This is a genomic window from Kluyvera sichuanensis, from assembly GCF_040930405.1.
Lineage (GTDB): Bacteria > Pseudomonadota > Gammaproteobacteria > Enterobacterales > Enterobacteriaceae > Kluyvera > Kluyvera sichuanensis.
Map to the genome: position 1 here is coordinate 3,137,617 of NZ_CP162271.1, position 229,390 is coordinate 3,367,006.

The window sequence follows — 229,390 nt, forward strand, 5'->3', positions numbered from 1 at the left end:
ATGATTGCGATCTCTTTTTGCATCTCCTGGGCCACGCGCTGCGGGCGACCAAATTCTTTCGCCATAATAAATTCTCCAGACAAAAAAGGGGCTATCAGCCCCTTTTGAAATAATTGCCGGGTTGCGCGAGGCGATCCCGGCCTACAATCGACAATCTTAACGAAGATTAAGCGATGGTACGTTGGATTTCGATGATTTCGAACACTTCGATCATATCGCCAACGCGAACGTCGTTGTAGTTCTTAACGCCGATACCACATTCCATGCCGTTACGGACTTCGTTAACGTCATCTTTGAAGCGGCGCAGGGATTCCAGCTCGCCTTCATAGATAACCACGTTGTCGCGCAGAACGCGGATTGGGTTGTGACGCTTGATGGTACCTTCGGTAACCATACAGCCCGCGATCGCACCAAATTTCGGTGATTTGAACACGTCACGAACTTCAGCCAGACCAATGATCTGCTGTTTCAGTTCTGGGGACAGCATGCCGCTCATTGCCGCTTTCACTTCGTCGATCAGGTTATAGATGACGGAGTAGTAGCGCAGATCCAGGCTTTCTGACTCGATAACTTTACGTGCAGAGGCATCAGCACGTACGTTGAAGCCAACCAGGATAGCATTGGATGCTGCAGCCAGGGTTGCGTCGGTTTCGGTGATACCACCTACGCCAGAACCGATGATCTTCACTTTCACTTCGTCGGTAGACAGTTTCAGCAAGGAGTCGGAGATCGCTTCCACAGAACCCTGTACGTCGGCCTTCAGTACGATGTTCACTTCGTGAACTTCGCCTTCGGTCATGTTGGCGAACATGTTCTCGAGTTTAGATTTCTGCTGACGAGCCAGTTTAACTTCACGGAATTTACCCTGACGGTACAGAGCAACTTCACGCGCTTTCTTCTCGTCACGAACGACGGTCACTTCGTCACCGGCAGCCGGAACACCGGACAGACCGAGGATTTCCACTGGAATGGATGGACCCGCTTCCAGCACTTCCTGACCCAGTTCGTTACGCATCGCACGAACGCGGCCGTATTCGAAGCCACACAGCACGATATCGCCCTTGTTCAGGGTACCTTCGCGAACCAGGACGGTAGCAACTGGGCCACGACCTTTATCCAGGAAGGATTCGATAACCGCACCGCTCGCCATACCTTTACGAACCGCTTTCAGCTCCAGAACTTCAGCCTGCAGCAGGATAGCGTTCAGCAGGTCGTCGATACCGGTACCCGCTTTTGCAGATACTGGGATGAACTGTGATTCGCCGCCCCACTCTTCCGGCATAACGCCGTACTGAGACAGTTCGTTCTTCACGCGGTCCATATCGGCTTCTGGCTTATCGATTTTGTTCACAGCAACAACCAGAGGCACCTGCGCCGCTTTCGCGTGCTGGATTGCTTCGATGGTCTGCGGCATCACGCCGTCGTCTGCTGCAACAACCAGAACAACGATATCCGTTGCCTGAGCACCACGAGCACGCATAGAGGTAAACGCGGCGTGACCCGGGGTATCCAGGAAGGTGATCATCCCGTTTTCAGTTTCAACGTGATATGCACCGATGTGCTGGGTAATGCCGCCCGCTTCGCCAGAGGCCACTTTCGTAGAACGAATGTAGTCCAGCAGAGAGGTTTTACCGTGGTCAACGTGACCCATGATGGTCACAACTGGTGCGCGCGGTTCAGCCGCAGCACCGGTGTCACGGTCGCTCATTACCGCTTCTTCCAGCTCGTTTTCACGACGCAGGATAACTTTGTGGCCCATCTCTTCGGCAACCAGCTGTGCGGTTTCCTGGTCGATGACCTGGTTGATGGTGGCCATGGCGCCCAGTTTCATCATCGCTTTGATGACCTGAGAGCCTTTCACCGCCATCTTGTTAGCCAGATCGCCAACGGTGATGGTTTCGCCAATCACAACGTCACGGTTAACGGCCTGAACCGGCTTCTGGAAGCCCTGTTGCAGTGCGGAACCTTTACGCTTGCCACCTTTACCACCGCGACCAGCAGCGCGTGCTTCTTCGCGATCGGCTTTAGATTCAGCGTGTTTGTTGCCTTTCTTCTGAGGACGAGCTGCTTTCGCCGCAGTGCGGGTACGGCCACGACCACCTTCAACTTCACGGTCATTTTCGTCTTCAGCCTGTCGAGCGTGCTGAGAGGTGGTGACGTGATAATCGCTAGCATCTTCAATCGGTTCAGCGGTATTCACACCATTCTTCTCGTTTTCTTCTGCCATACGGCGAGCTTCTTCCGCTACGCGGCGCGCTTCTTCTTCAAGCTTGCGACGTGCTTCTTCTTCCGCTTTGCGCTTCAGCTCGGCAGCTTCATTTTCACGGCGGGCTTTTTCGGCCTGGGCAGTTTTGGTCATATCGTCGGTCTGTTGATTGCTCACTTTGTCTTTTTCCGCAGCTTCACGTTTCGCTTTATCAGCGGCTTCACGATTAGCTTTTTCTGCGGCCTCACGTTCAGCTTTTTGTTGCGCCTCGCGTTTAGCTGCTTCTTCAGCTTCACGACGGGCTTGCTCTTCCGCTTCACGCTGCGCCTGCTCTTCCGCGGCCAGGCGTTCAGCCTCTTGCGGATCGCGTTTCACAAAGGTGCGTGTCTTGCGGACTTCGATTTGTACCGATTTGCTTTTTCCACCGGTACCTGGAATGTTGAGAGTACTGCGCGTTTTGCGCTGCAAAGTCAACTTATCTGGAGCAGAACCATTTTCACGGTTCAGATGCGCCAGTAAGGTTTGCTTCTCTTGTGCGGACACAGAGTCATCAGCGCCCTTCGGGATGCCCGCATCAGCAAATTGCTGTACCAGGCGATCCACGGAGGTCTGTATTTCTGCAGCCAGCGTTTTTACGGTTACATCTGTCATACTGTTCCTTCCTGCTACAGTTTATTACGCTTCGTCACCGAACCAGCAGATATTACGGGCAGCCATAATCAGCTCACCGGCTTTCTCGTCGGTTAAGCCTTCGATATCCACCAGATCATCAATACCCTGTTCGGCGAGATCTTCCAGCGTACAAACACCACGGGCAGCCAGTTTGAAGGCCATCTCACGATCCAATCCTTCCAGATTCAGCAGATCGTCAGCCGGTTTATTATCACCGAGGCTCTCTTCCTGGGCCAGTGCCAGAGTGGTCAGTGCGTTTTTAGCACGCTCGCGCAGTGCTTCAACGGTGTCTTCATCCAGGCCATCAATAGCCAGCAGTTCTTTCATTGGCACGTAGGCCAGTTCTTCCAGCGTGGAGAAGCCTTCTTCAACCAGCACGGTAGCGAAATCTTCATCAATATCGAGATATTTAGTGAAGGTATCGATAGCCGCGTGTGCTTCAGCCTGATGCTTCGCCTGCAGGTCATCAACGGTCATGACGTTGAGTTCCCAGCCGCTCAGCTGAGACGCCAGACGGACGTTCTGACCGTTTCGGCCAATCGCCTGCGCCAGGTTACCCGCTTCAACCGCGATATCCATGGTGTGCTTGTCTTCGTCAACCACAATAGATGCCACGTCAGCCGGAGCCATCGCGTTGATCACGAACTGCGCCGGGTTGTCGTCCCACAGCACGATATCGATACGTTCGCCGCCCAGCTCGGTAGAAACCGCCTGAACACGCGCGCCGCGCATACCAACGCAAGCACCGACTGGGTCGATACGTTTGTCGTTGGTCTTCACAGCGATTTTGGCACGAGAGCCCGGATCGCGAGCAGCGGCTTTGATTTCGATAACTTCTTCGCCGATTTCTGGCACTTCAATGCGGAACAGTTCGATCAGCATTTCTGGCTTAGAACGGGTGACGAAGAGCTGCGCACCGCGCGCTTCCGGACGTACGGAGTACAGAACGCCGCGAATACGGTCGCCTGGACGGAAGTTTTCACGCGGCAGCATGTCTTCACGCAGGATAACCGCTTCAGCGTTGCTACCGAGGTCCAGGGAGATGTTGTCGCGGTTAACTTTCTTCACCACGCCGGTGATGATCTCACCTTCATGCTCACGGAACTGGTCAACAACCATTGCGCGTTCGGCTTCACGTACTTTCTGTACGATTACCTGTTTTGCCGTCTGGGTCGTGATACGGTCGAAGGTGACAGATTCGATCTGATCTTCAACGTATTCGCCCACGTTCAGGCTTTCGTCTTCGAAGCGTGCCGCTTCGAGGGTAATTTCTTTAGTCGGCTGGGTCACTTCTTCGACAATAACCCAACGACGGAAGGTGTCGAAATCACCGCTACGACGGTCAATTTCAACGCGAACGTCAATCTCTTGTTCGTATTTTTTCTTCGTTGCTGTAGCCAGCGCACTTTCCAGCGCTTCAAAAATTTTCTCGCGTGGCAGTGATTTTTCGTTGGAAACGGCTTCAACAACGGCCAAAATTTCTTTGTTCATCGCGGGCTTTTCACCTCAATCCAGACTGTTAAAAGTGGGGAACCAGGTTCGCCTTCTGGATGTTACTCAGCGCGAACACTTCATCTTTACCGTCGACTGTCACGGTGATCATCTCACCGTCTACCGCTTTAATAACGCCCTGCCACTTACGACGGTTCTGAACCGCCATACGCAGGACCAGCGCAACCTCTTCACCCATGAAACGCACATAGTGTTCAGCAGTGAACATAGGACGGTCGAGGCCCGGAGAGGAAACTTCCAGGTTGTAAGCCACAGTAATAGGATCTTCAACGTCCATCACCGCGCTTACCTGGTGGCTCACATCAGCACAATCATCAACATTGATGCCATCTTCACTATCAATATAGATGCGCAGTGTGGATGTGCGACCGCGAACAAATTCGATGCCGACCAGTTCGTAGCCCAAGGCTTCAACCGGCGCTGTAATCATCTCTGTTAATTTTTGCTCTAATGTGGACAAACCCACCCCCAAGACATAAAAAAAGGGCCTAAAGCCCAGTTATTCTGTAGTCAGATAACAAAAAACCCCGATAAATCGGGGCTTTAGATAACTGAACCCTATAGCCGCAACTGCGGCCTGGAGAACCTTCCGAAAGAATTTTTTTTCAAATCCAGCTACGAAGGCCTAAGTCTTCACAGTATATTTGAAAATGAACTCTAAGGGAAAGTGGTTGCGGGGGCCGGATTTGAACCGACGACCTTCGGGTTATGAGCCCGACGAGCTACCAGGCTGCTCCACCCCGCGCCTGAAACGTGGCAAATTTTACTCGTTTTGAGCAAAAAGTGCAAATAATGCTGGGATTTGGTACCGAGGACGGGACGTAAAATCGACCTACAGTATAGTGACCTCGATCACAGCTTGTCAACCTCACATTCTATGCAGAAGAAATGCGTACGCCATCGCGGTATGGTAACCGTGGCAACCGGCGCTGACGGCGCGGAATTTTTGAATAAAAATGCATGAATCCCTTCCGGTGTTAGCTAAAACATGATTAAATGAAAACTCATTTATTTTGCATAAAAATTCACTGACAGCGAAAGCGATTTCTCCTTCAGTCAATCAAGCAGGGTTTTACTTTATGACGACGATTCTCAAGCATCTTCCAGCAGGTCAACGTATTGGTATCGCCTTCTCTGGCGGTCTCGACACCAGCGCAGCGCTGCTGTGGATGCGACAAAAAGGAGCTGTCCCTTATGCATATACTGCAAACCTGGGCCAGCCTGACGAAGACGATTATGATGCGATCCCTCGTCGTGCTATGGAATATGGCGCAGAGAACGCTCGCCTGATCGACTGCCGTAAGCAGCTGGTTGCTGAAGGTATCGCCGCGATTCAGTGTGGTGCCTTCCATAACACCACCGGCGGTCTGACCTATTTCAACACCACCCCGCTGGGCCGTGCCGTGACCGGTACTATGCTGGTTGCCGCGATGAAAGAAGATGGCGTTAATATCTGGGGTGACGGCAGTACTTATAAAGGTAACGATATCGAACGTTTCTATCGTTACGGCCTGCTGACCAACGCCGAGCTGCAAATCTACAAGCCGTGGCTCGATACCGACTTTATCGACGAGCTTGGCGGCCGTCATGAAATGTCTGAATTCATGATTGCCTGCGGCTTCGACTACAAGATGTCCGTTGAGAAAGCCTACTCCACCGACTCCAACATGCTGGGCGCCACCCACGAAGCGAAAGATCTTGAGTTCCTGAACTCCAGCGTGAAAATCGTTAACCCGATCATGGGCGTGAAGTTCTGGGACGAGAACGTGAAGATCCCAGCGGAAGAAGTGACCGTACGCTTTGAGCAGGGCCACCCGGTAGCGCTGAACGGCAAAACCTTCAGCGACGACGTTGAGATGATGCTGGAAGCAAACCGCATCGGCGGCCGTCACGGTCTGGGCATGAGCGACCAGATTGAAAACCGTATCATCGAAGCGAAGAGCCGTGGCATCTACGAAGCTCCGGGGATGGCGCTGCTGCACATTGCCTACGAGCGCCTGCTGACCGGTATCCACAACGAAGATACCATCGAGCAGTATCACGCTCACGGCCGCCAGCTGGGTCGTCTGCTGTATCAGGGTCGCTGGTTCGATTCTCAGGCACTGATGCTGCGTGACTCCCTGCAACGTTGGGTTGCTAGCCAGATTACCGGTGAAGTGACCCTGGAACTGCGTCGCGGTAACGACTACACCATCCTGAACACCGTGTCTGACAACCTGACCTACAAAGCAGAACGTCTGACCATGGAAAAAGGCGAGTCCGTGTTCTCTCCAGACGATCGTATCGGCCAGCTGACCATGCGTAACCTGGACATCACCGATACCCGCGAGAAGCTGTTCGGCTATGCGAAGACCGGTCTGCTGACCGCCTCTTCCGCTACCGGCCTGCCGCAGGTTGAGAACCTGGAAAACAAAGGCAAATAAGCCTGCGTTGAGAAGGTAAAAGGCCGCATGAGCGGCCTTTTTTGCGTCTGGGGATTGCTTGGGTTCAATGAGGTCACGGCGTCACTGCGTTCGGCCGGGCGACTAAAAGTGCGCTATCGACGTCGCCATTCTCCGGGAGTCTGGCCATAGTGCTTTTTGAAGGTTTTTGAGAACGATGCCAGCGACTGGAATCCGCAGCGTTCAGCAATGACATCGAGCCGGGCCTGTCGGTCCTGGTGCAGCAATCGGGCGGCCATCGCCATACGTAACTGGGTAAGCCAGGCCTGCGGCGTCAGGTGGTAAGCGCGGGCAAAGTGACGAGCAAAGGTCGCGCGTGATAAAAAGGCGCGGGCGGCCATACTTTCCATCGTCCAGGGCTGTTCCGGCGTGGCCAGAACGGCCAGTACTGCGGGCATCAATCGTTCATCACGCATCAGGCGCAGTAAACCGCCCGGCGGCTCCTCTGCTCCCAGCAGCGTTCGCAGCAGCAGAACCAGCAGCGTATCGCCGAGGCTTCGCACAATTGCGCTGCCGCCAGGATGCTCGGCCAGGCTTTCGCGCACCAGAACGTTGAGCAGAATCTCCAGTTCCGGGCAATCGTCACGCTCGTGGGTATGCAGATGAATAAGCTCCGACTCTTCGGCAAACAGCCAGCTAACGTGTGGGCCAAAATAGAACTCGCCGCACAGCATCTCCAGCGCATCGCTCTCGCTACCGGTACGCATTTCGGTTAGCGTGCCGTTAAAGCGGTGAGCCACCGGCAGAACCTGCCCCCACTCCACCAGGCTCTCCATTAGATGCGGCGAGCCGTGGGGCAACAGGATGACATCTCCCGCGCGCATATGCCGGGTTTGATTCCCCACGGTAAGACGCCCTTCCCCCCGCAGCACAAAATGCCAGGGCACGATGCCAGCACGCATCTGATCATGCCCCGCCTGCCAGCGCCCACCGAAGCGACAGTGAAGATTCACTTCGCAGCGTGGGGCCAACAGCGTCAAAAGATGGCTAAGGCTATCCATAACACTCCTGAGACGATAAGACAAAAAGATGAGACGAAGAGCGCCAGTCTAGCACGACCAACGCCTCTAAGATGACGTCATTGCCACTACAAACCCTCTAGTAACAGGAGTATGTCATGAGCCGTTTAGCTGAAATTCGTGAACAAGATGCAACAGGTAAAGCCGCAGAGATCTTTGGCGGGATTAAAAAAGCGATGGGGAAAGTGCCGAATGCCTATCTGACCATCGGTGGGCATTCACCGGAGTCGCTGCAACAGGCGCTGGCGCACAACGCCATGCTGCATAAGGGGAGCCTGAACGCGAAGGAACTGGAAACCATCAACCTGGCGGTGAGCGAAGCCACCGGCTGCGATTACTGCCTGGCAGCCCACAGCATGATGGCGAAAAAAGCTGGCTTCAGCAGTGAACAGATTCGCGAACTGCGCCGTGCAGAGTATGCCGAAGATGCCCATCTCGACGCGCTGGCTAAATTCTCACAAACGCTGGTGACCACCACGGGTACGCTGCCGGAAGCCGATGTTGCCGCACTGCGCGACGCCGGGTTCAGCGACCGTCAGGTGATTGAAGCCATCAGCGCCATCAGCGCTATTCTGTTTACCAATATGGTGAACCGGGTGAACGACACCGTGGTTGACTTCCCAAAGGCTGACTAAGCCGAAGCATGCCGGATAACGGAGTTGCCTTATCCGGCCTATAAAATCACGGTGGTTTTCTACAGACGAAAAAAAAAGACGCTTTTCAGCGTCTTTCTTTCGGAATATTGGTACTGAGGATGGGACTCGAACCCACAAGCCCGTTAGGGCACTACCACCTCAAGGTAGCGTGTCTACCAATTCCACCACCTCAGCACGGATACTACTATTAATGCGGGATATCGCTGGTCGGCTGTGCCGGTGCCGCTGGCTGAGTCGTTTGCTCAGTCTTAGGCGCAGTCAGATTCTCCCACTCGCTTCCTTTATTGGTCTTGTTACTGTTGATGTTGCCCAGTACCAGACTGATAATGAAGAACAGCGTCGCAAACACAGCGGTCATACGGGTCATGAAGTTACCAGAACCGCTTGAACCAAACAACGTGCCGGAAGCGCCTGCTCCAAAGGAGGCTCCCATATCAGCGCCTTTACCTTGCTGCAGCATAACGAGGACCACAAGGCCAATCGCTACAATAAGGAAAACAACTAAAAGAGCTTCGTACATAATCAACCTGTTCCTTGCGGGGACACCGCGTACCAAGTGCTTCTACCAATAAAGCGGGATGTTTATGTTTCCCACTGAAGCGGGTGTGAATACTAACCAAAGCGAATGACCTTCGCAAGGGCAATTTCGACACATTGTATCAACTGCGGAAAAAAACAGCAAAACAACGCATAATCAGCAATAAAAAGGCGGCAAGCGCCACCTTTTTAATCACTTACATCTCGGTTATACCGCTTTTACCGCATCGGCAATGCGGTGAGCGAACGCGGTGACCTGCGCTTCTTCTTCACCTTCCACCATGACGCGAATCAGCGGCTCGGTGCCGGATTTACGCAGCAGCACACGGCCACGGTTACCCAGCGCCGCTTCCACTTCCGCTGCCGTCGCTTTCACGACCTCATTTTCCAGCGGGTTAGATTTACCGTCGGTGTAGCGGACGTTGACCAGCACCTGCGGGAACATCTTCATGCCGCTGCACAGATCGTGCAGGCTCATGTGGTTGCGCACCATCGCCGCGACGACCTGCAGGCCAGCCACGATGCCGTCACCGGTAGTGGTTTTATCCAGCAGGATAACGTGACCGGAGTTTTCCGCCCCGATGCGCCAACCTTTCTCCTGCATTTTTTCCAGCACGTAGCGGTCACCCACTTTCGCGCGGGTGAATGGAATACCCAACTGCTTCAGCGCCACTTCCAGACCCATGTTACTCATCAGCGTACCTACCGCGCCACCGCGCAGTTGGCCCTGACGCAGCGCTTCGCGTGCGATGATATACATGATCTGATCGCCATCGACTTTGTTACCTTCGTGGTCAACCATGATGACGCGGTCGCCGTCGCCGTCCAGCGCGATCCCCAGATCGGCTTTTTCCGCCAGCACGCGCGCCTGCAGCGCACGCACGTCGGTGGCGCCCACTTCTTCGTTGATGTTCACACCGTTTGGCTCACAGCCAATAGCAATCACGTTCGCCCCCAGCTCGCGCAGTACATTCGGCGCAATGTGGTAGGTAGCGCCGTTCGCGCAGTCAACAACGATTTTCAGGTGGTTGAGGCTCAGTTCGTTCGGGAAGGTCCCTTTACAGAACTCGATGTAGCGGCCCGCAGCATCGACGATGCGGCTGGCTTTACCCAGCTCGGCTGAGTCCACACAGGTGATCTCTTTTTCCATTTCGGCTTCAATCGCTTCTTCCACTTCGTCCGGCAGTTTGGTGCCGTCGATGGAGAAGAACTTGATGCCGTTGTCATAGAACGGGTTATGCGATGCAGAGATAACGATGCCAGCTTCCGCGCGGAAGGTGCGGGTCAGATAAGCAACCGCAGGCGTTGGCATCGGGCCGGTGAAGGAGGCAGATAAGCCCGCCGCCGCCAGACCCGCTTCCAGCGCAGACTCCAGCATATAGCCAGAGATGCGGGTATCTTTACCGATAATGATTTTACGCGAGCCGTGGCTTGCCAGCACTTTACCCGCTGCCCAACCGAGTTTCAGGACAAAATCAGGCGTGATTGGCGCATCGCCTACGCGGCCACGGATCCCATCGGTACCAAAATACTTGCGATTACTCATAACGTTTTTTTCCCTTCGCAGACAGCGTGGCTTCGACCACACGCATCGCCTCAACAGTTTCTTTGACATCGTGGACGCGAACGATATGCGCGCCCTGCATAGCTGCAATCACCGCACACGCCAGGCTGCCGCTAAGGCGTTCTGATGGCCCCACGTTCAGCAGTTGGCCAATCATCGATTTCCGCGACATGCCGACGAACAGCGGCAGACCGAAATGATGGAATTCTGACAGGCGAGCGAGTAATGCGTAATTGTGGGAGAGATTTTTACCGAAACCGAACCCCGGGTCGAGCAACAATTTATCTTTTCCGATACCCGCCTTTTCACAACGTGCGATCTGCTCCACAAAGTACTGATTCACCTCAGCAAAGACATCGTCGTATTTCGGTGCTTCCTGCATGGTTTTTGGATTGCCCTGCATGTGCATCAGCGACACCGGCAGCCCGGTTTCCGCCGCCGCTTCCAGGGCACCCGGTTCGCTCAGTGAGCGGATATCGTTGATGATATGGGCTCCGACGCGAGCGGACTCACGAATGACCTCAGGTTTTGAGGTATCTACCGAAATCCACACTTCGAAGCGCTGGGCAATCGCCTCCACCACCGGGATCACGCGTTCCAGCTCTTCTTCAACGCTGACGTCCAGCGCGCCAGGGCGCGTCGACTCGCCGCCGACATCGATAATCGTTGCACCGGCGTTAATCATCAGGTTCGCATGTTTCACCGCCTCAACCAGCGTATTGTGCGTGCCGCCGTCGGAGAACGAGTCCGGCGTAACGTTGAGGATCCCCATCACGTGTGGATGGGAAAGATCCAGGATGGAGCCCTGGGCGGTGAGTTTCATAGCGAATCCTTCTGAGTTCTTATTGGTGGCATAAAAAAACCCTGGAGCAAGCCCCAGGGTTTCAGGTGAAGCACAGTCATCAACGATGGGATAACTTATTTGTCGCCCAGCTGCTCTGACATGGTGCCAGAGTCCGGAGCACGCGGTTCATCAACCGGACGTGGCGCACTTGGTTTACCCGTGTTGCCAGAGTTGTTGGATGAACCTGGTTCTTCCCAGCCTGCTGGCGGACGCACATCGCGGCGAGCCATCAGGTCGTCAATCTGCGGTGCATCGATGGTCTCATATTTCATGAGCGCATCTTTCATTGCATGCAGAATATCCATGTTGTCGTTCAGGAGCTGGCGAGCACGAGCGTAGTTACGTTCGATAAGCGCTTTAACTTCCTGGTCGATGATACGCGCGGTTTCATCGGACATGTGTTTCGCTTTCGCGACGGAGCGGCCCAGGAATACTTCGCCTTCTTCTTCCGCGTACAGCAGCGGACCGAGTTTGTCGGAGAAGCCCCACTGGGTCACCATGTTACGTGCCAGGTTAGTCGCGACTTTAATGTCGTTCGACGCACCGGTAGAAACATGTTCAACGCCGTAAATAATTTCTTCTGCCAGACGACCGCCGTACAGGGTGGAGATCTGACTTTCCAGTTTCTGGCGGCTGGCGCTAATAGCGTCGCCTTCAGGCAGGAAGAAGGTCACACCCAGCGCACGACCGCGTGGGATAATCGTCACTTTATGCACCGGATCGTGTTCCGGTACCAGGCGACCAATAATCGCGTGGCCTGCTTCGTGGTAAGCGGTAGATTCTTTCTGCGCTTCCGTCATCACCATGGAGCGACGTTCCGCACCCATCATGATTTTGTCTTTCGCTTTTTCGAACTCAACCATCGATACCACACGCTTGTTGCCGCGCGCTGCAAACAGTGCGGCTTCGTTCACCAGGTTCGCCAGATCTGCACCGGAGAAGCCAGGGGTACCACGAGCAATGATTGCGGCATCAATATCAGGTGCCAGCGGCACGCGACGCATATGCACTTTCAGAATCTGTTCGCGACCGCGAACGTCCGGCAGACCGACCACAACCTGACGGTCGAAACGACCTGGACGCAGCAGGGCTGGGTCAAGTACGTCTGGACGGTTAGTCGCCGCGATAACGATGATACCTTCGTTACCTTCGAAGCCATCCATCTCAACCAGCATCTGGTTCAGCGTCTGCTCACGTTCATCGTGACCACCGCCCAGACCTGCGCCACGCTGGCGGCCTACGGCGTCGATTTCATCGATGAAGATGATGCACGGTGCCGCTTTCTTAGCCTGCTCGAACATGTCACGCACACGAGATGCACCGACACCCACGAACATTTCTACGAAGTCAGAACCGGAAATGGTGAAGAACGGTACTTTCGCTTCGCCAGCAATCGCTTTTGCCAGCAACGTTTTACCGGTACCCGGAGGGCCAACCATCAGCACGCCTTTCGGGATTTTACCGCCCAGTTTCTGGAAACGGCTCGGTTCACGCAGGTACTCCACCAGCTCACCCACCTCTTCTTTCGCTTCGTCGCAGCCTGCAACGTCGGCAAAGGTGGTTTTAATCTGGTCTTCTGTCAGCATGCGCGCCTTGCTCTTACCGAACGACATGGCACCTTTGCCACCGCCGCCCTGCATTTGGCGCATGAAGAAGATCCAGACGCCGATCAGCAGCAGCATCGGGAACCAGGAAATGAAGATAGAAGCCAGCAGGCTTGGTTCTTCAGGCGGCTCACCAACCACTTTGACGTTTTTCGTCAGCAGGTTGTCAAGCAGCTTCGGATCGTTAACCGGGATGTAAGTCGTGTAACGGTTACTATCTTTCTTGGTAACGTTGATCTCACGTCCGTTGATACGCGCTTCGCGAACCTGGTCGTTATTGACCTCTTGCAGGAAGGTAGAATAATCCACCTTATGGCCGTTCGATTCGCTGGGCCCAAAGCTCTGGAATACTGACATCAGCACAACGGCAATGACCAGCCAGAGTATTAGGTTTTTCGCCATGTCACTCAAGGGATTAACCTCATATTACAACTGTGTTAAAAACAGCGTCAGGATACTCTATATCCAGTTTCTTTCAAACTTTCGTTTGAAAAACCACCGTCTATCACTTTCGCCCGGTCGCTACAATGTACACTTCACGTGAACGCGCACGAGAAGAGTCCGGCTTACGAACTTTAACCTTCGTAAACAGGGAGCGAATTTCCCTTAGATACTCATCGAAGCCTTCGCCCTGGAACACTTTCACAACAAAATTTCCGCCCGGCGCTAACACATCACGAGCCATTTCAAGCGCCAGTTCCACCAGATACATGGCCCGGGGGATATCAACCGCCGGCGTTCCGCTCATGTTTGGTGCCATATCTGACATGACAACTTGTACTTTACTGTCACCAACGCGTTCCAGTAATGCCTTCATCACGAGTTCATCACGAAAATCGCCCTGAAGGAAGTCCACACCAACGATTGGATCCATAGGTAGAAGATCGCAAGCGATAATGCGGCCTTTGCCACCAATCTGCGTGACCACATACTGTGACCAGCCTCCCGGTGCGGCACCGAGGTCGACAACCGTCATCCCCGGTTTAAAAAGTTTGTCACTTTGCTGTATTTCATCAAGTTTAAACCAGGCACGGGAACGTAACCCCTTTTTCTGTGCCTCTTGAACATATTTATCGCTAAAGTGTTCCTGAAGCCAGCGGCTTGAACTGGCAGAACGCTTTTTACCTGTCATTTAACATTCCCATCGGGGCAGTTCATCGTAGCCTTTCGGCGTAAATTTCTACGCATCGTTTGGCGATATATGGGAGATGGCGGTAGAATGACCCGTTTTCAATCCCAACGTAAGCAAAAATATACGATGAATCTGAGTACTAAACAAAAACAGCACCTGAAAGGTCTCGCACATTCGCTCAAGCCTGTAGTTATGCTTGGCAACAATGGTTTGACCGAAGGGGTACTGGCCGAGATTGAACTAGCGTTAGAGCACCATGAACTTATCAAGGTGAAAGTCGCCTCGGAAGACAGAGAGACCAAAACTTTGATTGTGGACGCTATCGTTCGCGAAACCGGCGCCTGTAATGTACAGGTCATCGGTAAGATACTGGTGCTTTATCGCCCTGGTAAAGAACGCAAAATCTCGTTGCCACGTTAAGAATATCCTAATTTCTGACACAACATTGTGTTAAATGAGGGATTTTCTCTACGAGGGCTAGCAACATGCCACGCTCTTATGCTTGATAAAAGGCCGCTATGCGGCCTTTTTCTTATCTTTACACTTGCTCAATAATTTCAGTGTTGAACAAATTTTACAGATAATCCACGTTGATGATTTCGAATTCAACTTCGCCACCCGGGGTACGGATGGTTACCACGTCGTCCTGCTCTTTACCAATCAGCCCACGTGCAATCGGTGAGTTGACGGAAATCAGGTTCTGTTTAAAGTCGGCTTCGTCATCACCCACGATGCGGTAAGTCTGCTCTTCGTCGTTATCCAGATTCAGCACCTTCACGGTGGCACCGAAGATCACACGGCCATTGTTCGGGATCTTGGTGATGTCGATAACCTGCGCGTTGGACAGCTTCGCTTCGATATCTTTGATACGACCTTCACAGAAGCCCTGCTGCTCACGAGCAGCGTGGTACTCTGCGTTCTCTTTCAGGTCGCCGTGCTCGCGCGCTTCAGCGATAGACGCAATGATTTCTGGGCGGCGAACTGACTTCAGAAAGTCCAGCTCTTCACGCAGTTTTTCTGCACCACGAAGGGTCATCGGAATAGCTTGCATTGTTATACCTCTTAAACATTCCTGTAGGGAGCGGTTCGCCCCGCTCCGGCTGCTAAGCCCGCCTGGGTCGCTATCAACACCAGGCCAGAAGCAAAAGAAAACCGACCCGGGTACGAAGTCCCAGGTCAGCAGCAATTTTTAATTTGATACGTATTTTACCCCGAAGTTCACTACGGGTCATCGTTTACTTTACAGGGCGTTGCGCCGTAGTATGACGGCTTGTTTCCAGGTTGTTAGCGCGAGAATATGCGATTTCCTAGATTTATCATCGGATTGACTACCAGTATAGCGTTTAGCGTTCAGGCCGCGAATGTTGATGAATATATCAATCAGCTTCCCGACGGGGCCAACCTCGCGCTTCTGGTACAGAAAGTGGGCGCACCCGCGCCGCTGATTGATTATCACGGCCAGCAGATGGCGCTGCCGGCCAGTACCCAAAAGGTGCTCACCGCGCTGGCCGCCCTGCTCCAGCTTGGCCCGGATTTCCGCTTTACCACCACGCTTGAGAGCAAAGGCAGCGTGGACAACGGCACGCTGAAAGGCGACTTAATTGCGCGATTTGGCGGCGATCCGACGTTAAAACGCCAGGATATCCGCAATATGGTCGCCACCTTGAAAAAGGCGGGCGTACAGAATATTGACGGTAACGTGCTGATCGACACCTCCATTTTCGCCAGCCACGATAAAGCCCCAGGCTGGCCGTGGAACGATATGACCCAGTGCTTTAGTGCACCGCCAGCGGCCGCTATTATCGACCGCAACTGCTTCTCGATTTCACTTTATAGCGCCCAGAAAGCTAACGATTTGGCGTTTATTCGTATTGCCTCTTACTACCCGGTGACCATGTTCAGTCAGGTTCGTACGCTGGCCAAAGGCTCGCCGGAAGCACAGTACTGCGAGTTGGACGTCGTGCCTGGCGACCTGAACCGCTATACGCTCACCGGCTGCCTGCCACAGCGTACCGACCCGCTGCCGCTGGCGTTCGCCATTCAGGATGGCGCCAGCTACGCCGGGGCGATTATCAAAGACGAGCTCAAGCAAGCCGGGATTACCTATACCGGAACCCTGCTGCGCCAAACGCTGGTCAACGAGCCGGGGACGGTCATTGCCAGCAAGCAGTCAGCGCCGCTGCACGACTTGCTGAAAATCATGCTGAAGAAATCAGACAACATGATTGCTGATACCGTATTCCGCATGATCGGCCATTCACGCTTCGGCGTACCGGGCACCTGGCGTGCGGGTTCCGACGCGGTTCGCCAGATTCTGCGTCAGCAGGCCGGCGTGGATTTAGGCAACACGATCATCGCTGACGGCTCAGGCCTGTCGCGCCATAACCTGCTGGCGCCAGCAACCATGATGCAGGCGCTGCAGTACATCGCCCAGCATGATAACGAGCTGGACTTCATCTCAATGCTACCGCTTGCCGGACACGACGGTTCGCTACAGTACCGCGCAGGTCTGCATCAGGCTGGCGTAGATGGCAAGGTTTCGGCAAAAACCGGTTCACTGCAGGGCGTATACAACCTGGCGGGCTTTATCACTACCGCTAGCGGGCAGCGCATGGCGTTTGTGCAGTATCTGTCGGGGTACGCGGTACCGCCGGCGGATCAGCGTAATCGACGCATTCCGCTGGTACGCTTTGAGAGCAGACTGTACAAAGATATTTATCAGAACAACTGATAAAAAAAGGGCCGCAGACGCGGCCCTTTTTATTTGATATTTGTAGCCCGGACGAGGTGTGATAACACCGACTCCGGGGGATCCCGGCGTCACTTCGTTCGGCCGGGCTACAGGGGACGTTGAATTAACGTTTGTAGATGAACTCAACGCCTTCTTCGTCGTCTTCATCCCAATCGTCATCCCACTCTTCGTCTTCCGCTTCTGCGGCGACTTCGTCCAGCTGCTGACGATGGTAGTCATCCCACATGAACTCGACTTTCTCTGGCTGTTTCGCTTCTTCGGCCTGAGCAATTGGGTTCTCGATGATGAAGTTCATCACGTCCCAGCACAGGTCTTTCACGCCAACCTGGCTTGCTGCGGAGATCAGGTAGTACTTATCTTCCCAACCCATCGCTTCGGCAATCGCTTTGGCTTTAGCTTCAGCTTCCGCTTTATCCATGGTGTCGATCTTGTTGAAGAGCAGCCAGCGTGGCTTACTCGCCAGCTTCTCGCTGTATTTCTCAAGCTCACCAATGATGATTTTTGCGTTTTCAGCCGGATCGGAACCGTCGATCGGATCGATATCGATGATGTGCAGCAGTACGCGGCAGCGCTCAAGGTGCTTCAGGAAGCGGATACCGAGGCCAGCGCCTTCGGATGCGCCTTCAATCAGACCTGGAATATCGGCGATCACAAAGCTCTTCTCGTTGTCTACGCGCACCACGCCAAGGCTTGGCACCAGCGTAGTAAACGGATAGTCAGCCACTTTAGGCTTCGCTGCGGAAACCGCACGAATAAAGGTCGATTTACCGGCGTTTGGCATACCCAGCATACCCACGTCAGCCAGCAGCATCAGTTCGAGCTGCAGGTCACGCTTATCGCCCGGCGTACCCATGGTCTTTTGACGCGGTGTACGGTTAACGGATGATTTGAAACGGGTGTTACCCAGGCCGTGCCAGCCACCTTTAGCGACCATCAGGCGCTGACCGTGTTTGGTCATATCGCCCATGGTTTCACCGGTGCCCTGATCGATAACACGGGTACCCACCGGCACCTTGATGGTAACGTCTTTACCGCGTTTACCTGTACAGTCACGGCTTGCACCGTTTTGACCACGTTCAGCGCGGAAGGATTTTTCGAAACGGTAGTCGATCAGGGTGTTCAGGTTCTCGTCGGCTTCCATCCAGACGTCGCCACCGTCGCCACCGTCGCCGCCGTCAGGGCCGCCACGTGGAATATATTTTTCACGGCGGAAGCTTACGCAACCATTACCGCCATCACCTGCTACGACCAGGATCGTTGCTTCATCAACAAACTTCATTTTACTCTCCGTAAATCATTCGCCTGCGCGGGGTAACGGAACAACCGCTTCACGCTTACGCCACCGCCCCCAAAGACGATGACCAATGGCGGAATACATCGCGCCCGCAACCACGACAAACGCACCGAGGTAACCAATAAGGTTCAACATCGGTCTGGCGAAGAAATCGGGCCAGGCCATTGATAATAAATCTGAAAATAACAGGGTAAACAGAGGAGTCAGCGTGATTAACGCGCTCACCTGTGCCGCCTGCCAGCGCGCCATCGCTTCCGCCAGCGCCCCATAACCGACCAGTGTGTTCAGACCACAGAAGATCAGACAGGCTAGCTGCCAGTCGCTCAGTTGCCCGATAACTTCAGGCTTTGCTAATGGCAGCAGTGCAATCGTACATAAAGTGTACAATAAAAAGAGGATCTGCTGTGAGGCCAGACGTCGCAATAACACCTTTTGTGCGACACCGTAGCTCACCCAAACCATCGCCGCGCTAACCCCAAAAATGACACCCCAGGTGTAATCGGTCAGGCGGGTAAAAATTTCAATCAGGCTGGTGTTAAAGAACATCACCAGCCCGCAGATAAGCATGATTGCGCCGACTATCTGCGTACCGCGCATCTTCTCTTTAAGAATAAAGACGCTGGCGACCATCATCCCGACGGGCGAGAGTTGGCCAATAACCTGAGATGCCGTCGGACTCACATACTGCAGCGATGAGCTAAACAGCACGAAGTTACCGAACAGCCCGCCGGTAGCGATAAGCAGCAGTACAAGCCAGCGAGGGTCGCGAAACAGCCGCAAAGAGGGCAGCTTGCGTTTCCAGGACAAAATGAGGCCCAGGCCACAGCTCGCCATCAGAAAGCGGTAGAAGACGATTGTGGGTGGCTCCATGACCTCCAGAACCTGCTTCATGGCAATCGGAAGTGCGCCCCAGCATACTGCTGTGGTGAGCGCCAATAGAATGCCAATGCCCGCCTGCTGCTTCATACCGGATTCCCTGCCCTGAAACGGTGGTACAACCCATCATTTTTCTGGCGTCGAATGTAAAAAGCCCCGCAACACGTTGCGGGGCTTTCATCCGTTACCGGGACGCGAAAAACTTATTCAGCAACGATGCTGATATAACGACGGTTTTTCGGGCCTTTCACTTCGAATTTCACTTTACCGTCTGCTTTAGCAAACAGAGTGTGGTCTTTGCCGCAGCCTACGTTAGAGCCAGCGTGGAACTGAGTACCACGTTGACGAACGATGATGCTACCAGCCAGAACGGATTCGCCGCCAAAGCGTTTTACGCCAAGACGTTTAGCTTCTGAGTCGCGACCGTTACGAGTCGAGCCACCAGCCTTTTTATGTGCCATTTAATCTGCTCCCCTTAACTTAAGCGCTGATGCCAGTAATTTTCACATCAGTGAACCACTGACGATGGCCCTGCTGCTTACGGTAGTGTTTACGACGACGAAACTTAACGATTTTAACTTTCTCGCCACGACCATGAGCAACAACTTCAGCTTTGATAACGCCGCCATCAACGAAAGGAACGCCGATTTTGACTTCTTCACCGTTTGCGATCATCAGAACTTCAGCGAATTCAACAGATTCGCCAGTTGCGATGTCCAGCTTTTCCAGGCGAACGGTCTGACCTTCGCTAACTCGGTGTTGTTTACCACCACTTTGGAAAACCGCGTACATATAAACTCCGCTTCCGCGCACAACTTTATGTGATTCAGAGTGCGCTATAAATATTCACAATAGGGCGCGAATATTACGCAAAACGCGAGCCTTTGACAAGTGCTACCATCAATACATGCAGAAAAAAAATACAACCTGCACAGCAACGTTTATCTGGGCCGTTTTTTCAGTACAATCGTATCTACAACTCTAACGTAAAACCTTCGTTATCCCATATGGATAAGTGGTAAACAGGACATTAAGCCCGGCTTTTGCGATGAATCTACAACAAATCAACGAGTTAACCGCGCAGGATATGGCGGGTGTCAATGCGACGATTCTTGAGCAGCTCAACTCGGACGTCCAATTGATCAATCAGCTTGGCTATTACATCGTCAGCGGCGGCGGGAAACGGATTCGTCCGATGATCGCCGTACTGGCCGCCCGTGCCGTTGGCTATCAGGGAAATGCCCACGTCACTATCGCTGCGCTGATCGAATTTATTCATACTGCTACGCTGCTGCACGACGACGTTGTCGATGAGTCCGATATGCGTCGCGGCAAAGCGACGGCAAACGCGGCCTTTGGCAACGCAGCCAGCGTGCTGGTTGGCGACTTTATCTATACGCGCGCCTTCCAGATGATGACCAGCCTCGGTTCACTAAAGGTGCTGGAAGTGATGTCTGAAGCAGTTAACGTCATTGCGGAAGGCGAAGTCCTTCAGTTGATGAACGTTAACGACCCGGACATCACCGAAGAGAACTACATGCGCGTTATCTACAGCAAAACCGCGCGCCTGTTCGAAGCGGCAGCGCAGTGTTCAGGCCTGCTTGCCGACTGTACGCCTGAGCAAGAGAAAGGGCTGCAGGACTATGGCCGCTATCTCGGTACCGCTTTCCAGTTGATTGACGATCTGCTCGACTACAGCGCCGACGGTGAAACGCTGGGTAAAAACGTGGGTGACGACCTCAACGAGGGCAAACCTACGCTGCCGCTGCTGCACGCTATGCGTAACGGCACCCCAGAGCAGGCGCAGTTGATTCGCGGTGCCATCGAACAAGGCAACGGCCGCCATCTGCTTGAACCGGTACTGGAGGCAATGGCCGCCTGTGGTTCACTGGAGTGGACGCGTCAGCGCGCCGAGGAAGAGGCTGACAAAGCGATTGCTTCCCTGGCCTCTCTGCCGGATACGCCGTGGCGCGATGCGCTTATCGGGTTAGCCCATATCGCCGTTCAGCGCGATCGCTAATCCCCGGTTCGCTTTCCCGCGACAAACCGAAAGTTCCTGAAAGCGCCGAAAGGCGCTTTTTTTTGTCAGAAATTTGATGTTTTCCTAATTTAATTAAACTTACTAGAACTTTTTATGAACTTACCGAAAAGAGCGATACAGTGTATTCCTCACTCAACGTAGCGAGTTAATGACCGTTTTCAGGGAGGAAGTATGGAGAAGTTTAGCGACTGGCATCCCGCCGACATTATCGCGGGGTTACGTAAAAAAGGCACATCAATGGCAGCAGAATCACGCAAGAACGGGCTAAGTTCATCCACCTTAGCCAACGTGCTTTCACGTCCGTGGCCGAAAGGAGAGATGATCATTGCCAAAGTGCTGGAAACGGACCCATGGATTATTTGGCCATCGCGCTACCACGATCCGGTCACCCATGTGTTTATCGACAGAACGCAGTCTATTCGGCGCAGTAAGCAGGAAAATGAGTGAGATATTAAGAGAGAAGCGCCCACCAGAATCTGTGGGCGCTTAAATAGCGGTTGCGATTACTCGCCTTTGATACGTTCGATATTGGCGCCTAAAGCGCGCAGTTTATCTTCAATACGCTCATAGCCGCGATCGATGTGATAGATACGGTCAACGATTGTGGTGCCCTGAGCGATACAGCCCGCCAGCACGAGGCTTGCAGAGGCGCGCAGGTCAGTTGCCATCACCTGAGCCCCGGAGAGCTGCTCAACGCCGTGGCAAATCGCGGTGTTGCTTTCGATTTCCGCACGCGCGCCCATACGGATAAGTTCAGGAATGTGCATGAAGCGGTTTTCGAAGACCGTTTCAGTGATCACACCAGTGCCTTCCGCAACCATGTTCAGCAGGGTGAACTGGGCCTGCATATCAGTCGGGAATGCCGGATGTGGCGCGGTACGCACGTTCACCGCTTTCGGGCGCTTGCCGTGCATGTCCAGGCTGATCCAATCTTCACCAACTTCAACGTCGGCACCGGCTTCACGCAGCTTGGCCAGAACGGCGTCCAGGGTGTCCGGCTGCGCGTTGCGGCAAACAATTTTCCCACCAGAGATCGCCGCGGCCACCAGGAAGGTGCCGGTTTCGATACGATCGGGCAGAACGCGGTAGACACCGCCACCCAGACGCTTCACGCCTTCGATGGTGATGCGGTCGGTACCCTGACCCGTTACCTTAGCGCCCATGGCGTTGAGGAAGTTCGCCGTATCGACGATTTCCGGCTCGCGTGCGGCGTTTTCGATGATGGTGGTGCCTTCCGCCAGCGTCGCGGCGGACATGATGGTAACGGTCGCGCCAACGCTAACCATGTCCATCACGATATGCGCGCCTTTCAGACGGCCGTTAACGCTTGCTTTGACGTAGCCTTCTTCCAGCTTAATTTCTGCGCCCAGTTGCTCGAGACCTGAGATATGCAGGTCGACCGGACGCGCACCGATAGTGCAACCACCCGGCAGAGAAACTTGACCCTGGCCAAAACGCGCCACCAGCGGCCCCAGCGCCCAGATAGAAGCACGCATGGTTTTCACCAGGTCGTATGGCGCGCAGAAGACGTTTACCGAGCCCGCGTCAATCCACACCGAGCCATTACGCTCAACTTTTGCACCCAGCTGAGTCAGCAGCTTCATGGACGTATCAACGTCTTTCAGCTTCGGTACGTTCTGGATTTCTACCGGGTCTTCTGCCAGCAAAGCGGCAAATAGAATCGGCAGGGCAGCGTTTTTAGCACCGCTAATGGTGACCTCGCCCTGAAGGCGGGTTGGCCCCTGCACACGAAATTTATCCATCAAATCTAATCTCTGTTAAGTATTCACGTTCGCCACCGGAAAAGTGCGCACACTTTTCCCCTGGCTCAAAAACCGTTGAGTTTGCGATCGCGTGCCCACTCTTGTGGGGTGTACGCCTTGATCGACAGGGCATGAATGCGGTTGTCCGCAAGATACTCCATCAGCGGGCCATAGATCGTCTGCTGCTTCTTAACCCGGCTCATGCCATCAAACATCTCACCCACGGCAATAACCTGGAAGTGGCTGCCATCGCCAGAAACGAGAACTTCCTGAAGGGAGAGTGCGTTCATCAGCACGGTCTGAATTTCATTATTTTCCATAGGTTCGCATTTCATTTGAGAGTGAAAACAAGCCCCACATCTTAGAGGAAAGTGGCGCGGTCTTAAACAAGCAAAAAGCCCCATCGTTGAGATTGATGGGGCTTTGTCAGAAACCACAACAGTAACGTGCTGAAACTGTTAGGGGATCATGCCTTCCGGCAGGTTGTACAAGCTTTTCAGGGTTACCAGTTTTTCGCTTACCCCTTCCAGGCTCGGGGTTCGCCCCTGCACGCGGATAAGCTCAACCAGATGCACCAGCAGCGCCAGACCAGCCGTATCGACACGGCTCAGGCCGCTGAGGTCGAGAACCGACACGCCCTGCGTCGCTTCGCTTCTGGCATCCCACAGGGACACCAGAAAGTCCTGATCCAGTTCACCGTGCAGCGCCAGGCGTTCACCGTCGCGCTTCCAGCTTAGCGGTTCGGCCATTATTTTTTCTGATCCAGGGTGATTGGCTGTGCAGAAATGGATTTCAGCTGTGCGGTCAGGCCGTCAATGCCCTTAGTACGCAGCAGGTCGCTCCATTCGTTCTGCTTGGTGGTGATCATGCTCACCCCTTCCGCAATCATGTCATACGCCTGCCAGTTACCCGTCTGGGTATTTTTACGCCACTGGAAGTCCAGGCGCACCGGAGGGCGGCCGTTCGGGTCAATGATGGTTACGCGGATAGGCACGATAGTCGCATCGCCCAGCGGCTGCTCTGGCGCAATCTGGTAGGTCTGGCCGTGGTACATCGCCAGCGCCTGACCGTATGCCTGCTTCAGGTATTCACGGAACGCGGTGAAGTATGCGTCACGCTGCGCAGGGGTCGCGTCTTTGTAGTAACGGCCCAGCACCAGCGCACCGGCGTATTTCACCTGTACGTACGGCAGCAGTTCCTGATCGACCACATCGCGCAGGTAGTTCGGATTAGAACGAATCTTCGGTTGTTCATTCTTCAGGCGATCGAACGTCTTCTGCGCCGCTTCATTCATCAGCTTATAAGGATTGGTTTGGTCTGCCGCGGTGGCCGCCGTCAACGGCGCAATCACCAGCATGGCAACCATCAGTAAACGTTTAAACATGTCGAGTATCTCCTGAGATTAATTCGTCGCGCCAGTCGCAGGCGTCGCCGTACCAGTATGTCCATCTGCAGAACCCTGCGCATCGCCTGAATTCTGATTGTCGCTGCCTTTGCTGTTGTAAAGGAATTGGCCAATCAGGTCTTCCAGTACCATCGCTGATTTAGTGTCCTGAATGATACCGCCATCTTTAAGGATAGACGTTCCCAGTTCAGGGTCTTCAAAGCCGACGTTCAGCGCCAGATACTGTTCCCCAAGCAGGCCAGAAGTACGAATGGCCAGCGAACTGGTATCAGGGATATGGTTATAGCGATCTTCGATATCGATAGCGACGCGCGGTAAGTAGGTTTTCGGATCCAGTTCAATATCCGCAACGCGACCAATCACTACGCCGCCAATTCGCACCGGTGAACGGTTTTTCAGGCCGCCGATGTTATCGAAGGTGGCGTAAATGCGGTAGGTTGGTTCTGATTTCATTGACGATACGTCCGCCGCCTTCAGGCAGATAAACAGCGCCGCCAACAGGGCAACCAACAAAAAAATACCGACCCAGATTTCACTCTTTTTCGTTTGCATTCACTCAATTCCCAAACATCAGTGCCGTCAGCACAAAGTCCAGCCCAAGAACCGCCAGCGAGGAGTGCACCACGGTGCGCGTCGTCGCCCGGCTAATTCCGGCAGAAGTGGGGATCGCATCGTAACCGTTAAATAACGCAATCCATGTCACCGTAATGGCGAAAACAACGCTCTTGATCAGGCAGTTCACCAGATCCAGACGCCAGTCCACCGCATTTTGCATTGCCGACCAGAAGAACCCGGCATCAATACCTTTCCAGCTTACGCCGACCAGCGAACCGCCCCAGATGCCGACCGCCACGAAGATAATGGTCAGCAGCGGCAGCGAGATTACGCCCGCCCACAAGCGAGGGGAGATAACGCGACGTAGCGGATCCACCGCCATCATCTCCATGCTGGAGAGCTGTTCGGTAGCGCGCATCAGGCCAATTTCCGCGGTCAGCGCAGAACCCGCACGCCCGGCAAACAGCAGCGCGGCAACCACCGGCCCCAGTTCACGCAGCAGCGATAGCGCCACCAGCATGCCAAGACTGGTCTCCGCGCTGTAGGTGGTCAGCACCAGGTAACCCTGCAGCCCCAGCACCATGCCGATAAACACGCCCGACACGATGATGATGACCAGAGAGAGCACGCCGACGTTATACAGCTGGCGAACCAGCAGCGGCGCGTGTTTGCGGAACTCCGGCTTGCCGACAACGGCATTGAATAACATTAACCCAGCGCGCCCGAACGTCGCGACGGTCTTAATCCCGCGATGTCCAAGCGCTGCCAGTGCATTTAACAGCATGAGTAGATTAGCTCCCTGTGCCGATGAGATCGCGGCGATAATCGCCCGCAGGATAACGGAACGGCACCGGGCCGTCGGCAATACCGTCGAGGAACTGACGCACTCGAGGATCGCTATTTTCCTGCAATGAAGAGGCGCTGCCGTGCGCGACAATTTTCTGGTCCGCCACGATATAAGCGTAATCCGCGATGCTCAGCACTTCCGGTACATCGTGAGAAACCACAATACAGGTGACACCCAGCGCACTGTTGAGTTCAGAAATCAGCTTTACCAGCACCCCCATGGTGATAGGGTCCTGGCCGACGAAAGGCTCATCGAACATGATGAGATCGGGTTCCAGCGCAATAGCGCGCGCCAGCGCGGCACGACGGGCCATACCGCCGGACAACTCCGATGGCATCAGCTTTGCCGCACCGCGTAGGCCAACGGCCTCCAGCTTCATCATCACCGTGCTTTTCAGCAGCGGCGCCGGTAGACGAGTATGCTCGCGAATCGGATACGCCACATTGTCGAACACGTTCATGTCGGTAAACAGCGCACCGGACTGAAACAGCATGCTCATACGCTTACGTACGGTATAGAGGCGGGAGCGCGACATCTTCGGCACGTTCTCGCCATCAAAGAGGATCTCTCCGCTATCTGGGGGGATCTGCCCGCCAATCAGGCGCAGCAGCGTGGTCTTGCCAATCCCCGACGGGCCCATAATCGCGGTGATTTTTCCGCGCGGCACCGAGAGCGAGATATTGTCGAAAATGCCCCGACTGCCACGTGAAAACGTGACGTCTCGCACCTCGACCAGATTCTCGATATTTTGGCTCATAGGCTTACCTTTCCAGGTCCTTAAGTAGAGCAAACTCCTGCTTGCCCCCGCATTCTTACAGAATCCTAACCGCTCTGGTTAACGAAATCTGGCATTTGTTTTACTTTTCCAGCGCATAAAGTCAAAATTAGGAATTCGTTACGTCCAGACGTGCGGACCGACGATTATACCCGAATAAAGGACTTTAGATGCTTTTAGCTACGGCTCTGTTAATAATTGGTTTACTTCTGGTGGTCTACAGCGCCGACCGCCTCGTGTACTCCGCCTCGATTCTGTGCCGTGCTTTAGGTGTCCCTCCTCTGATTATAGGTATAACCGTTGTCAGCATCGGTACCTCGCTGCCGGAAATCATCGTCTCTGCCGCCGCCTCGCTGCACGGGCAGGTCGATCTGGCCATCGGTACCGCCGTCGGATCCAACATCGTCAACATTTTGCTGATCCTCGGGCTGACCGCCCTGTTCCACCCATTTACCGTGCATTCTGATATTCTGCGCCGCGAATTACCGCTAATGTTGGTAGTGAGCCTGGTAGCAGGCTATGTGTTGTATGATGGCGAACTGTCATGGTTTGACGGCGTCTTTTTATTTATTCTGGCCGGGCTCTGGCTGTTGTTTATCATTAAAATAGCCCGTCTTGCCGAACGCGAGGGTAACGACAAATTTACCCAGGAGCAGTTGGCCGAACTGCCGCGCGATGGGTCGCTACCCGTAGCCTGCCTCTGGCTCGGCGTGGCGCTGATTATCATGCCGATGGCGACCCAGATGGTGATTGATAACGCCACCGTGCTGGCTAACTACTTCGCAATGAGCGAACTGACCATTGGCCTGACGATTATCGCGCTGGGTACCAGCCTGCCGGAGCTGGCAACCGCCATTGCGGGCGTACGTAAAGGCGAAAACGATATTGCGGTCGGCAATATCATCGGCTCGAATTTCTTTAATATTGCTATCGTGCTGGGGCTCCCCGCCCTTATCGCGCCAGGGACGTTTAACCCTCTCGCGTATACCCGGGACTACGGCGTGATGATGCTGGTCAGCGTGGTCTTCGCCCTGCTGTGCTGGCGCCGCCGTCAGGTAGGACGCGTCGCGGGCGTGTTGTTAATCGGCGGGTTTGTGGTATGGCTGGCGCTGCTCTACTGGGGCACGCCGCTTTTCATCGAATGAACTGGGATAACACTATGTCGCAAATAGATTTGCCGTCAGATTTCGACTTCCAGCAGGCAGGAAGGGACGTTCTGGCGATTGAACGGGAAGGGCTAGAGCAGCTAGATCAATACATTAACCAGGATTTCAGCGCCGCCTGCGAGAAGATCTTCTACTGCACCGGCAAAGTCGTGGTCATGGGGATGGGCAAGTCCGGGCACATTGGCCGCAAGATGGCGGCCACCTTCGCCAGCACCGGTACCTCCGCCTTCTTCGTTCACCCAGGCGAAGCAGCGCACGGCGATTTAGGCATGGTCACGCCGCAGGACGTCGTTATCGCCTTATCCAACTCCGGCGAATCCAATGAAATTCTGGCGCTCATTCCAGTATTAAAACGTCTTCGCGTGCCGCTTATCTGCATGACCAGTCGTCCAGACAGCAGCATGGGCCGCGCAGCGGATATTCATTTGTGCGTCAAAGTTCCGCGCGAAGCCTGCCCGCTTGGGCTGGCCCCCACCTCCAGCACCACGGCAGCACTGGTGATGGGCGATGCGCTGGCGGTGGCGTTACTGAAAGCACGCGGCTTTACCGCTGAAGATTTTGCCCTGTCGCACCCCGGCGGCGCACTGGGTCGTAAGCTTCTGCTGCGCGTTAACGATATTATGCATACAGGCGATGAGATTCCGCACGTTAGCGTTGACGCGTCGCTGCGCGATGCTCTGCTGGAGATTACCCGCAAAAATCTGGGCATGACCGCCATCTGCGATGACAACATGCAGATCAAAGGGATTTTCACCGACGGTGACCTGCGACGCATTTTCGATACCGGCGCCGATGTGCGCAGTCTCGGCATTGCTGACGTGATGACGCCGGGCGGTATTCGCATTCGCCCTGGCATGCTGGCGGTCGATGCGCTGAACCTGATGCAATCCCGTCATATCACCTGCGTGCTGGTTGCCGATGGCGACCATCTGCTAGGTGTGATACATATGCACGACCTACTGCGCGCAGGCGTAGTGTAATCAAGGATATAAAGAATGAGTAATGCTGTCGCATCGGTCGCCACCTGTTATGGCCCGGTGAGTCCACAATTTATGGCGAAGGCGGAAAAAATCCGCCTGCTGATCCTCGACGTTGACGGGGTGCTTTCTGACGGGCTTATCTACATGGGCAACAGCGGTGAAGAGCTGAAAGCCTTTAACGTCCGCGACGGCTACGGCGTGCGCTGCGCCCTCACCTCAGATATCGACGTGGCGATTATTACCGGACGAAAGGCTAAACTGTTAGAAGACCGCTGCGCCACGCTCGGCATCACCCATCTTTACCAGGGGCAGTCGGATAAACTGATCGCCTACCGCGAGCTGATAGCAAAACTGAATCTCCAGCCGGATGAAGTGGCCTACGTTGGCGATGACCTGATCGACTGGCCGGTGATGGCAGAAATTGGTCTTAGCGTCGCCGTCGCGGATGCGCATCCTCTGCTGCTACCGAAAGCCGATTACGTGACGCGTATTGCGGGCGGCCGCGGTGCAGTTCGCGAAGTCTGCGACCTGCTGCTAATGGCGCAAGGGAAGCTGGAAGAAGCCAAAGGGCAATCGATATGAGTAAAACCAGACGTTGGGTTATTATTGTGCTATCGCTGGTTGCGCTTGTCCTGATCGGCCTGAACCTGGCCGATAAAGACGACACGAGCCAGGCCGTCGTTAACGCAAACGATCCAACCTACCAAAGCGAACATACCGATACCGTGGTGTACAGCCCCGAGGGCGCGCTCAGCTACCGGTTAATCGCCGAGCATGTGGAGTATTTTTCCGACCAGGCGTTGTCATGGTTTACCCACCCGTTTTTGACAACCTATGACACCAACAAGGTGCCGACCTGGTCGATTAAAGCAGATAAAGCCAAGCTCACTAATGACCGCATGCTGTATCTCTATGGGCACGTTGAAATCAACGCGCTGACAGAAGACGCACAACTGCGTAAGATTACTACGGATAATGCCCAGGTAAACCTGACGACTCAGGACGTTTCCTCTGACGATCTGGTGACGTTATACGGAACAACATTTAATTCCAGCGGCCTGAAAATGCGCGGCAATTTACGCAGCAAAAACGCCGAGCTGATTGAAAAGGTTAGAACCTCTTATGAAATTCAGAACAAACAAACTCAGCCTTAAGCTGGCACTTGCCGGTTCCTTGCTGGCCGCCAGCCTGCCGGCAATGGCGCTTACCGGCGATACCAATCAGCCGATTCATATTGAATCCGATCAGCAGTCGCTGGATATGCAGGGCAACGTCGTGACCTTCACCGGTAACGTAGTGGTAACCCAGGGCAGCATCAAAATCAACGCCGATAAGGTCGTCGTGACCCGTCCGGCGGACCAGAAAGGCAAAGAAGTCATCGACGGTTACGGTAACCCGGCAACCTTCTACCAGATGCAGGACAACGGCAAGCCGGTAAAAGGCCGCGCCTCGAAAATGCATTATGAGCTGGCAAACGACTTCGTGGTGCTGACCGGCAACGCTTACCTTGAGCAGCTGGATAGCAACATCAAAGGCGACAAGATCACTTATCTGGTCAAAGAGCAGAAAATGCAGGCGTTTAGCGACAAAGGTAAACGCGTAACCACCGTGCTGGTTCCATCGCAGCTGCAGGACAAGTCCAAAGACCAGGCTCCGGCACAGAAGAAGAGTAACTAATTCGTTATGGCGACATTAACTGCAAAAAATCTGGCGAAGGCCTACAAAGGCCGCCGCGTGGTGGAAGATGTCAGTCTGACCGTGAATTCCGGTGAGATTGTGGGCCTGCTTGGGCCAAACGGCGCGGGCAAAACTACCACCTTCTACATGGTGGTCGGGATCGTTCCTCGTGATGCCGGCAATATCATCATCGATGATGAAGACATTAGCCTGCTGCCGCTGCACGCCCGCGCGCGTCGCGGTATCGGCTATCTGCCGCAGGAAGCCTCCATTTTCCGCCGTCTGAGCGTCTACGATAACCTGATGGCGGTGCTGCAGATCCGTGACGATCTGAGCAACGAACAGCGGGAAGACCGTGCCAAAGAGTTGATGGAAGAGTTCCACATCGAGCATCTGCGCGACAGCCTTGGCCAGGCGCTTTCCGGCGGTGAACGTCGCCGCGTTGAAATCGCCCGCGCGCTGGCGGCAAACCCGAAATTTATCCTGCTGGATGAACCGTTTGCCGGCGTTGACCCGATCTCCGTTATCGATATTAAACGCATCATTGAACACCTCCGCGACAGCGGTCTTGGCGTGCTGATCACCGACCACAACGTACGTGAAACGCTGGCCGTGTGTGAACGCGCCTATATCGTCAGCCAGGGGCACCTGATTGCCCACGGTACCCCTCAGGAGATCCTACAAGACGAACATGTTAAACGCGTGTATCTTGGGGAAGACTTCAGACTCTGATAGGGTAGTGGTTTACGACGTTAGCGGGAGATATTCGTTCTGAACATGAAGCAAGGTTTGCAATTAAGGCTCAGCCAACAGCTTGCCATGACGCCACAGCTGCAACAGGCAATCCGTCTGCTGCAGCTGTCTACGCTGGAACTTCAGCAGGAACTCCAGCAGGCGCTGGAGAGTAACCCCCTGCTTGAGCAAACCGATCTTCACGAAGAAGTAGAGACTCAGGAAACCGTCGATAACGAAACGCTGGACAGCGTTGATGCGCTGGAAAAACCTGATATGCCCGAAGAGCTGCCGCTCGACGCCAGCTGGGATGAAATCTACACCGCCGGAACCCCTTCCGGGACCGGCGCTGATTATCAGGACGATGAATTACCGGTTTATCAGGGTGAAACCACCCAGTCGCTTCAGGATTATCTGATGTGGCAGGTTGAGCTGACGCCGTTTACCGAGACCGACCGGGCTATTGCGACTTCGATCGTCGACGCGGTGGACGACACCGGCTATCTCACCGTCACGGTGGAAGACATTCTGGAAGGGATTGGCGACGAAGAGGTTGGCCTCGATGAAGTGGAAGCCGTGCTCAAGCGGATCCAACGCTTCGATCCAGTCGGCGTCGCCGCCAAAGATCTCCGCGATTGCCTGCTGATCCAACTTTCTCAGTTCTCCCCCGCTACGCCGCGAATCACTGAAGCCCGTCTGATTATCAGCGATCATCTCGATCTGCTCGCCAACCACGATTTCCGTTCACTGATGCGCGTCACGCGGCTGAAAGAGGACGTGTTGAAAGAGGCGGTGGATCTGATCCAGTCGCTGGATCCGCGCCCGGGTCAGTCGATCCAGACCGGCGAGCCGGAGTATGTGATCCCAGACGTACTGGTGCGCAAGGTGAACGATCGCTGGGTCGTTGAGCTGAACGCCGACAGCATTCCGCGTCTGCAGATCAACCAACACTACGCGGGAATGTGCAACAACGCCCGTAACGACGCCGACAGCCAGTTTATCCGCAGCAATCTGCAGGACGCGAAATGGCTGATTAAGAGCCTTGAGAGCCGTAACGACACGCTGCTGCGAGTCAGCCGCTGCATCGTTGAACAACAGCAGGCCTTTTTCGATCTCGGCGAAGAGTATATGAAACCGATGGTGCTGGCGGATATCGCCCAGACCGTCGAGATGCACGAGTCCACCATTTCGCGTGTGACCACGCAAAAGTATTTGCATAGCCCACGAGGCATTTTCGAGCTTAAGTATTTCTTCTCCAGTCACGTGAGTACCGAGGGCGGCGGCGAGGCCTCTTCCACGGCGATTCGCGCGCTGGTTAAGAAATTAATTGCCGCGGAGAACCCCGCAAAACCACTGAGCGACAGTAAACTGACCACCATGCTCTCTGAACAGGGTATCATGGTGGCACGGCGTACCGTTGCAAAGTACCGAGAGTCTTTATCCATTCCGCCGTCTAACCAGCGTAAACAACTGGTTTGACACAACTGATAAGGAAGACACTATGCAACTCAACATCACTGGACACAACGTCGAAATTACCGATGCGATGCGCGAATTTGTGAATACGAAATTCGTTAAGCTCGAACAGTATTTCGAGAGGATCAATCAGGTCTACATTGTGTTGAAGGTGGAGAAATTGACGCACATCTCGGATGCAACGTTGCATGTTAACGGGGGCGAACTTCATGCTAGCGCGGAAGGCAAGGATATGTACGCCGCCATCGACGGTTTGATCGACAAACTGGCGAGACAGTTAAACAAGCATAAAGACAAACTAAAACAACATTGATTGTCCGAGCAGTCGCCCGATATGCCCGCATACCGGGCGATGCTTAGGTGAAATTATGACAAATAACGATTCGGCTCTTCAACTGAGCAATGTCCTTAACCAGGAATGTACCCGCAGTGCTGTGCACTGTCAGAGTAAGAAACGCGCGCTGGAAATCATCAGCGAACTGGCGGCAAAACAGCTAGGCCTGCCTCCGCAGGTGGTCTTTGAAGCCATCTTGACCCGCGAGAAGATGGGCAGTACCGGTATTGGTAACGGTATCGCTATTCCTCACGGCAAGCTGGAAGAGGATACGCTGCGCGCGGTTGGCGTGTTTGTGCAGCTGGAAACCCCGATCGCCTTTGATGCTATCGACAATCAGCCCGTCGATTTACTCTTTGCGCTCCTGGTGCCGGCAGACCAGACCAAAACCCACCTGCACACGCTGTCCCTGGTGGCAAAACGTCTGGCGGATAAAACCATTTGCCGTCGTCTGCGCGCCGCGCAGAGCGACGAAGAGCTGTATCAAATCATCACCGATACGGAAACTCACGATGATGCATAGTGGACATCACATCGTACTGAGGAGAAACGGTACATGGTACTGATGATCGTCAGCGGCCGCTCTGGCTCGGGAAAATCGGTCGCCTTACGCGCGCTGGAGGACATGGGCTTTTATTGCGTCGATAACCTGCCGGTTGTGCTGCTGCCAGAACTGGCAAAAACGCTCGCTGACCGGGAAATATCGGCCGCCGTCAGCATCGACGTGCGTAACATGCCTGAATCACCGGAAATCTTTGAGCGGGCCATGGAAAACCTGCCGGATAACTTCTCTCCGCAGCTGTTGTTCCTTGATGCCGATCGTAACACCCTGATTCGCCGCTACAGCGACACTCGCCGCCTGCACCCTCTCTCCAGTAAGAATCTGTCGCTGGAAAGCGCCATTGATGAAGAGAGCAATCTGCTGGAGCCGCTGCGCTCCCGTGCCGACCTGATCGTCGATACCTCCGAGATGTCGGTTCACGAACTGGCGGAGATGCTGCGTACTCGCCTGCTGGGCAAACGCGAGCGCGAGTTAACGATGGTGTTCGAATCTTTCGGCTTCAAGCACGGTATTCCGATTGATGCCGACTACGTCTTCGACGTCCGTTTCCTGCCGAACCCGCACTGGGATCCTAAGCTGCGTCCGATGACCGGCCTGGACAAACCGGTGGCTGCGTTCCTTGACAGGCACACGGAAGTTCACAACTTTATCTACCAGACCCGCAGCTATCTTGAGCTATGGTTACCTATGCTGGAAACCAATAACCGTAGCTATCTGACCGTGGCGATTGGTTGTACCGGCGGTAAACACCGTTCGGTCTACGTTGCCGAACAGCTGGCTGACTACTTCCGCTCGCGCGGCAAGAACGTGCAGTCTCGTCACCGGACGCTGGAAAAACGCAAATCATGACCGTAAAGCAGACCGTTGAGATAACCAACAAGCTGGGCATGCACGCCCGCCCGGCGATGAAGTTGTTTGAGCTGATGCAAAATTTCGACGCAGAGGTTCTGCTGCGTAACGATGAAGGAACCGAAGCGGAAGCGAATAGCGTGATTGCGCTGCTGATGCTGGACTCAGCCAAAGGCCGTCAGATTGAGGTCGAGGCCACCGGGCCGCAGGAAGAAGAGGCGCTGGCCGCGGTGATTGCGCTGTTTAACGCCGGATTCGACGAAGACTAGTCCGTCGCCCGGGATACCGGTTTAATGTAGCCCGGCCGAGCGCAGCGACGCCGGGGCCCCCCGGTTAATACAGCTTATTCTCCCGCATAAACCCTTCCCCACCCAGCTGACGCATCTGGCGTAAAATCCACGCCTGACGGCTGCGCACATACCCGGACGGCGCACTCGCTTTAAAACGAATCGGGTTAGGCAGCACCGCGGCCAGCAGCGCGGCTTCCGCCATCGTCAGCTTGCTCGCGGGCTTATGGAAATAGCGCTGAGATGCGGCCTCCACACCAAAAATACCGTCGCCAAACTCAGCAATGTTCAGATAGACGGTCAGAATACGTTTCTTACTCCAGACCGTCTCCATGCCCAGCGTCAGACCGGCCTCCAGCCCTTTACGTACCCAACTGCGCCCATCCCACAGGAACAGGTTCTTCGCCGTCTGCTGCGACAACGTAGAGGCGCCGCGAATCCGGTTTTCATTACGCTCGTTATGCGCCAGCGCTTTCTCAATCGCCGAGACGTCAAAACCCCAATGATCCGGGAATTTCTGATCCTCAGCGGCGATCACCGCCAGCCCCATAAACGGCGAGATAGCGTCCATGCTAACCCAATCAGAGTGCGCCACGTAGCCAAAGTCGCCCGTCATCCAGGCGCCAATTTGACGCTCAATCATCACTGCGGAGAATGGAACCGGCAGAAAACTGAATGCGGCAATACCACCGCCCCAGAAAAGCGCCAGCAGCAGCAACAGTCGCCAGAACAGTTGTTTTAGCCCCGCTACCTTCCTCAAAGCCATCTTCTTCACGCTAACTCTCTGACGCCGATTAATATTTCTGATTAAGTCGTTATGCTTCACACATTTTACTGATTCACGTAACAAACATTTTAAGTTTTGCTATCTTATTGAGCGTGCAATCGTATTTCAGGTTGTGTCAAAAACAAAAAATAGAGCTAATCAGCTGACGCAGCCACCAGTTCCCTGGTGTTGGCGCAGTATTCGCGCACCCCGGTCAAGCCGGGGTCATTTTTTATCAGCGCTCGCTACCCACGCTTTCAGCACCGCAACGTCCTGCTGCCACTCGGACTTCATCTCTTCAACCCATTCACCCACGTTATCCCACCAGGCAGGTAAATCAGGCGACTGGATCTGCTGCCCCAGTTGCTGCAGGTGACGTAGACCGACGGAGCCAGCTGCACCTTTGATCTTATGACCTTCCTCGACGATGCCTTTCTGGTCGCGCGCGGTCAGGTTCGACTCCAGCACCGCCAGATAGCCCGGCATCATCTTCTCGAAGACCGCCAGACCGTCGGTAATCAGCTTCGGCCCAACCAGATCGATGTACTGCTCCAGCATTGGAATATCCAGTAGCTGCTGCGATTTACTGCTTTCTACAGGCGTCACGGTACTCTCCTCTTCGTCTTCAACGGTGTCCCAGAACTTCTTGATCATCGCCGTCAGGGCCGGTACCGAGAGCGGTTTACTCAGCACATCGTCCATCCCGGCTTCCAGATACTCTTTTTTATCTTTCAGCACGTTCGCCGTCAGCGCGACCAGCGGTGGTAAATCGTCAGCGTGGTATTTACGCGTCAGCTCGCGGGAAATATCCAGCCCGGTCATGTCCGGCAGTTGGATATCCAGCAGCACCAGGTCATATTCACCGGGGGTGAACATTTCCAGCGCATCCTTACCGGTCATCGCCACGTCGACGCTATTCCCCAACTTCTCAAGCACCGAGCGGGCAACAATGACGTTCAGCTCAATGTCTTCCACCAGCAAGACGTGCAGCGCCGGCAGCGGCATTTCATCATCCTCAAACGCGTCTTCAACCTCTTCCGCCACCGCGGGCGCATGTACCGTCAGGGTGAAGGTGGCGCCATGTCCGGCCTGGCTTGAGACTTCAATATCACCGCCCATGCTTTTCGCCAGACGGCGGGAGACCGCCAGACCGATACCGGTGCCGGTAGCAGGCTTGCCCCCCTGGCTGTCTTTAACCTGATAATACATGGCGAAGATTTTATCCTGCTCTTCCTGCGGGATCCCGATACCGGAGTCTTCAACTTCAAAGTGAAGCATATCGCCAGCATCATAGCGCACGCGCACCGTCACGCTCCCCTGCTGGGTAAACTTCACGGCGTTGCTGATAAGGTTCCACAGAATCTGGCGCAGTCGGGTGCCGTCGGTAATCACCTTATGCGGCAGCGGCAGCGTTGGCTCCATCACGAAGCGCAGCCCTTTTTGCTGCGCCTGCAGGCCGGAGAGGTTTTCCAGGTCAGCCAGGAAACCGGTGAAATCGACCGGCTGGTTATCCAGCTGGACCTTCCGGCGCTCCATTTTGTCCATGTCGATAATATCGTTGAAGATATTGCCCAGCGTGACCGCCGAGACATGGATGGTTTTCAGGTATTTTTCCTGCTCGGTGGTCAGGTTGGTGTCGAGCAGGATGCGGCTTAAGCCGACGATGCCGTTCAGCGGCGTACGCAGCTCGTGGCTGATGGTGGAGATAAAGGTGGTCTTGTCGCGGCTGGCGCGCTCGAGCGCGTCCTGATAGCGCTTACGCTCGGTAATATCGCGACCAAAGCCCATCAGGCCATGACGTTTACCGACGCGGTCGTAGTACGGCACTTTACGAATCTCAAAGCAGGCTTTGCGACCGTCAGGATAGTCGAGCCACTGTTCATAGGTGAGTGAAACGTTGTGACGAAAGACTTTCTCATCGGTTTCAATAACTTTTGCCGCTGCCTCAGGGGCATAAACCTCTTCCGGGTGCAGGTGAATCAGCTGCTTCTCGCTTTTGCCGGTCAGCAGTTCCATCGCCCGGTTACAGCCAGAAAACTCTTTATCTTCATTGCGATAGAAGACCAAATCGGGAGAGGCATCCAGGAAGGAGCGCAGGAAAGAGGACTGCTGTTCAAGGCGAATCTGCGTCTCTTCACGCTCCTGCACCTCAATACGCAGCTGCTCGAGCGTAGCAAGACGCTCGGCCTCAGCTTTTTCACGGTCGCTAATTTCCTGATTCAGCTGAGAAATATTGTCTTTGAGCTGGACGTTCAGCTTGAGGTCGCGTTCGCGCATCTCTTCAAGCTTTTCCACCAGCCGGGAGAGACGCTGTCGTGACTCTTCCAGCTGTTCCACCACCACCGACAGGAAGTAAACCGCCCAGGGGGTAATCAGCAAACCGAAGAAGATAGAACGAATAACATCAATGCTTTCAACCTGGCCGTGCAGCACCATGGTCACCGCCATCTGCACCACAATGGCCAGTACCACCAGCGCCAGCGCCAACAGTAATGAGAAACGTACCAGACCCAGCTTCATCATCAGGTCGACGTAATACTGCGCCAGCATACGGATTTGCTTCATAAGGGATTCCTTAACGACAACGTCGTTCAATCATACCCAATTCTGAGCGTAGCGCGGTAGGTTGTGCGAAAAATGCGGGGATTATCTGCTAATTGGGCTAGGGAGCCTTCCCGGCGGCGCTGCGCTTGGCCGGGCGACACGGCTGTTGTAGGCTGCCGCAGCGCTATGGCTGCACCCACGGCCGGCCCAAGGCTGCCCCCTGCACGCCGTGCTCGTTCAGGTATTTATCCAGCTCCACCATCCCGGTCCAGCGGTTCTCACACCATAGCGGAGCCAGCAGCGTCGGGCGACGTGCGCTGGCGGAAATGCGGTGATAAATCACCTCCGGCGGCGTATGGCGAATCATCTCGCCCGCGGTGACCGTATAGTCATCCAGCTCAATCCCGTTCAGACGCCCGGCTTCCCAGGCTTTCGCCATGATGCTGCCGGTGACAATATGTAGCGGATGCAGCTTAATGCCATCAACGCCCGTCTCGACGACCTGCTCAAGCGTCTCCAGACATTCGCGCTGCCCTTCGCCCGGCAGGCCGACAATCAGATGACTGCACACCTTCAGGCCGCGTTCGCGCGCCAGACGGGTGGTGTTCTGATAGCAGGCAAAATCATGACCGCGGTTAATACGGTGCAGCGTTTTATCGTGTGCCGTTTGCAGGCCAAGCTCCAGCCACACTTCATAACCCTGCTCGTGGTATTCACTCAGCAGGTCAAGCACCGCCTCCGGCACACAGTCCGGGCGCGTACCGACGCACAGCCCGACGATATTTGCCTGACTAATAGCCTGCTGGTACATCGATCGCAGCACCTGCACTTCGGCAAAGGTGCTGGTATAGGCCTGAAAGTACGCCAGATAGCGTTTTGCGCGATTCACCAGGTTCGCCTGATGCGCCAACTGCTCGGCAATCGACTTATGCTGCTGCTCTTCATCGGCGAACGAAGCTACGTTGCAGAACGTGCAGCCGCCGCGACCGATGGTGCCATCGCGGTTGGGACAGCTAAATCCACCATGCAGCGTCAGTTTATGAACCTTTTCGCCATAACGACGCGTAAGATCCCCACCAAACATATTGACTAATTTTTGTAACTGCATAATCTGATAGACCGGCCTGAAGAAAGGGGCCAAGCCTGCCATTTTTAGTCTCGATCGGCGATGACCTGGATCAATCGTCATGTAGACCTTTTACCTCATTGCATAACCAATCAAAATAACTGCAATTTCATTCACAGTCATATAGATTATTTTTACTTATGTTCAGCGGCTAATTTGCAATAATCTATCTGTCGTTGAAAAACAGAGTGATCCTATACCCCCACACTCCATGCCAGCATTAAATGCTACTTATCGTGATATAAACAGTGCATGACGATTAAAACAGCGCTTTCAGATAGTGAGACAGATCACACTAGCTAATCCCATTCAGCACGCTTAACGCCAGCCAAAAATGACATATTTTTCTTATATATCATTATGTTAATTACTCTATAGCACATTTCTGTATAAATAAGATTGCCATTTGACCTATGTATCGATTCCCGATAAGTTGGGAATCCGCTGGAAGCTTTCTGGATGAGCAGTCTGCTCATCATATTTATGCAGTAATTGAGATTCCCTCTTAAGCAAGTCCTCAAACTTGTGCGACCTACGCGAAAAGGATAAAAGAGGGCGAATGCGAGGTTAGGCAGATGAATGCCATACCCCGTCGCCATGCTCTTGCTGTGCCTTGCGCGCAATCGATTAAGGGGGCATCCCGTAGAGCCTGGGGAGGTTCACTGATATGTTGTACGATAAATCCCTTGAGAGGGATAACTGTGGTTTCGGCCTGATCGCCCACATAGAAGGCGAACCTAGCCACAAGGTAGTGCGTACCGCGATACACGCACTGGCCCGAATGCAGCACCGTGGCGCCATTCTCGCCGACGGTAAAACCGGTGACGGTTGTGGCCTGCTGCTGCAAAAACCTGACCGTTTCTTTCGCATCGTCGCCGAAGAGCGCGGCTGGCGTTTAGCGAAAAACTATGCCGTTGGGATGCTGTTCCTGAATAAGGATCCTGAACTGGCTGCGGCATCTCGCCGTGTTGTAGAAGAAGAACTGCAGCGTGAAACCCTGTCTATCGTCGGCTGGCGGGATGTGCCAACCAATGAAGGCGTGCTGGGTGAGATCGCCCTCTCCTCTCTGCCTCGCATCGAACAAATTTTTGTTAACGCCCCTGCGGGCTGGCGTCCACGCGATATGGAGCGCCGCCTGTTTATCGCGCGTCGCCGTATCGAAAAACGCCTCCAGGAAGATAAAGACTTCTACGTTTGTAGCCTGTCGAACCTGGTCAACATCTATAAAGGTCTGTGTATGCCGGCGGATTTGCCGCGCTTCTACCTGGACCTCGCGGACCTGCGCCTGGAATCAGCCATCTGCCTGTTCCACCAGCGCTTCTCCACTAACACCGTGCCACGCTGGCCGCTGGCTCAACCGTTCCGCTATCTGGCGCACAACGGCGAAATCAACACCATCACCGGTAACCGCCAGTGGGCGCGCGCGCGTACCTATAAGTTCCAGACCCCGCTGATCCCGGATCTGCACGACGCTGCGCCGTTCGTTAACGAAACCGGCTCCGACTCCAGCTCCATGGATAACATGCTTGAGCTGCTGCTGGCGGGCGGGATGGACATCATCCGCGCCATGCGTCTGCTGGTGCCACCGGCCTGGCAGAACAACCCGGATATGGACCCTGATCTGCGTTCGTTCTTCGACTTTAACTCCATGCACATGGAACCGTGGGACGGCCCGGCAGGTATCGTCATGTCTGACGGTCGCTACGCCGCCTGTAACCTCGACCGTAACGGTCTGCGTCCCGCGCGCTACGTCATCACCAAAGACAAGCTCATCACCTGCGCTTCTGAAGTCGGTATCTGGGATTACCAGCCTGACGAAGTGGTTGAAAAAGGCCGCGTAGGCCCGGGCGAGCTGATGGTTATCGACACCCGCAGCGGCCGCATTCTGCACTCAGCTGAAACCGACAACGATCTGAAAAGCCGCCACCCGTACAAAGAGTGGATGGAGAAGAACGTTCGCCGCCTGGTGCCGTTCGAAGATCTGGCGGACGACCGCGTTGGCAGCCGCGAGCTGGACGACGATACCCTCGCCAGCTACCAGAAACAGTTTAACTACAGCGCCGAAGAGCTGGATTCCGTTATCCGCGTACTCGGTGAAAACGGCCAGGAAGCGGTCGGCTCAATGGGTGACGATACCCCGTTCGCCGTGCTCTCCAGCCAGCCGCGTATCATTTACGACTACTTCCGCCAGCAGTTTGCGCAGGTGACCAACCCGCCAATCGACCCGCTGCGTGAAGCGCACGTGATGTCGCTGGCGACCAGCATCGGTCGCGAGATGAACGTCTTCTGCGAAGCGGAAGGCCAGGCGCACCGCCTGAGCTTCAAATCACCGATTCTGCTGTACTCCGATTTCAATCAGCTCACCACGATGAAAGAGGAGCACTACCGCGCCGACACGCTGGATATCACCTTCGATGTGACGGAAACCAACCTCGAAGAGACGGTGAAAGCGCTGTGCGATAAAGCCGAACAGATGGTCCGTAACGGTACCGTACTGCTGGTGCTCTCTGACCGTAATATCGCTAAAAATCGTCTGCCGGTACCGGCACCGATGGCAGTGGGCGCTATCCAGACCCGTCTGGTTGATAAGAGCCTGCGCTGCGATGCCAACATCATCGTCGAAACCGCGAGCGCCCGTGACCCGCACCACTTTGCGGTGCTGCTCGGCTTTGGCGCGACGGCTATCTACCCGTACCTGGCGTATGAAACCCTGGGCCGTCTCATCGATACCCATGCTATCGAGAAAGACTACCGCACGGTGATGCTGAACTACCGTAACGGCATCAACAAAGGCCTGTACAAGATCATGTCCAAAATGGGCATCTCGACCATCGCGTCTTACCGTTGCTCCAAGCTGTTTGAAGCGGTTGGCCTGCACGATGATGTGGTCGATAACTGCTTCCAGGGCGTGGTGAGCCGCATCGGCGGCGCGTCGTTCGATGACTTCCAGCAAGATTTGCTGAACCTGTCGAAGCGTGCCTGGCTGGCGCGTAAACCGCTGGAACAGGGTGGTCTGCTGAAGTACGTCCACGGTGGCGAATACCACGCCTACAACCCGGACGTGGTACGCACCCTGCAACAGGCGGTACAGAGCGGCGAATACAGCGATTACAAAGAATATGCAGAGCTGGTCAATAACCGCCCTGCAGCAACGCTGCGCGACCTGCTGGCGATTAGCCCGAACGGCGAAACCGTCAACCTGGCCGACGTTGAGCCAGCAAGCGACCTGTTCAAGCGTTTCGATACCGCTGCGATGTCTATCGGCGCACTGAGCCCGGAAGCACACGAAGCGCTGGCCGAAGCAATGAACAGCATCGGCGGCAACTCGAACTCCGGCGAAGGCGGCGAAGACCCGGCGCGCTACGGCACCAACAAAGTGTCACGCATCAAGCAGGTGGCTTCCGGTCGCTTTGGCGTGACGCCAGCGTACCTGGTTAACGCTGACGTGATTCAGATTAAAGTTGCCCAGGGCGCGAAGCCAGGTGAAGGCGGCCAGCTGCCGGGTGATAAAGTCACCCCGTACATCGCCAAACTGCGCTACTCCGTACCGGGCGTGACGCTGATTTCGCCTCCGCCACACCACGATATTTACTCTATCGAGGATCTGGCGCAGCTGATTTTCGACCTGAAACAGGTCAACCCGAAAGCGATGATCTCCGTGAAACTGGTTTCCGAACCGGGCGTGGGCACCATCGCAACCGGCGTGGCAAAAGCCTATGCCGACCTTATCACCATCGCCGGCTACGACGGCGGTACCGGTGCAAGCCCGCTCTCCTCCGTGAAGTACGCAGGCTGCCCGTGGGAACTGGGTCTGGTCGAAACGCAGCAGGCGTTGGTCGCTAACGGCCTGCGTCACAAGATTCGTCTGCAGGTGGACGGCGGCCTGAAAACGGGCGTCGATATCATTAAAGCGGCCATCCTCGGCGCTGAAAGCTTCGGCTTCGGTACCGGGCCAATGGTCGCGCTGGGCTGTAAATATCTGCGTATTTGCCACCTGAACAACTGCGCAACCGGCGTAGCAACTCAGGATGAGAAACTGCGTAAGAACCACTATCACGGCCTGCCGTTCAAAGTGACCAACTACTTTGAATTTATCGCCCGTGAAGTGCGCGAGCTGATGGCTGAACTGGGCGTAACCCGTCTCGTTGACCTGATTGGCCGCACCGACCTGCTTAAAGAGCTGGATGGTTTCACCGCCAAGCAGCAGAAGCTGGAGCTGTCTCGTCTGCTGGAAACCGCTGAGCCACACCCAGGCAAAGCGCTGTACTGCACCGAGAACAACCCGCCGTTTGATAACGGCGTGCTGAACGCGCAGTTGCTGCAGCAGGCAAAACCGTTTGTGGATGAGCGCCAGAGCAAAACCTTCTGGTTTGATATCCGCAACACCGACCGTTCCGTTGGCGCATCGCTGTCTGGCTATATTGCCCAGACCCACGGTGACCAAGGGCTGGCGGCAGACCCGATTAAAGCGCACTTCAGCGGTACCGCGGGCCAGAGCTTCGGCGTGTGGAACGCAGGCGGCGTTGAGCTGTACCTGACCGGCGATGCTAACGACTACGTCGGTAAAGGCATGGCGGGCGGTCTGCTGGCGATTCGTCCTCCGGTCGGTTCATCCTTCCGCAGCCATGAAGCGAGCATCATCGGCAACACCTGCCTGTACGGCGCGACCGGTGGTCGTCTTTACGCCGCAGGTCGTGCAGGTGAACGTTTCGGCGTGCGTAACTCCGGGGCGATTACTGTCGTAGAAGGCATCGGTGACAACGGTTGTGAATATATGACCGGCGGTATCGTCTGCGTGCTGGGCAAAACGGGCGTCAACTTCGGTGCCGGTATGACGGGCGGCTTCGCCTATGTACTGGATGAAGACGGCGATTTCCGCAAGCGCGTGAACCCGGAACTGGTGGAAGTGCTGGATGTCGACACGCTGGCGATTCACGAAGAGCATCTGCGCGGTCTGATTACCGAGCACGTGCAGCTGACCGGTTCTTCCCGCGGCGAAGAGATCCTGGCGCACTGGGAGACTTACTCCGCGAAGTTCGCGCTGGTTAAGCCGAAGTCCAGTGATGTGAAAGCCCTGTTGGGTCACCGTAGTCGTAGCGCAGCTGAGCTGCGTGTGCAGGCGCAGTAAGAGGTCATCATGAGTCAGAACGTTTATCAATTTATCGACCTGCAGCGCGTTGATCCGCCAAAGAAACCGCTGAAGATCCGTAAGATCGAGTTTATTGAGATCTACGAGCCGTTTTCCGAAGGCCAGGCCAAAGCGCAGGCAGACCGCTGCCTGTCCTGCGGTAACCCTTACTGTGAGTGGAAATGCCCGGTACACAACTACATCCCTAACTGGCTGAAGCTCGCCAACGAGGGGCGTATTTTTGAAGCCGCCGAGCTGTCACACCAGACCAACACCCTGCCAGAAGTCTGCGGGCGCGTTTGTCCACAGGACCGTCTGTGCGAAGGTTCCTGTACGCTGAACGACGAGTTCGGCGCAGTTACCATCGGCAACATCGAACGCTATATCAACGATAAAGCGTTCGAGATGGGCTGGCGTCCGGATATGACCGGTGTGAAGCAGACCGACAAGAAAGTCGCTATCATCGGCGCAGGTCCTGCGGGCCTGGCGTGTGCTGATGTGCTGACCCGCAACGGTGTGAAAGCCGTGGTCTTTGACCGTCACCCTGAAATCGGCGGTCTGCTGACCTTCGGTATCCCGGCCTTCAAGCTGGAAAAAGAGGTGATGACCCGCCGCCGTGAGATCTTCACCGGCATGGGTATTGAGTTCAAACTCAACGTTGAAGTGGGCCGCGACGTTCAGCTGGATGACCTGCTGAAGGATTACGATGCCGTCTTCCTCGGCGTGGGTACCTATCAGTCCATGCGCGGCGGCCTGGAGAACGAAGATGCTTCCGGCGTATTCGATGCCCTGCCGTTCCTGATTGCCAACACCAAGCAGATTATGGGCTTCGGCGAAACCGCCGAAGAGCCGTACGTCAGCATGGAAGGCAAGCGCGTGGTGGTACTGGGTGGCGGTGATACCGCGATGGACTGCGTACGCACCTCCATTCGCCAGGGCGCAACGCACGTAACCTGTGCCTACCGTCGTGACGAAGAGAATATGCCTGGCTCCAAACGCGAAGTGAAAAACGCGCGTGAAGAAGGCGTGGAATTCCAGTTCAACGTCCAGCCGCTGGGCGTGGAAGTGAATGCCAACGGCAAGGTCTGCGGCGTGAAAATGGCGCGTACCGAGATGGGCCAGCCGGATGCGAAAGGCCGCCGTCGCGCGGAGATCGTCGCCGGTTCCGAGCACGTGGTGCCAGCCGATGCCGTGGTGATGGCGTTTGGCTTCCGTCCGCACAGCATGGAATGGCTGGCGAAGCACAGCGTTGAGCTGGACTCGCAGGGCCGCGTCATTGCGCCTGAAGGTATTGATAACGCCTTCCAGACCAGCAACCCGAAAATCTTCGCCGGTGGTGACATCGTGCGCGGCTCGGATCTGGTGGTCACGGCGATTGCCGAAGGTCGTAAAGCGGCTGACGGGATTATGAACTACCTGGAAGTGTAAAACCGTTCCGGCTCCCCTACCAAAGCGTTACGCTTATGGATGGGGAGCCTGTATTTCCCTGCTAAATACTTGTCTACGCATTCTTTGAAAGCAGCTCGCAAAACTTCCAGCACCATGACATTCAGCAGACGCTGTCTGGTGAATCTTAACAATTCATACCTCTATAACGCTCGCTGGAATATCCCCTTCCGGGAGAGCCTATATGCGCTACCAGTACCCAATAAAACCTACATAACAAAACAGGCCCCAAAGGGCCTGTTTTCATCTTATTTCACTACGCGGAGCGCTGGGCGCCCACCGCGAGGCGGTGGTGGCGTATCATCCGGGTCGTTGTCATCGCTGATATCGGGCTTATCGCCATCAATCACTGACATCACCGTTTCGCTTCCACCGTTATCCACGTCTTCATCATCATTGAAGCTTTCTGCATTTTCATCGTATGCAGTTTCAGGTTCAAACATGGTTCCGGCGCCGTTCTCACGGGCATAGATAGCCAGCACGGCGGCCAGCGGCACGTTAACCTGACGCGGTACGCCGCCAAAGCGCGCGTTAAAGCGCACTTCATCGTTGGCCAGCTCAAGGTTGCCCACCGCGCGCGGCGCGATGTTCAACACGATCTGCCCATCACGCGCGTATTCCATTGGTACGTTCACGCCTGGCATCATGACATCGACCACCAGATGTGGCGTCAGCTGGTTATCCAGCAGCCACTCGTAGAACGCACGCAGCAGGTACGGACGGCGTGGGGAAAGCTGTGATACTTCCATTCAATTAACCCCGGCCAAGGCGCATTTCGCGCTCGGCTTCCGTTAAGGACGCGAGGAAAGAGTCACGTTCGAAGACACGAGTCATATAGCCTTTCAGCTCTTTCGCACCCGCGCCAACAAGCTCGATGCCCATTACCGGCAGACGCCACAGCAGTGGAGCCAGGTAGCAATCGACGATGCTGAACTCATCGCTCAGGAAGAACGGCTTCTGGGTAAAGACCGGCGCAATGGCCAGCAGCTCTTCACGCAGCTGTTTACGCGCAGCGTCTGCCTGAGCAGCGGAGCCGTTCATCACCGTGTTCATCAGTGAGTACCAGTCTTTCTCGATACGGTGCATGTACAGGCGGCTTTCACCACGTGCGACCGGGTAAACAGGCATCAGCGGCGGATGAGGGAAACGCTCATCCAGGTATTCCATAATGATGCGTGACTCCCACAGAGTCAGTTCACGATCCACCAGTGTCGGTACGCTTTGATTCGGGTTGAGGTCAATCAGATCCTGCGGTGGATTGTCCTTTTCCACGTGCTCTATCTCAAAGCTGACGCCTTTCTCAGCCAGCACGATGCGGACCTGATGGCTATAGATGTCAGTAGGACCAGAAAACAGCGTCATTACCGAACGTTTGTTGGCAGCGACAGCCATGAAAACCTCCAGGTATATTCAGAATTTTTACTGCTACCAGCCACAACGGCGGCTAGCCAGATGATTAGCCCTATCTGCACGCTGAACAACATTCTCGTTCACGAATTAAACAAAAAATGAACAATCGCGCGCATTTGGGCAGAAAATTGGATGATAGTCTACCAGATTTTGAACGGCTTGTGGTGAGGGGATTCCGGAAAAGCGGAAAAAGAGCCCAGCGGCCATCGAATTGCGGGCATAAAAAAACCCGCCGGAGCGGGTTTTTTTCGCCAATTGTTGTCTGCCGAAGCAGAAACAAATTAACGCTTGGAGAACTGAGGACGACGACGTGCTTTACGCAGGCCGACTTTCTTACGTTCAACCTGACGAGCATCACGAGTAACGAAGCCAGCTTTACGCAGTTCGGAACGCAGGGACTCATCGTACTCCATCAGAGCGCGGGTGATACCGTGACGGATCGCACCAGCCTGACCAGAGATACCACCACCTTTAACAGTGATGTACAGATCCAGTTTCTCAACCATGTCGACCAGTTCCAGCGGCTGACGAACTACCATGCGGGCAGTTTCACGACCGAAGTACTGTTCCAGAGAACGTTGGTTGATAACGATTTTGCCGTTGCCCGGTTTGATGAAAACGCGAGCTGCGGAACTTTTGCGGCGACCAGTGCCGTAGTATTGATTTTCAGCCATTGCCTATAATCCCGATTAGATGTCAAGAACTTGCGGTTGCTGTGCCGCGTGGTTGTGCTCGTTACCCGCGTAAACTTTCAGTTTACGGAACATTGCACGACCCAGCGGGCCTTTTGGCAGCATGCCTTTAACCGCGATTTCAATCACACGCTCAGGATGGCGAGCAATCATCTCTTCAAAGGTCGCTTCTTTAAGACCACCGACGTAGCCAGTGTGACGATAGTACACTTTGTCAGTACGCTTGTTGCCGGTTACAGCAACTTTATCAGCGTTCAGAACGATGATGTAATCACCAGTATCTACGTGCGGAGTGTATTCCGCTTTGTGCTTACCGCGCAGGCGCAGAGCCAGTTCGGAAGCCAGACGGCCCAGAGTTTTACCGGTCGCGTCAACAACATACCAGTCGCGTTTTACGGTTTCTGGTTTAGCTGTAAAAGTTTTCATTAAAAGCTTACCCAAATAAATTAGTTACACGTTGGTGAACACCCAAACGTTTTGTCAGTTGAGGTTCACACGACATTGTCCAGCAAACCTACCCCTTCGAATAGCCTATGCCGGCGCAGAGAAAGTTTTGGGAAAAAAACTCTCTTGTAACGTGGGGTCGCAAGATTATAGAGAAGTCGGGGTCAAAGATCGACCCCTTTATGAGATTTGACGCGGGTTTTTCGGGGTTTGGGGATATGCGGCCTGATGCCCTCACCCCCAGCCCCTCTCCCACGGGGAGAGGGTAGCATTTATGGCATGTGCGGGCGCTTCAGGTACTCTTCGCTCTGCATCTCCTGCAAACGCGACAGGCAGCGCTGGAACTCAAACTTCAGGCGCTCGCCCTGATAGATGTTGTAAAGCTCCACCTCGGCGCTGACCACCAGTTTCACGTGGCGTTCATAGAACTCATCCACCAGCGCGATAAAGCGGCGGGCCTCGCTCTCCAGCAGCGGCGTCATCACCGGCACGTCGTAGAGCATCACGGTGTGGAACAGGCGTGAGAGCGCGATATAGTCGTGCTGGCTGCGCGCATCGACGCACAGCGTGGTGAACGACACCGCCAGCGTCTGGTTCTCAACGCCCAGCGTCGGCAACTGACGGTGGTTAATCTCCAGCGTCGTCTGGTTCTGCTGCACGGTACCCGCCAGCGCCAGCCACAACTTGTTCATCTGCTGACGCGTATCGGCATTCAGCGGTGATAGCCACAGATGCGCCTGCGTTAACGTTCGCAGACGATAATCGATGCCCGCATCAACGTTCATGATATCGCAGTGTTCTTTAATCGCCTCAATCGCTGGCAGGAAGCGCGCACGCTGCAGGCCGTTGCGGTAGAGTTCATCCGGCGGAATGTTGGAGGTTGCCACCAGCGTAATACCACGGGCAAATAGCGCCTTCATCAGGCCGCCAAGCAGCATGGCATCGGTGATATCGGAAACAAAAAACTCATCGAAGCACAGCACGTCAGTTTCCGCTTTAAACCGTTCGGCGACGATTTCCAGCGGGTCGCTGTGCCCTTGCAATTCGCCCAGTTCTTCATGCACCCGCAGCATAAAGCGGTGGAAGTGCAGACGCTGTTTACGCGTGCCCGGCAGACTCTGATAGAACATATCCATCAGCCAGGTCTTGCCGCGCCCTACGCCGCCCCACATATAAAGGCCGCGCACCGCAGGAGGGGTGTCGGCTTCTTTCTTACCCAGCAGCTTGCCAAAGCGCGCGCGCAGGCTACCGCCGGAGGCAGGTGCAGGTGCGGGCGTTTTGTTTTGCAGTTCCTGGTAAATAGTGTCGAGGCGGTTAACCGCCTCACGCTGAACGTCATCGGGTTGATGACTGCCCTCTTCAAGAGCCTGAAGATAGCGCGATGTGGGGGACTGGCTTTGCATGATCTAATTGTTATTCCTTTGAAAACCGGTATGTCTTACTTCACGATTGACTAAAAAAAGTCCGTTCTACACTACGCGATGATGCGTCAGGATTCCACTTCTACGGGATTAGCGGTTATAGTGGCACTATCGGGCGCTGGCATGGAGCTGCCGAAGCTGCCAATACCCTATGGAACTATAAAACAACGGGAGATGTTCATGACCTGGGAATACGCGCTAATTGGGTTAGTTGTCGGTATCATCATCGGTGCCGTGGCCATGCGTTTTGGTAATAGCAAATTACGTCAGCAGCAGGCGCTGCAGTACGAGCTGGAAAAAAACAAAGCCGAGCTGGAAGAGTATCGCGAAGAGCTGGTCAGCCATTTTGCCCGCAGCGCGGAACTGCTTGATAACATGGCAGACGACTACCGCCAGATTTATCAGCACATGGCGAAAAGCTCCAGCAACCTGCTGCCGGGCATGTCTCCAGACGCCAACCCGTTCCGTAACCGTCTGGCCGAATCCGAAGCGGGTAACGACCAGGCGCCGGTTCAGATGCCGCGCGACTATTCTGATGGCGCATCCGGCCTGCTGCGCGGAAGCGCAAAACGCGATTAATCTGCATTCCATAAATATTTCACGGGCGCATCATTTGCGCCCGTCCTCTTCTGCTCACGCCGACTATATTTACTTCAATAACATCAGTCTTTTCGGGAAGTATTGTCCTTGCATACAGGGTCATGAGGGCCAGCATCAATGAAGAAATCGACTTTACTGTTAAGTGCACTGGCGTTAAGCATCGGGTTATCACTCGCCGTACCGGCTCCGGTACTGGCCTCGCTGCCGACGCAGGTTCCAGGCCAGGGTACTCTGCCGAGCCTCGCGCCGATGCTGGAGAAAGTGCTGCCCGCCGTGGTGAGCGTGAAGGTAGAGGGCACCACGCCGGCGAATCAGCAGGTTCCGGATGAGCTGAAGAAATTCTTTGGCGATGACGGCAGTAACCCGGCAAATGAACCCACACAGCAGTTTGAAGGGCTGGGCTCCGGGGTCATCATCGATGCCATCAAAGGCTATGTGCTGACCAACAACCATGTGGTGAGCGACGCCCAGAAGATCAGCGTCCAGCTTAACGATGGCCGCGAATTTGAAGCCAAGCTTATCGGCAGCGACGATCAAAGCGACATCGCCCTGCTGCAAATCCAGAAAGCCAGCCACCTGACGCAAATCGCCATCGCCGACTCCGACAAGCTGCGCGTGGGCGATTTCGCCGTCGCGGTCGGTAACCCGTTTGGTCTCGGTCAGACCGTAACCTCCGGGATTGTCTCGGCGCTGGGCCGCAGCGGCCTGAATCTTGAAGGGCTGGAAAACTTTATTCAGACCGATGCCGCCATTAACCGCGGTAACTCCGGCGGCGCGCTGCTCAACCTCAACGGCGAGTTGATTGGCATCAACACCGCCATTCTGGCTCCCGGCGGCGGCAGCATCGGCATCGGCTTTGCCATCCCGAGCAATATGGCGCAAACCCTGGCGCAGCAGCTGATTCAGTTTGGTGAAATCAAACGCGGCCTGCTCGGCATCCGCGGTATGGAAATGACCGCCGATATCGCGAAAGCGTTTAATCTTGACGTGCAGCGCGGCGCCTTCGTCAGCGAAGTGCTGCCAAACTCAGGCTCAGCCAAAGCCGGGATTAAGTCCGGTGACGTAATCACCAGCCTGAACGGTAAACCGCTGAACAGCTTCGCCGAACTGCGTTCCCGCATTGCCACGACCGAACCAGGTTCGAAGGTGAAGCTGGGCCTGTTGCGCGACGGCAAACCGCTGGAAGTTGAAGTCACGCTGGATAAGAGCACCTCATCCACCGCCAGCGCACAGCTAATTATCCCGGCGCTGGAAGGGGCAACGCTGAGCGATGGTCAGGCGAAAAGCGGCACCAAAGGGGTGGTGATTTCCAACGTCGAGAAAGGCAGCCCGGCCGCTCAGGTAGGTCTGCATAAAGATGATGTCATTATCGGCATCAACCGCCAGCAGACCGAATCGATTGCTGAGCTGCGTAAGGTGCTGGAAACCAAACCCGCAGTGATTGCACTCAACGTTATGCGCGGTAACGAGAGCATCTACCTGCTTATGCGCTAATCCTCGGAAACCGGACATAGCATGCAATGTATGTCCGGTAAACTCGTGGTATGCTTCGCCCAGTTTTCTCATCAACGATGATGCTTGTATCATGCTTCTAAAGCTCTTACGTTCCGTCGCACTAGGTTTACTGGTTGGCGGCATATTGATTGTGACCGTTCCCTCTTTGCGCCAGTGGAATCCGTTAGCCACTCAGCGCTTTAGCAGCACGGACGAAACCCCTGCCAGCTATAATCAGGCGGTGCGCCGCGCCGCGCCTGCGGTAGTTAACGTCTATAACCGCAGCCTGAACAGCAGCACCCACAGCCAGCTGGAGATTAAAACGCTCGGCTCCGGCGTGATTATGGATCAGCGCGGGTACATCATTACCAACAAGCATGTGATCAACGATGCGGACCAGATTATCGTCGCCCTGCAGGACGGCCGGGTGTTTGAAGCACTGCTGGTTGGCTCCGATAGCCTGACCGACCTCGCGGTACTCAAAATTAACGCCACCGGCGGCCTGCCGGTGATTCCGATTAATCCCACCCGCGTACCGCACATCGGCGACGTGGTGCTGGCTATCGGCAACCCGTATAACCTCGGTCAGACCATCACCCAGGGGATTATCAGCGCCACCGGTCGTATCGGCCTGAACCCAAGCGGCCGACAGAACTTCCTGCAAACCGATGCCTCCATCAACCACGGTAACTCCGGCGGCGCGCTGGTGAACTCGCTGGGCGAACTGATGGGTATCAACACTCTCTCTTTCGATAAGAGCAACGACGGCGAGACACCAGAAGGGCTGAGCTTTGCGATCCCATTCCAGCTAGCGACCAAAATTATGGATAAGCTCATCCGTGACGGTCGCGTGATCCGCGGCTTTATCGGCATTAGCGGTCGTGAAATTGCGCCGCTGCGCGCGCAGGGTGGCGCTATCGATCAGATTCAGGGGATTGTGGTTAACGAAATCGCCCCGGACGGCCCGGCCGCGCAGGCAGGCATTCAGAACAACGACGTGATTATCTCGGTGAACGGTAAACCGGCGGTTTCCGCGCTGGAAACCATGGACCAGGTTGCGGAGATCCGCCCAGGTTCAGTGATCCCAGTGGTGGTAATGCGTGAAGATAAAAAGCTGACAATGCAGGTGACGATTCAGGAATATCCGGCGTCGAACTAATAGGTTGTAGCCCGGACGAGGCGCAAAGCACCGACTCCGGGGAACACCCGGTTTCGGCGCTAGCGCCACGACACTTAATCAACAAAAATCGGCCCCGCCGGGAAATGCGCCAGAAAATCCGTGAAGATCAGCAGTGCAGGTAGACGTTCCTCTTCTACCGGATATTCCCGCAATTCCTTATCCAGCACCATCAGATTCAACTCGCCTTCCTCCCCCAGCACACCGCCCAGCCAAAGCAGCCGCTGAGCTTGCTGTCTGGCGTACGGCGAACCGCTGCGCCAGGCCACCAGATGCAGCAACGTCTGTAGCAGGATGACGTGCGGGGTATGACCATCGCGCTGCAGACGCCGGAAAACAGGCAAAGCGATGCCGCGCACCGTGGCAAATCCACTCAGCGGTTCATCATCCCAATGGGGAAATTCCACTGCGAATGTCTTAACCAGGTCGCACAAGCGGTTATGCGTCAGCGGCTGCTTGTGCGCACACATATAACCCGCGGCCAGGCATAATAGTCCAATCCCTTGCACCCACGCGGCTTCCGACTGCCTCAGCGCCTGCGGAATAGCGTCCCTGGTCAGCGGGGTGGGCTGGTTTGCCGCGCGAAGTCCGGCGTCATAGCATTGCGCGAACAGCGCCGGGCTGTCAGGGTGGTTGTCGCCTGCCCAGGGCAGCAAATGTAATGATGGTTCCAGCGTGGTGATATGACCGAGGGCTTCTGCGACGTAGCGCATGACGGTCTCTTTTGACGGCACTGACATAGCCTGACGAACGGCAATCATCTCACTCATTATCGATCCCTCATTGTTTGCAGGAGCGAGAAACCCCGCTCCTGAGAATGACGAATTACATCGCCATCACGTACTTCAGCATCACGCCTGCGGCTATCGCCGAGCCAATCACCCCGGCCACGTTCGGCCCCATGGCGTGCATCAGCAGGAAGTTCTGCGCGTCCGACTCCAGCCCCACCTTGTTCGACACGCGCGCCGCCATCGGCACCGCCGAGACCCCCGCCGAGCCGATAAGTGGGTTGATTTTATTGGTGCTGAACAGGTTCATCAGCTTCGCCATCAACACACCAGCCGCCGTCCCGATGCCAAACGCAATCACCCCCAGCAGCAGAATGCCCAGCGTCTGCGGCTGCAGGAACTTATCCGCCACCAGCTTCGCGCCCACCGACAGCCCGAGGAATATCGTCACGATATTAATCAGCCCGTTCTGCACCGTGTCGCTCAGACGCTCCACCACCCCGCTTTCCCGCATCAGGTTGCCGAAACAGAACATCCCCAGCAGCGGTGCCGCGTCCGGCAGCAGCAGCGCCACCAGCAGCAACAGCACCACCGGGAAGAGTATTTTCTCCCGCTTGCTGACCGTACGCAGCTGCACCATACGGATTTTCCGCTCTGTCTCGCTGGTCAGCAGCTTCATAATCGGCGGCTGAATCAGCGGCACCAGCGCCATATACGAATAGGCTGCCACCGCAATCGCCCCCAGCAGTTCCGGGGCCAGCTTGCTGGAGAGGTAAATTGCCGTCGGGCCGTCCGCGCCACCGATAATGCCAATCGCCGCCGCCTGCGGCAGGGTGAAGGGGATGACGCCGAAGTAGTTCAGCGTCAGCGCGCCCAGCACGGTGGCGAAGATGCCGAACTGCGCCGCCGCGCCAAGCAGCAGGGTGCGCGGGTTCGCCAGCAGCGGGCCGAAGTCGGTCATCGCGCCGACGCCCATAAAGATAACCAGCGGCGCCACGCCGGAGCCAATCGCCACTTTGTAGAACAGCGCCAGCACGCCCGGCGTGTAGCCCATATCCACCGCCAGATTCTCCATCTGGCCCTGCACCGACGGCAGCGCCAGCGCTAACGCCTCTTTAATGGCGTGTACGTCCGCCGCGCAGTGGAGCTTCGTGGCAATCACCGCCAGCTGTCCGGCATCGTGATGGGCCAGCAGGCTCTCCAGCGCGGTCAGCGCCATACCCGCTTCCGGGATGTTGGAGAGCAGGCCGCCGAAGCCAATCGGCAGCAGCAGCAGCGGCTCAAACTTCTTCGCAATCGCCAGCCACAGCAGCAGCAGGCTGACCAGCAGCATGATGGCCTGGCCGGCGCCAAGGTGCATCAGCCCCATGCCCTGGAACAGGGCGTTCAGACTTTCCATTCGTCCTCTCCGTTATGCCAGCGTCATCAGGGTGTCGCCGACCGCGACCGCATCCCCGGCTTTCACCGCGATGCCACGCACCGTTCCGGCCTGCGCGGCGCGGATGTCGGTTTCCATCTTCATCGCTTCCAGAATCAGCAGCACGTCACCTTCCGCCACGTGCTGGCCTTCGGTCGCCACCACTTTCCAGATGTTGCCCGCCAGCGGGGCAGCAACCGGGGTGCCTGCGCCCGCCGGAGCCGGGGCAGCAACCGGCGCGGCGGTCGTGGTTGTCACCTGGCTGATATCGCCGCCGTCGCTGACTTTCACCACAAAGGCTTTGCCTTCCACTTCCACGGTGTAGATACCGGCGGAGGCCGGTTTTGCTGCCGGGGCGGGCTTCGCGCTCTCCACCTGCGGCAGCGGTTCAAACGCCGCCGGGTTGTGGCGGTTTTCGAGGAACTTCATGCCCGGCTGCGGGAACAGCGCCACGGTCAGCACGTCGTCGATGGCGTTCTCTGCAAGGGTGATGCCCTTTTCCTGCGCCTGACGGGTGATGTCCGCTTCCAGCGCCGCCAGCTCCGGCTTCAGCAGGTCCGCCGGGCGGCAGGTGATGGCCTGTGCGCCGTCAAGCACCTTCGCCTGCAGCGCGGCGTTCACCGGGGCCGGGGAGCGGCCATATTCGCCTTTCAGAATGCCCGCCGTCTCTCTGGCGATGGTTTTGTAGCGCTCGCCGGTCAGCACGTTGAGCACCGCCTGGGTGCCGACAATCTGCGAGGTCGGGGTCACCAGTGGAATAAAACCGAGGTCTGCGCGCACGCGGGGGATTTCCGCCAGCACCAGGTCAAGCTTGTCCGCCGCGTTCTGCTGCTTCAGCTGGCTTTCCAGGTTGGTCAGCATCCCGCCCGGCACCTGCGCCACCAGAATGCGGCTGTCATAGCCTTTCAACTGGCCTTCAAAGGCGTGGTACTTCCTGCGCACCTCGCGGAAATAGGCGGCGATATTTTCCAGTTTGTTAATGTCGAGCCCGGTGTCATGCTCAGTGCTGGCCAGCGTGGCGACCAGCGCTTCGGTAGCCGGGTGGCCGTAGGTGGCGCTCATCGAAGAGATGGCGGTATCGACACCGTCAACGCCGGCTTCAATGGCTTTCAGCAGCGCCATCTCCGCCATCCCGGTGGTGGCGTGGCAGTGCAGGTGCAGCCGTACGTCGTAGCGTTTTTTGATTTCGCTGACCAGCTCATAGGCCGCCATCGGGGTCAGGATGCCGGACATATCTTTGATGGCGATGGAGTCAACGCCGGTTTCCAGCAGCTGTTCGGTCAGGTCCAGCCAGGTCTGCAGGGTGTGCACCGGGCTGGTGGTGTAGGAGAGCGTGCCCTGGGCATGGGCGCCGTGGCTGCGCACCGCCTGCAGGGCGGCTTTCATATTGCGCGGGTCGTTCATGGCATCGAAAACGCGGAACACATCCATGCCGTTTTTCACCGCCCGCTCGACAAAGCGCTCGACCACATCGTCGGCATAGTGACGGTAGCCGAGCAGGTTCTGCCCGCGCAGCAGCATCTGCAGCGGGGTCTTCGGCATGGCTTTTTTCAGCTCGCGCAGGCGCAGCCATGGGTCTTCGCCGAGGAAGCGGATGCAGGCGTCAAAGGTGGCACCGCCCCAGCATTCGAGCGAGCCGTAGCCGACGTCATCAAGCTGAGCGGCAATGGGCAGCATGTCATCAAGGCGCAGACGGGTGGCAAACAGGGACTGATGGGCGTCGCGCAGGACGACATCGGTAATAGCGAGAGTCATGGTTCCCTCCGGAACTTAAGCGTTAAGACGGTGATGGTGAATGGCCGCGGCAATCACCGGCTTTAAGCGGGTGAAGTCGTCCACGGCGGGCACGGCGCGCGGCGCGGGAGTGGCGACGGGCTCGGGGAAGAAACGGGCGATGGCGGTGGACATCATGCGGATAGCGAAAATAAGCAGGAACAGAAACGCCAGCACGAATCCCATCCCGAGGAACATCAGGGTGAAGCCTTCACCCAGCAGTACGGCAGCAGTCATAAAATGGCCTTCAAAAAGAAGGCACAATAATGGCGCTGCCCACGCGATGAATAATAAGAGTGAATTTTCCGGATCGCCCCCGATCGGAAACCTCATTTATTCAAATGTGAAGCAGCAACCATTACCGTGCAATTAGCTTATTTAATAAAACTCACGTGCTGACAAATTTCATCCGCGACGATCTCTTTACGCTGGTTGAAAATAACTTTGTTCTGCTCGAACAGGTTATTACCATGCGTATCAATCGAAACAATTAACGGACCGAACTCTTTAACCCGGCAAACCCACAGCGTTTCCGGCATACCGAGATCGCGCCACTGCGCACCCTCAATCTCTTCAACGCAGACCGCCGCCACCACTGCACAGCCCGCAGGGAACACGCAGTGCAGCGCCTTATGCTCCGAGCAACCCTCTTCAGTGCCTTTGCCCATACCGCCTTTGCCAACAATTAACTTCACGCCGGTTTTAGCAATAAACTCTTTTTCAAACTTCTCCATGCGCATACTGGTAGTTGGGCCAACGGAGACCATTTCGAATTTATCGTCAGAACCTTTTATTGGCCGAACAATCGGACCAGCATGCAAAATTGCGCCGCCGTCAATATTCACCGGCAGTTCGCGACCGCCTTCAATTAAGCGGCGATGCGCCACGTCACGACAGGTAACAATATGACCGTTGAGGTAAATAATATCGCCCGCCTTAATATCCGCTAAATCTTCATCTTTAATCGGCGTGGTGAGAATTTTTTTAGTCATCAGAAAGTCACTCCTGTGTGAGAGGTGATGGTGTAATTCAGATCTTTATCGAAAACGATATGACCTTTACGGTGCGACCAGCAGCCGACGTTAACCGCCACGCCGATGGTAGAAGGATGGCGAGCGGTATTTTCAATATTGACGCCCATGACTGAGGTATTACCGGACATGCCCTGCGGACCAAGGCCAATCTTATTGATGCCGTCTTCCAGCATTTTCTCCAGCGAAGCCGCTCGTTCATTGTCGTTGCGCGACCCAACCGGACGCATCAGCGCTTTTTTCGACAGCAGCGCTGCCGTCTCAACAGAGGTGGCCACCCCAACGCCCACCAGCAGCGGCGGACAGGCGTTCAGGCCATAGCTGGTCATCACGTCCAGCACGAAACGGGTCACCCCTTCGTAGCCTGCTCCCGGCATCAGCACCATCGCTTTCCCCGGCAGCGAGCAGCCGCCGCCCGCCATGTAAGTGTGAATACTGCACTGGTCAGAATCAGGAACAATTTCCCAGAACACCGTTGGCGTGCCTTTACCGACGTTTTTGCCGGTGTTGTATTCGTCAAAGGTCTCAACGCTGTTATGGCGCAGCGGAGAGTCAACCGTCGCCTGGATTACCGCTTCACGCAGCAAGGCCTCCAGCTCGCCGATCAGCGGAAAGTTCGCACCGCACTCCACGAGGAACTGGATAACGCCGGTATCCTGGCAGGAAGGACGATCTAACTCCTTAGCCAGACGTTGGTTATCGAACATGGTGGTGAAGATGACGTTCGCCAACTGACTGGTCTCTTTTTTCTGTAATTCTTCCAGTTTGACCGTGACGTCATCAGGTAAGACTTTACCGGTATATCCCACAAATTTGGCCATAACATCGGTCATATGGGATATCTGCTCACGTTTGCTCATAAATACTCCTTAGTCAGAACAGCGTCCGTAAATTACGGGTGAAAAGGGAAAAGGATTGGCAGCAGAATCAGGCTGACAATGGTGGAAACGATGATGAGAGGGATACCGGCTTTGGCGTAATCGACGAACTTATAGCCGCCAGCGGAGAGCACCATCATATTGGCGGGCATCCCGATAGGTGTGGCATAGGCGCAGGAACTGCCGATAACCGTTGCCATCAGCACGGCGCGCGGGTCGGCACCCATGCCTGCGGCGATGGAGAGACTCACCGGCACCAACAGCGCAACGGTTGCGGTATTGGACATAAAGTTGGTCATGATAACCGACAGAGCAAACACCACGACCAGCAGCATAAACGGTGAGGAACTGTCCCCGAGCAGGCCAATTACGTAGTCCGCTACCAGCTTGCCAGCCCCGGTCATTTCCAGCGCTTTTGCCAGCGCCAGCGTGCCACCGAAGATGAAAATAGTTTGTGAATCAATCGCCTTATAGGCCTGTTTTTCCGTCAGTACACCGCTAACAACCAGCACCAGTGCACCGATACAACCGGCAACTGCAAGGCTAATCCCGGTCTGTTTTTCGAAAATCATGCCGAGGATCGTGGCGATCAGCACCACCAGTGACAGGATCTGCTTCCAGCGCGGCACGTGACTGTAATCACGCTGCTCGCCAATGCTGCCAACTTCGCCGTTGTTGGGATGATTTGGCAGGAATTTATAGCCAATAGTCAGGAAGTAAATCATGCCGCAAACTAGCATCGGCAGACCGACTTTAGCGTACTCAAAGAAGCCAAAACCGCTGCCAATATTCTGCAGCGCCGACTGCGCAATCAGGTTGCCCGGCGCGCCAATCAGCGACAGGTTACCGCCCAGCGCGGCGGCAAAAACCAGCGGCATCAGCAGGCGGGAGCGGGTAAATCCCGATTTAGCCGCCACGCCAATGACAACCGGAATCAGCACCGCCGCAGTGCCGGTGTTGGAGAGAAAACCGGACATCACGCCAACCACCACCATGATGGTGAAGATCAGCTGCTTCTCCGTTTTTGCAAAATAGGTAATCACGCCGCCGACTTTGTTTGCCATGCCGGTTTCAAACAGCGCGCCGCCGACAATAAACATCGCCACAAAGAGGATGACGTTGGTATCGATGAAGCCGGAAAACGCCTGCTTCAGATCGAGGACACCGGTGAGAACAAGCGCCACGCAGACGATCATCGAGGTGACCGCAAGCGGCACTTTTTCCCAAACGAACATTGCAATGGCAAACACCAGTAAGCATAGGGTGATGGTAATAGGTTCCATGTTTATAATTATCCTATCAATGATATATGATATTGTATCCAATATTGACGAGGCAAAATTATTCCCATACAAAAACTAAGTCAATTCGTTTTTCAGGAAAGCTTCAGGATTGAGATCTGCGTCAAGATCGTCATACGATCCTGACGGTCAACGATGAAATTAGGGTCAGAAGGCTATCGCCTGCGGTGATACGCAGGCGGGAAGATCAGGATGTGGGCTCTTCAACGTAGCGCGTCAGCATATTCTCCATAGAACGGATAATGTGTGCGCGCATACGCTGCCGGGCCAACGTCTCATCATGAATTTCAAGGGCTTGCAGAATACTTTTATGTTCCTGGATGGAAATTTCGGCATACTCTTCTTCGGTAACCTTGTGGCCCATTGAGAGTCCATTCCACATGTTACAAAGCAGTACTTTCATCTTTTCATTGCCTGCCGCATTCCAGATTTCCATGTGAAATGCCTGGTTCAGGTCTGAATATTCAGCGGAATTATTGGCGGCCAGCGCCTTTTCTGCCGCGTAATGCACCTGTGCAATACGCGAAATATCGGTTCCGGGGCGAGAGGCTTTAGCAACGGCCTCGCTTTCAAGCAGAGCACGGATCTCATAATGCTCGCGAATCGTCTGCTCATTGATCCCTAAAACCACCGCGCCTTTATTAGGGCGAACCTTAATTAACCCATCGGCGGCCAGAATCTGAAACGCTTCGCGTACTGGCATGCTGGATACGCCAACCATTCCGGCGATCCCTTCCAGGGTAATCTCCTGACCCTCTACTAATTCCCGCGACAGAATAGCCTTACGCAGCACCGCAGCTACCTGTTCTTTCGCTGAAAGAAGCTTAATTTTCCCTAATTTAGGCTTCTGCACTTTCCCAATCCTTCATATGTTGACGCATTATTTCCGCTAAAGAGAGGAAATAACGCTGCGTAGCCTGCACAATCTCGTCGTGTTGGCCCCGGCCTATCGCCGCGCTGAGTTCCATCAGCAGCAACGCTGACTCCTGGCACTCTTCCTTCAGATGTAGAATCACATAGGAGATATAGCCATCCAGGAACTGCTGATAGGCTTTCTCAAGATAGCGATTGTTAACATAAGCAATCAGCGCAAGGTGAAACTCAAGCTCAAGCGTTTTGTCTTGCCCGCTCGCCAGCGCCTGGGCGCGAGCGCTCAGCACGTCTGATGCCGTTGACGGAATAAGCGTAAACAGCTCTGCAGCCATCACCGCAATAACGCGAAAAATATGGCTGACATGGTCGGGCTCAAGATGGGCAACCTGCATATGCCGATTGGGCAAACGGATCAAAAATCCTTCTTGCTCAAGCGACTGCAGCGCCTCGCGAACCGGCATGCGAGAAAGCCCTAGCTGCTCAGCAATACTCTCCTGCGCCAGCTCTTCTCCTGCACGAATATTGCCGGAGAGAATCTCATAGCGCAGCATTTGGGTAATGTGATCGCGAGTTTGCTTTCTTTGGATCTTTTTCACGACGTTCTCGTTGATAACCAATAAGACGCGGGGAGTTTAGCAGATTTAACGTTTGATCGAGCAACCTGTTTGCGGGCACGCGGCCTGAAAGAAGCCGGAACGAACGTTCCGGCATCACACACTATTTATTAATAAAATCTTCGCCAAGCTGAATATCTTTTCTCAGCGTATCCAGCATCCCTTCCAGCGCCTGCTGCTCGTAAGCGCTCAGTTTGCCAATAGACTGACGTTCTTCAATCCCGTTTTTGCCGAGCAGCAGCGGCTGTGAGAAGAAACGAGCGTATTCGCCATCGCCTTCAACATAGGCACACTCAACCACCCCTTTCTCGCCCTGCAAGGCGCGAACCAGAGACAGCCCAAAGCGTGCTGCAGCCTGGCCCATGGACAGCGTGGCTGACCCGCCGCCGGCTTTTGCTTCCACCACTTCGGTACCCGCATTCTGGATACGTTTGGTCAGGTCATTCACCTCCTGCTCGGAGAAACTGACCCCTGGGATTTGCGACAATAAAGGAAGAATCGTGACGCCAGAGTGGCCGCCGATAACCGGAACTTCGACGTCGCCGCATTTTTTACCTTTCAGTTCAGCGACGAAGGTATTGGAGCGGATGATATCCAGCGTGGTCACGCCGAACAGTTTATTTTTGTCGTACACGCCCGCCTTTTGCAGCACCTCGGCGGCGATCGCCACGGTGGTGTTCACCGGGTTGGTAATGATACCAATGCAGGCTTTTGGCGCGGTTTTTGCGATTTGTTGCACCAGGTTTTTGACAATCCCGGCGTTAACGTTGAACAGATCGGAGCGATCCATACCGGGCTTACGAGCTACCCCGGCAGAGATCAGGACAACATCCGCCCCTACCAGCGCAGGCGTCGCATCTTCACCAGAGAAACCTTTGATGTTCACATCAGTAGGAATATGGCTGAGATCGACAGCCACGCCAGGCGTGACGGGGGCAATATCATAGAGGGAGAGTTCTGAACCTGAAGGCAGTTGGGTCTTTAGTAGTAGGGCAAGCGCCTGGCCAATACCGCCGGCGGCACCAAGGACTGCGACTTTCATCCTAAACTCCTTATTATGGTTAATGACATTCAGGTAATAACCTGTCGTGGACCGCATAACCGACGCAAGAGATACCTGTTGTTACTCCGTTGCGGCGACCTTAATTCACAAGGTAAATAATTACAATATAATTGCTTACAGAATGCGGAGCCTCCAGCAGCATTGCTGGCGTTACCGCACTACTCCCCGAAAAAGGTCTATCTACGAAACCAAACTTTCATCAACTATCGATTACAATATACTCAGCATGTTGCGTAAAACAACAGCAATTTAATAACAATTCATTTACTTTTAACTTATTTGGATCCCGTGATATAGGCATGTTTCTTAGGTCTAATTTTTGCTAAAATCCCGCCTTTCTCTATTTGGCCTAGCCCCTTGGGATAAATTGTTTTGCATAAAAATTCACCTATATGCATAATAATGTTAATTTCACCACCATAGTCAGGTGACTTATGCGAAGTTCCACTAAACAAGAAGAATTAGTTAAAGCCTTTAAAGCATTACTGAAGGAAGAAAAATTTAGCTCTCAGGGCGAAATTGTTCAGGCCTTACAGGAAGAAGGCTTCGATAATATCAACCAGTCCAAAGTCTCCCGTATGCTGACGAAGTTTGGCGCAGTGCGTACCCGCAACGCCAAAATGGAAATGGTTTACTGCCTGCCGGCTGAGCTGGGCGTGCCAACCACCTCCAGCCCGCTGAAGAACCTGGTTCTGGATATTGACTACAACGACGCCGTCGTCGTCATTCATACCAGCCCTGGTGCAGCGCAGCTGATTGCACGTCTGCTGGATTCGCTGGGCAAAGCGGAAGGGATTCTCGGCAGCATTGCCGGTGATGACACGATCTTCACCACGCCTGCTCGGGGTTTCACTGTTAAAGATCTCTACGAGGCCATTCAGGTTCTGTTCGAACAGGAACTGTAATCCCTCGCGATACTCCTCTGGTTCCTCCGGAGGAGTCTGTTTTCCCGCCAACGCCCCGCCGTTTTCACTGCCGTTCCGTTAACATTTAGTGCGATTCTTTGTGCATTCACATAGATACAGTGAATATATCCCGACTTAAGCGCACAAAACATCAAATTATCCTATCTTTTTGATTTTACGCATTATTGGCCGACAACTTTGCCAAAATATGCGTTTTTTTATACGTATATGTTCTAAAAATGACGATTCCTGACAAGTAATTACACGGGAAACAATTAGCGGGGTATTAATATTTCATGTGATTAGTGTATACTTAATTTCGTGATGAGGGTCACAAAACAAAGGCCTTCCAAAAAAATTCGACGAGGTGAGTATCATGAAAATCAAAACTACCGTTGCCGCTCTGAGCATCCTATCCGTTATCTCGTTTGGCGCTTTCGCCGCTGATTCTATCAACAGCGACCAGGCACAAACCCGTCAGTCAATCGGCACCGTTTCCATTGGTTCCGTCGGTTCAACCCCGATGGATATGCATGAGATGCTGAACAAGAAAGCGGAAGAACAAGGTGCATCGTCTTACCGCATCATTGAAGCGCGTACTGGCGATCGCTGGCACGCAACGGCTGAACTGTATAAATAAGACGCAGTACGTCGGTATTGAAAAAAAATATCCCCAGCGGTCCCAGGAATAAGCATCAGCATCCTCTCACCGCTGCAAAATAAGGTGAGGAGTAAAGTATATGAAAAGCGCAATTATCATCGCATCCCTTGGTCTGGCATCCGTACTCTCTTTCGGCGCAAGCGCCGCAGTACATCAGGTGAGCGCAGATCAGGCACAGAACCTACAGTCCATCGGCACCGTTTCCGTTTCACAGATAGGTAGCGACCCAATGGATATGCGTAGCCAGTTAGCCGCAAAAGCAGAGAAAGAAGGCGCTAGCAGCTACCGCATTATCGAAGCCCGTTCCGGCGACAGCTCGCACGCTACGGCTGAACTGTACAAATAAACCCTCGTCGTCTTGTCCGACGACTTGCCCTCGCCTTTCGGCGAGGGCTTTTTTTATCCGCGCTGAACGTTAAACCGCAGCATGCCTTCAAGTTCTTCTTCCGCTTCATCAAACAGCAGAATCAGCGCGCCGTAGCGTCGTCGCTGCTTATCGTCCATGTGCAGGAATTCAATCTCCAGCGGTAGCGGTATTACATTGCCGGTCACCACGCTCCAGAGCGCGTCCAGATCGCGAATCGACTCACGATCGAGGGCAAAAAGACGGGCGAACTCCCGATAAAAATCGCCCTGATCCTCTATCTCGTCAAAATCAAAAGTATAGATTTTCATCTTACGCCCTCTCCCCTATTCAACAGACTAAAGTCCCCCAATGTGCAGCGTTTTCACCTCGAGGTACTCTTCCAGCCCCAGCACTGAACCTTCGCGCCCAAGCCCCGACTCCTTCACGCCGCCAAACGGCCCCAGCTCGGTTGAAACGGCACATTCGTTAATGCCGATCATACCGCTCTCCAGCGCCTGCGAGACGCGGAAGACGCGGGACAGGTTCTGGGTGTAGAAATAGGCCGCCAGACCGTAAGGCGTATTATTCGCGCGCTGAATAACTTCGTCTTCATCGCTAAAACGGAAGCAGGCCGCTAGCGGACCAAACGTCTCCTCCTGCGCCAGCAGCATTTTTTCCTGACAGTCACCCAGCACCGTCGGCTGCCAGAAGTTACCGCCCAGCGCATGCGGCTGCCCACCAGCCAGCACTTTGGCCCCTTTCGCGACAGCATCCTCAACGTGTTCACGCACTTTTTTAACCGCAGCAGCCTCAATCAATGGCCCCACGATCACGCCGTCATCCAGCCCGTTCCCCACCTTCAGCGCCTTCACGGCGACAGCAAGCTGGCTGACGAAGCGCTCATACACGCTGTCGTGAATATAAAAACGGTTAACGCTCACGCACACCTGTCCGGCGTTGCGGAACTTATTGGCGATAGCCCCCTGAACGGCGGCGTCAATATCCGCGTCTTCAAAGACGATGTACGGCGCGTTGCCACCGAGCTCCATGGAGACTTTCTTCATGGTTTCCGCAGCGTTACGCACCAGCGTTTTGCCCACCGAGGTTGAGCCAGTAAAGGAGATTTTTCGCACGTCATGGCTTGCCATAATCGCGTCGCTAATCTCCAGCGTATTCCCCGCCACGGCGTTCAGCACCCCGTCCGGAATCCCCGCTTTCTTCGCCAGCGCCAGCAGTGCGAACGCGCACAGTGGCGTGTTATTGGCGGGTTTAATCACCCCGGTACAGCCAGCCGCCAGCGCTGGGCCAAGCTTACGGGTGAGCATCGCCATCGGGAAGTTCCACGGCGTAATCGCCGCCACCACCCCGATAGGCTCGCGGGTTGCCAGAATGCGTGAACCCGGCTTCGCCGGTGGAATTATCTCGCCGTTAGCCCGTTTTCCCTGTTCGGCAAACCACTGGATAAAGCTCGCCGCGTAGTCCACCTCGCCCTCCGCCTCTTTCAGCGGTTTGCCCTGTTCGATGGTCATCAGTTTCGCCAGCCAGCTTTTATGTTCGATGATGAGCTGATACCAGCGATACAACAGCTCCGATCGCGCCTTCGCCGTTTTCGCCCGCCAGAGTGGGAACGCACGGGCGGCGGCGGCAATCGCCTGTTCCGTCTCCACCTTCCCGGCCTTCGCAACTTTGGCGACGATCTCGCCCGTCGCGGGATTGAGCACATCAAAGGTGGTGTCGAGCTGATGCCATTCGCCGTTCACCAGGTAGCCCGTTTGAAAGAGATCGTTGTCCTGCCATGCTTGCGTGGTCATTACACCCTCCTGAAAAGTGTTTCCATCTAAGTATAGCTATCGCTTTTAGCGTAATAGTTGTCAGAATAACGATAGTCTTATTAACGGAAAGGAGCCTGCGGTGAAACGTGAATATCCTGTTTTTGATAAGCTGTGCCACGAGCTTGGGCTGGCACATCTGGCGAGCGATCGCGTGACGTTCACCGGTACAGAACCGGTCTATCCGACGCCGTTTGCCATTGGAGAGGCGGCCGCCTCCGCGCTAGCGCTACAAGGGCTGATGCTCGATGTGCTGCGAGGTAAGCAGCAGGAAATTACCGTTGATTGCCATAGCGCTGCCGCCTCAACCCACGCGGTCACCTTCCAGCAGCAGAACGGCTATAACTGGCAGTACAACGACCCGGACTACCCCACCACCGATTTCTACCTCACCGCCGACAACCGCTGGATTTTCCTGCACGGCGGCTACCCGCGTTTGCGTGATGGCATTCTGGATATTCTCGACGTGCCCAATAACCGTAGCCGCGTGGCGCAGGCCGTGGCGAAGTGGGAGGCGCAAAAGCTGGAGCAGACCATTGCCGACGCTGGGCTGTGCGCTGCCATTGCCCGCAGTCGTGAAGAGTGGCTGGCACATCCGCAGGGGCTGGCGGTGAGTCAGGAGCCGCTGATTCGCCTGACGCGGATGACCGATAGCGCACCGAAAGCCCGCCGTTACGACACGCCACGGGTACTGAAGTCGCTGCGCGTGCTGGATGCCACCCACGTGATCGCTGGGCCAACAGCGACCCGCGGCCTGGCGCAAATGGGTGCCGATGTACTGCACCTTTCATCCCCTTATCGCCCACGTATTTTGCCGTTCGACGTTGATACCAACCACGGCAAGCGCAACGCGTATCTTGAACTCTCCACCGCCGAAGGTCGCGAGACGGCGGCGAAGCTGGTCCGCGAAGGCGATGTGTTTGTGCAAAGCTACCGTCCCGGCGCGCTTGCCCGCTATGGCTTGAGTGATGAAGAGATGGCGCGGATCAATCCCCAAATCATTACGGTTAACCTGAACTGCTACGGCCACCGCGGGCCGTGGAAAACACGGCCGGGCTTCGAGCAGCTTGCTCAGACCGTGACCGGTATGGCGGTAGCACAGGGCGGCGCGGGCCAGCCGGTGCTGGGGCCAACCTATCCGAATGATTATCTCAGCGGCTATCTCGCCACGCTTGGCGTGCTAATGGCGCTGGAGCGTCAGCGTAATGAAGGCGGTGCATGGCGGGTAGATGTGTCATTGTGCCGGACGGCGACGTGGCTGCAACAGTTGGGCAAGCAGGCGGATTATCAGACGATTGCCCCACCAGGCGAAGCGGCGATTACCCGTTGTATGGTGACCGAGCAGGGACCATTCGGCGAGTTAAGCTACTTCAACAGCGCGCTGGAACTTGCACAAACACCGATGGCGTTTGCGATGCCGGCCATGCCGTTAGGGGCGCATCGCGCGGAATGGTGGTAGGGCTCCCGGAGTCGCTGCGCTCGTCCGGGCTACCTGCGATTTGTAGCCCGGACGAGCGCAGCGACTCCGGGAAAAACACTTAACTGCTCGTGAGTGCACCCTGGTATTTATGCAGCATCGACACCAGCCGCTCAACCGGCTGGGTCACCTGTTCAGGCGCTTCCCAGACCCGCAGTTTTTCCTGATAAATCCCCAGTTCTTCCAGCAAGCGCGTAAAGTAATAGCGGCGCTTGTCGTCGCTGCTGGCAGAGATCACCTTGTCAGCCGTGCGGCGCAGTTGGCGGTGGAATGCCGACAGATCGTCATTCACCGGAATGGGCGCATCGCGCAGACGTTGGTGCGCAATAATCAGCGTCAGCGCCAGGCGGAACTTGGCGATATCACCGGGGAACTTATTCAGCAGTAAGAACAGCTGTTGGTAGAGCCCCGGCAGATGATTCTCTTTCCGACGCGCCATATTGGTGGTCATCGCCGATACCGCCGCAAACACAAACTGGTTCAGCAGCACGCGCCCGGTACGCAGGCGGGAGTTATCGCGGATCAGCAGAATAACGATAAACGCCATGAAGCAGCCGACAATCTGCCCTAATGCGCTATCAAGGAACTGGCTGAAGTGGAAGGTCATCGGGTTATCCAGCACCAGAATGTTGATGGTACTGGCCAGTGCCCCCATCGAGCCCAGCCGCCGTTTTTGCACTTCAATACCGATAAAGAAGCACATCACCGCCAGGCTAATACACAGCAGCAGCATGCTTTGCTGGGTCGCGGGAATGATGATAAGGAAATAGAGCGCCCCCAGCGGCAGCGCCGCGATGGTGCCGTAGATAAAGTCTATCGCCACCATGCGCGGGTTCGGCAGACGCATTGCCAGCGAGGTGACCACGGCGATCATTACCATCGCCCCGCTACCGGAGGTCCAGCCGGTCCACAGCCAGAACAGAATGCCCAGCGCGCAGGAGAGCGTGGTGCGCCAGAAGTTAATCATCGCGTGGTGACGCTCGGCGGATTCCGGGCGCACCACCACTTCACTTTGCAGGATCTCTTCTTCGCGGGCGCTGATTTTGGCATTGCCAATCACCCCGCGCTTGAGCAGCAGATAACGCGTCGCGGCCCCTACCCAGCTGTAGATAGTGACCGGCGTATCGTGCTCGCCTGTCCACGCCAGCACGCGGCGCATCCGTTTAAGCTGACGATGAACATCTTGCACCGTCTCAACCGGCTCTTCGAACAGCTCACGATAGGCGTCAGTGACCAGCTCAGGCCGCGAGTTTTGCATGATGAAGGTTTCACAAGCCTGGGTCACCATGGTCAACGAAACGGTGTTCAGCGCCTTCAGGCGGCGGTTGGCCCACGCCCAGCGTGAGGACTCCATGTTCAGATTGCCGCGCATCCCTTCCAGCGCTGCCGTACGCCGCAGCAGCGCCAGCCAGGCCTTGTCCATTTCATCGCTGTCGCCGTGTTTGATACACAGCTGCATCAGGCGATATTGATCGATAAGAATGCCGTCGAGTTCGCTATCGATCTCTTTTTTGATCGATCGCGGCGAAAACAGGAGATCGGCGACGATCGCGCAGATAATCCCCAGCACGATTTCGCTACAACGCTCAACGGCAAACTGCGGCGTCAGCAACGGTTCGGCCTGAATGGTGATGACGATAATCAGCGCCGTGTAGCCGGAGAGCCCCCAGGCATAGGAGTTCTCCACGCGCACCAGCGAGGAAATCCAGGTACAGAAACCGGCCCAGATACTACAGACCAACAGCATCAGCAGCGGCGCGCGAATCATGGTGATGATAATCACCAGCGCCGCAATACAGCCAATAAAGGTGCCGACAATACGCAGCATCCCACGATAGCGAATCGCCCCTGCATAGGGTTCCCCACCTGCAGCAAAGGCCGGGCCAGCCGCCACGATAGCGGCAGTCAGTACCGCCCAGCGGGGCGTTTCAAGCTGAAAGTGAAAGCCGACAAACAGCGCCAGCACCACCGCGCATGCCAGTTTGACGGCAAAGCGGATGTGCTGGTTGGCAATACTAAAAATGCCCATGGCGATTAACCGAACTCACGCAGGCGCAGCGCTAACTTCTGGAAGAAGCTCATGCGGCTGGCATCGCGATCTTTCTCACCGGTAATGACCACCGTGGCGGTAGTACCCGCAGGCCACAGGTTGCCCGTCTCTTCATCCAGACGAATACGCACCGGCACGCGCTGGGCCAGACGAACCCATTCGAGGTTAGAGTCGATGGTCGCCATCCCTTTGCTGTCAACGCTGCTGCTGGCGTTCGTCACGCCTGCCGCGACGCTATCAACGGTGCCTTTAATCACGTGGTTGCTGCCCAGCGGGGTAATTTCGGCACGGTAGCCCGGACGGACGCTTGAGAGCTTGGTCTCTTCAAGGTAGGCCATCACGTAGAAGGAGTGCTGTTTAACCAGCGCCACCGCCGTCGAGCCGCGGGTGATAAACTCACCGGCATAGACGTTAAGGTTAGTCACCCAGCCATCTGCCGGGGCACGGATCACCGTACGATCAAGGTCGAGGCGCGCCAGGTCGCGAGTCGCCTGCGCTTTAGCAAGCTGGTGCAGCACGGTTTGTAGAACGTTATTGGATTGGTCAATCTCTTCGCGTGACATCGCGATGACGCCCAGCTTATTACGGCGCCCGGCTTCACGGCTTTTTTCATCGGCCAGCGCTTTATAATAGGCCACGTCAGCGTCGGCCTCTTCCAGCGCCTTCTTGTAGCGCGGCTGGTCAATGATAAACAGCACCTGATTTTTGCTAACCAGTTGGTTATCCTTGACCTGTACGTCGGTAATCAGGCCGGAAACGTCAGGGGCAATGGCGACAACGTCCGCGCTGAAACGCGCATCGCGCGTCCACGGAGATTCGGTGTAATAGACCCAGGCGCGGAAAATCGCGATGAACGCCAGGATGACCAGTATCACCGTAATAGCGGTGCGGGAGATTTTTCTTGTTAGTGTTTTCACATCTACCTCAGACGAACAAACGTGATATTAGATAAAACAGGCAGCAGTACAGTGCGGTGTTGAACAACGCAGGATGCCAGACAAAGTCGTAGATCCCGGTCGGCGTCAGCACGCGACGCACCAACCAAAAAATGGCGAGCGATAAGAGCAGCTCAAAGAAAATCGGCGGGAATGAGAGACCGAAAATCACGATGACAGGAAACAGGCTCATGTTGACCTTACTAGACTAGCGTGCAGGTGAGATTGGAACTTTAATTATTCAGCTAACAGTATTTTAACGTAACTGTTATCGCCTTATCTACATAGTGTGATGCAAATCACTTTTAAGCCAGAGTGAACAATGGAACGACTAAAACGGATGTCGGTGTTTGCCAAAGTGGTCGAGCAAGGCTCCTTTACCGCCGCGGCGCGCCAGCTACAAATGAGCGTTTCGTCCATCAGCCAGACTGTCTCTAAACTGGAAGATGAGCTGCAGGTCAAACTGCTTAACCGCAGTACTCGCAGCATTGGCTTAACCGAAGCCGGTAAAATTTACTACCAGGGCTGCCGCCGCATGCTGTTCGAAGTTCAGGATGTTCACGAGCAGCTTTACGCTTTTAACAACACGCCAATTGGCACGCTGCGCATTGGTTGTTCTTCAACTATGGCACAAAATGTCCTCGCTGCCATGACGGCGGAGATGCTGAAAGAGTATCCAGGTTTAACGGTGAATCTGGTGACGGGCATTCCGGCGCCGGACCTGATTGCCGACGGCCTGGACGTGGTGATCCGCGTGGGCGCGCTGCAGGATTCCAGCCTCTTCTCCCGACGCCTTGGCAGCATGCCGATGGTCGTCTGCGCGTCGAAGAAATACCTCGCGCAGTATGGCGTGCCCGAAAAGCCAGCGGACCTGAGTAACCATTCATGGCTGGAATATAGCGTGCGTCCCGATAACGAATTTGAGCTGATTGCCCCCGAAGGGTTGTCGACCAGGTTGCTGCCAGAAGGCCGATTTGTCACTAACGATCCGATGACCATCTCCCGTTGGCTGGTGGCCGGTGCAGGGATTGCCTACGTGCCGCTGATGTGGGTGATCAATGAGATCAACAGCGGTGAGCTGGAGATCTTATTCCCACGCTATCAGTCCGATCCTCGCCCGGTGTACGCGCTGTATACCGAAAAGGACAAGCTGCCGCTCAAGGTGCAGGTCTGTATTAACTATCTGACCGACTATTTTGTCGAAGTGGCGAGGCTGTTCCAGGGGATGCGGGGGAGAAGAAAGGAATAGTGACAGGCCGGACAAGCGAAGCGCCATCCGGCCTACAAACAGACATCAATGCACCTCAAAATGAGGTGCATTTTTTTCAGGTCAGGCGGTACCGCCCACCGTCAGATTGTCCACTTTCAGGGTTGGCTGGCCAACGCCAACCGGCAGGCTCTGGCCTTCTTTGCCGCAGACGCCCACGCCGTTATCCAGCTTCAGATCGTTACCAACCATCGAGACCTGCTGCATGGTTTCGATACCGGAACCGATAAGCGTCGCCCCTTTCACCGGCTTGGTCACCTTACCGTTTTCAATCAGGTAGGCTTCCGAGGTGGAGAAGACAAACTTACCGGAGGTGATATCCACCTGGCCGCCGCCAAAGTTTGGCGCGTAAAGGCCGTACTCGACGGATTCAATGATCTCCTGCGGCGTGGATTTCCCGGCCAGCATGTAGGTGTTGGTCATACGCGGCATCGGCAGGTGCGCGTAGGATTCGCGGCGGCCGTTACCGGTAGGCGCAACGCCCATCAGACGAGCGTTAAGCTTGTCCTGCATATAGCCTTTGAGGATCCCGTTTTCGATCAGCACGTTGTACTGGCCCGGCGTCCCCTCATCGTCGATCGCTACGGAGCCGCGACGGTCAGACATCGTGCCATCATCCACGATGGTACAGAGTTCAGAAGCCACCAGTTGGCCCATCTGGCCGCTGAAGACCGAGGTGCCGCGGCGGTTGAAGTCGCCTTCCAGACCGTGACCGACCGCTTCATGCAGCAGTACGCCCGGCCAGCCCGCGCCCAGCACCACCGGCAGCGTACCCGCAGGCGCAGCCACCGCAGAGAGATTCACCAGCGCCATGCGCACCGCTTCTTTCGCCCAGGCATCGGCGCGCACTTCGCCGTCAAGGTCGGCAAGGAAGTAGTCATAGCCAAAGCGACCGCCGCCACCGCTGGCGCCGCGCTCGCGTTTACCGTCATCTTCCACCTGCACGCTAACTGACAGGCGCACCAGCGGGCGCACATCGGCAGCCAGCGTACCGTCGGTCGCGGCAACCAAAATCAGTTCATAGACGCCGGTCAGGCTCGCCGTCACTTCCTGCACGCGGCTGTCCGCCGCGCGCGCGACGCTGTCAACGCGGCGCAGAATATCCAGCTTCTCTTCGCGGGTCATGCTTTGCAGCGGATCCAGCGAGGTATAGAGCGCAGGGTGCTCAACCGCACCCAGCGTCTGCACTTTACCGTTGCCCGCATCGCGCACAATGGTACGCGCTGCCTGCGCGCTCTGTTCCAGCGCCAGCAGGCTAATCTGATCGGCGTAGGCGAAGCCGGTTTTCTCACCGCTCACCGCACGCACCCCAACACCCTGGTCGATATTGTAAGAACCATCTTTAATGATGCGATCTTCTAAAACCCAGGATTCGTGGTAGCTGGACTGAAAATAGAGATCGCCATAGTCCAGACGACGCTCCGTGAGTTGACCAAGAATGGCGAACAGATCCTGATGGTTCAGGCCGTTCGCTGCCAGCAATTGTTCACTTACCAGGTTTAGACTCATTATTTCGCTACTCGTTAATGGCCCGCGCGCCTCACGCATTTCGGGCCGGTATTCCGGGTGTTTGTCTTATGAGATTGAGGCAATTCAAGGCTTGCGTCAAATCATGGCTTTTTGTCGCTGCGCGCCTGGCGCAGCACTTCGTTAATCTGAGGCTTATCAATCGGGCCGGTGATGCGATAGCGCAGTATCGACACTTTGTTCCACAGCGGCCCCAGCACTTTGGTCGCAGCAAACACCGCGGCGCCAATAATCGGGTTCACCGCGAAAGCCGTCGCCACGCTGACCGTCGCCGAAATTTCCGGCGCAACGATGGCTTCCATATCCAGCTCGCGGCGCACCAGGTTAACCGACCCTTTCATGGCGATATCCGCCTCCAGGCCGTCCACCAGCGTATCATCCGTATTCAGTACGCCGTCTTTGATCCACGCGGTGCTGCGGATGGAATCAAAGTAGAAGCCTTCGCTGAAGGTGTCGCTAAAGTCAAAACGCAGCTTACGCAGCAGCGCATCGACGCTCAGCAGACGTAGCAGTTGCCCGGCATGTCCGGTCGACAGATCGGTGAATTGCCCTTTGCCAACGTGCGATTTCAGAATGCCGTTAAGCGAAGCGACGTCTGGCTGCCACGGTTTATCGCGCCAATGTAAATCGTAGTCTACATCAACGGAAGAATCGCGAATCGGCGTCGAAACCCCGAAGAAAGCCGTCGCATCATCAATCTTATTGCCATGAATTTTGCCTTTCAGCGAGGTGCGCTGCCCGGACGGCGAGTTTACCCAGACGCCATCGGCGGTTAAGCGGCCAAAGCCGGTATCCACCAGCCCGTTGGCAAGCGTTAGGGTGTCGCCCTTCACATTGAAATCACCGTCGATGCGGCCATATTTCTGCCCCCACAGCCAGCATTCGGCGCAGCGCAGCTGCAGATCGGGCCAGCCACGGAAATCAATGGCGCTGCTGGCGGCAGCGGTGCTGAGCATCTTGTCTGAGGTAGCCTGCGCCAAAGGGTTCGCTGATGGGTTGTAGTAGAGATAGCGCACGGCAGCCTGCCACGGCGCGTGGTTTTTCATCGTCAGGCTGGCGTTAATTTCACGCCCCTGAGCTTCCACGCGGGTGCCGTCTACCGTCGGCTGGGACACCACGCTCAGGTTATTCCACTGCTGACCCGCAAAGGTCAGCGACGGAGTGCGCAGCGTAACGTTTTCCGGGAACGCAGCCGCGGAGCTCACACCATCGGCCGCGCCGTGCTGGAACAGCGCCAGCCACTGCGCGCCGTCCATTGGCGGCATATTCAATTCAACGCCCGGCGTTTGCGGCAGCGGCGGAATCGTCCGGCTATCCGAAGCCCAGATAGCGCTCTCCAGCGTCAGCTTTTTCCCCAGCAGCCAGCGGCTATTGAGATGGTTTTCCGGCCCGACGTTCCCAGTCAGAACAAAGCTGTGTAGGTTCCCGTCGACGTTGAGCTTCACGGGCAACGATTTACCCGCCGCTTTATCTGCCGGAGACGGTAAGCTACTGCTCAGATTTTGCAGATCGCTGGTGATGCCCACCTTGTAGCTCGCACTGCCGTGATACGGTAGTTCAATAGCGACGTTACCTTTCCACGGCACGCTGCCTTTAAGCGCATCGTTAAGCTGTTTTGGCAGCACGCCCGTCTTCGCTGGCTGCCAGTCCGCCTGCATGTTGACGCCCACCTGATAAGATTTCTCGCCCTCTTTGGTGGTGAAATCGACGTTCAGTGGCTGATTGAACCAGGTGGCGGTCAGCGGTTCGCTCATCAGGTTACCGTTATCAAAGCTAAAGCGACCTTTAAGGTTATGCAGCGTGCTGTCGAGCGGTTTGATAAACAGGCTGTTATTGTTCAGCGCGACGTTACCGGTCGCTTTTACCCGCTCGCCGTCCAGCGGAATATCAAGATGTAAGCGGGCGCTCACATCGCCATCAAGCTGGAGTTCCTCAAGGGTCGCGCCGAGAGATTTGTCGAGCGGCGTCTGCTGGAAATACGGGCCGACGACTTTGCCAGGGCCATTGATATCAGCATCAATCAGCAGTTTCTCTTTGGCGTAGTCCGGGATCGCCGCGTCAAGATTGCTGGCGGTTACGCCGCCGAGCGCCGCTTTATCCGCCTTCATCCACAGACCAGCATTGATAAAGTTAAGCTCGATATTCAGGTTGGTCAGCGCAGGCCAGTCCGGCTGGAAGGCGAAGGTCGCATCGTGCAGCGGCACATAGACCTGGAACTGACCTTCGTTATGCTCGTACGGGAACAGATGCGGGTTGCCGCCGTAAACCAGGGTGGCGTTCTCCGCCTTACCGGCTTTGATGGCGCCGCTCAGGTAGTCAACTAGCTTCGTCCCCATCAGGTTTTCCGGGAAGTAGCGCCAGGCCTGCCCGCCGTCGTCGGTGCTGATACCGGCCAGAATGCCCAGCCACGGCTGATCGTCCTTCGGTTGCAGATAGCGGAAACCACCGGCGGCGCGAACGCCCGTCGCCGTTACGTCAATGTCACGCCCATCGAGCATGAACCCTCTATCGTCATTGACCCAGTTGAGGGTCGCGGCGCCTTTGGCAATCTCCAGCGGCGCGCGGAAGACGTGCTCGTACGGCATCTTCGCGTCTTTCATCGCCACATGCAGCGAACCATTCTCTACGCCACCGGTAACGTACCCGGAGACGTTCTCTGCACCGGGCAGCAGCTTCCACTGCTTCCAGCCGAGGTCATTCCAGCTCGCGTTAAAGCGCGTTTTACCGGTGTCCTGTAGCGGAATATCAATTGCCAGCGTATCGACCATGCCCGCAGGCTGGGCGGTGCGCCAGATATCGGCAACCTCAGGTGAGAGCTTTTCAGCAATCGGCAGCAGGCCGTTCAGCCCGGCGGGTGAAAGATGGCTGGCGCGAATGCGCAATTCGTCACTACGCTGATGATTCGGGCCGCCCACCTCTTGCGCCGGGATCCACGCCAGCGCCAGCGCACCGCGTGGCCACGGCGTATCGTCGATGGTAATACGGGTATCAGGGATGCGAACTTCCCAGCCCTCTTTTTCACGCGACAGGTGCGCGGTGAGGTTATCTACCGCCAGATGATGTTCCTGCTGGTCGCCCTGCCAGCTGGCACCGCCCTGCTTAAGCAGAACGTCGCCGCTGGCGATTTCGCCTTTATCCAGCGACGCCCAGCCTTCAAGGCTGAAGCGGGCGCTGGTCAGCGCAATGTTGTCCTGCATCCACTGCCCGAGCCACGGCTTCACGTCGATATCGTCGGCCTGAAGCCATAAGCGCCCTTTGTTCAGCAGGCCGTTTTCATCGCGCAGATCCATACGAACCTTCATCACCCCGTGCTGCCCGGTAAGGCTGGAGAGGCTCAACTCCCCTTCGGCACGGTGACGGTTGTCATCGTTTACCCAGGTCAGTTGGGGAATGGCCAGCTCGGCGCGCTGCCCGGAGAGGGTCAGGAAGCTTAAGTGGCTGTCGCGAAGGATGAAGTGGTCAAACTGACGCAGGAACAGATCGCCAAGGCGATCGCTCTTAAGGCTATCGCCACCGTCGTTATTTTGCAGCGGGGTATTGGTATGGATTTGCAGCTGCCAGAAGGTCAGCTCACGAAACTGCCAGCGCATGTGCAGCAGGCTTTGCCAGACATCGAGCGCCATGGAAGCACGTTTGATATCCAGCGTACCGCCGTCGTGCATGGCGACATGAATATCGCGCACGTCCAGCGTAGGACCAAAGTTTTGCCAGCTGGCGTGCAGCTGTGAAGCGGACACCGGCAGCCCGGTCACCGCTTCAATTTTGCTCAGCAGTTCAGGGCGCCATTTATCCAGATGCGGCAAGGCGAGACGCAGGCCGCTCACCAGCAGCGCGACAACGACAATCAGTGTGGCTACGGTGAGCAGCAAAATCCCCGGCAATCGCCTCACGCATCTCTCCTTGGGTCGCAGCAGGCTGCGTAATTACATCATAACCACATCAAACTGCTCCGGGTTATAGAGCGGTTCAATCTGGACTTTAACCTGCTTACCGACAAAAATTTCCACTTCCGCCAGCGCGTGGGACTCTTCGCCTTTCAGCGTTTCGGCCACGGAAGGAGAAGCGTACACCAGGAAGCGATCGGAATCATAAGCGTGATGCACGCGGACGATTTCGCGCATAATTTCATAGCATACCGTCTCAACGGTTTTCACCGTACCGCGACCGCTACAGGTCGGACATTCGGTGCACAGCACGTGCTCGACGCTTTCACGCGTGCGCTTACGGGTCATCTCCACCAGCCCCAGCGGCGAGAAGCCGTTAACGCTGGTTTTGACGCGATCTTTGCTTAGCGCCTGTTCCAGCGAGTGCAGCACACGGCGGCGATGGTCTTCATTATTCATATCGATAAAGTCGATGATGATAATGCCGCCAAGGTTACGCAGACGCAGCTGACGCGCAATCGCCTGAGTGGCTTCGATGTTGGTGTTGAAAATCGTGTCATCAAGATTGCGGTGGCCAACAAAGGCTCCGGTATTGATGTCAACGGTGGTCATCGCTTCGGTCTGGTCGATAACCAGATAGCCACCAGACTTGAGCTCAACCTTACGCTCCAGCGCACGCTGGATTTCATTCTCAACGTCGAAGAGATCAAAGATAGGCTGACGACCGCTATAGTGCTCAAGCTTACTGGTCATTTCAGGCATATATTCAGCCGTGAATTCCATTAACGCTTCGTAGGTTAGACGGGAGTCAACGCGAATTTTATCCAGCTGAGCGTCAGCAAAGTCGCGGAGCACACGCTGCGCCAACGCCAGTTCACCATACATCTGGTAGCGAGTCTGCGGGCGCTTCTTACGCTCCATGACCTTGGTCCAGACGCGCTTAAGATAGGCGGCATCAGAGGCTAAATCCTCTTCACACACCCCTTCTGCAGCGGTACGAATGATAAAGCCGCCCTGCTCATCGCAATAATCCGCGACCACCTTCTTTAAGCGTTCACGCTCGGCTTCACTTTCAATACGCTGCGATACGCCAACGTGCGAGGCGCCGGGCATAAAGACCAGATAGCGGGAGGGTAAGGTGATATCGGTGGTCAGACGCGCGCCTTTGGTTCCCAGCGGATCTTTCACCACCTGAACCATCAGGTCCTGGCCCTGACGCACCAGTTCAGAAATATCGCGGACGGTGAACTGCTTTTGCTCTTCACCCGCCACGCATTCGGTATGCGGCATGATATCGGAGGCATGAAGGAACGCCGCCTTATCGAGACCAATATCTACAAAAGCCGCCTGCATACCCGGTAAGACACGACTAACACGACCTTTGTAGATATTGCCTACTATTCCGCGTCGCGCTTCACGCTCAATATGAATTTCCTGCAAAATGCCGCCATCGATATACGCCACTCGCGTCTCCGATGGCGTCACGTTCACTAATAGTTCAGCCGTCATGTGTATCCCTTTTTTCACGTAGCGAGTTAAAGTTACTCAGCAACTCATACGTTTCCACCAGCGGTAAGCCGACTACGGCGTGATAGCTGCCATTTATCTTCCTGACGAAACAGCCACCCAGCCCTTGAATACCGTATGCACCTGCTTTATCTAAAGGTTCGCCGCTCGCAACATAGTCTGCAATGTCTTCTTCGGAAAGCGTCCGGAAGGTCACTTCAGTCATCACCAGACAGTCGAGCGTGTGCTGGCTATCAGCCAGCGCAACGGCGGTCATCACCTGATGGGTTTTCCCTGATAGCTTACGCAGCATCGCTGCCGCATGAGCCATATCGCGCGGTTTCTCCAGCACTTCACCGTTGAGGACAACAATCGTATCAGCCCCGAGAACAGGAAGGTCGTGGCGAGTTAACGCGACGCCAGCCTGCGCTTTCTCTCGCGCCAGGCGCGCCACGTACTGCTGCGCCGGCTCTTGTGGACGACGCTGCTCTTCAATGCCGGGAACCACTTTCTCAAACGTCATGCCTAGCTGAGTGAGAAGTTCCTGACGACGCGGGGAACCTGAAGCAAGATAGAGAGATACCATAACGACCTTATTGAACGGCAAATTGCTGGCGAACTTTCCGCATCAGAAGAAATATCCACGGCCAGAGCACGCCGTTTACTACACTACTCCAGAACACTTCAGGTCGGAAAGAGACGTTGATCACTAAAAACTCTGCCCAGAAAACAATAATATCCGTCGCGAGCGAGAGCAGCATAACTACCAGCGCCTGTTGCCAGAGCGCCAGATTGCGGAACAGCTGATACTTCAGCGCCACCAGATACGCCACGATGCTCAACGACAGCGCACGCACGCCAAGCGTTGAACCACTGATGAGATCCAGTATGGCACCCATCACGAGGCCCGTGCCAACATTCACGCGGTGCGGCAGCGCCAGTGACCAGTAAAGCAGGATAAGCAGCACCCAGTTTGGCCGGAAAACGATAAGGTCGTCCGGCCAGGGCATAACCTGTAGCAGCAGTGCGATAAGAAACGAGAGCCAGATTACCCAGCGTCCCTGGCTACGGTAACTTGCCACTATTGCCCCCCTGCGGAGGGTTGCGGTGGCGGTGTACCCGCAGGCGGCGTGGTTAACCCGGTTGCCGGAGCGGGAAGCTGCGGCCCCATGGTTTCAGGAGACGGCAGCACCTGAGGCATCATCTGCATCAGACGTTCATTGGCGACGCGATGCACCTCTTCCGGGGTCATCGGGTTAGTTCCGTTACGATCCGCACCCCACAGCAGCAAGAGATAGCGCAAACGCTGCAGGCCTGCCGTTGGACGAGCCTGAATCACCGTGTACGCGCGCTGCGTATCCAGCTTAACAGACGAGACGACGCCAACCGGATAGCCTTCCGGGAAACGTCCGCCCAGGCCGGATGTTACCAGCACATCACCCACACGAATGTCGGTATTGGCCGGCAGATGCTCCAGCTGCAGATCGTCCGTGCAGCCGTTACCGGCGGCGATCACGCGAATATCGTTACGCAGAACCTGAATCGGCAGCGCGTGAGTGGCATCGCAAATCAGCAGCACGCGGCTGGTGAGCTTAGCGACGGCCACAACCTGACCCACAACGCCTTTATCGCTGATCACCGGCTGGCCTTCGTAAACGCCGTTCACGCTGCCTTTGTCGATAACCACCTGGTCGCTGTAGGGATCGTTAACCGTTGAGATCACCTGCGTCACCATTTTCTGTTCGTCCTGGCGCAGCGGTGAACCTAACAGTTCACGTAAACGGGCATTTTCTTGCTTGTACTGACCGAGCATCAGCAGGTCGCTGTTTTTCAGCAGCAGTTCCTGGCGCAGTGCACGGTTTTCGAGTTCGAGCTGATCGCGTGAAGCCAGCGTTTGCGAGACGCTATCGAGCAGTTCACGAGGACCATTGGAAACAAAGTAGAAAGGACTGACGGCAGTATCCATGTACGTTCGAATTTGACTGAACATACCGAGACGGCTGTCGGCAATAATGATACCCAGCGCCACCAGCACCGCCAGGATAAGGCGAATCTGCAGCGACGGGCCACGGCTAAAAATGGGCTTCATAGGCTATGCGTATTCTCGTGTCAGTGAAATTGAGGGTAGCCTTCTGGCTACCCTGAACCTCATGCTGACTACTCTTCGCTGAACAAGTCGCCGCCGTGCATGTCGATCATTTCCAGCGCCTTGCCGCCGCCACGCGCTACGCAGGTCAGCGGATCTTCAGCAACGACAACTGGAATACCGGTTTCTTCCATTAACAGACGGTCGAGGTTGCGCAGCAGCGCGCCACCACCGGTCAGAACCATACCGCGCTCGGAGATGTCGGAAGCCAGTTCTGGTGGGCACTGTTCCAGTGCAACCATCACTGCGCTCACGATGCCGGTCAGCGGCTCCTGCAGCGCTTCGAGAATTTCGTTAGAGTTCAGCGTGAAGCCACGCGGAACGCCTTCTGCCAGGTTACGGCCACGAACTTCGATTTCACGCACTTCGTCGCCCGGATAAGCGGAGCCGATTTCGTGCTTGATACGTTCTGCGGTTGCTTCACCGATCAGAGAGCCGTAGTTACGGCGAACGTAGTTGATGATCGCTTCGTCGAAGCGGTCGCCACCGATACGTACGGAGGAGGAGTAAACCACGCCGTTCAGGGAGATAACGGCGACTTCAGTGGTACCACCACCGATATCCACAACCATGGAGCCGGTTGCTTCAGAAACCGGCAGGCCTGCACCAATTGCTGCGGCCATCGGTTCTTCAATCAGGAACACTTCACGGGCGCCAGCGCCCTGAGCAGATTCACGGATCGCACGGCGTTCAACCTGCGTTGCGCCAACCGGTACACAGACCAGTACGCGCGGGCTTGGGCGCATAAAGCTGTTGCTGTGAACCTGTTTGATGAAGTGCTGGAGCATTTTTTCGGTCACGAAGAAGTCAGCGATAACGCCGTCTTTCATCGGGCGAATAGCCGCGATGTTACCTGGCGTACGGCCCAGCATCTGTTTTGCGTCATGTCCCACGGCGGCTACGCTTTTCGGCGAACCGGCACGATCCTGACGAATGGCGACCACGGAAGGCTCATTCAATACGATGCCTTGTCCTTTTACATAAATCAGGGTATTCGCGGTACCCAGGTCAATGGACAGGTCATTGGAAAACATGCCACGAAATTTTTTCAACATACTAAGGGATAATCCTGAAAGCTGGGGCGGAAAAATAAAATCCGCTTACTTTACCAACCACACGCAGCAGCGACAAGGCGCAAAAATCATCTGCAACGGTGAAAATTAGTGCAGTTCGTTACCTCTGTTACAAATCCAACCTGAGTCCTTCAGTGCAGGAAGACTCACTGCCGCTCCATCCTGGATTTGTACCTGTCAAAGGTCGCCACATGCATGGTGCGTCTTTTTTCCCGGCGAGCAGACATGCACACTCCCGGAAAAAACCGCGCGCGTTATTCTACGTGATAAACACGTTAAACAGCAGGTCAAACCGAATATCTTTGCGAATATTTTTTCACATTTGAGTCAAGTGGCTGGGAAGCAGCAAAAAAATCGCCCTGACCGCCGAAAACTCCGCATTTGGTCAGCTCCTGCCATTCGCCCCGACTGCGCACGCCCGCCGCGAAAACCTGTATCGATGTTCCTTTACAGGCCTCCACCAGACTTTGTACTAACAGCTGGTTTTGACTGCGCTTTTCAATATTTCGCACCAGCACCGGATCTATCTTAATCAGCTCAACGTCGAGCTGCTTAATCCAGGTGGTGCTGACTAAGGCTAAACCTGCCTGCGTTACTGCAACCCGAACGCCTAATGCATGGATTAAACGGACGACTGGCTGTAAACGCGTCATATGTTGACAGACATCTACCTCTGCAAGTTCAAAAATAATCCGTCGGCGCTGCGATTTTTCACACTGCATCAAGGTATCGCGCAGCCAGCGCTGGAAACGCGGGCGGATCAGCGACTCGGCCGTTACCTGAATGGCCAGGTTTTCCTCCGGCCAGAAGCCGAGGAATGGGATAAGGCGGGTGATCTGCTGGCGGTCGTACTCTTCGCCGAGGCCAAACTCCAGCACCATCGGCAGGTATTCTGCGGCAATCACCTCTTCTTTACCGTCAAAGATACGGCACATCAGTTCACGGTGGTGAACGCTGCCGTCGAGGTTGACCGCCGGTTTTTGATACAGGCGTGGGCCGCCACGGCTGAGCATCTGCTCAATCAGGGTGCGCCAGCGGACGTTACCGCGCCCTTTCTCCGGTAATGAATCATCATAAATCGCCCAGCTGTTGCTGCCCTGCAGCACGGCATTGCGCACTGCCGCTTCCGCGTGTTCCATCACCTGCTCGGTCGTCTGCCCGCTACGCCAGGCGCAAATGCCGATGTGCATCATGTCATCACGATCGAGGATCTTCGCCAGCGGCAGCCCATCAATGGCTTTGAGTAATTGCCCGGCGATACTGTCAGCTTCTTTTAACGTGCGGTGCGGCAGCAGAACGGTAAAGTCGCTGCGGCGATAGCGTGCCAGCAGCGCGCCGGGGTAGCGCATAATAAAGGTAGAGAGCAGATTGATAAGGGTAAAGACATGCTCTTCCGCTGCGGCACGGCCCCAGTTGTCACGCAGGAAGTCGAAGTCCGGCAGACGGATCATCATCACGATACCGTGGGAGCCCACGTTTTCCTGGTCATCAAGCAGCGTCGCCAGCTGATTATCAAAAAACAGTCGGTTGCTGAGGCCAGTTTTTGAATCCTGGGCCGCATAGGAGCGGATCAGCGTATCCAGGCGGCTGCGCTGCTCGCCGGCAAACTGAATTTCCGAAAGCAGCATATCCAGCGCCGAACTGGTGCGGGCGGGCCATTCATGAATATTGCCTTTGGCTTTCGGCCCGCGCTCGCCGTTAAGAATACGAATGGAGCGCAGCTCCAGCAGCTCTTCCCCGGCCAGCTGTCGCCGTAGCCAGCGTACGGCGATAAATACCACCAGCACCATAAAGGCAATGGTGATCGTCAGCGGCGCGGTGGTCATGAGCGAGCGAAAGTAGTTGGCCATTGGGTCCTGATAGACCAAATGAATCATCATGCCGGGATGTTTGAGCGACGGGACTTCCATTTCGCGGAATTGATAGTGGCTGCCAGCCGGCTGATAGCTGCTGCCGCGGCTATGGTGGAACAGCGCTTTGCCGTTGAGCGTGAAATCGACGCGCACGATATCGAGCGGCACCATGATCTCATCAAGCTGATGGTCGAGCTTGTCGAACGGCGTATTAACCAGGCGGTTATCCAGCACGGTCGCGACGGCCTGCACGCGATTGGCTATCTTGTACTGTATGCCGTTATAAAAACTCAGCGAGGAGCCGATTAACGTCACAAAGATGGTAAGCCCGGTTAAGAGCGTAAAAAAGGCTGAGAACTTCGTCGTTAATCGCATCCCTGTGTTAACTCCGTAGGTTAATCGTCCCCGATGAGTGTCGGGCGCCTGCGTCCGTACATTACTATTAGAAGTAAGCACTAACATATCAAACCAGGGCGGCATACTACCAAACCTGGAGGATCTGGCAATTTATTGCGCCAAATCGCCAACAAATAATGATAACCGAGTATAGTCCCCGGTAACTTTTTTCACTATCAGTCCATGTAAGGAAGGGTTATGCAGGCACTCATCTTAGAACAGCAGGATGGCAAAACTATCGCCGCAGTGAAGGCCGTCGACGACAGCCTGCTGCCGCAGGGTAACGTTACCGTCGATATCCAGTGGTCCAGCCTGAACTATAAAGACGCGCTCGCCATCACCGGGAAAGGGAAAATCATCCGTAACTTCCCAATGGTGCCAGGGATCGACTTCGCCGGTACGGTGCATACCAGCGATGATGCGCGCTTTACCCCAGGCCAGCAGGTACTGCTGACCGGTTGGGGCGTGGGCGAAAACCATTGGGGCGGTCTGTCCGAGCGCGCACGCGTGAACGGCGATTGGCTGGTACCGCTGCCGGCAGGCCTGGATGGTCGTAAAGCCATGATCATCGGCACCGCAGGCTTCACCGCCATGCTGTGTGTAATGGCGCTGGAAGATGCAGGCGTACGTCCTGAAGACGGTGAAATCGTGGTAACCGGCGCCAGCGGCGGCGTGGGCAGTACCGCTATCGCCCTGCTGCACAAGCTCGGTTACCAGGTGGCAGCGGTGTCAGGCCGTGAAAGCACCCATAGCTATCTGCGCGCGCTGGGCGCGAGCCGTATTCTGGGCCGTGACGAGTTCGCGGAAACCCGCCCGCTGGAAAAACAGATTTGGGCAGGTGCGGTCGATACCGTGGGCGATAAAGTGCTGGCTAAAGTGCTGGCGCAGATGAACTACGGCGGATGCGTGGCGGCCTGCGGCCTGGCCGGCGGTTTTGCGTTGCCGACTACCGTGATGCCATTTATTCTGCGTAATGTTCGCCTGCAGGGCGTGGATTCGGTGATGACCCCGGCAGCACGTCGCGCCGAGGCCTGGAAACGTCTGGTTACCGATTTGCCTGAGTCCTTCTTCGCCCAGAGCGCAACGGAGATAAGCCTTTCTCAAGCACCTGAATTTGCAGATAAAATCATCAACAACCAGATCCAGGGCCGTACCCTGGTCAAAATTGACTAAGCACTTATTTTTCAAGGCGCACTCGCGTTAATTTGACTCCTCCGCCATGCTTAGCAAAAGCCTGCCGGAGGAAGTCATGAAAGCCCGTAAATTAACTGAAGCAGATGTCACCGCCGAGTCTGTTTTTATGCTCCAGCGCCGCCAGGTGCTGAAGATGCTTGGTATCAGCACCGCTGCTGCCTCACTTCCACTGCATGCCTCCAGCCTGACGGACTGGTTTAAAGGAAACGATCGCCCACCAGCGCCTTCCGGGCAGCCATTGACCTTCAGCAAGCCCGATGAATGGCAGAACAAGCTGACGCTGACCCCAGAAAACAAAGTCACCGGCTACAACAACTTCTATGAATTCGGCCTCGATAAAGCCGACCCTGCCGCGAACGCCGGAAGCCTGCCCATGAATCCATGGAAGCTGACCATTGGCGGTGAAGTCGCAAAACCGCTGACGCTCGATCATGACGATTTAACCAAACGCTTCCCGCTGGAACAGCGTATTTACCGCATGCGCTGCGTGGAAGCCTGGTCAATGGTGGTGCCGTGGATTGGTTTCCCGCTGCATAAGCTGCTCGCCGCCGTCGAGCCCACCAGCAACGCGAAGTACGTGGCCTTTAAAACGCTCTACTCCCCAGAGAACATGCCTGGACAGAAGGACCGATTTATCGGCGGCGGCCTTGCCTATCCTTATATAGAAGGGTTGCGTCTGGACGAAGCCATGAACCCGCTGACGCTCCTGACCGTCGGCGTATACGGTAAAGCGCTGCCGCCGCAAAACGGTGCGCCGATTCGTCTGACCGTACCGTGGAAGTACGGGTTTAAGGGAATCAAGTCGATTGTCAGCATTATGCTGACCCGCGAGCGCCCGGATTCCACCTGGAACCTGGCCGCGCCGGATGAATACGGCTTCTTTGCCAACGTGAACCCGCACGTTGATCACCCGCGCTGGTCTCAGGCGACGGAGCGTTTTATCGGTTCTGGCGGCATTCTCGACGTACAGCGTCAACCAACGCTGCTGTTTAACGGCTATGCCGATGAAGTGGCTTCGCTCTATCGTGGGATGAATTTGCGGGAGAATTTTTAATGCGTTTAACGGCGACACAGGTCACCTGGCTTAAGGTTTTCCTGCATCTTGCGGCATTTTTGCCGTTCGTCTGGCTGTTCTGGGCCGTCTCTCAGGGCCAGCTAAGCGCCGACCCGGTAAAGGACATTCAACATTTTACCGGTAGGATGGCTCTGAAATTGCTGCTGGCGACCTTGTTGGTCACCCCGCTGGCGCGCTACGCTAAACAACCGTTGTTGATTCGCCCCCGTCGACTACTGGGACTGTGGTGCTTTGCCTGGGCCACCATCCACCTCACCAGCTACAGCGTTCTGGAACTGGGTATTCGCAATCTGTCGCTATTAGGTCAGGAAATTGTGACTCGCCCCTATCTTCTGCTGGGATTTGCCTGCTGGCTGATTTTATTGGCTCTGGCGGTAACATCGACCCAGGCTATGCAGCGAAAATTAGGCCGACGCTGGCAGCTTTTGCATAACTTCGTCTATCTTGTGGCGATCCTCGCGCCGATACATTTCCTGTGGTCGGTAAAGATTATCTCACCACAACCGGTTATCTACGCGGCCATCGCGATCGTGCTTTTAGCCTGCCGTTATAAGAAGTTTCGCCAGTGGTGGCGCTAGTTTCGTGATATGTGCGGTTTACCGCAATTCTCTTATAGTCAGACGTTCTTTACACGATAGCAGTTGATAATCTTCCCTGATAAGACCAGTATTTAGCTGCCAAATGCTACGAAATAGTTATAATGTGCGACCTTGGTTTTCCTGACAGGGTTTTTACCCCCCTGAAAAGGTGACAATCGCGCATCGAAGGTATATTTTGTTTTTTACCCGAGAATTGCAGGAGATAGCAGCACAATGACTGACAAGTTTCGCATTTTGCTTTTGAACGGTCCGAACCTGAATATGTTAGGCACCCGTGAGCCAGAGAAGTACGGCACGCTGACGCTTTCCCAGATCGTAAACCGCTTAACCGCGGAAGCTGAAACCCTGAACGTCACGCTCGACAGCCTGCAGTCCAACGCCGAGTACGTCCTCATCGACCGTATTCATCAGGCTAAAGACAATATTGACTATATCCTGATTAATCCGGCCGCGTTCACGCACACGAGCGTTGCCCTTCGCGATGCGTTGCTGGCGGTGAGTATCCCGTTTATCGAGATCCACTTGAGCAACGTTCATGCGCGCGAACCATTCCGCCATCATTCGTATCTGTCTGATATCGCTTCTGGCGTTATCTGCGGACTCGGCGCTGACGGCTATTCATACGCTTTACAGACGGCGGTAAAACGCCTGTCACAATCAAACTAAACAAAGAGTACGGAACCCACTCATGGATATTCGTAAGATTAAAAAACTGATCGAGCTGGTCGAAGAGTCTGGCATCAACGAACTGGAAATTTCTGAAGGTGAAGAGTCAGTGCGCATCAGCCGCTCTGCTCCAAACACCGGTATTCCAGTGATGCAGCAGGCCTACGCAGCACCTGTAATGCAAGCGCAAGCACCTGTTGCAGCAGCTGCACCAGCTGCAGCTGAAGCTCCGGCTAAAGCTGAAATCAGTGGTCACATCGTACGTTCCCCGATGGTTGGTACTTTCTATCGCACTCCAGGCCCGGATGCTAAAGCATTCGTGGAAGTTGGTCAGAAAGTTAACGTGGGCGACACCCTGTGCATCGTTGAAGCGATGAAAATGATGAACCAGATCGAAGCTGACAAAGCAGGGACTGTGAAAGCAATCCTGGTAGAAAGCGGTCAGCCAGTTGAATTTGACGAGCCTCTGGTCGTCATCGAGTAACGAGGCGAAGATGCTGGATAAAATTGTCATCGCCAACCGCGGCGAGATTGCACTGCGTATTCTTCGTGCCTGTAAAGAACTGGGCATCAAGACCGTGGCTGTGCACTCCACTGCGGACCGCGATTTAAAACACGTACTGCTGGCGGATGAAACGGTCTGTATTGGCCCGGCTCAGTCCGTAAAAAGCTATCTGAACATCCCGGCTATCATCAGCGCTGCTGAAATCACCGGGGCTGTTGCAATTCACCCAGGCTATGGCTTCCTCTCCGAGAACGCCAACTTTGCCGAGCAGGTTGAACGTTCCGGCTTTATCTTCATCGGCCCGAAAGCCGACACTATCCGCCTGATGGGCGACAAAGTGTCCGCAATCACCGCCATGAAGAAAGCAGGCGTACCAACCGTTCCGGGGTCTGACGGCCCGCTGGGCGAAGATATGGATGTTAACCGCGCTCATGCGAAACGCATCGGCTACCCGGTTATCATCAAAGCCTCTGGCGGCGGCGGCGGTCGCGGCATGCGCGTCGTGCGCAGCGACGCAGACCTGGCGCAGTCCATTGCCATGACCAAAGCGGAAGCCAAAGCGGCTTTCAGCAACGACATGGTTTACATGGAAAAATACCTGGAAAATCCTCGCCACGTCGAGATTCAGGTACTGGCTGACGGTCAGGGCAACGCTATCTATCTGGCTGAACGTGACTGCTCCATGCAGCGTCGTCACCAGAAAGTTGTCGAAGAAGCACCAGCACCGGGCATTACCCCGGAACTGCGTCGCTACATCGGCGAACGCTGCGCGAAAGCGTGTGTGGATATCGGCTACCGCGGCGCAGGTACTTTCGAGTTCCTGTTCGAAAACGGCGAGTTCTACTTCATTGAAATGAACACCCGTATCCAGGTAGAACACCCGGTTACCGAGATGATCACCGGCGTTGACCTTATCAAAGAGCAGCTGCGTATCGCTGCCGGTCAGCCGCTGTCCATCAAGCAAGAAGAAGTCCATGTCCGTGGCCATGCGGTAGAATGCCGTATCAACGCCGAAGACCCAGACACCTTCCTGCCAAGCCCGGGTAAAATTACCCGCTTCCACGCGCCGGGCGGCTTTGGCGTTCGTTGGGAATCTCATATCTACGCTGGCTACACCGTACCACCGTACTATGACTCAATGATCGGCAAACTCATCTGTTACGGTGAGACCCGTGACGTGGCAATTGCTCGCATGAAGAACGCGCTGCAGGAACTGATCATCGACGGTATCAAAACCAACGTTGATCTGCAGATGCGTATCATGGCCGACGAGAACTTCCAGCATGGTGGTACCAACATCCACTATCTGGAGAAAAAACTCGGATTACAGGAAAAATAATCCTGTTATCGCAGCAAAAGGCCGGATTTTCCGGCCTTTTTTCTTTTTCTCTCCCCTCATCTTTGCCTTGCGGTACAATCCCCGCTTTCTTCATCCACAAGGGACAAAAAATGGACAAGCGTTTTGTTCAGGCCCATAAAGAGGCGCGCTGGGCGCTGTGGCTAACCCTTCTCTATCTTGCTGTGTGGTTAGCGTGTGCTTACTTACCTGATTCCACGCAGGGTATCACCGGCCTGCCGCACTGGTTTGAAATGGCCTGCCTGCTGATGCCGCTGGTTTTTATTTTGCTGTGCTGGCTGATGGTCCGCTTTGTCTTCCGCGACATCCCGCTGGAGGATAAAGATGCAAACTGAGATTATCGTCGTTCTCGTGCTTTACCTGTTCGTGGTGTTCGGCCTGTCGCTGTATGCCATGCGTAAGCGCAGCACCGGTTCCTTCCTCAGCGAATACTTCCTCGGCAGCCGCTCGATGGGCGGCTTTGTGCTGGCCATGACGTTGACAACGACCTACATCAGCGCCAGTTCGTTTATCGGTGGGCCGGGGGCCGCCTATAAATACGGGCTGGGCTGGGTGTTGCTGGCGCTGATCCAGGTGCCGACGATCTGGCTGTCGCTGGGGGTACTCGGTAAGAAGTTCGCTATTCTGGCGCGACGCTATAACGCCATTACCCTCAATGACATGCTGCAGGCGCGCTACCAAAACCGTGCGGTGGTGTGGATTGCCAGTATCAGTCTGTTGGTGGCTTTCGTCGGGGCGATTGCGGTGCAGTTTATCGGCGGCGCACGCCTGCTGGAGACGGCGGCAGGCATTAAGTATGAAAACGGCCTGCTGATCTTCGGCATTACCATTGCCCTGTACACTGCCTTCGGCGGCTTCCGTGCCAGCGTGCTCAACGACACCATGCAGGGCATGGTGATGCTGATTGGCACCATCGTGCTGCTGGTTGGTGTGGTGCATGCCGCAGGCGGGCTGCATAACGCGGTGGATACGCTGGAGCAGATAAACCCGCAGCTGGTCTCGCCGCGCGGCGCAGATGACATCCTGACACCGACCTTTATGACCTCTTTCTGGGTGCTGGTCTGCTTCGGGGTGATAGGCCTGCCACATACCGCCGTACGCTGTATCTCGTATAAAGACAGTAAGGCGGTGCATCGCGGGATTATCATCGGCACTATCGTTGTGGCGGTGCTGATGCTGGGGATGCATCTGGCAGGCGCGCTGGGCCGTGCCGTGCTGCCGCACCTGACCGTGCCGGATCTGGTGATCCCGACGCTGATGGTGCAGGTATTACCGCCATGGGCGGCTGGCCTGTTCCTTGCCGCGCCGATGGCCGCTATTATGTCGAACGTGAACGCCCACTTACTGCAAGCGTCGGCGACCATCATTAAAGATCTGTGGCTCAGCGCGAGCCCGACTAAAATTCGTAATGAGCACCGCATTAAGCGCATCTCCACCTGGACGACGCTGGTGCTCGGTATTCTGATGATGCTTGCCGCCTGGCGTCCGCCAGAGATGATTATCTGGCTGAACCTGCTCGCCTTTGGCGGGCTGGAAGCAGTATTCCTGTGGCCATTGGTGCTCGGCCTGTACTGGGAGCGTGCGAACGCTGCTGGGGCGTTGAGCGCGATGATCGTCGGCGGCGTGCTGTATGCCGTGCTGGCCACATTTAATATTCAGTACCTGGGCTTCCATCCGATTGTGCCCTCGCTGCTGCTAAGTTTGCTGGCGTTTGTCGTCGGGAACCGTTTTGGTCAACCCGTCGTACAGGCTGCCGTCATTTCTTCTGATAAATAAAGAGTTTTGCCATGCCGTGGATCCAACTGAAACTGAACACAACCGGCGCCAATGCCGAAGATCTTAGCGATGCACTGATGGAGGCCGGTTCGGTCTCCATTACCTTCCAGGATACGCATGACACGCCGGTCTTCGAGCCACTGCCGGGTGAAACGCGTCTGTGGGGTGATACCGACGTTATCGGCCTGTTCGACGCAGAAACCGACATGAAAGAGGTGGTTGCCATCCTGGAACAGCATCCGCTGCTGGGTGAAGGCTTCGCCCACAAAATTGAGCAGCTAGAGGATAAAGACTGGGAGCGCGAGTGGATGGATAACTTCCACCCGATGCGTTTCGGCAAGCGTCTGTGGATCTGTCCAAGCTGGCGCGATGTGCCGGACATTAACGCCGTTAACGTGATGCTCGATCCGGGCCTGGCCTTCGGTACCGGCACGCATCCAACCACCTCTCTGTGCCTGCAGTGGCTGGACGGGCTGGATTTAACCGGCAAGACGGTGATCGACTTTGGCTGCGGTTCCGGGATCCTCGCGATCGCCGCGCTGAAGTTGGGTGCCGCCAAAGCGATCGGGATCGATATCGATCCGCAGGCGATTCAGGCCAGCCGCGACAACGCTCAGCGCAACGGCGTTTCCGAACGTCTGGAGCTGTATCTGCCGCAGGACCAGCCTGAGGCCATGAAAGCCGACGTGGTGGTCGCTAACATCCTGGCAGGCCCATTACGCGAACTGGCACCGTTAATCAGCGTGCTGCCGGTTACAGGCGGCCTACTGGGGCTTTCTGGCATCCTGGCAAGCCAGGCGGAAAGCGTCTGTGAAGCCTACGCCGATCTCTTTGACCTCGACGCTGTCGTTGAGAAAGAAGAGTGGTGCCGCATTACCGGCCGTAAGAAGTAATCTCCTCCCGTGGCCTCTTTGCAGGCCACATTTTTCCCTCTTTTTGTACACCATCGCCCACCGCCACGCGTTAAAATAAAAACTTAACTCATTGAAGTTAAAACATAAATTCACATTAACTATTCATTGGACGAATTGTATGAAAACAACGTTTGGCAAGGCGGCGATCCTGGCCCTCAGCATCATGCCCATCTCGGTTTTTGCTTCCCACTGGAGCTACGAAGGAGAAGGCTCCCCCGAGCACTGGGGCGCACTCAGCGAGGAGTTCAAAACCTGCCAGACCGGCATGAACCAATCCCCGATTAACATTGATACCGCGCTGGCGGCACATCTCTCGCCGCTGGACGTCCGCTATACCGACGGCCCGGTCACGCTCATCAATAACGGACATACCGTCCAGGCTGGCCTGAAGAGCACCACCAGCGATACCGTCACGATTGACGGCACGCCGTTTACCCTCCAGCAGGTCCACTTCCATGCGCCAAGCGAAAACACCGTTCACGGCAAACACTACGCCATGGAGGCTCATCTGGTGCACAAAGATGCGAAGGGTAACACCGCGGTCGTGGCGGTGATGTTTGACGTAGGAGCAGAAAATGCGGCGCTGAAGGCGCTGTGGGCCGCAGTGCCGGAGAAAACAGAACAGGAAGTGAGTATACCTGCGCAGTTAGACCTCAATACGCTTCTGCCTACCGATAAGCATTACTGGCGATTCAGCGGTTCCCTGACCACACCGCCATGCTCTGAAGGCGTGACCTGGATTGTCCTGAAGCAGCCGATGACCCTTTCCGAAGCGCAGCTGAAAAAATTCGCCCAGACGATGCATCATGACAACAACCGGCCGACCCAGCCGCTTAACGGCCGTGTGGTCGTTGAGTAGCCTGAAAAGCATCACGATCATATTCTGAATATGGGAGCATAGTCACACTATGTCACAATAATCTGCTGATTTAATCAGCAGATTATCTTGCCAAATCTCCTGCTGATGAAGAAAAAATGAGAAGTTACGCAAAAATATGCGCGTAGATAAAATAATCATATATTTCTAATGCAATGATTTATATAACTAATTCCTAATTACCATTTACGCTTACTACGATTCTTTGATCCACCTCAGAGGATTGGTTAAAGTTTGGCCTTTCATCTCGTGCAAAAAATGCGTAATATACGCCGCCTTGCAGTCACAGTATGGTCATTTCTTAACTCATGCGTATCGGACAACACCAGCTCAGAAATCGACTGATCGCAGCGCCTATGGCAGGTATTACCGACCGGCCGTTCAGGACGTTGTGCTACGAGATGGGAGCAGGTTTAACCGTTTCCGAGATGATGTCGTCTAACCCACAGGTCTGGGAAAGCGATAAGTCCCGCCTTCGGATGGTGCACATTGATGAGCCAGGTATTCGCACCGTGCAAATTGCCGGAAGCGTGCCTGAAGAGATGGCGGATGCCGCGCGTATCAACGTGGAAAGTGGCGCCCAGATTATTGATATCAATATGGGTTGCCCGGCCAAAAAAGTGAATCGCAAGCTTGCAGGTTCAGCCCTTCTGCAATACCCCGATCAGGTGAAGTCAATCCTGACGGCGGTTGTCAGCGCAGTGGACGTTCCTGTTACGTTAAAGATTCGCACGGGTTGGTCGCCGGAACACCGTAACTGTGTAGAGATTGCCCAACTGGCCGAAGACTGTGGCATTCAGGCCCTGACCATTCATGGACGCACCCGCGCCTGTTTGTTCAATGGTGAAGCTGAATACGACAGCATTCGGGCAGTTAAGCAGAAAGTTTCCATTCCGATTATCGCGAATGGTGACATTACTGACCCGCTTAAAGCCAGAGCTGTACTCGACTATACGGGGGCTGATGCCCTGATGATAGGACGTGCCGCTCAGGGAAGACCCTGGATCTTTCGGGAAATCCAGCATTATCTGGACACTGGAGAGCTGCTTGCTCCGCTGCCACTGGCAGAGGTTAAGCGCTTGCTTTGTTCGCATGTTCGGGAACTGCATGACTTTTATGGTCAGGCAAAAGGGTACCGAATTGCGCGTAAACACGTATCCTGGTATCTCCAGGAGCACGCTCCAAATGACCAGTTTCGGCGCACATTCAACGCCATAGAGGATGCCAGCGTACAGCTGGAGGCGTTGGAGGCATACTTCGAAAATCTTGCGTAATGAAATAAAGAGCTGACAGAACTATGTTCGAACAACGCGTAAATTCTGACGTACTGACCGTTTCTACCGTTAACTCTCAGGATCAGGTAACCCAAAAACCCCTGCGTGACTCGGTTAAACAGGCACTGAAGAACTATTTTGCTCAACTGAACGGTCAGGACGTTAATGACCTGTATGAGCTGGTACTGGCTGAAGTAGAACAGCCCCTGTTGGACATGGTGATGCAATACACCCGTGGTAACCAGACCCGCGCAGCCCTGATGATGGGCATCAACCGCGGTACTCTGCGTAAGAAACTGAAAAAATACGGCATGAACTGATACTAATCAGTTAATTGCTTGATTTTGAAGGCGCTACTCGGCATGGGGAAGCGCCTTTTTTATTGCCTGTTTTATTGCCAGTGTTACGCCTCAGCGTAGACGATTCGGTAACCTTTAGCCTCAGGAATCACCCGCGCAAAGCCCGATCCACCGAAGTGCATCCCCGCCACCAACCACTGTTCCGCTGCCGCCTGTGCCAGAATGCGTTTACGCGACGCTTCCGCCTGTTCTCTATCGATATCAAAAGCGATGCTCACGCCAGGATGCGCGGTCTGAATATAGGGGAAGTGAACGATGTCACCCCAGATAATCAAGCTGTCCTCTGGAGTATCAATTCTGAACCCGGTATGCCCCGGTGTATGCCCTGGCAGAGGAACGGGGTGAACCCCCTCAGCAATCGGCGCATCGCTCAGCAGGCGCACACGCTCACCGTAGGCGGCCAGCGTCTGGCGCGCGCGAATAAAATTACGCTGCTGACGTTCATTGGCCTGCGCAAATCGCGCATCGTCCAGCCAGAATGCCTTCTCAAGCGGATGTAGATAGAGTTCGGCGTTGGGATAAACCATCAGGCCCTCCTCGTCCAGCAAGCCCCCCAGATGGTCAGGATGGGCGTGGGTCAACAGCACCGTATCCACCGTTTCTGGCAGGACGCCTGCGGCCTGCAAATTGGCTTTCAACTGCCCACCTACGTTATTGACGCCACCGGTTCCTGAATCCACCAGAATCGTTCGTCCGCGTCCGCGGATAAGATAACCGTAGATATGTAGATTTCCGGGCTCAGCAATCCCCGCCTGCCGCTGGATCTCTCCGGCCTCTGTGGTACTAATGCCAGACAAGAGTTCGAGACTCGCGGCCATATTACCGTCGCTGAGCGGCGTCACCAGAAAATCGCCAATCTGACGGGAAATCACGTTCATAAACACCTCGTTACGGGGATGATGAGTAGAATAATAAGATGACAGAAGCCGAAAGCTGAGAACAGCACAAGCGAGGCCAGATGAATTATCTTCAGGCTTCCCTGCCTGAGAGGACGGGCGGTTACTGGTTAACGACCAGCGCGGGCCGGGCAGCCCACAGACTTTGGGCGCAGATGGTTGCCATAATATTGTCGACCAGTAGCGGAGCCTGCTGGTAGAGATCGAACGACTGAGGGCTCATTAGCCAGTTTTTGATAATACCGCTAAATGCGCTATGTAATACGATCAATACAATCTCAACGTTTGTATCAATGGGTAATATTCTGTTACGTACGCAGGCCTGCAATATATTTCGCATAGCATCATAGCTAAAACCTATCCTCCCTCTGATTTCATGCTCCGGCATCATATCGCAGCTAAATTCGCATTTATGATACAGAATCTGCATTAAGGCGCGCTGGCGTGGTGTCTCCGCGATATATTGCAAACCAACGACAAATTTATTTCTTAAGTTTAATAGCGGATTAGTGCTTTCTATTTGTATCAATTTATGATGAATTAAATCACGCAGCGGCAATTGTTCTTCCCACATTGCATTAAATAATTCACTTTTGCTGGCAAAATGCCAATACACCGCGCCGCGCGTTACCCCAGCGGCATCAGCAATATCGGTCAGCGTGGTGTTGCTTACGCCCCGCAGTGCAAACTGCTCGATTGCCGAATCAAGCAGCAGTTGGCGCGTCTTGAGCGCCTCTTCTTTCGTTTTTCTGGCCATAGCCTGCGTCACTTACCGCAACATTCACGGTGGATGGAAAATCAATTAATTCAATTTACCATTGAGACTAACCGTAATATTTACCAAAAAGTTTGATAAATACTTAAAATAAATAAATCCACTAAATGCATGAATCATTAATTAACATTCACACAATGAATGCATTCTTTTCCTTTTCTCTCTGCGTAAATTCTCTAATCCTGCTATTTTTGCGTTTCCGTGCCTTTGATGATTGTCCAAAAATAACTATCCCTTACATCCACCGATGTTTATTTGTAGGATAACGAACTGCTTTTTTTATTCACCCTTTCTTTCACAGATTTTTAGTCAAACCTGGCTATCAATCTATAAGGAACAGCAATGACGAGTCACGCCAGGGTTACACTCTTATCCAGCTTAATTATCTCTGCGGCATTACTTAGCGGCTGCGATAATTCTGGAAGCCAACAAGCGCATGCGCCAACACCTCAGGTTACCGTTCACACCGTGAACAACGCGCCATTGTCCATCACCACAGAATTACCGGGCCGGACCTCCGCGTTTCGCGTTGCTGAAGTTCGCCCGCAGGTCAGCGGGATTATTCTCAAACGCAACTTTGTCGAAGGTAGCGATGTTGAGGCCGGGCAATCTCTCTATCAAATTGATCCAGCAACCTACCAGGCAGCCTATGACAGCGCTAAAGGCGATCAAACTAAAGCAGAAGCCGCTGCGGTAATCGCTCACCTGACGGTAAAGCGCTATGTCCCTCTGCTGGGCACCCAGTACATCAGTCAGCAGGATTATGACCAGGCGGTCGCTACCGCACGTCAGGCCGATGCGGATGTGATGGCGGCAAAGGCAGCCGTGGAGAGCGCACGCATTAATCTGGCCTACACCAAAGTCACCTCGCCAATTACCGGCCGTATCGGCAAATCCAGCGTTACCGAAGGTGCGCTAGTCACCAACGGCCAGTCTGATGCCATGGCCACGGTACAGCAGCTTGACCCGATCTACGTTGATGTGACTCAGTCCAGCAGCGACTTTATGCGCCTCAAGCAAGAAAGTTTGCAGCAGGGCGGCGACGCAAAAAGCGTTCAACTGCTCATGGAAAATGGCCAGCCTTATGCGCTGAAAGGTTCTCTGCAGTTCTCTGACGTCACCGTCGATGAGAGCACGGGTTCCATCACCCTGCGCGCGATTTTCCCGAACCCACAGCACGTACTGCTGCCGGGGATGTTCGTTCGCGCTCGTATTGATGAAGGTGTGAATCCAAACGCTATGCTGGTTCCGCAGCAGGGTGTCACCCGTACACCGCGCGGCGATGCAACGGTTCTGCTGGTAAACGATAAGAACCAGGTGGAAACGCGCAGCGTGGTGGCGGCCCAGGCCGTTGGCGACCAGTGGCTGATTACCAGCGGTCTGAAAGCCGGCGACAAAGTTATCGTCAGCGGCCTGCAGAAGGTTCGCCCTAGCGCCACCGTGAAGGCTGAAGAGGATACCGCGGCTCCGGCTGCGCAATAAGGTACCGATTAAATGTCTAAGTTTTTTATCCATCGACCGGTGTTTGCCTGGGTTCTGGCCATCATCATGATGATTGCCGGCGGCCTGGCGATACTGCAGTTGCCTATCGCCCAGTACCCGACGATCGCCCCGCCTGCGGTGGCTATCTCCGCGACCTATCCGGGCGCTGATGCGCAAACCGTACAGGATACCGTCACCCAGGTTATCGAACAGAACATGAACGGTATCGATAACCTGATGTACATGTCCTCCACCAGTGACTCTGCGGGTTCCGTGACCATCACCCTGACCTTTAAATCAGGGACCGATCCGGATATTGCCCAGGTGCAGGTACAGAACAAGCTCTCTCTGGCAACGCCGCTACTGCCGCAGGAAGTACAACAGCAGGGTATCAGCGTAGAGAAGTCGAGCAGCAGCTTCCTGATGGTGGCCGGGTTTATCTCTGATAACCCAACGACCGTACAGGACGATATTTCAGACTATATTGCTTCTAACGTTAAAGACCCTATTAGTCGCCTGAACGGTGTGGGCGACGTGCAGCTCTTTGGTGCGCAATATGCGATGCGTATCTGGCTCGACGGCAACCTGCTGAACAAATACAGCCTGACGCCGGTGGACGTTATCAACCAGTTGAAGGTGCAGAACGACCAGATCGCAGCAGGCCAACTGGGCGGTACGCCGGCAGTGAAAGGCCAGCAGTTGAACGCCTCGATTATTGCGCAGACGCGTCTGAAAGACCCGGTTGAGTTCGGTAAAGTGACCCTACGCGTGAACGCGGATGGTTCGGTCGTTCATCTGAGTGACGTCGCGCGAATTGAGCTCGGCGGCGAAAACTACAACGTGGTCGCACGTATTAACGGTAAGCCTGCATCAGGCCTCGGGATCAAGCTGGCTACCGGTGCGAACGCACTGGATACCGCCAATGCGATTAAAGCTAAGCTCGCAGAGCTGCAACCGTTCTTCCCGCAGGGGATGAAGGTGGTCTATCCGTACGACACCACGCCGTTCGTAACCATCTCGATTCACGAAGTGATTAAGACGTTATTTGAGGCGATTATTCTCGTCTTCCTCGTCATGTATCTGTTCTTGCAGAACATTCGTGCGACCCTGATCCCGACGATTGCGGTACCGGTGGTGCTTCTCGGAACCTTTGCCGTGCTGTCGATGTTCGGCTACTCGATAAACACCCTAACCATGTTCGGGATGGTGCTCGCGATAGGCCTGCTCGTCGACGATGCCATCGTGGTGGTGGAAAACGTCGAGCGTGTGATGGTCGAGGAGAAGCTATCGCCCGTCGAGGCCACCGAGAAGTCGATGGAGCAGATCCAGGGTGCGCTGGTTGGGATCGCGATGGTGCTGTCGGCGGTATTCGTACCGATGGCCTTCTTCGGCGGCTCAACCGGGGCTATCTACCGCCAGTTCTCGATAACCATCGTTTCCGCCATGGCGCTGTCGGTACTGGTGGCTCTGATCCTTACTCCGGCGCTGTGCGCCACGCTGCTGAAACCAGCGTCTGCAGATCACTACGAGAAGAAAGGGTTCTTCGGCTGGTTTAACAATAAGTTTGATCAGAGCGTCAACCACTATACCAATAGCGTCAGCGGCATTCTGCGCGCCACCGGACGCTACCTGCTTATCTATCTGCTGATCGTTGTGGGGATGGCGGTACTGTTTATGCGCCTGCCCACCTCCTTCCTGCCGGATGAAGATCAGGGCGTATTCCTGACCATGGTACAGCTACCGGCTGGTGCGACGCAGGAGCGTACTCAGAAGGTGCTGGATACCGTGACCCACTACTACCTCAATAACGAAAAGTCGAACGTTGAGAGCGTCTTTACGGTTAACGGTTTCAGTTTCAGCGGCCAGGGGCAGAACTCCGGTATGGCGTTCGTAAGCCTGAAGCCGTGGGATGAGCGTAGCGGCGATGAAAACAGCGCGGAATCAGTTATCAAGCGTGCCACCATGGCCTTCAGCCAGATTAAAGATGCGATGGTCTTCCCGTTCAACATGCCAGCGATTATCGAGCTGGGCACGGCGACCGGCTTCGACTTTGAGCTGATTGACCAGGGCAACCTTGGCCATACGGCACTGACTCAGGCGCGTAACCAGCTTCTTGGCATGGTACAACAGCATCCGGATCAGCTGGTTCGCGTGCGTCCAAACGGCCTCGAAGATACCGCGCAGTTCAAACTCGATGTCGACCAGGAAAAAGCACAGGCCCTGGGCGTTTCGCTGTCTGACATCAACGAGACTATTTCTGCGGCGTTGGGTGGCTACTACGTAAATGACTTTATCGACCACGGTCGCGTGAAGAAAGTCTACGTTCAGGCAGACGCAAAATTCCGCATGCTGCCAGGCGACGTCAACAACATGTACGTCCGTAGCTCAAACGGTGAGATGGTGCCATTCTCTGCCTTTGTCACTTCACGCTGGGTGTATGGTTCTCCGCGTCTGGAACGCTATAACGGCCTGCCATCCATGGAGATCCTCGGTGAAGCGGCCCCGGGTAAGAGTACCGGTGAGGCGATGACGCTGATGGAACAACTGGCCAGCAAGCTGCCTTCTGGCATCGGCTTTGACTGGACGGGAATGTCCTATCAAGAACGTCTGTCCGGCAACCAGGCCCCTGCGCTGTATGCCATCTCGCTGATCGTCGTCTTCCTGTGCCTGGCCGCGCTCTATGAGAGCTGGTCGATTCCATTCTCCGTTATGCTGGTTGTGCCACTGGGCGTTGTCGGTGCGCTGCTGGCAGCCTCACTACGCGGACTGAATAACGATGTTTACTTCCAGGTAGGTCTGTTGACCACCATCGGTCTATCGGCGAAGAACGCCATCTTGATCGTCGAGTTTGCCAAAGATCTGATGGATAAAGAGGGGAAAGGCATCATCGAAGCTACGCTCGAGGCATCACGTATGCGTCTGCGTCCAATTCTGATGACGTCTCTGGCCTTTATTCTCGGCGTTATGCCGCTGGTTATCAGCCACGGTGCGGGCAGCGGTGCACAGAACGCCGTCGGTACCGGCGTGATGGGCGGGATGCTGACCGCGACGCTGCTGGCAATCTTCTTCGTGCCGGTGTTCTTTGTGGTGGTTAAACGCCGCTTTACCAAACACTCTGAGTAATACGAGTACTCATGATAAAAGGCGCCTGTAGGCGCCTTTCTTTTTGTCTGTTAGCCAGTAAGATTAGTTCAGCGGGCTCAATGCGTTAGGCCACCAGACCATCAGTTACGCTACGCGACTCGTCATTTCGTTATTTTCCTCTGCATCATTTCTGCATAATTCCACCGTTTTCAGCCTCTCTTCTCCACGATATTTACGAACCACATAAATTGAGATAAATCCCCCTATCTATAGGCTATAGCGCAGGTGATAAAATAAGCCATTCCGTAATACGACATATTTCTGGCGTAATGAAACGGATTATTTAGAGGCAACATCATGAAAAAATTTATTCTGGTGACACTGCTGGCAACGCTGCTTGCTGGCTGTGCGCATGACTCCCCTTGTGTACCCGTTTATGACGATCAGGGCCGTCTGGTTCACACCAACACTTGCATGAAAGGAACGACGCAGGACAACTGGGAAACCGCGGGTGCTATCGCCGGTGGTGCAGCTGCCCTCGCGGGCCTGACGCTGGGTATCGTTGCACTGACCAAATAACACAATGGCCAGAAGGCACCCGCTTTCTGGCCCTTTCCCTTACTTATTGGCAGCGTCAGAATGGCATAGGCGCAGCTTTTATTTCTAACCAAATCCCCCCCACCTTTTAATTCCAGCCAGTAATCTAAATACCCCATCCTAATAAAGAGATAGCGAGCACTGCCTTATTTTCAGCACCGAGTTTATTTCTAAAGGGATATTTCAATGAGACCGGAATACTATTTATTGCAGGTCGGATGAGGCATTCACGCCGCCATCCGGGCTACCAGCGCCGTCTGTAGCCCGGGCGAACGCAGTGACCCCGGGGATTTTCACCATACTTTTACTTTCGTATAGACGTAAAAAAGCCCATCCTGACGGATGGGCTTTTTTACTTTAATTGATGTCTGGCAGTTCCCTACTCTCGCATGGGGAGACCCCACACTACCATCGGCGCTACGGCGTTTCACTTCTGAGTTCGGCATGGGGTCAGGTGGGACCACCGCGCTACAGCCGCCAGACAAATTCTTTACTAAGTGCCAAACTTTAACCCGAAAAACTGGTGCTGATACCCAGAGTCGAACTGGGGACCTCACCCTTACCAAGGGTGCGCTCTACCAACTGAGCCATATCAGCACACTAAATTTGATGCCTGGCAGTTCCCTACTCTCGCATGGGGAGACCCCACACTACCATCGGCGCTACGGCGTTTCACTTCTGAGTTCGGCATGGGGTCAGGTGGGACCACCGCGCTACAGCCGCCAGGCAAATTCTGTTTATCAGACCGCTTTTCGCGTTCTGATGTAATCTGTAATCAAGCTGATAATCGATGTCTTTCTTTCGCCAAAACATCTTCGGCGTTGTAAGGTTAAGCCTCACGGTTCATTAGTACTGGTTAGCTCAACGTATCGCTACGCTTACACACCCAGCCTATCAACGTCGTCGTCTTCAACGTTCCTTCAGGACTCTCAAGGAGTCAGGGAGAACTCATCTTGGGGCAAGTTTCGTGCTTAGATGCTTTCAGCACTTATCTTTTCCGCATTTAGCTACCGGGCAATGCCATTGGCATGACAACCCGAACACCAGTGATGCGTCCACTCCGGTCCTCTCGTACTAGGAGCAGCCCCCCTCAATTCTCCAGCGCCCACGGCAGATAGGGACCGAACTGTCTCACGACGTTCTAAACCCAGCTCGCGTACCACTTTAAATGGCGAACAGCCATACCCTTGGGACCTACTTCAGCCCCAGGATGTGATGAGCCGACATCGAGGTGCCAAACACCGCCGTCGATATGAACTCTTGGGCGGTATCAGCCTGTTATCCCCGGAGTACCTTTTATCCGTTGAGCGATGGCCCTTCCATACAGAACCACCGGATCACTAAGACCTGCTTTCGCACCTGCTCGAGCCGTCACTCTCGCAGTCAAGCTAGCTTATGCCTTTGCACTAACCTCCTGATGTCCGACCAGGATTAGCTAACCTTCGTGCTCCTCCGTTACTCTTTAGGAGGAGACCGCCCCAGTCAAACTACCCACCAGACACTGTCCGCAACCCGGATTACGGGTCTACGTTAGAACACCAGCCATTAAAGGGTGGTATTTCAAGGTTGGCTCCATGCGAACTGGCGTCCACACTTCAAAGCCTCCCACCTATCCTACACATCAAGGACCAGTGTTCAGTGTCAAGCTATAGTAAAGGTTCACGGGGTCTTTCCGTCTTGCCGCGGGTACACTGCATCTTCACAGCGAGTTCAATTTCACTGAGTCTCGGGTGGAGACAGCCTGGCCATCATTACGCCATTCGTGCAGGTCGGAACTTACCCGACAAGGAATTTCGCTACCTTAGGACCGTTATAGTTACGGCCGCCGTTTACCGGGGCTTCGATCAAGAGCTTCGCGTTGCCGCTAACCCCATCAATTAACCTTCCGGCACCGGGCAGGCGTCACACCGTATACGTCCACTTTCGTGTTTGCACAGTGCTGTGTTTTTAATAAACAGTTGCAGCCAGCTGGTATCTTCGACTGATTTCAGCTCCATGAGTAAATCACTTCACCTACGTATCAGCGTGCCTTCTCCCGAAGTTACGGCACCATTTTGCCTAGTTCCTTCACCCGAGTTCTCTCAAGCGCCTTGGTATTCTCTACCTGACCACCTGTGTCGGTTTGGGGTACGATTTGATGTTACCTGATGCTTAGAGGCTTTTCCTGGAAGCAGGGCATTTGTTACTTCAGCACCGTAGTGCCTCGTCATCACACCTCAGCGTTAATAGCGTTCCGGATTTACCTAAAACGCCCGCCTACATGCTTAAACCGGGACAACCGTCGCCCGGCTAACATAGCCTTCTCCGTCCCCCCTTCGCAGTAACACCAAGTACAGGAATATTAACCTGTTTCCCATCGACTACGCCTTTCGGCCTCGCCTTAGGGGTCGACTCACCCTGCCCCGATTAACGTTGGACAGGAACCCTTGGTCTTCCGGCGTGCGGGTTTTTCACCCGCATTATCGTTACTTATGTCAGCATTCGCACTTCTGATACCTCCAGCATCCCTCACGAGACACCTTCGCAGGCTTACAGAACGCTCCCCTACCCAACAACACATAGTGTCGCTGCCGCAGCTTCGGTGCACAGTTTAGCCCCGTTACATCTTCCGCGCAGGCCGACTCGACCAGTGAGCTATTACGCTTTCTTTAAATGATGGCTGCTTCTAAGCCAACATCCTGGCTGTCTGAGCCTTCCCACATCGTTTCCCACTTAACTGTGACTTTGGGACCTTAGCTGGCGGTCTGGGTTGTTTCCCTCTTCACGACGGACGTTAGCACCCGCCGTGTGTCTCCCGTGATAACATTCTTCGGTATTCGTAGTTTGCATCGGGTTGGTAAGTCGGGATGACCCCCTAGCCGAAACAGTGCTCTACCCCCGAAGATGAGTTCACGAGGCGCTACCTAAATAGCTTTCGGGGAGAACCAGCTATCTCCCGGTTTGATTGGCCTTTCACCCCCAGCCACAAGTCATCCGCTAATTTTTCAACATTAGTCGGTTCGGTCCTCCAGTTAGTGTTACCCAACCTTCAACCTGCCCATGGCTAGATCACCGGGTTTCGGGTCTATACCCTGCAACTTAACGCCCAGTTAAGACTCGGTTTCCCTGCGGCTCCCCTATACGGTTAACCTTGCTACAGAATATAAGTCGCTGACCCATTATACAAAAGGTACGCAGTCACACCCCGAAGGATGCTCCCACTGCTTGTACGTACACGGTTTCAGGTTCTTTTTCACTCCCCTCGCCGGGGTTCTTTTCGCCTTTCCCTCACGGTACTGGTTCACTATCGGTCAGTCAGGAGTATTTAGCCTTGGAGGATGGTCCCCCCATATTCAGACAGGATACCACGTGTCCCGCCCTACTCATCGAGCTCACAACACATTCAATTTTGTGTACGGGGCTATCACCCTGTATCGCCGGCCTTTCCATACCGTTCCACTATCACACATGCTGATTCAGGCTCTGGGCTGCTCCCCGTTCGCTCGCCGCTACTGGGGGAATCTCGGTTGATTTCTTTTCCTCGGGGTACTTAGATGTTTCAGTTCCCCCGGTTCGCTTCATTACGCTATGTATTCACGTAATGATAGTGTGACGAATCACACTGGGTTTCCCCATTCGGAAATCGTCGGTTATAACGGTTCATATCACCTTACCGACGCTTATCGCAGATTAGCACGTCCTTCATCGCCTCTGACTGCCAGGGCATCCACCGTGTACGCTTAGTCGCTTAACCTCACAACCCGAAGATGTTTCTTTCGATTCATCATCGCGCTGCAAAAATTTGAGAGACTCAAACACACTTCAGTCTGTTCTTATTACGGAGAACAGAGTTCAGTGTGCTGTTTCAATTTTCAGCTTGATCCAGATTTTTAAAGAGCAAATATCTCAAACGTCACCCGAAGGTAAGTTTTGAGATATTGAGGTCGGCGACTTTCACTCACAAACCAGCAAGTGGCGTCCCCTAGGGGATTCGAACCCCTGTTACCGCCGTGAAAGGGCGGTGTCCTGGGCCTCTAGACGAAGGGGACACTGAAGTCTCAATCGCAAGACGCCTTGCTATTTACTTTTCATCAGACAATCTGTGTGAGCACTTCAAAGAACGTTTCTTTAAGGTAAGGAGGTGATCCAACCGCAGGTTCCCCTACGGTTACCTTGTTACGACTTCACCCCAGTCATGAATCACAAAGTGGTAAGCGCCCTCCCGAAGGTTAAGCTACCTACTTCTTTTGCAACCCACTCCCATGGTGTGACGGGCGGTGTGTACAAGGCCCGGGAACGTATTCACCGTAGCATTCTGATCTACGATTACTAGCGATTCCGACTTCATGGAGTCGAGTTGCAGACTCCAATCCGGACTACGACATACTTTATGAGGTCCGCTTGCTCTCGCGAGGTCGCTTCTCTTTGTATATGCCATTGTAGCACGTGTGTAGCCCTACTCGTAAGGGCCATGATGACTTGACGTCATCCCCACCTTCCTCCAGTTTATCACTGGCAGTCTCCTTTGAGTTCCCGGCCGAACCGCTGGCAACAAAGGATAAGGGTTGCGCTCGTTGCGGGACTTAACCCAACATTTCACAACACGAGCTGACGACAGCCATGCAGCACCTGTCTCAGAGTTCCCGAAGGCACCAAAGCATCTCTGCTAAGTTCTCTGGATGTCAAGAGTAGGTAAGGTTCTTCGCGTTGCATCGAATTAAACCACATGCTCCACCGCTTGTGCGGGCCCCCGTCAATTCATTTGAGTTTTAACCTTGCGGCCGTACTCCCCAGGCGGTCTATTTAACGCGTTAGCTCCGAAAGCCACTCCTCAAGGGAACAACCTTCAAATAGACATCGTTTACGGCGTGGACTACCAGGGTATCTAATCCTGTTTGCTCCCCACGCTTTCGCACCTGAGCGTCAGTCTTTGTCCAGGGGGCCGCCTTCGCCACCGGTATTCCTCCAGATCTCTACGCATTTCACCGCTACACCTGGAATTCTACCCCCCTCTACAAGACTCTAGCCTGCCAGTTTCGAATGCAGTTCCCAGGTTGAGCCCGGGGATTTCACATCCGACTTGACAGACCGCCTGCGTGCGCTTTACGCCCAGTAATTCCGATTAACGCTTGCACCCTCCGTATTACCGCGGCTGCTGGCACGGAGTTAGCCGGTGCTTCTTCTGCGAGTAACGTCAATCACTGCGGTTATTAACCACAATGCCTTCCTCCTCGCTGAAAGTACTTTACAACCCGAAGGCCTTCTTCATACACGCGGCATGGCTGCATCAGGCTTGCGCCCATTGTGCAATATTCCCCACTGCTGCCTCCCGTAGGAGTCTGGACCGTGTCTCAGTTCCAGTGTGGCTGGTCATCCTCTCAGACCAGCTAGGGATCGTCGCCTTGGTGAGCCATTACCTCACCAACTAGCTAATCCCATCTGGGCACATCCGATGGTGTGAGGCCCGAAGGTCCCCCACTTTGGTCTTGCGACGTTATGCGGTATTAGCTACCGTTTCCAGTAGTTATCCCCCTCCATCGGGCAGTTTCCCAGACATTACTCACCCGTCCGCCACTCGTCACCCAAGAGCAAGCTCTCTGTGCTACCGTTCGACTTGCATGTGTTAGGCCTGCCGCCAGCGTTCAATCTGAGCCATGATCAAACTCTTCAATTTAAGTTTGATGCTCGTGAATTAAACTTCGTAATGAATTACGTGTTCACTCAGAGACTTGGTATTCATTTTTCGTCTTGCGACGTTAAGAATCCGTATCTTCGAGTGCCCACACAGATTGTCTGATAAATTGTTAAAGAGCAGTGCAACACGGCTTTCGCTCACTGTTGCGAGGTGGCGTATATTACGCTTTCCTCTTTCAGAGTCAACCCTCATTTTCAGGTTTTTCTCTTCAACTGAACCGGCTAGTTAGTGTGAAGTGATTCACGTTTGCCGTCTCAGTGGGTGCGCATTATAGGGAACTTTGTTTTTCACACAACCCCTTTTCTCACTTTTTTTTCTAAGTGTCGTTTTTTCACGCTTTTTGCGTCGTAAGTGTGCAATTTGCTTAATTTTTGAGATGAGAAACAACCAAATTGGGCCGATAATGGGAAGAAATCTCACCATGACACCGTTTCAAAGAGGTAAACATGTCTGCCGTTCTACGTCGCTATAAAGATTTATTCCCCGTCATCGGCGATCGCGTGATGATCGACGACTCCAGTGTGATCGTTGGCGACGTTCGTCTAGCTGATGATGTCAGCATCTGGCCACTGGTAGCTGCACGCGGTGACGTTAACTACATTCAGATTGGCGCCCGCAGTAATATCCAGGATGGCAGCGTCCTTCACGTCACGCACAAATCGACGAAAAACCCAGAAGGCAATCCGCTGATCGTCGGTGAGGATGTGACGGTCGGGCATAAGGTCATGCTGCACGGCTGCACCATTGGCAATCGCGTACTGGTTGGAATGGGTTCTATATTACTGGACGGTGTGGTCGTAGAAGACGATGTAATGATTGGCGCCGGGAGCCTGGTTCCACAGCATAAGCGTCTGGAAAGTGGTTATCTTTATCTTGGCAGTCCGGTGAAACAGGTTCGTCCGTTGAAAGAGGCCGAACTGGAAGGGTTACGCTATTCGGCCAATAACTATGTGAAGTGGAAAGACGACTATCTGGATCAGGACAACCAAACCCAACCCTGATTATCTTCCTGCTGTTCACGAATAAGATCGCTGGCTTCCTCTTCCAGATCCCAGCGATTTTCGCAAAACAGCGAGAGCCACTGTTGAGGCGTCTCGCCACCAAAGCGGCGCGCTATGACCTCAGCCCTGAGCGCGCACGTTAGCTGCATGCCGTTCACCAGCGCAGGGAAACAAACGGCCTCCACGTCCTCACGCCACTCTTCACGCTCGGGAAACTGGATCGCCTGGTTCATACACCCAGCTCGCGTTTTAGGGATGCAATCACCGGTTCGACATCCGGCAAAATCCCATGCCACAGTAATACCGCATGAGCAGCCTGGCCCACCAGCATACCGAGCCCATCAGCATACCGTTTAGCGCCGTGCTCGGCACACCATGCGAGAAATGCGGTATCACCTTTCTGATAGAACATGTCATAGCAGCAAACATGATGGTTAATCAGCGACTCGGGGATCGGTGGCGTTTCTCCGGCAATACCGCTGGAGGTTGCATTAATGATGAGATCGAATTCGTGTCCGGAAAGCTCGGACATTGGGATCGCATTGACGCTTCCAGTATGGCGGAATAATTCCGCTAATGTCTGGGCGCGAGCATGGGTACGGTTGGTCAGCGTCACGTTACAATCCAGAGAGAGTAAAGGCAGCAGCACACCACGAGCCGCCCCACCCGCGCCAATCAGCAGCACACGATAACCAGGCTTAATCAGCCCCAGACGTTCCAGGTCGCTCAGCAGGCCAATGCCATCAGTGTTATCACCGAGAATTCGCCCATCATCAAGACGCTTAAGCGTGTTGACCGCCCCTGCCAGCGCAGCGCGTTCCGTCAGTTCATCTGCGCGGGCAAACGCCTCTTCTTTAAAAGGCACCGTGACATTGGCCCCTTTTCCGCCCTGTTGGAAGAAGGCGTTTAGCGTATCGACGAAACCATCCAGCGGCGCCAGCATACGCCCATAGGGGTGGGCGATACTCAACTGTTCGGCAAACTGCTGATGAATGAACGGCGATTTGCTGTGCGCAATCGGGTTACCAAAAACAACGTAGCTTTCCACGGTTTACCCCTGGCGAAAACGTTCGCCCGTCAGGGCATCAAGTATTTCAGATGGATTCAGTCGTCCCCCGGTCGGCGCATCAACCACCGGGAAATCATCACCAAACTGCGCAAGCACTTCGGCGGTGGTCCGGCACGGCGGCAGACCGGTCAGGTTTGCGCTGGTAGAAACCAACGGTTTACCGTAGGCCTCACAGAGTGCAATCACCACTGGGTGATCCGTGACACGAACGGCCAACGAGCTAAAACGACCGGTTAACCAACCTGGCGTGGTTGATTTCGCCGGGAAGACGAAAGTCACCGGGCCCGGCCAACGCGCAAACACGGTGGCGCGCTGCGCTTCGGTCAGCATACTGTCGTCAATATAAGGTTTAAGCTGATCAAAGCTTGCGGCGATCAGGATTAATCCTTTCTCTACCGGGCGCTGTTTCAACGCCAGCAGGCTCATGACGGCTTCTTCATTGTCGGGATCGCAACCAACGCCAAATACGGCTTCGGTTGGATAAGCGATGACTTCTTTATTGTTCAGAGCGACAACCGCACGCTGTACGGCCTCTGATGGCAGGTTTTTATTCACTGATTTGTTTCGCCGGTACCGGCTTTCCACATTGTTTGCTGGCACAAAAGCGTTTTACGCCCTGCGCCGTTTTCTTTTCGATAAGCAGCGGGTAATGGCACTCGGGGCACTCCCCCGCTACCGGAGTGAAGTTAATGACGAACTGACATTCCGGATAGCGATCGCAGGAATGAAAGTTTTTCCCAAAGCGAGAACGGCGCTGCACCAGGTGCCCTTGCTGACACGCGGGACAGACGATTGCCGTTTCATCGGGTTTATCAATAACCTCAGTGTGTTCACATTCAGGATACTGGCTGCATCCAATGAACATGCCAAAGCGCCCCTGGCGCAACACCAGTACGGCACCACACTCTGGACATGACTGCCCCTCCAGAATTTTAACGATATGTCCGTCCGCCTGGCTTTTCAGGGGACGAACGTAATCGCATTCCGGATAATGGGAACAGCCCAGAAACGGCCCGTGTTTACCGGACCGTATAACCAGTTCAGCCCCGCACTGCGGGCAGGGCTCGTTTTTAGACACCGAAAACAGTGCAGATTTGGCCATAACAACTCTTGATGCCACAAAATGAATTAATGCAGCATACCTTCATTCGTCTCGAAGAGTAATTCTTCCATTTGTTGATAGGCGTTTTCGCAGCCAGGAAGGTTGAACAGAACCATCAAAATGACCCACTTCAGCTCTTCCAGCTCAAACTCTGCGGTATCCAACGCCATAACGCGTTCAATCACCATTTCCCGCGTTTCGAGGTTCAGCACCTGAATCTGCTCAAGGAATAACAGGAACCCCCGGCAGCTGGCATCCAGTCGTTGACTCTCTTCCTCGGTAAAAATACGCACGGAGAGAGGGTCGGACGCAAGCTGCATCGGTTCTACGAGGCCTTCCTGATAGTCGGCGAGCTTTTCCAGCCATATTAGCGCGTTGAAGATATCTTCACGTTCGAACCCTGCATCGGTAAGATCCCGAGTCAGTTTGTCCTGGTCCACGCGCATGTCTGTTTCTGTATGGATGTAGGTCTCAAACAAATACATTAGTACGTCGAACATGGCCTGCCCTCCTTAATCGGACATAGCCGCCGGGTACAGCTGCGATCCACCCTGCTAACTCCAGTTCAAGTAGCTGAGCCACGGTCACTGGCACAGGTTGGCCGGCACGTTCAGCGACGACGTCAACAGGTGTTACCTCATCTCCTACGTTAGCCAGGAGCTCAGGAAATGGCAATGCTACACATTCCTTATCTGCACAATTATTTGTCATTTCGGGCGGTTCGGACAAATGTCTGTTTAATCCAGGAAAAAGCGCCAGAATATCCTCAGGTTCCGTCACCATCATCGCCCCCTGCTTAATAAGCCAGTGCGGCCCCTCCATACCAGGATTTCCCAGCGGGCCGGGTATCGCAAACACCTCTCGCCCTTGCTCGAGTGCGCACCTCGCTGTCACTAACGAGCCGCTACGCAGCGCGGCCTCCACCACCAGGACGCCACGGCTCAGACCGCTGATGATGCGGTTACGACGGGGGAAGTTATACGGCGCAGGCGCGGCACTTAACGGAAACTCAGAAACCAGCGCCCCGCCATGTTCAACAATCTGCTCAGCTAGCGCTCGGTGTCGATGAGGGTAAATATGAGCCAGGCCACTACCCAGAATGGCGATAGTTTTTCCCTCCGCCTGCAGGGCGCTACGATGCGCCACACCGTCAATACCCAATGCCAGACCGCTGGTGATAGTCACTCCCTGCCTCGCCAACACCTCACAAAAGTACCGCCCCCACCGTTCACCATAGTGTGAGTGATGGCGACTGCCGACAACCGCAAGCTGTGGGGAGCGTAATAATGTGAGATTGCCGTGCACGCACAGCACGGCGGGATAATCGCGGATAGCACGAAGCGGCTCAGGGTAATAAGGAGAGTCGGCGAGTAAAAGGTGGTTTCCTGGTATGTCCAGCCAGCGCTGATTGGCCTCTATCTCGATCTGCGTTAGCGCGAAAAATCGTTCGGCCTGCTTAATACTAAATCCTAACGCAAAGAGCGTCTGGCGAGTGATATTGCTTTCCCGGCGAAGCGTGCAAAGCGCATACAGCATCTCATCGCCATACAAATCATTTACCTTCATCAGCCGGAAGGCTATATCTTCTGGCGACATCCTTTCCCCCTTGCCACATGCGGCATCAGCAATCCTTGCGATTGGTCACTGATGCTGTCAATTAGAGGGGGTTTTGTCTAGAATAGAGGTAATAATCTTTCCTACTCCTGAACAGAACTCTGGATATTTATGGCAGTTTTGCAAGTATTACATATTCCGGACGAGCGTCTTCGCAAAGTCGCCGCCCCGGTAAAAGAAGTGAATGAAGAAATTCAGCGAATTGTCGACGATATGTTCGAGACAATGTACGCCGAGGAAGGTATTGGTCTGGCGGCAACGCAGGTCGATATTCATCAACGCATTATCGTTATCGATGTGTCAGAGGATCGCGCCGAGCAACTGGTGCTGATCAACCCTGAGCTGTTGGAAAAAGACGGCGACACCGGTATTGAAGAAGGCTGTCTGTCAATTCCTGAGCAGCGCGCGCTAGTTCCTCGCGCTGAACGCGTGAAAATCCGCGCTCTCGATCGTAACGGTAACCCGTTCGAGCTTGAAGCTGATGGTCTGCTGGCTATCTGCATTCAGCATGAGATGGACCACTTAGTCGGTAAACTGTTTATCGATTATCTTTCTCCGTTAAAACAGCAACGTATTCGCCAGAAAGTTGAGAAACTGGATCGCCTGAACGCGCGTGCCTAAGGATAAGGATTAACGTGTCAGATTCACTACGTATTATTTTTGCGGGTACCCCTGACTTTGCAGCGCGTCATCTTGACGCGCTGTTGTCGTCTGAGCACCAGGTCGTTGGCGTATTTACCCAGCCAGACCGCCCTGCCGGTCGCGGTAAGAAACTGATGCCAAGCCCGGTCAAAGTGCTGGCGGAAGAGAAAGGTATTCCGGTCTTCCAGCCAGTCTCACTGCGCCCTGAAGAAAACCAGAAGCTGGTCGCTGACCTGCAGGCTGACGTGATGGTCGTGGTCGCCTACGGGCTTATCCTGCCGAAAGCCGTGCTGGCTATGCCACGCCTCGGCTGTATTAACGTTCACGGTTCCTTGCTGCCGCGCTGGCGCGGTGCTGCACCCATTCAGCGTTCGCTGTGGGCGGGTGACAGCGAAACCGGCGTCACCATCATGCAGATGGACGTAGGTCTGGATACGGGCGATATGCTGCATAAGCTCTCCTGCCCGATTACCGCTGAAGATACCAGCGCCAGCCTCTACGACAAACTGGCAGAACTGGGCCCGCAGGGACTGCTGCATACGCTGCATCTGCTGGCGACCGGCGCGGCTAAGCCTGAAGTTCAGGATGAAGCATTGGTCAGCTACGCTGAGAAGCTCAGCAAAGAAGAAGCGCTTGTTGACTGGACGCTCAGCGCAGCACAGCTTGAGCGCTGCATCCGCGCCTTCAACCCGTGGCCGATGAGCTACATCATCATTGATGAGCAGCCGGTAAAAATCTGGCAGGCGACGGTGATTGATAAACCCGCCGGCGCCGAGCCAGGTACCATCCTGGAAGCGACTCGCCAGGGAATTCAGGTCGCAACCGGTGACGGTATCCTCAACCTTATTTCGCTGCAGCCAGCGGGTAAGAAGGCGATGAGCGCACAGGATCTGCTGAATTCACGTCGGGAGTGGTTCATTCCCGGTAACCGTCTGCTTTGACGGTTCATACCTTTTAAAGCCCGGAGTCTCCGGGCATTTTTATTTTTGCGGTTATGAAAAAACATCTTAATTTACGCAGTATGGCGGCGCAGGCCGTAGAGCAGGTCGTCGAAAAGGGCCAGTCGTTAAGCAACGTGCTGCCTGCATTGCAGCAAAAAGTGGCCGATAAAGATAAAGCACTATTGCAAGAGCTGTGCTTCGGCGTGCTACGCACACTCTCTCAGCTGGAATGGATGATCCAGCAGCTGATGGAGCGCCCGATGACGGGCAAACAGCGCACCGTCCACTATCTGATTATGGTTGGCTTTTATCAGTTGCTGCATACCCGTATTCCCCCGCACGCCGCGCTGGCCGAAACCGTTGAAGGTGCCGTGGTCATCAAGCGTCCGCAGCTCAAAGGGCTGATCAACGGAGTATTACGCCAGTTTCAACGTCGTCAGGAAGAGCTGCTGTCTGAATTCTCCCAAAGCGAACTGCGTTTTCTGCACCCGTCCTGGCTGGTGAAACGCATCAAGAATGCCTATCCGCAGCAGTGGGAAGCCATTCTTGAGGCCAACAACCAACGCCCGCCAATGTGGCTACGCGTCAACCGTAATCACCATACCCGCGATGCCTGGTTAGACTTACTGACGGAAGCAGGCATGACCGGTTTCCCGCACCCGGATTATCCAGATGCCGTGCGTCTGGAAACACCTGCATCGGTGTTAGCATTGCCAGGCTTCGAGCAGGGCTGGGTTACCGTACAGGACGCTTCCGCCCAGGGCTGCATGCGTTATCTACAGCCGGAAAACGGTGAGCAGACCCTGGATCTGTGCTGCGCGCCAGGGGGGAAAACCACACATATCCTGGAAGTCGCACCACAGGCTGACGTGCTGGCGGTTGATGTTGATGAAAAGCGCCTGTCACGCGTTTACGACAACCTTAAACGTCTTGGCATGAAGGCAACCGTTAAGCAGGGCGATGGCCGCTATCCAGAGCAATGGTGCGGCGAGCAGTTGTTCGATCGTATCCTGCTGGATGCGCCATGCTCCGCCACCGGGGTTATTCGTCGTCACCCGGACATCAAGTGGCTGCGCCGCGACCGCGATATCCCTGAGCTGGCTCAGCTGCAGGCTGAAATTCTCAATGCCACCTGGGCTCACCTGAAGCCGGGCGGCACGTTAGTTTATGCCACCTGTTCTATCCTGCCAGAAGAGAATCAGCAGCAAATTGCCGCGTTCCTGTCGCGGACACCTGATGCAGTGCTCAGCGATACAGGTACACCTGAACAGCCTGGCCAACAGAATTTACCGGGTGCAGAAGAAGGCGATGGTTTCTTCTACGCTAAGCTAATCAAGAAGTGATGAGATAACGGGTCGCAACTGATGAAAATTATCATTCTGGGTGCCGGGCAGGTTGGCGGCACACTGGCGGAAAACCTGGTCGGGGAAAATAACGACATCACGATTGTCGATACTAACGGCGAGCGACTGCGCAGCCTGCAGGATAAATTCGACCTGCGCGTTGTTCAGGGTCACGCTTCTCATCCCCGGGTACTGCGCGAAGCAGGTGCCGATGATGCCGACATGCTCGTCGCGGTGACCAGTTCAGATGAAACCAACATGGTTGCCTGCCAGGTGGCCTACTCACTGTTCAACACGCCAAACCGTATCGCCCGTATCCGTTCCCCGGACTATGTACGCGATGCGGAGAAACTGTTCCACAGCGATGCCGTACCTATCGATCACCTGATTGCACCAGAACAGCTGGTTATCGATAACATCTACCGCCTGATTGAGTACCCAGGCGCGCTGCAGGTGGTAAACTTTGCCGAAGGTAAGGTGAGCCTGGCTGTCGTTAAAGCCTACTACGGCGGGCCTCTGGTGGGTAATGCGCTTTCGACTATGCGCGAACATATGCCGCATATCGATACCCGCGTAGCCGCTATTTTCCGTCACGACCGACCTATTCGCCCGCAGGGCTCAACTATCGTTGAGGCTGGGGATGAAGTCTTCTTTATTGCCGCATCGCAGCATATTCGAGCGGTAATGAGCGAGCTTCAGCGTCTGGAGAAACCATACAAGCGCATTATGCTGGTCGGCGGCGGGAACATCGGAGCAGGCCTGGCGCGCCAGCTGGAAAAAGATTACAGCGTGAAGTTGATTGAACGTAATCAACAGCGTGCGGCGGAGCTTGCTGAAAAGCTGCAGAATACGATCGTATTCTTTGGCGATGCATCGGATCAAGAACTGCTGGCGGAAGAACATATCGATCAAGTTGATCTGTTTATTGCCGTCACCAACGATGATGAAGCCAATATCATGTCAGCGATGCTGGCTAAGCGAATGGGCGCCAAGAAAGTGATGGTGCTGATTCAACGCAAAGCCTACGTTGATTTGGTGCAGGGGAGCGTTATCGATATTGCGATCTCCCCGCAGCAGGCAACGATCTCCGCACTGCTGAGCCACGTGCGTAAAGCGGATATTGTGGGCGTTTCCTCTCTTCGCCGCGGCGTTGCCGAAGCCATTGAAGCCGTCGCACACGGTGATGAAAGTACTTCGCGCGTAGTGGGCCGCGTTATCGATGAAATCAAACTGCCGCCAGGTACTATTATTGGCGCGGTGGTACGCGGAAATGACGTGATGATTGCTAATGACAATTTACGCATTGAGCAAGGCGACCACGTGATTATGTTCCTGACCGATAAAAAATATATTTCGGACGTGGAACGCTTGTTCCAGCCAAGTCCCTTCTTCCTTTAATTACCCAAAGGCGCTCAATAGAGCGCCTTTTTTACTAACCCGCTATTATTTAAGGGTTAATTAATACTGCCATATTTATTATCACCAATGGAAAATAGATAAACATTTGTTAAACTTATAAACGTCAGCTAGCACAAGGGAGAATAAAATGAGCATTATTAAAGAGTTTCGCGAATTCGCGATGCGAGGAAATGTTGTCGATTTGGCAGTGGGTGTCATTATTGGTGCAGCGTTTGGCAAGATTGTATCGTCATTAGTTGCGGACATCATCATGCCGCCGCTGGGGCTGCTCATTGGTGGAATTGATTTCAAACAGTTCGCGGTAACGCTGCGCGATGCGCAAGGTGATGTACCAGCAGTCGTCATGCATTATGGCGTGTTCATTCAGAACATCTTCGATTTTGTGATTGTTGCCTTCGCCATCTTTATGGCGATAAAACTTATCAACAAGCTTAACCGTAAGAAAGAGGAGCCAGCTGCTGCTCCTGCACCAACCAAAGAAGAAGTCCTGCTGTCTGAAATTCGTGACCTGCTGAAAGAACAGAACAACCGTTCTTAATCAGGCCGCAGAAAGCAGAAAGCCAGTGGTAAAAAAGCGCATCGCTTGTTTGCCACTGGCCTCCCGCCCGTACCCCTTACCGTGTTTTTCTTTCCGCAGATAGCTGCCTTTACCTTTCTTATTTTTCTCTACGCGCTGACGAAACAGCGGGTCATGTAATAGGGCTTCGATGGCATTGTCTTTAATCTGCCCCTTCGTATGCTGATAGCGGCTCATAACATCTCCTGATTGTGTGTTTATTACGCGGCGAGTGTAGATCTAATTATGTAAATACTCAACTCGCATTTTACGATGCCCCCGCACCCTCTTCCAGAATCCCGAGAATAGAGCAATGTTGGCTGCTATGCGCAGTCCCACAGCAGGCATCATTCAGCTGTTTTAGCGCGCGCTGCATCGCCTGCAGTTCTTCGATTCGAGATTCAACTTCGCTCAAGCGAGCCTGTACGATCCCTTTTGATTCCTGGCAGGTGTGGTGAGCGGGATCCACGCGGATCGAAAGTAATTCGCGGATCGACTCAAGAGTAAACCCCAACTGTCGGGCATAGCGAATAAACTTCAGGCGCTGAAGATCGTCCGCAGTATAAAGGCGAAAGCCGCCTTCAGTGCGAATATCATGGCTCATCATCTGCTGTTTTTCATAATAGCGCACGGTATCCGGCGTCACGCCGGCAAGCTTTGACAGTTCACCAATGCGGTACATAGCTACTCCTCGTTAATTTTACTCATCAGCTTATCGGCATAGTCACCGCGCAGAAAATCAGTACTTAATCCTGCTTGCTGCAATTTCAGTTCCATTAGCGCCAGTCGACGGCTCAGTTCCTGATATCGCGCATCTTCCCGACGAATACCTTTCAGCAAATCGGCTAATTCAACGGCCTGCTTACGCTGCTCAAGTTCTGGGGGCAAACACCCCGCGTTCTTCAACAACCGATAGCCAGAACGTAACGCTTCGGGTACGGCGGAATCATCGTCAAGCACCAGTGGTTCACCCTGACCTGGCAGGTTATCAAACTCACCTTTGCGCTGCGCATCGGTAATATGGCGTTCGGCCCATTGATCCAGTAACCACATGTACCTACTCCGGAGAAATGAACAGAAAAGATACGACTATTGTAGAAGGGTGGGGGTAACGGGGATATAAAAAAACCCGCCGAGGCGGGTTTTTTTACTTTACTACAGATTACTCTGCAGCTGCTTCTGCTTTCGATTCTGAACGATCAACCAGCTCGATGTAAGCCATCGGCGCATTGTCGCCTGCACGGAAGCCACACTTCAGAATGCGAGTGTAACCACCGGTACGGCTCGCGAAACGCGGGCCCAGTTCGTTAAACAGTTTTGCCACGATCTCGTTATCACGAGTACGGGCGAATGCCAGACGACGATTAGCAACGCTATCAGTCTTGGCAAGAGTAATCAGCGGCTCAACTACGCGACGCAGTTCTTTCGCTTTAGGCAGGGTCGTCTTGATGATTTCATGACGAACCAGTGAACCTGCCATGTTGCGGAACATAGCCTGGCGATGGCTGCTGTTGCGGTTCAGTTGACGACCACTCTTACGATGGCGCATGACCTTATCCTTCTCAGTAAAACCTTAACCTGTGATCCGGTTACTCGTCAGCAATGCTTGCCGGCGGCCAATTTTCCAGGCGCATGCCCAGAGAAAGACCACGTGAGGCCAGCACGTCTTTAATCTCGGTAAGAGATTTTTTACCCAGGTTAGGCGTCTTAAGAAGCTCAACCTCGGTACGCTGTACCAGATCACCGATATAGTGGATAGCTTCTGCCTTGAGGCAGTTAGCAGAGCGGACAGTCAATTCCAGATCGTCAACAGGGCGCAGCAGGATCGGATCGAATTCTGGTTTCTCTTCTTTCACTTCCGGCTGACGTACATCACGTAAGTCAACGAAAGCTTCCAGTTGTTCTGCCAGGATGGTTGCCGCACGACGAATCGCCTCTTCAGGATCGATTGTGCCGTTGGTTTCCATTTCGATGACCAGCTTGTCCAGGTCGGTACGCTGTTCTACACGCGCTGCTTCAACATTGTAGGCAATACGCTCTACAGGGCTGTAGCATGCGTCGACCAACAGACGGCCGATCGGGCGCTCATCTTCTTCCGAATGAATTCGGGCAGAAGCCGGCACATAACCGCGACCGCGCTGAACTTTGATACGCATGCTGATAGCTGCGTTCTCATCGGTCAGGTGGCAGATCACGTGCTGCGGCTTGACGATTTCGACATCACCATCATGGGTGATATCGGCTGCGGTCACAGGGCCAATGCCAGATTTATTCAAGGTAAGAATAACTTCATCTTTACCCTGAACTCTCACCGCCAGCCCTTTCAGGTTGAGCAGGATTTCAAGGATATCTTCCTGAACGCCTTCTTTGGTGCTGTACTCATGAAGTACACCATCAATCTCAACCTCGGTCACCGCGCAACCCGGCATCGATGAGAGCAGAATACGGCGCAGTGCGTTACCCAGAGTATGGCCAAAGCCACGCTCTAAAGGCTCAAGGGTCACCTTGGCGTGCGTCGAACTCACTTGCTCGATATCTACCAGGCGCGGTTTTAGAAACTCTGTCACAGAACCCTGCATTGTGTCCTCTCTTTGGTACTAAGCTTTACTTGGAGTAAAGCTCGACGATCAGGTGTTCGTTAATGTCCGCAGACAGATCAGAACGCTCAGGCTGACGCTTGAACGTGCCTTCCATCTTGCCAGCATCAACTTCCAGCCAGGTTGGCTTTTCACGCTGTTCAGCCAGCTCCAGAGCGGCTTTAACGCGAGATTGCTTTTTCGCTTTCTCACGGATGCTAACAACGTCATTCGCTTTAACCTGATAAGAAGCGATGTTAACAACACGACCGTTTACCATGACTGCTTTATGGCTAACCAGCTGACGTGCTTCTGCACGAGTGGCGCCAAAGCCCATACGGTATACTACGTTGTCCAGACGACCTTCCAGCAGAGCCAACAGGTTTTCACCGGTGTTGCCTTTCAGACGTGCTGCTTCTTTGTAATAGTTACGGAACTGACGCTCCAGCACGCCGTAGGTACGACGAACTTTTTGCTTTTCACGCAACTGCACACCATAGTCAGACAGACGCGGTTTACGCGCACCGTGCTGGCCAGGAGCTTGTTCAATTTTACACTTGGTATCGATCGCGCGAACGCCAGACTTAAGGAATAAGTCGGTGCCCTCACGACGGCTCAGCTTGAGCTTAGGACCCAAATATCTTGCCATTTTCTTTCTCCAACAAACCTGGAAAACGAAGCGTTATACGCGACGTTTCTTCGGCGGACGACAACCGTTATGAGGGATCGGAGTCACATCAGTAATATTAGTGATGCGGAAACCAGCGGCGTTCAGAGCACGAATAGTAGATTCGCGGCCTGGACCCGGACCTTTAACCATAACTTCCAGATTCTTGATGCCGTATTCTTTAACGGCGTCAGCGCAACGCTCTGCTGCAACCTGAGCTGCAAACGGAGTGGATTTACGCGAACCACGGAAACCGGAACCACCGGCTGTTGCCCAACCCAGCGCATTACCCTGACGATCGGTAATAGTTACGATGGTGTTGTTAAAAGAAGCATGGATATGAGCCACGCCATCAGAGACTTGTTTTCTTACACGCTTACGTGCACGAACTGGTGCCTTTGCCATTATTCAATCACCCCGATTATTTCTTGATCGGTTTGCGCGGACCCTTACGGGTACGTGCGTTGGTCTTGGTACGCTGGCCGCGAACCGGGAGACCACGACGATGACGCAAACCGCGATAGCAACCAAGATCCATCAGGCGCTTGATGCTCATGCTAATTTCACGGCGCAGATCACCTTCAACGACAAATTTGGCAACTTCGTCACGCAGCGTGTCGATTTGTCCTTCAGACAGCTCACTGATCTTAACATTTTCAGCGATACCCGCAGCAGCCAGGATGGCTTTAGAACGGGTCTTGCCGACGCCATAGATCGAGGTTAACGCGATCACAGCATGTTTCTGATCAGGAATGTTAATGCCTGCTATACGGGCCACTATGCACTCCTACTATTTAATATGTACGCACCATGCTGAAAAGCCCGTTTTCAGGATACTCAAATGGAAACGTACAGACATACAAAAGATTGGCTGGCTAATCTAGCCAGCTCAACCCAACTTTGCAAGAAAAATATGCGAATAAATCAGCCTTGGCGCTGTTTATGCTTCGGCTCGGCGCTGCAAATCACACGGATGACACCATCACGCTTAACGATTTTGCAGTTACGGCATAATTTCTTGACGGAAGCACGAACTTTCATTTTTACTCTCCGTAACTTCTCGGGCGACCTTTTAGCGGCTATAGCCTTTGAGGTTCGCCTTCTTCAATGCAGACTCGTACTGACTTGACATCATCAGAGTTTGCACTTGAGCCATAAAGTCCATAATCACGACAACAACGATCAGTAGCGATGTCCCACCGAAGTAGAACGGCACTTTCATTGCATCACGCATGAACTCCGGGATCAGGCAGATAAAAGTAATATACAACGCACCAACGAGAGTCAGGCGAGTCATTACTTTATCGATATACTTCGCCGTTTGCTCTCCCGGACGAATTCCTGGTACAAATGCACCGGACTTCTTCAGGTTATCTGCTGTTTCACGCGGGTTGAAGACCAACGCCGTGTAGAAGAAACAGAAGAAGATGATTGCAGACGCATAGAGTAACACATAAAGCGGTTGCCCAGGCTGCAAATACAGCGAAATTGTTGTCAGCCAGTTCCAACCGGTACCGCCCCCGAACCATGACGCGATGGTCGCAGGGAACAGAATAATACTGGAAGCGAAGATTGCTGGGATTACCCCGGCCATATTCACTTTCAGCGGTAAATGTGTGCTCTGTGCAGCATAGACACGACGACCTTGCTGACGTTTCGCGTAGTTTACCACAATGCGGCGTTGACCACGTTCAACAAATACAACAAAGAACGTCACTGCAAACACTAATACTGCAACCAACAGCAACAGGAGGAAGTGCAGGTCGCCTTGACGCGCTTGCTCGATAGTATGGGCAATGGCTGGCGGGAGTCCCGCAACGATACCAGCGAAGATAATGATTGAGATACCGTTGCCGATACCACGCTCAGTAATCTGTTCGCCGAGCCACATCAGGAACATAGTCCCTGTAACCAGACTCACAACAGCGGTGAAATAGAATGCAAAGCCTGGATTGATTACCAGGCCCTGCATACCAGGCATATTCGGTAAACCGGTAGCAATACCGATTGACTGGAATATTGCCAGCACCAGAGTGCCGTAACGGGTGTACTGGCTGATCTTACGACGACCAGACTCCCCTTCTTTCTTGATTTCTGCCAGCGTTGGATGAACCACCGTCAGCAGCTGGATAATAATCGATGCCGAAATATACGGCATGATACCCAGGGCAAAGATAGAAGCACGGCTGAGAGCACCACCAGAGAACATGTTGAACATTTCAATGATGGTGCCTCGCTGTTGCTCAAGCAGTTTGGCAAGTACAGCGGCATCAATACCAGGGATCGGAATAAAAGAGCCAATACGGAACACAATAAGCGCACCGATTACAAACAACAGTCTGCGTTTCAGCTCGCCTAAGCCACCTTTGGCACTTTGAAAATCTAATCCCGGTTGTTTAGCCATCTGCTACTTATTCCTCGATTTTACCGCCAGCAGCTTCGATAGCAGCACGAGCGCCTTTAGTAACACGCAGGCCACGAACAGTTACCGGGGTAGAAACCTCACCAGACAGGATCACTTTCGCGAACTCGATCTGAATACCGATAATGTTAGCTGCTTTCAGCGTGTTCAGGTCAACAATACCGCCTTCCACTTTCGCCAGGTCAGACAGACGGACTTCCGCTGTAATCGCTGATTTGCGAGAAGTGAAGCCGAACTTCGGCAGACGACGGTACAGTGGCATCTGGCCACCCTCGAAACCACGACGTACGCCACCGCCAGAACGAGACTTCTGACCTTTGTGACCACGACCGCCGGTTTTGCCGAGGCCAGAACCGATACCACGACCCAGACGGCGACCCGCCTTTTTAGAGCCTTCGGCCGGAGACAGAGTATTTAAACGCATCTCTTACTCCTCAACTTTAACCATGAAGTAAACCGCGTTGACCATACCACGAACAGCAGGAGTATCCTCGCGTTCTACGGTGTGACCAATACGACGCAGACCCAGGCCAAGCAGCGTTGCCTTGTGTTTCGGCAGACGACCGATTGCACTGCGGGTTTGAGTAATTTTAATAGTCTTTGCCATGGTTTATTTCCCCAGAATTTCTTCAACGGATTTACCACGCTTGGCAGCGACCATTTCCGGAGATTTCATATTTTCCAGACCGTCGATAGTTGCACGAACCACGTTAATCGGGTTGGTGGAACCATACGCTTTAGCCAGAACGTTACGAACCCCAGCGACTTCCAGGACGGCGCGCATTGCACCACCGGCGATGATACCGGTACCTTCAGAAGCCGGCTGCATGAATACACGAGAACCCGTGTGAGTACCCTTAACTGGGTGCTGCAGGGTGCCGGTATTCAGCGCGACGTTAATCATATTGCGACGGGCTTTTTCCATCGCTTTCTGGATCGCTGCTGGAACTTCACGCGCTTTACCGTAACCAAAACCAACGCGACCGTTACCATCACCAACTACAGTCAGAGCTGTGAAGGAGAAAATACGACCACCTTTAACGGTTTTAGATACGCGGTTTACCGCGATCAGCTTTTCCTGCAGTTCGCCAGCTTGTTTTTCGATGTGAGCCATCTTACACCTCTACCTTAGAACTGAAGGCCAGCTTCACGGGCAGCATCTGCCAGTGCCTGGACGCGACCATGATATTGGAACCCGGAACGGTCAAAGGACACATCTTTGATGCCTTTTTCCAGAGCGCGTTCAGCGACAGCTTTACCCACAGCTGCTGCAGCGTCTTTGTTACCGGTGTACTTCAGTTGTTCAGCGATAGCTTTTTCTACAGTAGAAGCAGCTACCAGAACTTCGGAACCGTTTGGTGCAATGACCTGTGCGTAAATATGACGCGGGGTACGATGTACCACCAGGCGAGTTGCACCCAGCTCCTGGAGCTTGCGGCGTGCGCGGGTCGCACGACGGATACGAGCAGATTTCTTATCCATAGTGTTACCTTACTTCTTCTTAGCCTCTTTGGTACGCACGACTTCGTCGGCGTAACGAACACCCTTGCCTTTATAAGGCTCAGGACGACGGTAGGCGCGCAGATCAGCTGCTACCTGACCGATCACCTGCTTATCAGCGCCTTTCAGCACGATTTCAGTTTGAGTCGGACATTCAGCAGTAATACCTGCAGGCAGCTGATGCTCAACAGGGTGAGAGAAGCCTAAAGACAGGCTTACTGCATTCCCTTTGATCGCTGCACGATAACCTACACCAACCAGCTGAAGCTTTTTAGTGAAGCCTTCGGTAACACCGATAACCATTGAGTTCAGCAGGGCACGCGCGGTACCAGCCTGAGCCCAGCCGTCTACGTAACCATCACGTGGACCGAAGGTCAGGGCATTATCTGCCTGTTTAACTTCAACAGCATCGTTGAGAGTACGAGTCAGCTCGCCGTTCTTACCTTTGATCGTAATAACCTGACCGTTGATTTTTACATCAACGCCGGCAGGAACAACGACCGGTGCTTTAGCAACACGAGACATTTTTTCCTCCGATTAGGCTACGTAGCAGATAATTTCGCCACCAAGACCAGCCTGGCGCGCTGCACGATCAGTCATAACACCTTTAGAGGTAGAAACAACCGCGATACCCATGCCAGCCATAACTTTTGGCAGCTCGTCTTTGCGCTTATAAATACGCAGACCTGGGCGACTAACACGCTGAATGCTTTCTACAACAGCTTTACCCTGGAAATACTTAAGAGTAAGTTCCAGTTCCGGCTTGGTGTCGCCTTCAACTTTAAAATCTTCAATAAAACCTTCTTCCTTCAGCACGTTGGCAATTGCCACTTTCAGCTTGGAGGAAGGCATGGTGACCGCAGCTTTATTCGCGGCCTGACCGTTACGGATACGGGTCAGCATATCCGCGATCGGATCTTGCATGCTCATCTGTCTTTACTCCCGTGATTCAATTGGTAATTACCAGCTAGCCTTTTTCAAGCCTGGTACTTCACCGCGCATAGCGGCTTCACGAAGCTTGATACGGCTCAACCCGAACTTGCCCACATAGCCATGCGGACGACCAGTTTGACGGCAGCGTTTACGCTGACGAGACGGGCTGGAATCACGCGGCAGAGACTGCAGCTTCAGAACAGCATTCCAACGATCTTCGTCGGTTGCGTTCACATCAGAGATGATAGCTTTGAGTTCAGCGCGTTTAGCGAAGAATTTATCAGCTAAAGCTACGCGCTTTACTTCGCGTGCTTTCATTGATTGCTTAGCCATTCAGTAACCCTACCTTACTTGCGGAACGGGAAGTCAAAGGCAGCCAGCAGAGCACGGCCTTCTTCGTCAGATTTCGCAGTAGTGGTGATGGTAATATCCAAACCACGTACGCGGTCGACTTTATCGTAGTCGATTTCTGGGAAGATGATCTGCTCACGGACACCCATGCTGTAGTTACCACGGCCGTCGAATGACTTAGCGGACAAGCCACGGAAGTCACGGATACGTGGTACAGCAATAGTGATCAGGCGCTCAAAGAACTCCCACATGCGTTCGCCACGCAGAGTTACTTTACAGCCGATCGGATAGCCCTGACGGATTTTGAAGCCTGCAACTGATTTGCGTGCTTTGGTGATCAACGGCTTTTGACCGGAGATTGCTGTCAGATCAGCTGCTGCGTTATCCAGCAGTTTCTTGTCAGCGATCGCTTCACCAACACCCATGTTCAGGGTGATCTTCTCGACCCGAGGGACTTGCATGACAGAATTGTAGTTAAACTCAGACATGAGTTTAGCGACTACTTCGTCTTTGTAGTAATCATGCAGTTTCGCCATCGTACTACTCCAAATTACTTGATAGTTTCGCTGTTAGACTTGAAGAAACGGACTTTTTTGCCGTCTTCGAATCTAAAGCCTACACGGTCAGCCTTGCCGGTAGCCGCGTTGAACAGTGCAATGTTAGAGATCTGAATAGCTGCTTCTTTCTCTACAATGCCGCCTGGTTGGTTCAGAGCCGGAACCGGCTTCTGGTGTTTCTTAACCAGGTTGATACCTTCAACGATAACCTTGCCGGAAGACAAGACATTCTTAACTTTACCGCGTTTACCTTTATCTTTACCGGTTAACACGATAACTTCGTCATCACGACGGATTTTCGCTGCCATGATTCGCTCCTTAGAGTACTTCTGGTGCCAGAGAGATAATTTTCATGAACTTCTCGTTACGAAGTTCACGAGTTACCGGCCCAAAAATACGCGTACCGATAGGTTGCTCGCTGTTATTGTTTAAAATAACGCATGCATTACCATCGAAGCGAATGACAGAACCGTCCGGGCGACGAACACCCTTCTTGGTGCGCACCACTACCGCCTTCAGCACATCACCTTTTTTGACCTTACCACGTGGAATTGCTTCCTTGATGGTGATCTTGATGATGTCGCCTACGCCTGCGTAGCGACGGTGCGAGCCACCCAGAACCTTGATACACATTACGCGACGTGCACCGGAGTTGTCGGCGACGTTCAGCATAGTCTGTTCTTGGATCATTTTAGTGCTCCGCTAATGTCAACTACTACTGAGACCCGAATTCAGGTCGTTAAAAAGCCCCATATCGAGGGCGCGGCATTATAACACCGCTTCAACGATAAGGGTAGAAAAAATAAACGGCTCATCGCTGAGCCGTTTATTCGTATCGAGAACGAGTACTGTATTACAGAACCGCTTTCTCTACAACGCGAACCAGCGTCCAGGACTTAGTCTTGGACAGTGGACGGCATTCACGGATTTCAACCTTGTCGCCGATACCACATTCGTTGTTCTCGTCATGTACGTGCAGTTTGGTCGTACGTTTGATGAATTTGCCGTATACCGGGTGTTTCACCATACGTTCGATAGCAACAACAATGGATTTCTCCATTTTTGCGCTAACTACGCGACCTTGCAGAGTACGGATTTTATCGGTCATTACGCACCCGCCTTCTGAGTCAGTAAAGTCTTAACGCGTGCAACATCACGACGAACCTGCTTCAGCAGGTGAGTCTGTTGCAGCTGGCCACTGGCAGCCTGCATGCGCAGGTTGAACTGCTCACGCAGCAGGTTCAGCAGCTCAGCGTTCAGCTCTTCAACGCTTTTTTCACGCAGCTCTTTTGCTTTCATTACATCACCGTCTTAGTTACAAAGGTGGTTTTGATCGGCAGTTTCGCTGCAGCGAGGCCGAATGCTTCACGGGCCAGCTCTTCCGGGACACCGTCCATTTCATACAGGACTTTACCCGGCTGGATCAAGGCAACCCAATACTCCACGTTACCTTTACCTTTACCCATACGCACTGCCAGCGGTTTCTCGGTGATCGGTTTGTCCGGGAATACACGGATCCAGATCTTACCTTGACGCTTAACTGCACGGGTCATTGCACGACGTGCTGCTTCGATCTGACGTGCAGTCAGACGACCACGGCCAACAGCTTTCAGGCCGAAGCTGCCGAAGCTAACATCCGTACCCTGCGCCAGACCGCGGTTACGGCCTTTGTGCACTTTACGGAATTTTGTACGCTTTGGTTGTAACATCAGCGACGCTCCTTATTTACGGCCTTTACGCTGCTGCTTTTTAGGTTGAGCAGCCGGTTCCGGTTGTTCAACAGCAGCCATACCACCCAGGATCTCACCTTTGAAGATCCATACCTTAACGCCGATTACACCGTAAGTGGTGTGCGCTTCAGAGGTGTTGTAGTCGATGTCAGCACGCAGAGTGTGCAGAGGTACGCGACCTTCGCGGTACCATTCGGTACGTGCGATTTCCGCGCCGCCCAGACGGCCGCTAACTTCAACTTTAATACCCTTCGCGCCCAGACGCATTGCGTTCTGTACAGCACGCTTCATAGCACGACGGAACATAACGCGACGTTCCAGCTGTGAAGTGATGCTGTCAGCAACCAATTTAGCGTCCAGTTCAGGCTTACGAACTTCAGCGATATTGATCTGTGCAGGAACGCCAGCGATATCCGCTACGACCTTGCGCAGTTTTTCTACGTCTTCGCCTTTCTTACCGATAACGATGCCCGGGCGAGCAGTGTGAATGGTCACACGGATGCTCTTAGCCGGACGCTCGATAACGATACGAGATACGGACGCCTTAGCCAGTTCCTTAGTCAGGTACTGACGTACTTTAAAATCGCTGTCCAGGTTGTCAGCGAATTCTTTGGTGTTCGCAAACCAAGTAGAGTTCCATGGTTTTACAATACCCAGGCGAATACCATTAGGATGTACTTTCTGACCCATTGCTAGTCTCCAGAGTCTCAGCGATCGGACACAACCACAGTGATGTGGCTGGTGCGCTTCAGGATGCGATCTGCACGACCTTTAGCACGCGGCATAATGCGCTTCATGCTTGGGCCTTCGTCTACGAAAATTTTCGTAACTTTCAGATCATCAATGTCAGCGCCATCGTTGTGTTCAGCGTTAGCAATGGCAGATTCCAGAACTTTCTTGACCAGTACAGCCGCTTTCTTATTGGTGTAGGTCAGAATTTCCAGCGCCTGCGACACTTTCTTACCGCGAATCAGGTCAGCAACAAGGCGAACCTTCTGAGCAGAAGAACGAGCATGGCGATGTTGAGCTAAAGTTTCCATCTCTTCCTCCTACCTTATTTCTTCTTCGCTTTTTTATCAGCAGCGTGGCCGCGATAAGTACGAGTCGGTGCGAATTCACCCAGTTTGTGACCAACCATTTCGTCGGTTACAAATACCGGAACGTGCTGACGACCATTATGGACAGCGATGGTCAAACCGATCATGTTAGGAAAGATCGTTGAACGACGGGACCAAGTGCGCAGGGGCTTCTTGTCTCCGCTTTCCACCGCTTTCTCTACCTTCTTCAGCAAGTGCAGGTCAATAAAAGGACCTTTCTTGAGAGAACGTGGCATGGCTTATCCTCTAAAATTATTTGCTACGGCGACGTACGATGAATTTATCAGTACGCTTGTTGCTGCGGGTCTTCTTACCTTTGGTCTGCAGGCCCCACGGGGATACCGGGTGCTTACCAAAGTTACGACCTTCACCACCACCATGTGGGTGGTCGACTGGGTTCATCGCGGTACCGCGAACGGTAGGACGAACACCACGCCAGCGTGCAGCACCTGCTTTACCCAGAACGCGCAGCATATGCTCAGCATTGCCAACTTCGCCCAGAGTTGCACGGCATTCTGCTTCGACTTTACGCATTTCACCAGAACGCAGACGCAGGGTGACATAAGCACCATCGCGAGCAACGATCTGAACGTAAGTACCAGCGGAACGTGCCAGCTGACCGCCTTTACCTGGTTTCATTTCTACGTTATGAACGGTAGAACCAACCGGGATATTGCGCATCGGCAGGGTGTTACCTGCTTTGATTGCAGCATCAACGCCAGACTGAATCTGGTCGCCAGCTTTCAGGCCTTTAGGGGCCAGGATGTAACGACGTTCGCCGTCTTTGTACAGAACCAGCGCGATGTTCGCGGAGCGGTTCGGATCGTACTCAAGACGTTCAACAATTGCCGGGATACCGTCTTTGTTGCGTTTGAAGTCAACAATACGGTAAGCCTGCTTGTGACCACCACCGATGTGACGAGTGGTGATGCGGCCATTGTTGTTACGACCACCGGATTTGCTGTTTTTTTCAACCAGCGGAGCAAAAGGTTTGCCCTTGTGCAGCTCTGGGTTGACCACTTTAACGACGTGGCGACGACCCGGAGATGTCGGTTTACATTTAACAACTGCCATTGTATTACTCCTCCGACTTACTCAGCGCCGCCGACGAAGTCCAGATTCTGGCCTTCCTTCAGGGTGACGTAAGCTTTTTTCCAGTCGCTACGACGACCGATACGCTGTCCGTGACGTTTAACTTTCCCTTTAACTACCAGGGTGTTAACGACTTCGACTTCGACTTCAAACAGTTTCTGCACAGCAGCTTTGATTTCTGCTTTGGTCGCGTCTTTGGCAACTTTGAGAACGATGGTATTGGTTTTTTCCATCGCAGTAGACGCTTTTTCAGAAACGTGCGGTGCGCGCAGCACCTTCAGCAGACGTTCTTCACGAATCATGCCAGCATCTCCTCAACTTGCTTAACAGCATCAGCAGTCATTACGACTTTGTCGAAGGCGATCAGGCTAACCGGGTCGATACCAGTTGCATCGCGTACGTCAACCTTGTGCAGGTTGCGCGCAGCCAGGAACAGGTTTTCGTCCAGCTCACCGGTGATGATCAGCACATCTTCCAGAGCCATGTCTTTCAGTTTCTGTGCCAGCAGCTTAGTTTTAGGCGCTTCAACAGAGAATGATTCGACAACGATCAGACGATCCTGACGTACCAGTTCGGACAGGATGCTTTTCAGCGCGCCGCGGTACATCTTTTTGTTAACTTTTTGACTGTGGTCCTGTGGACGAGCAGCGAAGGTCACGCCACCTGAACGCCAGATCGGGCTCTTGATAGAACCTGAACGCGCACGGCCGGTACCTTTCTGGCGCCATGGCTTTTTGCCTGAACCAGTTACTTCAGCACGAGTCTTCTGAGCACGAGTACCCTGACGAGCACCAGCTGCATAAGCAACAACAACCTGGTGAACCAGCGCTTCGTTGAAATCACGACCGAAGGTAGTTTCGGAAACAGTCAGCGCGCTCTGCGCGTCTTTCAATACTAATTCCATTGCTATCCCCTTACGCCTTCACAGCTGGTTTAACGATCAGGTCGCAACCGGTCGCACCCGGAACACCACCTTTAACCAGCAGCAGGTTGCGCTCAGCGTCAACGCGTACTACGTCAAGGCTCTGAACGGTGACACGTTCGTTACCCATCTGACCTGCCATTTTCTTGCCTTTGAACACTTTGCCCGGAGTCTGGTTCTGACCGATAGAACCCGGAACGCGGTGAGACAAGGAGTTACCGTGAGTAGCGTCTTGGGTACGGAAGTTCCAGCGCTTAACGGTACCAGCGAAACCTTTACCTTTAGAGGTACCGGTTACGTCAACTTTTTTAACGTCAGCAAACAGTTCAACGCTAATGTCCTGACCAACGGTGTATTCTTCACCATCTGCCAGACGGAACTCCCACAGGCCGCGGCCAGCTTCTACGCCAGCTTTAGCGAAGTGACCAGCTTCCGGCTTGGTTACACGGTTAGCTTTTTTAGCACCAGTGGTAACCTGAACAGCGCGATAGCCATCGTTAGCCAGATCTTTGATCTGAGTAACGCGGTTTGCTTCAACTTCGATAACGGTTACTGGGATAGAAACGCCATCTTCAGTGAAGATGCGGGTCATACCCACTTTTTTACCGACTAAACCAATCATTGTATCAACCTCTCAATCGCTCGATGACCTGATTAACCCAGGCTGATCTGCACGTCTACACCGGCAGCCAGGTCCAGACGCATCAGAGCATCAACGGTTTTTTCAGTTGGCTCAACGATGTCAACCAGACGCTTGTGAGTGCGAATTTCGTACTGATCACGCGCGTCTTTGTTGACGTGCGGGGAGATCAGAACGGTAAAGCGCTCTTTGCGGGTCGGCAGCGGGATCGGACCACGGACTTGCGCACCAGTGCGCTTAGCAGTCTCGACGATTTCCGCGGTTGATTGATCGATCAGACGATGATCAAACGCTTTCAGGCGGATACGGATTCTTTGGTTCTGCATGAGACCAGAGCTCCAATTATTTTATAGACGAAATAGTTACTCCTCAAACCCATTACGATTGATGGGAGAGTGTAACCGTTCTTACAGAGTTCCCCAATTGGGAACATTGTCTGGTATCGCTTACGCAGTACCGGTGGTTCATATTGAACCGCTGTCTATATTAGACAAGCCCGCGCATTATACACGTATACCCATACTAAGCAAGCCGCGTTTATAAATTAGTCAGTAAAGCCTGGAAGGCGGCTAGCAGAATCGGTGAACAAACTGCAACGATGGGTATGAGTCTGGATAGCCCTTCGTGAAAACGCGCATCGGCCGTTGCCGCCCCTCTCTTCGCCTCGCACACTGTCGGCATGACCTCTTATGGAAACCAATAATGATGCTTCCGGCCCTCCCCTTCTATCTTCTCTATGCCGTACTCAACATCATCCTGTGCTGGCAAGACTTCCGCGCCGGGTTATTGCGTAACAGCTTTACCTGCCCTTTGCTTTGGGGAGGGTTACTAAGTCAGCTCTGTCTGAATCCAACAAGGAGTAACGAGGCACTATGGGGAGCGATTGCAGGCTATTGCGCGATGGCTCTCTTTTACTGGGGATACCGCGCACTGCGACGCTGTGAAGGCTTAGGGTATGGTGACGTAAAGTATGTGGCGGCACTCGGCGCCTGGCACGGCTGGCAATCTCTACCGCTGCTCGTGTTGGTGGCTACGTTGCTGGCGTGTGCCTTTATCGTGGGGAAGGCACTGTGGCTGCATCAGGCGGAGAATATAAAAAACCCGCTGCCTTTTGGACCATTTCTGGGGGCGGCGGGTTTTATTATGGCTGGCTTGTCTGCTTTTAACCTTCAACCTTAATCTGCGACTGCAGGTAGTTCTGCAAACCAATTTTGCCGATCAGATCCAGTTCGGTCTCCAGCCAGTCAATGTGATGTTCTTCCTCGGTGAGGATGGTAATCAACATATCACGGCTGACGTAGTCATGTACGCTATCAGCATAGGCAATGGCTTCACGCAGATCCTTCGCGCCGTCCAGTTCAAGCTTTAAGTCGGACTGCAGCATCTCTTCGACATCTTCGCCGATATGCAGCTTGCCAAGGTCTTGTAGATTAGGGATCCCTTCAAGAAACAGAATACGCTCAATGTACTGATCGGCGTGTTTCATTTCATCGATGGATTCGTGGTATTCAATATCGTTGAGGCGCATCAGGCCCCAGTTTTTGAACATTCTCGCATGGAGAAAGTATTGGTTGATTGCGACAAGCTCGTTTCCCAATAATTTATTGAGATAATTTATTATCTTAACATCACCTTTCATTATATAGACCCTCCGCTTCCACTTATTGAAGCGTAGAACGGCCTACCGGGATGTCAAAAAAGAAATCCGGGCTCAGGCAATCTCTTTGAACTCTGGCATTTGCATTAATTCGTCTTCCATCACCTCACGTGCAGCACGAACGCATTTACCGCATTGATTTCCAATAGGAATGCATTTTCTTAATTGCTGGAAAGACTGCGGATGAAACTGGCGTACTGCCTGGCGAATTTTTTTATCGCTGACGCCATTGCACAAACAAACGTACATAACCACTCCCGTTCAATTTCTGAACAAAGTGTAAGTGAGAATAATTATGATTACAATAGCCAGACGCGAGAAGTCGCGTGAAATAAGGGATCAAATCGTGCGAAAAATATTGCGGGGATAAATAACAAAAAGCAAAAAGGGCACCGAAGTGCCCTTTTCAAGTGCAAAACTAATTAATCAATAATTAGCTCATTACTTTAGCAACAACGCCCGCACCTACAGTACGACCGCCTTCACGGATTGCGAAACGCAGGCCATCGTCCATCGCGATTGGGTGGATCAGAGTCACAACCATCTTGATGTTGTCGCCTGGCATTACCATCTCAACGCCTTCTGGCAGTTCGATGGTACCGGTCACGTCAGTAGTACGGAAGTAGAACTGTGGACGGTAGCCTTTGAAGAACGGAGTATGACGGCCGCCTTCGTCTTTGGACAGAATGTACACTTCAGATTCGAACTTGGTGTGCGGCTTGATAGAGCCTGGCTTAGCCAGAACCTGACCACGTTCGATTTCTTCACGTTTGATACCACGCAGCAGAACACCAACGTTCTCACCAGCACGGCCTTCGTCCAGCAGTTTGCGGAACATTTCAACGCCGGTACAGGTAGACTTAGCAGTCTCTTTGATACCAACGATTTCAACTTCTTCACCAACTTTGATGATACCGCGCTCTACACGACCGGTAACAACGGTACCACGACCGGAGATGGAGAATACGTCTTCGATTGGCAGCAGGAACGGCTTGTCGATAGCACGTTCTGGTTCTGGGATGTAAGAATCCAGGAAGCCAGCCAGTTCGATGATTTTCGCTTCCCACTCTGCTTCGCCTTCCAGCGCTTTCAGAGCAGAACCACGGATGATTGGGGTATCATCACCTGGGAAGTCGTACTGGGACAGAAGTTCACGAACTTCCATTTCAACCAGTTCCAGCAGCTCTTCGTCATCAACCATGTCGCATTTGTTCAGGAACACGATGATGTAAGGAACGCCTACCTGACGACCCAGCAGGATGTGCTCACGAGTCTGTGGCATAGGGCCATCAGTCGCAGCAACAACCAGGATCGCGCCGTCCATCTGCGCAGCACCGGTGATCATGTTTTTAACATAGTCGGCGTGGCCTGGGCAGTCTACGTGTGCGTAGTGGCGAGTCGGGGTGTCATATTCAACGTGGGAAGTGTTGATGGTGATACCACGAGCTTTTTCTTCTGGTGCGTTATCGATCTGGTCGAAAGCACGAGCAGCACCGCCGTAGGTTTTAGCCAGTACGGTAGTGATTGCAGCAGTCAGGGTAGTTTTACCGTGGTCAACGTGGCCGATGGTGCCGACGTTAACGTGCGGTTTTGTACGTTCAAATTTTTCTTTAGACACGGCTATATTCCTTACTATAGTGCTCTCCCCTTTGGAGAGAGCACGGGACTTAGGTTTTAATCCTGTGGATTATTTACCACGGGCTTCAATAACGGCCTGAGCAACGTTGTTCGGCGCATCGTCGTACTTCAGGAACTCCATGGAGTAAGAAGCACGGCCTTTGGTCAGTGAACGCAGCTGAGTTGCATAACCGAACATTTCGGACAGCGGAACTTCAGCGTGGATCACAACGCCAGTAACGTTGGATTCCTGACCTTTGAGCATACCACGACGGCGGCTCAAGTCACCGATAACGTCACCAGTGTTCTCTTCAGGAGTCTCTACTTCAACCTTCATGATAGGCTCAAGCAGAACTGGTTTCGCTTTCTTAAAGCCGTCTTTAAACGCCAGAGAAGCTGCCAGTTTAAACGCCAGTTCAGAGGAGTCAACGTCATGGTAAGAACCGAAGTGCAGACGAACACCCATGTCAACAACCGGGTAACCAGCCAGCGGGCCAGATTTCAGCTGTTCCTGGATACCTTTATCAACGGCAGGGATGTATTCGCCAGGGATTACACCACCCTTGATGTCGTTGATGAATTCGTAGCCTTTCGGGTTAGAACCCGGCTCCAGTGGGTACATGTCGATAACAACATGACCGTACTGACCGCGACCACCAGACTGCTTAGCGTGCTTACCTTCGATATCGGTAACTTTCGCGCGAATCGCTTCGCGGTAAGCAACCTGAGGTTTACCGACGTTCGCTTCAACGTTGAATTCACGCTTCATGCGGTCAACGATGATGTCGAGGTGCAGTTCACCCATACCGGCGATAATGGTCTGGTTAGATTCTTCATCAGTCCATACGCGGAATGATGGGTCTTCTTTAGCCAGACGGCCCAGAGCCAGACCCATTTTTTCCTGGTCAGCTTTGGTTTTTGGTTCTACTGCGATGGAGATTACCGGCTCTGGGAATTCCATACGTTCCAGAATGATAGGCGCATCTGGGTCACACAGAGTGTCACCGGTAGTTACGTCTTTCAGACCGATTGCAGCAGCGATGTCGCCCGCGCGAACTTCTTTGATCTCTTCACGTTTGTTAGCGTGCATCTGTACGATACGGCCGAAACGCTCACGTGCAGTTTTCACGGAGTTCAGTACGGTATCACCAGAGTTAACCACACCGGAATACACACGGAAGAAGGTCAAGTTACCAACAAACGGGTCGGTAGCAATTTTGAACGCCAGTGCAGAGAACGGCTCATCGTCGCTTGCGTGACGTTCTGCCGGAGTGTCTTTACCGTCGTCAAGGATACCGTTGATCGCAGGTACGTCGATTGGGGATGGCAGGTAATCAATTACCGCATCCAGCATCGCCTGAACACCTTTGTTCTTGAACGCAGAACCACAGGTTACCAGGATGATTTCGTTGTTCAGAACGCGCTGACGCAGAGCTTTTTTGATCTCTTCTTCAGTCAGTTCTTCACCACCCAGGTATTTCTCCATCAGCTCTTCTGAAGCTTCTGCAGCGGACTCGATCAGGTTCTGGTGCCATTCGTCAGCCAGGTCCTGCATGTCTGCTGGGATATCTTCATAAGTGAAGGTAACGCCTGCGTCTTCTTCGTTCCAGTTGATGGCTTTCATTTTCACCAGGTCAACAACACCGGTGAAACCTTCTTCAGCACCAATTGCCAGCTGCAGCGGAACAGGGTTCGCGCCCAGACGGGTTTTGATCTGACCAACAACTTTCAGGAAGTTCGCACCCATACGGTCCATTTTGTTAACGAACGCGATACGTGGAACTTTGTATTTGTTAGCCTGACGCCATACGGTTTCAGACTGTGGCTGAACACCACCAACTGCGCAGTAAACCATTACCGCACCGTCAAGAACACGCATGGAACGTTCTACTTCGATGGTGAAGTCAACGTGCCCTGGGGTGTCGATGATGTTTACGCGGTGCGGTTCATACTGCTTAGCCATACCAGACCAGAATGCAGTAGTCGCTGCGGAAGTGATGGTAATACCACGTTCCTGCTCCTGCTCCATCCAGTCCATGGTAGCGGCGCCGTCGTGAACTTCACCGATTTTGTGGTTTACACCGGTGTAGAACAGAATACGTTCGGTAGTAGTGGTTTTACCGGCGTCGATGTGCGCACTGATACCGATGTTACGGTAGCGTGCGATGGGTGTTGTACGAGCCATTTGATTCCTCGTTTATCTTTTTAGGCGTTCAGTTAAGTAACCCAAAGCGGGCAGCTTCGCTGAAGCGCCCGCCTGGTGACTAATACTCCGAAGGGATTACCAACGGTAGTGTGCGAACGCCTTGTTGGCTTCTGCCATACGGTGAACGTCTTCACGTTTCTTAACTGCAGTACCTTTGTTGTCTGCAGCGTCAGAAAGTTCGTTCGCCAGGCGCAGAGCCATGGATTTATCACCGCGTTTACGAGCAGCTTCTACGATCCAACGCATTGCCAGAGCATTACGACGGACCGGACGAACTTCAACTGGAACCTGATAAGTAGAACCACCTACGCGGCGGGACTTAACTTCGACAGTTGGGCGCACGTTTTCGAGCGCAACTTCGAATGCTTCCAGTTCATTTTTACCAGAACGCTGAGCCAGGGTCTCCAGCGCGCTGTATACGATTGATTCTGCAGTAGATTTTTTACCATCTACCATCAGAATGTTGACAAATTTAGCCAGCAGTTCTGATCCGAACTTAGGATCTGGCAGGATTTTACGCTGACCAATGACGCGACGACGTGGCATGGAAATACTCCGTTGTTAATTCAGGATTGTCCAAAACTCAAAGAGTTTGACATTAATATAAAACGTTTGGCCTTACTTAACGGAGAACCATTAAGCCTTAGGACGCTTCACGCCATACTTGGAGCGAGCTTGCTTACGGTCTTTAACGCCGGAGCAGTCAAGCGCACCACGAACGGTGTGGTAACGAACACCCGGAAGGTCTTTTACACGACCGCCACGGATCAGGATCACGGAGTGTTCCTGCAGGTTGTGACCTTCACCACCGATGTAGGAGGTAACTTCAAAACCGTTAGTCAAACGCACACGGCATACTTTACGCAGTGCGGAGTTTGGTTTCTTAGGAGTGGTGGTATATACACGGGTACATACACCACGTTTCTGCGGGCAGGCTTCCAGCGCTGGCACGTTGCTTTTTGCAACTTTGCGAGCACGTGGTTTGCGAACCAGCTGGTTAACTGTTGCCATTAAATAGCTCCTGGTTTTAGCTTTTGCTTCGTAAACACGTAATAAATCGCCTCATATAATATGAGGACGCGAAATTTTAGGGCCATGCCGAAAGGGTGTCAAGAAATATACAACGGCAAAGATGCTACCAGGCGATCTGAGAGGCGTGTTTTACCGTTAACCTGACGAAGTCAGTATAGCTGACCATGATGACATCGCTCGAAATTTGAGCACAAAGACCGCGCGCTTGCACATCTTCATTCAACACGTAGATGGATATGGGGGCCGCGCGGAGAATTTCAAGGAAGCGGCCGTTTTCAACCGCTGCCAGCACGCCATCGGCGATCAATAGCAGATCATCACCGTCGTCCATCAGGCGGGTCATTCCGCTAATGTCGGCATGCCAGGGTGAGGTGCGTAGCGTATGCAGCATAAGGGCCTCAGAAGTGCAGGATCACATCGTAGTCGTTAAGGCGATGGCGCAGGGCATCCGCTTCCAGCGGCTCGACGTCGGTGACAAACGTCGTCTCTGTCGTCAGGCCGCGTTCGCGCAGGGATGCCGCGCAGATCCAGCAATTTTCGATATCGTAGAGCGAGAGCAGCTTAAAGGTCGCAATGTAGTCGCGAGCGAGAATAACGCCCGGCTGCTGCTGACTGAGTAACTGAAACACCCCGTCGCCCACAAAAAACACGCCGAGGTCTTCGCTCAGGGCTGATGTCGCCAGTAATGCATCCAGCCCTTCCCTGCCGGCACTGCTGCCGTGCGGGGCGGAGGAAAAAACAAACGCAACTCGTTTCATCAGAACTGTACCATTCGATCGCAGGTTAGCGCAGCTTCGGCCAGCGAGCCTAGTCCGCTCAGCGAAAAGCCGGGCTGGAGATTAAACGTCGGCAGACCAAGCTGTCGAGCCTCGGTTTCATCGGTCACGCCACGGCGCAGCGCGGCGGCCACGCAGATATGCAACGCCACGCCATTTTCGTCATGCAATGATTGCCAGGCGCGGACCAAATCGAATTCATCGCTGGCGGGCGAGGTCAGCTGATTGGCGTTATAGACCCCTTCCCGATAGAAAAATACGCAGGCTATCTCGTGCCCCTCCGCCAGTGCAGCTTTCGCAAACTGCAGCGCGCTGCTCGCCTGCTGGGTGCCATACGCGGGGCCGGTCACCATCAGGGCAAAACGCATTACTTATCTTGCCCCAGGAAATCACCGCTCTTGAACTGGCGGATGTAGAGATAGACGGTGTGTTTGGAGATGTTCAGGCGATCGGCAACCTGGTTAATCGCATCCTTGATGTCAAAGATGCCTTTTTCATAAAGATTGAGCACGATCTGGCGATTCTTGGCGTTATTGGAAACGTTGCGATCGGCATTCACCTCTTCGATAGTGAACTCCAGCGTCTGGGTCACCAGGTCCTCAACGGAGGAAGCGAAGTTAACCGCAGAACCGACTTCCGGCGTTTCCGGCGGAATAAAGGTGTTCATGATTTGCGAGAACGGGACATCGAGGTTCATGTTGATGCACAGTAAGCCGATAACCCGATGGTCACGGTTACGGATGGCGATGGTAACGGACTTCATCAGTACGCCGCTTTTGGCGCGAGTAAAATAGCATTTGGAAACGCTGCTATCTGCCCCGGTCATATCATGCAGCATCCGCAGCGCGAGATCGGTAATCGGAGAACCGATTTTACGCCCGGTATGTTCGCCGTTCGCGATGCGTATTGCCGAGCATTTTAGATCCTGAAGTGAATGCAACACGATTTCGCAGTGGGAACCAATGAGCATCGCCAACCCGTCCACAACCGCTTCGTAGGATTTTAGAATATCGAAGTCAGTTTGATCGAAAGGACGTTGATCCAGTAAATCAAGTTCACTGGTTTCGTTGGTTAAAAGCGACCTGGACATGAAAAAAAGCACTCCTTTTCAGGAGCCTGTCGTTATGTTGTCAGGGCAGGCTCATCACTATTAGGGGCATCTAAAGTAATACAGCGCATAAGGCGCTTTCCAGCATTAATTATATCCTGTAGATAATAAAAAGCCGCCGCCCATTGGGCGGCGGCTTTCGCAATCTTATTTTTTGCTGGCTTCGGCCGCTTTGTCAGCCGGTGCAGCGTCTGGCTGTGCCTCGGCTTTCGGTGCCGGTTTGATGTCTAACAGTTCAACATCGAAGACCAGGGTGGAGTTAGCCGGGATACCCGGAACGCCGGTTTTGCCGTAAGCCAGATCCGGTGGGATAACCAGCTGGATTTTACCGCCCTTCTTGATGTTTTTCAGACCTTCGGTCCAGCCAGGGATAACGCCGTCCAGACGGAAGGAGAGAGGTTCACCGCGGGTGTAAGAGTTATCGAACTCTTTACCGTCGATCAGCGTACCTTTGTAGTTAACCACAACGGTGTCACTGTCTTTCGGCGCGTCGCCAGTACCCGCTTTCTCTACTTTGTACAGCAGGCCAGTAGAAGAGGTTTTCACGCCTTTCTCTTTAGCGAACTTGTCACGGAAAGCCTTACCTTTTGCTTCGTTGTCAGCGGCGTCTTTTTCCATCTTCGCCTGAGCGGAGGTCTTCACGCGAGTTTCAAACGCCTGCAGAGTTTGTTCGATCTCTTGATCGGACAGTTTGCTCTTATCAGCAAACGCGTCCTGAACACCGGCGATCAGCTGGTCTTTGTCCAGTTTGATGCCCAGTTTTTCCTGTTCTTTCAGAGAGTTTTCCATGTAACGACCCAGCGATGCGCCCAGTGCATAGGCAGATTTCTGGTCGTCATTTTTGAATGCAGCTTTGCTGTCTGCTGCCGGAGCCGCTTTCGCGTCCGCAGCTGGTGCAGCTTTAGCAGCAGCGTCAGCTGCGAAGGTCAGAGGTGCATTCAGTGCAACGGCCATTGTGGTTGCCAGAAGCGTTACTTTAAACAGTGATTTCATCCATCTCTCCAGGGCCGGGGCCTCTCGCCCCAATGTTAACTAAATGAGAAGCGTACTATAGAACGTTGTAGAGGAAATCTACATATGAACGCTTCTCATATCGACTCTTTTCAGACTCTTTTTGTTTAAATTAGTTTCCAGCGTCGCAAAGAGAGGCTGCGCGGCCGGGCAAAGTTGCGTAGAATCCGCGGCGATTGCGGTGATAACAGTAGAGAGGACATCATGCAGGAAACGACTATCGAAGCGCGTCTGGCTGAGCTTGAAAGCCGTCTGGCCTTTCAGGAGATCACCATTGATGACCTTAACATGACGGTCACAGCGCACGAGATGGAAATGGCGAAGCTGCGCGAGCATCTGCGTCTGCTGACCGAAAAGCTCAAGGCCAGCCAGCCGTCAAACATGGCGTCACCGTCTGAAGAGACGCCACCACCTCATTATTGAGGCGTAAAAAAAGCGGGTATTCCCCGCTTTTTTTGTATCCATCGTTCTACAGAACGAGAGGGATTAGTGGCAACCGCAGCCGCCGTGGCCTTTACCGCCACCGCCGCAGCAGCCTTCGCCGCCGTGGTCGTGACCGTGGTCATGGCCGTGACCGCCGCAGCAACCGTCGTGGTCGTGGTCATGATCGTGGTCGTGACCGTTCGCACCGTGAACGTGGCCATGAGCCAGTTCTTCTTCGGTCGCTTCGCGGATAGCAACAACTTCAACGTTGAACTTCAGGTTCTGGCCAGCCAGCATGTGGTTGCCGTCAACCACAACGTGGTCGTCTTCAACTTCGGTGATTTCAACCGGTACTGGACCTTGGTCAGTTTCAGCCAGGAAGCGCATGCCAACCTGCAGTTCGTCAACGCCCATGAAGACGTCTTTAGGAACGCGCTGCACCAGGTTTTCGTCGTACTGACCGTAAGCGTCGTTAGCTTGAACAGCAACGTCGAATTTATCACCAACTTCGTGACCGTCCAGCGCGTTTTCCAGGCCGGAGATCAGGGAACCGTGACCATGCAGGTAGTCAAGCGGTGCACTTACCGGAGACTCATCAACCAATACACCGTCTTCTGTACGTACCTGATAGGCCAGGCTGACCACCAGGTCTTTTGCTACTTTCATGATATCTCCTGAGCATGGGAATATTTTAGTGGCGCAGATTGTAGCGGAATTCTACACCCGTGTACCCATAAGCTTAAAAAAAGACAGCACGGATCGCTACTCCGGATGAAAAATACCGATCACTTGTTCCTCTTTGCGAACGTGTTCGCGGGCTTCTTTATCCGCCTCACGCATCTGGTGTCCGCACTTAACGCACTCAACCACATCGATATTATTCTCGCGCCACATCGCCATTGAATCCTGGGCCTGACACGACGGGCACTTCGCGCCCGCGATAAAACGTTTACGTACCGCCATACTCACCTTCTATTCAAATTCGTCCCAGCCGTCCAGCTGCCGCCGCTCTTGTTGCATTTCGCGCTGGAAGATCTCCTCCAGCTCTCGTCTCGCTTCCCGCACGCGAGAAATTTGTTGGGTATCGCTGTGTACCGGCATCAGCTCACGCAGCATGCGCATATCCAGCCGCTTGAAGTGCAACTGTGCGCGCTGCGCCTGATGCGGGTGCATACCGGTGGAGATAAGCGCCTTGCGCCCCAGTTCCAGCGCACTGGAAAAGGTCTCACGGGAAAACTGTACCACGCCCGCCTGCAGCAGTTCGTGCGCCTCCACACGTCCTCGCGCACGGGCCATAATCTTCAGATGCGGGAAGTGCTGCTGGCAGATCTCCACCAGCTTCATGGTATCTTCCGGCTCGTTGCAGGTGATAACGATCGACTGCGCCTGCTCAGCGCCTGCCGAACGCAGCAATTCAACCTGGGTTGCATCACCGTAGTAAACCTTATAGCCGTATTTGCGCATCAGGTTAACCGCACTGATGTCGCGCTCCAGGACGGTGATCCGCAATTTGTTGGCCATCAGCAGGCGACCAATCACCTGCCCGAAGCGACCAAATCCCACCACAATCACCTGTGGCTTATCGTCATCCACCCACGGCGCTTCGTCTTCTTCTTCCGGCCCGTTAAAACGGCGCGACAGCGTGAGGTCGACGAGCTTCATCAACAGCGGCGTGGTCATCATCGACAGCGTCACCACCACCAGCAGCAGCGACATCTGGTCGCCCTTAAAGACTTTAAACGACGAGGCTGCCGAGAAGAGCACAAAGGCGAACTCACCGCCCTGGCTCAGCACACCGGCAAACTGCATCCGCTCCGAACTGCGCATGCCGTGCAGATGCGCCAGCAGATACAGCACCAGCGTTTTCACCGCCACCAGCAATGCCACGCAGCCAATCACCACCAGCAGATGGGTGTAGAGCACGCCGAGGTTGAGCGACATCCCCACTGAGATAAAGAACAGCCCCAGCAGCAGACCTTTAAACGGTTCGATGGCAATTTCCAGCTCGTGGCGGTACTCACTTTCCGCCAGCAGGACGCCAGCGATAAAGGTGCCCAGCGCCATCGAGAGGCCCAGCGCATCCATGAACAGTGCCGACCCCAGCACCAGCAGCAGCGTGGCGGCGGTAAAGACTTCGCGCACCCCGGAGCTGGCAATAAAACGAAATACCGGGCGTAACAGGTAGCGCCCGCCAATCAGCATGCCGCCGAAGGCCAGCACCTTTAAGCCGACGGTCTGCCAGTCAAAATGTTCGTCACCGGCACCAGCCAGCAGCGGCACCAGCGCCAGCGCGGGGATGACCGCCAGGTCCTGGAACAACAGCACCGAGAAGCCAAGCTGCCCGGATTCGCTGCGGTTCATCCCCTTCTCACGCATCAGCTGCAGCGCCATCGCGGTCGACGACATCGCAAGGCCAATCCCGCCAATCACCGCGGCCTGCCAGGAGAAGTGGGTGAGCATCAACAGCCCGCCGAGGATCGCCGCGCTGAAAATCACCTGCGCCGCACCGATGCCAAAGATGGGGCGTCGCAGCTGCCATAGCTTGGCCGGGTTCAGTTCCAGTCCGATGATAAACATCAGGAACACCACGCCCAGCTCAGAGAAGTGAAGAATTTCATCCACATCGCTGATAAAGCCGAGCCCCCACGGGCCGATGGCGATACCCGCCAACAGATAACCTAATACCGCACCGATACCCAGCCGCGCTGCCAGTGGCACCGCGGCCACCGCCGCAAAGAGAAACAGCACTCCAGCCAGTAATAAATCAGAACCTTCCATCATCGTCCCCCTGCCGTTATCGGCGCAGCTAGCCAGTCGGCATAGGCTTTCGCATGGTTTGCCAGCTCATCAGGCGGCTGACGTCGCGCCCAGTAGATGATGATTGGGCTCAGCCAGTGCATATGGCACATGGCGGCCGTCAGTTCGAACGGACGCAGAATATCGCTCATCGGGTAGCGATTGAGCCCGTCATGGCGGTAGGCGCTTTCCGGCTCCCCGGTGGTAATCACGCTACGCCAGTACTTTCCTTCCAGCTGATTTCCCCCGATGCCGCTGGCGAAACCACGGCTCAGCACACGGTCCAGCCACTCTTTTAAGAGCGACGGGCAGCTGTAGGTATAAAGAGGATGTTGAAACACGATGACATCATGTTCGCGCAGCAGCGCCTGCTCGCGAGGAATATCGATAAAAAAATCAGGGTAGTGCGCGTAGAGATCGTGCACGGTTACGTTGCTTAACTGCGAAGCCGGTTTAAGCAAAACCCGGTTAGCGACCGAGTCCTGTGATTCCGGATGGGCATAGACAAGCAGTACTTTCGCCGTCTGTGACATCATTCCCCTCCCGGGCGTCAATCACATCCTCTTTCTGGTAGCTGAACGCAACCGGAATGATTTTGTGTATAGTCATCGTTTTGGGCTACCATTGCGGCCCGGTCTAGCGATTCGCTTACCACATTACATTACCACAATGACAATTTAACATATTCAGAACATACGGCGCCTTATGATTGTTTTCTCCTCGTTACAAATTCGTCGCGGCGTGCGCGTCCTGCTGGATAACGCATCGGCCACCATCAACCCAGGGCAGAAAGTCGGCCTGGTGGGGAAAAACGGCTGCGGCAAATCCACACTGCTGGCGCTGCTGAAAAACGAGATAAGCGCCGACGGCGGCAACTTTACCTATCCGAGCAGCTGGCAGTTGGCGTGGGTAAACCAGGAAACGCCTGCGCTGCCGCAGCCTGCTCTAGACTATGTCATTGACGGTGACCGCGAATACCGCCAGCTCGAAGCCCAGCTGAACGACGCCAACGAACGCGATGATGGCCACGCCATTGCCACCGTTCACGGCAAACTGGACGCGATTGATGCGTGGACCATCCGCTCTCGCGCCTCCAGCCTGCTGCACGGCCTCGGCTTCAGCAACGAACAGCTCGACCGTCCGGTCAGCGACTTCTCGGGCGGCTGGCGTATGCGCCTCAACCTGGCGCAGGCGCTGATTTGTCGCTCCGACCTCCTGCTGCTCGATGAACCGACCAACCACCTGGACCTCGATGCGGTTATCTGGCTGGAAAGATGGCTCAAAAGCTATCAGGGCACGCTGATCCTGATTTCTCACGACCGCGACTTCCTCGATCCGGTCATCGACAAGATTATTCATATCGAACAGGAAACCATGTTCGAGTACACCGGCAACTACAGCTCGTTTGAGGTACAGCGCGCCACCCGCCTGGCTCAGCAGCAGGCGATGTACGAAAGCCAGCAGGAGCGCGTGGCGCATCTGCAAAGCTATATCGACCGTTTCCGCGCCAAGGCCACCAAGGCTAAGCAGGCGCAGAGCCGTATCAAAATGCTCGAGCGTATGGAGCTGATTGCCCCGGCCCACGTCGATAACCCGTTCCACTTCAGCTTCCGCGCACCGGAAAGCCTGCCGAACCCACTGCTGAAGATGGAAAAGGTGAGCGCCGGCTACGGTGACCGCACCATTCTGGAATCTATCAAACTGAACCTGGTACCGGGCTCGCGTATCGGCCTGTTGGGCCGCAACGGCGCGGGTAAATCAACGCTGATTAAGCTGCTGGCAGGCGAGCTCGAACCGCTACACGGCGAGATTGGCCTCGCCAAAGGTATTAAGTTAGGTTACTTCGCCCAGCATCAGCTGGAGTTCCTGCGCGCGGACGAATCCCCGCTGCAGCATCTGGCCCGCATGGCACCACAGGAGCTGGAACAGAAGCTGCGTGACTACCTCGGCGGCTTCGGCTTCCAGGGCGACAAGGTCACCGAGCAAACCGCCCGTTTCTCCGGCGGCGAGAAAGCCCGTCTGGTGCTGGCGCTGATCGTCTGGCAGCGCCCGAACCTGCTGCTGCTCGATGAACCGACTAACCACCTTGACCTCGATATGCGTCAGGCGCTGACCGAAGCATTAATCGACTTCGAAGGCGCGCTGGTTGTGGTCTCGCACGACCGTCACCTGATTCGTTCCACTACCGACGATCTCTATCTGGTGCATGATAAGAAGGTCGAACCGTTCGACGGCGACCTGGAAGATTATCAGCAGTGGCTGAGCGACGTGCAGAAGCTGGAAAACCAGGCCGACGACACGCCGAAAGAGAACAACGCCAACAGCGCTCAGTCGCGTAAAGACCAGAAGCGCCGCGAAGCGGAACTGCGCACCCTAACCCAACCGCTGCGCAAAGAGATTACCCGTCTGGAAAAAGAGATGGAGAAGCTCAACGCGCAGTTGGCAAAGGCAGAAGAGAAGCTCGGCGACAGCGGTCTGTATGAACCAGGCCGTAAAGCCGAAATGACCGAATGCTTACAGCTGCAGGCCAGCGCCAAGTCCGGGCTGGAAGCGTGTGAAATGGCATGGCTCGAGGCGCAGGAGCAGCTTGAGCAGATGATGCAAAACGACTGATTGCCTGAGGCGGACGATGAACCTGTCAATCACCGACGATATTACCTTCCGCAAGCTGACCATCTTCATGACCTTTATGGAGAAGGGTAACATCGCCCGCACCGCCGAGGCGCTGAACATCAGCGGCGTTAGCGTGCACCGGGCGCTGCACACGCTGGAAGAGAACGTTCGTTGTCCGCTGTTCGTGCACAAAGGGCGTAATCTTATCGCCCAGCCTGCGGCGTGGACGCTGCTGGAGTACTGCCAGGAAGTCACCCAGTTGATGGAGCGAGGTCTGGAAGAGACGCGCAAAACAGCAGGGGTTGGCCAGGGGCGTTTACGTGTTGGCACGCTTTACTCGCTGACGCTGGAGACGGTGCCGCACCTGATTATGGGCATGAAGCTGCGCCGCCCGGACCTGGAGCTCGATCTCACGATGGGCTCCAACGAAGCGCTGTTGAAGATGCTGGAAGATGGCGTACTGGACGCCATCCTCATCTCCATCTCCGAAAGCGAAATCGACCGCAATAGCCTCGAAGTCCTCCCTCTGTTCCACGACGATATCTACCTCGCTGCACCCATGTCCGCCACGCTGGACGCCACCATGAAAGCGGATCTGCGACACTATCGTAACGAGAAGTTTGTCTCGCTAGCGGAAGGGTTTGCGACCTATGCCGGTTTCCAGGAAGCGTTTCACATCGCCGGGTTTGAGCCGGAAATCGTGACCCGCGTAAACGACATATTCTCAATGCTCAGTCTGGTACAGGCTGGGGTTGGGTTCTGTTTGATGCCGGGGCGAATGAAGAAGATGTATGAGAATACCGTGAAGCTGCAAAAGCTCGCTGAGCCCTATCAGATGCAGCAGCTTATCGCGATTGTCTTTGCCCGTAACCGCGAGCGCGACCCAAGCCTGCTGGCGCTGGCCGCCGAAGGGCGCATGTACGCCAGAACGCTGAACCAGAACGCCTGATTTGCCGGATCTGCGTATCACAATGCAGCCCGGACGAGACGTGAAACGTCGACTCCGGGGAAGTCCCGGCGTCGCTTCGCTCGGCCGGGCTACTACGGTAAATGCTGACTACGACCGTAGGCGTTTCGCCAGGTGCACGGCAACATCCACGCCGCTGCGCTCCAGAGAAATAGACTCCCCTTCCCACGCCGCCTGCCGCGTTAAGCAGGTCAGGATGCCGCCGGGCGGCATTTCAATCGCCAGCCGCGCTTCGCGCTCGTTAGCGGAGATAACCGCTTCCTGCCAGCGCACCGTGCGCGCCATATTCATCGCCAGATCGTCAGCAATCCGCTCCGGCTGCCACAGCACACGACCGGTACTGCCGCTCAGATAGGCGTAGCGCGGGCGGGAAAGCGTCAGATGACTGAACGCCTCAACCAGCTTTTGCGCAGGCCTGGCGAGCAGCTCACAGTGCGACGGCACGCTCACGGCCAGACGAGGCGCTTTACTGGCCCCTTTAGCCATCGCGCGCTTTGCCACGTCGGCCATCGCGTCATCAGGGCCGGCAATCACAATCTGTGTTTCGGCATTCAGGTTAGCGATATAGGTGCCGCTGCCTGCCACCAGGCTTTCCACCTGAGCGAGCGTCAGCCCCATAATTGCCGTCAGACCGTAGCCGTGCGGATAGGCCTGCTCCATTAAGTCGCCGCGCAGTGCCACCAGCGTCAACGCGTCGGCAAAATCAAGCGCACCGGCAACCACCGCCGCCGGGTAGGCGCCAATGGAGAGCCCGCTGACGATATCCGGTGCCACGCCACGACGCTCCAGCTCACGCGCCCACGCAACGCCAGCAATCAGCAGAGACAGCTGAACCGCTCGGGTATGTTTCAGCGCTTCAGAGCTATCCAGCGTATCAACCTCAGCGCCCAGCACGTCACGTGCCTGAGCCAGCGCCGTCCCCGGAAGGTTTTGCAGCATCCCTTCGTGCTGCGTCCCCTGCCCCGGGAAGGTAAACAGAATTTTCATGACTCCTCCCTGCCCCACGGATCGCGAACCAGTTGCGGCCCCTGTGAGGTTTTTAACAGCGCTTTTCCATCCCGCAGCCATTCATTGAGGGCAAATCCACCGCGCGGGGTATCCACCTGGGTATCCGCCCGGCATAGCCCGCCCGTCAGCTGCTGCTGCCACTTCTCCAGCGCTTCTCGGGAGAGCGACTGCGGCGCGCGGATCAGTAGATCCAGATCGCTTGCCGCGTGGATCACCGGGATCCCGGTTGCCAGCGCATAGCCGGTACTGCCGGTAATGCCCCACGTCCACGGCCATGCCTGCTGCGCCAATAACAAAGCCACCTGAAGCGGTGGCTGAGAGATAAAGGGCGAACGCAGGAGCGACAGCGGGTCCACCAGCGATTCCGGCGTACAGACGCGGACGACCGCCCCTGCTTTCACCCAACCGGCGGCACGCTGGTCGCGCTTCATCCCGCGGACGCCCACGGGAATGCGCCCCTGCGCATCAACATCACGTCGCACCACCACCGGCAGGCCGCTATGCCAGACGGTATCCACCCAGGATTCCGTGACATCTTCAAGCGCGTCGCGCGCGTTCAGCCAGATAAGGTCGTGTGGACGTAATGTGGTGCTCATGATTTAAATTCCTGAAGTCAGCGAGATAAACAGCGGCAGCGACAGGATACACAGTACGGAGCTCAACAGCAGCACGGCTTCTGCATCCGGCGACTGCACGCCAAATCGGTTACCGAATACCACACCGAAGAAACCAGCGGACAGCGCAATCATCAGAATAGCGGTGATCGCCACGGAACCATGCAGGCCAAAAATCAGCACGATACCCCAGGCAATAGCCGGTTGAATCAGCAGTTTGGCGATGGTTGAGGTAATCACCACGGTGTTGATCTGCAGTTTACGCGCAGAGAGGATCACACCGGTCAGGAACAGCGCCGCTGCGGTAGCAGACAGACCCAGCGGTTTGATCGCCGCCAGCACCAGTTCCGGCATTTTGATGCCAATTGCGGAGAGGATAACCCCCAGCAGTGGGCCCATCACGATTGGTTTTTTAATCGAGCGCCACATCAGCACCGGCAGCATGGAGAGCGTAGAACCGGAATTACCGCCTTCAGCACGCGCTTTTTCACGTTCGAGGATCAGCAGGCAGAACGGCGTCATCAACACGGAACCACAGGCAATGGAAACGGCAACGGACAGCGAAGTCGAAGACGCTTCACCCAGCACGCTACCCAGAATCGGCAGACCCAGCGCGGCGTAGTTTGGCAGCGCCACGGTCAGGGTCAGTACGGCGGCATCCTGTGGGGACTTTTTGAAGACGTTGGTCGCCATAAAGTAGATGGCGGCATAGGTAATCCACATCGCCAGGGTCAGCACCAGAATCAGCGGCGACTGGGCGACGATACCCGCCCACGGTGTTTGTACCGTGGCGCTGAACAGCGCGGCTGGCAAGGCAAAGTCCATAACAAAGATATTGAGCAGGGAGACATTTTTGTTATCGACCATTTTGGCCTTACCGGCCCAGAATCCCAGCAGCATGATGACGAAAATCGGAGCAAGAGCATGAACAATTACGTAAGTCATATTTCACCTGTAATGAAAAAAAGTTAGCACTGGCGCGATGATTATTATTTTTCAGATGCATCAACCCGCGCGGGTGCAGTCACTGCACCCGCGGAGCCGTACATCCGGCAGGTCTCTTTTTTTACTTACCAGCTTGCTCGCATGCGTTCGCGTACGAGGGCAGAGCTGCGGCGATTGTCGGCACCCAGGCGGCTTTTCAGCGTCGGGTCCTGACGAGCGTCGTTGATGGCCTGTTGCAGAGTGTCTTTCACCAGCGTCAGGTCTTGTGCAGATGGGGCATCCGGATTGCTGATATCCAGCAGGTTTTCCAGCAGGCCCAGGGTGGCGTAGTTACTGATGTCATATGCCATCGGCGGAATGGTTGCCGCCAGTTTTTCCAGCGCCTCAACGGTACGCAGGGTAATGCGTGCCGCGGATTCTTTGCCCATCGCGTGGATCAGTACGCCTTTGTCGTTAAAAGCGATCAGACGGTTTGCCTGATAACCGTGTGCCAGAAACGCACCGGACATCGCTTTACCGACGATAAGGCCAATCACCGGGTGACCTGCCAGACGCGCATTGGCATACGCCGCTGCGGCACCGGCCAGCGCCTGGTGAATACCAAAGCCTTCTTCACGACGACCATAGGCCTGGCTGGCGACGTCAATCACCGCCACAATCGGGCGCTTAACGGCGCTGTTGGCATCGGCGGCGACGGTTTCGCTCACCACTTTTGCCAGCGTCCAGCCTTCCAGCAGACCCACTTCGCCTTTGGTAGCGCGCGGGTAGTGGTTGTGGGCATCCGGAACGACGGCGATAAAACGCACGGCTTCACCGTTCAACTCACCATCAGCGGCCTGTACGGATGGGCACAGCCCTGCAATACGTTTGGCACCTGGAACCAGCGTTTCCAGCCATAGTTCGCCACGGCTAATTACGTTACTCATCATTTCACCTCCCGGGCGAAGAGCGCTTTAATCTGTTCTGAATCGGCCTGTTTACGGGTGTCGAAATGGCTCAGGCGATCGAGATACCAGTCGTAGTTATCCGTGCGATGTTTTGCCGGAACGCCTTTCGCCAGCGCCTCGTTCATGGCAGTTTTCACCGCGTTCACGCCGTCATTAACCAGCGCTTCTACCAGTCCGCTTTGGTAGCGAACTTCACCACCGGTCATGCTCCAGATAAACGGACGGTCGCGGGAGTCATACTCTTCAATCCCGGCTTCCTGTTCGATTACCTGCGGGCCGTTCAGGCCAAGACGCGCTTCGCGGGTCACAATCAGATAGCTGCACAGCGCCGCCGCGATGGACATCCCACCGAAGCAGCCTACGGTACCGGCCACAATACCAACGACCGGGGTATAACGACGCAGGTCAACAATCGCCGCATGAATGTCGGCAATCGCCGCCAGACCGAGGTTGGCTTCCTGCAGACGAACCCCGCCGGTTTCCAGACTCAGTACCGCCTGGGTAGGAATGCCGTTACGGTTATCTTCCGCCGCCAACTCCAGTGCGGCCGCCATTTTGGCACCAGACACTTCGCCCATGCTGCCGCCCTGGAATGCGCCTTCAATCGCCACCACAACGGCCGGTTTGCCGTTGATAGTGCCTTTGGCTACCACCATGCCGTCATCGGCCTGCGGAACAATGCCCTGCGCCCCCAGCCACGGCGACATCACGCCTTCAAATGGGTCGAGCAGTTCACGGTAGCTGCCTTCATCCAGCAGCGCATGCGCACGCTGGCGCGCTTTTAATTCGATAAAACTGCGATCATCACGCATAGCTCACCTCTTCAAAAACCTGTTCGATACGGATGCGCGCCACGCCCGGCGTCGCGCCGAAGTCGTGAATAGTCAGTTTGCCTGCCGGCAGGCTGCTGACCGTTTGCAGACGGTTGAACAGCGCTTCCCAGCGGCTGGTGCTGTTATCGACAGAAGTGGTGATATCAATGGTTAACGTCTGGCTCTGGTCGGCGGTGAATAACACCTCCATATCCCCGGAGCCCACAACGCCTGCCAGCGCTTTGCCGCTTAAGGTGCGGCTGGCCGGTACGGTTAACGTAATGTGTTCCATAACATCCTCTTAATGCTTTAAATAAGGCGATTCGACGTGATTTCGACGCGATCGAGAAACAGCGTGGCGGCAAGTAGGTCGGCAGCGCCGCCCGGTGAAGCGTTCAGCGCCAGCATCTGGCTATCCAGTTCCGCCAATGCCGCCTGACCTGCCGGATGCGCGCTACCGCCCGCATTCAGCACCGCACGGGCGCCGTCCTGCATGGCATCAAGCCCTTCCAGCCCTGCGCGAGACAGCACGCAGGTATCGGTCAGCGAGGTCATGATGGCCATCAGCGCATCCAGCCTCGCGTGCGTCTCGCTACTACCGTGCAGGCGGCTTAAACGCAGCTGCGGCAGCGCACGCTGCATCACGTGCGGAAACGCCTGCTGAGCTTCTTCGCGAGCGCCCGGTACGCGATAACGATGCGTCGCGCGAAGCCCTTTGCTGAAGACCTTCGGCGCAGCGTTATCCGGCAGTTTCGCCAGTTCCGCAGCGGTGGTGGCTATCTGCTGCGCGCCACCGGTACCGCCGTGCATCGCCACGGCGCTCACCAGCAACCCCAGCGCCCAAATCGCGCCGCGGTGGGTATTCACGCCGTTGGTCGCGGCCATCATCTGCTGCTCGCCTTCACGGCCGAGTCGCCCTATGGTTTGTCTGAGCGCGATATCCACTGGACGCTGCCAGCTTTGTTGCGCCAGCGCCTGAAACGTGGAGGTCAGGCTGTGCGCGGAGCGCTCCATCAACGCCAACGATAAATCGTGGTGTGCGCCGTTCCCCCGACTGTCCACCAGACCGGGTTTCGGGCTTAATCGTGCTTCGTCAATCAGACACTGCGTGGCGGTTCGCGCCAGCCATTCGGCACCGCCTTCAACCTGAATCTGGGGCAGAAGTTTCATTACCAGCTCCGGAATTTCGCAGGTGGGTTGTAAAGACCGCCGGACCATTCCACCAGATCAGCGACGCTACCGGCCGCCAGCAGCGAACGGGTCGCGTCGGTACGACGAATACCCATATCTTCCGGATAAACCACCTTGCCGCTCTGACGCAGTTCGGCAACGCGCTTAGCGTCAACGCCCAGGCCGATATCGGTGATACCCGCGACCGCAGCGACCATTGCACGGCGCTCTTCAAGGTCTTTGGCACGATAGAGGTAGGCGATACCTTCTTCCGTCAGCACGTGGGTCACGTCGTCGCCGTAGATCATCACCGGAGCCAGCGGCATCCCAGAGGATTTGGCCACTTCTACAGCATCGAGTTTTTCGACGAAGGTTGGCTTCACGCCCGCCTGGAAGGTTTCGACCATCTGCACCACCAGTTTTTTACCGCGCTGCATTGGGTCTGGTTCAGTGATCATGTTCAGCCAGGCTGGCGTCGCATGACGACGGCCGTGCGGGTCATGACCCATGTTTGGCGCGCCACCGAAGCCGGAAAGACGACCGCGGGTCACGGTGGAGGAGTTGGCGTAGCCATCAACCTGCAGGGTGGAGCCGATAAACATATCCACCGCGTACTGACCTGCCAGCTGGCAGAAGGCGCGGTTAGAACGCATCGAGCCGTCGGAACCGGTGAAGAAGATGTCTGGACGGGCGCGGATGTACTCTTCCATCCCCAGCTCGCCGCCGAAGCAGTGCACGCTTTCTACCCAGCCGCTCTCAATCGCTGGAATCAGCGTTGGATGCGGGTTCAGCGTCCAGTGTTTACAGATTTTGCCTTTCAGGCCGAGCTGTTCGCCGTAGGTTGGCAGCAGCAGTTCGATAGCGGCGGTGTTAAAGCCGATACCGTGGTTCAGCGACTGAACCTGATGTTCTGCGTAGATGCCTTTAATCGCCATCATCGCCATCAGGATGTGTTCCTGTTTGATCAGGCGCGGGTCGCGGGTAAACAGCGGTTCGATAAAGAACGGCTTGTCGGCTACGACGACGAAGTCAACCCAGGATCCCGGGATATCAACGCGCGGCAGGTCACATTCGTCGTCCACCAGCTCGTTCACCTGTGCGATGACGATGCCATCGTGGAACGCGGCGGCTTCAACTAACGCAGGGGTATCTTCGGTGCTCGCCCCGGTATAGAGGTTACCTTTGCGGTCGGCTTTAAAACCGGCAATCAGCGCGACGTTCGGCGACAGGTCAACGTACAGACGGGAATAGAGTTCGATGTAGGTATGGATGGCACCGATTTCCAGCAGGCCATCTTCCAGCAGCTGCGAAATACGCAGGCTTTGGGTACCGGAGAAGGAGAAGTCCAGCTTGCGGGCGATCCCTTTTTCGAAGATATCCAGATGCTCGCTGCGGCCGACGCTCGGCATGATCATGTGCAGGTCGTGCACAATCTGTGGGTTAACCTCGGCCAGCATGCGGGACAAAAAGTCTGCCTGCTTTTGGTTATTCCCTTCTAATACCACGCGGTCACCCGGCGCGATCAGTTTTTCCAGCATTGCGGTCAGGTCTGCGGTCGGCAGAACCTTGCCCTGCACCGGTACGGAAGCCAGACGTCGCTGTTTTTCGGTGCGACGTGTGTTCCAGACGCGTGCTGGTGTTTGCCCAGATAACATTATTAACCTCCTGATTCAGCTAATCATTTTGATTGCTTAACACTGAAAAGATTGTGCACCCTGGCGAGAAAGTCATCAATTAAGCGTAGGAAAGAATCATTAGCCTGAGAGTAATAATTGAAGTAACAATTTGTGATTAAGATCAGATCCTGGCGGGATAAAAACGACTACCGATGCCTCATTTTCATAAACACGATGGCAAAGTGACGGTATAGTAGGCGCAGATTCCAGGTAAACATCGCCGAGTTATGACTGAAACAACCCACCACGATCTCAGTATCGACACCTCCAGCAGCGCGGACTTCGTCCCCATGCGCGGTATCAGCAACCGTCATCTTCAGACCATGCTGCCGCGGCTGCTTCGTCGAAAACTGCAATTCACCCCGCACTGGCAACGCCTTGAGTTGCCGGACGGCGACTTCGTCGATTTAGCGTGGAGTGAAGACCCGGCGGGTGCGCTGCATAAGCCTCGTCTGGTGGTGTTTCATGGTCTGGAGGGCAGCCTACACAGCCCGTACGCGCATGGCCTGATTAACGCGGCGAAAGAACAGGGCTGGCTGGGCGTGGTGATGCATTTTCGCGGCTGCAGCGGTGAGCCGAACCGCCTGAACCGGATTTATCACTCAGGTGAAACGGAAGACGGTACCTGGTTCCTGAACTGGCTGCAGCGTGAATATGGTAAAGCACCAACGGCGGCGGTCGGGTACTCGCTTGGCGGCAATATGCTGGCCTGCCTGCTGGCCAAAGAAGGTGATGACGTGCCGATAGATGCGGCAGTGATTGTCTCCGCGCCATTTATGCTGGAAGCCTGCAGCTACCATATGGATAAAGGCTTCTCGCGAGTCTATCAGCGCTACCTACTGAACCTGCTGAAAGGCAACGCCGCCCGTAAGCTTAAAGCCTATCCCGGCTCGCTGCCGGTGGATCTGCGTCAGCTGAAAAGCATGCGCCGCATCCGCGAGTTCGACGATTCGATCACCTCGAAGATCCACGGCTTCGCCGACGCGATCGATTACTACCGTCAATGTAGTGCGATGCCGATCTTAAGCAAAATCACCAAGCCGACGCTGATCATCCACTCAAAAGACGATCCGTTTATGGACCATCACTCTATTCCTGCCCAGGAAGAGTTGCCGGATAACGTCGTCTACCAGCTTACTGAGTACGGCGGCCATGTCGGGTTTATCGGCGGTACCCTGCGTCACCCGGAAATGTGGCTGGAAAAACGCATCCCCGACTGGCTGATGCCGTGGCTAGGAGCAAAAGCATGATGATTCCCTGGCAGGATATCGACCCGGAGACGCTGGATAATCTGATTGAAAGCTTTGTCTTGCGCGAAGGCACTGATTATGGTGAATATGAACGTTCACTTGCGCAAAAGGTCGCCGACGTCAAACACCAGCTACAAACAGGCGAAGCGGTGCTGGTCTGGTCTGAGCTTCACGAGACCGTCAACATCATGCCCCGTAACCAATTTCGCGGTTAACTATACTCTAACGATAGGGAGCGTTTTACCCGCTTCCGTTGTCGTCTGTTCAGGGAGTTATTCGCATGTCTGCCAAACATCCGGTCATTGCCGTTACCGGCTCCAGCGGAGCAGGAACCACCACCACCAGCCTCGCGTTTCGTAAAATCTTTGCTCAGCTCAACCTGCGCGCGGCGGAAGTCGAAGGCGACAGCTTTCACCGCTATACCCGTCCGGAAATGGATATGGCTATCCGCAAGGCCCGTGACCTTGGCCGCCATATCAGCTACTTCGGCCCGGATGCCAACGACTTTGGCCTGCTGGAACAGACCTTTCGCGACTACGGCCTGAACGGGCAAGGGAAATCGCGTAAATACCTGCATACCTACGACGAGGCGGTGCCGTGGAACCAGGTGCCCGGTACGTTTACGCCGTGGCAGCCGCTGCCGGAACCGACCGATGTGCTGTTCTATGAAGGACTGCACGGTGGCGTCGTTACCCCGCAGCACGATGTGGCTCGCCATGTTGATCTGTTGGTCGGCGTGGTACCGATTGTTAACCTGGAGTGGATTCAGAAGATGATCCGCGACACCAGCGAGCGCGGTCACTCTCGTGAGGCAGTGATGGATTCGGTGGTGCGGTCGATGGAAGACTACATCAACTTCATTACCCCGCAGTTCTCCCGCACTCATATCAACTTCCAGCGCGTGCCGACGGTCGACACCTCTAACCCATTTGCGGCCAAAAGCATTCCGTCGCTGGACGAGAGTTTCGTGGTGATTCACTTCCGTAATCTCGACCACATCGACTACCCGTGGCTACTGGCCATGTTGCAGGGTTCATTTATCTCGCATATGAATACGCTGGTCGTTCCCGGTGGGAAGATGGGGCTGGCGATGGAATTAATCATGACGCCGCTGGTGCAGCGTCTGATGGAAGGTCGGAACTAGCATCAAGACCAGGTAGCCCGGACGAGGCGCGCGAGCACCGACGCCGGGAATGGCCCCGGCGTTACTACGTTCGGCCGGGCTACGTCTGGCATGTAATCAGCCTTCAATCACTTCGTAAGAGTGAGTGATGTTCACCGCTTTTTCGAGCATCAGCGCAACCGAGCAGTATTTCTCAGCAGAGAGATCGACCGCACGCGATACCGCCGCATCCTTCAACGCTTTACCGGTGACGATAAAGTGCAGGTTGATGTGCGTAAACAGACGCGGGGCTTCTTCACGACGCTCGGAGGTGAGCTTCACTTCGCAGTCGGTCACGTCATTGCGACCTTTTTGCAGGATGGAGACCACGTCAATCGCGCTGCAACCGCCGGCGGCCATCAGCACCACTTCCATCGGGCTTGGCGCTTTATCGCCAGAGTTACCGTCCATCAAAATTTGGTGGCCTGAAGCTGACTCACCGAGGAAGGTTAACCCCTCAACCCATTTCACACGCGCTTGCATAATATTTAACTCCCAGGTTGCAATTTTCTTCTCAGATTACGCGCACATAACAATTCTCGCAATGGAAGGCGATCGACGTCATGCTGAAGCGAGACACCAGGAGACACACGGCAAAAGCTATGCTAAAACAGTCAGGATGCTACGGTAATACATAAACGTACTGCATGTATGCAGAGGACATCACATTACAGGCTGCGACCCTATTCGACAGCCGACTTCCCAGGTAACGGGAAGGATACTATTGCAACCAGTGGCTGCAATGTTTTTGCCGCTGGGAAGAGCTTATAACAGAGGATAACCGCGCATGGTGCTTGGCAAACCGCAAACAGACCCTACTCTCGAATGGTTCTTGTCTCATTGCCATATTCATAAGTACCCATCGAAGAGCACGCTGATTCACCAGGGTGAAAAAGCAGAGACGCTGTATTACATCGTAAAAGGCTCCGTGGCTGTACTCATCAAGGACGAAGAAGGCAAAGAGATGATCCTCTCTTACCTCAACCAGGGCGATTTTATCGGCGAGCTGGGTCTGTTCGAAGAAGGCCAGGAACGCAGCGCATGGGTACGAGCAAAAACCGCTTGTGAAGTTGCTGAAATCTCTTATAAAAAATTCCGTCAGCTGATCCAGGTTAACCCGGACATTCTGATGCGTCTCTCTTCTCAGATGGCGCGTCGTCTGCAGGTCACTTCCGAAAAAGTCGGTAACCTGGCCTTCCTGGACGTTACCGGTCGTATCGCACAGACCCTGCTGAACCTGGCAAAACAGCCTGATGCGATGACCCACCCAGACGGTATGCAGATTAAAATCACCCGTCAGGAAATCGGTCAGATCGTTGGCTGCTCCCGTGAAACCGTGGGCCGTATTCTGAAAATGCTGGAAGATCAGAACCTGATCTCCGCGCACGGCAAAACCATTGTCGTTTACGGTACCCGCTAATCCGGCCCAAAATGGCGTATTGTGAAAGCAATACGCCATTTTTGTTTTCCCCCTATGTGGCGCAGGCTGATTTACCACCCGGAAGTCAACTATGCACTGCGGCAAACGCTGGTGTTATGCCTGCCGGTTGCCATCGGGCTGCTTCTCGGCCACCTCCAGCAAGGTCTGCTGTTCTCCTTAGTGCCCGCCTGCTGCAATATCGCTGGCCTCGACACGCCGCATAAACGCTTTTTTAAGCGCCTGATTATTGGCGGCTGCCTGTTTGCTGGCTGTAGCCTTGCCGTACAGCTGCTGCTGGAACACGACATTTCCCTACCGTTGATTCTCACCGGGCTGGCGCTGCTGCTGGGCGTCACGGCGGAAATCAGCGCGCTGCACGGGCGGCTGCTGCCTGCCTCGCTGATTGCTTCCATCTTTACCCTAAGCCTGGCGGGTAATATGCCCATCTGGGAGCCATTGCTGCTCTACGCGCTGGGCACGCTCTGGTACGGGCTGTTTAACTGGTGGTGGTTCTGGATGTGGCGCGAACAGCCGCTGCGGGAATCGCTGAGCCTGCTCTATCGCCAGCTTGCCGAATACTGCGAGGCTAAATATAGCCTGCTGACCCAGCACACCGACCCGAGCACCGCGCTGCCGCCGCTGCTGACTCGCCAGCAGAAAGTGGTGGATCTGATTTCCCAATGCTATCAGCAGTTGCACATGCTTGCGGCTAACCAGCACAACGACTACAAGCGCCTGCTGCGCGCCTTCCAGGTGGGGCTCGATTTACAGGAGCATATCTCCGTCAGCCTGCACCAACCGGAAGAGGTACAAAAGCTGGTTGAACGCAGCCACGCCGAAGCGGTGATCCGCTGGAACGCCCAGACCGTCGCGGCACGCCTGAGGGTACTGGCAGACGATATTCTCTATCACCGCTACCCGACTCGCTTCAATATGGATAAGCAGATCGGCGCGCTGGAAAAAATTGCCGACCAGCATCCGGATAACCCGGTCGGCCAGTTCTGCGCCTGGCACTTCAGCCGTATCGCCCGCGTGCTGCGCTCCCAGCGACCGCTCTACCCGCGTGACCTGATGGCCGATAAACAGCGCCGCCTGCCGCTATTCCCGGCGCTTAAAAACTACCTGTCGCTGAAATCCCCGGCCCTGCGCAACGCCGCCCGGCTCAGCGTGATGCTGAGCATCGCCAGCCTGATGGGCGCAGCGCTGCACCTACCGAAGCCTTACTGGATCCTGATGACGGTGCTGCTGGTCACGCAGAACGGCTACGGCGCAACCCGCGTACGTATATTCCACCGCGCGGCGGGCACGCTGGCGGGGCTGGTGATTGCCGCCGTCGTCCTGCACTTCCATGCGCCGGAAGGGCTGGCGCTGACAGGCATGCTTATCGTCACGCTGGGGAGTTACCTGATCATCCGTCGCCACTACGGCTGGGCCACCGTTGGCTTTACTATCACTGCCGTGTATACCCTGCAGATTCTGACGCTGAACGGCGAGCAGTTCATCGTCGCCCGCTTTATCGACACCATCATCGGCTGCCTGATTGCCTTTGGCGGCATGATCTGGCTCTGGCCACAGTGGCAAAGCGGCCAGCTGCGGCAAAACGCTCAGGCGGCGCTGGAGGCAGACCAGGAGGCCATTCGTCTCATCTTAAGCCCCGACCCGCAGGCACCGAAGCTTGCCTACCAGCGGATGCGCGTCAACCAGGCACACAACACGCTCTTCAACACGCTGAATCAGGCCATGCAGGAGCCGGGCTTCAACTCGCGTTATCTGGCAGATATGAAGCTGTGGGTCACCCATAGTCAGTTTATCGTCGAGCACATTAATGCCATGACCACGCTGGCGCGCGAGCACAATATGCTGACGCCGGATCTGGCGCAGCAGTATCTGGAATCCTGTGAGGTTGCCCTTCAGCGCTGTCAGCAGCGTCTGGAGTACGATGAGGCGGGAAGTAGCGGTGAAGTGAATATTATGGAGTCGCCGGACGCGCTGTCCCACGGGCCGTTAAGCACCATGGAACAGCATCTTCAGCGTATTCTGGGGCATCTGAGCACCATGCACACCATCTCGTCGGTGGCCTGGCGACAGCGCCCCCGTCATGGCGGCTGGTTAAAACGACGGGCTAGCTAACGATTTTAGCGACCGCCTGAGCGAAGCGCTGCATCCCTTCGTCGATATCCGCCTCTTCCACCACCAGCGATGGCGCAAAGCGCATCACATCCGGCCCTGCGTTCAGTACCATCACGCCAACGTCCGCCGCCGCGTAGAGGAAATCACGCGCCCGGCCTTTGTATTTCTCGTTCAGCGCCGCGCCAATCAGCAACCCCATACCGCGCACATCGCTAAAGACATCGTACTTCGCGTTGATCTGCTGCAGATGCTGCACAAAGCGCTCGCGTTTGGCATTTACGCCGTTCAGCACTTCTGGGGTGTTGATAATATCGAATGCCGCACCCGCTACCGCACAGGCCAGCGGGTTACCGCCGTAGGTGGAGCCGTGTGAGCCGACGTGGAATGCGCTGGCAATGTCGTTGGTGGTCAGCATCGCGCTCACCGGGAAGCCGCCGCCCAGCGCTTTGGCGCTGGTGAGGATATCTGGTGTTACGCCATAGTGCATATAGGCAAACAGTGAACCGGTACGCCCCATGCCGCTTTGTACTTCATCAAACACTAGCAGCGCCTGATGCTTATCGCACAGGGCGCGCAGGCCCTGTAAGAACTCAGGGGTCGCCGCCAGCACGCCGCCTTCGCCCTGAATCGGCTCAACCACGATGGCGCAGGTATGGTCATCGATCACCGCTTCTACTGCATGCAGATCGTTAAACGGCACGTGGACGATATCGGCAGGTTTCGGGCCAAAGCCATCGGAATACTTCGGCTGCCCACCAACGGAGACGGTAAACAGCGAACGGCCATGGAAGGCATTATGGAAAGCGATGATTTTCGTTTTGTACGGGCTATGACGAGTGGATGCGTAGTAGCGCGCCAGCTTAAAGGCGGTTTCGTTCGCTTCCGTCCCGGAGTTCATAAACACCACGCGCTCGGCAAAGGTCGCGTCTACCAGCTTCTGGCCCAGACGCAGCGCCGGCTCGTTGGTGAAAACGTTACTGGTGTGCCACAGCGTTTCGCCCTGGGTTTTTAGCGCTTCAACCAGTGCCGGATGACAGTGGCCCAGCGCGGTCACCGCGATACCGCCCGCGAAATCAACGTACTCTTTGCCTTGCTGATCCCACACGCGGCTCCCTTTACCTTTCACCGGAATAAATTCAGCCGGTGCATAGATTGGCAAAATGACCTGATCGAAGGTCGCGCGGGTAATAGCAGGTTTTTTGGTTTCCATGTCATGCCCTTCTGCAAACGATGAAGCAATGATTGTGAGAATTTATCCACAAAATATGCATAAAAAATCACGTCATGGCAACTACTATCGCGTGAGGAAGTTTGCCAGTAGCGCGTGGCCTTGCTCACTGAGAATACTTTCCGGGTGGAACTGCACCCCTTCCAGATCCCATTCACGATGGCGGATACCCATAATCTCCCCCGTTTCACTGCGGGCCGTCACCTCAAAGCAGTCGGGCAGCGTCGCCGGATCGATCAGCAACGAGTGGTAGCGCGTTACGGTGAGCGGATTATTCAGGCCACGGAAGACGCCCTGCTGCTGATGGGTAATCGGGGAGGTTTTGCCGTGCATCACTTTTTCGGCACGAACAATTCGCGCACCGAATGCCTGAGCAATAGCCTGATGGCCTAAGCAGACGCCAAGCAGCGGCGTTTTACCAGCGTAGCGGCGAATAACATCGAGAGAGATACCGGCGTCATCCGGCGTGCAGGGACCAGGGGAGATAACAATTTTGTCCGGCGCAAGCGTATCGATGTCATCGAGAGTGATGTCGTCATTACGTTTGACCGTCACGCTGGCCCCTAGCTCACAGAAGTACTGGTAGAGGTTCCAGGTAAAGGAATCGTAGTTATCAATCAGCAGAATCATGGCGGCTCCGGTCTTTCAATCAGCCGCCATTCTACCGGGTGCTTACCACTTTAGCGACTGGGCGGCAGCCTCATGCCAGATGCCGCCCCGTGCAATTACGGCAGGACTTTCGCAGAGAGGATGACAATCGGCTTGGACGGCACATTCTGGTATGGCCCAACGTTGTGAGTCGGCACCTGGGCAATTTTGTCTGCCACGTCCATCCCTTTCACGACCTTACCAAATACCGCGTAGCCAAAGTCACGCTGGCCATGATCCAGGAAGGCGTTATCCGCGACGTTGATAAAGAACTGGCTGGTTGCGCTGTCTTTGTCTGCGGTACGCGCCATCGCGATGGTGCCACGGGTGTTACGCAGGCCGTTATCGGCTTCGTTTTTAATCGGAGGATTCGGCTGCTTCTGCTGCATCTGTTCGTTAAAACCGCCGCCCTGAACCATAAAGCCCGGGATCACGCGGTGGAACGTGGTGTTGTTATAAAAGCCGCTATTAACGTATTTCAGGAAGTTTTCAACGGAGACCGGCGCCTTCTGGCTATCCAGCTGCAACTCGATGTTGCCAGCAGAAGTGGTCAGCAGCACGTGCGGATCGTTTTTCGCCGCTAACGCCGCAGGCGCAACCGCAGAGAGTGCAAACACAGCCGCCATGGCCGCCAGTGTGGATTTGAGCATGAGAATTCCTTTAACGGTGCAGTAGAGAAAGCAAGTGGCTTGATTCTAAAGAGGGATAGCCCCTCAGGCCAGTGCTTTACTTAAGTTTACGCGACTGAAACGGTTAATAATAATCAGGCTAAGAAAACACTCAATTCATTATGTGATCATGATCACATTGAAAAATGTAATAAAGAAAGTTTTGCGTAATAAAACTATGAATGCATCACGTCAATGACTAAAATCTGCTCGCTCAGCGCAGAGTCAACGCGCTTTACACAACTATTCACAGGCCAGTCATGACTAACAGCAACCGTACCAAGCTCACATGGATCAGCTTTTTCTCCTACGCCCTTACCGGCGCGTTGGTAATTGTCACCGGGATGGTGATGGGAAATATCGCCGATTACTTTAATCTGCCCGTTTCCAGCATGAGTAACACCTTTACCTTCCTGAACGCAGGGATCCTGATCTCTATCTTCCTCAATGCCTGGCTGATGGAAATTGTGCCGCTGAAAACTCAGCTGCGCTTCGGCTTTATTTTGATGGTGCTGGCGGTTATCGGGCTGATGACCAGCCATAGCCTGGCACTCTTCTCTGCGGCGATGTTCGTGCTTGGCCTGGTCAGCGGGATCACCATGTCGATTGGTACCTTCCTGATCACCCATATGTATGAAGGGCGTCAGCGTGGTGCACGTCTGCTGTTTACCGACTCCTTCTTCAGCATGGCCGGGATGATCTTCCCGATGCTCGCCGCCTGGCTGCTGGCGCGCACCATCGAGTGGTACTGGGTTTACGCCTGCATCGGCCTCATCTATGTTGCCATCTTCGTGCTGACCCTGGGCTGTGAATTCCCGGTTCTGGGTAAAAAAGCGCAAACCAACGACCAGCCGGTGGTGAAAGAGAAATGGGGCATCGGCGTGCTGTTCCTGTCCATCGCTGCACTGTGCTACATCCTGGGCCAGCTGGGCTTCATCTCCTGGGTACCGGAATACGCTAAAGGTCTGGGCATGAGCCTGAACGACGCGGGCCAGTTGGTGAGTGATTTCTGGATGTCCTATATGTTCGGTATGTGGGCCTTCAGCTTCATTCTGCGCTTCTTCGACCTGCAGCGTATCCTGACCGTTCTGGCCGGTATTGCCACCGTGATGATGTACCTGTTCAACCACGGTGAGCCGCAGCACCTGGTCTGGTTTATTCTGACTCTCGGCTTCTTCTCCAGCGCTATCTATACCTCCATCATTACGCTGGGTTCGCTGCAGACTAAAATCGCCTCACCAAAGCTGGTTAACTTTGTCCTGACCTGCGGCACCATCGGTACCATGCTGACCTTCGTTGTCACCGGCCCTATCGTTGCCCATAGCGGCCCGCTGGCGGCGCTGACGACGGCAAACGGTCTGTACGCCGTGGTGTTCGTGATGTGTCTGGTTCTGGGCTTTGTGAGCCGCCATCGCCAGCATGCGGCGAGCGCCTCTCATTAATCGGCCTCACCCCTTTTCGTCGTGAAAAGGGGCATATTTTGTTCCCCGCCATGAAGTGACTCTTTTGGGGCGTTGTGCTTTGTTGCGCTCCCTTTTTACACCAGCCATATAAACTGCGCGGGCGCAGGGAGCGCGCAAGGGGCGGCCAATCGCCGCCGCCCCCTGCCCCCCCGGGCTCTGGCGGCAAAATCGCCACTGCGTGGTTCCCTCAGCTTATCCCTTTCGGCTTCGGGCCGGGCGCAAGTTTACATCCCTGTAAACTGCACCCTCAGCCCACATCCATGTGGGCTGACCCGGCCTACAGGGAACGCTTCGGCGATTTAGACGCCACCCAAAATCGTGCGGTCTTTTAGTTAACAGCAAAAACCAGTGTGACTGAAACGGCAGTGTCCCCGCTGGAAATCGGCGAGACGGAGAATGGAAGACAAGGTCAGGACGCCATGGATGGCGGACTGAGGCGAATCGAGACAGGGACGTCGAGTTTCGCCGTGCCGTAGGCTGGAGTTCGTAGGTGAGCGCAGTGCGAAGCACCGATTTCCCTGCGGGGCCGCGGGGATTGCTAAGGGGTGCGCGGCCGCATCCCTTAGCCCGTTCACCGGTGAAGGAGCTTCATATTCCACCCAACGAAAAGTGAACGGAACCCTTCGCTTTACTAACAAATATTACTTATCCAACCTCCCCCTCTCCCCCGCCGTTTTTTCACTCTTTTCGCTCAAAAAACAAACAGCAAATAAAGTTGAGTATTTTCCGCAACTTACAAAACCACTTAAAAATCATAACTCTACTCATTAAGGGGTAGGTAAAGGCTAAATTGATTTGTATCAATAATCCCAATAGCTGAATCGTTAAGGTAGGCAGTATTAGAATAGAAATCGAGGCAAAAATGAGCAAAGTCAGACTCGCAATTATCGGTAACGGCATGGTCGGCCACCGCTTTATCGAGGATCTTCTCGATAAGTCCGACGCAAGCCAGTTCGATATCACCGTCTTCTGTGAAGAGCCGCGCATCGCCTACGACCGCGTGCACCTCTCCTCCTACTTCTCCCACCACACGGCAGAAGAGCTGTCGCTGGTGCGCGAAGGCTTCTATGAGAAGCACGGCGTGAAGGTACTGGTCGGCGAACGCGCTATCACCATCAACCGTAAAGAGAAGGTGATTCACTCCAGCGCAGGCCGTACCGTCTTTTATGACAAGCTGATTATGGCGACCGGCTCCTATCCGTGGATCCCGCCAATCAAAGGGTCTGAAACTCAGGACTGCTTCGTTTACCGTACGATTGAAGATCTGAACGCCATTGAAGCCTGTGCCCGCCGTAGCAAACGCGGTGCGGTAGTCGGCGGCGGCCTGCTCGGCCTCGAAGCAGCCGGCGCGCTGAAAAACCTCGGCGTGGAAACCCACGTGATTGAATTCGCCCCAATGCTGATGGCTGAACAGCTCGATCAGATGGGCGGCGAGCAGCTCAAGCGTAAAATCGAAAGCATGGGTGTGAAAGTTCACACCAGCAAAAACACCAAAGAGATTGTCCAGGAAGGCGAAAACGGTCGGAAGACCATGCGCTTTGCCGACGGCAGCCAGCTGGAAATCGACTTCATCGTCTTTTCTACCGGTATTCGCCCACGCGACAAACTGGCCACCCAGTGCGGCCTGGAAGTCGGCCAGCGCGGCGGTATCCTGATTAACGACAGCTGCCAGACCTCTGACCCGGATATCTACGCTATCGGCGAATGCGCCAGCTGGAAAAACCGCGTCTACGGTCTGGTCGCACCGGGTTACAAAATGGCGCAGGTCGCCGTTGACCATATCCTCGGTACGCCAAATGCCTTCCAGGGCGCGGACATGAGCGCCAAGCTGAAGCTGCTGGGTGTAGACGTCGGTGGTATCGGCGATGCCCACGGCCGTACGCCAGGCGCACGCAGCTACGTCTACCTCGACGAAAGCAAAGAAGTCTATAAACGCCTGATCGTGAGCGAAGACAACAAAACCCTGCTCGGGGCGGTACTGGTTGGCGATACCAGCGACTACGGCAACCTGCTGCAGCTGGCGCTGAACGCCATCGAACTGCCAGAAAACCCAGATTCACTGATCCTGCCAGCACACGCCAGCAGCGGTAAACCGTCTATCGGGGTCGATAAACTGCCGGACAGCGCGCAGATTTGTTCCTGCTTTGACGTCTCTAAAGGCGACCTGATCGCCGCCATCAACAAAGGCTGCCACACCGTTGCGGCCCTGAAAGCCGAAACCAAAGCCGGCACCGGCTGCGGCGGCTGTATTCCGCTGGTGACCCAGGTGCTGAACGCCGAGCTGGCGAAACAGGGTATCGAAGTGAACCACAGCCTGTGTGAACACTTCGCCTTTACCCGTCAGGAGCTGTATCACCTGATCCGCGTTGAAGGTATTAAAACCTTCGACGAGCTGCTGGCAAAATACGGCAAAGGCTACGGTTGCGAAGTCTGTAAACCCACCGTCGGTTCTCTGCTGGCCTCCTGCTGGAACGAATACATCCTCAAGCCGCAGCATACGCCGCTGCAGGACACTAACGACAACTTCCTGGCGAACATCCAGAAAGACGGTACCTACTCCGTTATCCCACGTTCTGCGGGCGGTGAAATCACCCCGGAAGGTCTGGTTGCCGTAGGCCGTATCGCACGTGAATTTAACCTGTATACCAAAATCACCGGTTCCCAGCGTATCGGCCTGTTCGGTGCACAGAAAGATGACCTGCCGGAAATCTGGCGTCAGCTGATTGAAGCAGGCTTCGAAACCGGCCATGCCTATGCCAAAGCGCTGCGTATGGCGAAAACCTGCGTAGGCAGCACCTGGTGCCGTTATGGCGTCGGCGATAGCGTAGGCTTCGGCGTCGAGCTGGAAAACCGCTACAAGGGCATTCGTACGCCGCACAAGATGAAGTTTGGTGTCTCTGGCTGTACCCGTGAGTGTGCGGAAGCTCAGGGCAAGGACGTAGGTATTATCGCCACCGAGAAAGGCTGGAACCTCTACGTTTGTGGTAACGGCGGGATGAAGCCGCGCCATGCAGACCTGCTGGCCGCTGACCTCGACCGCGAAACACTGGTGAAATACCTCGACCGCTTCATGATGTTCTACATCCGCACCGCCGATAAGCTGACCCGTACCGCGCCGTGGCTGGATAACCTGGAAGGCGGTATCGACTACCTGCGTTCGGTTATCATCGACGACAAGCTGGGGCTGAATCAGCACCTGGAAGAAGAGATCGCTCGTCTGCGCGAAGCGTTTGCCTGTGAATGGACCGAGACCGTAAACGACCCGGCCGCTCAGGTACGCTTCAAACACTTTATCAACAGCGAACAGCGTGACCCGAACGTTCAGGTCGTGGCCGAGCGTGCTCAGCACCGTCCTGCGACGCCGTATGAACGTATTCCGGTAACTCTGGTGGAGGAAAACGCATGAGCCAGTGGGTAAATATCTGCAAAATTGACGCTATTCTGCCAGCAACAGGCGTCTGTGCACTGCTGGGTAACCAGCAGGTTGCCGTGTTCCGTCCGTATGCCGATAATCAGGTCTTCGCCATCAGCAACATCGACCCGTTCTTTGAGTCGAGCGTGCTGTCTCGCGGCCTGATTGCCGAACATCAGGGCGAACTGTGGGTGGCAAGTCCGCTGAAAAAACAGCGCTTCCGCCTGCGTGACGGCCTGTGCATGGAAGACGAAAGTCACTCCATCCCACACTATGAAGTTCGCGTTAAAGACGGCCAGGTGCAGCTGAAAGCCTGATTCGTTTTGGGCATAAGTAATATTAAAAACTTATGACCTCAAAGGGGTAACAGCGGGAAAAATCGTATATTCCATACGATAACTGCTGTTATCCTTACCTGCATTATTCATCCCCCGCATTTATCTATTCCGTGAGGTTGCCCCTTGGATCACTTACCCATCTTTTGCCAACTGCGCGAGCGCGACTGTTTGCTGGTCGGCGGCGGTGATGTTGCCGAGCGCAAAGCGCGTCTGCTGCTGGACGCGGGCGCTCGCTTAACGGTAAACGCACGGGATTACGTTCCGCAGTTCCACGTCTGGGCGGAGGCGGGCATGTTGACACTGGTGCAGGGTGATTTCCAACCCGCGCTGCTCGACCCATGCTGGCTGGCAATTGCCGCCACCGATGATGACGTGGTGAACCAGCAGGTCAGCGATGCGGCCGAAGCGCGGCGTATCTTCTGCAACGTGGTCGATGCGCCGAAAGCGGCGAGCTTTATCATGCCGTCGATTATCGACCGCTCGCCGCTGATGGTCGCCGTCTCTTCCGGCGGCACCTCACCGGTGCTGGCACGTCTGCTGCGCGAGAAGCTGGAAGCGCTGCTGCCGCAGCATCTGGGACAGGTTGCTGCCTATGCCGGGCAACTGCGCACGCGGGTGAAGAAGCAGTTTGCGACAATGGGTGAACGCCGTCGTTTCTGGGAAAAGCTGTTTGAGAATGACCGTCTGGCGCAATCGCTGGCCAATCAGGATCAGCAGGCCATTGATGACACCACCGAACAACTGCTGAACACGCCGCTGGATCACCGCGGTGAAGTGGTGCTGGTGGGTGCCGGTCCGGGCGATGCCGGGCTGCTGACGCTAAAAGGCCTGCAGCAAATCCAACAGGCAGACGTGGTGGTTTACGACCGCCTGGTCTCCGACGATATTATGAATCTGGTTCGCCGCGATGCGGACCGCGTATTCGTGGGTAAACGTGCGGGCTACCATTGCGTACCGCAGGAAGAGATAAACCAGATTCTGCTGCGTGAAGCCCAACAGGGTAAACGCGTGGTGCGTCTGAAAGGCGGTGACCCGTTTATCTTTGGCCGTGGTGGTGAAGAACTGGAAACCCTGTGTCATGCTGGCATTCCCTTCTCCGTCGTACCCGGCATTACCGCCGCCTCTGGCTGTTCCGCCTACTCAGGCATTCCACTGACCCACCGCGATTACGCCCAAAGCGTGCGTCTGGTTACCGGGCACCTGAAAACCGGCGGCGAACTGGACTGGGAAAACCTCGCGGCAGAAAAACAGACGCTGGTGTTTTATATGGGGCTGAATCAGGCCGCTACCATCCAGCAAAAGCTGATTGAACACGGTATGCAGGCAGACATGCCGGTGGCTATCGTCGAGAACGGTACCGCGATTAACCAGCGCGTAGTGGACGGACAGCTGTCCCAGCTTGGCGAACTGGCTGAGCAAATGGCAAGCCCGGCGCTGATTATCGTCGGCCGCGTAGTGGGCCTGCGCGGCAAGCTGAACTGGTTCTCAAACCATTAATTTTATTGGGCGCTATTCCGCTCCGGATAGCGCCTTTTTATATCACCTGAAATCACCTCCCCCGTAATAATTAGCCATTCTTAAATCTTCATTTAGTTAATTACACGATTAAGTTAATTGACTTACTAATTGCATTTCGCGTTATATACCCACGGCCTAATTCAAACGTGTTTTTAAAGCATATGGAATTATGCATATATAAAGTCATTTAATTTATAGGGATTATAAAATGAAAAACATGCTTAAAGTCGCGGCGTTACTGCTGGCAGTCTCCACCATGACCGCCTGCACCGGTAGCGTCCAGAACAGAAACAATAACTGTTCATACGACTATTTATTACACCCTGCCATTTCTATTTCTAAAATGATTGGCGGCTGTGGCGATACGGCAGCGGTAAAATAATTAAAAATCTATTTATATAGAAAATAAAAAACCGGGAAATATCCCGGTTTTTTTATTTATCGAGGCGATGATTACGGCTTAGCCACAAAACCAATCGCGTCGTACACCGCTTTCAGCGTTTCGGAAGCACGCGCACTGGCTTTATCGGCCCCGTCTTTCATGATCTTCTGCAGGAACGCTTCGTCGTTGCGGAAGCGGTTATAACGCTCCTGCAGCTCGGTCAGCATACCGGAAACCGCTTCTGCCACTTCGCCCTTCAGATGGCCATACATCTTGCCTTCAAAGTGTTTTTCCAGCTCTGGAATGCTCTGACCGGTCACGCCGGAGAGGATATCCAGCAGGTTAGAGACGCCCGCTTTCTCTTTCAGATCGTAACGGATAACAGGTGGCTCTTCGGAGTCGGTCATCGCGCGTTTGATCTTCTTGACCACGGATTTCGGATCTTCCAGCAGGCCAATCACGTTGTTACGGTTATCGTCAGACTTGGACATCTTCTTCGTCGGCTCGAGCAGCGACATCACGCGCGCGCCGGACTTAGGAATAAACGGCTCAGGCACTTTGAACACGTCGCCATAAATGGCGTTAAAACGCTGGGCAATATCGCGGCTCAGCTCAAGGTGCTGCTTCTGATCTTCGCCTACCGGCACCTGATTGGTCTGATACAGCAGAATGTCTGCCGCCATCAGCACCGGGTAGTCAAACAGACCGGCGTTGATGTTTTCCGCGTAGCGGGCGGATTTATCCTTGAACTGGGTCATGCGGCTCAGTTCACCGAAATAGGTGTAGCAGTTCAGCGCCCAGCCCAGCTGTGCGTGTTCCGGCACGTGAGACTGTACGAAGATGGTGCTTTTTTCCGGGTCGATGCCACAGGCCAGATACAGCGCCAGCGTGTCGAGCGTCGCTTTACGCAGCGCCTGCGGGTCCTGGCGGACGGTAATCGCATGCTGGTCGACGATGCAGTAGATGCAGTGATAGTCGTCCTGCATGTTGACCCACTGACGCAGTGCACCCATGTAGTTACCGATGGTCAGTTCACCTGACGGCTGTGCGCCGCTAAATACGATGGGCTTAGTCATGTTCTGATTCCTGATGTTCACTGTGCGCAAACCCGAGAGCGGGCAGCAGTTCATTAAAGTGGTCGAAGATAATATCCGGCTCGCTGAGCGCGATGGCTTCGCCATAGTTATAGCCGTAGGTCAGGCCGACGGAGGCGCAGCCCGCCGCTTTAGCAGCTTGAATATCGTTACGGGAGTCACCGACGAACAGCAGCGCTTCCGGCGCTAACGCCAACTTCTCCGCCACTTTCAGCAGCGGTTCCGGATGCGGCTTTTTGTTCTGCACGTCATCGCCACCAATCACTACCGTGAAGTAGTCAGCAATGCCCAAGGATTCAAGAATCGGGGCCACAAACGGCGTCGGCTTATTCGTCACTAGCGCCAGCGGCAGGCCGTTAGCGTGCAATGCAGCCAATGTGTCTGCCACGTGAGGGAACAGGAAGCTGCCCTCTTCAGCGAACTCGGCGTAGTAGCGATCGAACAGGCGGCGCAGCACGCGAAGCTGCTCGTCCTGAGGAATATCGTGGTTATCCACCGACGGTTTCCCCTGAGCGGCGCGCTGGCTCGCACGTTCCTGGCGGGCCCAGTTGAGGGCACGTTCCATCAGAACATCGGCACCGTTACCAATCCAGGTGACGACCCGGTCTTCACCTGCAACCGGAAGCTCAAGCGCGTAAAGTGCGCTATCAACGGCGGCGGTCAGCCCCGGCGCGCTGTCTACCAGCGTGCCATCGAGGTCAAACGCGACGCCGCGAATGGTCTGCAATTTATCCATGACTTACCTTTGCCAGTTCACTGCGCATTTCATCAATGACTTTTTTGTAGTCCGGTTGGTCAAAAATCGCCGAGCCGGCGACAAACATGTCCGCCCCTGCCGCAGCAATTTCGCTAATATTGTTCACCTTCACACCGCCATCCACTTCCAGACGAATGTCATAGCCGGACTCATCGATACGGCGACGCACTTCGCGCAGTTTATCGAGGGTGTGAGGGATAAAGGATTGTCCGCCAAAGCCCGGGTTAACCGACATCAGCAGGATAACGTCGAGCTTATCCATCACGTAGTCAAGGTAGGTCAGCGGGGTTGCCGGGTTGAACACCAGGCCCGCTTTACAGCCGTGCTCTTTAATCAGCTGCAGCGTGCGGTCTACGTGTTCGGAAGCTTCAGGATGGAAAGTGATGATGCTGGCGCCTGCGGCGGCAAAATCCGGAACCAGACGGTCAACCGGCTTCACCATCAGGTGAACGTCGATTGGCGCGGTGATGCCGTAGTTACGCAGCGCTTTCAGCACCATCGGGCCGATAGTCAGGTTCGGCACGTAATGGTTATCCATAACATCGAAATGAACCACATCCGCCCCGGCAGCCAGCGCGCGGGCAGTATCTTCGCCTAAACGGGCAAAATCGGCCGACAAAATTGAAGGGGCAATCAGGTACTGTTTCATCCACATCTCCTCAGAGCCTATCCATTAGGGTCTTTTAACGTTGTTTTTTTCCAGGCGGGCGATATAGGGCCAGCAGTTCGTCCACCTTTTTACGTGTGCCGCCGTTGCGGCTAATGCTGCGACGAACCTTTACGGTATACGTTTCCGCCGCATTTTTGTACCACTCCAGCGTCAGCGGCGTGCGATGGTTGGAAATCAGCACGGGAATTCGCTTCGCCACCAGTTCTTCGGCCTTATTCGCCAGAAACGCCTGTTGCTCCAGGCTAAAGCTGTTGGTGTGATACGCCGTGAAGTTCGCCGTCGCCGACAGCGGGGCATACGGCGGATCGCAATACACCACGGAGCGCGCGTCTGCACGGGTCATACAGGTTTCATACGACTCGCAGTAGAACTCGGCATTCTGCGCCTTTTCAGCAAAGTGGCGCAGTTCGGCTTCCGGGAAATAGGGTTTCTTATAGCGCCCAAACGGGACGTTAAACTCACCGCGCAGGTTGTAGCGGCACAGGCCGTTATAGCCGTGGCGGTTGAGGTATAAAAACAGCACTGCGCGATGGAACAGGTCGGTACTACGATTAAACTCTTCGCGCAGCTGGTAGTAGCGGTCGGCGTCATTGTTCTCAGGCACAAACATCGTGCGCGCCCGGTCGATGTACTCATCGGAGCGAGTTTTGACGATTTTATAGAGCTCGATGAGGTCGCTGTTAATGTCAGCCAGAATATAACGCGAAAAATCGGTATTCAGGAATACCGATCCAGCACCAACGAAGGGTTCAACCAGACAATCGCCGGCAGGCAGATGATCTCTAATATCGTCGAGCAGAGGGTACTTGCCTCCCGCCCATTTCAGAAAAGCGCGATTTTTTTTCATGCGGCCTGACTAATTACACTTTCTCCGGCTGTGGAGAAAGCTCCGACAGCATCCTGCGCTTCTCCCCTATCCGCACGCGGCGGTGCGGATAGGGTTGTCTTAATAACGATTATTTCAGGTCAGTCTGTACCTGATGCAGCGGCTTCGCCCACGGATTTTTCGCCTGGACGTCAGCTGGCAGCGTGGTGACAGCATGTTTCGCATCATCCTTAGATGCGTAGATGCCGCTGACCAGCACGTACCACGGCTGACCGTTACGAGAGGTTTCATACACCACGTAGTTTTTCAGGTTCTCTTTCTTCGCCCAACCGTTCAGGTTGTCGTAGTTGGAAGAGGAGCTGAGCTGCAGCGTGTAGTGCGAGCCAGAAGCGGTTTTCAGCGCGTTCACATCGCCCGCAGATTTACCGGTTGCCGCCGCAGCAGGTGCTGCTGTAGCCGCCGTTGCGGTTGGCGCGGTAGTGGTCGCTGCTGGTTTCGCCGCTGCGGTTGCCGTCACCGGCGCTTTAACCGGGGCCGCAGTCGCTGCGGTTTCGGTATGCTTCGGCGCAGTCACCGCTGGCTTAGTTTCAACAGGCTTGGTCTGCGCGGTTGGCGCAGGCGTTTTCACCGTTGCCATCGGCTGCGGTTTGGTTTCGATAACCGTGTGCTTGCGTTCCGGACGCGGGGCGGTCGCCGTCTGGCGAGGCGCTTCCGGTGCGGTCACTGCCGGGCGAGCACCGTTGCGAATTGGCGCGACGGTTGCAGGTTCAGTTGGCAGCGTAGAGTTCACTACCGCGTTATCAATCTGACCCTGCTGCTGCGTCAGTGCATTGTTCAGGTCGCCCTGAACCTCAACGCGCTGCTGGCCGTCCGGTGCCGCATTTTCCTGACCCTGGGTTGGGGTAGAGGAAATCGGAGGCAGGGAGACGTCCTGCTGCTGCGACGGAGTATTCTCCTGGGCGGCAGGCTGAGCAGAATTATTGGCCTGATCGGTATTGGTATCGCCAGAAAGCGACACGCTCTTCTCAGAAGAGGCGCTCTGGTCGTTAGAAGATGGTGCTTTCAGGGCTGAACCAATGCCGACGATCAGCACCAGCAGCACGACAACGCCAAGCCCCATCATGACATACTGGCGGGAGGCCGGTTTACGCGGCGCAGCAGCTTTACGTTTACGCGGGCGGCGCTCTACCACTTCCTCTGCATCGCCCTCTTCGGCATCGTCAGATTCATAGTATTCGTCTTCCGGCTCAGCTTCTTCACGCGCTTTACGACTACGGGACGGACGACGCTCATCAGCATCGAGATCCACATCATCAAAGTTGATCTGTGGCTCGTTGTCACGATCGGAAGACTGACGAGAGCGACCAGTACGACGATCGCTGGGATCGGGTTTCAGCTCGTCTTCTGGTTTAAATTCATCCATTTAACACCCCACTAAAAGGCTTATGCCACGACAATTGCATATCACCTGAAGTTAAAACACCGCGCGAACGCGGCTTGACCTTTCTTATAGTTGCGCTTGCTGAGTATCAGCAATAGCGCCAAGAACCACGTCGTGGGATACGCCACCGCGCACCTCACTTTTCCCGATGGCCAGCGGCAGCACTAACCGCATTTCGCCAGCAAGAACCTTTTTATCTCGCATCATGTGCGGCAGATACGCCTCTGCCGACATTTCCTGCGGGCCAGCAACCGGCAGGCCTGCGCGCTTGAGCAGCGTGATGATACGCTGCGTGTCTTCGGCAGCAAACTGCCCCAGACGTTCTGATGTATGCGCGGCCATGACCATACCTGCCGCAACGGCTTCGCCGTGCAGCCAGTTGCCGTAACCCATCTCGGCTTCGATCGCATGACCGAAAGTATGCCCAAGATTGAGTAAAGCACGTAACCCGGTTTCGCGCTCGTCGGCTGCCACAACATCCGCTTTCAGCTCACAACAACGGCGGATACAGTACGCCATTGCTTTTTCATCGAGCGCCATCAGCGCATCGATGTTCTCTTCCAGCCAGTCAAAGAACGGCGCATCAAGAATGATGCCGTATTTGATCACTTCAGCAAGACCGGAGGAGAGTTCGCGTTTCGGCAACGTTTTCAGGCAGTTCAGGTCAACAACCACGGAGGCTGGCTGCCAGAATGCGCCGATCATGTTTTTGCCGAGAGGGTGGTTGACCGCGGTTTTGCCGCCAACCGAAGAGTCCACCTGAGACAACAAGGTGGTAGGAACCTGAATAAAACGCACGCCGCGCTGATAGCTCGCCGCGGCAAAACCGGTCAAGTCGCCAATAACGCCGCCGCCTAAAGCAACGAGAGTCGTATCGCGACCGTGCGGTTTTTGCAAAAGCGCAGTAAAGACGGTGTCCATGACGGCCAGGCTTTTATACTGTTCGCCGTCCGGCAGAATGACGCTATCAACCTTCACGCCAGCCTGCTCCAGCACGGAACGAACCTGGTCCAGATAGAGCGGTGCCAGCGTTTCGTTGGTGACCAGCATAACCTGATCGCCAGACTTGAGCGGTAAGAAGGAAGCTGGATCGTTAAACAAACCAGCCGCGATGGTTATCGGGTAACTACGTTCCCCGAGAGTTACAGTAAGCCTCTCCATAACGCGACGTCCACCTTAGTTACTTTTATTCGCTGGCGTTCTATTCTGGGCCAGTATTAGTTGCTTTCCAGCATATGGATAATCTGGTTGGCGACAACTTTTGCGCTCTGATCGTCAGTACGGATAGTGACATCCGCAATCTCTTCGTACAGTGGATTACGTTCATCAGCCAGCGCAACAAGCACTTCGCGCGGTGGAGTTTCGACCTGCAGCAGCGGGCGCTTTTTATCGCGCTGAGTACGTGCCAGCTGTTTTTCAATGGTCGTTTCCAGATAGACGACGACACCACGAGCGGAGAGACGATTGCGCGTTTCACGTGATTTTACAGAGCCACCGCCTGTTGCCAGAACAATACCCTGCTTTTCCGTTAACTCATTGATGATTTTTTCTTCGCGGTCACGGAAACCTTCTTCGCCTTCGACATCAAAGACCCAGCCCACGTCAGCGCCTGTTCGTTTCTCAATCTCTTGATCAGAATCGTAAAATTCCATATTGAGCTGTTGAGCCAGCTGGCGCCCAATGGTGCTTTTGCCGGCACCCATAGGCCCAACCAGAAAGATATTGCGTTTCTCTGCCATTTTTTTGGTACTACTAAGACTATTCGTTAATGATAAATCCGCGCCGCAGTCGTTCGCGCGTCGCTGGACATGAACTGAAACCTCTTATGCAATAGAGCGAGAGTCAGACTGAAAATTATCTCAATACTCCGGCTGGTTTGGCAACAGATTAAATCAGCAGACTTCAGGAGGAAGGAATGTTATTCACTGACGCTCAAATCGGTACTCCTTGTATGCTAAATCCGGCCCCACGTCAAACTTGGGAAACACCTTATTCACCAAATCAGCATGTTTCCCCGTCGCTACTGCACAGAAATAATACGCGGGGTGATAAACACCACCAGCTCGCGCCGCTCATTGTCCTTGCCATCGTGACGAAAAAGATGGCCCAACAAGGGGATATCGCCAAGGAATGGTACGCTATCGCTGGCCTTCTTGTTCTTCTGCGAAAAAATGCCGCCCAGCGCTAGCGTTTCCCCACTTTTAACCTCAACCTGGGTTTCAATCTCCTGTTTATCAATCGCCAGCACTTCGCCGTCCGCCTGCTGTAGCACCTGGCCGGGCATGTTTTCGCTGATGCGCAACTTCAGGCGAACGCGCTGGTTTTGCAGCACGGTTGGTGTGACCTCCATGCCGAGCACCGCCTCTTTAAACTCCACTGAGGTCGCGCCACTCTCCCCACTGGAAACCTGATAAGGGATTTCGCTGCCCTGTTTGATGCTGGCAGGCTGCAAATGCGAGGCCAGCAGCCGCGGGCTCGCGATGATATCAACCTTCTGCTTTTGCTCCAGCGCCGAGAGTTCCAGCTCAAGCAGGCGGCCGTTGATTTTACCGATATTAAACCCGCCGCGCGTCGTGGCGTCCGCAACCGAGAGATCGCTGCTTAAGGTGGTTATCTTGCCAGAACCGGTTGCTCCAGCGGCATCGGCAAGATTCCACTTCACTCCTAATTCTCGTAGGCTGGTTTCGTTGATAGTGACAATATGGGCCGCCAGCTCAACCTGCCCAACCGGGATATCCATCTCCTTTGCCCACGCTTCCAGCGCCGGGAGGTGCTCACGGTCATCACGTACGATCAGGCGATTGGTCCGTTTATCGACGGTGAGTGAACCGCGCGCGCTCAGTAATTTATCCCCAGCTTTCGCCAACTCGCTGGCATCGGCATGGTGCAGCACCAGGCTGCGATGCATCAGCGGCAGCGTCTGCTGGCGTTTCTCCTTTTCCTGCAGCACCCTCGCTTGCTTCTCTTCGCGCCAGCGCTGCGAGTGCACGTAATAGACGCCTCCTTCCTGCGTGAGCACCAGTTCCATGCAGTTAATCACCGTCTGAACCGCCTGCTGCCATGGCAGGTTACGCAACTGGAGCGAAAGCGTTCCCTGCACTTCCGGGGAGATAACCATGTTCTTCTGCTCCAGGTCAGCGAGGCTCTGAAGCAGTTGCGCGACCGGCACGTCGTCCACTACCAGCGTGACGTTCTTCGCCGGGGCCAGCGCTGACACCAGCGCCAGCATCAACAGCACTATCCTTTTTATCATTCGGCGTTCCTTCTCTTTTCCATTGCCATACTCGGGGCTCACATCCCTCACCCGTTTCCACAGTCAGGCTATCCAGCGTGATTGCCGTAACCCGCCAGCCCGCATTCAGCGTCTGCCCGACCTCCACGCGCCGCCAGCGTTCATCCCGTTCCTGCGCCACGCCAATCAGCCGCGACGCCGATTGCGTCCCGCCGCGATAGTGCCAGTCAGCAAGCTGCGCTGTCTGACAGGCATCCATCACCGGGGCGAACGGATCCCGCATTCCGCATAGCAGCGGAACGGTGAGTAATAAAAGAAGCGCGCGTTCAGGATTCATCGTCGCGTACCAGTTGCAGGGTAAAACGGAGCACATCGTCGTGCGTTGCCAGAGTAAAACCCGTAACCCGCATTCCGCGCTCGGCCAGCCGCAAAAAGGTGCCAGGAACGGCATGCCACAGCGTATCCAGCGAGATTTCACCGCCCGCCTCTGAAGGCTGCCAATGGGCCAGTCGGGCGCCATTTTGCTGAAAACCGACCGGAGAGAACGGTGGGATATCCTGTTCTTCCAGACATGGTGTAGCGCGCACGTCAGCGTTGAGGTGAGCGACACGATGCCAGCGCGTCAGGTATTGCTCATGCTGTTTCTGCCATGCTTCGCGACTTTTTCCCGCCTCAACATAGGCCTGATGTTCGACCCGGTAGCCGCCGTACATCGCTACCAGCATCAACAGTAGCGCTCCTGCGCCCACCTTCGCCGTGGGAGAGAGCGGCCATAGGCGTTCAAGGCGACGCATTTCCACTCTCCTCGCGTAATGCGTACTGGAACTGCCAGCGCCCGGCGCTATCGCGCTGAATTTTGCCGGCCTGCATCAGATGAAACCCAGGGATAGCTCGCAGCGTTTGCTCAACCTCAGCCAGCGCGGAAACCGGCGTCAACACGCCCGATAGCGACAGCACGCCGTCACGGTAGCTCAGCTCGCTCAGCCATGCCGAAGCGGGGAAATGCGCGGCCAGCGCCAGCAACCTGGGCGACCAGGCTTCAGTCACCTGCCGCGTACGTTGCCGTTTTTTTAAGGCGGCCTGCTGCTGTAAACCCACCTGAAGCACCTGCTCCCGCTGAGCCAGTTGCTGCACTACCCGCCGTTCTGCTTCGACATGGATATTGCTAACCGCCGCGACCGGCAGCCAGTATCCACGCCCGATCAACGCCAGCGCGCCGCACAACAACCAGACAGCGCCGACCCACGCGAGCCAGCGATGAATCAACCGCCGAAAGCGGCGCTGTCGCCAGGGAAGGAAATTCACCGGTGGGATGTTCACGATGCCGCCCCCATAGCCAGTGCCAGCGCCACCGCAAAGTCATCGCCTCTGGCAGGCAGCGGTGGATATTTCTGCGCCACTACATTCCAGGGATCGAAACCTTTATATTCGCCTGGCTGAGCAGTACAGCACACCAGGCGCTGTGGGTTGACGCCCAGTTGGATACCGAGTTGCTTCAGCGAGGGGGCATCGTCAAACGCGCAGTGCCCCCAGCCTTCCCGGCTGGCCCAGAGCCACTGCCGGGTATCGCGCCAGACCAGCATGGCATCTTGCGAATCTAAGTGCGGCACCAGCGTCTGGAGCGCGCAGGCATCAGGGGTGATCGCCGCAACCTGTAAACGCAGCGCCTGCCCCAGCTGCTGTAGACGGGTGATATCGTGCTGCTGCGCTGCGGTGACGTTCCATCGCCCTTGTGGCTCCACCAGGTGATAATCAAAGCAGAGCGATGCCGCGTTCATCTCAAGCTGCTGCGACATCGCGCTGGCAATCCACTGCGTTTGTTCGTTTTCGCACAGCGACATCGCCGCAAGAGGGAGGTTTTTTTGTAACGTTCTATTGGCCGGAAAGGCCAGGCTCACCGCGTGCTGCCAGGGCAACGCCTGCCGCCACGGTTTGAGCGCCGCCAGCAGCACGTCATCGCCTTGCTGCGCGGACGGCGGTAACGGCAGTTGCCACCAGCGGCGAAGGAGCCAGCCGCGGCGAGTACGCTGAAGTGCAACGATAAAGACGTTATCCTGCTGAATATGAAGACCCATTTGCCAGCATCTGAAAGCCATTTCACGATCATCCTTACGTCACCTCACGGTGACGGCTATATCAATGCATCTGGCTTGCCTTTATACTACCGCGCGTTTGTTTATAAACTGCCCAAATGACACTTAATGGGAATTCTCCGGTGAAGTTCGTAAAGTATTTATTCATCCTTGCAGTCTGTTGCATTCTGCTGGGAGCAGGCTCGATCTACGGCCTCTACAAATATATTGAGCCTCAGTTGCCCGACGTGGCGACGCTCAAAGACGTGCGCCTGCAGGTGCCAATGCAGGTCTATAGCGCGGACGGTGAACTCATCGCGCAGTACGGTGAAAAACGCCGTATTCCTATGACCCTCAACCAGATCCCACCAGAAATGGTGAAAGCGTTTATTGCGACCGAAGATAGCCGCTTCTACGAGCACCACGGGATCGACCCCATTGGTATCTTTCGTGCGGCAAGCGTAGCGATGTTCTCCGGCCATGCGTCGCAGGGGGCCAGTACCATCACCCAGCAGCTCGCGCGTAACTTCTTCCTCAGCCCTGAAAAGACGCTGATGCGTAAAGTGAAGGAAGCGTTCCTTGCTATTCGCATAGAGCAAATGCTGAGTAAGGACGAGATTCTTGAGCTGTACCTGAACAAGATTTACCTCGGCTACCGCGCATATGGCGTAGGTGCTGCCGCTCAGGTCTATTTCGGGAAACCCGTCGATCAGCTCACCCTGAGCGAGATGGCGGTGATTGCCGGCCTGCCGAAGGCACCGTCCACTTTTAACCCACTCTACTCGCTGGATCGCGCCACCGCGCGCCGCAACGTGGTGCTGTCGCGCATGCTGAGCGAAGGCTATATCACCCAGGCGCAGTACGATCAGGCGCGTAACGAAGCGATTGACGCCGACTATCACGCTCCGGAGATTGCCTTCTCTGCCCCGTACTTAACGGAGATGGTGCGTCAGGATATGGTGAAGCAGTACGGTGAGCAGGCCTATGAAGATGGCTATCGCGTGTACACCACGATCACCCGCAAGAACCAGCAGGCGGCCCAGCAGGCGCTGCGCAATAACGTGATGGATTACGATATGCGTCACGGCTATCGCGGCCCGTCAAACGTGCTGTGGAAAGCGGGCGAAACCCCGTGGGATAGCCAAAAAATTCGTGCGTCGCTGCGTCCGCTGCCGTCCTATGGCCCGTTAGTGCCTGCCGTTGTCACCGCCGCCAATCCTCAGGAAGCGACCGTTCAACTGGCAGATGGCACCTCGGTGTCATTAGCCATGGAAGGGATGCGCTGGGCGCGTCCATACCGTTCGGACACTGCGCAGGGGCCAACCCCGCGTAAAGTGACCGATGTGGTGCAGGCAGGCCAGCAGATCTGGGTTCGTCAGAACGGCGATAGCTGGTGGCTGGCTCAGGTGCCGGACGTGAACTCCGCGCTGGTCTCCATCAATCCGCAAAACGGCGCCATTATTGCGCTGGTCGGCGGCTTCGATTTCAACCAGAGTAAGTTTAACCGTGCTACCCAGGCGCTGCGTCAGGTCGGCTCGAACATTAAGCCGTTCCTCTACACCGCCGCGATGGATAAAGGTTTGACCCTCGCCAGTATGCTTAACGACGTGCCTATCTCCCGCTGGGATGCCGGCGCCGGTTCCGACTGGCAGCCGAAAAACTCCCCGGCGGAGTACGCAGGTCCAATCCGTCTGCGTCAGGGTCTGGGGCAGTCGAAGAACGTGGTGATGGTACGTGCGATGCGCGCGATGGGTGTTGATTACGCAGCAGAATATCTGCAGCGTTTCGGCTTCCCGGCGGACAACATCGTGCATACCGAATCACTGGCGCTGGGCTCGGCATCCTTTACCCCGCTGCAGGTCGCGCGTGGCTATGCGGTGATGGCTAACGGCGGCTTCCTGGTCGACCCGTACTACATCAGCAAGATTGAAAACGACCAGGGCGGCGTGCTGTTTGAAGCGAAGCCGAAAATTGCCTGCCCTGATTGCAATATCCCGGTTATCTATGGCGATACGCAGAAATCTAACGTGCTGGAAAACAACGACGTTGAAGATGTCGCTGTCTCCCAGATGCCGCAGAATTCCACCGTACCGATGCCAGCGCTTGAACAAGCTAATCAGCAGTTGGTTGCTCAGACCGGCGCTCAGGAGTACGCACCGCACGTGATCAACACGCCGCTGTCGTTCCTGATTAAGAGCGCGCTGAATACCAATATCTTCGGCGAACCGGGCTGGCAGGGTACCGGCTGGCGTGCCGGGCGTGACCTGGGCCGTCGTGATATCGGCGGTAAAACCGGTACCACCAACAGCTCGAAAGATGCCTGGTTCTCCGGCTACGGTCCGGGCGTGGTAACGTCAGTGTGGATTGGTTTTGACGATCATCGTCGCGATCTGGGACGCACGACGGCATCTGGCGCTATCAAAGATCAGATCTCCGGCTACGAAGGCGGCGCGAAGAGCGCGCAGCCTGCATGGGATGCCTTTATGAAGCAGGTTCTGGCGGGCGTTCCTGAGCAGCCGCTCACCCCTCCGCCGGGCGTGGTCACGGTCAATATCGACCGCAGCACCGGGCAGTTAGCCAACGGAGGCAGCAGCCGCGAGGAGTATTTCATCGAGGGAACGCAGCCTACGCAGCAGGCGGTTCACGAGGTGGGAACCGAGGTGATTGATAACGGGGAAACCCACGAGTTGTTCTAAGAAAAAGGCGCCATCGGCGCCTTTTTTATGCCAATCGACCCTGTTCTCTTAGCCACTCGCGCAGCAAGAACAGCGCGCTCACGTTGCGCGCTTCGTTAAAATCAGGCTCGTCCAGCAGCGCCATCATGTTCGCCAGCGGCCAGCGGACCTGCGGCAGCGGCTCTGGCTCATCACCCGGCAACGATTCCGGGTAGAGGTTTTCCGCCACAACGATATTCATCTTGCTGGAGAAATAGGATGGCGCCATGCCGAGTTTTTTCAGGAACGTCAGCTCATGCGCGCCGAAACCCACCTCTTCTTTCAGCTCACGGTTCGCTGCTTCCATCACCGTTTCGCCAGGGTCAATAAGCCCTTTCGAGAAACCGAGTTCATAGGACTCGGTGCCTACCGCGTACTCGCGGATTAAAATCAGGTGGTCGTCGACAATCGGCACAATCATCACCGCTTCGCGCGAGGACGGTTTCATACGTTCATAAACGCGACGTACGCCATTGCTGAACTCTAAATCAACGCTTTCCACGTTAAAAAGGCGTGACTGCGCGACGGTTTCAACATGGAGAATGGTAGGTTTCTGTAATGATTTGCTCATTGGGCCGGGGTCTTTGCTGTAATGACTTTTATCATTGTGCGATAGCGATGCCGTTCCAGCAATGCATAACGCGCTTTATTTACATTGTTGCAACCTATTGCTTCTCATCCCTCATTTATGGATAAATGTCAAGAGCTTGAAATACAATTGGGAATTTACTGATACTCGCTGACCGATGGGTTTGTTATGCTTACGTTTTGCGAGAGTCTACACCCTAAATAATTCGAGTTGCAGGAAGGCGGCAAGAGAGTGAATCCCCAGGAGCTTACTCTAGTAAGTGACTGGGGTGAGCGAACGCAGCCAACGCACCTGCAACTTGAAGTATGACGGGTATATAGACTCTTTTTGTGAATGTGTAATACGTGCCAATGGTTTATACGAAAAGCAGGCAACGAAGAGACCTCTAAAATAAGTATGATGGGAAAAGCATGGGCACACTGATGATCTTTACCGTAGCGATACTGATCTGCGCCGTGCTGGTCGGTTGGCTCTTGCGTAAACGGACGAAACGTCTTCAGCTGCCGTGGCTGCACCAATTTCCGGGTGCCACCACGCGAAAACTGACCGATGAAGAACGTCTGGGCGTTGAAAACTACCTCAGCTATCTTAATCAGGATCTGCAGATGCCGGCATCTGGGGCCACCATCGCCCCTACGGTGCTGGCGCTCACGCCACAGAGCAACACCGTGTTTACGCTGACGCGCGCCATTACCCGCTACGGCATCACCACCGATGATCCTAATAAGTGGCGCTATTTCCTCGACTCCGTGGAAGTACATCTGCCGCCGTTCTGGGAACAACACATTACCGATGAAAACAGCATTGAGCTTATCGCCACCGACGACGTGCCGCTGGTCATTGGCCTGAATGGCCATTCGCTTAAGACCTATTCGCCTGAAAATAAAAACTTTGCCCTGGAATCATCCTCTTCGACTCAGGCCTCTATCCGCGGTGAAGAGAGCGAGCAGATTGAGCTGCTCAACATTCGCCAGGAAACCCATGAAGAGCACGCACTAAGCCGACCTGACGGCCTGCGAGAAGCGCTGTTGATCGTCGCCGCCTTCATTCTTTTCTACTGCGGGCTGATCGCCCCGGCGGTGTTTACGCCGTGGATTTTCGGCATCGCGGTTCTGCTACTGTGCGCTGGGTTATGGGGACTGTTTGCGCCGCCAACCAAGTCGTCGCTGCGTGAGATCCACTGCCTGCGCGGTACGCCAAAGCGCTGGGGTCTGTTCGGCGAGAACGATCAGGAACAGATCAACAACATCTCCCTTGGGATCATCGACTTAATCTACCCTCGCCATTGGCAGCCATTTGTGGCCCAGGATCTGGGGCAGAAAACGGATATTGATATCTATCTCGATAGACACGTGGTGCGCCAGGGACGTTTTCTCTCCCTGCATGACGAAGTCAAAAACTTCCCGCTCCAGCACTGGCTGCGCAGCGTCGTTATCGGCGGCGGCGCGCTGCTGGTGGCCATCATGATGTGGGTCAGCGTGCCGCTGAACATGCCGTTCAAATTTACCCTTTCCTGGCTCAAAGGCGCACAAACCATTGAGGCCAAAGACGTTCGCCAGCTGCAGCAGACGGGTGTCCGCGTGGGCGATACGCTGCACATCAGTGGAACGGGGATGTGTAACATCCATTCGCCGGGAACCTGGACGGCGCAGGAAAGCTCGCCGTTCCTGCCGTTCGACTGTTCGCAAATTATCTGGAACGATGCCCCTCGCCTGCCACTGCCGGAATCAGAAACCGTCAATAAAGCGACCGCGCTGGTGCAGGCTGTCAACCGTCAGTTACACCCCACGGCGGATGATGATTCTCGCGTTAGCCCAGCGCTGCGCTCGGCTATTCAGAAGTCCGGCATGGTGCTGCTGGATGACTTCGCCGATATCGTGCTGAAAACCAAAGATCTCTGTTCTGCCGCCGACGACTGTGTACGCCTGAAAAATGCGCTGGTTAACCTTGGCAACACCCGCGACTGGGATGCGCTGGTGAAGCGCGCCAACTCCGGCAAGCTCGACGGCGTCAACGTTCTGCTGCGCCCGGTCAGCGCCGAGTCGCTGGACAATCTGGTCGATACCTCCACCGCGCCGTTTATTCTGCGTGAAACCGCACGCGCGGCGCAGGCGCTGAATAGCCCGGCTCCGGGCGGTTTCCTGATCACCAGCGATGAAGGCAGTGATTTCGTCAGTCAGCCTTATCCCACTACTATGCTGTACGACTACCCGGCTAGCGAGCAGTGGGGAGAGTTTCAACGGTTGGCGGGCATGTTGATGCATACGCCATTCCATGCCGAAGGGATCGTCACCAATCTCTATACCGATGCCAACGGCACGCAGCACATCAACCTGCACCGGATGCCGGACAGCAGCGGTCTGTGGCACTATCTGGCCACCACGTTGCTGATGCTCGCAATGATCGTTTGTGCGGTATACAACGGCATACAGGCGCTGCGCCGCTATCATCGCCATCGTGAACGTCTGGCTGACATTCAGAAATATTATGAGAGCTGCACCAACCCCGTGCTGCTTTCCGCCCCTGAAGAGTTCAAGTCCGATTTTCCAACGCACTAAGCCTCATCGTCATCATCGCGACAGGTTATGTTAATCTGTCGCGCATTTCTTCCGTCTGGAGACCCACCATGCATTTTGATATCGCCTGGCGCGAGGTAGATACCGTTCTTCTGGACATGGATGGCACGCTGCTCGACCTCGCTTTCGATAACTATTTCTGGCAAAAACTGGTGCCGGAAACCTACGGCGCAAAGCTTGGGATCACACCGCAAGCGGCGCAGGAAGCCATTCGCCAGGAGTACCATGCGGTGCAACATACGCTAAACTGGTACTGTCTGGATTACTGGAGCGATCGTTTAGGCCTCGATATCTGTTCGATGACCAGCGAACAGGGGCCGCGCGCGGTGCTGCGTGAAGATACCATTCCGTTCCTGAACGCGCTGAAAGCCAGCGGCAAGCGCCGCATCCTGCTGACCAACGCCCATCCGCACAACCTGGCGGTGAAGCTGGAACACACCGGTCTCGGCGAGCACCTTGATTTATTACTTTCCACCCATACATTTGGTTATCCGAAAGAGGATCAGCGGTTATGGCGGGCAGTTGAGGAACATACGGGTCTGGATGCCGAGCGCACGTTATTTATTGACGATAGCGAACCCATCCTGGATGCCGCCGCCCACTTTGGGATCCGCTATTGCCTCGGTGTGACCAACCCCGATTCCGGCCTTGCGGAAAAGCAGTACCTGCGTCATCCCGCGCTTAACGATTACCGTCGTCTGATCCCCTCACTGCAGTGAAGGAGCGACCATGAAAGAGAAGTCTACCGAAGGCGTCAGGCTTGATAAGTGGCTCTGGGCCGCGCGGTTTTATAAAACGCGCGCCGTGGCCCGAGAGATGATTGAAGGCGGTAAGGTTCACTACAACGGGCAGCGCAGCAAGCCCAGCAAAGTGGTTGAACTGAACGCCCAACTGACGCTTCGCCAGGGAAACGATGAGCGCACCGTGGTGGTGAAAGGCATTACGGAGCAGCGGCGTCCGGCGACGGAGGCGGTCTCGCTTTATGAAGAGACGGCGGAAAGTATCGAGAAGCGCGAAAAAGTCGCCCTGGCGCGCAAGCTAAATGCGCTGACCATGCCGCATCCGGACAGACGGCCGGATAAAAAAGAGCGGCGCGACCTGATGAGATTTAAATACGGCGACAGTGAATAACTGCCACCCCAAGAGAGAAAATTATGACTCAACACGATCAATTACATCGCTATCTGTTTGAAAACTATGCCGTGCGTGGCGAACTGGTCACCGTATCCGAAACGCTCGAACAGATTCTGGCAGGCCATAACTACCCGCAGCCGGTGAAAAACGTGCTGTCCGAGCTGCTGGTCGCTACCAGCCTGCTGACCGCAACGCTGAAATTTGATGGCGATATCACCGTGCAGCTGCAGGGCGATGGCCCAATGACGCTGGCGGTGATCAACGGTAACAACCACCAGCAGCTGCGCGGCGTCGCGCGCGTGCAGGGCGATATTCCGGCAGATGCCGACCTGAAAACCCTTATCGGCAACGGCTATCTGGTCATTACCATTACGCCTGCTGAAGGCGAGCGCTATCAGGGTGTTGTCGGCCTGGAAGGCGATACGCTGGCGGCCTGTCTGGAAGATTACTTCCAGCGCTCTGAGCAGTTGCCAACCCGTCTGATTATCCGCACCGGCGAATCTGACGGTAAGCCAGCGGCGGGCGGGATGCTGCTGCAGGTGATGCCTGCACAGAACGCGCAGCCGGAAGATTTCGAACACCTGGCGGCGCTGACCGACACCATCAAAGCCGAAGAGCTGTTCACGCTACCGGCTAACGATGTGCTGTGGCGTCTGTACCACGAAGAAGAAGTCACCCTGTACGATCCGCAGGACGTTGAGTTTAAGTGCACCTGTTCACGCGAACGCTGCGCCGGTGCGCTGAAAACGCTGCCGGACGAGGAGATCAACAGCATCCTCGAAGAAGAAGGTGAAATTGATATGCACTGTGACTACTGCGGCAGCCACTATGTGTTCAACGCGATGGATATTGCGGAAATCCGCAATAACGCAGCACCGTCTGACCCGCAGGTTCATTAATTTCTGAGCCTTTCCCGGCGTCACTTCGTTCGACCGGGCTACGATCGTTTGTAGCCCGGCCAAGCGCAGCGCCGCCAGGGAAAATCAGCGCCGATACTCCAGCACCACCGTTTCATCCCCCAGCGTAATATCTTTCCACGCCTTCGGTTTCGAACCTAACGTTCCATCCTTCTTAGCCTGCAGCAGTTTCGCCTTATTCACGCCGGATGGCAGCGGCGCACTCGCTTTGTACTCCCAGTCCTTCTCACTCTGACCAAAGACCAGCACGGTACGATCGCCAAAGGCATACAGCACCTGCTCCGCCTTGCCATCAGCGTTGAGATCCTGACTCACCAGCACGCAGCTATCGGCGTCGCCGCAGGACTCCACCAGATAACGACGTTCAATCACCGCCGCCCATAGCGCATCATCCGGCGGCGTACTGCCGGGCAGCACCAGTACATTTTTCGTCAGCACATCAGGGGTCAGTTTTACCGTCGGACGAAGGTCACCGCTCAACAAGCGCTTAAGCTGCTTTTGACGCTTCGCATCTTTGGTAAATTCTTTATCTTTCTGTAATTCAAGCAGCGCCGCGCGCCCCGGCTTGCCGCTGTGCGACAGCATATACAGGCTGACCTGGTCAGCATTGATTTTCCCGCTGTGGTACCGCGCCATATGGCTATTCACGCTGATGCGCCAGCTGTCCAGCACTGGCGTATACAGCAGCGCCAGCAGCACCAACCCCAGCAGTGATACCGTTAAGTTCACCCTTCCCAGCGCAGAAGAGGGATCGTCGCGGCGGCGCAGCAGACTCAGCAAATAGCCCACCGACCAGACCAGCAGAACCACCACCACCAGCACGCCGTGTAGACGGTCCGACGTCCAGCCATACTGTCCAATGCGCACCCACAACGCCCAGGCGGCAATCAGCACGTATACCGGCGAGAGCATCACAGCGGCCAGAATCAGGCCACGCAGCGGCCGCGGATAAGCCAGACGCGCCTGGTGCGGTGCCCAGACCATCGCCGTCAGCAGTAGTTGCACAAAGGCCAGCGCAGAGAGCAGTCCCGCAGCGGAAAAGCGTTGAGAAATCGCCGTCACGCCCGCAAACGGCAGCGTAACCAGAAACAGCAGCGCCAGCAGCGATACCAGCGGCAGCAGCCCGGTAGCAATCAGCGCCAGCAGCTTGTGGATGGCAGCAATCAGCCGTTCATTCTGGCGCGCGAGGATCACCGTTAGCGCCGTCACCAGGCCAATGCAGATAAAGACAAACCACTGCGTATCGAAGAACAGGTGTGAAAAGAAGCTAATATTGGCAAGCTCAAACAGCCCGCTCCAGAGCAACAGAACCAACCACACCAGGCCGTTAGCAACGCCAATCAGCAGCAGCGTCAGCGCGTTTTGCCACTGCTGAGCATAAAAGTGCGCATAACGCGCCACACCGGGCGTTGGTTGAAGGCGATACTGCAGCCACGGCAGCGCCAGCATCGCCATCAATAGCAGGCAACAACCGTAAGTCCACAGCGCATCGTACTGCCGCCAGTGGTCTTCATCGTTGAGATTGAACTTAAGCCAGCCCCCCATCCCCAGTACCACCACCAGCACCACCGCCAGCCAGCACCATAGCGCGCGCTGTTTGAAGGAGACCACGGTAAACAGCAGCACAGAAGATAATGCCAGGCTTCCCGGCAAAGCGTAAAACATCCAGCCGCTGTTTTTAGGGATCAGATACATCGTCAGTAAATAGCACAAGAGCCCTTGTATGACGCCGGTTAGCACCATACCCCAGCGGGTTGGGGGCGAAAGAGGAGTCACAGCATCCATATCGATATTCCTGTTCCAGAAGTGAAGAAAAAACGCGTTTCGCGTCCCGGTTAGAGCGCCAAAACTCAATTATGCTCAGCGTGGTGAATCGATTTTTTCTCTGAAAGCATTACGTAATTTTCTTTCATAAATGCGATTAATTTCACATTTACGCTGTCAATTAAACCATTTTGTAACCATTTAAGAACATTCGTGCCAATTATGGGGCTTTTCCTGTCATAATCCCTGTCGCTTCGTGACAGGAGTCACAATGTTTTCGTAAGTAAGACGTTTGTCGGGATACGTAAATCTATGAGCCTGGTCGCGGTCAACACCCCTAAAATACCCATAGAATTTATAGCAGTACATATTGGCTAAGGAGCAGTGAAATGCGCAACGGTATAACCCCGCAGGACCTCAAGGCTTATGGTATTAACGACGCACAGGATATCGTCTACAACCCCGATTACGATACATTGTATCAAGAAGAACTCGATCCTAACCTGGAAGGTTATGAGCGCGGTATCTTAACGAACCTGGGCGCAATTTCTGTCGATACCGGTATCTTTACCGGCCGTTCTCCAAAGGACAAATATATCGTTCGCGACGACACCACACGCGACACGGTATGGTGGTCTGATAAGGGCAACGGAAAAAATGACAACAAGCCTCTATCACCTGAAATTTGGCAACATCTTAAAGGCCTGGTCTCCCAGCAACTGTCCGGCAAGCGCCTGTTCATCATCGATGCCTACTGCGGCGCGAATGAAGACACCCGCCTGTCCGTCCGCTTTATTACTGAAGTCGCCTGGCAGGCGCACTTCGTGAAGAATATGTTTATCCGTCCAACCGATGAAGAACTGAAGACCTTCAAGCCAGACTTTATCGTGATGAACGGCGCAAAATGCACTAACCCACAGTGGAAAGAGCAGGGTCTCAACTCGGAAAACTTTGTCGCGTTTAACCTGACAGAGCGCATCCAGCTGATCGGCGGGACCTGGTACGGCGGCGAAATGAAAAAAGGGATGTTCTCTATCATGAACTACCTGCTGCCGCTGCAGGGCATCGCGTCCATGCACTGCTCGGCTAACGTCGGCGAAAAAGGTGACGTGGCGGTCTTCTTCGGCCTGTCCGGCACCGGTAAAACCACCCTCTCCACCGACCCGAAACGTCGTCTGATTGGCGATGACGAACACGGCTGGGACGACGACGGCGTGTTTAACTTTGAAGGCGGCTGCTACGCGAAGACCATCAAGCTCTCCGAAGCCGCCGAGCCTGATATCTATCACGCGATTCGCCGCGATGCGCTGCTGGAAAACGTGGTCGTGCTGGCCGATGGCACTATCGACTTCGACGACGGTTCCAAAACCGAGAACACCCGCGTCTCCTACCCGATTTATCACATCGACAATATCGTGAAGCCGGTGTCAAAAGCGGGCCATGCGACCAAGGTTATCTTCCTGACCGCCGATGCCTTCGGGGTTCTGCCGCCGGTATCGCGCCTCACCGCCGATCAGACGCAGTACCACTTCCTCTCTGGCTTCACCGCGAAGCTGGCGGGCACCGAGCGCGGCGTCACCGAGCCAACCCCAACCTTCTCAGCCTGCTTCGGCGCAGCCTTCCTGTCGCTGCACCCAACGCAGTACGCAGAAGTGCTGGTAAAACGCATGCAGGCCGCTGGCGCACAGGCTTACCTGGTCAACACCGGCTGGAACGGCACCGGCAAACGTATCTCTATCCAGAATACGCGCGCGATTATCGATGCCATCCTCGACGGCTCGCTGGACAACGCAGAAACCTTCACCCTGCCTATGTTCGACCTGCAGATCCCAACCGAACTGCCGGGCGTAGACACCCACATCCTCGACCCGCGCAGCACCTACGGTTCGCCGGAGCAGTGGCAGGAAAAAGCGCAAGCACTGGCGAAGCTGTTCATTGAGAACTTCGAGAAATACACCGATACCCCGGCAGGCGCCGCACTGGTGAGCGCAGGGCCAAAGCTGTAACGGCATCCCCGGGGTCGGCGTATCCGCCTCGCCCGGGCTACATTAGAAACAAGTAGCCCGGCCAAGCGAAGCGCCGCCGGGACAGCACACTGCACCACACAAACAAAAACCGCCGGGGTTTCCCCCAGCGGTTTTTTTTAGCTCTCTTTCGTCGGCGTTTGCGGACGACTTCCCGGCACCGGCAGCCACGCGCGTATCAGCAACCCGCCGCGTTCACTGGTATCCAGCTCCAGCATCCCGTTGTGGTTATCGATGATACGCTGCACGATCGCCAGCCCCAGCCCCGTTCCGCTGATGGTACGGGCGCTATCGCCACGCACAAACGGCTGGAACAGGTGCTTACGCTGCTCGGGTTTAATCCCTGGACCATCGTCTTCCACCTGGAACCAGGCGCGATGCGCTTCACGACCGCTACTGACTTTAATCCAGCCGTTGCCGTAACGCGCCGCGTTCACCACCATATTGGCCAGTGCACGCTTGATAGACAGCGGATGCACCCTTACCGGGATCTCATCGTCGAACAGTGCGGTATCAATTTCCCGCTCATAGCCGCTTTCTGCTGCGATCACTTCACCGAGCACGGCATTGAGATCGATAGACTCCAGCGGCATCTCCTGACCGGTACGCAGATAGTCAATAAACTGCTCGATGATGGCATTGCACTCTTCAATATCTTTATTGATAGATTCAGCAAGATAACCATCCTCTTCGCCCATCATCTCCGTCGCCAGACGAATACGCGTTAGCGGCGTACGCAGATCGTGGCTGACGCCGGCCATCAACAGCGTACGGTCGTCGGAAAGCTGCTTCACGCCCGCGGCCATATGATTAAAGGCTCGAGTCACCGAACGCACCTCAGACGCACCGTATTCACGCAGCGGCGGAGGAATGATGCCCTTACCGACCTGCAGCGCGGCGTGCTCCAGGTCGACCAGGGGTCGGTTCTGGATGCGGATAAACAGCCACGCGCCGCCTATCGCCAGCAGCATAATCGCCAGGGTATAGCGGAAGAGCGGGGAGAAGTCTCCCTGATGGATCTCGGTTAACGGCACACGCACCCAAATATTGGGCGACAGCCAGGTCTTCAACCAGACCACCGGGGAGCTTTTATTGACTTCAACGCGAACTTCAGTCGGCCCGCCCAGCTGCTGGGCCATCTGCTGACTTAAGAACTCGTAGTGTTGAGCCCAGCGTAAACCGGCCTCTTCAGCGGCTTCATCGGAATAGAGTGAGATACCCAGTTCACGATAGATCTCGCGGCGAAATGCCGGCGGCACGACAAGTTGCGTGCCGTCTTCCAGCTGCAGTTTATCGGTCATCAACATACGGACTTCGTAGGCTAAGACCTTATTAAACTGCTGCAGGCTTGGCAAAATCGCGAAGTTCAGCACCACAAGATAGGTTGTCACCAGGCTGACGAACAGCAGGGTGACAATCAGCAGCAACGTGCGGGCAAACGAACTTCGAGGCGAGAAGCGCAGTCTCCTCATGCTTTAGAACCGTCCGGAACGAACACGTAGCCCAGACCCCAAACGGTCTGAATATAGCGTGGGTGAGCCGGATCTTCTTCCACCATGCGGCGCAGACGAGAAATCTGCACGTCGATAGAGCGCTCCATCGCCGAGTATTCACGACCACGCGCCAGGTTCATCAGCTTGTCGCGAGACAGCGGCTCGCGCGGGTGGCTGACCAGCGCTTTCAGCACCGCGAACTCACCGCTGGTGAGCGGCATAGGCTCGTCTTCACGGAACATTTCACGAGTACCAAGGTTCAGCTTGAACTTACCGAAGGCGATAACCGCTTCTTCCTGAGAAGGCGCGCCCGGCAGTTCGTTCGCCTGACGGCGCAGCACCGCACGGATACGGGCCAGCAGTTCACGCGGGTTGAACGGTTTCGGAATGTAGTCGTCGGCACCAATTTCCAGGCCCACGATACGGTCAACTTCTTCCCCTTTCGCCGTCACCATAATGATCGGCATCGGGTTGCTCTGGCTACGCAGACGACGGCAAATCGACAGACCATCTTCGCCTGGCAGCATTAAATCCAGAACCATCAGATGGAATGATTCACGGGTCAGCAATCTGTCCATCTGTTCGGCGTTAGCTACGCTTCGAACCTGGAAACCCTGCTCGGTCAGATAACGTTCCAGCAGCGCACGCAGGCGCATATCGTCATCCACAACAAGAATCTTATAATTCTCTTGCATTGTTTTTACTCCCAAAGGTTCGCAACAATTATTCAGCATGTATTCTCAAAAAAGCCTGCGCTTGCGACCAGCTAAATCTGGTATAAATTCCAGGCTAAATTGTTACAAAGCATATTTAACAGCGAGTTAAGTATACAATGAATCTTAATACACATTATTTATTCTGTCGGCATACTCACGTAATACGTATTGTGCGTATTCTTTCCTCGGTAGCCAGGTAAGCACGGAACATGAAAACACAGTTGATCACCCGTGAAGGGTACGAAAAGCTCAAAAAAGAGATGGATTATCTCTGGCGCGAAGAGCGCCCGGAGGTCACAAAGAAGGTGACCTGGGCCGCAAGCCTTGGCGATCGCAGTGAAAACGCTGACTACCAGTATAATAAAAAACGCTTAAGGGAGATTGACCGCCGCGTTCGTTATTTGACCAAGTGTCTTGAGAATCTGCGTATTGTCGATTACTCCCCGCAGCAGGAAGGTAAAGTCTTTTTCGGCGCCTGGGTTGAGATAGAAAACGACGACGGCGAAACCAAGCGTTTTCGTATCGTCGGCTACGATGAGATTTTTGGTCGCAAGGACTATATCTCCATCGACTCGCCGATGGCCCGCGCGTTGCTGAAGAAAGAGGTTGGCGATCTGGCGGTGGTCAACACCCCGGCCGGCGAAGCCAGCTGGTACGTGAACGAGATCGAATACGTAAAATAAGGCCGGAACAATCCGAAGCCCCCGCTGATGACTGGCATTTTTGCCAGTCAATCCGTATAACTGTCCCCTGATTTTATGACCTAACAGTGAAACCAAGCCATGATGAATGATTCGCTCTGCCGCATTATTGCGGGTGAACTTCAGGCCAGAGCCGAACAGGTGGAAGCCGCCGTTCGCCTGCTTGATGAAGGGAACACCGTGCCGTTTATTGCACGTTATCGTAAGGAAATCACCGGCGGACTGGATGATACGCAGCTGCGTAATCTGGAAACCCGCCTCGGGTATTTGCGTGAGCTGGAAGACCGCCGTCAGGTCATTCTGAAATCCATCGGTGAGCAGGGTAAGCTGACCGAAGCGCTGGAAAAAGCCATCAACGGCACGCTCAACAAAACCGAGCTGGAAGACCTCTACTTACCGTACAAACAGAAGCGCCGCACCCGCGGGCAGATTGCCATTGAAGCGGGCCTTGAGCCGCTGGCCGACCTGCTGTGGAGCGAGCCGTCCCACGACCCGGAAACCGAAGCCGCCAGATTTATCGATGCCGATAAGGGTGTAGCGGATACCAAAGCCGCCCTCGACGGCGCGCGCTACATCCTGATGGAGCGCTTCGCAGAAGACGCCGGCCTGCTGGCTAAAGTGCGTGACTATCTGTGGAAGAACGCCCACCTGGTCGCCAAAGTGGTCAGCGGTAAAGAAGAGGAAGGCGCAAAATTCCGCGACTACTTCGACCATCACGAACCGATTTCAACCACCCCTTCCCACCGCGCGCTGGCGATGTTCCGCGGGCGCAACGAAGGCGTGCTGCAACTCTCCCTCAACGCCGACCCACAGTTCGACGAGCCGCCGAAAGAGAGCTACTGCGAACAGATTATTATCGACCACCTTGGTCTGCGCCTGAACAACGCCCCAGCGGACAGCTGGCGTAAAGGCGTGGTCAGCTGGACCTGGCGCATCAAAGTGCTGATGCACCTTGAAACCGAGCTGATGGGCACCGTGCGCGAACGCGCGGAAGATGAAGCCATCAACGTCTTCGCCCGTAACCTGCACGATCTGCTGATGGCGGCACCGGCTGGCCTGCGCGCCACCATGGGCCTCGATCCGGGCCTGCGTACCGGCGTAAAAGTGGCAGTGGTTGACGGTACTGGCAAGCTGGTCGCCACCGACACCATTTACCCCCATACCGGTCAGGCCGCGAAAGCGGCGGTTGCCGTTGCCGCGCTGTGTGAAAAGCACAACGTAGAGCTGGTGGCTATCGGTAACGGAACGGCATCTCGTGAAACCGAGCGCTTCTTCCTCGACGTGCAGCAACAGTTCCCGAAAGTCACCGCGCAGAAGGTGATCGTCAGCGAAGCGGGCGCTTCCGTCTATTCCGCCTCCGAGCTGGCAGCGCTGGAGTTCCCGGACCTCGACGTTTCCCTGCGCGGCGCGGTCTCTATCGCCCGTCGTCTACAGGATCCGTTGGCAGAGCTGGTGAAAATCGACCCGAAATCCATCGGGGTCGGCCAGTATCAGCACGACGTCAGTCAGACTCAGCTAGCACGCAAGCTGGATGCGGTGGTGGAAGACTGCGTAAACGCCGTCGGCGTAGACCTGAACACCGCTTCCGTGCCGCTGCTGACCCGCGTGGCGGGCCTGACGCGTATGATGGCGCAGAACATCGTCGCCTGGCGCGATGAGAACGGTCAGTTCCAGAACCGCCAGCAACTGCTGAAGGTGAGCCGTCTGGGGCCAAAAGCGTTTGAGCAGTGCGCGGGCTTCCTGCGTATAAACCACGGCGATAACCCGCTGGATGCTTCAACCGTTCACCCGGAAGCGTATCCGGTGGTCGAACGCATTCTGGCCGCCACACAGCAGGCGCTGAAGGATTTAATGGGCAACAGTAATGAGCTCAGAAACCTGAAAGCCTCTGAGTTCACCGACGATCGTTTTGGTGTGCCCACCGTTACCGACATCATCAAAGAGCTGGAAAAACCAGGCCGCGACCCGCGTCCTGAGTTTAAAACCGCGAAGTTCGCCGACGGTGTAGAAACCATGAACGACCTGCTGCCGGGGATGGTCCTCGAAGGCGCCGTCACCAACGTCACCAACTTTGGCGCATTTGTTGATATTGGCGTGCATCAGGACGGCCTGGTTCACATCTCTTCACTGGCGGATAAGTTCGTCGAAGACCCACATACCGTGGTGAAAGCGGGCGATATCGTCAAAGTGAAGGTGCTGGAAGTGGATCTGCAGCGTAAGCGCATCGCGCTGACCATGCGTCTTGACGAGCAGCCGGGTGAAACCAACGCCCGTCGCGGCAGTGGCGGTAACGATCGCAGCCAGGGCAACAACCGCCCGGCCGCGAAAGCCGCAAAACCGCGCGGGCGTGAAGCGCAGCCTGCAGGTAACAGCGCCATGATGGACGCATTGGCAGCCGCCATGGGTAAAAAACGCTAATTGCAACCAGTAGCCCGGCCGAGCACAGCGACGCCGGGAAAGGCTCCAGAGCCACCCCGGGGTCGGCGTTAAAACGCCTCGCCCGGGCTACCGCAATATATCTCACCCTACCGTTCGTTTTTATAGGCTTTTAATAATAAGCGTCATCATGTTTTATTTTATTAACCAATGAAACCTTAATTAAACATTAAGCGAAGAAAATAATATTTAATTCATTTACGGCTACAATGAGTTGCTTGCGTCATATCAAAAAAAGTGCAAATTCCGCTCGAAATTCCCGCCGATCGCATAATATGTATTGATGATAAAAACCATTCTCATTATCATCATTTTCAGTAGGCTTTATTTCTTTATTCGTTGACGACGCCCCGGTTGCCGCCAGGCAGCGCGCGGTGCTCCCCTCGTTCAGCTAGCGATACACAAGTAGGTTATATGCAATTTACACCTGATACTGCGTGGAAGATTGTCGGTTTCTCCCGCGAAATTAGCCCAGCTTATCGTCAGAAACTGCTGTCCCTGGGCATGCTGCCGGGATCGTCCTTTAATGTAGTTCGCGTAGCGCCACTCGGCGACCCTATTCATATTGAAACCCGTCGCGTTAGCCTGGTATTGCGTAAGAAAGATCTCGCGCTTATTGAATTAGAAGCCGTCGCGCAATAACCCCAGCCCGGTACTAAGAGTCTGAAATATGAAAAAATTAACCATCGGTTTAATTGGTAATCCTAATTCCGGCAAAACAACCTTATTCAACCAGCTCACCGGCGCGCGCCAGCGCGTAGGCAACTGGGCCGGGGTAACGGTAGAGCGCAAAGAAGGCGCGTTCGCCACTACCGACCATCAGGTCACCCTCGTCGACCTGCCGGGTACCTACTCGCTGACCACCATCTCCTCGCAAACCTCGCTGGATGAGCAGATTGCCTGCCACTATATTCTGAGCGGTGATGCCGACCTGCTGATTAACGTGGTCGACGCCTCCAACCTCGAACGTAACCTCTACCTGACGCTGCAGCTGCTCGAGCTGGGCATTCCGTGCGTGGTCGCGCTGAACATGCTCGATATTGCCGAGAAACAGCAAATCCGTATCGACGTGGATGCGCTCTCGGCACGCCTCGGCTGCCCGGTTGTGCCGCTGGTGTCCACCCGCGCTCGCGGAATTGAAGCGCTGAAAATGGCGATTGACCGCCATCAGGGCAACCAGCCGATTGAGCTGGTTCACTATCCACAGCCGCTGCTGCGCGAAGCCGATAACCTGGCAAAAGAGATGGCGCAGGAGATCCCTGAACGTCAGCGTCACTGGCTGGGCATGCAGATGCTGGAAGGCGATATCTATAGCCGCGCCTACGCTGGCGACGCCGCGCACAAGCTGGACGTCTCTCTGGCGCACCTGAGCGAAGAGATGGATGACCCGGCTCTGCATATCGCCGACGCCCGCTATCAAAGCATTGCCGCGATTTGCGACGCCGTCAGTAACACCCTGACCGCCGAGCCAAGCCGCTTCACCGCCGCACTGGACAAAATCGTCCTCAACCGCGTGCTGGGTTTACCGATTTTCCTGTTCGTCATGTACCTGATGTTCTTGCTGGCTATCAACATCGGTGGCGCACTGCAGCCGATCTTTGACGGCGGCTCCGTCGCTATCTTTATCCACGGCATTCAGTGGATTGGCTACCAGTTGCACTTCCCGGACTGGCTGACGGTCTTCCTGGCGCAGGGCATCGGCGGTGGTATTAACACCGTGCTGCCGTTAGTGCCGCAAATCGGCATGATGTACCTGTTCCTCTCCTTCCTTGAGGACTCCGGGTACATGGCGCGTGCGGCATTCGTGATGGACCGCCTGATGCAGTCTCTGGGTCTGCCGGGTAAATCCTTTGTACCGCTGATCGTCGGCTTCGGCTGTAACGTGCCGTCGGTCATGGGCGCACGTACTCTGGATGCACCGCGCGAGCGTCTGATGACCATTATGATGGCGCCGTTTATGTCCTGTGGCGCACGTCTGGCTATCTTCGCCGTCTTCGCCGCCGCCTTCTTCGGCCAGGGCGGCGCGCTGGTGGTCTTCTCCCTGTACGTGCTGGGGATCGTTATCGCCATCCTGACCGGCCTTATGCTCAAATACACCATTATGCGCGGTGAAGCATCGCCGTTCGTGATGGAACTGCCGGTGTACCACGTACCGCATATTAAGAGCCTGATTATCCAGACCTGGCAGCGCCTGAAAGGCTTCGTGCTGCGCGCGGGTAAAGTTATCGTTATCGTCAGTATCTTCCTGAGCGCGCTGAACAGCTTCTCGTTCAGCGGCAAAATCGTCGATAACATCAACGACTCCGCGCTGGCCTCCGTCAGCCGCGCCATTACGCCGGTGTTTAAACCGATTGGCGTCCATGACGATAACTGGCAGGCCACCGTGGGTCTGTTTACCGGCGCGATGGCAAAAGAAGTGGTGGTCGGTACGCTGAACACCCTCTACACCGCCGAAAACATTCAGAACGAGGAGTTCAACCCGCAGGAATTCAGTCTCGGTGAAGAGCTGCTGGCAGCGGCTGATGAAACCTGGCAGGGGCTGAAAGACACCTTTAGCCTGAGCGTACTGGCCAACCCAATCGAAGCCAGCAAAGGCGACGGCGAGATGGAAACCGGGGCGATGGGCGTGATGAGCAGCAAGTTCGGCAGCGCGGCAGCAGCCTACAGCTACCTGATTTTCGTTCTGCTCTACATTCCATGCATTTCGGTGATGGGGGCGATTGCCCGTGAGTCGAGCCGCGGCTGGATGTCCTTCTCTATTCTCTGGGGTCTGAACATCGCCTACTCACTCTCGACGCTGTACTACCAGACGGTGAGCTTCAGCCAGCACCCACGCTACAGCCTGGTGTGCATCCTGGCGGTGATTCTGTTCAACGTGGTGGTGATTGGTCTGCTGCGCCGTGCCCGTAGCCGGGTGGACGTCTCCCTGCTGGCGACGCGTAAAACGCCAACCTCATGCTGCTCTAGCCCAGCGGGCGATTGTCACTAGGAGTCATCATGGCATCATTGATTGAAGTACGCGATATGCTGGCACTGCAGGGACGCATGGAAGCCTCACAGCTCAGCGCCCAACTGCACACGCCGCAGGCGATGATCGATGCCATGCTGAGCCGCCTGGAAGCCATGGGGAAAGTCATGAAGATTGACGAAGAACCGGATGGGTGTCTGACCGGCAGCTGCAAAAGCTGCCCGGAAGGAAAAGCCTGCTTACGTCAGTGGTGGGCGCTACGCTAAAACGTATTCCCGGCGTTAACGCAACGCCGGGAATAACATGTTCGACCCTACTTACTTATAGACGTCCGCGTTACCGTGAACGTTTTTCTCGTTTTTCTGACCCGCGATAATCACATAGTACTTGCCGCCCAGCTCATCCGCTTTTTTCGACAGATCGTGCTTCGCGTCCATCGGCGACGTCGTTTTTGACGTGGTGATGTTGCCAATTTTAGTCAGCTTCATCTTCGCAACGTCTTCTTTAGTAATTTCCTTGGCGGCAAATGCGCCAAATGACAGAGAACCAATAACCAGAGATGCAACAATACCTGTAACAAGTTTCATAGGCCTACACTCCATTCAGTTATTTTTGTAGGTGACGGTGGCTTACTGAAATAGTCAGCCACCGCAACAAGTTAAGTATTGCTACAAATTTGCCATTTACCACGTCAGGTAAAAAATTATTTTAAAGCTGCTTTTTTAACGCAATCAACGACTCGCAAAATGCCTGTGGATGCGAAATAAACGGCGCATGGGCCGCCTTATCAAACACCAGCGATTCACTCTGCGGCCACTGGGCATCCAGCAGCGGCACAATCTTGCGCGGGACTAACCCATCAAGCCGACCGTAAAGGCGCAGGAACGGCACCGTCAGCGCGGTGAGTGACTGGCGCAGGTCAGCGGTTTTGAGGATCTCCAGGCCGCCGTTCAGCACCTCAGAAGAGGGCATTGGCAGGGACAGCACCGTCTGTTTCAGCGCGCGCGCATCCTGACGGGCGCTTTCGGTACCCAGCGTTTGCAGCGCCAGGAAACGCTCAACGGTGCGCTGGAAATCTTCGCTGAGCTGCTGCTGGAACCCACTGAGCACCTCAGGCTTAATGCCGGGCCACGCGTCATGCGCGCTAAAGCAAGGGGACGATGCGACGGTGACCAACGCCTCGACGCGTTCCGGGTGGCGTAATGCCACTTCGCTTGCCACCAGCCCCCCAAGACTCCAGCCAAGCCAGATAGCGTTAACCGGCGCTTTTTCCAGCACATGTTCGGCCATCTCTTCCAGCGAAAGCGCACCAAACCCACCGCTGCGGCCATAGCCCGGCAGGTCGACCAGATGCAGCGTAAAATGCGCGCCTAATTCCGGCGTAATGCAATCCCAGACCTGAGCATTCAGCCCCCATCCGTGCAGCAGCACAAGATGACAATCTCCTTCGCCCGTGGTTTGCCACCAGATGTCGTTCATCAGCTATTGTTCTCGTTTTATTGGTTCAAGGAGGGATTATGCTAACAGTCCACGGCTCGTGCTGGCTATGCAAAATGCCGCTAGCGCTACCCGCGTGGGGCATCTGCTCGCGCTGTACCCACGCGGTAGAAAGCGAGATTTGTCGCTGCCCGCAATGCGGTTTACCTTCGGGGAGCACCCATGCACCGTGCGGGCGCTGCCTACAAAAACCGCCGCCCTGGCAGCGTCTGGTGACCGTAAACGACTATCAACCACCGCTCAGTACGTTGATTCACCACTTCAAGTTCAGCGGCCAGGCAGAGCTAGCCCCCGCGCTGGCGCGTCTGCTGCTGTTAGCCGTGCGGCGTAGCGGTACGTGGCCCATGCCGCAGCAGCTTATCAGCGTCCCCTTGTGGCAGCGCCGTCACTGGCGGCGCGGGTATAACCAGAGCGAGCTGTTGTGCCGGGCGCTGGCGAAATGGCTGCCCTGCGAATTTACCCCACGGGCGATCGTCCGCATACGCCCCACCGCCACCCAGCATCAGCTCAGCGCCAGGCTGCGCAAACAGAACCTGAAAAATGCGTTCCAGCTTGAATTACCGGTGCAGGGTCGCCATATGGTTATTGTGGATGATGTGGTCACTACCGGCAGCACCGTTGCTGAGATTTCCCGGCTTCTTTTGCGAAATGGCGCGGCGAGCGTTCAGGTATGGTGTCTGTGTCGCACCTTGTAGACCCCCAGCGATGGGCGTATTATAACCAACTAAAGTAGTCAACTATTAGGTCAAAGCTATGATCCGTATTTCCGATACTGCGCAAGCGCACTTTGCCAAACTTCTGCAAAATCAGGAAGAAGGGACACAAATCCGTGTATTTGTGATTAACCCTGGTACGCCTAACGCAGAATGCGGCGTTTCTTATTGCCCGCCGGATGCGGTGGAAGCAAGTGATACTGCCCTGAAATTTGAACAGCTCACCGCTTATGTCGACGAGCTGAGCGCTCCGTATCTGGAAGATGCGGAAATCGATTTCGTTACCGATCAGCTGGGTTCTCAGCTGACCCTGAAAGCGCCAAACGCGAAAATGCGTAAAGTGTCCGACGATGCCCCGCTGATGGAGCGCGTTGAATACATGCTGCAGTCGCAGGTTAACCCACAGCTGGCTGGTCACGGTGGCCGCGTGTCGCTGATGGAAATCACCGACGACGGCTACGCCATCCTGCAGTTTGGCGGCGGCTGTAACGGTTGCTCGATGATTGACGTCACGCTGAAAGATGGGATCGAAAAACAGCTGCTGGCTGAATTCCCTGACCTTAAAGGCGTTCGCGATCTGACCGAACACCAGCGCGGCGAGCACTCTTACTACTAAGTTAGCGCCGTGCTTGTCCCGGCGGCGCTTCGCCTGGCCGGGCAACAAACAAGTGCGACTCTCACTGGTAGCCCGGGCGAGGCGTTTACGCCGACCCCGGGAAATTCTCCGTTCTACACATGTTACCGCGCAACATGCCTTGCAAATTCCCGCTCCAAACTCTGCAATAACCCTACCAATAATTTGACTACCGTCGCAGATTTCACATTTCCATGCCTGGGGTTATTCTCAACCTCTACATGTTACCCGTATCATCGCAACACACACCACCGCGTTAAATAAATAGCCAGCTATCCTTTGTCTGAGTCATAAACATACGGTGGTGTGAAGAAGTCAGTACCTATTCCCTCTGTAGGGACAATTGGACGTTGTCGCAGCAACAGTGACGTTACCCATAACAAATTAAAGGCTGGATAAATTATGCCATTAATCATCGTAGCTATCGGGGTTATCCTCTTATTACTGCTGATGATCCGTTTCAAAATGAACGGGTTTATCGCTCTGGTTCTGGTGGCACTCGCCGTCGGATTAATGCAGGGCATGCCCCTGGACAAAGTTATCGTCTCCATTAAAAACGGCGTTGGCGGCACCCTCGGCAGCCTGGCGCTGATTATGGGCTTCGGCGCCATGCTCGGTAAGATGCTGGCGGACTGCGGCGGTGCGCAGCGTATCGCCACAACCCTCATCGACAAATTTGGTCGTAAGCACATTCAGTGGGCCGTCGTACTGACCGGCTTCACCGTCGGCTTCGCGCTGTTCTATGAAGTGGGCTTCGTTCTGCTGCTGCCGCTGGTGTTCACCATTGCGGCAAACGCACGTATTCCGCTGCTGTACGTCGGCGTGCCAATGGCGGCGGCGCTCTCCGTGACCCACGGCTTTCTGCCGCCTCACCCGGGCCCAACCGCTATCGCCACTATCTTCCACGCGGACATGGGTAAAACCCTGCTGTACGGGACGCTGCTGGCTATCCCGACCGTTATTCTGGCGGGCCCGGTTTATGCGCGCTGCCTGAAAAGTATCGACAAGCCAATCCCGGAGGGTCTGCACAACCCGAAAACCTTCACCGATGCAGAGATGCCGTCCTTCGGCGTGAGCGTCTGGACCTCTCTGGTGCCGGTCATCCTGATGGCGCTGCGCGCTATCGCGGAAATGGTGCTGCCAAAAGGCCACGCCCTGCTGCCTGCTGCTGAATTCTTCGGCGATCCGGTGATGGCGACCCTGATTGCGGTGCTGATTGCTATCTTCACCTTCGGCCTGAACCGTGGCCGTTCGATGGATGACATCAACGATACGCTGATCTCCTCCATTAAAATTATTGCCATGATGCTGCTGATCATCGGCGGCGGCGGTGCCTTCAAGCAGGTACTGGTCGACTCCGGCGTGGATAAGTACATCGCGTCTATCATGCACGAGTCCAACGTGTCTCCGCTGTTTATGGCCTGGTCTATCGCCGCCGTACTGCGTATTGCACTGGGTTCTGCCACCGTTGCGGCCATCACCGCTGGTGGTATCGCGGCGCCGCTGATTGCCACCACCGGCGTCAGCCCTGAACTGATGGTTATCGCGGTCGGTTCCGGCTCCGTTATCTTCTCCCACGTGAACGATCCAGGCTTCTGGCTGTTCAAGGAGTACTTCAACCTGACTATCGGCGAGACCATTAAGTCCTGGTCGATGCTGGAAACCATTATCTCGGTTTGCGGTCTGGTGGGTTGTTTGCTGCTGGGAATGGTGGTGTAACACGGTATCCCCGGCGTCGCTTCGCTCGGCCGGGCTACGAATCGTGGCGGTAATCGCACCGACTCCGGGGCTGTACAGAACCAACAGAGACAAAAACGCCGGGGATATCCCCGGCGTTTTCATTTTTACTTCTTCTTACTCGCTGCTTTTCGGCGCTTGTCCAAATCTTTAATCAGCTTATTCACCCCGTCGTCAGCAAACATCGCTTCCAGCGACGTGGAGAGCTTGCGCCGCCAGTTCGGGTACTCGGAGCTGGTGCCTGGAATGTTGACCGGGCTGGACATCTGCAGCCAGTCTTCCGGCTGGAGCCCCAACAGGGCGCTATTGCTGTCAGCAATATAGCGTTGCATACCGCGGCTCAGCGTGGCGGTCATCGACATCAGCGACGCCTTATGCCCCGCACGTTTCGGCAGCGCGCCGTACTTATGCAGCGCATCCAGCAACCCCTGCTTCGCCAACTCGCGGTCCTGATACAGCCCACGCAGTACGTCAGCATCAGGGTAAAGCCCCAGCTGATTGCCGAGCGTCAGGTCCCCGCTTTCCCAATAGCCGCGCAGCGTAGGTAGGTCGTGGGTGGTTGCCACGGCCATCGACTGCTCAGGATAGGCTTTCGGCGCGCGGAAGTTCTTCTCGCTGTCATTTTCGAAGTAGAGCACCTTGTACGAGTAAACCCCGCTCTTACGCAGCTTACCGACAATCTCCACCGGGACGGTGCCGAGGTCTTCGCCAATCACCATACAGCGATGACGTTTACTCTCCAGCGCCAGAATCGACAGCAGCGCATCCACCGGATACTGCACGTAAGCGCCGTGGTCAGCAGTTTCGCCGTAAGGGATCCACCACAGACGCAGGACCGACATCACGTGGTCGATACGCAGCGCGCCGCAGTTTTTCATATTAGCGCGCAGCAGTTCAATAAACGGCTCATAGGCACGCGCGGCGATGATATGCGGATCCATCGGCGGCAGGCCCCAGTTCTGTCCTAGCGGGCCGAGAATATCCGGCGGTGCGCCTACGGAAGCTTTCAGGCAGTACAGCTCGCGGTCGCACCAGGTTTCCGCGCCGCCTTCCGCCACGCCTACCGCCAGGTCGCGGTAGAGGCCAATCGGCATCGCATCGCGCTGGCTGGTCTCCCAGCAGTCTGCAAACTGGGTATACGCCAGCCATTGCAGCCACAGGTAGAAATCCACGTCGTCGGCGTGCTTTTTACAGAATGCCTGCACTTCCGGGCTTTCGATAGTCTGATACGCCTTCGGCCAGGCCGGCCAGCCCCAGCGCAGCTTGTCTTCTTTCACCTGATGAGCATGCAGCGCGTCATATACCGCCTGCCAGTAGAGGCTCTCCCCTTCTTTATCGACAAAGTAGCGGAAGGTCGCCATCTGCTCATCGTTGCGTTTGGCAAAGCGTTTCCATGCCATGCGCAGCGCCGTCATTTTCAGCTCAGTCACCGCGGTGTAGTCCACCTGATCCACGTCGCGGGCGGCTTGCAGCTTCTTCTGGGTTGCTGGCAGCTTCCACCACGCCTGCGCCTCGTCGCTCAGCGCAAAGTCTTCCACCGCGTTCACGTCGATATAGATAACGTTCATCCAGCGACGTGAGGACGGGCTGTACGGGCTGGCACTCTCCGGGTTCGCCGGGTAGAGCGCATGAATCGGGTTGAGGCCGATAAACGAACCGCCGCGCTTCGCCACTTCCGGCAGCATCGCCTTCAGGTCACCGAAGTCACCGATGCCCCAGTTCTTCTCCGAACGCAGGGTGTAGAGCTGCACGCAGGCGCCCCACAGCTTTTTCGCCTCTTTCAGAGGCTGTGGCTCATAGCAGCGCTCCGGCGCGATAATCGCCCGGCAGTGCCAGCGCTCTTCGCCCTGGGTCAGGGTTAACGAGTGATACCCTTCCGGCAGCCGGGTCGGCAGACTGAGCGTTTTACCGCCCGTTGCCTGGCCGTGATACTGCTTGCCCTCTTCGGTGGTGAGGATCCAGCTAAATTCGCCCTTCCCCTCCACCGCCAGCGTCATCTTCTTGCCAAACGTCCAGATCATGACGTTTGGCACCGGCGTGGCCGCCACATCCGTGGCGGCGGTATGATGCATCGCGTCAAGCAAACGCCGTTTGGTGTCGGCGCCAATAGACTGCGGCTTGCCGTGGGCATTGATGTAGTTTGGGCTGATACCCGCCGCCAGCGCGGCATTATCGAGGCGTTTGCTCTCCATGGCCTGTCCTTAGCGTTTTGCCTGCCAGATACGTTTCTGATAATCGCGGATAGAACGGTCGGAGCTGAACATGCCGCAGCGAGCGGTGTTCAGGATCGCCGCACGGGTCCACGCTTCCTGGTCGCGATAAAGCACATCGACCTGCTTTTGCGCCTCGACATAAGCGGCGAAGTCAGCCATCACCAGGTACGGGTCACCGCCCTGTTTGCCCATGCTGTGCAGCATCTGGTCGAAGGCGTGCTTGTCGCCGTTGCTGTATTTGCCGCTTTCCAGCTCTTTAAGCACCGCGTCCAGCAGCTTGTCGGCTTTACGCCATTTCAGCGGATCGTAGCCTTTGGCTTTAAGTTCTTTCACCTGTTCGACGGTATGGCCGAAGATGAAGATGTTCTCAGAACCAACCTGTTCGGCGATTTCGACGTTCGCACCGTCCAGCGTACCGACGGTCAGCGCACCGTTGAGCGCCAGTTTCATGTTGCCGGTACCAGAGGCTTCTTTACCTGCTGTGGAGATCTGCTCAGAGACATCCGCCGCCGGGATCAGCATCTCCGCTGCCGACACGCAGTAATCCGGCAGGAAGACCACTTTCAGCTTGTCGCCCACTTTCGGGTCGTTGTTGACGGCTTCGGCCACCTTATTGATAGCAAAGATAATATTCTTCGCCAGGTAGTAGCCCGGTGCCGCCTTCGCCCCGAACAGGAACACGCGCGGTACGCGGTCAGCTTCCGGGTTTTCACGAATCTCTTTGTACAGCGCCAGAATGTGCAGCAGGTTCAGGTGCTGACGTTTGTATTCGTGCAGGCGTTTGATTTGGATATCAAAAATCGCGTGGCTGGAGATCTCAATGCCGGTGCGCGCTTTGACAAACTTCACCAGGCGCTCTTTGTTCGCCAGCTTGATGTCGCGGTACTGCTTGCGGAATTTCGCGTCGTCCGCGTATTTTTCCAGATTGATCAGTTGGTCGAGATCGTTGGCCCACTCTTTCTTCAGCGATTTATCCAGCAGCGCGGCAAGCGCCGGGTTGCACTGTTTGATCCAGCGACGCGGAGTGATGCCGTTGGTGACGTTATGGAAACGGGTCGGCCACAGCTGGTGGTATTCCGGGAACAGATCTTTCACCACCAGGTCCGAGTGCAGCGCCGCAACGCCGTTGACCGCAAAACCGCTCACCACGCACATGTTCGCCATGCGCACCTGTTTGTTATGCACCACGGCAAGCTTCGCCCATACGGCTTCGTCGCCCGGCCAGGTGGCATCAACCAGCTTCTTAAAGCGGTCGTTAATCTCTTTGATAATCTGCATATGACGCGGCAGCAGCGCTTTCACCAGCTTCTCATCCCAGCACTCCAGCGCTTCTGGCATCAGAGTGTGGTTGGTGTAGGCGAAGGTTTTGCTGGTAATCGCCCACGCGTCGTCCCAGCTCATTTGGTGCTCATCAATCAGCACTCGCAGCAGCTCAGGAATGGCGATAGTCGGGTGCGTATCGTTAAGCTGGATCACTTCAAAGTCGGCCAGCTCATGCAGCTTGCGGCCCGCCAGATGGTGGCGGCGCAGAATGTCGGCCACGGAGCAGGCGCACTGGAAGTACTGCTGCATCAGACGCAGCTTTTTGCCCGCCGTGTGGTTGTCGTTCGGGTAGAGAACTTTAGTCAGTTTTTCAGCGTCGATACCCTGCTGCTCTGCACGCAGGAAATCGCCGTCGTTGAATTTAGTCAGGTTAAACGGGTGTGCGTGCTTGGCCTGCCACAGACGCAGCGGCTGTGCAACGCCGTTACGGTAGCCCAGCACCGGCAGATCCCAGGCTTCACCGGTAATGGTAAACGCTGGCTGCCACTCCCCTTTCACCACTTTACCGCCGATGCCCACCTGCACATCCAGCGCGGCGTTGTGGCGGAACCACGGGTAGCTGCCGCGCTGCCAGTCGTCAGGTGCTTCCATCTGATGACCGTCATCGAAGGACTGGCGGAACAAACCGTACTGATAGTTCAGGCCGTAGCCGGTCGCCGACTGGCCCACGGTAGCCATGGAATCCAGGAAGCAGGCAGCCAGACGGCCCAAACCGCCGTTACCGAGCGCCGGGTCAGTCTCTTCTTCCAGCAGGTCGGTCAGGTTGACCTTGTAGGCTTTCAGCGCATCGCTCACCCCTTCGTACCAGCCGAGGTTGAGCAGGTTGTTGCCGGTCAGACGGCCAATCAGGAACTCCATCGAGATGTAGTTCACGTGGCGCTGATCTTTAGCCGGTTTCGCTACCGGCTGTGCACTGAGCTGTTCAGCCAGCGCGCCGCTCACAGCCTGCCACCATTGGTGAGGCGTCATTTCGGTAGCGGCCTGCAAGCCAAATCGCTGCCACTGACGCGTCAGGGCAGCCTGGAATGAATCGTGATTGAAGGTAGGCTGTGACATAGCGAATTCGAATCCTTTTACATAGACATTGGCGTTAGTGTGCCTGGCTGAATGGTGGACTTCCTCATCCCGTCCTGGATTAGACAGGGAGGAGTCGCAGGGATGAGCGAAAAGTGTGATCGCCGCCACTATAACGTTAGCCGCTGGCGGCGAATTCGCTCGATTTTCATCCAGCCCGGACCGTCCTTGTTCAGAAGGCCAGTGTCGAGGATTTCGCCAGAGATATCTTCGCGTCAGGTCATAAAATGAAATAGCGTTTCGCAGTAAATATGCAAATAAGGAAATGGTTTCATCACGAAAATAAGCAACAAATTAATACGTATTGTTTCTACGGAAATTTACGTTTGCTGAAACATCTTTAGACGTGGGTTATTTGAGTTCTTGCTCAAATACTATTTCGTACGTAACTACAAGGAGTTATGTAATCCAGCGTTTACGCGCTCTGAGCCGCATTCTACGAGGATGGTATTAAATAGAAAGAAGTGTGACATATAGCAAATTCACAGACATCAAAACAGGACATAACTTGCAATACATAGTCATTTGACCGACCTTTGTATGGATTAATTACGAAGCGCAAAAAAAATCTCGTTTTCCAATCCTCACAGTGAAGTGATTAGCTATGTTGATTCCGTCAAAACTCAGTCGACCCGTCCGTCTCGATCACACCGTGGTGCGCGACAGACTGTTGGCGAAACTTTCAGGCGCGAACAATTATCGTCTGGCGCTGATTACCAGTCCGGCTGGCTATGGAAAGACAACGCTTATTTCACAATGGGCAGCAGGGATGAGCGACCTCGGCTGGTACTCTCTTGATGAAGGCGATAATCAGCAAGAGCGCTTTGCCAGCTACCTGATTGCCGCCATCCAGCAGGCAACCGGGGGCCATTGCGAGGCCAGCGAAAACATGGTGCAAAAACGCCAGTACGCTAGCCTGAGCTCCCTATTCTCTCAGCTGTTTATTGAATTAAGCGAATGGCAGCGTCCGCTCTATTTGGTCATTGATGACTACCACCTGATAACGAACCCCGTCATCCACGATGCGATGCGCTTTTTCCTGCGCCATCAGCCAGAGAACCTGACGCTGGTGGTGCTATCGCGCAATCTGCCGCAGTTGGGCATTGCCAACCTTCGCGTCCGTGACCAACTGCTGGAAATCGGCAGCCAGCAGCTGTCGTTTACCCATGCGGAAACCAAACAGTTCTTCGACTGCCGCTTAGCCGCGCCGATTGAGGCCGCGGAAAGCAGCCGTCTGTGCGATGACGTTGCCGGTTGGGCCACCGCCCTCCAGTTGATTGCGCTCTCCGCGCGTCAGCGTAACAACGCCACGCAGCACTCCGCGCGTCGACTAGCAGGCATTAACGCCAGCCACCTTTCCGACTATCTGGTTGATGAAGTGCTGGATAACGTTGACCCGGACACCCGCAACTTCCTGCTGAAAAGCTCGCTGTTACGTTCGATGAACGACTCGCTGATTGCCCGCGTAACCGGCGAAGAAAACGGTCAGATGCGTCTGGAAGAGATCGAGCGCCAGGGGCTGTTCGTGCAGCGTATGGATAATTCCGGCGAATGGTTTAACTACCACCCGCTGTTCTGTAGTTTCCTGCGTCAGCGCTGCCAGTGGGAACTGGCGGCTGAACTACCGGACATTCACCGCGCCGCGGCGGAAAGCTGGATGGCGCAAGGCTTCCCAAGTGAAGCTATCCATCACGCGCTGGCGGCGGGCGACCCGAAAATGCTGCGCGATATTCTGCTCAACCACGCCTGGGGCCTGTTCCACCATAGCGAACTTGCCCTGCTGGAAGAATCGCTCTCTGCCCTGCCGTGGGAAAGTTTGCTGGAGAACCCGCGTCTGGTGCTGCTGCAGGCCTGGCTGATGCAAAGCCAGCACCGCTACAGCGAAGTGAATACCCTGCTGGCCCGCGCCGAGCAGGAGATGACCTTCGAGATGGACACCTCGCTGCACGGCGATTTCAACGCTCTGCGCGCCCAGGTGGCGATTAACGACGGTGACCAGGACGAAGCAGAACGGCTCTCAACGGTAGCGCTTGAAGAGCTGCCGCTGGCGAACTTCTACAGCCGCATCGTTGCCACCTCGGTACACGGTGAGGTGCTGCACTGCAAAGGTCTGCTGAGTCAGTCGATTGCCGTCATGCAGCAAACCGAACAAATGGCGCGTCGCCACGATATCTGGCACTACGCGCTGTGGAGCCTGATCCAGCAAAGTGAAATCCTGTTCGCTCAGGGCTTCCTGCAGGCCGCCTGGGAGTGCCAGGAGAAAGGCTTCCAGCTGATCCACGAACAGCATCTTGAACAGCTACCGATGCACGAATTCCTGCTGCGCATCCGCGCACAGCTGCTGTGGGCATGGGCGCGCCTCGATGAGGCCGAAACCGCCGCCCGCACCGGTATTGAAGTGCTGAGCGGCTTCCAGCCGCAGCAGCAGCTTCAGTGTCTGACGCTGCAGGTGCAGTGCTCGCTGGCGCGCGGCAATCTGGATAATGCCCGCAACTACCTGAACCGTCTGGAAAACCTGCTCGGCAACGGCACATACCACAGCGATTGGGTCTCCAACGCCGATAAAGTACGGGTCATTTACTGGCAGATGGTCGGCGATAAAAAAGCGGCGGCTAACTGGCTACGCCATACGCCGAAGCCGGAGTTTGCCAATAACCACTTCCTGCAGGGCCAGTGGCGTAACATCGCCCGCGCGCAGATCCTGCTCGGCGAGTTCGACTCTGCCGAAATGGTGCTGGAAGAGTTAAACGAAAACGCCCGTGGGCTGCGCCTGATGAGCGATCTCAACCGCAACCTGCTGCTGCTGAACCAGCTGCACTGGCAGGCGGGAAATAAGAATGAAGCCCAGCGCGTGCTGCTGGAAGCGCTGCAGCTTGCCAACCGCACCGGTTTTATCAGCCACTTCGTGATTGAAGGCGAAGCGATGGCGCAGCAGTTGCGCCAGCTGATTCAGCTGAATACGTTGCCAGAGCTCGATCAGCACCGCGCCCAGCGCATTCTGCGCGAGATTAACCAGCATCATCGTCACAAGTTTGCCCACTTTGATGAAAGCTTCGTCGAGCGCCTGCTCAACCACCCGGAAGTACCGGAGCTTATTCGTACCAGCCCGCTCACCCAGCGTGAATGGCAGGTGCTGGGGCTTATCTATTCGGGCTACAGCAACGAACAGATTGCCGGCGAGCTGGACGTGGCGGCCACGACCATCAAAACGCATATCCGCAACCTCTATCAGAAACTCGGCGTGGCGCATCGTCAGGATGCGGTACAGCATGCCCAGAAGCTGCTGAAAATGATGGGGTACGGCGTGTAATTTGTTTCGCTTTCCGGCCTACTACGCTCGTAGGCCGGATGGCGGCTACGCCAAATAGCAAAGAGATAGCTGCGTCACATTAGAGAATTAACATAAGTCCAAAGTGAAAAATTGGAATATTCAGGCTTAGAGCCACCTTTTATAAGTGGTGTCGTATGTTGGCACGTAATAATAAAAAGGTGACCCTATGTCGGCATTAACCGAAAAAATCAGTAATAAAGAGAAGTTCGGATTTGGCCTTGGCGATGCCGCCAGCCATATCGTCTTTGATTCCTCCGTTGCCATTCTTGCTTATTTCTATACGAACATCTATGGATTACCCCCAGCGGTAATGGGGACGTTATTTTTAGTCGTCAGGGTGTTGGATGCCATTACCGACCCTATTATGGGGGCGATTGCTGATCAGACCAAAAGCCGCTGGGGGCGTTTCCGTCCTTGGCTTTTGATTATTTGCGTTCCGTTTGCCGTCAGCTGCGTATTGGTCTATTCCACGCCGAACTTCGAACAAACCGGGAAAATTGTCTACGCCGTTGTCGCGTATATATTTATGACATTAATGTATACCGCGATTAATATCCCTTACTGCTCGCTGGGCGCGGCCATTACCGCAGACCCACGGGAAAACCTGTCGCTGCAGTCCTGGCGCTTCGCCGTCGCACCGATTGGCGGTGCAATGGGTACCGCGCTGATCCTCCCGCTGGCAGACTTGATTGCGCCGGGCGATAGAGCCTCCGGTATGCAGTGGGCGATGGGGATTTTCGGCGTTATCGGCTGCATCATGTTCCTGATCTGCTTTATGACCACCCGCGAACGCATTACGCCGGTGAAAGAGGAGAACCTGAACATTTTGCGCGACGTGCGTATTCTGATGAAAAACGATCAGTGGTGCGTGCTATCGGTATATAACCTGGCGATGCTTTGCGGCGTCGTGGTACGCGGTGGCCTGCTGGTCTATTTCGTACAGTATATTCTGCACCAGGGCAGCAGCATTATTTCCATCTTTATGCTGGCAACCACCATTGCCGCCGTCATCGGCAGCCTGATGGCGAAATATATCGGTTCCTGGATGTGTAAAATTCGCGCATCGGTGTGGGTCAACGTGCTCAGCGCCTTATTTGGCTTACTGTTCCTGGTTCTACCAACCGAATATTGGATGCCGGCGTTTATTGTCCACGTGGTCCTTAATATTCTTCAGGGTATTAACGCCCCGCTGCAGTGGTCAATGATTACCGATGCTAACAACTATGGCGAGTGGAAAACCCAGCGTCGTATTACCGGTATGAACGTGGCGGCGAATATCTTTATTATCAAACTGGGCGTCGCCATCGGCGGTGCGCTCACCGGCTGGGGTCTGGCGTTCTATGGCTATCAGGCGGGGGTTGAACAGCAGTCAGCAGAAGCTGTCCGTGGGGTATTAATCCTGTTTACGGTACTGCCGGCTATCTTCTATCTGATTACCGCCATTTCCATCCGCTACTACCGTCTGACGGAAGATCGCATGAACCATATCGTGGCCGATCTGAGCAAAGGCAAGTTCCAGCAGCAGATGTCATAAAAACCGTAACCCGGCCGAACGAAGTGACGCCGGGGATTCCCCGGAGTCGGCGCTAGCGCGCCTCGTCCGGGCTACCTGATTTAGCACAGCTCAAGCTGCACATCATTTTCCGCAATCACCTGCATCACGCCCGGCGGTGGCAGAACGTCGGTAAAGACCGCATCCACCAGGCTGATACTGCCCATATTCACCATCGCGTTACGGCCAAACTTCGAATGGTCGACGACCAGAATCACGTGGCGGGAGTTGTCGATAATCGCGCGCTTGGTACGCACTTCATGATAATCAAACTCCAGCAGCGAACCATCGCTGTCGATGCCGCTGATCCCGAGGATGCCGAAATCCAGGCGGAACTGGGAGATAAAGTCGAGCGTCGCTTCGCCAATGATGCCGCCATCCCGGCTGCGCAGTTCACCGCCCGCCAGAATAATGCGAAAGTCCTCTTTCGCCATCAGCGTATTCGCCACGTTCAGGTTGTTGGTGACGATCCGCAGATCGCTATGGTTGAGCAGCGCATGGGCCACCGCTTCCGGGGTAGTGCCGATGTCGATAAACAGCGCCGAGCCGTTCGGGATCTGGCTTGCCACCTTCTGGGCGATACGCTCTTTTTCTTCCGTCTGAGTTGCCTTACGGTCGTGCCAGGAGGTGTTCACCGAGCTGGACGGCAGCGCCGCCCCACCGTGGTGACGCAGAATTTTTTTCTGCTCCGCAAGGTCATTTAAATCGCGACGAATGGTCTGAGGGCTAACGGAAAAATGTTCCACCAGCTCTTCCGTACTGACGTAGCCCTGAAGTTTTACCAGCTCGATTATCGCGTCATGACGTTGTGTTTGTTTCATGATGAATCCCTGGAAAATTATGCTCGCTTGCGCGCATTAAGCGTGTCGACAAAGGCCATTGCCAGACCAATCACCAGCCCGGTGACGTGTGCGCCGTTCGCAATTGACATCCCAAAAACGTTAAACCACCCGGCCACCAGCCAGATGAGTGAAAATAGAATCAGCCCGCGCGGCAGGAAGATACCGCTCTGCGGATCGCGCTCGCCACGCAGCCACGCATAGCCCATTAAGGCATACACCACGCCGGACAGGCCGCCAAACCACGGGCCGCTGAACTGATGCTGAATAAAGCCGCTCAGCAGCGCGCTTATCACGGTAATCACCACCAGCTTGCCGCTGCCAATGCGCTTTTCTACCGCTCCGCCAAGATACCACCACCATAGCAGGTTGAAGAGGATATGGACGAATGAGAAATGCATTAACGCGTGGGTAAAGTAGCGCCAGAGCTCAAATTTCAGCGAATCATCGTACGGCCAGGCGAGCCACAGCATCACCGGCTGGTCGCCCATCACGCTCATCAGGATAAAGACCAGAATGCAGGCCGCCATGATGGCCATCGTCACCGGGCCAGCGCCCGCCTTCAGCGTGGCCAGGAACGGGAAACGACGGTAGTGCAGGCCGCTGTTAGTCTGACCGGACTGCCAGCTAGCCGCCAGATAACGGGGGTCGGCCGGGTTTGCCAGGAAGCGTTCCAGTTCGTCGCGCACGCGCGCTTCCTGGGACTCATCGGAAAGCCAGACATCGCTACGCGTATGCTGCTGGATAGTCAGAATAACGCCCTGCGTTGCCATATAGTCAACAAAAGCCTGGGCAACGCGCGGGTTAGTAAAAGAGGTGATCATCAACATCAGCAGGTCGCTTCTATTCCACACAAAAGGGGACAGTATATACCCAAACCCTTACGGATGCGTTGCAGCGGCGCGTAAAGGCCGCCTGACGGGAGGCGGCATCTGGAAGGGAAAAGCGAGCACGGTCTTAGAAACCGGCGTGTACCACTTCAGCCGGGAAGTGACGATGCCAGGCATCAAAGCCGCCGTCGACGCTGTACACCTGATCGTAGCCCTGCTGCAGCAGGTACTGCGCCGCGCCCTTGCTGCTGTTGCCGTGATAGCACATCACCAGCACCGGGGTTTCAAAATCGTTATCGCGCATAAACGCGCCCAGCGTGTCGTTGGTCAGATGAAAAGCGCCAGGGGTGTGGCCCATCGCAAAGCTTTGTGGGTCGCGAATATCCACCAGCACCGCAGCGCTCTGCTGCAGCTTCTGGTGCGCCTGTTCTACGTTAATACATTCAAACTGATCCATGGTGCTCTCTTATCGTTATGGCAGGTGTCTTGCTGACGACATTTTACCGCCAAGTGTACGTCTTCACGGTACGTAAACGCCAATATGTTATGCACATCACTCTAAAATGTTTTTCCAATGTTACCAAAAGCGCGTTTACTTGCTATTATGAGCGATAACGAACATTAGTGAGCTATAACGAAAGTCCCAGAGGTAGCAATAATGGAAACCAAAGATCTGATTGTGATAGGTGGCGGCATTAACGGTGCAGGCATTGCGGCAGATGCGGCAGGACGTGGATTATCCGTACTGATGCTGGAAGCCAGAGACCTGGCCTGTGCCACATCCAGCGCCAGCTCAAAACTGATCCACGGCGGTCTGCGCTACCTTGAGCACTATGAATTCCGCCTGGTCAGCGAAGCGCTGGCCGAGCGTGAAGTGCTGCTGAAAATGGCCCCGCACATTGCCATCCCGATGCGCTTCCGTCTGCCGCATCGCCCACATCTGCGCCCGGCGTGGATGATCCGCACCGGTTTGTTTATGTACGATCATCTGGGCAAACGCACCAGCCTGCCCGCTTCGACCGGCTTGCGTTTTGGCGCAGAATCCGTACTGAAGCCGGAAATCGTGCGCGGTTTCGAATATTCCGACTGCTGGGTAGACGACGCACGCCTGGTGTTAGCCAACGCGCAGATGGTGGTGAAGCAAGGCGGAGAAGTCCGTACCCGGACCCGCGCCATCTCAGCAAAACGTGAAAACGGCCTGTGGATCGTGGAAGCGGAAGATATCGACAGCGGCGAGAAGTTCCGCTGGCAGGCTCGCGGCCTGGTGAACGCCACCGGCCCGTGGGTGAAACAGTTCTTCGACGACGGCATGCACCTGCCGTCGCCGTACGGCATCCGCCTGATTAAAGGCAGCCACATCGTGGTACCGCGCGTGCACGCTCAGAAGCAGGCCTACATCCTGCAAAACGAAGATAAGCGCATTGTCTTTGTGATCCCGTGGATGGATGAGTTTTCGATCATCGGCACCACCGACGTGGAGTACCAGGGTGACCCTAAAAACGTCGAGATCGATGAGAGCGAAATCAACTATCTGCTGAAGGTCTACAACGGCCACTTTAAAAAGCAGCTTGCCCGCGAAGATATCGTCTGGACTTACTCCGGCGTTCGCCCGCTGTGCGATGACGAGTCTGATTCACCGCAGGCCATCACCCGCGACTACACGCTGGATATTCACGACGACCACGGTAAAGCGCCGCTGCTGTCAGTCTTTGGCGGCAAGCTCACCACCTATCGCAAGCTCGCCGAGCATGCGCTGGAGAAACTGGCGCCGTACTACAGCGGCATCGGCCCGGCGTGGACCAAAGGCGCCGTGCTGCCCGGCGGTGAGATTGGCAGCGATCGCGATGATTACGCGGCTAAACTGCGCCGTCGCTATCCGTTTATTACCGAGTCGCTGGCCCGCCACTTTGCCCGCACCTACGGCAGCAACAGCGAGCTGATTATTGGTGACGCGAAGGATATTACCGGGCTGGGTGAAGATTTCGGCCACGAGTTTTACGAAGCCGAACTGCGCTACCTGGTGGAACACGAGTGGGTGCGTCGTCTCGACGATGCTATCTGGCGTCGGACCAAACAGGGGATGTGGCTGAACGCCGAACAGCAGTCCCGCATCAGCGAATGGTTGGTAAAAACGCTGGGAAAGCCTGAGATGTCGTTGGCGTCGTGAGGTGATGAAAACCGCACGAACGTAGCCCGGCCGAACGAAGTGACGCCGGGAAAAAAACGGGGCCAATCGGCCCCGTTTTCGTTTTTACAGTCTTACCGGCTCAATGTGCCAGATATTCTCCGCATACTCCTGAATCGTGCGGTCCGACGAGAAGTAGCCCATGTTGGCGATATTGAGCATCGCTTTATTGGACCACTGCTCTGGCTCACGATACAGCTCATCGACCTTATCCTGACAGTCAACGTAGCTGCGGAAGTCCGCCAGCACCTGGTAGTGGTCACCAAAGTTAATTAGCGAATCCACCAGGTCACGGTAACGCCCCGGTTCACTCGGGCTGAAGACGCCGCTGCCGATTTGCGTCAGCACCTGGTGCAGTTCTTCATCCTGCTCGTAGTAGTCGCGCGGGCTGTAGCCCTTACGACGCAGCGCTTCCACCTCTTCAGCGGTGTTGCCGAAGATAAAGAAGTTTTCTGCCCCGACGTGCTCCTGCATCTCGACGTTCGCGCCATCCAGCGTACCAATGGTCAACGCCCCGTTGAGCGCAAACTTCATGTTACTGGTGCCGGATGCCTCAGTACCTGCCAGCGAAATCTGTTCGGAGAGATCCGCCGCCGGGATGATCATCTGCGCCAGGCTCACGCTGTAGTTCGGGATAAAGACCACTTTCAGCTTGTCGCCAATCTGCGGATCGTTGTTGATCACATTCGCCACGTCGTTGATCAGGTGGATAATGTGCTTCGCCATGTAGTAGGCGGAAGCCGCTTTACCCGCGAAGATGTTCACGCGCGGCACCCACTTCGCATCCGGGTCGGCCTTAATGCGGTTGTAGCGGGTGATCACGTGCAGCACGTTCATCAACTGACGTTTGTACTCGTGAATACGCTTAATCTGCACGTCGAACAGCGCGTTCGGGTTCACCACCACGTTGAGGTTCTGGGCGATAAAGGTGGCGAGGCGCTTTTTGTTCTCAAGCTTGGCATGATGCACCGCCTGATTCACCTTCGGATAGTCGATATGCTGTTCCAGCTCTTTTAACTGGCTCAGGTCGGAACGCCAGGTCTGACCGATATTCTCATCCAGCACGTCGGAGAGCGCTGGGTTCGCCAGCGCCAGCCAGCGACGTGGCGTCACACCGTTGGTCACGTTGGTAAAGCGCATCGGGAAGATGGCAGCGAAGTCGGCAAACAACGACTGCACCATCAGGTTCGAGTGCAGCTCAGACACGCCGTTGACCTTCTTGCTCACCACCACCGCCAGCCATGCCATACGCACGCGGCGGCCGTTGGATTCGTCGATGATCGACGTGCGGCTCAGCAGCCCGGTATCGTTCGGGTACTGCTCCTGCAGGGTCTTCAGGAAGTAGTCGTTAATCTCAAATATAATCTGCAGATGGCGCGGCAGAATTTTGCCCAGCATGTCGACCGGCCAGGTTTCCAGCGCTTCGCTCATCAGCGTGTGGTTGGTGTAGGAGAAGACCTGACAGGCCACCTCAAACGCCGCTTCCCAACTGAACTTGTGCTCATCAATCAACAGGCGCATCAGCTCAGGAATCGACAGCACCGGGTGGGTGTCATTGAGGTGAATAGCAATTTTATCCGCCAGGTTGTCATAGGTTTTATGCAACATGTAGTGGCGGCTTAAAATGTCCTGCACCGTCGCCGAGACCAGGAAGTACTCCTGGCGCAGACGCAACTCGCGCCCGGAATAGGTGGAGTCATCCGGGTAGAGCACACGGGATACGTTCTCGGAGTGGTTTTTATCTTCCACCGCCGCGAAGTAGTCGCCCTGGTTAAACTTACCGAGGTTGATTTCGCTACTGGCCTGGGCGTTCCACAGACGCAGCGTGTTGGTCGCGTCGGTGTCATAGCCGGGAATAATCTGGTCGTAAGCCACCGCCAGAATCTCTTCCGTCTCCAGCCAGTGGCTGGTTTTGCCTTCCATCTGCACGCGGCCGCCGAAACGAACCTTATAGCGCGTATTGTGGCGCGGGAACTCCCATGGGTTACCGTATTCCAGCCAGTAGTCCGGTGACTCTTTCTGACGACCGTCGACGATGTTCTGTTTGAACATGCCGTAATCGTAGCGAATGCCGTAGCCGCGCCCCGGCAGCGCCAGGGTCGCCAGAGAGTCGAGGAAGCAGGCTGCCAGACGGCCCAAGCCGCCGTTGCCAAGCCCTGGGTCATTCTCTTCGTCGATCAGCTCTTCCAGGTCTAACCCCATTCCTTCCAGCGCGTTTTTCACGTCGTCATACAGACCTAACGATAACAGCGCATTGGAAAGCGTGCGGCCAATCAAAAACTCCATCGACAGGTAGTACACCTGTCGCGTTTCCTGGGAAAGCTGCGCGCGGTTGGAGCGCAGCCAGCGCTCCACCATGCGATCGCGAACGGCAAACAACGTGGCGTTCAGCCATTCGTGTTTGTTCGCAATAGCCGGATCTTTCCCGATGGTGAACATCAGCTTATAGGCAATAGAGTGCTTCAGTGCCTCAACGCTGAGGGTCGGTGATGCATACGTAAAGGGTGCATTCATTATTCAGATCCCCGTAGTTAGATCAGGCGTTGGTAAAGCTCACGATAAGAGTGCGCAGCAACCTGCCAGCTAAAATCCATGTTCATCGCCTGGCGTTGCACATAGCGCCAGAGCGATGGACGAGACCATAAAACGAAAGCACGGCGGATAGCGCGAAGCAGCGACCAGGCGTTGCTGTCTTCGAACACAAAGCCGCTGGCAATGCCATCAGCGAGGTTCTCAAGCGAACTATCCGCAACGGTGTCAGCCAGGCCGCCGGTACGGCGAACCAGCGGCAGCGTGCCGTACTTCAGACCATAAAGCTGCGTTAAGCCGCACGGCTCAAAGCGGCTCGGCACCAGAATCACGTCCGCGCCGCCGATAATGCGGTGCGAGAACGCTTCATGATAGCCAATCTGGACGCCCACCTGCCCCGGATGCTCGGCGGCGGCGGCGAGGAAACCTTCCTGTAGTACCGGGTCACCCGCGCCCAACAGCGCCAGTTGGCCGCCCTGCTCCAGCAGGCCCGGCAGCGCTTCCAGCACCAGATCCAGCCCTTTCTGGCTGGTCAGGCGGCTGACCACGGCAAACAGCGGCGCAGCGTCATCGACCTTCAGCCCCATAGCGGTTTGCAGCTGACGTTTGTTTTCCGCTTTCCGCTCCAGCGTGTCACGGCTGTAGCTTGCCGGCAGCAGCAGATCTTTTTCCGGGCTCCAGACGTTGTCATCAACGCCGTTGAGGATCCCCGACAGACGCCCTTCCCGATGACGCTGGCGCAGCAGCCCTTCCATCCCGTAGGCGAACTGCGGTTCGGTAATTTCCCGCGCATAGGTCGGGCTCACCGCCGTAATGTGGTCGGCGTAGTACAGCCCCGCTTTCAGGAACGAAATCTGTCCGTGGAACTCCAGGCCATGCATGTTGAAGAACTCAGCCGGCAGCTGAATCTCTTCCATGTGGTGACCGTAGAACAGCCCCTGGTAGGCCAGGTTGTGTACGGTAAACACCGACTTCGCCGGACGACCGCGCGCCGCCAGATAGGCCGGGGCCAGGCCCGCATGCCAGTCATGAGCGTGCACCACGTCAGGACGCCAGAACGGATCCAGACCGCAGGCCATTTCGCTACCGACCCAACCCAGCAGCGCAAAGCGCTTCACGTTATCCGGGTAAGCATTCAGATTGGTGTCGTGATACGGGCTCCCCGGGCGGTCATAGAGATGTGGTGCATCAATCAGGTAGATACCCACGCCGTTATAGTGTCCGAACAGCAGCGTCATGCGCCCGGCAAAGGTATCGCGACGGCTCACCACTTTGGCATCCGGAATACCACGACGGATATCCGGGAATGCAGGTAACAGCACGCGTGCATCGGTTCCTTCGGCAATCTGTGCCGCCGGCAGCGCGCCAATCACATCCGCCAGACCGCCCGTTTTTAATAACGGGAACATCTCAGAACAAACATGTAAGACCTGCATTATCGCTCCTGTTTGTAGCCAAGCTGACGCAGCATTTCGCGCGTCACTAGCACGATCCCTTCTTCCGAGCGGTAAAAGCGGCGTGCATCCTCTTCCGCATCTTCACCGATCACCATCCCTTCCGGGATCACACAGGCCCTGTCGATAACGCAGCGACGCAGGCGTGAGGAACGACCCACCCAGACATCTGGCAGTAAGACTGCCGAATCAATGTTACAGAATGAGTTCACGCGCACGCGCGGGAACAGCACCGACTGCACCACCACGGAACCGGAAATAATACAGCCGCCGGAAACCAGTGAGTTCAGGGTCATGCCGTGGCTACCGGAGCGGTCCTGGACGAACTTCGCCGGCGGCAGGGATTCCATGTGCGTGCGGATAGGCCAGTTCTGGTCGTACATATCCAGCTCAGGCGTCACCGACGCCAGGTCAAGGTTCGCTTTCCAGTAGGCTTCAAGCGTACCCACATCGCGCCAGTACGGTTCTGCTTGCGGGTCGGACTGCACGCAGGACAGCGGGAATGGATGTGCATAAGCCGCGCCAGCTTTGGTAATTAACGGAATTAAATCTTTGCCGAAGTCGTGGCTGGAGTCTTCGTTAACGTCGTCGCGTTCCAGCAACTCATAAAGATAATCGGCATCAAAGACATAGATACCCATGCTCGCCAACGCCTTGGTTGGGTCGCCTGGCATGGCCGGTGGGTTAGCCGGTTTTTCCACGAACTCGATAATCTTGTCGTTTTCGTCAACCGCCATCACGCCGAACGCCGTTGCCTCTTCAATGGGCACCGGAATGCACGCCACGGTGCAGCGCGCGCCTTTTTCGACGTGGTCGATAAGCATGCGCGAGTAGTCTTGTTTGTAGATATGGTCACCGGCGAGGATAACCACGTACTCCGCCTTGTAACGGCGAATAATGTCGAGGTTCTGGGTGACCGCATCGGCGGTACCGCGATACCAGTTTTCACCGTGCATCCGCTGCTGAGCGGGCAGCAGATCCACAAATTCGTTCATCTGTTCACTGAAGAAGGACCACCCGCGCTGGATGTGCTGTACCAGCGTGTGGGACTGGTACTGGGTGATAACGCCGATACGGCGAATCCCGGAGTTCAGGCAGTTGGATAACGCAAAGTCGATGATGCGGAATTTACCGCCAAAGTGTACTGCGGGTTTGGCCCGCTTGTTGGTCAGATCCTTGAGTCGCGTACCGCGGCCGCCAGCCAGAATCAGGGCGACGGATTTGATAGGTAACTGGCGAGCCAGCATTAAGGGATCGTTTTTTTCTAGCCTAACCATGATTAACTCCTTTTGTTGCTCGTCCTTCCGGGTGATGAGGTGTCCTCGCGCGATAACGCGGGGTTCCGGGTAATTCAGAGACTATGACCTTTGAAATACGCACACTCCGTGCGCGGGCCCATGCCAGACAGCCACGACGACCGACGTGCCAGCGTCGGTGAAGGGAGGAACAGCGCGCCATTCCCCCTCGGGTAACGTCAAGTTTGTCGCGTCTTGCGTCGCATTGAGCGTAATGAGCCAACGATCGGAAAGCAGAATCTGCATTCGGCGAGCACCGTGCTGCCACTCCTCGGCAGACAGCGGTTGCGCATCCTGATTGAGCCACCGCACGTTGCCATCGCCCTCCTGCCACCAGCGGTCGTCCGTCAACGCGGGGATCTGCTGGCGCAGGTGAATCAGGGCGGCGGTAAAGTCCGTCAGCGCGTCATCTGCGTTTTCCCAATCGAGCCAGGTCAACGTATTGTCCTGACAGTAGGCATTGTTGTTACCTTGCTGGCTGTGACCGTGTTCATCACCGGCCAGCAACATTGGCGTTCCCTGCGATAACAGCAGCGTTGTCAGCAGCGCCTGAACGCTCTTCTGCCGACGTGCCATTACTTCCAGGTTTGCTTCCAATCCTTCGATACCATGATTATTGCTATGGTTATTGCCGGTGCCGTCACGATTCTCTTCACCGTTGGCGTCGTTGTGCTTGCCGTTGAAGCTGACACAATCGCGCAGGGTGAAGCCATCGTGGGCGGTCACCAGGTTTATCGTCGCGCGAGGGCGACGTTCCTGATGCGCATACACGTCGCTAGAAGCGGCAAAGCGCTGGGCAAAATCCCCCAGCGACAGCGACTCTTCAAGCCAGAAGCGACGCATGGCATCCCGGAAATGGTCGTTCCATTCGCTGAAGACCGGCGGGAAGTTCCCCACCTGATAACCGCCTTCACCGATATCCCACGGTTCGGCAATCAGCTTCACCGTAGAGAGCACCGGGTCATCGTGGATCGCGTTAAACAGCGGCGCGTCCTGACGATAGCCCGGCGTACGGCCCATTACCGACGCTAAATCAAAACGAAAACCGTCAACGTGGCAGACATCCACCCAGAAACGCAGGCACTGGCGCGCGTATTCCACGACGCCAGGGTGGCTGAGATTCAGGGTATTACCGCAGCCCGTCCAGTTGTGATAATCGCCATCTTCCCGTAACCAATAATAGCTACGGTTATCGATCCCCCGCAGCGAGAAGGTCTGGCAATGCAGATCCAGCTCGGCGCTATGGTTCAACACCACATCGAGGATCACTTCAATACCGGCTTTGTGCAGCGCTTTGACCGCATCACGAAACTCATCCAGCGCATGCTCAGGCGCGCTGGCGTAACGCGGTGCCAGCGCAAACATCGCCAGCGGGTTGTAACCCCAATAGTTTCTCAGCCCCATCCGCTGCAGGCGTTGCTCGCTGGCGAAATGCGCCACCGGCATCAGCTCCAGCGCGGTAATACCAAGACGTTTGAGGTAAGCAATCATCACCGGATGGCCCAGCGCTTTGTAGGTGCCGCGGATAGACTCCGGCAGTCCTGGGTGGCGATAGGTCAGCCCTTTGACGTGCGCTTCGTAGATCACGGTTTTGCCCCACGCGGTGCGCGGGGCAGCATCGTCCTGCCAGTCATAGGTCAGGTCGACGACCACCGATTTCGGTGCAATCGCTGCGGTATCGCGGTCGTCCGGCTCGTCGTAACCGCCGTGAAAATGCGGGGAGTCGTCCGGGTCGCCCTCGGCGCAGAAACAGCATGGATCCAGCAGCAGCTTCGCCGGGTTAAACCGGTGCCCCTGCTGCGGATCCCACGGGCCATGCACCCGGTAGCCGTAACGTAAGCCAGGACGCGCGTGGGGAAGATAGCCATGCCAGACGTCGCCGCTGCGGGCGGGTAAGTCATAGCGAGTCTCCGTACCCTGCGCGTCAAACACGCACAGTTCGACCCGCTCTGCATGCGCCGAGAAGAGCGTAAAATTTACGCCCTCACCGTCATAGCTTGCGCCGAGCGGCGCGGGTTTCCCTGCTGCGAGTGGGCTCATGTTTAATCCCCTTCCCGAACTAACCAGATGGTCGACAGCGGCGGTAGCGTCAGACTCAGCGACTGCGCGCGGCCATGGCTTTCAATCGCCTCGCTCTGCACCAGCCCGCCGTTCCCGGCGTTGCTGCCGTGGTAGTGGGCGGAGTCGGTGTTGAGCACTTCGCGCCAGCGGCCCGGCTGATTGATGCCGAAGCGATAATCCTGACGCGGTACTGGCGTAAAGTTGCTGACCACAATCACTTCGTTGCCCGCTTTGTCGCGACGGACAAAAGCGAACACCGAGCGGGCGCTGTCGTCGACCACCAGCCATTCAAAACCGTACGGGTCAAAGTCCAGTTCGTGCATCGCTTTGTGGTGACGATAGGTATGGTTGAGGTCGCGCACCAGGCGCTGCACCCCGTTATGCCAGTTGTCGCCGCCTTCCAGCAGATGCCAGTCGAGGCTGCCGTCAAAGTTCCATTCGCGGCCCTGAGCAAATTCATCGCCCATAAACAGCAGCTTTTTGCCCGGGAAGGCGAACATCCAGCCGTAGTAGGCGCGCAGGTTGGCAAACTTCTGCCACGCATCGCCCGGCATACGGTCCAGGATAGATTTCTTACCGTGAACCACTTCGTCATGCGACAACGGCAACACGAAGTTTTCCGTGTAGTTATAGAGCATGCCGAAGGTCATTTTGTCGTGATGGTACTGACGATGAACCGGGTCGAGCTTCATGTAGTCCAGGGTGTCGTGCATCCAGCCCATGTTCCACTTAAACCAGAAGCCCAGGCCGCCCATATCGGACGGACGTGACACGCCCGCGAAGTCGGTCGACTCTTCCGCCATGCTCACCGCACCGGGAACCTGCTCGCCCAACACGCGGTTGGTCTGGCGCAGGAACTCAATCGCTTCGAGGTTTTCACGGCCGCCGAACTCATTCGGGATCCACTCACCCTCTTTACGACTGTAGTCGCGGTAAATCATTGATGCCACCGCATCGACGCGCAGCGCATCAATGCCGAAGCGTTCTACCCAGTACAGGGCGTTGCCGGTCAGGAAGTTGCTCACTTCACGGCGGCCATAGTTGTAAATCAGGGTATTCCAGTCCTGATGGTAGCCTTCGCGTGGGTCGCTGTGCTCATACAGGTTGGTGCCGTCAAACTCGGCCAGCGCGAAATCATCCGACGGGAAGTGCCCTGGCACCCAGTCGAGGATCACGTTCAGGCCGGCGGCGTGCGCAGCGTTGATGAAGTAGCGGAAATCTTCGCGGGTACCGAAACGACGGGTCGGCGCGTACATCCCGGTCGGCTGATAGCCCCAGCTTCCGTCGAACGGGTGTTCGTTAACCGGCAGCAGTTCCAGGTGGGTGAAGCCCATCCATTTGGCGTATGGGACCAGCTGCTCTGCCAGCTCGCGGTAGCTCAGCCAGTAGTTGTTGTCGGTATGACGACGCCAGGAGCCCAGATGCACCTCGTAGATAGAGATAGGGGCATCAAACTGGTTGGCCTTTTTGCGGGCTTCGCTCTGCTCAACCTTCGGCGGTAAGCCACAAATCAGCGAGGCCGTTTCCGGACGCATTTGGGCTTCGAACGCATAGGGGTCGGCTTTAATCCGCAGCGCGCCGCGGGCATCGATCATCTCGAATTTGTACAGCTGACCGTTGTGCGCTCCCGGAATGAACAGCTCCCAAATCCCCGTTTCCTGACGCAGACGCATCGGGTGACGGCGACCGTCCCAGTGGTTGAACTGACCGACAACCGACACGCGGCGGGCGTTTGGTGCCCAGACGGCAAAGCGCGTACCGGTAACGCCGTCCATGGTATCCGCATGCGCGCCCAGCTTTTCGTAGGGGCGTAGGTGGGTACCTTCAGACAGCAGCCATATGTCCAATTCCTGGAGCAATGGGCCAAAGCGGTAAGGATCGTCAATGAGGTTCTGTTGGCCATGCCAGACGACAGCCAACTGATAACGGAAGAAATTTTTACGACGCGGCAGAACGCCACAAAAGAAACCACGTGAGTCCACGCAATCCAGCTTGCCGACTTTACGCCCGGTTTTAGGTTCAATCACCCAAACATCGGTCGCGTCGGGTAACAGTGCACGGACTTCCAGTCCCGCTTCCGTTCGGTGCATACCCAGTACGGAAAAGGGGTCTGCAAAATGGCCTGCGATCAACGCATTAATCACGTCTCTATCAACACGATCGGACATGCTTCATCATCCTTAGTTTTTGTATCGCCTCAATCCACTGTAAATGGCGACATTTTGTGACCTGAACGGTGCAGCACAAAGTTGTGTGCTCTCTCGGCTCCGTCCAACCTTCAGTCAAGGCAACAGACCTTGATTAAAGCATAGTCAACGCTTTACCTGACTCCTGAGAGAAAAATTAACATTACTGCGTTTACTCCTTGTATTACGCAAAAAAAAGGGGTGGTTCGCCACCCCTCATCGATTAACAAATGTTTACGCCAGTTGGCGTAGCATACGACGCAGCGGCTCCGCTGCGCCCCACAGAAGCTGGTCGCCAACGGTGAACGCTGACAGATACTCCGGCCCCATGTTCAGTTTGCGCAAACGTCCAACAGGCGTGGTCAGCGTACCGGTGACCGCCGCAGGCGTCAGTTCACGCATGGTAATTTCACGGTCGTTAGGAATGACTTTCGCCCACGGGTTGTGCGCGGCCAGTAATTCCTCTACAGAACTTATGGAAATATCTTTTTTCAATTTCAGCGTGAATGCCTGGCTGTGGCAGCGCAGCGCACCAACGCGCACGCAGAGGCCGTCAACCGGGATCACGGAAGAGGTGGCGAGGATTTTGTTGGTCTCAGCCTGACCTTTCCACTCTTCGCGGCTCTGGCCGTTATCAAGCTGTTTATCGATCCATGGAATCAGGCTGCCCGCCAGCGGAACGCCGAAGTTATCCACTGCCAGATCGCCGCTGCGGGTCAGGGTGGTGACCTTACGTTCGATCTCGAGGATAGCGGAAGCCGGGTCAGCCAGTTCGTTGGCGACGTGATGATGCAGCTGGCCCATCTGGGTCAGCAGTTCACGCATATGGCGCGCGCCGCCGCCGGAAGCTGCTTGATAGGTTGCCACCGAGGCCCACTCTACCAGGTCGTTGGCGAACAGGCCGCCGAGGGACATCAGCATCAGGCTGACGGTACAGTTACCGCCAACGAAGGTTTTCACGCCGTTGTTCAGGCCATCGGTAATGACCTGCTGGTTTACTGGGTCGAGAATGATGATGGCATCATTTTCCATGCGCAGCGAAGAGGCCGCGTCAATCCAGTAACCCTGCCAACCGCTTTCACGCAGCTTAGGATAGATTTCGTTGGTATAATCGCCGCCCTGACAGGTGACAATAATGTCGAGCGCCTTCAGCGCTTCAAGATCGTAAGCATCCTGGAGCAGACCACCGGTGCTGCCGC

General features: G+C 55.1%; 227 protein-coding genes, 4 tRNA genes and 4 rRNA genes (2 of these 235 running past the window's edge). 79 read left to right on the forward strand and 156 right to left on the reverse strand.

Features of this window, described 5'->3' with window-relative positions; genetic code table 11:
• From rbfA to AB2B48_RS15110, 5 genes are all read right to left on the reverse strand, one after another.
• Positions 1–65, reverse strand: partial view of a 30S ribosome-binding factor RbfA gene (rbfA, locus tag AB2B48_RS15090; protein ID WP_185667820.1) — the 5' portion only. 340 nt of this gene lie to the left of the window's left edge; 65 of the gene's 405 nt are visible here — the first part of the coding sequence; its start codon is at positions 63–65; its stop codon lies beyond the left edge, outside the window.
• 101 nt (positions 66–166) lie between these two features.
• Complete coding sequence (gene infB, locus AB2B48_RS15095) at positions 167–2,857, reverse strand: translation initiation factor IF-2 (protein WP_220440891.1); 2,691 nt, start codon at positions 2,855–2,857, stop codon at positions 167–169.
• A gap of 24 nt (positions 2,858–2,881) precedes the next feature.
• Complete coding sequence (gene nusA, locus AB2B48_RS15100) at positions 2,882–4,369, reverse strand: transcription termination factor NusA (protein ID WP_123651655.1); 1,488 nt, start codon at positions 4,367–4,369, stop codon at positions 2,882–2,884.
• Positions 4,370–4,397: 28 nt separating this feature from the next.
• Positions 4,398–4,850: a ribosome maturation factor RimP gene (gene rimP, locus AB2B48_RS15105; RefSeq protein ID WP_185667817.1), complete on the reverse strand. Its 453-nt coding sequence runs from the start codon at positions 4,848–4,850 to the stop codon at positions 4,398–4,400.
• Positions 4,851–5,058: 208 nt separating this feature from the next.
• Positions 5,059–5,135: transfer RNA gene (locus tag AB2B48_RS15110), tRNA-Met, on the reverse strand.
• Between the two features lie 334 nt (positions 5,136–5,469).
• On the opposite strand from AB2B48_RS15110, the gene argG reads away from it, so the two are divergent.
• Positions 5,470–6,813: an argininosuccinate synthase gene (argG, locus tag AB2B48_RS15115; protein ID WP_185667816.1), complete on the forward strand. Its 1,344-nt coding sequence runs from the start codon at positions 5,470–5,472 to the stop codon at positions 6,811–6,813.
• Between the two features lie 113 nt (positions 6,814–6,926).
• Here the strand turns inward: argG and AB2B48_RS15120 are convergent, their stop codons facing one another.
• Positions 6,927–7,832, reverse strand: a complete 906-nt coding sequence (locus tag AB2B48_RS15120; RefSeq protein ID WP_220440889.1) for an AraC family transcriptional regulator — start codon at positions 7,830–7,832, stop codon at positions 6,927–6,929.
• A gap of 116 nt (positions 7,833–7,948) precedes the next feature.
• Here AB2B48_RS15120 and AB2B48_RS15125 point away from each other — a divergent pair, with 116 nt between their 5' ends.
• Positions 7,949–8,485 (forward strand): carboxymuconolactone decarboxylase family protein, encoded by a 537-nt coding sequence (locus AB2B48_RS15125; protein ID WP_333012199.1) that lies wholly within the window; start codon positions 7,949–7,951, stop codon positions 8,483–8,485.
• A gap of 108 nt (positions 8,486–8,593) precedes the next feature.
• Here AB2B48_RS15125 and AB2B48_RS15130 read toward each other — a convergent pair.
• From AB2B48_RS15130 to rlmE, 6 genes are all read right to left on the reverse strand, one after another.
• Positions 8,594–8,680, reverse strand: a tRNA-Leu gene (locus AB2B48_RS15130).
• 13 nt (positions 8,681–8,693) lie between these two features.
• Positions 8,694–9,026, reverse strand: coding sequence for a preprotein translocase subunit SecG (gene secG, locus AB2B48_RS15135; protein ID WP_185667813.1), 333 nt, complete (start codon positions 9,024–9,026; stop codon positions 8,694–8,696).
• Positions 9,027–9,251: 225 nt separating this feature from the next.
• A complete protein-coding gene (glmM, locus tag AB2B48_RS15140) occupies positions 9,252–10,589 on the reverse strand; it encodes a phosphoglucosamine mutase (RefSeq protein ID WP_185667812.1) in 1,338 nt (445 codons plus the stop codon).
• Positions 10,582–11,430, reverse strand: coding sequence for a dihydropteroate synthase (gene folP / locus AB2B48_RS15145; RefSeq protein ID WP_368299558.1), 849 nt, complete (start codon positions 11,428–11,430; stop codon positions 10,582–10,584). The genes glmM and folP overlap by 8 nt, the downstream gene beginning before the upstream one ends.
• A 95-nt stretch (positions 11,431–11,525) precedes the next feature.
• Positions 11,526–13,457 carry an ATP-dependent zinc metalloprotease FtsH gene (gene ftsH, locus AB2B48_RS15150; RefSeq protein WP_220440886.1) on the reverse strand — a complete coding sequence of 644 codons (1,932 nt, stop codon included), beginning with the start codon at positions 13,455–13,457 and terminating at the stop codon, positions 11,526–11,528.
• Positions 13,458–13,560: 103 nt separating this feature from the next.
• Positions 13,561–14,187 (reverse strand): 23S rRNA (uridine(2552)-2'-O)-methyltransferase RlmE, encoded by a 627-nt coding sequence (rlmE, locus tag AB2B48_RS15155; protein WP_035891117.1) that lies wholly within the window; start codon positions 14,185–14,187, stop codon positions 13,561–13,563.
• A 126-nt stretch (positions 14,188–14,313) separates the two neighbouring features.
• Between rlmE and yhbY the strand changes: the two genes are divergently transcribed.
• Positions 14,314–14,607, forward strand: coding sequence for a ribosome assembly RNA-binding protein YhbY (gene yhbY / locus AB2B48_RS15160; protein WP_185667939.1), 294 nt, complete (start codon positions 14,314–14,316; stop codon positions 14,605–14,607).
• Positions 14,608–14,761: 154 nt separating this feature from the next.
• Here the strand turns inward: yhbY and greA are convergent, their stop codons facing one another.
• On the reverse strand, positions 14,762–15,238 hold the full coding sequence (gene greA, locus AB2B48_RS15165) for a transcription elongation factor GreA (protein WP_220440885.1): 477 nt from the start codon (positions 15,236–15,238) through the stop codon (positions 14,762–14,764).
• A 246-nt stretch (positions 15,239–15,484) separates the two neighbouring features.
• On the opposite strand from greA, the gene dacB reads away from it, so the two are divergent.
• Positions 15,485–16,918 (forward strand): serine-type D-Ala-D-Ala carboxypeptidase, encoded by a 1,434-nt coding sequence (dacB, locus tag AB2B48_RS15170; RefSeq protein WP_368299559.1) that lies wholly within the window; start codon positions 15,485–15,487, stop codon positions 16,916–16,918.
• A 124-nt stretch (positions 16,919–17,042) separates the two neighbouring features.
• On the opposite strand, the gene cgtA is transcribed toward dacB, so the two are convergent.
• The 4 genes from cgtA to rplU form a co-directional block, all read right to left on the reverse strand.
• Positions 17,043–18,218 (reverse strand): Obg family GTPase CgtA, encoded by a 1,176-nt coding sequence (cgtA, locus tag AB2B48_RS15175; protein ID WP_220440883.1) that lies wholly within the window; start codon positions 18,216–18,218, stop codon positions 17,043–17,045.
• A gap of 15 nt (positions 18,219–18,233) precedes the next feature.
• Positions 18,234–19,199 (reverse strand): DMT family transporter, encoded by a 966-nt coding sequence (locus tag AB2B48_RS15180; RefSeq protein WP_185667807.1) that lies wholly within the window; start codon positions 19,197–19,199, stop codon positions 18,234–18,236.
• A gap of 113 nt (positions 19,200–19,312) precedes the next feature.
• Positions 19,313–19,570 (reverse strand): 50S ribosomal protein L27, encoded by a 258-nt coding sequence (gene rpmA, locus AB2B48_RS15185; RefSeq protein WP_035891128.1) that lies wholly within the window; start codon positions 19,568–19,570, stop codon positions 19,313–19,315.
• Between the two features lie 19 nt (positions 19,571–19,589).
• Positions 19,590–19,901 carry a 50S ribosomal protein L21 gene (gene rplU / locus AB2B48_RS15190; RefSeq protein ID WP_003025032.1) on the reverse strand — a complete coding sequence of 104 codons (312 nt, stop codon included), beginning with the start codon at positions 19,899–19,901 and terminating at the stop codon, positions 19,590–19,592.
• Positions 19,902–20,157: 256 nt separating this feature from the next.
• Between rplU and ispB the strand changes: the two genes are divergently transcribed.
• Positions 20,158–21,129 carry an octaprenyl diphosphate synthase gene (ispB, locus tag AB2B48_RS15195; protein WP_368299560.1) on the forward strand — a complete coding sequence of 324 codons (972 nt, stop codon included), beginning with the start codon at positions 20,158–20,160 and terminating at the stop codon, positions 21,127–21,129.
• Positions 21,130–21,321: 192 nt separating this feature from the next.
• On the forward strand, positions 21,322–21,597 hold the full coding sequence (gene sfsB / locus AB2B48_RS15200) for a DNA-binding transcriptional regulator SfsB (RefSeq protein WP_185667805.1): 276 nt from the start codon (positions 21,322–21,324) through the stop codon (positions 21,595–21,597).
• 56 nt (positions 21,598–21,653) lie between these two features.
• On the opposite strand, the gene murA is transcribed toward sfsB, so the two are convergent.
• The 7 genes from murA to mlaF all read right to left on the reverse strand — a co-directional run bounded on the left by murA (position 21,654) and on the right by mlaF (position 26,477).
• Positions 21,654–22,913, reverse strand: coding sequence for a UDP-N-acetylglucosamine 1-carboxyvinyltransferase (gene murA / locus AB2B48_RS15205; protein ID WP_185667804.1), 1,260 nt, complete (start codon positions 22,911–22,913; stop codon positions 21,654–21,656).
• 65 nt (positions 22,914–22,978) lie between these two features.
• Positions 22,979–23,233, reverse strand: a complete 255-nt coding sequence (gene ibaG, locus AB2B48_RS15210) for a BolA family iron metabolism protein IbaG (protein ID WP_035891140.1) — start codon at positions 23,231–23,233, stop codon at positions 22,979–22,981.
• A gap of 138 nt (positions 23,234–23,371) precedes the next feature.
• Positions 23,372–23,662, reverse strand: coding sequence for a lipid asymmetry maintenance protein MlaB (mlaB, locus tag AB2B48_RS15215; RefSeq protein WP_368299561.1), 291 nt, complete (start codon positions 23,660–23,662; stop codon positions 23,372–23,374).
• Positions 23,662–24,297 (reverse strand): phospholipid-binding protein MlaC, encoded by a 636-nt coding sequence (gene mlaC, locus AB2B48_RS15220; protein ID WP_185667802.1) that lies wholly within the window; start codon positions 24,295–24,297, stop codon positions 23,662–23,664. Before mlaC ends, mlaB begins: the two co-directional genes overlap by 1 nt.
• A gap of 18 nt (positions 24,298–24,315) precedes the next feature.
• The gene (gene mlaD / locus AB2B48_RS15225; protein ID WP_185667801.1) at positions 24,316–24,870 is read right to left on the reverse strand and encodes an outer membrane lipid asymmetry maintenance protein MlaD; all 555 of its coding nucleotides are present in this window, start codon (positions 24,868–24,870) and stop codon (positions 24,316–24,318) included.
• A 4-nt stretch (positions 24,871–24,874) separates the two neighbouring features.
• The gene (gene mlaE, locus AB2B48_RS15230) at positions 24,875–25,657 is read right to left on the reverse strand and encodes a lipid asymmetry maintenance ABC transporter permease subunit MlaE (protein ID WP_185667800.1); all 783 of its coding nucleotides are present in this window, start codon (positions 25,655–25,657) and stop codon (positions 24,875–24,877) included.
• A gap of 7 nt (positions 25,658–25,664) precedes the next feature.
• The gene (mlaF, locus tag AB2B48_RS15235) at positions 25,665–26,477 is read right to left on the reverse strand and encodes a phospholipid ABC transporter ATP-binding protein MlaF (protein WP_368299562.1); all 813 of its coding nucleotides are present in this window, start codon (positions 26,475–26,477) and stop codon (positions 25,665–25,667) included.
• 188 nt (positions 26,478–26,665) lie between these two features.
• Here mlaF and AB2B48_RS15240 point away from each other — a divergent pair, with 188 nt between their 5' ends.
• From AB2B48_RS15240 to npr, 11 genes are read left to right on the forward strand one after another with little or no spacing between them, the layout of a single operon-like run.
• Complete coding sequence (locus AB2B48_RS15240; RefSeq protein ID WP_185667798.1) at positions 26,666–27,640, forward strand: calcium/sodium antiporter; 975 nt, start codon at positions 26,666–26,668, stop codon at positions 27,638–27,640.
• A gap of 14 nt (positions 27,641–27,654) precedes the next feature.
• Entirely contained in the window at positions 27,655–28,641 is a 987-nt protein-coding gene (kdsD, locus tag AB2B48_RS15245) for an arabinose-5-phosphate isomerase KdsD (RefSeq protein WP_317983845.1), read from the forward strand.
• Positions 28,642–28,656: 15 nt separating this feature from the next.
• Entirely contained in the window at positions 28,657–29,223 is a 567-nt protein-coding gene (gene kdsC / locus AB2B48_RS15250; protein WP_333496262.1) for a 3-deoxy-manno-octulosonate-8-phosphatase KdsC, read from the forward strand.
• Positions 29,220–29,795 (forward strand): LPS export ABC transporter periplasmic protein LptC, encoded by a 576-nt coding sequence (gene lptC, locus AB2B48_RS15255; RefSeq protein ID WP_185667796.1) that lies wholly within the window; start codon positions 29,220–29,222, stop codon positions 29,793–29,795. The genes kdsC and lptC overlap by 4 nt, the downstream gene beginning before the upstream one ends.
• On the forward strand, positions 29,764–30,318 hold the full coding sequence (lptA, locus tag AB2B48_RS15260) for a lipopolysaccharide ABC transporter substrate-binding protein LptA (protein ID WP_185667795.1): 555 nt from the start codon (positions 29,764–29,766) through the stop codon (positions 30,316–30,318). The genes lptC and lptA overlap by 32 nt, the downstream gene beginning before the upstream one ends.
• A 6-nt stretch (positions 30,319–30,324) precedes the next feature.
• Positions 30,325–31,050 (forward strand): LPS export ABC transporter ATP-binding protein, encoded by a 726-nt coding sequence (gene lptB, locus AB2B48_RS15265; protein ID WP_035891167.1) that lies wholly within the window; start codon positions 30,325–30,327, stop codon positions 31,048–31,050.
• 45 nt (positions 31,051–31,095) lie between these two features.
• Positions 31,096–32,529, forward strand: coding sequence for an RNA polymerase factor sigma-54 (rpoN, locus tag AB2B48_RS15270; protein WP_185667794.1), 1,434 nt, complete (start codon positions 31,096–31,098; stop codon positions 32,527–32,529).
• A 22-nt stretch (positions 32,530–32,551) separates the two neighbouring features.
• Positions 32,552–32,839 (forward strand): ribosome hibernation promoting factor, encoded by a 288-nt coding sequence (gene hpf / locus AB2B48_RS15275; RefSeq protein ID WP_185667793.1) that lies wholly within the window; start codon positions 32,552–32,554, stop codon positions 32,837–32,839.
• A gap of 55 nt (positions 32,840–32,894) precedes the next feature.
• Positions 32,895–33,383, forward strand: coding sequence for a PTS IIA-like nitrogen regulatory protein PtsN (gene ptsN, locus AB2B48_RS15280; protein ID WP_220440879.1), 489 nt, complete (start codon positions 32,895–32,897; stop codon positions 33,381–33,383).
• Between the two features lie 33 nt (positions 33,384–33,416).
• Positions 33,417–34,271 carry an RNase adapter RapZ gene (gene rapZ, locus AB2B48_RS15285; protein WP_035891172.1) on the forward strand — a complete coding sequence of 285 codons (855 nt, stop codon included), beginning with the start codon at positions 33,417–33,419 and terminating at the stop codon, positions 34,269–34,271.
• Positions 34,268–34,540 (forward strand): PTS phosphocarrier protein NPr, encoded by a 273-nt coding sequence (gene npr / locus AB2B48_RS15290; RefSeq protein WP_185667791.1) that lies wholly within the window; start codon positions 34,268–34,270, stop codon positions 34,538–34,540. The genes rapZ and npr overlap by 4 nt, the downstream gene beginning before the upstream one ends.
• A 64-nt stretch (positions 34,541–34,604) precedes the next feature.
• On the opposite strand, the gene mtgA is transcribed toward npr, so the two are convergent.
• The 3 genes from mtgA to AB2B48_RS15305 form a co-directional block, all read right to left on the reverse strand.
• Positions 34,605–35,324 (reverse strand): monofunctional biosynthetic peptidoglycan transglycosylase, encoded by a 720-nt coding sequence (gene mtgA, locus AB2B48_RS15295; protein WP_368299563.1) that lies wholly within the window; start codon positions 35,322–35,324, stop codon positions 34,605–34,607.
• A 225-nt stretch (positions 35,325–35,549) separates the two neighbouring features.
• Entirely contained in the window at positions 35,550–37,889 is a 2,340-nt protein-coding gene (arcB, locus tag AB2B48_RS15300; RefSeq protein WP_368299564.1) for an aerobic respiration two-component sensor histidine kinase ArcB, read from the reverse strand.
• 163 nt (positions 37,890–38,052) lie between these two features.
• Positions 38,053–38,976: a TIGR01212 family radical SAM protein gene (locus AB2B48_RS15305; RefSeq protein ID WP_368299565.1), complete on the reverse strand. Its 924-nt coding sequence runs from the start codon at positions 38,974–38,976 to the stop codon at positions 38,053–38,055.
• Positions 38,977–39,661: 685 nt separating this feature from the next.
• On the opposite strand from AB2B48_RS15305, the gene gltB reads away from it, so the two are divergent.
• On the forward strand, positions 39,662–44,122 hold the full coding sequence (gene gltB, locus AB2B48_RS15310) for a glutamate synthase large subunit (protein WP_333012177.1): 4,461 nt from the start codon (positions 39,662–39,664) through the stop codon (positions 44,120–44,122).
• A gap of 9 nt (positions 44,123–44,131) precedes the next feature.
• Positions 44,132–45,550, forward strand: a complete 1,419-nt coding sequence (gene gltD / locus AB2B48_RS15315) for a glutamate synthase subunit GltD (protein ID WP_185667787.1) — start codon at positions 44,132–44,134, stop codon at positions 45,548–45,550.
• 266 nt (positions 45,551–45,816) lie between these two features.
• Here gltD and sspB read toward each other — a convergent pair whose 3' ends face one another.
• From sspB to zapE, 5 genes are all read right to left on the reverse strand, one after another.
• Positions 45,817–46,317 (reverse strand): ClpXP protease specificity-enhancing factor, encoded by a 501-nt coding sequence (sspB, locus tag AB2B48_RS15320; RefSeq protein WP_185667786.1) that lies wholly within the window; start codon positions 46,315–46,317, stop codon positions 45,817–45,819.
• Between the two features lie 4 nt (positions 46,318–46,321).
• A complete protein-coding gene (gene sspA, locus AB2B48_RS15325; RefSeq protein WP_185667785.1) occupies positions 46,322–46,960 on the reverse strand; it encodes a stringent starvation protein SspA in 639 nt (212 codons plus the stop codon).
• Positions 46,961–47,259: 299 nt separating this feature from the next.
• Positions 47,260–47,652: a 30S ribosomal protein S9 gene (gene rpsI / locus AB2B48_RS15330; protein ID WP_000829818.1), complete on the reverse strand. Its 393-nt coding sequence runs from the start codon at positions 47,650–47,652 to the stop codon at positions 47,260–47,262.
• 15 nt (positions 47,653–47,667) lie between these two features.
• A complete protein-coding gene (gene rplM, locus AB2B48_RS15335; protein WP_185667784.1) occupies positions 47,668–48,096 on the reverse strand; it encodes a 50S ribosomal protein L13 in 429 nt (142 codons plus the stop codon).
• 290 nt (positions 48,097–48,386) lie between these two features.
• Positions 48,387–49,517: a cell division protein ZapE gene (gene zapE / locus AB2B48_RS15340; protein WP_368299567.1), complete on the reverse strand. Its 1,131-nt coding sequence runs from the start codon at positions 49,515–49,517 to the stop codon at positions 48,387–48,389.
• Positions 49,518–49,715: 198 nt separating this feature from the next.
• On the opposite strand from zapE, the gene zapG reads away from it, so the two are divergent.
• The 3 genes from zapG (at position 49,716) to degS (ending at position 52,788) form a co-directional block, all read left to right on the forward strand.
• Positions 49,716–50,114, forward strand: a complete 399-nt coding sequence (gene zapG / locus AB2B48_RS15345; RefSeq protein WP_035891191.1) for a Z-ring associated protein ZapG — start codon at positions 49,716–49,718, stop codon at positions 50,112–50,114.
• A gap of 138 nt (positions 50,115–50,252) precedes the next feature.
• Entirely contained in the window at positions 50,253–51,629 is a 1,377-nt protein-coding gene (gene degQ / locus AB2B48_RS15350; protein ID WP_368299568.1) for a serine endoprotease DegQ, read from the forward strand.
• A 91-nt stretch (positions 51,630–51,720) separates the two neighbouring features.
• Complete coding sequence (gene degS, locus AB2B48_RS15355; RefSeq protein WP_185667781.1) at positions 51,721–52,788, forward strand: outer membrane-stress sensor serine endopeptidase DegS; 1,068 nt, start codon at positions 51,721–51,723, stop codon at positions 52,786–52,788.
• Between the two features lie 74 nt (positions 52,789–52,862).
• Here degS and AB2B48_RS15360 read toward each other — a convergent pair whose 3' ends face one another.
• From AB2B48_RS15360 to mdh, 10 genes are all read right to left on the reverse strand, one after another.
• A complete protein-coding gene (locus AB2B48_RS15360) occupies positions 52,863–53,576 on the reverse strand; it encodes a hypothetical protein (protein ID WP_333012169.1) in 714 nt (237 codons plus the stop codon).
• 55 nt (positions 53,577–53,631) lie between these two features.
• A complete protein-coding gene (locus AB2B48_RS15365) occupies positions 53,632–54,933 on the reverse strand; it encodes an oxalacetate decarboxylase subunit beta (RefSeq protein ID WP_368299569.1) in 1,302 nt (433 codons plus the stop codon).
• A 12-nt stretch (positions 54,934–54,945) separates the two neighbouring features.
• Positions 54,946–56,706, reverse strand: a complete 1,761-nt coding sequence (oadA, locus tag AB2B48_RS15370) for a sodium-extruding oxaloacetate decarboxylase subunit alpha (RefSeq protein WP_368299570.1) — start codon at positions 56,704–56,706, stop codon at positions 54,946–54,948.
• 15 nt (positions 56,707–56,721) lie between these two features.
• Positions 56,722–56,961 (reverse strand): oxaloacetate decarboxylase subunit gamma, encoded by a 240-nt coding sequence (locus AB2B48_RS15375; RefSeq protein WP_185669814.1) that lies wholly within the window; start codon positions 56,959–56,961, stop codon positions 56,722–56,724.
• A 137-nt stretch (positions 56,962–57,098) separates the two neighbouring features.
• Positions 57,099–57,716 carry a L(+)-tartrate dehydratase subunit beta gene (gene ttdB / locus AB2B48_RS15380; protein WP_368299571.1) on the reverse strand — a complete coding sequence of 206 codons (618 nt, stop codon included), beginning with the start codon at positions 57,714–57,716 and terminating at the stop codon, positions 57,099–57,101.
• On the reverse strand, positions 57,716–58,615 hold the full coding sequence (gene ttdA / locus AB2B48_RS15385; protein ID WP_185669812.1) for a L(+)-tartrate dehydratase subunit alpha: 900 nt from the start codon (positions 58,613–58,615) through the stop codon (positions 57,716–57,718). The genes ttdB and ttdA overlap by 1 nt, the downstream gene beginning before the upstream one ends.
• A gap of 32 nt (positions 58,616–58,647) precedes the next feature.
• Positions 58,648–59,916: an SLC13 family permease gene (locus tag AB2B48_RS15390; RefSeq protein WP_185669811.1), complete on the reverse strand. Its 1,269-nt coding sequence runs from the start codon at positions 59,914–59,916 to the stop codon at positions 58,648–58,650.
• 205 nt (positions 59,917–60,121) lie between these two features.
• Positions 60,122–60,787, reverse strand: a complete 666-nt coding sequence (locus tag AB2B48_RS15395; RefSeq protein WP_185669810.1) for a GntR family transcriptional regulator — start codon at positions 60,785–60,787, stop codon at positions 60,122–60,124.
• Positions 60,774–61,403, reverse strand: a complete 630-nt coding sequence (locus AB2B48_RS15400; protein WP_185669809.1) for a GntR family transcriptional regulator — start codon at positions 61,401–61,403, stop codon at positions 60,774–60,776. Before AB2B48_RS15400 ends, AB2B48_RS15395 begins: the two co-directional genes overlap by 14 nt.
• A 121-nt stretch (positions 61,404–61,524) precedes the next feature.
• Positions 61,525–62,463: a malate dehydrogenase gene (gene mdh / locus AB2B48_RS15405; RefSeq protein ID WP_368299572.1), complete on the reverse strand. Its 939-nt coding sequence runs from the start codon at positions 62,461–62,463 to the stop codon at positions 61,525–61,527.
• 455 nt (positions 62,464–62,918) lie between these two features.
• On the opposite strand from mdh, the gene argR reads away from it, so the two are divergent.
• From argR to yhcN (AB2B48_RS15420), 3 genes are all read left to right on the forward strand, one after another.
• Entirely contained in the window at positions 62,919–63,389 is a 471-nt protein-coding gene (gene argR / locus AB2B48_RS15410; RefSeq protein ID WP_185669807.1) for a transcriptional regulator ArgR, read from the forward strand.
• A 376-nt stretch (positions 63,390–63,765) separates the two neighbouring features.
• The gene (gene yhcN, locus AB2B48_RS15415) at positions 63,766–64,029 is read left to right on the forward strand and encodes a peroxide/acid stress response protein YhcN (RefSeq protein WP_185669806.1); all 264 of its coding nucleotides are present in this window, start codon (positions 63,766–63,768) and stop codon (positions 64,027–64,029) included.
• Positions 64,030–64,129: 100 nt separating this feature from the next.
• Entirely contained in the window at positions 64,130–64,396 is a 267-nt protein-coding gene (gene yhcN / locus AB2B48_RS15420) for a peroxide/acid stress response protein YhcN (RefSeq protein ID WP_185669805.1), read from the forward strand.
• A gap of 53 nt (positions 64,397–64,449) precedes the next feature.
• Here yhcN (AB2B48_RS15420) and AB2B48_RS15425 read toward each other — a convergent pair whose 3' ends face one another.
• A complete protein-coding gene (locus tag AB2B48_RS15425; protein WP_185669804.1) occupies positions 64,450–64,725 on the reverse strand; it encodes a barstar family protein in 276 nt (91 codons plus the stop codon).
• A gap of 27 nt (positions 64,726–64,752) precedes the next feature.
• Positions 64,753–66,207, reverse strand: a complete 1,455-nt coding sequence (locus AB2B48_RS15430) for an NAD-dependent succinate-semialdehyde dehydrogenase (protein ID WP_368299573.1) — start codon at positions 66,205–66,207, stop codon at positions 64,753–64,755.
• A 100-nt stretch (positions 66,208–66,307) separates the two neighbouring features.
• Between AB2B48_RS15430 and AB2B48_RS15435 the strand changes: the two genes are divergently transcribed.
• Positions 66,308–67,684: a CoA transferase gene (locus tag AB2B48_RS15435; RefSeq protein WP_368299574.1), complete on the forward strand. Its 1,377-nt coding sequence runs from the start codon at positions 66,308–66,310 to the stop codon at positions 67,682–67,684.
• A 79-nt stretch (positions 67,685–67,763) separates the two neighbouring features.
• On the opposite strand, the gene aaeB is transcribed toward AB2B48_RS15435, so the two are convergent.
• Genes aaeB through aaeX form a run of 3 tightly spaced genes read right to left on the reverse strand, consistent with a single transcriptional unit; the run spans position 67,764 to position 70,880 of the window.
• Entirely contained in the window at positions 67,764–69,731 is a 1,968-nt protein-coding gene (gene aaeB / locus AB2B48_RS15440) for a p-hydroxybenzoic acid efflux pump subunit AaeB (RefSeq protein WP_368299575.1), read from the reverse strand.
• 5 nt (positions 69,732–69,736) lie between these two features.
• Positions 69,737–70,669, reverse strand: coding sequence for a p-hydroxybenzoic acid efflux pump subunit AaeA (gene aaeA / locus AB2B48_RS15445; protein ID WP_185669800.1), 933 nt, complete (start codon positions 70,667–70,669; stop codon positions 69,737–69,739).
• 7 nt (positions 70,670–70,676) lie between these two features.
• The gene (gene aaeX / locus AB2B48_RS15450; protein ID WP_035891204.1) at positions 70,677–70,880 is read right to left on the reverse strand and encodes a p-hydroxybenzoic acid efflux pump operon protein AaeX; all 204 of its coding nucleotides are present in this window, start codon (positions 70,878–70,880) and stop codon (positions 70,677–70,679) included.
• Between the two features lie 129 nt (positions 70,881–71,009).
• Here aaeX and aaeR point away from each other — a divergent pair, with 129 nt between their 5' ends.
• Positions 71,010–71,936 (forward strand): HTH-type transcriptional activator AaeR, encoded by a 927-nt coding sequence (gene aaeR / locus AB2B48_RS15455; protein WP_333012155.1) that lies wholly within the window; start codon positions 71,010–71,012, stop codon positions 71,934–71,936.
• Positions 71,937–72,017: 81 nt separating this feature from the next.
• Here the strand turns inward: aaeR and tldD are convergent, their stop codons facing one another.
• From tldD to csrD, 8 genes are all read right to left on the reverse strand, one after another.
• Positions 72,018–73,463 (reverse strand): metalloprotease TldD, encoded by a 1,446-nt coding sequence (tldD, locus tag AB2B48_RS15460; RefSeq protein WP_185669798.1) that lies wholly within the window; start codon positions 73,461–73,463, stop codon positions 72,018–72,020.
• A gap of 101 nt (positions 73,464–73,564) precedes the next feature.
• The gene (gene yhdP, locus AB2B48_RS15465; RefSeq protein ID WP_368299576.1) at positions 73,565–77,371 is read right to left on the reverse strand and encodes an AsmA2 domain-containing protein YhdP; all 3,807 of its coding nucleotides are present in this window, start codon (positions 77,369–77,371) and stop codon (positions 73,565–73,567) included.
• Between the two features lie 33 nt (positions 77,372–77,404).
• A complete protein-coding gene (gene rng / locus AB2B48_RS15470) occupies positions 77,405–78,874 on the reverse strand; it encodes a ribonuclease G (RefSeq protein ID WP_185669796.1) in 1,470 nt (489 codons plus the stop codon).
• Complete coding sequence (locus tag AB2B48_RS15475; RefSeq protein ID WP_368299577.1) at positions 78,864–79,457, reverse strand: Maf family protein; 594 nt, start codon at positions 79,455–79,457, stop codon at positions 78,864–78,866. The genes rng and AB2B48_RS15475 overlap by 11 nt, the downstream gene beginning before the upstream one ends.
• 7 nt (positions 79,458–79,464) lie before the next feature.
• Positions 79,465–79,953, reverse strand: coding sequence for a rod shape-determining protein MreD (gene mreD / locus AB2B48_RS15480; protein ID WP_185669794.1), 489 nt, complete (start codon positions 79,951–79,953; stop codon positions 79,465–79,467).
• Positions 79,953–80,960 (reverse strand): rod shape-determining protein MreC, encoded by a 1,008-nt coding sequence (gene mreC, locus AB2B48_RS15485; protein ID WP_185669793.1) that lies wholly within the window; start codon positions 80,958–80,960, stop codon positions 79,953–79,955. Before mreC ends, mreD begins: the two co-directional genes overlap by 1 nt.
• Before the next feature lie 68 nt (positions 80,961–81,028).
• Positions 81,029–82,072: a rod shape-determining protein MreB gene (mreB, locus tag AB2B48_RS15490; protein WP_000913396.1), complete on the reverse strand. Its 1,044-nt coding sequence runs from the start codon at positions 82,070–82,072 to the stop codon at positions 81,029–81,031.
• 305 nt (positions 82,073–82,377) lie between these two features.
• Positions 82,378–84,318 carry an RNase E specificity factor CsrD gene (csrD, locus tag AB2B48_RS15495; RefSeq protein WP_368299578.1) on the reverse strand — a complete coding sequence of 647 codons (1,941 nt, stop codon included), beginning with the start codon at positions 84,316–84,318 and terminating at the stop codon, positions 82,378–82,380.
• 219 nt (positions 84,319–84,537) lie between these two features.
• Here csrD and AB2B48_RS15500 point away from each other — a divergent pair, with 219 nt between their 5' ends.
• The 12 genes from AB2B48_RS15500 to fis all read left to right on the forward strand — a co-directional run bounded on the left by AB2B48_RS15500 (position 84,538) and on the right by fis (position 94,896).
• On the forward strand, positions 84,538–85,512 hold the full coding sequence (locus AB2B48_RS15500; RefSeq protein ID WP_185669791.1) for an MDR family oxidoreductase: 975 nt from the start codon (positions 84,538–84,540) through the stop codon (positions 85,510–85,512).
• A 76-nt stretch (positions 85,513–85,588) separates the two neighbouring features.
• Entirely contained in the window at positions 85,589–86,587 is a 999-nt protein-coding gene (gene msrP, locus AB2B48_RS15505) for a protein-methionine-sulfoxide reductase catalytic subunit MsrP (protein ID WP_185669790.1), read from the forward strand.
• Entirely contained in the window at positions 86,587–87,186 is a 600-nt protein-coding gene (gene msrQ / locus AB2B48_RS15510; protein ID WP_368299579.1) for a protein-methionine-sulfoxide reductase heme-binding subunit MsrQ, read from the forward strand. The genes msrP and msrQ overlap by 1 nt, the downstream gene beginning before the upstream one ends.
• A gap of 234 nt (positions 87,187–87,420) precedes the next feature.
• Positions 87,421–87,873, forward strand: coding sequence for a type II 3-dehydroquinate dehydratase (gene aroQ, locus AB2B48_RS15515; RefSeq protein ID WP_333012145.1), 453 nt, complete (start codon positions 87,421–87,423; stop codon positions 87,871–87,873).
• 22 nt (positions 87,874–87,895) lie between these two features.
• On the forward strand, positions 87,896–88,357 hold the full coding sequence (gene accB / locus AB2B48_RS15520) for an acetyl-CoA carboxylase biotin carboxyl carrier protein (RefSeq protein ID WP_185669788.1): 462 nt from the start codon (positions 87,896–87,898) through the stop codon (positions 88,355–88,357).
• Between the two features lie 10 nt (positions 88,358–88,367).
• Positions 88,368–89,717, forward strand: coding sequence for an acetyl-CoA carboxylase biotin carboxylase subunit (gene accC, locus AB2B48_RS15525; RefSeq protein WP_185669787.1), 1,350 nt, complete (start codon positions 88,368–88,370; stop codon positions 89,715–89,717).
• A 110-nt stretch (positions 89,718–89,827) separates the two neighbouring features.
• A complete protein-coding gene (locus AB2B48_RS15530) occupies positions 89,828–90,070 on the forward strand; it encodes a YhdT family protein (RefSeq protein WP_368299580.1) in 243 nt (80 codons plus the stop codon).
• Complete coding sequence (gene panF, locus AB2B48_RS15535) at positions 90,060–91,511, forward strand: sodium/pantothenate symporter (RefSeq protein WP_368299581.1); 1,452 nt, start codon at positions 90,060–90,062, stop codon at positions 91,509–91,511. The genes AB2B48_RS15530 and panF overlap by 11 nt, the downstream gene beginning before the upstream one ends.
• 11 nt (positions 91,512–91,522) lie before the next feature.
• A complete protein-coding gene (prmA, locus tag AB2B48_RS15540) occupies positions 91,523–92,404 on the forward strand; it encodes a 50S ribosomal protein L11 methyltransferase (protein ID WP_368299582.1) in 882 nt (293 codons plus the stop codon).
• A gap of 139 nt (positions 92,405–92,543) precedes the next feature.
• Positions 92,544–93,284: a carbonic anhydrase gene (locus tag AB2B48_RS15545; protein WP_185669783.1), complete on the forward strand. Its 741-nt coding sequence runs from the start codon at positions 92,544–92,546 to the stop codon at positions 93,282–93,284.
• Positions 93,285–93,610: 326 nt separating this feature from the next.
• Positions 93,611–94,576 (forward strand): tRNA dihydrouridine synthase DusB, encoded by a 966-nt coding sequence (dusB, locus tag AB2B48_RS15550; protein ID WP_185669782.1) that lies wholly within the window; start codon positions 93,611–93,613, stop codon positions 94,574–94,576.
• 23 nt (positions 94,577–94,599) lie between these two features.
• Positions 94,600–94,896 (forward strand): DNA-binding transcriptional regulator Fis, encoded by a 297-nt coding sequence (fis, locus tag AB2B48_RS15555; protein ID WP_000462905.1) that lies wholly within the window; start codon positions 94,600–94,602, stop codon positions 94,894–94,896.
• Positions 94,897–94,979: 83 nt separating this feature from the next.
• Here the strand turns inward: fis and AB2B48_RS15560 are convergent, their stop codons facing one another.
• A complete protein-coding gene (locus AB2B48_RS15560; protein WP_368299583.1) occupies positions 94,980–95,813 on the reverse strand; it encodes an MBL fold metallo-hydrolase in 834 nt (277 codons plus the stop codon).
• Between the two features lie 121 nt (positions 95,814–95,934).
• The gene (gene envR / locus AB2B48_RS15565) at positions 95,935–96,588 is read right to left on the reverse strand and encodes an acrEF/envCD operon transcriptional regulator (protein WP_185669780.1); all 654 of its coding nucleotides are present in this window, start codon (positions 96,586–96,588) and stop codon (positions 95,935–95,937) included.
• 360 nt (positions 96,589–96,948) lie between these two features.
• Here envR and AB2B48_RS15570 point away from each other — a divergent pair, with 360 nt between their 5' ends.
• From AB2B48_RS15570 to AB2B48_RS15580, 3 genes are all read left to right on the forward strand, one after another.
• Complete coding sequence (locus AB2B48_RS15570) at positions 96,949–98,088, forward strand: efflux RND transporter periplasmic adaptor subunit (RefSeq protein WP_368299584.1); 1,140 nt, start codon at positions 96,949–96,951, stop codon at positions 98,086–98,088.
• Positions 98,089–98,100: 12 nt separating this feature from the next.
• Positions 98,101–101,211: an efflux RND transporter permease subunit gene (locus AB2B48_RS15575; RefSeq protein WP_185669778.1), complete on the forward strand. Its 3,111-nt coding sequence runs from the start codon at positions 98,101–98,103 to the stop codon at positions 101,209–101,211.
• 318 nt (positions 101,212–101,529) lie between these two features.
• Complete coding sequence (locus AB2B48_RS15580; protein ID WP_035891258.1) at positions 101,530–101,751, forward strand: lipoprotein; 222 nt, start codon at positions 101,530–101,532, stop codon at positions 101,749–101,751.
• A 384-nt stretch (positions 101,752–102,135) separates the two neighbouring features.
• Here the strand turns inward: AB2B48_RS15580 and rrf (AB2B48_RS15585) are convergent.
• The 6 genes from rrf (AB2B48_RS15585) to AB2B48_RS15610 all read right to left on the reverse strand — a co-directional run bounded on the left by rrf (AB2B48_RS15585) (position 102,136) and on the right by AB2B48_RS15610 (position 107,422).
• Positions 102,136–102,251: ribosomal RNA gene (rrf, locus tag AB2B48_RS15585) — 5S ribosomal RNA — on the reverse strand.
• Between the two features lie 39 nt (positions 102,252–102,290).
• Positions 102,291–102,366, reverse strand: a tRNA-Thr gene (locus AB2B48_RS15590).
• A gap of 14 nt (positions 102,367–102,380) precedes the next feature.
• Positions 102,381–102,496 (reverse strand): 5S ribosomal RNA (gene rrf / locus AB2B48_RS15595).
• Positions 102,497–102,594: 98 nt separating this feature from the next.
• Positions 102,595–105,502: ribosomal RNA gene (locus tag AB2B48_RS15600) — 23S ribosomal RNA — on the reverse strand.
• Positions 105,503–105,721: 219 nt separating this feature from the next.
• Positions 105,722–105,797 (reverse strand) — tRNA-Glu (locus AB2B48_RS15605).
• An 85-nt stretch (positions 105,798–105,882) separates the two neighbouring features.
• Positions 105,883–107,422 (reverse strand): 16S ribosomal RNA (locus tag AB2B48_RS15610).
• The 16S, 23S and 5S rRNA genes sit together here with 2 tRNA genes alongside, the layout of an rRNA operon.
• 467 nt (positions 107,423–107,889) lie before the next feature.
• On the opposite strand from AB2B48_RS15610, the gene AB2B48_RS15615 reads away from it, so the two are divergent.
• Entirely contained in the window at positions 107,890–108,444 is a 555-nt protein-coding gene (locus tag AB2B48_RS15615) for a gamma carbonic anhydrase family protein (RefSeq protein ID WP_368299585.1), read from the forward strand.
• On the opposite strand, the gene AB2B48_RS15620 is transcribed toward AB2B48_RS15615, so the two are convergent.
• From AB2B48_RS15620 to dprA, 6 genes are read right to left on the reverse strand one after another with little or no spacing between them, the layout of a single operon-like run.
• A complete protein-coding gene (locus tag AB2B48_RS15620; protein ID WP_220440268.1) occupies positions 108,420–108,677 on the reverse strand; it encodes a DUF1488 domain-containing protein in 258 nt (85 codons plus the stop codon). The two genes, AB2B48_RS15615 and AB2B48_RS15620, sit on opposite strands and share 25 nt — an antisense overlap.
• Complete coding sequence (aroE, locus tag AB2B48_RS15625) at positions 108,674–109,492, reverse strand: shikimate dehydrogenase (protein ID WP_333495614.1); 819 nt, start codon at positions 109,490–109,492, stop codon at positions 108,674–108,676. Before aroE ends, AB2B48_RS15620 begins: the two co-directional genes overlap by 4 nt.
• A gap of 3 nt (positions 109,493–109,495) precedes the next feature.
• Entirely contained in the window at positions 109,496–110,068 is a 573-nt protein-coding gene (gene tsaC, locus AB2B48_RS15630; RefSeq protein ID WP_368299586.1) for an L-threonylcarbamoyladenylate synthase type 1 TsaC, read from the reverse strand.
• Positions 110,061–110,615 carry a type I DNA topoisomerase gene (locus AB2B48_RS15635; RefSeq protein WP_185668942.1) on the reverse strand — a complete coding sequence of 185 codons (555 nt, stop codon included), beginning with the start codon at positions 110,613–110,615 and terminating at the stop codon, positions 110,061–110,063. The genes tsaC and AB2B48_RS15635 overlap by 8 nt, the downstream gene beginning before the upstream one ends.
• Positions 110,616–110,641: 26 nt before the next feature.
• Entirely contained in the window at positions 110,642–111,115 is a 474-nt protein-coding gene (gene smg, locus AB2B48_RS15640; RefSeq protein WP_123650834.1) for a DUF494 family protein Smg, read from the reverse strand.
• The gene (dprA, locus tag AB2B48_RS15645) at positions 111,087–112,211 is read right to left on the reverse strand and encodes a DNA-protecting protein DprA (RefSeq protein ID WP_368299587.1); all 1,125 of its coding nucleotides are present in this window, start codon (positions 112,209–112,211) and stop codon (positions 111,087–111,089) included. The genes smg and dprA overlap by 29 nt, the downstream gene beginning before the upstream one ends.
• 129 nt (positions 112,212–112,340) lie before the next feature.
• Between dprA and def the strand changes: the two genes are divergently transcribed.
• From def to mscL, 5 genes are all read left to right on the forward strand, one after another.
• Positions 112,341–112,850 (forward strand): peptide deformylase, encoded by a 510-nt coding sequence (def, locus tag AB2B48_RS15650; protein WP_333495611.1) that lies wholly within the window; start codon positions 112,341–112,343, stop codon positions 112,848–112,850.
• A 14-nt stretch (positions 112,851–112,864) separates the two neighbouring features.
• Entirely contained in the window at positions 112,865–113,812 is a 948-nt protein-coding gene (fmt, locus tag AB2B48_RS15655) for a methionyl-tRNA formyltransferase (protein ID WP_368299588.1), read from the forward strand.
• A gap of 53 nt (positions 113,813–113,865) precedes the next feature.
• Entirely contained in the window at positions 113,866–115,155 is a 1,290-nt protein-coding gene (gene rsmB, locus AB2B48_RS15660) for a 16S rRNA (cytosine(967)-C(5))-methyltransferase RsmB (RefSeq protein WP_368299589.1), read from the forward strand.
• Positions 115,156–115,176: 21 nt separating this feature from the next.
• Positions 115,177–116,553 (forward strand): Trk system potassium transporter TrkA, encoded by a 1,377-nt coding sequence (gene trkA / locus AB2B48_RS15665; protein WP_035895001.1) that lies wholly within the window; start codon positions 115,177–115,179, stop codon positions 116,551–116,553.
• 148 nt (positions 116,554–116,701) lie between these two features.
• Entirely contained in the window at positions 116,702–117,112 is a 411-nt protein-coding gene (gene mscL, locus AB2B48_RS15670; protein ID WP_185668947.1) for a large-conductance mechanosensitive channel protein MscL, read from the forward strand.
• On the opposite strand, the gene AB2B48_RS15675 is transcribed toward mscL, so the two are convergent.
• From AB2B48_RS15675 to rpsJ, 31 genes are all read right to left on the reverse strand, one after another.
• Entirely contained in the window at positions 117,113–117,328 is a 216-nt protein-coding gene (locus tag AB2B48_RS15675) for an alternative ribosome-rescue factor A (protein ID WP_185668948.1), read from the reverse strand.
• A gap of 70 nt (positions 117,329–117,398) precedes the next feature.
• Positions 117,399–117,812 (reverse strand): Zn(2+)-responsive transcriptional regulator, encoded by a 414-nt coding sequence (zntR, locus tag AB2B48_RS15680; RefSeq protein WP_035894995.1) that lies wholly within the window; start codon positions 117,810–117,812, stop codon positions 117,399–117,401.
• Between the two features lie 2 nt (positions 117,813–117,814).
• On the reverse strand, positions 117,815–118,183 hold the full coding sequence (locus AB2B48_RS15685) for a DUF1992 domain-containing protein (RefSeq protein WP_185668949.1): 369 nt from the start codon (positions 118,181–118,183) through the stop codon (positions 117,815–117,817).
• 109 nt (positions 118,184–118,292) lie between these two features.
• Positions 118,293–118,679 (reverse strand): 50S ribosomal protein L17, encoded by a 387-nt coding sequence (gene rplQ / locus AB2B48_RS15690; RefSeq protein WP_035894993.1) that lies wholly within the window; start codon positions 118,677–118,679, stop codon positions 118,293–118,295.
• 40 nt (positions 118,680–118,719) lie between these two features.
• Complete coding sequence (rpoA, locus tag AB2B48_RS15695) at positions 118,720–119,709, reverse strand: DNA-directed RNA polymerase subunit alpha (protein WP_002919219.1); 990 nt, start codon at positions 119,707–119,709, stop codon at positions 118,720–118,722.
• Between the two features lie 25 nt (positions 119,710–119,734).
• On the reverse strand, positions 119,735–120,355 hold the full coding sequence (gene rpsD / locus AB2B48_RS15700; protein WP_185668950.1) for a 30S ribosomal protein S4: 621 nt from the start codon (positions 120,353–120,355) through the stop codon (positions 119,735–119,737).
• A gap of 33 nt (positions 120,356–120,388) precedes the next feature.
• Positions 120,389–120,778 (reverse strand): 30S ribosomal protein S11, encoded by a 390-nt coding sequence (rpsK, locus tag AB2B48_RS15705; protein ID WP_001029758.1) that lies wholly within the window; start codon positions 120,776–120,778, stop codon positions 120,389–120,391.
• Between the two features lie 16 nt (positions 120,779–120,794).
• The gene (gene rpsM / locus AB2B48_RS15710; RefSeq protein WP_013364454.1) at positions 120,795–121,151 is read right to left on the reverse strand and encodes a 30S ribosomal protein S13; all 357 of its coding nucleotides are present in this window, start codon (positions 121,149–121,151) and stop codon (positions 120,795–120,797) included.
• A 146-nt stretch (positions 121,152–121,297) separates the two neighbouring features.
• Entirely contained in the window at positions 121,298–121,414 is a 117-nt protein-coding gene (gene rpmJ, locus AB2B48_RS15715; protein WP_000868187.1) for a 50S ribosomal protein L36, read from the reverse strand.
• A 31-nt stretch (positions 121,415–121,445) separates the two neighbouring features.
• Positions 121,446–122,777, reverse strand: coding sequence for a preprotein translocase subunit SecY (gene secY, locus AB2B48_RS15720; protein WP_035894987.1), 1,332 nt, complete (start codon positions 122,775–122,777; stop codon positions 121,446–121,448).
• 7 nt (positions 122,778–122,784) lie between these two features.
• On the reverse strand, positions 122,785–123,219 hold the full coding sequence (gene rplO, locus AB2B48_RS15725; protein ID WP_035894986.1) for a 50S ribosomal protein L15: 435 nt from the start codon (positions 123,217–123,219) through the stop codon (positions 122,785–122,787).
• A gap of 3 nt (positions 123,220–123,222) precedes the next feature.
• A complete protein-coding gene (gene rpmD / locus AB2B48_RS15730) occupies positions 123,223–123,402 on the reverse strand; it encodes a 50S ribosomal protein L30 (RefSeq protein ID WP_003863301.1) in 180 nt (59 codons plus the stop codon).
• A gap of 3 nt (positions 123,403–123,405) precedes the next feature.
• Positions 123,406–123,909 (reverse strand): 30S ribosomal protein S5, encoded by a 504-nt coding sequence (gene rpsE / locus AB2B48_RS15735; protein WP_015962744.1) that lies wholly within the window; start codon positions 123,907–123,909, stop codon positions 123,406–123,408.
• Between the two features lie 14 nt (positions 123,910–123,923).
• Positions 123,924–124,277, reverse strand: a complete 354-nt coding sequence (rplR, locus tag AB2B48_RS15740) for a 50S ribosomal protein L18 (RefSeq protein WP_000358960.1) — start codon at positions 124,275–124,277, stop codon at positions 123,924–123,926.
• A 9-nt stretch (positions 124,278–124,286) separates the two neighbouring features.
• A complete protein-coding gene (gene rplF, locus AB2B48_RS15745) occupies positions 124,287–124,820 on the reverse strand; it encodes a 50S ribosomal protein L6 (RefSeq protein ID WP_185668951.1) in 534 nt (177 codons plus the stop codon).
• Between the two features lie 12 nt (positions 124,821–124,832).
• Positions 124,833–125,225 carry a 30S ribosomal protein S8 gene (rpsH, locus tag AB2B48_RS15750; protein ID WP_003031127.1) on the reverse strand — a complete coding sequence of 131 codons (393 nt, stop codon included), beginning with the start codon at positions 125,223–125,225 and terminating at the stop codon, positions 124,833–124,835.
• A gap of 30 nt (positions 125,226–125,255) precedes the next feature.
• Entirely contained in the window at positions 125,256–125,561 is a 306-nt protein-coding gene (gene rpsN / locus AB2B48_RS15755) for a 30S ribosomal protein S14 (protein ID WP_035894983.1), read from the reverse strand.
• Between the two features lie 14 nt (positions 125,562–125,575).
• On the reverse strand, positions 125,576–126,115 hold the full coding sequence (gene rplE / locus AB2B48_RS15760) for a 50S ribosomal protein L5 (RefSeq protein ID WP_064541635.1): 540 nt from the start codon (positions 126,113–126,115) through the stop codon (positions 125,576–125,578).
• Between the two features lie 14 nt (positions 126,116–126,129).
• Positions 126,130–126,444, reverse strand: a complete 315-nt coding sequence (gene rplX / locus AB2B48_RS15765) for a 50S ribosomal protein L24 (protein WP_035894981.1) — start codon at positions 126,442–126,444, stop codon at positions 126,130–126,132.
• 10 nt (positions 126,445–126,454) lie between these two features.
• Positions 126,455–126,826 (reverse strand): 50S ribosomal protein L14, encoded by a 372-nt coding sequence (gene rplN, locus AB2B48_RS15770; protein ID WP_000613954.1) that lies wholly within the window; start codon positions 126,824–126,826, stop codon positions 126,455–126,457.
• A gap of 163 nt (positions 126,827–126,989) precedes the next feature.
• Complete coding sequence (gene rpsQ / locus AB2B48_RS15775; RefSeq protein WP_185668952.1) at positions 126,990–127,244, reverse strand: 30S ribosomal protein S17; 255 nt, start codon at positions 127,242–127,244, stop codon at positions 126,990–126,992.
• Positions 127,244–127,435, reverse strand: a complete 192-nt coding sequence (gene rpmC / locus AB2B48_RS15780) for a 50S ribosomal protein L29 (protein ID WP_002919754.1) — start codon at positions 127,433–127,435, stop codon at positions 127,244–127,246. Before rpmC ends, rpsQ begins: the two co-directional genes overlap by 1 nt.
• The gene (rplP, locus tag AB2B48_RS15785; RefSeq protein ID WP_035894979.1) at positions 127,435–127,845 is read right to left on the reverse strand and encodes a 50S ribosomal protein L16; all 411 of its coding nucleotides are present in this window, start codon (positions 127,843–127,845) and stop codon (positions 127,435–127,437) included. Before rplP ends, rpmC begins: the two co-directional genes overlap by 1 nt.
• A gap of 12 nt (positions 127,846–127,857) precedes the next feature.
• Positions 127,858–128,556 (reverse strand): 30S ribosomal protein S3, encoded by a 699-nt coding sequence (rpsC, locus tag AB2B48_RS15790; RefSeq protein WP_006817277.1) that lies wholly within the window; start codon positions 128,554–128,556, stop codon positions 127,858–127,860.
• A 17-nt stretch (positions 128,557–128,573) separates the two neighbouring features.
• On the reverse strand, positions 128,574–128,906 hold the full coding sequence (gene rplV / locus AB2B48_RS15795) for a 50S ribosomal protein L22 (protein ID WP_035894978.1): 333 nt from the start codon (positions 128,904–128,906) through the stop codon (positions 128,574–128,576).
• 14 nt (positions 128,907–128,920) lie between these two features.
• Positions 128,921–129,199 (reverse strand): 30S ribosomal protein S19, encoded by a 279-nt coding sequence (gene rpsS, locus AB2B48_RS15800; protein ID WP_001138117.1) that lies wholly within the window; start codon positions 129,197–129,199, stop codon positions 128,921–128,923.
• 16 nt (positions 129,200–129,215) lie between these two features.
• A complete protein-coding gene (gene rplB, locus AB2B48_RS15805) occupies positions 129,216–130,037 on the reverse strand; it encodes a 50S ribosomal protein L2 (RefSeq protein WP_035894977.1) in 822 nt (273 codons plus the stop codon).
• A gap of 17 nt (positions 130,038–130,054) precedes the next feature.
• Complete coding sequence (gene rplW / locus AB2B48_RS15810; RefSeq protein WP_000617546.1) at positions 130,055–130,357, reverse strand: 50S ribosomal protein L23; 303 nt, start codon at positions 130,355–130,357, stop codon at positions 130,055–130,057.
• Positions 130,354–130,959, reverse strand: a complete 606-nt coding sequence (rplD, locus tag AB2B48_RS15815) for a 50S ribosomal protein L4 (protein ID WP_003031119.1) — start codon at positions 130,957–130,959, stop codon at positions 130,354–130,356. Before rplD ends, rplW begins: the two co-directional genes overlap by 4 nt.
• A gap of 10 nt (positions 130,960–130,969) precedes the next feature.
• Positions 130,970–131,599 (reverse strand): 50S ribosomal protein L3, encoded by a 630-nt coding sequence (rplC, locus tag AB2B48_RS15820; protein WP_035894971.1) that lies wholly within the window; start codon positions 131,597–131,599, stop codon positions 130,970–130,972.
• Between the two features lie 32 nt (positions 131,600–131,631).
• On the reverse strand, positions 131,632–131,943 hold the full coding sequence (gene rpsJ, locus AB2B48_RS15825) for a 30S ribosomal protein S10 (RefSeq protein WP_001181005.1): 312 nt from the start codon (positions 131,941–131,943) through the stop codon (positions 131,632–131,634).
• Positions 131,944–132,322: 379 nt separating this feature from the next.
• Here rpsJ and AB2B48_RS15830 point away from each other — a divergent pair, with 379 nt between their 5' ends.
• Positions 132,323–132,796: a prepilin peptidase gene (locus tag AB2B48_RS15830; RefSeq protein ID WP_220440273.1), complete on the forward strand. Its 474-nt coding sequence runs from the start codon at positions 132,323–132,325 to the stop codon at positions 132,794–132,796.
• Here the strand turns inward: AB2B48_RS15830 and bfr are convergent.
• The 11 genes from bfr to fkpA all read right to left on the reverse strand — a co-directional run bounded on the left by bfr (position 132,780) and on the right by fkpA (position 141,006).
• Complete coding sequence (gene bfr / locus AB2B48_RS15835) at positions 132,780–133,256, reverse strand: bacterioferritin (protein WP_185668953.1); 477 nt, start codon at positions 133,254–133,256, stop codon at positions 132,780–132,782. The genes AB2B48_RS15830 and bfr overlap by 17 nt on opposite strands.
• 72 nt (positions 133,257–133,328) lie before the next feature.
• Complete coding sequence (gene bfd / locus AB2B48_RS15840; RefSeq protein WP_035894970.1) at positions 133,329–133,523, reverse strand: bacterioferritin-associated ferredoxin; 195 nt, start codon at positions 133,521–133,523, stop codon at positions 133,329–133,331.
• A gap of 184 nt (positions 133,524–133,707) precedes the next feature.
• Positions 133,708–134,892, reverse strand: a complete 1,185-nt coding sequence (gene tuf / locus AB2B48_RS15845; protein WP_046491013.1) for an elongation factor Tu — start codon at positions 134,890–134,892, stop codon at positions 133,708–133,710.
• Positions 134,893–134,961: 69 nt separating this feature from the next.
• Positions 134,962–137,076, reverse strand: coding sequence for an elongation factor G (gene fusA, locus AB2B48_RS15850; RefSeq protein WP_123650843.1), 2,115 nt, complete (start codon positions 137,074–137,076; stop codon positions 134,962–134,964).
• A gap of 96 nt (positions 137,077–137,172) precedes the next feature.
• Positions 137,173–137,643 (reverse strand): 30S ribosomal protein S7, encoded by a 471-nt coding sequence (gene rpsG, locus AB2B48_RS15855; protein ID WP_035894363.1) that lies wholly within the window; start codon positions 137,641–137,643, stop codon positions 137,173–137,175.
• A gap of 90 nt (positions 137,644–137,733) precedes the next feature.
• Complete coding sequence (gene rpsL, locus AB2B48_RS15860; RefSeq protein WP_000246815.1) at positions 137,734–138,108, reverse strand: 30S ribosomal protein S12; 375 nt, start codon at positions 138,106–138,108, stop codon at positions 137,734–137,736.
• Between the two features lie 124 nt (positions 138,109–138,232).
• Positions 138,233–138,520 (reverse strand): sulfurtransferase complex subunit TusB, encoded by a 288-nt coding sequence (gene tusB / locus AB2B48_RS15865; RefSeq protein WP_368299590.1) that lies wholly within the window; start codon positions 138,518–138,520, stop codon positions 138,233–138,235.
• Between the two features lie 7 nt (positions 138,521–138,527).
• A complete protein-coding gene (gene tusC, locus AB2B48_RS15870; RefSeq protein WP_220440262.1) occupies positions 138,528–138,887 on the reverse strand; it encodes a sulfurtransferase complex subunit TusC in 360 nt (119 codons plus the stop codon).
• A complete protein-coding gene (gene tusD, locus AB2B48_RS15875) occupies positions 138,887–139,273 on the reverse strand; it encodes a sulfurtransferase complex subunit TusD (RefSeq protein WP_035894366.1) in 387 nt (128 codons plus the stop codon). The genes tusC and tusD overlap by 1 nt, the downstream gene beginning before the upstream one ends.
• A complete protein-coding gene (locus AB2B48_RS15880) occupies positions 139,273–139,995 on the reverse strand; it encodes a helix-turn-helix transcriptional regulator (RefSeq protein ID WP_035894367.1) in 723 nt (240 codons plus the stop codon). Before AB2B48_RS15880 ends, tusD begins: the two co-directional genes overlap by 1 nt.
• Positions 139,996–140,160: 165 nt before the next feature.
• A complete protein-coding gene (gene fkpA / locus AB2B48_RS15885) occupies positions 140,161–141,006 on the reverse strand; it encodes an FKBP-type peptidyl-prolyl cis-trans isomerase (RefSeq protein ID WP_185668956.1) in 846 nt (281 codons plus the stop codon).
• A gap of 222 nt (positions 141,007–141,228) precedes the next feature.
• Here fkpA and AB2B48_RS15890 point away from each other — a divergent pair, with 222 nt between their 5' ends.
• Positions 141,229–141,447: a protein SlyX gene (locus tag AB2B48_RS15890; RefSeq protein WP_185668957.1), complete on the forward strand. Its 219-nt coding sequence runs from the start codon at positions 141,229–141,231 to the stop codon at positions 141,445–141,447.
• A gap of 63 nt (positions 141,448–141,510) precedes the next feature.
• Here AB2B48_RS15890 and slyD read toward each other — a convergent pair whose 3' ends face one another.
• From slyD to kefG, 4 genes are all read right to left on the reverse strand, one after another.
• The gene (gene slyD / locus AB2B48_RS15895) at positions 141,511–142,113 is read right to left on the reverse strand and encodes a peptidylprolyl isomerase (protein WP_035894370.1); all 603 of its coding nucleotides are present in this window, start codon (positions 142,111–142,113) and stop codon (positions 141,511–141,513) included.
• Between the two features lie 96 nt (positions 142,114–142,209).
• On the reverse strand, positions 142,210–142,410 hold the full coding sequence (locus tag AB2B48_RS15900; protein WP_035894371.1) for a YheV family putative zinc ribbon protein: 201 nt from the start codon (positions 142,408–142,410) through the stop codon (positions 142,210–142,212).
• A gap of 9 nt (positions 142,411–142,419) precedes the next feature.
• Positions 142,420–144,225, reverse strand: coding sequence for a glutathione-regulated potassium-efflux system protein KefB (gene kefB, locus AB2B48_RS15905; RefSeq protein ID WP_333498253.1), 1,806 nt, complete (start codon positions 144,223–144,225; stop codon positions 142,420–142,422).
• Positions 144,225–144,776 carry a glutathione-regulated potassium-efflux system ancillary protein KefG gene (gene kefG / locus AB2B48_RS15910; RefSeq protein ID WP_185669007.1) on the reverse strand — a complete coding sequence of 184 codons (552 nt, stop codon included), beginning with the start codon at positions 144,774–144,776 and terminating at the stop codon, positions 144,225–144,227. The genes kefB and kefG overlap by 1 nt, the downstream gene beginning before the upstream one ends.
• A 172-nt stretch (positions 144,777–144,948) precedes the next feature.
• Between kefG and AB2B48_RS15915 the strand changes: the two genes are divergently transcribed.
• Both AB2B48_RS15915 and AB2B48_RS15920 read left to right on the forward strand, forming a co-directional pair.
• Positions 144,949–146,856 (forward strand): ABC transporter ATP-binding protein, encoded by a 1,908-nt coding sequence (locus tag AB2B48_RS15915; protein ID WP_333012891.1) that lies wholly within the window; start codon positions 144,949–144,951, stop codon positions 146,854–146,856.
• Between the two features lie 16 nt (positions 146,857–146,872).
• Positions 146,873–147,805, forward strand: coding sequence for a LysR family transcriptional regulator (locus AB2B48_RS15920; protein ID WP_333498222.1), 933 nt, complete (start codon positions 146,873–146,875; stop codon positions 147,803–147,805).
• A gap of 108 nt (positions 147,806–147,913) precedes the next feature.
• Here the strand turns inward: AB2B48_RS15920 and mdcH are convergent, their stop codons facing one another.
• The 8 genes from mdcH to mdcA form a co-directional block, all read right to left on the reverse strand.
• Positions 147,914–148,810 (reverse strand): malonate decarboxylase subunit epsilon, encoded by an 897-nt coding sequence (mdcH, locus tag AB2B48_RS15925; protein WP_368299591.1) that lies wholly within the window; start codon positions 148,808–148,810, stop codon positions 147,914–147,916.
• Positions 148,807–149,427 carry a malonate decarboxylase holo-ACP synthase gene (locus tag AB2B48_RS15930; RefSeq protein WP_368299592.1) on the reverse strand — a complete coding sequence of 207 codons (621 nt, stop codon included), beginning with the start codon at positions 149,425–149,427 and terminating at the stop codon, positions 148,807–148,809. Before AB2B48_RS15930 ends, mdcH begins: the two co-directional genes overlap by 4 nt.
• A 3-nt stretch (positions 149,428–149,430) precedes the next feature.
• The gene (locus AB2B48_RS15935) at positions 149,431–150,390 is read right to left on the reverse strand and encodes an AEC family transporter (protein WP_185668962.1); all 960 of its coding nucleotides are present in this window, start codon (positions 150,388–150,390) and stop codon (positions 149,431–149,433) included.
• Between the two features lie 125 nt (positions 150,391–150,515).
• Positions 150,516–151,316 (reverse strand): biotin-independent malonate decarboxylase subunit gamma, encoded by an 801-nt coding sequence (mdcE, locus tag AB2B48_RS15940; protein ID WP_333012910.1) that lies wholly within the window; start codon positions 151,314–151,316, stop codon positions 150,516–150,518.
• Positions 151,316–152,149: a biotin-independent malonate decarboxylase subunit beta gene (locus AB2B48_RS15945; protein ID WP_368299593.1), complete on the reverse strand. Its 834-nt coding sequence runs from the start codon at positions 152,147–152,149 to the stop codon at positions 151,316–151,318. The genes mdcE and AB2B48_RS15945 overlap by 1 nt, the downstream gene beginning before the upstream one ends.
• Positions 152,142–152,441: a malonate decarboxylase acyl carrier protein gene (mdcC, locus tag AB2B48_RS15950; protein WP_185668964.1), complete on the reverse strand. Its 300-nt coding sequence runs from the start codon at positions 152,439–152,441 to the stop codon at positions 152,142–152,144. The genes AB2B48_RS15945 and mdcC overlap by 8 nt, the downstream gene beginning before the upstream one ends.
• Positions 152,442–152,458: 17 nt before the next feature.
• Positions 152,459–153,319 carry a triphosphoribosyl-dephospho-CoA synthase gene (locus AB2B48_RS15955; RefSeq protein WP_220440255.1) on the reverse strand — a complete coding sequence of 287 codons (861 nt, stop codon included), beginning with the start codon at positions 153,317–153,319 and terminating at the stop codon, positions 152,459–152,461.
• Positions 153,319–154,974 carry a malonate decarboxylase subunit alpha gene (gene mdcA / locus AB2B48_RS15960; RefSeq protein ID WP_185668966.1) on the reverse strand — a complete coding sequence of 552 codons (1,656 nt, stop codon included), beginning with the start codon at positions 154,972–154,974 and terminating at the stop codon, positions 153,319–153,321. Before mdcA ends, AB2B48_RS15955 begins: the two co-directional genes overlap by 1 nt.
• Before the next feature lie 248 nt (positions 154,975–155,222).
• Between mdcA and AB2B48_RS15965 the strand changes: the two genes are divergently transcribed.
• The 3 genes from AB2B48_RS15965 to AB2B48_RS15975 all read left to right on the forward strand — a co-directional run bounded on the left by AB2B48_RS15965 (position 155,223) and on the right by AB2B48_RS15975 (position 157,389).
• A complete protein-coding gene (locus AB2B48_RS15965; RefSeq protein WP_185668967.1) occupies positions 155,223–156,245 on the forward strand; it encodes a hydrolase in 1,023 nt (340 codons plus the stop codon).
• Complete coding sequence (locus tag AB2B48_RS15970) at positions 156,242–156,460, forward strand: YheU family protein (protein ID WP_185668968.1); 219 nt, start codon at positions 156,242–156,244, stop codon at positions 156,458–156,460. Before AB2B48_RS15965 ends, AB2B48_RS15970 begins: the two co-directional genes overlap by 4 nt.
• A 65-nt stretch (positions 156,461–156,525) precedes the next feature.
• Positions 156,526–157,389, forward strand: a complete 864-nt coding sequence (locus tag AB2B48_RS15975) for a phosphoribulokinase (protein ID WP_185668969.1) — start codon at positions 156,526–156,528, stop codon at positions 157,387–157,389.
• A 96-nt stretch (positions 157,390–157,485) separates the two neighbouring features.
• On the opposite strand, the gene AB2B48_RS15980 is transcribed toward AB2B48_RS15975, so the two are convergent.
• Positions 157,486–157,890 (reverse strand): OsmC family protein, encoded by a 405-nt coding sequence (locus AB2B48_RS15980; RefSeq protein ID WP_035894387.1) that lies wholly within the window; start codon positions 157,888–157,890, stop codon positions 157,486–157,488.
• 304 nt (positions 157,891–158,194) lie between these two features.
• Between AB2B48_RS15980 and crp the strand changes: the two genes are divergently transcribed.
• Both crp and AB2B48_RS15990 read left to right on the forward strand, forming a co-directional pair.
• Positions 158,195–158,827 (forward strand): cAMP-activated global transcriptional regulator CRP, encoded by a 633-nt coding sequence (gene crp / locus AB2B48_RS15985; protein WP_000242758.1) that lies wholly within the window; start codon positions 158,195–158,197, stop codon positions 158,825–158,827.
• 54 nt (positions 158,828–158,881) lie between these two features.
• Complete coding sequence (locus AB2B48_RS15990) at positions 158,882–160,957, forward strand: YccS/YhfK family putative transporter (protein ID WP_333012893.1); 2,076 nt, start codon at positions 158,882–158,884, stop codon at positions 160,955–160,957.
• Here AB2B48_RS15990 and AB2B48_RS15995 read toward each other — a convergent pair.
• From AB2B48_RS15995 to ppiA, 3 genes are all read right to left on the reverse strand, one after another.
• Complete coding sequence (locus AB2B48_RS15995; RefSeq protein ID WP_368299594.1) at positions 160,950–162,167, reverse strand: bifunctional acetylornithine/succinyldiaminopimelate transaminase; 1,218 nt, start codon at positions 162,165–162,167, stop codon at positions 160,950–160,952. The genes AB2B48_RS15990 and AB2B48_RS15995 overlap by 8 nt on opposite strands.
• Positions 162,168–162,251: 84 nt before the next feature.
• Positions 162,252–162,815 carry an aminodeoxychorismate synthase component 2 gene (gene pabA / locus AB2B48_RS16000; RefSeq protein ID WP_185668971.1) on the reverse strand — a complete coding sequence of 188 codons (564 nt, stop codon included), beginning with the start codon at positions 162,813–162,815 and terminating at the stop codon, positions 162,252–162,254.
• Between the two features lie 95 nt (positions 162,816–162,910).
• Positions 162,911–163,483, reverse strand: a complete 573-nt coding sequence (ppiA, locus tag AB2B48_RS16005) for a peptidylprolyl isomerase A (protein WP_185668972.1) — start codon at positions 163,481–163,483, stop codon at positions 162,911–162,913.
• A gap of 278 nt (positions 163,484–163,761) precedes the next feature.
• Here ppiA and tsgA point away from each other — a divergent pair, with 278 nt between their 5' ends.
• The 5 genes from tsgA to AB2B48_RS16030 all read left to right on the forward strand — a co-directional run bounded on the left by tsgA (position 163,762) and on the right by AB2B48_RS16030 (position 170,614).
• Positions 163,762–164,943: an MFS transporter TsgA gene (gene tsgA, locus AB2B48_RS16010; protein WP_368299595.1), complete on the forward strand. Its 1,182-nt coding sequence runs from the start codon at positions 163,762–163,764 to the stop codon at positions 164,941–164,943.
• 883 nt (positions 164,944–165,826) lie between these two features.
• Positions 165,827–168,370 carry a nitrite reductase large subunit NirB gene (gene nirB, locus AB2B48_RS16015; RefSeq protein ID WP_185668974.1) on the forward strand — a complete coding sequence of 848 codons (2,544 nt, stop codon included), beginning with the start codon at positions 165,827–165,829 and terminating at the stop codon, positions 168,368–168,370.
• Positions 168,367–168,693, forward strand: a complete 327-nt coding sequence (nirD, locus tag AB2B48_RS16020) for a nitrite reductase small subunit NirD (RefSeq protein ID WP_035894394.1) — start codon at positions 168,367–168,369, stop codon at positions 168,691–168,693. Before nirB ends, nirD begins: the two co-directional genes overlap by 4 nt.
• 144 nt (positions 168,694–168,837) lie before the next feature.
• Positions 168,838–170,211, forward strand: coding sequence for a siroheme synthase CysG (gene cysG, locus AB2B48_RS16025; RefSeq protein ID WP_185668975.1), 1,374 nt, complete (start codon positions 168,838–168,840; stop codon positions 170,209–170,211).
• A 229-nt stretch (positions 170,212–170,440) separates the two neighbouring features.
• Positions 170,441–170,614, forward strand: coding sequence for a DUF4223 family protein (locus tag AB2B48_RS16030; protein ID WP_368299596.1), 174 nt, complete (start codon positions 170,441–170,443; stop codon positions 170,612–170,614).
• Between the two features lie 71 nt (positions 170,615–170,685).
• Here AB2B48_RS16030 and trpS read toward each other — a convergent pair whose 3' ends face one another.
• The 12 genes from trpS to AB2B48_RS16090 form a co-directional block, all read right to left on the reverse strand.
• Positions 170,686–171,690 (reverse strand): tryptophan--tRNA ligase, encoded by a 1,005-nt coding sequence (gene trpS, locus AB2B48_RS16035; protein WP_368299597.1) that lies wholly within the window; start codon positions 171,688–171,690, stop codon positions 170,686–170,688.
• Positions 171,683–172,444, reverse strand: coding sequence for a phosphoglycolate phosphatase (gph, locus tag AB2B48_RS16040; RefSeq protein WP_368299598.1), 762 nt, complete (start codon positions 172,442–172,444; stop codon positions 171,683–171,685). The genes trpS and gph overlap by 8 nt, the downstream gene beginning before the upstream one ends.
• A complete protein-coding gene (rpe, locus tag AB2B48_RS16045; protein WP_185668978.1) occupies positions 172,437–173,114 on the reverse strand; it encodes a ribulose-phosphate 3-epimerase in 678 nt (225 codons plus the stop codon). The genes gph and rpe overlap by 8 nt, the downstream gene beginning before the upstream one ends.
• 34 nt (positions 173,115–173,148) lie before the next feature.
• Positions 173,149–173,982, reverse strand: coding sequence for an adenine-specific DNA-methyltransferase (gene dam, locus AB2B48_RS16050; RefSeq protein WP_185668979.1), 834 nt, complete (start codon positions 173,980–173,982; stop codon positions 173,149–173,151).
• Between the two features lie 109 nt (positions 173,983–174,091).
• A complete protein-coding gene (gene damX, locus AB2B48_RS16055; protein ID WP_368299599.1) occupies positions 174,092–175,384 on the reverse strand; it encodes a cell division protein DamX in 1,293 nt (430 codons plus the stop codon).
• Positions 175,385–175,468: 84 nt separating this feature from the next.
• Positions 175,469–176,563 (reverse strand): 3-dehydroquinate synthase, encoded by a 1,095-nt coding sequence (gene aroB / locus AB2B48_RS16060; protein ID WP_185668981.1) that lies wholly within the window; start codon positions 176,561–176,563, stop codon positions 175,469–175,471.
• Between the two features lie 56 nt (positions 176,564–176,619).
• Positions 176,620–177,141 (reverse strand): shikimate kinase AroK, encoded by a 522-nt coding sequence (aroK, locus tag AB2B48_RS16065; RefSeq protein ID WP_185668982.1) that lies wholly within the window; start codon positions 177,139–177,141, stop codon positions 176,620–176,622.
• 281 nt (positions 177,142–177,422) lie between these two features.
• The gene (gene hofQ / locus AB2B48_RS16070) at positions 177,423–178,655 is read right to left on the reverse strand and encodes a DNA uptake porin HofQ (protein ID WP_368299600.1); all 1,233 of its coding nucleotides are present in this window, start codon (positions 178,653–178,655) and stop codon (positions 177,423–177,425) included.
• Positions 178,537–178,971 (reverse strand): HofP DNA utilization family protein, encoded by a 435-nt coding sequence (locus tag AB2B48_RS16075; RefSeq protein WP_368299601.1) that lies wholly within the window; start codon positions 178,969–178,971, stop codon positions 178,537–178,539. Before AB2B48_RS16075 ends, hofQ begins: the two co-directional genes overlap by 119 nt.
• Positions 178,961–179,428 carry a DNA utilization protein HofO gene (locus AB2B48_RS16080; RefSeq protein WP_368299602.1) on the reverse strand — a complete coding sequence of 156 codons (468 nt, stop codon included), beginning with the start codon at positions 179,426–179,428 and terminating at the stop codon, positions 178,961–178,963. The genes AB2B48_RS16075 and AB2B48_RS16080 overlap by 11 nt, the downstream gene beginning before the upstream one ends.
• The gene (locus AB2B48_RS16085; RefSeq protein WP_368299603.1) at positions 179,415–179,954 is read right to left on the reverse strand and encodes a PilN domain-containing protein; all 540 of its coding nucleotides are present in this window, start codon (positions 179,952–179,954) and stop codon (positions 179,415–179,417) included. The genes AB2B48_RS16080 and AB2B48_RS16085 overlap by 14 nt, the downstream gene beginning before the upstream one ends.
• Positions 179,951–180,730: a pilus assembly protein gene (locus AB2B48_RS16090; protein ID WP_368299604.1), complete on the reverse strand. Its 780-nt coding sequence runs from the start codon at positions 180,728–180,730 to the stop codon at positions 179,951–179,953. The genes AB2B48_RS16085 and AB2B48_RS16090 overlap by 4 nt, the downstream gene beginning before the upstream one ends.
• 119 nt (positions 180,731–180,849) lie before the next feature.
• On the opposite strand from AB2B48_RS16090, the gene mrcA reads away from it, so the two are divergent.
• Entirely contained in the window at positions 180,850–183,402 is a 2,553-nt protein-coding gene (gene mrcA / locus AB2B48_RS16095) for a peptidoglycan glycosyltransferase/peptidoglycan DD-transpeptidase MrcA (RefSeq protein WP_220440246.1), read from the forward strand.
• A 25-nt stretch (positions 183,403–183,427) separates the two neighbouring features.
• On the opposite strand, the gene nudE is transcribed toward mrcA, so the two are convergent.
• Positions 183,428–183,991, reverse strand: a complete 564-nt coding sequence (nudE, locus tag AB2B48_RS16100; RefSeq protein WP_220440245.1) for an ADP compounds hydrolase NudE — start codon at positions 183,989–183,991, stop codon at positions 183,428–183,430.
• A gap of 428 nt (positions 183,992–184,419) precedes the next feature.
• Here nudE and AB2B48_RS16105 point away from each other — a divergent pair, with 428 nt between their 5' ends.
• From AB2B48_RS16105 to hslO, 4 genes are all read left to right on the forward strand, one after another.
• Positions 184,420–186,567, forward strand: a complete 2,148-nt coding sequence (locus AB2B48_RS16105) for an intracellular growth attenuator family protein (protein ID WP_368299605.1) — start codon at positions 184,420–184,422, stop codon at positions 186,565–186,567.
• Positions 186,568–186,635: 68 nt separating this feature from the next.
• On the forward strand, positions 186,636–187,304 hold the full coding sequence (yrfG, locus tag AB2B48_RS16110) for a GMP/IMP nucleotidase (RefSeq protein ID WP_220440243.1): 669 nt from the start codon (positions 186,636–186,638) through the stop codon (positions 187,302–187,304).
• A gap of 10 nt (positions 187,305–187,314) precedes the next feature.
• Entirely contained in the window at positions 187,315–187,716 is a 402-nt protein-coding gene (hslR, locus tag AB2B48_RS16115) for a ribosome-associated heat shock protein Hsp15 (protein WP_185668992.1), read from the forward strand.
• 23 nt (positions 187,717–187,739) lie between these two features.
• Positions 187,740–188,618, forward strand: coding sequence for an Hsp33 family molecular chaperone HslO (gene hslO / locus AB2B48_RS16120; protein ID WP_185668993.1), 879 nt, complete (start codon positions 187,740–187,742; stop codon positions 188,616–188,618).
• Between the two features lie 84 nt (positions 188,619–188,702).
• Here the strand turns inward: hslO and AB2B48_RS16125 are convergent, their stop codons facing one another.
• Positions 188,703–190,421 (reverse strand): DUF4153 domain-containing protein, encoded by a 1,719-nt coding sequence (locus AB2B48_RS16125; protein ID WP_368299606.1) that lies wholly within the window; start codon positions 190,419–190,421, stop codon positions 188,703–188,705.
• Positions 190,422–190,789: 368 nt separating this feature from the next.
• On the opposite strand from AB2B48_RS16125, the gene pckA reads away from it, so the two are divergent.
• Positions 190,790–192,406 (forward strand): phosphoenolpyruvate carboxykinase (ATP), encoded by a 1,617-nt coding sequence (gene pckA, locus AB2B48_RS16130; RefSeq protein WP_220440241.1) that lies wholly within the window; start codon positions 190,790–190,792, stop codon positions 192,404–192,406.
• Between the two features lie 137 nt (positions 192,407–192,543).
• Here pckA and envZ read toward each other — a convergent pair whose 3' ends face one another.
• Complete coding sequence (gene envZ, locus AB2B48_RS16135; RefSeq protein WP_220440240.1) at positions 192,544–193,896, reverse strand: two-component system sensor histidine kinase EnvZ; 1,353 nt, start codon at positions 193,894–193,896, stop codon at positions 192,544–192,546.
• A complete protein-coding gene (gene ompR, locus AB2B48_RS16140; RefSeq protein ID WP_001157751.1) occupies positions 193,893–194,612 on the reverse strand; it encodes a two-component system response regulator OmpR in 720 nt (239 codons plus the stop codon). The genes envZ and ompR overlap by 4 nt, the downstream gene beginning before the upstream one ends.
• A 230-nt stretch (positions 194,613–194,842) precedes the next feature.
• Here ompR and greB point away from each other — a divergent pair, with 230 nt between their 5' ends.
• The 5 genes from greB to feoC all read left to right on the forward strand — a co-directional run bounded on the left by greB (position 194,843) and on the right by feoC (position 201,004).
• Positions 194,843–195,316 carry a transcription elongation factor GreB gene (gene greB, locus AB2B48_RS16145; protein WP_185668998.1) on the forward strand — a complete coding sequence of 158 codons (474 nt, stop codon included), beginning with the start codon at positions 194,843–194,845 and terminating at the stop codon, positions 195,314–195,316.
• Between the two features lie 99 nt (positions 195,317–195,415).
• Positions 195,416–197,752 (forward strand): Tex family protein, encoded by a 2,337-nt coding sequence (locus tag AB2B48_RS16150; protein ID WP_368299607.1) that lies wholly within the window; start codon positions 195,416–195,418, stop codon positions 197,750–197,752.
• A gap of 432 nt (positions 197,753–198,184) precedes the next feature.
• Complete coding sequence (gene feoA / locus AB2B48_RS16155; protein ID WP_052282977.1) at positions 198,185–198,412, forward strand: ferrous iron transporter A; 228 nt, start codon at positions 198,185–198,187, stop codon at positions 198,410–198,412.
• A 28-nt stretch (positions 198,413–198,440) separates the two neighbouring features.
• The gene (feoB, locus tag AB2B48_RS16160) at positions 198,441–200,759 is read left to right on the forward strand and encodes a Fe(2+) transporter permease subunit FeoB (protein ID WP_368299608.1); all 2,319 of its coding nucleotides are present in this window, start codon (positions 198,441–198,443) and stop codon (positions 200,757–200,759) included.
• 8 nt (positions 200,760–200,767) lie between these two features.
• Positions 200,768–201,004, forward strand: a complete 237-nt coding sequence (gene feoC / locus AB2B48_RS16165; RefSeq protein WP_185669001.1) for a [Fe-S]-dependent transcriptional repressor FeoC — start codon at positions 200,768–200,770, stop codon at positions 201,002–201,004.
• 51 nt (positions 201,005–201,055) lie between these two features.
• On the opposite strand, the gene AB2B48_RS16170 is transcribed toward feoC, so the two are convergent.
• Both AB2B48_RS16170 and bioH read right to left on the reverse strand, forming a co-directional pair.
• Positions 201,056–201,325 carry a YdgH/BhsA/McbA-like domain containing protein gene (locus tag AB2B48_RS16170; RefSeq protein WP_185669002.1) on the reverse strand — a complete coding sequence of 90 codons (270 nt, stop codon included), beginning with the start codon at positions 201,323–201,325 and terminating at the stop codon, positions 201,056–201,058.
• Between the two features lie 121 nt (positions 201,326–201,446).
• Positions 201,447–202,217 (reverse strand): pimeloyl-ACP methyl ester esterase BioH, encoded by a 771-nt coding sequence (gene bioH, locus AB2B48_RS16175; protein WP_368299609.1) that lies wholly within the window; start codon positions 202,215–202,217, stop codon positions 201,447–201,449.
• A 38-nt stretch (positions 202,218–202,255) separates the two neighbouring features.
• On the opposite strand from bioH, the gene gntX reads away from it, so the two are divergent.
• From gntX to gntT, 3 genes are all read left to right on the forward strand, one after another.
• Complete coding sequence (gene gntX / locus AB2B48_RS16180; protein WP_185669004.1) at positions 202,256–202,930, forward strand: DNA utilization protein GntX; 675 nt, start codon at positions 202,256–202,258, stop codon at positions 202,928–202,930.
• Positions 202,931–202,988: 58 nt separating this feature from the next.
• The gene (nfuA, locus tag AB2B48_RS16185; protein WP_106925116.1) at positions 202,989–203,564 is read left to right on the forward strand and encodes a Fe-S biogenesis protein NfuA; all 576 of its coding nucleotides are present in this window, start codon (positions 202,989–202,991) and stop codon (positions 203,562–203,564) included.
• A 420-nt stretch (positions 203,565–203,984) separates the two neighbouring features.
• Complete coding sequence (gene gntT, locus AB2B48_RS16190; RefSeq protein WP_035892130.1) at positions 203,985–205,301, forward strand: gluconate transporter; 1,317 nt, start codon at positions 203,985–203,987, stop codon at positions 205,299–205,301.
• A 125-nt stretch (positions 205,302–205,426) separates the two neighbouring features.
• Here gntT and malQ read toward each other — a convergent pair whose 3' ends face one another.
• Together malQ and malP are read right to left on the reverse strand one after the other, a co-directional pair.
• A complete protein-coding gene (gene malQ / locus AB2B48_RS16195) occupies positions 205,427–207,511 on the reverse strand; it encodes a 4-alpha-glucanotransferase (RefSeq protein WP_368299610.1) in 2,085 nt (694 codons plus the stop codon).
• 9 nt (positions 207,512–207,520) lie between these two features.
• The gene (malP, locus tag AB2B48_RS16200) at positions 207,521–209,911 is read right to left on the reverse strand and encodes a maltodextrin phosphorylase (RefSeq protein WP_368299611.1); all 2,391 of its coding nucleotides are present in this window, start codon (positions 209,909–209,911) and stop codon (positions 207,521–207,523) included.
• 622 nt (positions 209,912–210,533) lie between these two features.
• Here malP and malT point away from each other — a divergent pair.
• Together malT and AB2B48_RS16210 are read left to right on the forward strand one after the other, a co-directional pair.
• Positions 210,534–213,239, forward strand: coding sequence for an HTH-type transcriptional regulator MalT (gene malT, locus AB2B48_RS16205; protein WP_368299612.1), 2,706 nt, complete (start codon positions 210,534–210,536; stop codon positions 213,237–213,239).
• Positions 213,240–213,426: 187 nt separating this feature from the next.
• Positions 213,427–214,794, forward strand: a complete 1,368-nt coding sequence (locus AB2B48_RS16210; RefSeq protein ID WP_368299613.1) for a glycoside-pentoside-hexuronide (GPH):cation symporter — start codon at positions 213,427–213,429, stop codon at positions 214,792–214,794.
• 80 nt (positions 214,795–214,874) lie between these two features.
• Here the strand turns inward: AB2B48_RS16210 and AB2B48_RS16215 are convergent, their stop codons facing one another.
• From AB2B48_RS16215 to glpE, 3 genes are all read right to left on the reverse strand, one after another.
• A complete protein-coding gene (locus AB2B48_RS16215) occupies positions 214,875–215,633 on the reverse strand; it encodes a DeoR/GlpR family transcriptional regulator (RefSeq protein ID WP_185667336.1) in 759 nt (252 codons plus the stop codon).
• A gap of 17 nt (positions 215,634–215,650) precedes the next feature.
• The gene (gene glpG, locus AB2B48_RS16220) at positions 215,651–216,481 is read right to left on the reverse strand and encodes a rhomboid family intramembrane serine protease GlpG (RefSeq protein ID WP_368299614.1); all 831 of its coding nucleotides are present in this window, start codon (positions 216,479–216,481) and stop codon (positions 215,651–215,653) included.
• A 127-nt stretch (positions 216,482–216,608) separates the two neighbouring features.
• Positions 216,609–216,938: a thiosulfate sulfurtransferase GlpE gene (glpE, locus tag AB2B48_RS16225; RefSeq protein ID WP_185667338.1), complete on the reverse strand. Its 330-nt coding sequence runs from the start codon at positions 216,936–216,938 to the stop codon at positions 216,609–216,611.
• 201 nt (positions 216,939–217,139) lie between these two features.
• Between glpE and glpD the strand changes: the two genes are divergently transcribed.
• A complete protein-coding gene (gene glpD / locus AB2B48_RS16230) occupies positions 217,140–218,648 on the forward strand; it encodes a glycerol-3-phosphate dehydrogenase (RefSeq protein ID WP_368299615.1) in 1,509 nt (502 codons plus the stop codon).
• 84 nt (positions 218,649–218,732) lie between these two features.
• Here the strand turns inward: glpD and glgP are convergent, their stop codons facing one another.
• The 6 genes from glgP to asd all read right to left on the reverse strand — a co-directional run.
• Positions 218,733–221,180: a glycogen phosphorylase gene (gene glgP, locus AB2B48_RS16235; RefSeq protein WP_368299616.1), complete on the reverse strand. Its 2,448-nt coding sequence runs from the start codon at positions 221,178–221,180 to the stop codon at positions 218,733–218,735.
• Positions 221,181–221,197: 17 nt separating this feature from the next.
• Positions 221,198–222,631 carry a glycogen synthase GlgA gene (gene glgA / locus AB2B48_RS16240; RefSeq protein WP_368299617.1) on the reverse strand — a complete coding sequence of 478 codons (1,434 nt, stop codon included), beginning with the start codon at positions 222,629–222,631 and terminating at the stop codon, positions 221,198–221,200.
• A complete protein-coding gene (gene glgC, locus AB2B48_RS16245) occupies positions 222,631–223,926 on the reverse strand; it encodes a glucose-1-phosphate adenylyltransferase (protein ID WP_185667342.1) in 1,296 nt (431 codons plus the stop codon). Before glgC ends, glgA begins: the two co-directional genes overlap by 1 nt.
• An 81-nt stretch (positions 223,927–224,007) precedes the next feature.
• Positions 224,008–225,984 (reverse strand): glycogen debranching protein GlgX, encoded by a 1,977-nt coding sequence (gene glgX, locus AB2B48_RS16250; RefSeq protein WP_368299618.1) that lies wholly within the window; start codon positions 225,982–225,984, stop codon positions 224,008–224,010.
• Positions 225,985–225,986: 2 nt separating this feature from the next.
• Positions 225,987–228,173, reverse strand: coding sequence for a 1,4-alpha-glucan branching enzyme (gene glgB / locus AB2B48_RS16255; protein ID WP_368299619.1), 2,187 nt, complete (start codon positions 228,171–228,173; stop codon positions 225,987–225,989).
• A 252-nt stretch (positions 228,174–228,425) separates the two neighbouring features.
• Positions 228,426–229,390, reverse strand: the 3' portion of a protein-coding gene (gene asd, locus AB2B48_RS16260) for an aspartate-semialdehyde dehydrogenase (protein ID WP_185667345.1). Its footprint extends 142 nt past the window's final position; 965 of the gene's 1,107 nt are visible here — the last part of the coding sequence; the start codon falls outside the window, past its right edge — the gene reads right to left on this strand; it ends in the stop codon at positions 228,426–228,428.

Bases quoted from the DNA above. Each gene is read 5' to 3' on its own strand.
- infB (WP_220440891.1), bottom strand. From the start codon at position 2,857: ATGACAGATGTAACCGTAAAAACGCTGGCTGCAGAAATACAGACCTCC.
- nusA (WP_123651655.1), bottom strand. From the start codon at position 4,369: ATGAACAAAGAAATTTTGGCCGTTGTTGAAGCCGTTTCCAACGAAAAA.
- argG (WP_185667816.1), top strand. From the start codon at position 5,470: ATGACGACGATTCTCAAGCATCTTCCAGCAGGTCAACGTATTGGTATC.
- AB2B48_RS15120 (WP_220440889.1), bottom strand. From the start codon at position 7,832: ATGGATAGCCTTAGCCATCTTTTGACGCTGTTGGCCCCACGCTGCGAA.
- AB2B48_RS15125 (WP_333012199.1), top strand. From the start codon at position 7,949: ATGAGCCGTTTAGCTGAAATTCGTGAACAAGATGCAACAGGTAAAGCC.
- secG (WP_185667813.1), bottom strand. From the start codon at position 9,026: ATGTACGAAGCTCTTTTAGTTGTTTTCCTTATTGTAGCGATTGGCCTT.
- glmM (WP_185667812.1), bottom strand. From the start codon at position 10,589: ATGAGTAATCGCAAGTATTTTGGTACCGATGGGATCCGTGGCCGCGTA.
- folP (WP_368299558.1), bottom strand. From the start codon at position 11,430: ATGAAACTCACCGCCCAGGGCTCCATCCTGGATCTTTCCCATCCACAC.
- ftsH (WP_220440886.1), bottom strand. From the start codon at position 13,457: ATGGCGAAAAACCTAATACTCTGGCTGGTCATTGCCGTTGTGCTGATG.
- rlmE (WP_035891117.1), bottom strand. From the start codon at position 14,187: ATGACAGGTAAAAAGCGTTCTGCCAGTTCAAGCCGCTGGCTTCAGGAA.
- yhbY (WP_185667939.1), top strand. From the start codon at position 14,314: ATGAATCTGAGTACTAAACAAAAACAGCACCTGAAAGGTCTCGCACAT.
- greA (WP_220440885.1), bottom strand. From the start codon at position 15,238: ATGCAAGCTATTCCGATGACCCTTCGTGGTGCAGAAAAACTGCGTGAA.
- dacB (WP_368299559.1), top strand. From the start codon at position 15,485: ATGCGATTTCCTAGATTTATCATCGGATTGACTACCAGTATAGCGTTT.
- cgtA (WP_220440883.1), bottom strand. From the start codon at position 18,218: ATGAAGTTTGTTGATGAAGCAACGATCCTGGTCGTAGCAGGTGATGGC.
- AB2B48_RS15180 (WP_185667807.1), bottom strand. From the start codon at position 19,199: ATGAAGCAGCAGGCGGGCATTGGCATTCTATTGGCGCTCACCACAGCA.
- rpmA (WP_035891128.1), bottom strand. From the start codon at position 19,570: ATGGCACATAAAAAGGCTGGTGGCTCGACTCGTAACGGTCGCGACTCA.
- rplU (WP_003025032.1), bottom strand. From the start codon at position 19,901: ATGTACGCGGTTTTCCAAAGTGGTGGTAAACAACACCGAGTTAGCGAA.
- ispB (WP_368299560.1), top strand. From the start codon at position 20,158: ATGAATCTACAACAAATCAACGAGTTAACCGCGCAGGATATGGCGGGT.
- sfsB (WP_185667805.1), top strand. From the start codon at position 21,322: ATGGAGAAGTTTAGCGACTGGCATCCCGCCGACATTATCGCGGGGTTA.
- murA (WP_185667804.1), bottom strand. From the start codon at position 22,913: ATGGATAAATTTCGTGTGCAGGGGCCAACCCGCCTTCAGGGCGAGGTC.
- ibaG (WP_035891140.1), bottom strand. From the start codon at position 23,233: ATGGAAAATAATGAAATTCAGACCGTGCTGATGAACGCACTCTCCCTT.
- mlaB (WP_368299561.1), bottom strand. From the start codon at position 23,662: ATGGCCGAACCGCTAAGCTGGAAGCGCGACGGTGAACGCCTGGCGCTG.
- mlaC (WP_185667802.1), bottom strand. From the start codon at position 24,297: ATGTTTAAACGTTTACTGATGGTTGCCATGCTGGTGATTGCGCCGTTG.
- mlaD (WP_185667801.1), bottom strand. From the start codon at position 24,870: ATGCAAACGAAAAAGAGTGAAATCTGGGTCGGTATTTTTTTGTTGGTT.
- mlaE (WP_185667800.1), bottom strand. From the start codon at position 25,657: ATGCTGTTAAATGCACTGGCAGCGCTTGGACATCGCGGGATTAAGACC.
- mlaF (WP_368299562.1), bottom strand. From the start codon at position 26,477: ATGAGCCAAAATATCGAGAATCTGGTCGAGGTGCGAGACGTCACGTTT.
- AB2B48_RS15240 (WP_185667798.1), top strand. From the start codon at position 26,666: ATGCTTTTAGCTACGGCTCTGTTAATAATTGGTTTACTTCTGGTGGTC.
- kdsD (WP_317983845.1), top strand. From the start codon at position 27,655: ATGTCGCAAATAGATTTGCCGTCAGATTTCGACTTCCAGCAGGCAGGA.
- kdsC (WP_333496262.1), top strand. From the start codon at position 28,657: ATGAGTAATGCTGTCGCATCGGTCGCCACCTGTTATGGCCCGGTGAGT.
- lptC (WP_185667796.1), top strand. From the start codon at position 29,220: ATGAGTAAAACCAGACGTTGGGTTATTATTGTGCTATCGCTGGTTGCG.
- lptA (WP_185667795.1), top strand. From the start codon at position 29,764: ATGAAATTCAGAACAAACAAACTCAGCCTTAAGCTGGCACTTGCCGGT.
- lptB (WP_035891167.1), top strand. From the start codon at position 30,325: ATGGCGACATTAACTGCAAAAAATCTGGCGAAGGCCTACAAAGGCCGC.
- rpoN (WP_185667794.1), top strand. From the start codon at position 31,096: ATGAAGCAAGGTTTGCAATTAAGGCTCAGCCAACAGCTTGCCATGACG.
- hpf (WP_185667793.1), top strand. From the start codon at position 32,552: ATGCAACTCAACATCACTGGACACAACGTCGAAATTACCGATGCGATG.
- ptsN (WP_220440879.1), top strand. From the start codon at position 32,895: ATGACAAATAACGATTCGGCTCTTCAACTGAGCAATGTCCTTAACCAG.
- rapZ (WP_035891172.1), top strand. From the start codon at position 33,417: ATGGTACTGATGATCGTCAGCGGCCGCTCTGGCTCGGGAAAATCGGTC.
- npr (WP_185667791.1), top strand. From the start codon at position 34,268: ATGACCGTAAAGCAGACCGTTGAGATAACCAACAAGCTGGGCATGCAC.
- mtgA (WP_368299563.1), bottom strand. From the start codon at position 35,324: ATGGCTTTGAGGAAGGTAGCGGGGCTAAAACAACTGTTCTGGCGACTG.
- arcB (WP_368299564.1), bottom strand. From the start codon at position 37,889: ATGAAGCAAATCCGTATGCTGGCGCAGTATTACGTCGACCTGATGATG.
- AB2B48_RS15305 (WP_368299565.1), bottom strand. From the start codon at position 38,976: ATGCAGTTACAAAAATTAGTCAATATGTTTGGTGGGGATCTTACGCGT.
- gltB (WP_333012177.1), top strand. From the start codon at position 39,662: ATGTTGTACGATAAATCCCTTGAGAGGGATAACTGTGGTTTCGGCCTG.
- gltD (WP_185667787.1), top strand. From the start codon at position 44,132: ATGAGTCAGAACGTTTATCAATTTATCGACCTGCAGCGCGTTGATCCG.
- sspB (WP_185667786.1), bottom strand. From the start codon at position 46,317: ATGGAAGTATCACAGCTTTCCCCACGCCGTCCGTACCTGCTGCGTGCG.
- sspA (WP_185667785.1), bottom strand. From the start codon at position 46,960: ATGGCTGTCGCTGCCAACAAACGTTCGGTAATGACGCTGTTTTCTGGT.
- rpsI (WP_000829818.1), bottom strand. From the start codon at position 47,652: ATGGCTGAAAATCAATACTACGGCACTGGTCGCCGCAAAAGTTCCGCA.
- rplM (WP_185667784.1), bottom strand. From the start codon at position 48,096: ATGAAAACTTTTACAGCTAAACCAGAAACCGTAAAACGCGACTGGTAT.
- zapE (WP_368299567.1), bottom strand. From the start codon at position 49,517: ATGCAAAGCCAGTCCCCCACATCGCGCTATCTTCAGGCTCTTGAAGAG.
- zapG (WP_035891191.1), top strand. From the start codon at position 49,716: ATGACCTGGGAATACGCGCTAATTGGGTTAGTTGTCGGTATCATCATC.
- degQ (WP_368299568.1), top strand. From the start codon at position 50,253: ATGAAGAAATCGACTTTACTGTTAAGTGCACTGGCGTTAAGCATCGGG.
- degS (WP_185667781.1), top strand. From the start codon at position 51,721: ATGCTTCTAAAGCTCTTACGTTCCGTCGCACTAGGTTTACTGGTTGGC.
- AB2B48_RS15360 (WP_333012169.1), bottom strand. From the start codon at position 53,576: ATGAGTGAGATGATTGCCGTTCGTCAGGCTATGTCAGTGCCGTCAAAA.
- AB2B48_RS15365 (WP_368299569.1), bottom strand. From the start codon at position 54,933: ATGGAAAGTCTGAACGCCCTGTTCCAGGGCATGGGGCTGATGCACCTT.
- oadA (WP_368299570.1), bottom strand. From the start codon at position 56,706: ATGACTCTCGCTATTACCGATGTCGTCCTGCGCGACGCCCATCAGTCC.
- AB2B48_RS15375 (WP_185669814.1), bottom strand. From the start codon at position 56,961: ATGACTGCTGCCGTACTGCTGGGTGAAGGCTTCACCCTGATGTTCCTC.
- ttdB (WP_368299571.1), bottom strand. From the start codon at position 57,716: ATGACTAAAAAAATTCTCACCACGCCGATTAAAGATGAAGATTTAGCG.
- ttdA (WP_185669812.1), bottom strand. From the start codon at position 58,615: ATGAGCAAACGTGAGCAGATATCCCATATGACCGATGTTATGGCCAAA.
- AB2B48_RS15390 (WP_185669811.1), bottom strand. From the start codon at position 59,916: ATGGAACCTATTACCATCACCCTATGCTTACTGGTGTTTGCCATTGCA.
- mdh (WP_368299572.1), bottom strand. From the start codon at position 62,463: ATGAAAGTCGCAGTCCTTGGTGCCGCCGGCGGTATTGGCCAGGCGCTT.
- argR (WP_185669807.1), top strand. From the start codon at position 62,919: ATGCGAAGTTCCACTAAACAAGAAGAATTAGTTAAAGCCTTTAAAGCA.
- yhcN (WP_185669806.1), top strand. From the start codon at position 63,766: ATGAAAATCAAAACTACCGTTGCCGCTCTGAGCATCCTATCCGTTATC.
- yhcN (WP_185669805.1), top strand. From the start codon at position 64,130: ATGAAAAGCGCAATTATCATCGCATCCCTTGGTCTGGCATCCGTACTC.
- AB2B48_RS15425 (WP_185669804.1), bottom strand. From the start codon at position 64,725: ATGAAAATCTATACTTTTGATTTTGACGAGATAGAGGATCAGGGCGAT.
- AB2B48_RS15430 (WP_368299573.1), bottom strand. From the start codon at position 66,207: ATGACCACGCAAGCATGGCAGGACAACGATCTCTTTCAAACGGGCTAC.
- aaeB (WP_368299575.1), bottom strand. From the start codon at position 69,731: ATGGGCATTTTTAGTATTGCCAACCAGCACATCCGCTTTGCCGTCAAA.
- aaeX (WP_035891204.1), bottom strand. From the start codon at position 70,880: ATGAGCCTGTTTCCTGTCATCGTGATTTTCGGTCTCTCATTCCCGCCG.
- aaeR (WP_333012155.1), top strand. From the start codon at position 71,010: ATGGAACGACTAAAACGGATGTCGGTGTTTGCCAAAGTGGTCGAGCAA.
- tldD (WP_185669798.1), bottom strand. From the start codon at position 73,463: ATGAGTCTAAACCTGGTAAGTGAACAATTGCTGGCAGCGAACGGCCTG.
- rng (WP_185669796.1), bottom strand. From the start codon at position 78,874: ATGACGGCTGAACTATTAGTGAACGTGACGCCATCGGAGACGCGAGTG.
- AB2B48_RS15475 (WP_368299577.1), bottom strand. From the start codon at position 79,457: ATGGTATCTCTCTATCTTGCTTCAGGTTCCCCGCGTCGTCAGGAACTT.
- mreC (WP_185669793.1), bottom strand. From the start codon at position 80,960: ATGAAGCCCATTTTTAGCCGTGGCCCGTCGCTGCAGATTCGCCTTATC.
- mreB (WP_000913396.1), bottom strand. From the start codon at position 82,072: ATGTTGAAAAAATTTCGTGGCATGTTTTCCAATGACCTGTCCATTGAC.
- csrD (WP_368299578.1), bottom strand. From the start codon at position 84,318: ATGCGATTAACGACGAAGTTCTCAGCCTTTTTTACGCTCTTAACCGGG.
- AB2B48_RS15500 (WP_185669791.1), top strand. From the start codon at position 84,538: ATGCAGGCACTCATCTTAGAACAGCAGGATGGCAAAACTATCGCCGCA.
- msrP (WP_185669790.1), top strand. From the start codon at position 85,589: ATGAAAGCCCGTAAATTAACTGAAGCAGATGTCACCGCCGAGTCTGTT.
- msrQ (WP_368299579.1), top strand. From the start codon at position 86,587: ATGCGTTTAACGGCGACACAGGTCACCTGGCTTAAGGTTTTCCTGCAT.
- aroQ (WP_333012145.1), top strand. From the start codon at position 87,421: ATGACTGACAAGTTTCGCATTTTGCTTTTGAACGGTCCGAACCTGAAT.
- accB (WP_185669788.1), top strand. From the start codon at position 87,896: ATGGATATTCGTAAGATTAAAAAACTGATCGAGCTGGTCGAAGAGTCT.
- accC (WP_185669787.1), top strand. From the start codon at position 88,368: ATGCTGGATAAAATTGTCATCGCCAACCGCGGCGAGATTGCACTGCGT.
- AB2B48_RS15530 (WP_368299580.1), top strand. From the start codon at position 89,828: ATGGACAAGCGTTTTGTTCAGGCCCATAAAGAGGCGCGCTGGGCGCTG.
- panF (WP_368299581.1), top strand. From the start codon at position 90,060: ATGCAAACTGAGATTATCGTCGTTCTCGTGCTTTACCTGTTCGTGGTG.
- prmA (WP_368299582.1), top strand. From the start codon at position 91,523: ATGCCGTGGATCCAACTGAAACTGAACACAACCGGCGCCAATGCCGAA.
- AB2B48_RS15545 (WP_185669783.1), top strand. From the start codon at position 92,544: ATGAAAACAACGTTTGGCAAGGCGGCGATCCTGGCCCTCAGCATCATG.
- dusB (WP_185669782.1), top strand. From the start codon at position 93,611: ATGCGTATCGGACAACACCAGCTCAGAAATCGACTGATCGCAGCGCCT.
- fis (WP_000462905.1), top strand. From the start codon at position 94,600: ATGTTCGAACAACGCGTAAATTCTGACGTACTGACCGTTTCTACCGTT.
- AB2B48_RS15560 (WP_368299583.1), bottom strand. From the start codon at position 95,813: ATGAACGTGATTTCCCGTCAGATTGGCGATTTTCTGGTGACGCCGCTC.
- envR (WP_185669780.1), bottom strand. From the start codon at position 96,588: ATGGCCAGAAAAACGAAAGAAGAGGCGCTCAAGACGCGCCAACTGCTG.
- AB2B48_RS15570 (WP_368299584.1), top strand. From the start codon at position 96,949: ATGACGAGTCACGCCAGGGTTACACTCTTATCCAGCTTAATTATCTCT.
- AB2B48_RS15575 (WP_185669778.1), top strand. From the start codon at position 98,101: ATGTCTAAGTTTTTTATCCATCGACCGGTGTTTGCCTGGGTTCTGGCC.
- AB2B48_RS15580 (WP_035891258.1), top strand. From the start codon at position 101,530: ATGAAAAAATTTATTCTGGTGACACTGCTGGCAACGCTGCTTGCTGGC.
- AB2B48_RS15615 (WP_368299585.1), top strand. From the start codon at position 107,890: ATGTCTGCCGTTCTACGTCGCTATAAAGATTTATTCCCCGTCATCGGC.
- AB2B48_RS15620 (WP_220440268.1), bottom strand. From the start codon at position 108,677: ATGAACCAGGCGATCCAGTTTCCCGAGCGTGAAGAGTGGCGTGAGGAC.
- AB2B48_RS15635 (WP_185668942.1), bottom strand. From the start codon at position 110,615: ATGGCCAAATCTGCACTGTTTTCGGTGTCTAAAAACGAGCCCTGCCCG.
- smg (WP_123650834.1), bottom strand. From the start codon at position 111,115: ATGTTCGACGTACTAATGTATTTGTTTGAGACCTACATCCATACAGAA.
- dprA (WP_368299587.1), bottom strand. From the start codon at position 112,211: ATGTCGCCAGAAGATATAGCCTTCCGGCTGATGAAGGTAAATGATTTG.
- def (WP_333495611.1), top strand. From the start codon at position 112,341: ATGGCAGTTTTGCAAGTATTACATATTCCGGACGAGCGTCTTCGCAAA.
- rsmB (WP_368299589.1), top strand. From the start codon at position 113,866: ATGAAAAAACATCTTAATTTACGCAGTATGGCGGCGCAGGCCGTAGAG.
- trkA (WP_035895001.1), top strand. From the start codon at position 115,177: ATGAAAATTATCATTCTGGGTGCCGGGCAGGTTGGCGGCACACTGGCG.
- mscL (WP_185668947.1), top strand. From the start codon at position 116,702: ATGAGCATTATTAAAGAGTTTCGCGAATTCGCGATGCGAGGAAATGTT.
- AB2B48_RS15675 (WP_185668948.1), bottom strand. From the start codon at position 117,328: ATGAGCCGCTATCAGCATACGAAGGGGCAGATTAAAGACAATGCCATC.
- zntR (WP_035894995.1), bottom strand. From the start codon at position 117,812: ATGTACCGCATTGGTGAACTGTCAAAGCTTGCCGGCGTGACGCCGGAT.
- AB2B48_RS15685 (WP_185668949.1), bottom strand. From the start codon at position 118,183: ATGTGGTTACTGGATCAATGGGCCGAACGCCATATTACCGATGCGCAG.
- rplQ (WP_035894993.1), bottom strand. From the start codon at position 118,679: ATGCGCCATCGTAAGAGTGGTCGTCAACTGAACCGCAACAGCAGCCAT.
- rpoA (WP_002919219.1), bottom strand. From the start codon at position 119,709: ATGCAGGGTTCTGTGACAGAGTTTCTAAAACCGCGCCTGGTAGATATC.
- rpsD (WP_185668950.1), bottom strand. From the start codon at position 120,355: ATGGCAAGATATTTGGGTCCTAAGCTCAAGCTGAGCCGTCGTGAGGGC.
- rpsK (WP_001029758.1), bottom strand. From the start codon at position 120,778: ATGGCAAAGGCACCAGTTCGTGCACGTAAGCGTGTAAGAAAACAAGTC.
- rpmJ (WP_000868187.1), bottom strand. From the start codon at position 121,414: ATGAAAGTTCGTGCTTCCGTCAAGAAATTATGCCGTAACTGCAAAATC.
- secY (WP_035894987.1), bottom strand. From the start codon at position 122,777: ATGGCTAAACAACCGGGATTAGATTTTCAAAGTGCCAAAGGTGGCTTA.
- rplO (WP_035894986.1), bottom strand. From the start codon at position 123,219: ATGCGTTTAAATACTCTGTCTCCGGCCGAAGGCTCTAAAAAGGCGGGT.
- rpmD (WP_003863301.1), bottom strand. From the start codon at position 123,402: ATGGCAAAGACTATTAAAATTACTCAAACCCGCAGTGCAATCGGTCGT.
- rpsE (WP_015962744.1), bottom strand. From the start codon at position 123,909: ATGGCTCACATCGAAAAACAAGCTGGCGAACTGCAGGAAAAGCTGATC.
- rplR (WP_000358960.1), bottom strand. From the start codon at position 124,277: ATGGATAAGAAATCTGCTCGTATCCGTCGTGCGACCCGCGCACGCCGC.
- rplF (WP_185668951.1), bottom strand. From the start codon at position 124,820: ATGTCTCGTGTTGCTAAAGCACCGGTCGTTGTTCCTGCCGGCGTTGAT.
- rpsH (WP_003031127.1), bottom strand. From the start codon at position 125,225: ATGAGCATGCAAGATCCGATCGCGGATATGCTGACCCGTATCCGTAAC.
- rpsN (WP_035894983.1), bottom strand. From the start codon at position 125,561: ATGGCTAAGCAATCAATGAAAGCACGCGAAGTAAAGCGCGTAGCTTTA.
- rplE (WP_064541635.1), bottom strand. From the start codon at position 126,115: ATGGCGAAACTGCATGATTACTACAAAGACGAAGTAGTCGCTAAACTC.
- rplX (WP_035894981.1), bottom strand. From the start codon at position 126,444: ATGGCAGCGAAAATCCGTCGTGATGACGAAGTTATCGTGTTAACCGGT.
- rplN (WP_000613954.1), bottom strand. From the start codon at position 126,826: ATGATCCAAGAACAGACTATGCTGAACGTCGCCGACAACTCCGGTGCA.
- rpsQ (WP_185668952.1), bottom strand. From the start codon at position 127,244: ATGACCGATAAAATCCGTACTCTGCAAGGTCGCGTAGTTAGCGCAAAA.
- rpmC (WP_002919754.1), bottom strand. From the start codon at position 127,435: ATGAAAGCAAAAGAGCTGCGTGAAAAAAGCGTTGAAGAGCTGAACGCT.
- rplP (WP_035894979.1), bottom strand. From the start codon at position 127,845: ATGTTACAACCAAAGCGTACAAAATTCCGTAAAGTGCACAAAGGCCGT.
- rpsC (WP_006817277.1), bottom strand. From the start codon at position 128,556: ATGGGTCAGAAAGTACATCCTAATGGTATTCGCCTGGGTATTGTAAAA.
- rplV (WP_035894978.1), bottom strand. From the start codon at position 128,906: ATGGAAACTTTAGCTCAACATCGCCATGCTCGTTCTTCTGCTCAGAAG.
- rpsS (WP_001138117.1), bottom strand. From the start codon at position 129,199: ATGCCACGTTCTCTCAAGAAAGGTCCTTTTATTGACCTGCACTTGCTG.
- rplB (WP_035894977.1), bottom strand. From the start codon at position 130,037: ATGGCAGTTGTTAAATGTAAACCGACATCTCCGGGTCGTCGCCACGTC.
- rplW (WP_000617546.1), bottom strand. From the start codon at position 130,357: ATGATTCGTGAAGAACGTCTGCTGAAGGTGCTGCGCGCACCGCACGTT.
- rplD (WP_003031119.1), bottom strand. From the start codon at position 130,959: ATGGAATTAGTATTGAAAGACGCGCAGAGCGCGCTGACTGTTTCCGAA.
- rplC (WP_035894971.1), bottom strand. From the start codon at position 131,599: ATGATTGGTTTAGTCGGTAAAAAAGTGGGTATGACCCGCATCTTCACT.
- rpsJ (WP_001181005.1), bottom strand. From the start codon at position 131,943: ATGCAGAACCAAAGAATCCGTATCCGCCTGAAAGCGTTTGATCATCGT.
- AB2B48_RS15830 (WP_220440273.1), top strand. From the start codon at position 132,323: ATGCTTCCGGCCCTCCCCTTCTATCTTCTCTATGCCGTACTCAACATC.
- bfr (WP_185668953.1), bottom strand. From the start codon at position 133,256: ATGAAAGGTGATGTTAAGATAATAAATTATCTCAATAAATTATTGGGA.
- bfd (WP_035894970.1), bottom strand. From the start codon at position 133,523: ATGTACGTTTGTTTGTGCAATGGCGTCAGCGATAAAAAAATTCGCCAG.
- fusA (WP_123650843.1), bottom strand. From the start codon at position 137,076: ATGGCTCGTACAACACCCATCGCACGCTACCGTAACATCGGTATCAGT.
- rpsG (WP_035894363.1), bottom strand. From the start codon at position 137,643: ATGCCACGTCGTCGCGTCATTGGTCAGCGTAAAATCCTGCCAGATCCT.
- rpsL (WP_000246815.1), bottom strand. From the start codon at position 138,108: ATGGCAACAGTTAACCAGCTGGTTCGCAAACCACGTGCTCGCAAAGTT.
- tusB (WP_368299590.1), bottom strand. From the start codon at position 138,520: ATGCTGCATACGCTACGCACCTCACCCTGGCATGCCGACATTAGCGGA.
- tusC (WP_220440262.1), bottom strand. From the start codon at position 138,887: ATGAAACGAGTTGCGTTTGTTTTTTCCTCCGCCCCGCACGGCAGCAGT.
- tusD (WP_035894366.1), bottom strand. From the start codon at position 139,273: ATGCGTTTTGCCCTGATGGTGACCGGCCCCGCGTATGGCACCCAGCAG.
- AB2B48_RS15880 (WP_035894367.1), bottom strand. From the start codon at position 139,995: ATGTCCAGGTCGCTTTTAACCAACGAAACCAGTGAACTTGATTTACTG.
- fkpA (WP_185668956.1), bottom strand. From the start codon at position 141,006: ATGAAATCACTGTTTAAAGTAACGCTTCTGGCAACCACAATGGCCGTT.
- AB2B48_RS15890 (WP_185668957.1), top strand. From the start codon at position 141,229: ATGCAGGAAACGACTATCGAAGCGCGTCTGGCTGAGCTTGAAAGCCGT.
- slyD (WP_035894370.1), bottom strand. From the start codon at position 142,113: ATGAAAGTAGCAAAAGACCTGGTGGTCAGCCTGGCCTATCAGGTACGT.
- AB2B48_RS15900 (WP_035894371.1), bottom strand. From the start codon at position 142,410: ATGGCGGTACGTAAACGTTTTATCGCGGGCGCGAAGTGCCCGTCGTGT.
- kefB (WP_333498253.1), bottom strand. From the start codon at position 144,225: ATGGAAGGTTCTGATTTATTACTGGCTGGAGTGCTGTTTCTCTTTGCG.
- kefG (WP_185669007.1), bottom strand. From the start codon at position 144,776: ATGTCACAGACGGCGAAAGTACTGCTTGTCTATGCCCATCCGGAATCA.
- AB2B48_RS15915 (WP_333012891.1), top strand. From the start codon at position 144,949: ATGATTGTTTTCTCCTCGTTACAAATTCGTCGCGGCGTGCGCGTCCTG.
- AB2B48_RS15920 (WP_333498222.1), top strand. From the start codon at position 146,873: ATGAACCTGTCAATCACCGACGATATTACCTTCCGCAAGCTGACCATC.
- mdcH (WP_368299591.1), bottom strand. From the start codon at position 148,810: ATGAAAATTCTGTTTACCTTCCCGGGGCAGGGGACGCAGCACGAAGGG.
- AB2B48_RS15930 (WP_368299592.1), bottom strand. From the start codon at position 149,427: ATGAGCACCACATTACGTCCACACGACCTTATCTGGCTGAACGCGCGC.
- AB2B48_RS15935 (WP_185668962.1), bottom strand. From the start codon at position 150,390: ATGACTTACGTAATTGTTCATGCTCTTGCTCCGATTTTCGTCATCATG.
- mdcE (WP_333012910.1), bottom strand. From the start codon at position 151,316: ATGAGTAACGTAATTAGCCGTGGCGAACTATGGCTGGAAACGCTGGTT.
- AB2B48_RS15945 (WP_368299593.1), bottom strand. From the start codon at position 152,149: ATGCGTGATGATCGCAGTTTTATCGAATTAAAAGCGCGCCAGCGTGCG.
- mdcC (WP_185668964.1), bottom strand. From the start codon at position 152,441: ATGGAACACATTACGTTAACCGTACCGGCCAGCCGCACCTTAAGCGGC.
- AB2B48_RS15955 (WP_220440255.1), bottom strand. From the start codon at position 153,319: ATGAAACTTCTGCCCCAGATTCAGGTTGAAGGCGGTGCCGAATGGCTG.
- mdcA (WP_185668966.1), bottom strand. From the start codon at position 154,974: ATGTTATCTGGGCAAACACCAGCACGCGTCTGGAACACACGTCGCACC.
- AB2B48_RS15965 (WP_185668967.1), top strand. From the start codon at position 155,223: ATGACTGAAACAACCCACCACGATCTCAGTATCGACACCTCCAGCAGC.
- AB2B48_RS15970 (WP_185668968.1), top strand. From the start codon at position 156,242: ATGATGATTCCCTGGCAGGATATCGACCCGGAGACGCTGGATAATCTG.
- AB2B48_RS15975 (WP_185668969.1), top strand. From the start codon at position 156,526: ATGTCTGCCAAACATCCGGTCATTGCCGTTACCGGCTCCAGCGGAGCA.
- AB2B48_RS15980 (WP_035894387.1), bottom strand. From the start codon at position 157,890: ATGCAAGCGCGTGTGAAATGGGTTGAGGGGTTAACCTTCCTCGGTGAG.
- crp (WP_000242758.1), top strand. From the start codon at position 158,195: ATGGTGCTTGGCAAACCGCAAACAGACCCTACTCTCGAATGGTTCTTG.
- AB2B48_RS15990 (WP_333012893.1), top strand. From the start codon at position 158,882: ATGTGGCGCAGGCTGATTTACCACCCGGAAGTCAACTATGCACTGCGG.
- AB2B48_RS15995 (WP_368299594.1), bottom strand. From the start codon at position 162,167: ATGGAAACCAAAAAACCTGCTATTACCCGCGCGACCTTCGATCAGGTC.
- pabA (WP_185668971.1), bottom strand. From the start codon at position 162,815: ATGATTCTGCTGATTGATAACTACGATTCCTTTACCTGGAACCTCTAC.
- ppiA (WP_185668972.1), bottom strand. From the start codon at position 163,483: ATGCTCAAATCCACACTGGCGGCCATGGCGGCTGTGTTTGCACTCTCT.
- tsgA (WP_368299595.1), top strand. From the start codon at position 163,762: ATGACTAACAGCAACCGTACCAAGCTCACATGGATCAGCTTTTTCTCC.
- nirB (WP_185668974.1), top strand. From the start codon at position 165,827: ATGAGCAAAGTCAGACTCGCAATTATCGGTAACGGCATGGTCGGCCAC.
- nirD (WP_035894394.1), top strand. From the start codon at position 168,367: ATGAGCCAGTGGGTAAATATCTGCAAAATTGACGCTATTCTGCCAGCA.
- AB2B48_RS16030 (WP_368299596.1), top strand. From the start codon at position 170,441: ATGAAAAACATGCTTAAAGTCGCGGCGTTACTGCTGGCAGTCTCCACC.
- trpS (WP_368299597.1), bottom strand. From the start codon at position 171,690: ATGACTAAGCCCATCGTATTTAGCGGCGCACAGCCGTCAGGTGAACTG.
- gph (WP_368299598.1), bottom strand. From the start codon at position 172,444: ATGGATAAATTGCAGACCATTCGCGGCGTCGCGTTTGACCTCGATGGC.
- rpe (WP_185668978.1), bottom strand. From the start codon at position 173,114: ATGAAACAGTACCTGATTGCCCCTTCAATTTTGTCGGCCGATTTTGCC.
- dam (WP_185668979.1), bottom strand. From the start codon at position 173,982: ATGAAAAAAAATCGCGCTTTTCTGAAATGGGCGGGAGGCAAGTACCCT.
- damX (WP_368299599.1), bottom strand. From the start codon at position 175,384: ATGGATGAATTTAAACCAGAAGACGAGCTGAAACCCGATCCCAGCGAT.
- aroB (WP_185668981.1), bottom strand. From the start codon at position 176,563: ATGGAGAGGCTTACTGTAACTCTCGGGGAACGTAGTTACCCGATAACC.
- aroK (WP_185668982.1), bottom strand. From the start codon at position 177,141: ATGGCAGAGAAACGCAATATCTTTCTGGTTGGGCCTATGGGTGCCGGC.
- hofQ (WP_368299600.1), bottom strand. From the start codon at position 178,655: ATGATAAAAAGGATAGTGCTGTTGATGCTGGCGCTGGTGTCAGCGCTG.
- AB2B48_RS16075 (WP_368299601.1), bottom strand. From the start codon at position 178,971: ATGAATCCTGAACGCGCGCTTCTTTTATTACTCACCGTTCCGCTGCTA.
- AB2B48_RS16080 (WP_368299602.1), bottom strand. From the start codon at position 179,428: ATGCGTCGCCTTGAACGCCTATGGCCGCTCTCTCCCACGGCGAAGGTG.
- AB2B48_RS16090 (WP_368299604.1), bottom strand. From the start codon at position 180,730: ATGGCTTTCAGATGCTGGCAAATGGGTCTTCATATTCAGCAGGATAAC.
- nudE (WP_220440245.1), bottom strand. From the start codon at position 183,991: ATGAGCAAATCATTACAGAAACCTACCATTCTCCATGTTGAAACCGTC.
- AB2B48_RS16105 (WP_368299605.1), top strand. From the start codon at position 184,420: ATGGGCACACTGATGATCTTTACCGTAGCGATACTGATCTGCGCCGTG.
- yrfG (WP_220440243.1), top strand. From the start codon at position 186,636: ATGCATTTTGATATCGCCTGGCGCGAGGTAGATACCGTTCTTCTGGAC.
- hslR (WP_185668992.1), top strand. From the start codon at position 187,315: ATGAAAGAGAAGTCTACCGAAGGCGTCAGGCTTGATAAGTGGCTCTGG.
- hslO (WP_185668993.1), top strand. From the start codon at position 187,740: ATGACTCAACACGATCAATTACATCGCTATCTGTTTGAAAACTATGCC.
- AB2B48_RS16125 (WP_368299606.1), bottom strand. From the start codon at position 190,421: ATGGATGCTGTGACTCCTCTTTCGCCCCCAACCCGCTGGGGTATGGTG.
- pckA (WP_220440241.1), top strand. From the start codon at position 190,790: ATGCGCAACGGTATAACCCCGCAGGACCTCAAGGCTTATGGTATTAAC.
- envZ (WP_220440240.1), bottom strand. From the start codon at position 193,896: ATGAGGAGACTGCGCTTCTCGCCTCGAAGTTCGTTTGCCCGCACGTTG.
- ompR (WP_001157751.1), bottom strand. From the start codon at position 194,612: ATGCAAGAGAATTATAAGATTCTTGTTGTGGATGACGATATGCGCCTG.
- greB (WP_185668998.1), top strand. From the start codon at position 194,843: ATGAAAACACAGTTGATCACCCGTGAAGGGTACGAAAAGCTCAAAAAA.
- AB2B48_RS16150 (WP_368299607.1), top strand. From the start codon at position 195,416: ATGATGAATGATTCGCTCTGCCGCATTATTGCGGGTGAACTTCAGGCC.
- feoA (WP_052282977.1), top strand. From the start codon at position 198,185: ATGCAATTTACACCTGATACTGCGTGGAAGATTGTCGGTTTCTCCCGC.
- feoB (WP_368299608.1), top strand. From the start codon at position 198,441: ATGAAAAAATTAACCATCGGTTTAATTGGTAATCCTAATTCCGGCAAA.
- feoC (WP_185669001.1), top strand. From the start codon at position 200,768: ATGGCATCATTGATTGAAGTACGCGATATGCTGGCACTGCAGGGACGC.
- AB2B48_RS16170 (WP_185669002.1), bottom strand. From the start codon at position 201,325: ATGAAACTTGTTACAGGTATTGTTGCATCTCTGGTTATTGGTTCTCTG.
- bioH (WP_368299609.1), bottom strand. From the start codon at position 202,217: ATGAACGACATCTGGTGGCAAACCACGGGCGAAGGAGATTGTCATCTT.
- gntX (WP_185669004.1), top strand. From the start codon at position 202,256: ATGCTAACAGTCCACGGCTCGTGCTGGCTATGCAAAATGCCGCTAGCG.
- nfuA (WP_106925116.1), top strand. From the start codon at position 202,989: ATGATCCGTATTTCCGATACTGCGCAAGCGCACTTTGCCAAACTTCTG.
- gntT (WP_035892130.1), top strand. From the start codon at position 203,985: ATGCCATTAATCATCGTAGCTATCGGGGTTATCCTCTTATTACTGCTG.
- malQ (WP_368299610.1), bottom strand. From the start codon at position 207,511: ATGGAGAGCAAACGCCTCGATAATGCCGCGCTGGCGGCGGGTATCAGC.
- malP (WP_368299611.1), bottom strand. From the start codon at position 209,911: ATGTCACAGCCTACCTTCAATCACGATTCATTCCAGGCTGCCCTGACG.
- malT (WP_368299612.1), top strand. From the start codon at position 210,534: ATGTTGATTCCGTCAAAACTCAGTCGACCCGTCCGTCTCGATCACACC.
- AB2B48_RS16210 (WP_368299613.1), top strand. From the start codon at position 213,427: ATGTCGGCATTAACCGAAAAAATCAGTAATAAAGAGAAGTTCGGATTT.
- AB2B48_RS16215 (WP_185667336.1), bottom strand. From the start codon at position 215,633: ATGAAACAAACACAACGTCATGACGCGATAATCGAGCTGGTAAAACTT.
- glpG (WP_368299614.1), bottom strand. From the start codon at position 216,481: ATGTTGATGATCACCTCTTTTACTAACCCGCGCGTTGCCCAGGCTTTT.
- glpE (WP_185667338.1), bottom strand. From the start codon at position 216,938: ATGGATCAGTTTGAATGTATTAACGTAGAACAGGCGCACCAGAAGCTG.
- glpD (WP_368299615.1), top strand. From the start codon at position 217,140: ATGGAAACCAAAGATCTGATTGTGATAGGTGGCGGCATTAACGGTGCA.
- glgP (WP_368299616.1), bottom strand. From the start codon at position 221,180: ATGAATGCACCCTTTACGTATGCATCACCGACCCTCAGCGTTGAGGCA.
- glgA (WP_368299617.1), bottom strand. From the start codon at position 222,631: ATGCAGGTCTTACATGTTTGTTCTGAGATGTTCCCGTTATTAAAAACG.
- glgC (WP_185667342.1), bottom strand. From the start codon at position 223,926: ATGGTTAGGCTAGAAAAAAACGATCCCTTAATGCTGGCTCGCCAGTTA.
- glgX (WP_368299618.1), bottom strand. From the start codon at position 225,984: ATGAGCCCACTCGCAGCAGGGAAACCCGCGCCGCTCGGCGCAAGCTAT.
- glgB (WP_368299619.1), bottom strand. From the start codon at position 228,173: ATGTCCGATCGTGTTGATAGAGACGTGATTAATGCGTTGATCGCAGGC.